Genomic DNA, 228,027 nt, shown 5'->3' with positions numbered 1-228,027 from the left:
TTCGGTGGTCAATGGGTTCTAGACAAGCTCCATTTTCCTTGAAAAGACGGGCATTCTCGGTTTAAACCGCCGTCGGCGCCCCGAGCAACATCGGTGGATCAAGGCTTAGGTGCCCCTCGTGGATGGATCCGCCAGCCAGCACCGTCCGGGCCGGTGTCTCGGCCAGTGAACCGATGTAGCGGCCAGCGGATGGCTTGCCCCGGAGATCGCTTCCCTGGGCATGGCTCCACTTGGCGCCGTCCTCGGAAACAGCGATTCCCGCCTGGTCGGCATCGTCCGCGCGGAACCATCCAGCTGCGAGGAAGCCGTGGCTGGAGGGCAGCGCCGCTTTCACCGGCGAGTCCCCGTTCTCAGTGCCGGCACCGAATATGTTGCCGGTATACACCGACCATGCTCCGCCTTCGGGCCGTGACCAGATGACCGGCAGTTGGCTGTTCGCGGTCCTGCTGCTGCCCAGCAGCATCAGACCGCCGGTTCCGGCCGCCATGGTGTCCAACGTCTGGTTCTCGTCACTGACCAGGGTGGTGTAGTTGCTGAAGTCCCGTTCGCCCTCCAGCTCCCAGATAGTGGGCTGGGAACCCACCGAATGCCAGCGGTTTGCCGCTGCCGCTGCTAAAACCGGTGATATACGATTCCTGCCCGGCGGCGAGCCAGGGTGCCGCGGTTTCCAAGGCGGCATGCCGTTCGGTGATGGCTCCGCTGGCGTCTATGTGCCAGAGGCGGACCTGGTCGTTTCCATGGTTGGAGTCGGTGCCGGCCACCAGGAAGCCGTCAGCCACTGCTGTCACGTCGGAATAGAGCCGAAGCCAGTCTTCGGCCGGTTCAGGTATCGGCAGTTCGGACCAGGGCTGGCCAGGCCGCTGAAGCAGGACCTTGGGTATGTCGACGCTCAGTTCGCCGATCATCTGTGTGGCGATCGCACCGGCGGAACCGTAGGCCACGATGGACTGCCGGGGGAATTCCTGGTCCTGGCTGCTCCACGCATGGTCAGCGGAGAGTTGCCATCCACCTTCCGGCGTCCAGCTGCCGGACATGCCAAGGGGAAAGTGTTTCGGCACGGAGACTCCAGGCCACGCATGTCCAGTCACCCTGAAATCCGTTCCCGACCAGGCCGCGGTCCAGAGGGCGTTGCCGAGGGGACCCACACCCGAGCTGTCCGGTGTGGCATCCTGCCAACTGCTCCCGCCGTCGGTGGAGGAAAAGGCCCGTGAATATGGTGGACGGCTGGGATCGTTTTCCTGCCCCACGAGAAGCACGGCTGCCGGTCCCACGGCCATGTTCAGGGGATGGAAGGTGCCGTGCGCCGGGGGCAGCCCGGCAGCCGTGCCGTCCCGCCCGGTCCGGGCTGATCCGTCGGTGCTTTGGTAGAGCGTCATAGCCGTGCCGTCGGATTCCTGCTCTGGTGACGTGGCGATGAGCCAGCCCAGATCGGTACCCACCACCGTGTTCAGGCTCGTGGCGGTGGTTTCGAAAATTGGTCCCTGCTGAAGGCTGAAGTCCTTGCCGTTGCTGCTGGTGAAGGCGAAGACCTGCCCGTTTCGGTGCCCTAGCAGGAGCCACTGGCCCTCACGGGCAGTAGGCAAGCTGTACAGCACCATGCCCGGATCTGCCTGGCCATCAAACAACACTGGTTGCCAGGAAACACCGTTGTCCGGTGAGTAGGCAGCTCGGTGACCATCGAAGGCTGCGTTTGCAATGCCCAGCACCGCCAGGACTTCCTGTCCCCGGCTCGTGAGGTCCCGCAGCGAACTGTTGGCGCGCTCTTCGCTGGCCAGCGCGGTGTCGATGCCGCCGATATGGAAGGAGAGCCGGGACTGGTCCAGCCAGCTGCCGTCCGTGCAGCCGGTGCAAGACAGTGTCAGCGCTGCCACAATGGCAGCCATTCTCGTTCTTAGGTTCATGTCTTCCCCCGGCAGCGGCCCCTTGCTGGGGAGTCTAGGCAGGAAGAGTCGGCCGGCGCTTGTCACCGAGGGCCGGTTGTGGATAACTATGCCGGTGAGTCGGCCACCTGTATCCGGACGGCGCAGACATCCGCGGCGGCCTTCCGCAGCACCGAGCCATTGGGATCAGGCACATCCAGGAAGTCCAGCCGCGGGACTGAGGCGTAAACCTTCAGGGCCGGGTGGTCCACGACCAGCCCCGCAAGGGTCCGGTCCCCGCCGGGCGCCAGGTACTCGATCGGCTGGCCGCCAAAGACCACGGCTGCGTGCGCCGCCACCTTCTCCACCAGCTCATCAGCCTGATTGGCCCGGCGGCGCGCGAACCGCTGCTGGGACTGGCCACCGGCCGCCGTGCGGGACTGCACGTAGCGGGACCCCGCCTTGGACGCGAGCAGGATGCCTTCCCGGGCCACGGCCACCGCATAGCCGCCGCGCCGCACAAGCACCAGGCCAGCCGTCCGGGGCTGGGCGGCCACTGACGCCAAACGTTCCAAGGGATCGGCGCCCCGTCCAGGCCGTCCGTCCGGCGGCCACGGAGCCTGAAGCAGCGCAGTGGTGCCGTCGGCCGCCAGCAGCCGCACGCCGTCGTCGTTATCGCTGATCCGGAAGCCGCCGTGCGAGGCACCGAAGCGATCCGCCCAGCCAGCCAGGCGTTCGCCGGACACAAACGCGGTCCTGACGGACCCCGGCCGGCTGGCGCCGGGGGTACTGCGTGCGCTCATGGCGGGATTCCTTGCATGGAGGGCGGAAGTGGGGCAGTGAACTAATGAGTAGCCTATCTATGTGGATGATCTCTTCGCCCAAGGGCATGGCAATGACGACGACGACACTGACGAACCGTCGTCGTCCGGCCGTACCGCCGCGCCCCGCAGTCCGTTGGCCGTGCGGATGCGGCCACGCACCCTGGATGACGTGGTGGGCCAGCAGCACCTGCTGGGGCAGGGATCGCCGTTGCGGCAACTGGCCGCCGGCACCGACGCCCTGGGTCCCGCAGGGCCCAGCTCGCTGATCCTCTGGGGACCGCCCGGTACCGGGAAAACCACGCTGGCGCACGTGATCGCCAAGGGCAAGGGGCGGAAGTTCGTGGAGCTGTCCGCCATCACCGCAGGCGTCAAGGACGTCCGGCGGGTTATGGACGAAGCCCTGACGGCGCGGGACCTGTACAAAACCACCACCGTGCTTTTCCTCGACGAGATCCACCGCTTCAACAAGGCCCAGCAGGATGCCCTGCTGCCCGGCGTCGAAAACCGCTGGGTGGTGCTCGTAGCAGCAACCACCGAGAACCCGTCCTTTTCGGTGGTCTCGCCACTGCTGTCCCGCTCCCTCCTGCTCACCCTGAAACCGCTGACGGAGGCGGACATTGAAGGGCTGCTGCAGCGCGCCGTGGCGGACGAACGCGGCCTGAACGGGAAAGTGGAGCTCTCCGCCGAGGCCCTGGCGCACCTCGTCCGGCTCGCGGGCGGCGACGCCCGGCGAGCCCTGACGGCCCTCGAAGCCGCAGCAGGCGTGGCCTTCGGCGATGCGGACGACGCCGCTTCCGACTCGCTGGTCACCGTGGAACTCAAGCACACCGAACGCGCCCTGGATGTGGCCGCCGTGCGCTACGACCGCGCCGGGGACCAGCACTACGACGTCGCCAGCGCATTCATCAAATCGGTCCGCGGCTCCGACGTCGACGCCGCACTGCACTACCTGGCCAGAATGCTGGAGGCAGGGGAGGACCCGAGGTTCATTGCCCGGCGCATCGTGATTTCCGCGGCGGAAGACGTGGGAATGGCGGACCCCACAGCGCTGCAGACGGCGGTCGCCGCCGCCCAGGCAGTCCAGCTGATCGGCATGCCCGAGGGGCGGATCGTCCTGGCCGAGGCCGTGGTGCATCTGGCCACCGCGCCGAAATCCAATGCCGCGTACATGGGAATCAACAAGGCCGTCGCGGATGTCCGTGCCGGCCTGGGCAACGGGATCCCGGCGCACCTGCGTGACGCGCACTACCCCGGCTCCAAGCAGCTGGGCCACGGGCTCGGCTACAAATACGCCCACGATGCCCCCCATTCCGTGGCCAGCCAGCAGTACCCGCCGGATGATCTGGTGGGTCGGGACTACTACGAGCCCACCGCCAACGGCGCGGAACGGGACATCGCCGTGCGCCTCGAACGCCTGCGCAAGATCATCCGCGGCAACTGACCGGCCTTGGCGGTGGAGTGGACCCGGGGCAGTGATGCCACGGGAGTGACGGCGGGCGAGCGCGGGCGAGCGCGAGCGAGCGCGAGCGCGGCCGGAGCGGCCGGAGCGGCCGGAGCGGCCGGCGGAGTGTGGGAGTGCAGCCGAATCCTGCTAAGATTGTTCGTTGTCTGGCAAGGCGCGGACGCAATCTCCCCATCCTTCAGTATTTTCTGCTGTTTCGTTGGGGTAGCCCTGTGCCCAGTAGCAAAAGGCAGCGGTTGGCCGATGCTCTCCATTATGGAGGCCAGTAACACTGACACACCGCAGATATTGAAAGGACACAAGTGGCTAACAACACTCGTGCTCGCCGTACAGCACGCCTCTCGCGTGCACTCGGCATTGCTCTGACCCCCAAGGCCGCCAAGTACATGGAGCGCCGTCCGTACGGCCCCGGTGAGCATGGCCGTGCCCGCAAGAAGCAGGACTCCGACTACGCCGTACGTCTGCGCGAAAAGCAGCGTCTGCGCGCCCAGTACGGCATCCGCGAAGCCCAGATGACCCGCGCCTTCGAAGAAGCCCGCCGCACCAAGGGCCTGACCGGTGAAAACCTGATCGAACTGCTCGAAATGCGTCTCGACGCCCTCGTGCTGCGTGCCGGCTTCGCCCGCACCATCGCCCAGGCCCGCCAGCTTGTTGTGCACCGCCACATCATGGTTGACGGCATCCGCGTTGACCGCCCGTCCTTCCGCGTCAGCGAAGGCCAGCTTGTCCACGTCCACACCCGCAGCGAAACCATGGTTCCGCTCCAGGTTGCAGCAGCCGGCGCACACCGCGACGTCCTGCCCCAGGTTCCGGCCTACCTGGACGTCAAGCTTGACGCCCTGCAGGCCCGCCTGGTCCGTCGCCCGAAGCGCTCCGAGGTTCCCGTAACCTGCGAAGAGCAGCTCGTCGTCGAATTCTACGCACGCTAAATCCCAGCAGCGTATCCAAAGAAGCCCGTGGCAAGCGCCACGGGCTTCTTTGTATGTAAGGTACTTGGGGGACATCTGCGGAACGCATCAAGGCAGCGTGCGCGCGGAGGTAAAAGATCCACGTCAGTTTCAAGGAGATGAACGTCTATGTCTGGTGGCGATATTGCCGGCCTGATCGCAGCCGGGGTGTTCGCGCTCCTGGTGCTGCTGCTCGCCGTGCCCATCCTGAAGCTCGGCAGTGTGCTGGAGGAAATTCGGACCTCCATCCGCTCCCTCAGCGATGGCGCCACGCCCCTGATGGACGAAGTCACCGCGACTGTGTCCACCACCAACCAGCAGCTGAAGAAAGTGGATGGCATCACCTCCAACGTTTCGGATGCGTCGGCAAACCTTTCGGCGCTGTCATCACTCGTAGCAGCGACAGTCGGTTCACCGCTGATCAAGGTGGCGGCCTTCAGTTACGGCGTGCGCTCAGCACTGGCCAACCGCAAGAAGCCCGCCCCCGGCCGCCGCAGCCGCTAAGCCACCGGAGAAACTGAAATGAAACGATTTGTCTGGATGGGAATCGGCGTGGCCATCGGAGTCATCGCGTTCCGTAAGGTCACCGAAGCCCAGTCCAACCTGGGGCCCGAGGGCCTGAACCGCGCGGTGGGCCGGCTGGCTGACGGCGTATACGACTTCGCCGACGCCGTGCGTTCAGGAATGCATGAGCGCGAGACCGACCTTCGGGCCGCCCTCGGGGTCGACTCCCAGGACGTAGCCCGCCGCTGAACGCGCGGGAAAAACGCGCGAGAATTAAACCAGCAGCCGCCGCTTGCCGGCACTGCCGTCTGAATCAATAAGTCATGCGTGGCATAACGCGTGAACCGAGAAGGGTATGTAATCAGCTCATGAAGTCGCAGGAGATCACAAAGCGCTGGGTGGACTTTTTTGTCAGCAAAGGACACACAGCAGTTCCCTCCGCCTCGCTGGTCTCCAGCGACCCCTCCCTCCTGTTCACCGTGGCCGGCATGGTCCCGTTCATCCCTTACCTGACTGCCCGCGAAGAGGCCCCTTTCGCTCGGGCCACCAGCGTTCAAAAATGCATCCGCACCGGTGACATCGAGGAGGTGGGCAAGACCGCCCGCCACGGCACCTTCTTCCAGATGTGCGGCAACTTCTCCTTCGGTGATTACTTCAAGGAAGACGCCATCAAGTACGCCTGGGAGCTGCTTACCAAGAGCGTGGACGACGGCGGCTACGGCCTTCCGCCGGAACTGCTGTGGGTGACGGTCTACGAAGAGGATGACGAAGCCAAGGAGCTGTGGCTCACAAACACCGGCGTCCCGTCCGAGCGCATCCAGCGCATGGGCAAAGCCGACAACTACTGGCACACCGGCCAGCCGGGCCCCGCAGGCCCCTGCTCGGAGATCTACTACGACCGGGGCCCTGCCTACGGCGTCGAGGGCGGACCCATCGCCGACGAAAACCGCTACGTTGAAATCTGGAACCTGGTGTTTATGCAGTACCAGATCGACAACGTCCGCTCCAAGGACGACTTCGACGTCGTCGGCGAGCTGCCCAAAAAGAACATCGATACCGGCCTCGGCATGGAGCGCCTCGCGATGATCCTGCAGGGCGTCGAGAACATGTACGAGACCGACCAGGTCCGGCCTGTGATCGACAAGGCTGCCGAGCTGTCGGGCCGGGAGTACACCTCGGCCGAAACACCCGAGGACCCGCACCACACGGACGACGTCCGCATGCGCGTTGTCGGTGACCACATCCGCTCAGCCCTCATGCTGATCGCCGACGGCGTGACCCCGTCCAACGAGGGCCGCGGCTACGTCCTACGCCGCCTGATCCGCCGTGCCGTGCGTTCCATGCGCCTGCTCGGCGTCGAAAAGGCCTGCCTGCCGGACCTGCTCCCCGCCTCACGCGATGCCATGAAGGGCGTCTACCCCATCGTGGCGACGGACTTTGACCGCATCAGCCGGATCGCCTACGCCGAAGAGCGGGCCTTCCTGCGCACCATCGCTTCAGGTACCGCCCGCCTCGAAGACGCTGTAACGGAGTCCAAGGCCGCCGGCACGCCGCTGTCCGGGGCAGATGCCTTCGCCCTGCACGACACCTACGGCTTCCCGATCGACCTCACCCTGGAGATGGCAGAGGAAGCCGGGCTCAAGGTCGATGAGCCGGAATTCCGCCGACTGATGCTCGAGCAGCGCCAGCGTGCCCAGGCGGACGCCAAGGGCAAGAAGGGCGGCCACGCCGATCTCAGCGCCTTCCAGGAACTGCTGGCGCAGGGCGAGACTGTCTTCACCGGTTACACCGAGCTGGATGGTGAGTCCCGGGTCCGGGGCATCCTCAGCCGCGGACAGAACGTGGGGCACGCCGCCACCGGCGACGAGATTGAACTCGTCCTGGCGGAGACCCCGTTTTACGCTGAGGCAGGCGGCCAGTCGGCTGACACCGGCCTCATTACCGGTGATGGATTCGTCGTCGAAGTCCTTGACGTCCAACGCCCCATCAAGGGACTGAGTGTTCACAAGGCAATCGTCCGCGAAGGGGAGATCGGCTCCGACTCACTGGTCCGCGCAGCCGTGGACCGCGAGCGGCGCCACGCCGCCGAGCAGGCCCACACCGGCACGCACATCGTCCATGCCGCGCTGCACCAGATCCTCGGCCCCGAAGCCACCCAGCGTGGTTCCTACAACAAGGCCGGCTACCTGCGCTTCGACTTCGCCTGGGGCGAAGGCCTCAGCACCGCCACGCGTTCGGAAATCGAGGAAGTCTCCAACCTCGCCATCCGCAACAACTTCCGCGTGGACACGAAGGTCATGGGCCTGGCAGAGGCCAAGGCGCTGGGCGCCATGGCGCTCTTCGGCGAAAACTACGGCAGCGAAGTCCGTGTTGTGGAGATCGACGGCGCGTGGTCCCGGGAACTCTGCGGCGGCACGCACGTAGCAAACACGTCGCTGATCGGCAGCCTGTCGCTGCTCGGCGAGCAGTCAGTCGGTTCAGGAAACCGCCGTGTGGAGGCGTTCGTGGGCATGGATGCTTTCCGCCACCTGGCCGCCGAGCGTGCCCTGGTGACTGAACTGACCGAGATGCTCAAAGTGCCTTCGGGTCAGCTCGCCGACAGAATCGCCAGCACGCTGAACAAGCTCAAGGCCACGGAGAAGGAACTCGACCGCCTGCGCAAGGAACAGATCGCCGCGGCGGCCGGAAACCTCGTGGGCACAGCCCGGGACGCAGCCGGCGTCCAGGTCATTGCACACGACGCCGGCCAGATCGGCGGCGCTGACGACATCCGCAACCTTGCCCTCGACCTGCGCAACCGACTCGGTTCGGCAGCATCCACCGTGGCAGTAGCCGGTGTCAGCAATGACCGGCCCATGATTCTCGTGGCCACCAACGAGGCAGCCCGGGAAGCCGGCGTGAAGGCCGGCGCACTGGTCCGGCTCGCGGCCGGAATCCTCGGCGGCGGCGGCGGCGGCAAGGACGACGTCGCCCAGGGTGGCGGCACGGACACCGCCAAGGTCGCACCGGCGCTGGCCGCCGTTGTGGACGCCATCTCCCGGCGCTAGGGAACCCGTGACAGAATCCGCTGGCGTCGCCGTCTACCCCCAGGGCATCAAACTGGGTGTAGACGTCGGCACCGTCCGCGTGGGCGTGGCCATCTGCGACCGGGACGAAATCCTGGCCACTCCGCACAAGACCCTGGACCGCAACGTCAAGAAGAATTCCGACGTGCGTGTCATCGCGTCCCTCGCTGTGGAACTGGGCGCCGTCCAGGTCTTCGTGGGGCTGCCACGCACTATGAAGGGCGAGGAGCACGCCTCTGCCAGGATGGCCACCGACTACGCCGAACTGCTGGTCGCGGAGTTCGTTGCCCGGGGAATGGATGTTCCGGTAAACCTCGTGGACGAGCGTCTGAGCAGTGTTACGGCGCACCGTAACCTGCACGAAGCTGGCATGAGCAGCCGGAACCACCGTAAAGTGGTGGATCAGGTCGCGGCGGCAGGCATCCTCCAGCACGCCATCGACATGCAAAAAGCCAGGGGAACGGACGTTGGCAGCCGCGTGACTGCGCCGCCCCGTACTCGGCCATCCGGAGCAGGTTCGGCAGTTCAGCCGGGGCATGCGGCCCCGGAAGGCACGACTCGATCTCAGAACACGGAAGGCTACAGTGAGCCCGTCCAATAACGACGACGCCTCAGGCGCCACGAGCAACGATGGCGCCAGGCCGCTGACCCGAAAAGAGCTCCGCGCCCTGGAGAAGCACACGGGAAGCAGCGATGTGGTTCCCGAGCAGGCCTACGAAACGGGGCAGGATGCGCCCGCACCTGCCACGGCTCCTGTTCCCGAAGCTGCACCCGCTCCGGCGCCTGCCCCCGTTCCGGTCCGGGCGCCCGAACCTGTTCAGGCGCCTGAACCGGATCCGGAGCCGGCTGTTCCCACAGTCCCGGAAACGCCGCCTTCCATCCAGGACGCCGGTCCGGCCGCAGCCCACCAGCCGGATGACGCCCAGGTTCAGGAATACCAACCCGAAGAGCAGCACTTTTATGAAGCGCACGACGCCGGGCACCACCACCCTGACGAAGCGCTCCATGAAGCCGGGCACCACTATCCGGACGAAGAACACCATGATGCAGGCCACCATGATGATCGCCATGCCGATGACCACTACCCTGATGATCACCATGCCGATGACCACTACCCTGATGATCACCATGCCGATGACCACTACCCTGATGATCACCACCCCGACACCGGCCTGTTCGCCGGCCCAGCCGCGGTTTCCGTAGTGGCGAAGCCCTCCAAGAAGGTGCGGCGCCGGCGCCGCCTCCTGGCCCTGTTCCTGACCCTTGTGGTCTTCGTGGCAGCGATCGCCGTGGGCGCGCAGTTCCTGAAGCCCCTGCTTGGAAACGACAAAGCGGCCGACTACCCCGGCCCCGGCACGGGCGAAGTCATAGTTTCGGTCCAGCCAGGTGAAGGTACGCGCTCTGTGGCCACCAAACTGGAAAGCGGGAAAGTCGTGGCCAACGCTGACACTTTCCTGCAGGCATTTGCTTCTTCCGGCGGAACGCTGTCGCCGGGGGACTACACGTTCATGATGGAAATGAAGAACTCCGACGCCGTCAGCGTCCTTCTCGGCACCGACAAGAGCAAGGTCATCTACTTCGCATTGAGTGCCGGTCTCAGGGTCGGCGAGTCGCTTCAGGCCATATCCGAGGGCTCCGGTGTATCGCTGCAGCAACTGAAGGAGCTCAGCAACGCTCCCGCACAGTTTGGGCTCCCAGCCAACGCCAAGAACCTTGAGGGCTACCTCGCTCCGGGGGAGTACCGCTTCCCGCTCGGCACACCGGCCAAGGACATCCTCCAGTCACTGGTCAAGGGAACCACCGACGAACTGGTGGCACAGGGCATCACCGATCCGGCGAAGCAGTATGAAGCCGTGATCGTGGCGAGCATTGTGCAGGCCGAAGGCGGCCAGGCTGAGTACGGCGATGTTGCAGGAGCCATCTACAACCGCCTCAAGCCGAATGACCAGACCTCCGGTTACCTGCAGGTCGATTCGGCCGTGACGTACGGGCTGGGCACCAAGAGCTTCAACTTCACCGATGAAGAGCGCCAGGACAAGTCCAACCTCTACAACACCTACGCCAACCCCGGCCTACCGCCGGGCCCCATCGGCTCCCCGGGCAAGACCGCTATCGACGCTGCGGCGAAGCCCAAAACCAACGACTACCTCTACTGGGTAACCATCAACCTGGACACGAAAGAGACAAAGTTCTCTAAGACGCTCGACGAGCACAACGTCTACGTCAACCAGTACAACACCTGGTGCCAGGCCAACGTGGGCCGCTGCACATGAGTCTCCGGGCCGCCGTCCTGGGCCATCCGATCAGCCACTCCAAATCCCCGGCCCTGCACCTGGCGGCCTACCGCAAACTCGGGATGGACATCGACTACACGGCCCTGGACCTGACCGAGCAGGCTCTGCCCGCGTTTATGGAACAGGTCAGGACACAGCAGGGCTGGCGTGGTCTCTCAGTCACCATGCCCCTGAAATCAGGCATGGTTGCCGAAGTGGACGAAGTCCGCGGCGTGGCACGGACACTGGGCGTGGTCAACACCGTCGCCTTCGAGGAAAACCTCGGCTCCGTCAGGCGTATCGGCTACAACACCGACGTCGCCGGCATCGTCAACGCTGTCCTTAACGCCGGAGTGGCGGCCAGCCCCGCCGCCGTGGTGCTGGGCGGAGGCGGTACAGCCGCAGCCGCAGTGGCCGCGCTGAAGGATCTGGGCACGCAGCACGCCCAGGTGTTCGTCCGGGACATCTCCCGGGCCGACGAAGCACGCGCCGCCGCGGCCGGAGTAGGCCTTTCCATCGTCGTCCGGCCGCTGACCGAAGCCGCCGTTCCGACCGCAAGTGCCGACGTCGTAATTTCCACGCTCCCGCCGCGCGCAGCGGACGGGCTGGCGGCGGAGATCGCCGCGTTGGGGACCGGAACACCCGGTGTCCTCCTGGACGTGGCCTATGATCCGTGGCCCAGCCAGATTGCGTCGGCGTGGCAGTCCGGCGGCGGTGCGGTGGTGCCCGGACTCGAAATGTTGATGTACCAGGCGGTGGAACAGGTACGCCTGTTCACCGGCCGCGGTGACGACGTTAATGCAGCTGTCATAGATGTGATGTGCGACTCAGTCGGCCTTCCCCGACGGGCGTTCTGACCGCCATACGTGGCAGGATGGAAATTATGTTGCGTTGGTTGACTGCCGGTGAATCCCATGGTCCGGCCCTGATGGGAATTATTGAAGGCGTCCCCGCCGGTGTTGAACTCACCAGCGGGCAGATCGCCGATTCATTGGCACGCCGCCGTCTTGGCTACGGCCGGGGCGCACGGATGAAGTTCGAGCAGGACGTCGTGACCATTCTCGGCGGCGTCCGCCACGGCCTGACCCAGGGCGGTCCTGTGGCCGTCCAAGTCGCCAACACCGAATGGCCCAAGTGGGAGCAGATCATGTCTGCCGATCCCGTGGATCCGGAAATCCTGGCGGACCAGGCCCGCAACGCACCGCTGACCCGGCCCCGTCCGGGACACGCAGACTTCACCGGGATGCAGAAGTACGGATTCTCCGAGGCCCGCCCTGTCCTGGAACGCGCCAGCGCCCGGGAGACCGCCACACGGGTTGCCATGGGCACCGTGGCGTCCCAGTTCCTCAAAGCGCTCGGCATCGAACTGGTCAGCCACACAGTCTCCATTGCCAGCGTGACCGTACCGGAGGGCCGTCCGCTGCCCGTTCCGGCCAACGTGATTGCGCTCGACGCCGATCCTTTGCGCTGCTTTGACCGTGAGACCTCTGACGCCATGGTGGCCGAGGTTGACGCTGCTCACAAGGAAGGCGAAACCCTGGGCGGTGTGGTGGAGGTACTCGCGTACGGACTGCCGCCGGGACTGGGCAGCTATGTCCACTGGGACCGCAGGCTTGATTCGCGCCTCGCCGCCGCCCTGATGGGCATCCAGGCCATCAAGGGCGTGGAGGTCGGCGACGGTTTCCTGACAGCTGCGCGCCGCGGCTCCGCTGCCCACGACGAAATCGTCAAGGACGCGGACGGCAAGATCATCCGGACCAGCAACCGGGCCGGCGGCATCGAAGGCGGCATGAGCATCGGCGACGTCCTGCGCGTACGTGCGGCCATGAAACCCATCGCCACGGTGCCCCGCGCCCTGCGCACAGTTGACGTCAGCACGGGAGAGCCTGCCAAGGCGCACCACCAGCGCTCCGACGTCTGTGCCGTGCCGGCTGCCGGCGTGGTGGCTGAGGCGATGGTGGCGCTGGTCCTGGCGGAAGCCGTCACCGAAAAGTTCGGCGGTGACTCCGTGGCGGAGACCGCCCGCAACATCAAGGGTTACCTGGACAACATTCCGGCATCCCTGGACTCGATCGGCCACTAGTGCCCGGGAGCCGTAAGGCCGGTGTGCCTGGCAACCGGCCCATTGTCCTCATCGGACCCATGGCGGTGGGGAAGTCCGCGATCGGCCACGAGCTGGCCAAGCTGCTGGACGTGCCGTTTGTCGACACGGATAATCTGATCGTGGACGCCCATGGCAGTATCGCTTCCATTTTTGCCGGCCGCGGCGAGCACGCGTTCCGGGAGATTGAGGCCCGGACGGTGGCCAGCGCGGTGGAGCATGCAGAAGGCTCGGCCAGCGTGATTTCCCTGGGCGGCGGTGCAGTGCTGGATTCCGGCACGCAGCAGCTTCTGGGCCGCTGCACTGTGGTGTACCTCGAATGCGATGAGGAAACCGTGGCCGTCCGCATTGCCCGGAACTCGGGCCGGCCGCTGCTTGCCGGCGATGCCATGGCCCGATGGTCCGCCCTCTTTGCCACCAGGAAACCCGTTTACGAACGGCTGGCCGACCTCGTGGTGGATGTCCGCCATGGCTCGGTCAGCGAGCTGGGACACCGGCTCGAAGTTGCGCTGCGTGACTACGCGGCCGCCAAACAGGAAGTTGAAAATTGAGCGTTGATTCAACAGTCATCAAGGTCACCGGCGAATCCGCTGGGCAGAATTACGACGTCGTAGTTGGCCGCGGTCTGCTGGGGAACCTTCCGGCGTTGCTGGGGGAGCGGGTGCGGCGTGTCCTGGTCATCCATCCCCGTGCGTTGCGGCTCACGGGTGATACTGTCCGCGACGAGCTGGCTGCAGCGGGTTTCACCTCGCTGACCGCGGAAATCCCGGACGCCGAAGAGGGAAAACACATCCAGGTCGCCGCTTTCTGTTGGCAGGTCCTGGGCCAGAACGATTTCACGCGCTCCGACGCCATCGTGGCAGTGGGCGGCGGGGCCGTCACCGACCTGGCCGGTTTTGTGGCGGCCACCTGGCTCCGCGGCGTGAAGGTCATCCACATGCCTACCAGCCTGCTGGGCATGGTGGATGCTTCCGTGGGTGGAAAGACCGGCATTAATACGGCTGAGGGCAAGAACCTGGTGGGCTCCTTCCACCCGCCGGCCGGAGTGCTGGTGGACCTGGATACCCTTAACACGTTGCCCAGGAATGAAATCATTTCCGGCATGGCAGAAGTTATCAAGTGCGGCTTCATCGCAGATCCGGCCATCCTTGACCTGGTTGAAAAGGACCCGGCGGCGGCCACCGACCCCGGATCGGACGCCCTGCGCGAACTCATTGAACGCGCCATTGCGGTCAAGGCCAAAGTGGTCTCGGAAGACCTCAAGGAATCCGGGCTGCGCGAAATCCTGAACTACGGCCACACCCTGGCCCACGCCATTGAACTGGTGGAGCGGTACTCCTGGCGCCACGGCGCGGCAGTATCGGTGGGCATGATGTTCGCCGCTGAACTTGCCCGCAGCGTTGGCCGGCTCAGCGACGCCGACGCCGACCGCCACCGCAGCATCCTGGAAACACTGGGACTCCCGGTCACGTACCGGCGGGACCGTTGGCAGGGGCTGCTGGACGGCATGCGGCGGGACAAGAAATCACGCGGGGACCTCCTGCGTTTTGTGGTCCTGGACGGCATCGCCAAGCCGGGCATCCTGGATGTCCCGGACACATCCCTGCTCTTCGCGGCCTACCAGGAAATCGCCTCCTGATGCAGGGCGACGTGGCGGGCACCAGCGACTGGCCCGAGGCTGGCTTCCCCGGAATCCGGATCAACCCGGTCTCCCTGCTGCCGGAGATTGTCAACGAGGACGCCTGCCGCGCGGCCCTGGCGGCGTCCACGGACCCGTCAGACCAGATCTTCGTCCTGATCGTGGAAGGGCACGCTGCGGAGGCGGCCGAACTGCTCGCGGAGGCCCGCTTCAAGGACCCTGAGTCCTTCCGGCTCCGCACGTTCGAGGCCGAGGTGCTGCGCGTCTCACACCGCACCGACCGCGCCCTTGATTTGTTCAGGCAGTTGCTCGCGGAGTTCCAAGGCACTGACCGTGAAGCCCTGGTCCTGCAACACCTGGGCAAGACTCAATACGCCGCCGGACACACGTCCGCCGCGGTGGAAGCCTTTGCCCGTGCACTGGATCTGCGGGTCGCGCAATCGGCTGATGCCGCACAGATCTACTCGTCCACCGTGGCGCTACAGCGGGCCCGCGACGTCCTGGATCTCGCCTGCTGACACGCCTGTCACGTTCCGGGGTGGGCGGCCGGTAAAGCCCGGACGCAGGCCGCCCGGGTTTTACCGGTAGAATGGTTCTTGGATTTTTGATAAACACGCGCTGGCGGGCCGTTCGGCATGCCTGGCCGGCATAGAACGTCTGACAACTGACCAGACAGATAGAAACCAGAGGATACCAGTGGCAACCACTAACGACATCAAGAACGGAACGGTCCTGAAGCTTGAGGGCCAGCTCTGGAACATCATTGAATTCCAGCACGTCAAGCCCGGCAAAGGTGGCGCGTTTGTGCGGACCAAGATGCGGAACGTGATGTCCGGCAAAGTTGTAGACAAGACGTTCAACGCCGGCCTTAAGATCGAGACCGCCACGGTTGACCGCCGCGACTACCAGTACCTGTACCAGGACGGCGCCGACTTCGTGTTTATGGACACCTCGGACTTCGACCAGCTCACCGTCTCCGGCGCCACTGTTGGCGACGCCACCAACTTCATGCTGGAGAACCAGATGGTGAACATCGCCATCCACGAAGGCAACCCGCTCTACATCGAACTTCCTCCCAGCGTTGTCCTGGAGATCACCTACACCGAGCCTGGCCTGCAGGGCGACCGCTCCTCGGCCGGCACCAAGCCCGCAACGCTGGAAACCGGCTACGAGATCCAGGTTCCGTTGTTCGTCGAGAACAACACCAAGGTCAAGGTCGATACTCGCGACGGCAGCTACCTCGGCCGGGTCAGCGAGTAGTGAGCGCACGCGGTAAGGCCCGTAACAGGGCGCTGGATGTCCTCTTCGAAGCTGAGCAGCGCTCGGTTTCCGCCTTCGATGTACTCAGGTCCCGGCGCGAACTGACAGACCAGATCGTGAACCCGTACACCTTGGAAATCGTGGAAGGCGTCGTCTCACAGCAGACCGCCATCGACGAATTCCTCGAGACCTATTCCCAGGGCTGGACCCTGGAACGTATGCCTTCGGTGGACCGGATCATCCTGCGGATCGGCACCTGGGAACTGCTGTACAACGACGACGTTCCCGACGGTGTCGCGGTCAGTGAGGCAGTGGCACTGTCCAAGACGCTCTCAACGGATGAATCGCCGTCGTTCATTAACGGCCTCCTCGGCCGGCTGCAGCAGCTGAAGCCCTCCCTCTTGGCCTGAGCTGTTACGGCGCGGGCAAAGAGCCCGCGCAGAGCGTCATGAAGAGCCCCGGCCAGGTCCACCTGGCCGGGGCACTTTGCGTCCCGGAAACGATCGCTGACCGGCGCTTCCTATAGGATCTGACTATGCAAAACGCGTCCCCAGGCCCCCGCGCCGGCAGCAGCACAGATGACCAGACCGGCCCCCGCAGGACCGGCCGCGCGGTCAGCCGCGAGGTGCTGGCGGACCACGTTTATGCGGAGCTCCTGGCCTCCCTCATGGATGGCCGGCTGGCGCCCGGCGCCGTGGTCAGCATTGACGGGACGGCCCGCGAACTGGACGTTTCTCCCACTCCGGTCCGCGAGGCCCTTGCACGGCTTGAGCACACCGGAATGGTCCGCAGGGTGGCGCTGAAAGGCTACCGCGTGGCTCCCGTTTTTACGCAAGAGGATTTTGCGGAGCTGATGGAGGCGCGGTTGGCAATCGAGCCCGTCAACGCCCGGCTGGCCTGTGAACGCATCAACCAGCACGGCCTGGCCGAGCTCGGGAAGGCCGTCGAGGACTTGAAATCCGCACCGCGGGGACCTTCGTTTGCCGAGTTCAAGGACTACCTCGAAGCGGACGAGAGGTTCCACCAGCTGATTGCGCGGCAAACGGGCAATCAGTTTATGGAGGCCGCCTACTCAGCCCTTGGGGGACAGGTCCAACGGTTCCGGCTTTTTGGCGGCGTGGGCATTACGGACGCCGAGCACGCCATCGCGGAACACCAGGCAGTCCTGGATGCCGTTACCACCGGGGATCCGGACAAAGCAGCGGCAGCCATGGCGGACCACATCCGCAAGGTCCGTTCCCGGGCCATTGCCGACGCCCCGGAAAGCTAAACCCGGCCCCATCCAGGTAGCGCTCCAGAGCCCTATCTAGTTTGGGAGGACCCAGCCAGGATGTGATCTTGACAACTCTTTTTTGATAGTAGATCCTATAGGAAAGAGGATTACGAAGAGGAGTAAAGCACCGTGGCTTACACAGCTGAGAATTGGCCCATCACCGCGGCACTGCTGCAGTTTCCGGGAACTGATGCCAAGGGCACACAGATCAATGACGCCGACGCGTCCAGTTGGGCGGAAGTCCTGACCGAGGTCAAGGAAGCCGGCTTCACCAACGCTGACCTGACCGACAGCTGGGTCCGCCCCGGCGATCTGAGCAACGAGCGGCTCGCCGAGTTCAAGCAGACCGCAGAGATTGTGGGCATCGGGATCCCGGTCATTTCCGCCATCCGCCGCAGCGTGATCCACCAGACGGACTGGGCAGACAACCTCGCCTACAGCCACCGGACCATCGACGCAGCCGCCGAGCTCGGCTGCGAAGTAGTTTCCTTCGGACTGCACCAAGCCATTACTCCGGAGCAGCAGAAGCAGCTGTGGTTCTGGACCGTTGAGGGCTACAAGGACCCGGTGGGGGACAAGGAAGTGTGGGGCAAGGCAGTCTCCCGCATCCGTGAGCTGGGCAAGCACGCAGCAGACGCCGGCGTCCTGCTCTCCCTGGAGATGTACGAGGATACCTACCTCGGCACGGCAGACTCCTCAGTACAGCTGGTGCAGGACATCGGCCTGGCCAATGTTGGGCTCAACCCGGACCTCGGCAACCTGATCCGGCTGCACCGGCCCATCGAGGACTGGCGCGAAATGGTAGCCAAGACCATGCCGTACTCGAACTACTGGCACATGAAGAACTACATCCGGGACGAGGACGTGGCGCGGGACAGCTACATCACCATGCCCGCCCCGATGGAGAGCGGCCTCATCAACTACCGCGAAGCCTTCAAGGTTGCACTCGCCGCCGGCTACCAGGGCATCATCTGCGCCGAGCACTACGGCGGGGACGGCCTGAGCGTTACGGCACGCAACCAGGAGTACCTCCGCCGCCATGTCCTGCCGAAGCGGGACGGCTACGCCCTGGGCCAGAGCCAGGTGTCCCAGGGGCGGCAACAGCCCGCCGCGGAACTGGCAGGAGTCTAGGAAGAGCCATGACGCAGATCTTTGACAATCCCGCTGATTTCGCGGATGAGGCGCTGGACGGCTTCATCGCTGCCAACCGCGCATACGTTGCCCGCGTTGACGGCGGTGTGGTCCGCTCGACTGAGGTGCCCGCCGGCCAGGTTGCACTGGTCGTCGGCGGCGGCTCCGGCCACTACCCGGCCTTCGCCGGTCTGGTTGGGCCGGGGCTGGCAACAGCCTCCGCCTGCGGCAACATGTTCGCTTCACCGGCCGCCGGGCAGATTTACCGCGTGGCCAAAGAGGCAAACGCCGGCGGGGGAGTGCTGCTGAGCTACGGCAACTACGCGGGCGACGTCCTTCACTTCGGCCAGGCGCAGCTGCGCCTGAACGCCGAAGGCATCGAGACCCGCACCGTCACCGTCACGGACGACATCGCCAGTGCACCACCGGACCAGATCGGAAAGCGCCGCGGCATTGCCGGCGACCTCACGGTTTTCAAGATTGCCGGCGCCGCCGCCGAGGCAGGTCTGGGCCTGGACGAGGTGGAACGGCTCGCCATCAAGGCCAATGACCGCACGCGTTCCCTGGGCGTGGCCTTCGACGGCTGCACGCTGCCCGGCGCCGGCGAACCGCTCTTCCACGTGCCCGTAGGCCAGATGTCCCTGGGCCTGGGCATCCACGGGGAACCGGGCATCTCGGAACATCCCATGCCCACGGCGTCCGAACTCGCCGAACTGTTGGTCTCGCGCCTCCTCGCGGACACCCCGGATCGCCGCGGAAGCCGCGTGGTGGCCATCGTCAACGGACTGGGGACCGTCAAGTACGATGAACTCTTCCTCCTGTTCGGCAAGATCGAGAAACTCCTCGTCAACGCCGGACTGACAGTGGTGGAACCGGAATGCGGCGAGTTGGTCACGAGCCTGGACATGTCCGGACTTTCCCTCACGCTGCTCTGGCTGGACGAGGAACTCGAACGCTACTGGGCCGCCCCTGCAGACTCACCGGCCTACCGCAAGGGCAACCTTGCAAAGCGTGCCCGCCGCGACGCTGTACAGCAGGAAGACCTTGAGGCAGCCGAGGCGGAATCACCGTCACTGGCTTCCGCTGACCTGGGCCAGCTGGCAGCCGCCGTGCTCGCCCAGGTTCGGGACGTCGTCGTCGAGCACGAAGAGGAACTGGGCAACCTGGACGCCATTGCCGGCGACGGCGACCACGGCATCGGCATGCGCCGCGGCGTGGAAGCCGCAGTCGACGCCGCCGCGCAGGCCGCAGCGGCCGGAGCTTCGGTAGGGCGGGTGCTTGAAGCAGCCGGCGAAGCCTGGAGCGAACGAGCCGGCGGCACCTCAGGCGCACTGTGGGGATCCGCGGTCATCGCTTCAGGACTGGCCCTGGGCAACCGGGAAACCTACACCGACGAGGACGCGGTTGCCGCCGTGACCGCATTCGTGGGTGCCATTACAGAGCTCGGCAAGGCCGAGCCGGGCGACAAGACCATGGTGGACGCGCTCCTGCCCTTCCGGGAGGCTCTTCTCCGGGAGTTCGACGGCGGCACCTCCCTCGCAGGGTCTCTCACCGCAGCCGCAGTCGCTGCCCGGGCGGCGGCCGCGAAGACAGCGGAACTGCGCCCGCTCAAGGGCCGCGCCCGTCCGCTGGCCGAAAAGAGCCTCGGGCACCCCGACCCCGGCGCGGTCTCCTTTGGACTGATCGCCGAACGGATTGCCGCATACTTCCACGCCGGGCCCGCGGAGCCAGGCTTCACGCAATCAGGGCTGGCCCATTCTGAACTGGCCTCCGCGGCTGGAAAAGGAGCAACGACATGAATACCCACGCAGGGTGGCGCATAGTCATCGGCAACGATGAGGCCGGCGTTGAATACAAGGAAGCACTGAAAGCGCTGCTTGCGGCAGACAGCCGCGTTGCCTCTGTGCTGGACATCGGTGTTGGGGCCAACGATGCCACCGCCTACCCGCACGTCGCGGTCAATGCCGCCCGTAAGGTGGCCGACGGCGACGCCGACCGTGCACTCCTCATCTGCGGAACGGGACTGGGCGTGGCCATCGCAGCCAACAAGGTCCCCGGAATCCGGGCCGTGACGGCCCACGACAGCTATTCCGTGGAGCGCTCCGTCCTCAGCAACAACGCCCAGGTCCTCACCCTGGGCCAGCGGGTCATCGGCCTGGAACTCGCCAAGAAGCTCGTGGGCGAGTGGCTCAAGTACCGCTTTGATGAAAGTTCAGCGTCCGCCGACAAGGTCGACGCCATCTGCTCCTATGAGCCCGAATACACGAAGGCAGTCTGATCATGACCACAACACCCAACAGCGCACGCAAGATCGCCGTCGTCGGATCGGGCTACATGGGCGGCGGTATCGCCCAGGTCCTGGCACTGGGCGGAGCCCGCGTTGCCCTGGCCGATGTCTCCGCCGAGGTGGCGCAGAAGAACTATGACCGTCTGCTGGCCGAATCGGACCAGTTCGTGGCCGACGGACTGTTCCCCGAGGGTTCAACCGCCATCCTCAAGCAGAATCTGTGGGCCGCCAACGACATCGAGGAAGCCGTGGCGGATGCCGACTTCATCGAAGAAGCCGTGCCCGAAGTCATCGCCATCAAGCACCAGACGCTGGCCCGGATCAGCGCCGCCGCCCGGCCGGACGCCATCATCGGTTCCAACACGTCAACCATCTCCATCGCGGAGCTGTCCGAGCCGGTCGCCAACTCGGAGCGGTTCCTGGGCGTGCACTTCTCGAACCCGTCCCCGTTCATCCCTGGCGTGGAAATCATCCCGCATGCCGGTACGTCGGCGGCCACCATCGGCGCCGTCCGGGACCTGGTCCATGCCGCCAACAAGCAGACCGCGGTGGTCAAGGACGTCACAGGATTCGTCCTGAACCGCCTGCAGTACGCCCTCTTCCACGAGGCCGCGCAGCTCGTGGAGCAGGGAATCGCTACCGCTGAGGACGTGGACACCCTGGTCCGCACCACCTTCGGCTTCCGCCTGCCGTTCTTCGGTCCGTTCGCCATCGCAGACATGGCCGGACTGGACGTCTACAACTTCTGCTACAACTCCCTGCAGACCGAATTCCCGGAACGCTTCGCCACGCCCAAGATCCTGAGTGACCTAGTGGAAGCAGGCAAACTCGGCACCAAGACCGGCGCGGGCTTCCTCAACGTCCCGGCCGAACGCACCCCGGAACTCATCGCCTACCGGAACAGGGCCTACGTGGCCATGCAGAAGCTCATCGACGGGCTCGGCCCGGCCCCCATCAACTAAGGAGCATTTCCATGACCACTTTCCCCACTGAACGCACCGCAATCATCACCGGCGCCGTCTCCGAACGCGGTATCGGCCGTGCCACGGCCGGATACCTTGCCGCCCAGGGCTGGAACATCGGCATCATCGACCTGGATGACGCCCAGTCCCAGGCCACCGCCAAGGAAATCGCCGCCCAGTACGGCGTGAAGGCCCACGGCGTCGGCGCCAACATCGGCGACGAAGCCTCCGTCCGCGCAGCCATCGACTCGATCGAAGCAGAGCTGCCACAGGTCGTCGCACTGGCCAATGTGGCCGGCGTCAGCTCGCCTGTTCCGTATCTTGAACTGGACGCCGCTGAATGGGACCGCGTCATGAGCATCAACCTCAACGGTGTCCATTACGCCACCCGCCGCGTCGCCGAATCCATGGCGAAGAACCGGATCGGACGCATCGTGAACATCTCTTCCGTCTCCGCGCAACGCGGCGGCGGCACCTTCTCCAAAACGCCGTACTCCGCGGCCAAGGCAGGGGTCATCGGCCTGACCCGCGCCACCGCCCGCGAACTGGGGGAGTATGACATCACGGTCAACGCCATTTCCCCTGGCCCCGTCGACACGGACATCATGGGCGGCACCCTCAGCCAGGAACGCAAAGACGAACTCACCAAGGACCTCGTGGTCAACCGCGTCGGTTCCACCCGCGACATCGCAGCAGCCATCGCCTTCCTCATCAGCGAGGACGCCGGATACATCTCCGGCCAGACGCTGAACGTGGATGGCGGACTCTACATGCACTAGGAAGGACCACCATGGGCTCCTGGACCAAGGAACGCAGAATCTACATGGCCGTGGGCGTGTTCGCCTGCCTGGTCGGCGCAATACTCATCGCCTTCTCGCTCTAATCGCTCCACCTTCCACTGATTTGCTCACCTACTTACTCAACGAGGAGTTTGAATGACTGTCACCACTGGAACAAACGCCACCAAGGAGTTACTGGATTCACCGGTCCTCAAATCGGCGATCTCCAAAGCCTCCTTCCGGCTGATGCCGATGCTCGTCATCCTGTACGTCGTGGCATTCCTGGACCGCACCAACGTGGGCTTCGCCGAGGCAGCACTGGAAGTGGACAGAGGCATCACCGCCGGCGCATATGCCCTCGGCGCCGGAATCTTCTTCATCGGCTACGCATTGTTCGAGATCCCTTCCAACCTGCTGCTGACCAAGTTCGGTGCCAAGGTGTGGCTGGCCCGCATCGCCATCACGTGGGGCATCGTCTCCGCCTGCTTCGCCTTCGTCCAGGGCGAGACGTCCTTCATCATCCTGCGCTTCCTGCTGGGCGTCACCGAGGCCGGCCTGTTCCCGGGCGTCATCATGTTCCTGGCCGCCTGGTTCCCCAACAAGGTCCGCGTAAAGATGTTCGCCATCTTCTACCTGGCCCAGCCGTTCTCCCAGATGATGGGCGCCCCGCTGTCGGGGTGGCTCATCAACATCGGCGACCAGGTTCCCGGCGTTGCCGGCTGGCAAGTCATGTTCTTCGTTGAAGGCATGCTGGCGGTACTCGCCGGTATTGCGGCGTACTTCTTCCTCATCAACTCCCCGCAGGACGCGAAATTCCTGGACAAGGACGAGAAAAAGGCGCTTCTGGACGTTATGGCCCTCGAAGACGGGGTCAAGGAAAAGGACGGCCCCCGCGGAGTCCTCGCCGCCATGAAGAACCGCAAGGTCTGGTACTTCACCGCCATCTACTTCTGCCTCCAGATTGCCGTCTACGGCGTGACGTTCTACCTGCCGCAGCAGGTGGCACAGCTCACCGGGCAGAAGGTGGGCATCGAAGTCGGCCTGCTGGCGGCCATCCCATGGTTCTTCGGCATCTTCGCGTGCTACTTCATCGGCAAGGCTGCCAACACCATCGTCCGCCGCCGCATTTGGGGCACGGGCCTGTTTATCTCCACCGGCCTGTGCATCTTCGGCTCCGCCTGGGCGGGCTCCAACCACCTCCCGGCGCTGGGCATCATCTTCATCACCCTCGCGGTGTGCAGCTTCCTCTCGATCGGTCCCATCGCATGGTCCTACCCGACGGCGTTCCTCACCGGAACGGCGGCCGCTGCGGGCATCGGCTTGATTAACTCGCTGGGTAACCTGGGCGGCTTCGTGGCCCCCATCCTGCGGACCACGGTCAACCAGGTCACCGCATCGGACACCGGCACCATGGGCGTGTACGCCCTAGGCGTGCTTCCGTTCGTGGCGGCCATCATGATGTACGCCACCAAGAGGTTCCGCAACAAGGCCGACGATCTGCTCGACAACAAGTGACCGGACACCATGACTGAATGGAGCAGCGCTGACCAGAGCGGCACCCCGGAGATCCTCTACATCGGCGTCAGCACCAAGATGTACATGGGATACCGGGACTGCCTGGACTGGCTCGCCCGCATACGGCATGAAGTGGACTCCCGTCCGGCCCTTGCGGCCGGGCGTGTGGTCCCGTTTGTGATCCCTTCCTTCCCGGTTCTTCCGGCCGCCGGCAGCGTCATCTCAGGATCACCGCTTCTGCTGGGGGCCCAGAACTGCGGCTGGGCGGACGGCCCGTGGACAGGTGAGGTGTCGCCGTCGCTTCTGGCCGAGCTTGGGGTAAGCCTCGTGGAGATCGGCCACGCCGAACGGCGGCGGCACTTCGGCGAGGATAACACCATGATCGCCCGGAAAGTCAGGGCAGCCGACGACGCCGGCATTACCCCGCTGCTGTGCGTGGGCGAGGAAACACGCGATGAAAAAACCGGGACCGGAGCCAGCGGAGCGGCTGCATTTGTCCATCAGCAGATCGACGAGGCGGTCGGCGGTGACTGGGCCCTGGCATCCCGGCTCATGATCGCCTACGAACCGGTCTGGGCCATTGGCGCAGCGGAGCCCGCCGACGCAGGCTGCGTCGCCGCCGTCGTGCGTTCACTGCGGACGCTGCTGGCTGCCCATTCGCACGAGGCCGGCGACGCGTTGGGGGAGCTGCCGGTCATCTATGGCGGGTCGGCCAGGCCAGGGCTGCTGCCCGCGCTCGACGGCGTCTCCGGGCTTTTCCTGGGCCGTTTCGCCCACGATGCGGAGAACTTCGGCAAAGTCCTCGATGAGGCACTGTCAATGACGGCTTTGCCGGAAGCTCTCCGGGGAACGTGGCAGGAGGAACCGAACAGCGCCCACGTCAGCCCGCGACGGCGGCGCGCAACGACAGAATCCGCTGAAGTTGCTGCTGTTCCTCCATCTGGTGCAGCCGGACGTCGCGGCCGCTGAGGATGCGCTGCCGGATGAAGGCGAGCTGGGTGGCAGAGTGCAGGAACGCCTTCATCTGCGGGCGGCGGTTATAGCCGGCCGCCCACTGCAGGGCGGTCCGCCGGCCGCGCGGGGTGGCCAGCAGTTCCACCTCGGCGGGGCTGAACCAGCCAGCCGCGGAATATTCCATCAGCCGTTGGCGCGTGAGCCGGTTTTCAGCGACGCGGAGGAGGATGATGCCCACAATAGCCAGCACAAAGATGGGCACCTGGATCAGGATGTACTCGGCCAGGAACCCCGCGCCCATGCTGTTCCACCGGTTATGCAGCAGCATCGCCGGGATCAGTCCGATGACAAAGGCCAGCACCGAGGCCCCGGGGTGCCAGCGGCGGGCAGCGAAACCCATGATGAGGCCGGTGGTTCCCGTGAAAATGGCATGGGCGAAGGGTGACATCGCGCCGCGGAGGAGGAAGATCTGGGCCAGGTCCGTTCCCGGGTTGGCGGATTCGGCGATGGCCCGTCCAAAGTAGAGGATGTTTTCGGTGAACGCGAAGCCGCCGGCGATGGTGAAGGCGAAGACTATGCCGTCCACCGGACCGTCGAAGTGTTTGCGCGCCAGCAGCAGGATCAGCAGCAGGCCCAGGGACTTCGCGAACTCCTCCACCACGGGCGCCTGGACGGTGGCCATAAACGTCTGGAAGTCCGCCACATCGCTGAACTGGAAGGTCAGGGCAAAGAGCGGCTGGATGAGCAGTGTGACGGCGATGGACACGGCCGCGCCCCAGGTGAATGCGAAGAGCAGGAGCCGCTTTGGTTCCGGTTCCCACCGGTCGATCAGGTAGACGGCAAGGAGCACCGCGGACAGCGGGATCAGCGACACCACAAAGCCCACCAGGAAGCCGCCCACGCCGGTGTTGGCCAGCAGGAAGGGCACCACCAGGAACAGGCTCAGGAACACAAGGGCGGCGCCGCCCACCGTGAGGGCCAGGAGGCCTGCGGGCCGCCTGCCTGCCAGGGTTGCCGGCGGAGGCCCCAGCGGCGGCAGCTGAGCTGCGTTGATTCCGGGCGCGGGACGGTAGTACTCCGGCTCAACCCGGCCCATCCAGCTGGGGTTGGCCTGCGTGGGGAAGGAATCCGGTGGCCCGGCCGGCCCGCTGGCCGGGCCGGAACCCGGCTGATGAGGGTGCATGGACATACTGGAAGCCTATGATGCCCCGCCCGATGTGGTAATTTTGAAACGCAAATGATCCTTTTTTAATTCCGTCCCGTGAGGCGGGGAAAGGGGAGACGAGAGTTTGACTTCTGTTACAAACGCACCGGTTCCAGCCAGGGTTGTCCTCAACCAGGCGGACATTGACCGTGCACTCACTCGAATCGCCCACGAGATCCTTGAGGCCAACAAAGGGGCCGAGGACCTGGTCCTGCTGGGCATCCCGCGCCGCGGTTACCCGCTGGCCGTCCGCCTCGCACACAAGATTGCAGCCGCGGACCCCAACGTGGACGCCACCGCCATTGTCGGGCAGCTGGACGTCACCATGTTCCGCGATGACCTTTCCCACCAGCCCACCAGGCCGCCGTACCCCACCCAGCTCCCGCGCACGGGAATCGATAACAAGGTTGTGGTGCTCATCGATGATGTCCTGTATTCCGGCCGCACCATCCGTGCCGCCCTTGACGCCATCATCGACCTCGGCCGTCCGCGGATCGTCCGGCTCGCTGTGCTGATCGACCGCGGCCACCGTGAGCTGCCCATCCGGGCCGACCACGTGGGCAAGAACCTGCCCACCTCGTCCGCCGAGAAGGTCCGGGTCCGCCTTGAGGAAACCGACACCGCCGCCGACGGTTCCGTAGTCAACGAAGTAGTTATCGAGGGCGGCGCGTGAAACACCTCCTCTCCACCGAAGACCTCAGCCTGGCCAACGCCATCCGCATCCTCGACACCGCCGAGGAAATGGCTGCCGTAGGGGACCGCGAAGTCAAAAAGCTCCCGGCCCTCCGCGGCCGCACCGTGGTGAACCTCTTCTTCGAAGACTCAACCCGCACGCGGATCTCCTTCGAAGCGGCCGCCAAGAGGCTGTCCGCCGACGTCATCAACTTCGCCGCGAAGGGCTCCTCCGTCTCCAAGGGCGAATCCCTCAAGGACACAGCCCAGACGCTGGCAGCCATGGGCGCGGACGCCGTTGTGATCCGGCACTGGGCCTCGGGTGCGCCGCACCGGCTCGCCGCCACGGACTGGATCGACGCCGCCGTCATCAACGCCGGCGACGGCACCCACGAACACCCCACGCAGGCCCTCCTGGACGCCTTCACCATGCGCCGGCACTGGTCAAAGCTGGCGGGATCCGCCTCGACCGGGTCGGACCTCAAAGGCATGCGCGTAGCCATCGCCGGGGACGTCCTGCACTCCCGCGTGGCCCGCTCCAACGTCTGGCTGCTCCGCACGCTCGGCGCCGAAGTCACACTCGTGGCGCCACCCACCCTGCTGCCCATCGGCGTCGAACACTGGCCGTGCAAGGTCAGCTACGACATGGACGACACCCTGGCGCAGGGTGTGGACGCCGTGATGATGCTGCGCGTGCAGGGCGAGCGGATGAACGCCTCGTTCTTCCCCTCCACCCGCGAATACTCGCGCCGCTGGGGCTTCGATGACAACCGGCTCCGGGCCCTGGACAGCCTGGGACTGAAGGACACCATCATCATGCATCCCGGACCCATGAACCGAGGCCTGGAGATTTCTTCCGCCGCCGCCGACTCACCCCGTTCCACCGTGCTTGCGCAGGTGCGCAACGGCGTCTCGGTCCGGATGGCCACCCTCTATCTGCTGCTCTCCGGGGATACCCGCGAACCAGCCGCCACAGCGGGCGCAGCCCGCACCAATGAAGCGCGTTCAAACGCCGCCCATTCCACCAAGGAGAGCAACTGATGGCAGAGAACAACGGAACCTATCTGATCCGCGGTGCGTCGATCCTGGGCGCCGGGGCCGAGGACCTGCTGATCAGTGGCGGCGTCATCGCCGCCCGGGGCGCAGCCGCTGCCACCCACCAAGACGCCCATGGCGCCACCATCATCGAAGCCGCCGGCCTGGTGGCCCTGCCCGGCATGGTGGACGTGCACACGCACCTGCGCGAACCCGGCCGCGAAGACGCTGAAACCGTCGAAACCGGCACCCGCGCCGCCGCCTTGGGCGGGTTCACCGCGGTCCACGCCATGGCCAACAGCAACCCGGTGGCGGACACCGCCGGTGTGGTGGAACAGGTCCACAGCCTCGGCCGCGCGGCCGGCTGGGTGGACGTCCGTCCTGTCGGCGCCGTGACCGTCGGCCTGGCCGGCGAGCAGCTCGCCGAACTCGGCGCCATGGCAGATTCCCGCGCCCAGGTCCGCATGTTCTCCGACGACGGCATCTGCGTCCACGATCCCGTGCTGATGCGCCGCGCCCTGGAGTACGTCAAAGCCTTCGACGGCGTGGTGGCCCAGCACGCGCAGGAACCCCGCCTTACCGCCGGGGCCCAGATGAACGAGGGCGCCGTCTCCGCCGTCCTGGGACTCACCGGCTGGCCGGCGGTGGCCGAGGAGAGCATCATCGCCCGTGACGTCCTGCTGACGCAGCACGTGAACTCCCGCCTGCACGTCTGCCACGTCTCCACCGCCGGCTCCGTGGAAATCATCCGCTGGGCCAAGGCACGCGGCATCAACGTCACCGCCGAAGTCACCCCGCACCACCTTCTGCTCACCGACGACCTGGTCCGCAGCTACAACCCCGTCTACAAGGTCAACCCGCCGCTGCGGACAGATGCAGATGTACAGGCACTGCGCGCCGGCCTGGCTGACGGCACCATCGACGTGGTGGGCACCGACCACGCCCCGCACCCGAGCGAGCACAAGGAATGCGAGTGGGCACAGGCCGCCATGGGCATGACCGGGCTGGAAACCGCTCTGTCCGTGGTCCAGCACACCATGATCGAAACCGGCCTCATGACCTGGGCCGATTTCGCCCGCGTGACCTCCACCGCGGCGGCGCAGATCGGCCGAGTGGCGGACCAGGGCCGTCCCCTGGACGCCGGCGAACCCGCCAACATGATCCTGGTGGACCCGGCGGCACGCTGGACCGTTGACCCTGCCACGATGGCAACCATGGGCCGCAACTCCCCGTTCGCCGGCCTGGAGCTGCCGGGCAAGGTGGTGTCCACCTTCTACAAGGGCCACCCCACCGTCCTGGACGGAAAGCTCAACACGCCGTACCGCGAACCGGCGGCGTCTGCGGCAGGCGCCTCCTGATGGACACCAAACTACTCACCGGCCTCATCACGACGGTGCTCATCGCTGTTGTCCTGCTGATGATCTGGGTAGGCTGGCGCAACCGACTCAGGCGGCAGGCCGACGTCGGCCGGTTGCCCGACGTGCCCGAGGCGCCCGGGGTGCCCCTCGCCGGGGCCGACGGCCAGTACGTTGCGTCCACCACCGCCGGAGACTGGCTGGACCGGATCGCGGTCCACAGGCTTGGCATCCGGACCAATGCCGTTCTCAGCGTGTACCCGCACGGCGTCCTCTTCGACAGAACGGGTGCCCCGGCGCTCTACATCCCGGCAGGAAGCCTCACCGCCGTCCGGCAGGAAAGCGGAATGGCCGGCAAGTTCGTTGAAAAGGACGGCCTCCTGGTCCTCACCTGGGACCTCGGGACCCACGAACTCGACACGGGTTTCCGGACCCGCCGGGCCGCCGACAAAGACGCCCTCTATGACTCCCTTCAGCAATTGATCGCCGCAGCCCCCCAGGAACATTCCCAGGATCCCCAGAGTGGAAAGTAAGACAGTGACAGAAACAGCGACAGCAAAAGCAGAGACCGCGGCACCAGCAGCCCTTTCCACCACAGTTCCCACACCGGCGGTATTCGTCCTGGAGGACGGCCGGATGTTCCGCGGCACCAGCTACGGCGCGCAGGGTACTGCCCTGGGCGAGGCCGTGTTCGCCACCGGTATGACCGGCTACCAGGAAACCATTACCGATCCTTCCTACGCCCGCCAGCTGGTGGTGCAGACGGCGCCACACATCGGCAACACGGGTGTGAACAGCGACGACGCCGAATCCCGGCGCATCTGGGTGGCCGGCTACATCGTCCGCGACGCCGCTCGCCGCCCCTCCAACTGGCGCTCCGAACGCTCCCTGGACGAGGAACTCATCGAGCAGGGGATCGTCGGCATCCAGGGCGTGGACACCCGCGCCATCACCCGACACCTGCGCGAGCACAAGACCATGCGCGCCGGCATCTTCTCGGGTGCGGCCGCCAAGGCCACGGACAAGGAGCTCCTTGACTCGGTCCTGGCCAGCGCCCCGATGGAAGGCGCCCGCCTGGCCGAGGAAGTCAGCGTCAGCGAAGCCTATGTGGTGGATCCCCAGGACCACGGCTGGGACGGCGAGCCGCGCTTCAGCATTGCCGCGATCGACCTCGGCATCAAGGCCATGACCCCCATCCGCTTCGCCGAGCGCGGCGTCCGGGTCCATGTCCTGCCGGCAACCTCCACCCTCGAGGACGTCAAGGCCGTCAACCCGGACGGCTTCTTTATGTCCAACGGCCCCGGAGACCCCGCCACGGCTGACGCCCAGGTCAAACTGCTGCGCTCCGTCCTGGACGAGAAGCTGCCGTACTTCGGCATCTGCTTCGGCAACCAGATCCTGGGACGCGCCCTGGGCTTCGGCACCTACAAGCTCCGCTACGGCCACCGCGGCATCAACCAGCCCGTCCTGGACCGCCGCACTGGCAAGGTGGAGATCACCTCGCAGAACCACGGCTTCGCCGTGGACGCACCGCTCGACGGCGCCACACAGGCTCCCGAGGAGCGCTACGGCCGTGTCGAGGTCAGCCACATCAGCCTCAACGACGACGTCGTCGAAGGCCTCGCGTGCCTGGACATCCCCGCCTTCTCGGTGCAGTACCACCCGGAAGCCGCAGCCGGCCCGCACGACGCCGCCTACCTGTTTGACCGTTTCATCGACCTGATGGCCGTCACCAAAACCGGCTCAGAGAACACCACCGATTCCAAGACTGAGGACAAGAAGTAATGCCCAAGAGAACTGACCTTAAGAGCGTCCTGGTCATCGGTTCCGGCCCGATCGTCATCGGCCAGGCCGCGGAGTTCGACTACTCCGGCACCCAGGCACTGCGTGTCCTCAAGGAGGAGGGCCTGCGGGTCATCCTGGTGAACTCGAACCCGGCCACCATCATGACGGACCCCGAGTTCGCCGACGCCACCTACATCGAACCCATCACCCCTGAGGTGGTGGAGAAGATCATCGCCAAGGAGCGCCCGGACGCGATCCTGCCCACCCTGGGCGGGCAGACCGCGCTGAACACAGCCATCGCGCTGGACAAGAACGGCGTGCTGGCCAAGTACAACGTGGAACTCATCGGTGCGAACATCGCCGCCATCGAGCTCGGCGAAGACCGCGAAAAGTTCAAGGGCGTGGTGGAACGCTGCGGCGCCGAATCGGCCCGCAGCCACATCATCCACACCATGGACGAGGCCTTCACCGCCGCCGAGGACCTCGGCTACCCCATGGTGGTCCGGCCTTCCTTCACCATGGGCGGCCTCGGCTCGGGCCTGGCCTACAACGAGAATGACCTCCGCCGCATCGTGGGCCAGGGCCTGCAGTACAGCCCCACGTCCGAGGTGCTGCTTGAAGAGAGCATCCTCGGCTGGAAGGAGTACGAGCTTGAGATGATGCGCGACAAAAACGACAACGTCGTGGTGGTCTGCTCCATCGAGAACTTCGACCCCGTGGGCGTGCACACCGGCGACTCCATCACCGTGGCGCCCGCACTGACCCTGACGGACCGCGAATACCAGCGGCTACGCGATATCTCCATCGCCGTCATCCGTGAGGTGGGCGTGGACACCGGCGGCTGCAACATCCAGTTCGCCATCGAGCCGGACACCGGCCGGGTAGTGGTCATCGAGATGAACCCGCGTGTATCCCGGTCCTCCGCCCTGGCGTCCAAGGCCACGGGCTTCGCCATCGCCAAGATCGCCACCAAGCTCTCCCTCGGCTACACGCTGGACGAGATCCCGAACGACATCACGCAGAAGACCCCGGCGTCGTTCGAGCCCACCCTGGACTACGTGGTGGTCAAGGTCCCGCGCTTCGCTTTCGAGAAGTTCCCGGCCGCCGACGACACCCTCACCACCACCATGAAGTCCGTGGGCGAAGCCATGGCCATGGGCCGCAACTTCACCGAGGCCCTGCAGAAGGCGCTGCGCTCCCTTGAGCAGAAGGGATCGCAGCTGGACTTCACCTCCGTCCCCGAGTGGGAAGTCCCGGAGCTGATCGAGAAGGCCAAGCGGCCCACCACCGAACGCCTGCACCAGGTCCAGCGTGCCCTGCTCGGCGGCGCCACCGTGGAACAGCTGTTCGAAGCCACCAAGATCGACCCCTGGTACCTGGACCAGCTCCAGTTGCTCAATGAGATCTCCCATGAGATCCGCCAGGCCGGAGCCCTGACCGTGGAGATGCTCAAGCGCGCCAAGCGCCACGGCTTCTCGGACGAGCAGATCGGTTCCCTCACGCACAACTCCGAAGCCGTGGTCCGCGGTGTGCGGCAGGCGCTCGGGATCCGTCCGGTCTACAAGACGGTGGATACCTGCGCCGCCGAGTTCGCCGCCTACACCCCGTACCACTACTCGTCCTACGACGAGGAGGACGAGATTGCGCTGCACTCCAAGCCGTCCATCCTGATCCTCGGCTCCGGTCCCAACCGCATCGGCCAGGGCATCGAGTTCGATTACTCCTGCGTCCACGCCTCCATGGCGCTGCGCAAGGCCGGCTATGAGACCGTTATGGTCAACTGCAACCCGGAGACCGTCTCGACGGACTATGACGTCTCCACGCGCCTATACTTCGAGCCGCTGACCCTTGAGGACGTCCTCGAGGTCATCGCCGCAGAGGAACGCACCGGCGGCGTGATGGGTGTCTTTGTGCAGCTCGGTGGCCAGACGCCGCTGAAGCTTGCACAGCAGCTGGCCGACGCCGGCGTCCCCATCCTTGGCACGTCACCGGAAGCGATCGACCTCGCCGAGCACCGCGGGGAGTTCTCCCGCGTACTCGACAACGCCGGACTGATCGCCCCGAAGAACGGCACCGCGGTGTCCTTCGAGGACGCAAAGAAAATCGCCGACGAGATTGGCTACCCCGTCCTGGTCCGCCCGTCCTACGTGCTCGGCGGCCGCGGTATGGAAATCGTCTACGACGAGCCGAACCTCTCCCGGTACATCGCCAACGCCACGGAAATTACCCCGGACCACCCGGTGCTGATCGACCGCTTCCTGGAGGACGCCGTCGAAATCGACGTCGACGCGCTCTTCGACGGCACCGACATGTACCTGGGCGGCATCATGGAACACATCGAGGAGGCCGGTATCCACTCCGGCGACTCCGCGTGTGTCCTGCCTCCCATCACCCTGGGCAACAACGTGATCGAGCGTGTCCGCACGGCAACCCGCGCCATCGCCGAGGGCGTGGGCGTCCGCGGCCTGATCAACATCCAGTTCGCGCTGGCCTCGGACGTTCTCTACGTGCTCGAAGCGAACCCGCGTGCCTCCCGCACCGTGCCGTTCGTCTCCAAGGCCACGGGCGTCCAGATGGCCAAGGCCGCCGCGCTGATCGGCACGGGTGTCACCATCCACCAGCTCCGGACCGCCTACAAGATGCTGCCGGAAACCGGTGACGGCTCCACGCTGCCGCTCGACGCTCCGGTCTCGGTCAAGGAAGCCGTGCTTCCGTTCAGCCGCTTCCGCACCCCGGAAGGCAAGGTTGTGGACTCGCTGCTCGGGCCGGAAATGCGGTCCACCGGTGAAGTCATGGGCATCGACAAGCACTTCGACACCGCCTTCGCCAAGAGCCAGGCAGCCGCCAACAATGCCCTGCCCACCGAAGGCAAGATCTTCGTCTCCGTGGCCAACCGGGACAAGCGGGCGGTCATCATGGCCGTCAAGCGCCTCTCGGACCTCGGCTTTGAGATCGTCTCCACCGGCGGCACCGCCGACGTCCTGCGCCGCAACGGCATCCAGGCCAGCACGGTCCGCAAGGTCGCCGAGGGCAGCAGCGCCGAAGGCGAGGGCACCATCGCAGACCTCGTCATCGCCGGCGAGATCGACATGGTCTTCAACACGCCCTCCGGCGGCGAAGCCCGCAGCGACGGCTACGCCCTGCGCGCCGCCGCGACCTCCATCGGCATCCCCTGCATCACCACGGTGGCAGAGTTCAACGCCGCGGTGCAGGCCATCGAGGCCATGCGCACCTACGAGTGGTCAGTGACCAGCCTGCAGGAGCACGCCGCTGCGCTGGTGGCGTCCCAGAAGGCAGCTGCGGAGAACGCGGCGGCCGAGTCTGCGGTTTCGCAGCATGCCTGAGGCCGGTTCCACCTCATCAAGCCCCGCCGGCCGGGAGTCCTTCGGCTCCCGGCTCGGGGCGGCCATGGCGTCCCGCGGGCCGCTGTGCGTGGGTATTGACCCGCACCCGGCACTCCTGAACGACTGGGGACTGGCCGACGACGCCGCAGGGCTGAGGCGGTTCTCGCTGACGGTCCTGGAGGCCGTCGGTTCGCTCGCTGCCGCGGTGAAGCCGCAGGTGGCGCTTTACGAGCGCCACGGCTCGGCCGGGATGGCAGTCCTTGAAGAGGTCCTGGCCGCGGCAGCGCAGGCACAGGTCCTCACCATCGCCGACGCCAAGCGGGGCGATATCGGCTCCACGATGGCTGCCTACGCGGACGCCTGGCTGCGGGACGGCTCGTCCCTGGCGGCCGACTCCGTGACCCTCAGCCCGTACCTGGGGTTTGAGTCGCTCCGCCCGGCCCTTGACCTGGCCGCGGACAACGGCCGCGGCGTTTTTGTCCTGGCGCTGACCTCCAATCCGGAGGGCGCTTCCGTGCAGCATGTGGGCGGAGCCGACTCCGTGGCCCGGCGGATCGTCGAGGCGGCAGCGGCAGAGAACAGCCGTTATGCCGGCAGCCTGGGGTCCGTTGGACTCGTCGTCGGCGCCACCGTGGGATCAGCGTTGACTGACCTGCACCTGGACCTTCCGGCGGTCCGGGGACCGATCCTCGCCCCCGGACTGGGCGCGCAGGGTGCAACCCCTGCGGACCTGCGCCGGACCTTCGGGGCCGCGTACCCGCAGGTCCTGGGCACGTCCAGCCGGGATATCCTGGCTGCCGGTCCAGGGACCCAAGGTCTCCGAAACGCTGCGTTGCGCACGCTTGTTGGGCTCCTCGGCGAATAGGTGCCTAATGGCGGCATCCATTGATTCACCGCCCGCCAAGGGGTAGGTTTCAGGACAAGTCCAATGGCGGTCGCCTTGGACTCAGCCGATGAATCCGGGGGTGTCCTCCATGAGCCTGCGACCCTTATCCGCTTCGGAACGCGCGGCCGCCCTGAACAAGGCGGCCGCCGCCCGGGCCGCCCGGGCCGCCGCGAAAGATCGCCTCAAGAATGGCAAGACATCGGCCGCGGACCTCCTTGACGCCGCCGCAGCGGACGACGCCTTGGCCCGGATGCGCGTGGTGGAGCTGTTGGAGGCTCTGCCGGGTATTGGAAAAGTCAGGGCTGCCGCCATTATGGAGCAGCTGGGCATAGCGGCCTCCCGCCGGCTCCGCGGCCTGGGCATTCACCAGCGCCAGGCGCTGGTAGATTTTATAGACGAGAAATAGGGCGTTCCTAGAGGCGCCCGCACCCAAACTCCGCCGCAAAGGAATACGTGAGCAAGAAACCGGGACTGACAGTCCTCGCTGGTCCGACGGCTGTTGGCAAAGGCACCGTGTCCACCTACATCCGGGACAAGTACCCCGAAGTCTGGCTTTCCGTATCGGCCACCACCCGCGCTCCGCGGCCCGGTGAGCAGGATGGCGTCCACTACTTCTTCAAGTCCAAGGAAGAGTTCGAGTCGCTCGTTGCAGCCGGCGAGTTCCTGGAGTGGGCCGTAGTCCACGGCCAGAACACCTACGGCACCCTGCGGAGTTCCGTGGACGAGGCCATCGCCGCCGGCAGGTCCGTCCTGCTGGAGATCGATCTGCAGGGTGCACGCCAGGTCAAGCAGGCCGTTCCTGACGCCCAGTTTGTGTTCCTGGCGCCGCCCAGCTGGGACGAAATGGTCCGCCGACTGGTGGGTCGCGGCACGGAAACTGAGCAGGAGCAGCAGCAGCGGCTGGAAACAGCTAAACTGGAACTTGCCGCTGAACCGGAGTTTAACCACACCGTCATCAATGATGACGTTCGCCGGGCAGCGGAGGAGCTTGTTTCACTCATGGGGCTGACCCCGCACCCGCACTAGTAGCCGGTACCAGCCAGCCCGTTAGAATTTGGAGAATTCGTGTCCACGAACCTTGAAGGCATCATCAACCCGCCGATCGACTCACTGCTTAAGGCAGCTGATTCCAAGTACGGCCTGGTGATCTTCGGTGCCAAGCGTGCACGTCAGATCAACGCTTACTACGCCCAGCTGCACGAGGGCCTGTTCGAGTACGTCGGCCCCCTGGTCGACACCAAGCTGAACGAGAAGTCGCTGTCCATCGCCCTGCGCGAAATCAACGAAGGCAAGCTCGTTTCCACGCCGATCGAAGCCGCAGAGTAAGTTCAGACTGCCCTGTTGACGGAGGTCACGTGCGCATAGTCCTCGGAGTCGGGGGAGGGATTGCGGCCTACAAGGTCGCATCGCTCCTCCGGCTTTTTACTGAAGCCGGCCACAATGTCACGGTGATTCCCACTGAGGCAGCCACCCGCTTTGTGGGTGTCGCCACGTGGGAGGCACTGTCCGGGAACCCGGTCAGCAACAGCGTCTTCGACGACGTGCACCAGGTCAACCACGTCAGGCTTGGCCATGAGGCCGACCTCATTGTGGTGGCGCCCGCGACCGCGGACCTGCTGGCGCGCGCGGCCACCGGACAGGCCAACGACCTCCTCACCAACACGCTGCTCATGGCCAGCGGCCCGGTACTCTTTGCCCCCGCCATGCACACGGAGATGTGGCAGCACGCCGCCACCCGCGCCAACGTTGAAACGCTGCGAAGCAGGGGCGTCGCGGTCCTCGAACCGGCCAGCGGCCGGCTCACCGGCACGGACTCCGGTCCCGGCCGCCTGCCTGAGCCCGAAGCAATCTTCGACGCCGCCATGGCACTTGCCCAGGGTCAGTCCGATTACCAGCTTCCGCTGGCCGGGCGGACCGTCACAGTCAGTGCAGGCGGAACCCGGGAACCGCTGGACCCCGTCCGTTTCCTGGGCAACCGGTCCTCTGGTAAACAGGGCGTGGCGCTGGCCGTCGCCGCCCGCAACGCGGGTGCCACGGTTCGCCTGGTCGCCGCCCATATGGAGGTCCCGGCGCCGGCCGGGGTCGACGTGGTGACCGTTGAGACCGCCCTGGAGTTGCGCGAGGCCATGCTGGCAGCCGCGGCGGATTCCGACGTCGTGATCATGGCTGCGGCCGTGGCGGACTTCCGCCCAGCGGAGATCTCCGGCACGAAGATCAAAAAACGTGATGACACCGCTGACCCCGTCATTTCCCTGGTCCGGAACCCGGACATCCTCCAGGAACTGGTCGAGGTCCGGGACCACGCTCCCGAAAACCAGGCCAGCCGCCGCAGCCAACTGATAGTGGGCTTCGCAGCAGAGACCGGTGACGGCCAAGGCGACGTCCTGACCTACGCGGAGGCAAAGCTCAAGCGCAAGGGCTGCGATCTCCTGGTGGTCAACCATGTGGGATCGGACAAGGTCTTTGGCCAGGACAGCAACTCGGTAGTCATCCTTGCCCGCTCCGGCGCCGAACCACAACTGGCCGCCGGAACCAAAACAGAGGTTTCGGCCGCCGTCATCACGCGGATCGGCTATGAGCTGAGCCACGTTTCGCCACGCGCCTGACCGAAAGCCACGCACCGTTTCCTTAGCACGGGGACACACGCCGCCGGACGTCCGATTCCCAACCAGTAAGGTAGTTGAGTGACTTTACCGCTGCACATTCCCCACGCCCACGGGGCCACGCCCTCCGCCCTCCGGCTCTTCACGTCCGAGTCGGTCACTGAAGGCCACCCGGACAAGATCTGCGACCAGATCAGTGACGCCATCCTGGATGCACTTCTCGCCGCGGATCCCGAGTCCCGCGTCGCCGTGGAGACCATGGCCACCACCGGCCTGGTCCATGTTGCCGGTGAGGTCACTACCGACGCCTACGTCGAAATTCCGCAGATCGTCCGGGAAACCATCCTCGGCATCGGCTACGACTCCTCAGCCAACGGGTTTGATGGTGCCCGCTGCGGCGTCTCCGTCTCCATCGGACAGCAGTCCAACGACATCGCCGGGGGTGTCTTCAACTCCCTCGAAGCCCGCGAAGGCCGCCAGGAGGACGACTACGACCTCCAAGGTGCCGGCGACCAGGGCCTGATGTTCGGGTACGCGAGCGACGAAACCCCGTCCTACATGCCGGTGCCGATCTGGATCGCGCACCGCCTGTCCGAACGCCTCACCGAGGTGCGCAAGTCCGGCGAACTGTCCTACCTCCGCCCCGACGGCAAGACCCAGGTCACCATCGGCTACGACAAGGACGTGCCGGTTTCCGTGGAAACCGTCGTCATCTCCAGCCAGCACGCCGCAGGCACTAGCCTGGACCGCCTGCGCGCGGACCTCGCCTCCTTCGTCATTGAGCCCGTTTTAGCTTCAGCCAACCTGGACATTTCCCGGGCTGCCAACATCCTGAACCCGGCAGGCGAGTTTGTCATCGGCGGGCCCGTCGGTGATGCCGGCCTGACCGGGCGCAAGATCATTGTCGATACGTACGGCGGCATGGCCCGCCACGGCGGCGGTGCCTTCTCGGGCAAGGACCCGTCCAAGGTGGACCGTTCCGCGGCCTACGCGATGCGCTGGGTTGCCAAGAACGTCGTGGCGGCCGGACTGGCAAAGCGTGCCGAGATCCAGATTGCCTACGCCATCGGCCAGGCCCGTCCCGTGGGCACGTATGTCGAGACCTTCGGCACCGAGACGGTGGACCCGGCCAGGATCAGCGCCGCCATCGCAGAGATCTTCGACCTCCGCCCGCGTGCCATCATCGACGCCCTGGACCTCAAGCGCCCCATCTACGCCAAGACGGCGGCGCACGGTCACTTCGGCCGTGACGATCCCGACTTCACTTGGGAGCGCCTGGACCGGGTGGAGGACCTGAAGGCCTTCTTCAACGCGTAGGCCAGTCCGCCATGGCCTCTGATGAGTCTGTCCCTCCCGGCGCCGTCCAGTTGTCGCTGCTGCAGGGCTTCCCGGCGAAGGCCAGGCCGTCCGGGCCCCCGCTGGCGGCGCACCTTCCGGTGGCCAGAGTCCTCGTGGAGACGCCGCTGCCGCATCTGGACCGGCCCTTCGACTACAGCGTGCCGGCCGAACTGGACGGGGCCGCACAGGCCGGCGTCCGGGTAAAGGTCAGCTTCAACGGCCAGGACCTGTCCGGGTTCATCATTGAACGGACTGAAGAATCCGACGCCGGCCACACCCTGGTGCCCCTGCAGAAGGTGGTCTCTCCCGTCGTCGTCCTGACGCCGGCTGTCCGGGACCTGGTGTCCGCCGTCGCGGCCCGGTATGCGGGGACCGTCAGTGACGTGCTTCGCGTTGCGGTGCCTCCGCGCATGGCGAGGCTCGAGAAGGACTTCCTCTCGCCCCCCGAAGCAGAGCCTGCGGCACCGGATCCGCTCGCCGACGCCGGGGCCTCGACCGGCCCGGACATCCCCGCCGGGACTGAAGCAGACTGGACCGGGTACCGCAACGGCCCGGCATTTGTCCGCCACCTGCGGGACGGCGGATCTCCAAGGGCGGTCTTCAACGCGCTCCAGGGATTCGGCCCGGCAGCATGGCCGCACCTGATAGCAACGGCCGTGGCAGCAGTCCGTGCCTCCGGCCGCGGCGCCGTGGTGGTGGTGCCGGACTACCGGGACCTGGACCAGCTCGAAATGGCGCTCCTGGAGGTGCTGCCTGCCGAGGATATTGCCCGCCTGACATCAGACGACGGGCCCACCCCCCGCTACCGGAACTTCCTGCGCCTCCTGGCCGGGTCCGCGCGCGTAGCCATCGGCACGCGTTCTGCAGCGTTTGCCCCGGTTCAGGATCTGGGCTTTGTTGCCTGCTGGGACGACGGCGATGACCTTCACATCGAACAGCGTGCCCCGTACGCCCATGCCCGCGACGTGCTGTTGCTGCGCGCGGACCAGGAAGGCACCGCCTGCCTGATGGCGGGTCATGCCAGGAGCACGGAACTTCAGCGGCTGGTGGAGGCCGGCTGGGCCATGCCCGTAGAGGCCGATCGGGCGTTTGCACGACGGACCGTGCCCCGGGTACTGAACACAGCGGACAGCTTCGAGCAGGAGCGCGATCCCCTGGCACTGGTTGCCAGGCTTCCCGGTGCCGCCTGGCGCGCCGCCAAGGAAGGACTGGAACGTGGGCCCGTCCTGGTGCAGGTGGCCCGCGCCGGCTACGCGCCGTCGCTCGTCTGTGAGACGTGCCGCGAACCCGCCCGCTGCCAGGCCTGCCAGGGTCCGCTTGCCCTGGCCGGAGCCAGCGGCAGCTCTGCGATCCCGCAGTGCCGCTGGTGTTCCACGCTGGCACCGGAGTGGCAGTGTGCCCATTGCACGGGGCACAAGCTCCGAAAGGGCGCCACCGGCGTCCTGCGCACAGCCGAAGAGCTGGGCAGGGCGTTCCCCGGAAAAGCCGTCATTACGTCCTCGGGCGGCAACATCAAAGCCGGTGTTGGCAGCGCTAAGGCCTTGGTGGTGGCCACCGTCGGGGCCGAACCCGTAGCGGAGGGCGGTTACGCTGCGGCGCTGCTCCTCGACGGCGACTCCCTGCTCCGCCGGGAGAACCTCCGCGCCGGGGAGGACACCGTGCGCCGCTGGTTCAACGCCGCAGCCCTGGTACGCCCGGCGTCCGACGGCGGGCTGGTGGTCATCACCGCGACGGAAAGTGTTGCTGTTGGCGCGCTGCTGCGGTGGGACCCGGCCGGGTACGCCCGGCGCGAGCTGGAACTCCGGATGGAACTCCAGCTGCCGCCGGCGGTCAGGATTGCCTCGGTCACCGGCCCACGGGCCGCCGTCGTACATTTTTCCGGGACCGTGGAGAAGGAGCTGGCCGCCGCCGGAGTGGCGCTGCGGACCGCAGGCCCGGCGCCACTTGTCCTCACCGGTCCAGGGGCCGCCGGGGGTGCCGCGGGGGCTGGGGAGGACGCGCGGACCCTGCTGTTCTTTGCGTACGGGCAGGCAGCCACTGTCACCCGAGTGTTGCGTGCAACAAAGGCTGCGGCCGCCGCCAAGAGGAGCACGGAACCGGTCCAGGTCAGGCTGGACGGTGTGGACGTCCTCTAGCGGCTTCCTTTGGCGGCGTCAGTCAGCGGCTGCGCCGCGCCATGATGTCGTGGGCCACGTCCACCAGCTGCTGCGCGGATTCGTCCCAGCTGAACTCCTGCGCACGTGCCACGGAACGGCGGGACACCTGTTGCCAGTGAGCGTCGTCCCGCAGTTTCTGCACGGCCGCGGCGAACTCTGCCGGTGATGCGGGATCAACGTAGGTTGCCGCGTCGCCGCCCACCTCGCGGAAAATCGGGATGTCGCTGGCGATGACCGGCGTGCCGAGGGCCATGGCCTCCACCAGCGGAAGACCGTAGCCTTCGGCGCGGGAGAGGCTCACCAGCGCGGTGGCACGTTTGAGCAGGACGGCATATTCGTCATCGGTGACCCCGTTGTGGAAGACCACCGTGGCAGCCGGCGGCACCATGATCTCCAGCTCGGCCCGGCGCTCGGCGGTGATCCTGCTCAGCAGGTGCAGGGTGAAATCAGGCAGCTCGGACATGCCGGCCACCATTGTTTCAACGTTTTTGTAGGGCATAAACGAGCCCATGTACACCAGCGAATGGTCCGCCCCGGTGGCAGGGTCGCGCGGTTCCTGGGCGGGCTGCGGGGCGTTGCTGATGATCCGCACCGGCCTTTTGGTGAGCCGGTACTTGGCCATCAGCGCTTCCGTGGTCCGGCTGATGGTGGCCACGGTGTCCGCCCGGTTGAGGAGGACGCGTTGCGGCCAGAACGCTTTGTGGTAGAGCCGCCAGAGCACGCGGACGGGTGCCGGCAGGAATCCCGGGGGAGCGGGGTGCTCGTAGTAGATGAGGTCGTGCAGGGTCAGGACCAGGCCGTACTTGCGCCCCCAGCTGCCCATGGTCTGCATGGGGCACACCACAACATCGGCGCCGAGCGGGTTGATCCTGCGGGCCACGAACAGCTCCCGCGGGGACAACGGGCTGTTGACCAACGTGTACGGAACATCCGGGAGCAGCGCCAGTTGGCGCGTGTCGCTGATGAGCATGGAAACGTCGGCCAACTTCGCCGTGGCGGCGATGAGGCTGGCTCCGTATCGGCTGATGCCGTCGTGATGGTCGGTCCGGGTGAATCGTGCATCGATGACAATCTTCACGCGGGGTGGTCCTTAAGGAAGCTGCGGATGAAGCCGGCGGCGGGGCCGGGCGTTTCGTAGTGGATCAGGTGGCCGACGCCGGGAATGACTTTGAGGACGCCGTCGGGGAGGAGCGCGGCGAGGCGGTGCTGGTCCGGCAGGGTGGCAATCTCGTCTTTTTCGCCGGCGACCAGGAGCACCGGCAGGTTCAGCTTCCCGGCAACCTCGGCAACATGGGCGCTGACCGACGCCGTGAACGATTCGAGGAGGCTTTCCCGGTTAGCGAACGCGCTGAAGTAGGCATGGTGCTGGCCGTGGATGAAGCGGCGCAGCTCTTTGTCGGCCGTCTTGGCCATGGCCTCGCTCATTACCCTGACGATCAGCGGGCTGCGCAGCAGGACCAGTCCCAGCGGGCGGGGGAGCCGGGCCGCCAGCCGGTAGTAGAGGACAGCCAGCTTGGTCATGATCCCCTTGGGGCCTTCCAGGGCGGGCGCGGCGATCGGATTGATCAGGATCAGCGGTGTGACGGTGCCCGGGTGGGTTGCGACACAATGGGCGGCGACGATCGAGCCGAAGGAGTGCCCCAGCAGCACGGTGTCCGGGCCGAGGCCGAGCGCCGCCATAAAGTCGGTGACAAAGGTGCCGTACTGCTCCACCGAATGTTTCCCGGAGGCGAACGCGGCGGAGCTGCCGAACCCTGGCAGATCCGGCATGATGATGCGCATTTCCGGCAACTGGTCTGCCACGCGGAGCAGGCCGTGGTGATCGCCGCGGAAACCGTGGATGACCAGGATGGTGCGGCTATCAGGTGAGGCCTGGACGGGTTCGTAGGTCCAGTACGCCACGGCGGTGCCGTTAATCACGATGTCGGCGGCCCGGGTGCGGGCCGCCAGCCCGGCGCTGAAGAAGGAGGGCGCAGGGGATGGCTGTTGATCGGCGGTTTTCATGACCCTCGGTCCTAGTTGACGTTGTCGGGGTGGGATCCCGTGCGCTGACCGCGGTCAAGCTCGGCAAGGGCTGCCATGTCGCGGTCTGAAAGTTCAAAGCCAAAGACGTCCAGGTTTTCCCTGATCCGCGATTCGGAGCTTGCCTTCGGAATGGCGATGTTCCCCAGCTGGATGTGCCACCGAAGAATGATCTGGGCCGCTGTCCTGCCGTGTTCGGCGGCCAGGGCCAGGACCACGGGATCCGACAGTACGTGTCCGCGCCCCAGGGGGCTCCAGGCTTCCGTCCGGATGCCCAGGGTGTGGTGTTTGTCCCTGAGTTCGGCCTGCTGGAGCCAAGGGTGCAGTTCAATCTGGTTCACGGCGGGCACCACTTCGGCACTCTCGAGCAGACGGTCCAGGTGCGCGGGCTGGAAGTTGCAGACACCGATGGCCCGGACTTTGCCTTCACGGTAGAGCGTTTCGAGGGCGCGGTAGGTGTCGGTGAACAGATCCCGCTTGGCGCAGGGCCAGTGGATCAGGTACATGTCCACGTAGTCCAGGCCGAGGTTGACCATGGAGGTATCGAAGGCACGGAGGGTTGCGTCGTATCCCTGGTCATCGTTCCAGACCTTCGTGGTGATGAAGACGTCCTCGCGCCGCAGGCCGGGCGAGGACTCCCCGGAGCCGCCGCTTCGGCTTTCGGCATCCATGGCGGGGCCAAGCCCCCGTGCCACGCCGGTTTCGTTGCCGTACATGGCTGCCGTGTCAAAGTGGCGGTATCCGGTGCCGAGGGCCGTGGCCACCAGGCCGGATGCTTCCGCTGCCGGAACTTTGTACAGCCCGAATCCCAACTGGTCGATCAGCACACCGTTGTTGAGGCTGAGCCGGGGTGAGGTTTTCATAGCATTGACTTTACCCATTGGGCCAGGCGACACCGCCAAAGCCCACCAGGCGGCGCGCGGTGGCTTCATCCAGGATCAGGTCGGTGGCTAGGCCAGCGGAGAGGGCGCCCCGCAGACCATTGATCTTGGATGCGCCGGAGACCACGCAGATCCGACGCCGGACCTGGCGCAGCTGGGAGAGCGCCGGACCCGTGGAGCGTTCGTTCAGGACGATGCCGTCAGAGGATCCGTCACGCCGGAAAAAGACCGTGGCAACGTCTCCCACCACATCTGAATGGGCCAGCATCGTGAGGTCGCTTTCATCCAGGTAGCCACCCGCGTAGACGTGGCTCGGGTAGTCGGCGTGCACCGATCCAACGCCGAAGATGGCGATGCTCATCCGAGCCTGCAAGTCCAGGATGCGCTGCACGCTGCGCTCATTCCACATGGCGGTTTTGGTGGCTGCATGGTCGAAGAATGCGGGAACAGGGAACTGCTCCACGCGGGCGCCGTAGGCACTGCCGAAGCGGCGCATGATGTCACTCGCATAGGTGATACCGGTGGTGTGCATGTTGCCGGCGCCGTTCAACTGGACCACCACGGTATCGTGCGTGATCTTGCGCGTGAGGTGCCTGCTGACCGCACTGAGCGTTGAACCCCACGCGACGCCGATGATCGCATTGGAGTCCACCAGCGGGCCGATGGTGCGGGCAGCCTGAATAGCCACGCGGTCCAGGGTTTCCGCCTCGTTCAATGACTCCAGCACCGGAACAACGTGCACGTCTACGTTGTACTCGCGACGGATCATGCTTTCGAGCTCGGGACCCGTATCCAGCGGGTTGCGGATCTGGATCTGGACCAGGCCCGTGTCCCTGGCGGCCGACAGAAGCCGGGAAACCGTGGACCGGGACGTCCGCAGTTCCCGGGCGATCGCGTCCATGGTCAGGTCCTGGAGGTAATACATCTGTGCAGCCCGCAGCGCATCTGAGTGCCGGGAAGGCGTCATTCCGACTCCATTCTGCACGTTTGTGCATAGTGCTTGACTCCATTTTCCATTACTCCAAACAATAGTTGAAGAACGGCGGTGCATCCGGCGGATGCCCGCACGCCAATAAACCCAAGGAGCAGTGTTGGGACTCAAAGATACATTCGGCCACAGCGGAGCCAGGCCCGCCCACAGCACCGTGCCGCGCGCATCGGTGCAGGGTCTGCGGAATCGTCCGTACGCCAAGGTATTGATCATCGGTGGTGGCATCAACGGCGTGGGAACCTTCCGGGACCTCGCCCTGCAGGGAGTGGACGTGGCCCTGGTGGAGCGTGGCGATTACTGCCAGGGTGCCAGCGGTGCGTCCTCCCACATGATTCATGGCGGCATCCGCTACCTGGAAAACGGGGAATTCCGCCTCGTCCGGGAATCCGTGGTGGAACGCAACCGCCTCCTGCGGATCGCACCGCACTATGTGAAGCCCCTCCAGACCACCATCCCGATCTTCAGCACCTTTTCCGGCGTCCTGTCCGCACCGTTGCGGTTCCTCACGCACAAACAGCAGGGCAAGCCCAAAGAGCGCGGCGCCTTCCTGATCAAACTGGGACTGAGCATGTACGACTCGTTCTCCCGGGACGGCGGCTCCGTGCCACGCCACCAGTTTCGCGGACGCAAGCGGGCCCTCGCCGAGCTGCCGCAGCTGCACCCCGGAATCAAATACGCAGCCACTTACTTCGACGCCTCGGTCCACAACCCCGAGCGGCTCACGCTCGATGTGCTCCAGGATGGCGAAAAGGCCGGGCAAGGCAGCGGCGGACCGGGAAGCTCAACAGCCCGGGCGAGCAACTATCTCTCACTTCATTCGCTCGGCGGTGTTGGCGGCGCCGCATTCACTGGCGACGGAACCACTGGTGCAGGAACCGCGCCCACACAGTCCGGCACCACGGTGCAGCTCCGCGACGAATTGACTGGCGAGCTGTTTGATTTCACCGCGGACGTCATCGTCAACACCACCGGCGCCTGGGTGGACCTGACCAACGAAGCCATGGGGGCGGCGTCGGCCTTTATGGGCGGCACGAAGGGATCGCACATTGTTCTGGACCACCCGGTCCTGCTCGAGGCCTGCAAAGGCCGGGAGATCTTCTTTGAGCACACGGACGGCCGGATCGTCCTCATCTATCCCATGGGGGACCGGGTCCTGGTGGGAACCACTGATGTCCTTGCCGACATGACGCAGGACGCAGTGTGCACGGATGAGGAGATCGAGTACTTCTTCAACCTGATCGGCCACGTCTTCCCGGACATCACCGTGCAGCGTGACCAGATCGTCTACACGTTCTCCGGCGTCCGCCCTCTGCCACGCCACGACGCCACCCAGCCGGGGTTTGTCTCGCGCGACTACCGGATTGAACGGCGCACCCCCGCTGCCGGGGCACCCGGCGCAGGAACCGCCGTCGAACTCAGCCTGGTGGGTGGTAAGTGGACCACTTTCCGGGCACTGGCCGAGCACATGGCAAATGATGTGCTTGCCGAGCTGGGAATGGAACGGAAGGTCTCGACGGCGAAACTCGCCATCGGAGGCGGCGCCGGCTTCCCCGAGGATGACGCCGGAATCCAGAAATGGATCAAGGCGCATATGGGCGCCGGCAGGGACGCTGACCGCACCGCCGTCCTGCTGACGCGCTACGGCACGAGGGCAGCCGACGTAGTCGGCTACCTTGATGCCGGCCCGGACAGGCTGCTCCGTTCCACCCGTGAACTCAGCGTCCGGGAGCTGGAGTTCATGGCCCGGAACGAGCAGATCGGGCACCTCATCGATGTCCTGGTCAGGCGTACGTCGCTCGCCTTCCGTGGACTTGTCACCGGAGAACTTCTTGTCGAGGTTGCGGACGTCCTGTCCGCCCCGCTGGGCTGGGATGCCACAGCCAAGACGGACGAGATCAAGCATGCGCGGGAAGTACTGGAGCGATTCCACCGCGTACAGATCCACAGCCTGGTCGTCTAGGCAGACCAGGCTGCAGCCGGGGCGTCAAAGCGCTCCGGCCCAACGGTCCTTCAACCCGCGAAGGACCGAAAACAGAAAATAGAGGAGTCAATGATGTCTCTTGGAATTGTTTTTCTTTCCGAAGTCTTCGGAACGGCGATGCTCACCCTGCTGGGTTGCGGCGTCGTGGCCAACGTGGCCCTTAAGGGCACGAAAGGCAACAGCGGCGGGTTCCTGATGGTGACCTGGGGGTGGGGGATCGCCGTCTTCGCGGGTGTTTTCGTTGCCGCCAAATCCGGCGCCCACCTCAATCCCGCCGTCACGCTGGGCCTACTCGTCAAGGGCAGCAAGGAGTACGCCCCGGACGTCCCGGTAGATGTCGCGTCCACGTTCACCTACTTCGGTGGTGAACTGCTTGGCGCTTTCCTGGGTGCTGTCCTTTGCTGGGTCGCCTACAAGCAGCACTTCGATGCCGAACCCGTGGAAGCCAACAAGCTGGCGACGTTTTCCACCGGTCCAGCCATCCGCTCCACGCCCTGGAACCTGCTCACGGAAATCATCGGCACGTTTGTCCTGGTCTTCGTCATCCTGACGTTCGGCGGGACGCCCTCGGGCCTTGGGCCGCTGGCGGTGGCACTGCTCGTGGTGGGCATCGGCGTATCCCTGGGTGGACCCACGGGTTATGCCATTAATCCGGCCCGCGACCTCGGGCCCCGCATCGCCCACGCAATCCTGCCCATCAAGGGCAAGGGTTCCAGTGACTGGGCCTACTCCTGGATCCCCGTCGTAGGGCCGTTGGTCGGAGGAAGCCTTGCCGGCCTGGTGGCGTTCTGGGTTCCCATGATCATGCCTGCCGTCGCCGGTTAGTAACCATTTCAAACACACACACACAAAATAGAGACAAGGACGTCACCATGAACCAATACGTAATCGCCATCGACCAGGGCACTACCAGCTCCCGCGCCATTATCTTCGACCACAGCGGCAACATAGTTTCGTCGGGACAGATGGAGCACGAGCAGATCTTCCCGCAGGCGGGCTGGGTAGAGCACAACCCTGCCGAGATCTGGAACAACACCCGCGAGGTGATCGCTTCCGCCCTCTCCAAGGCGAACCTGACCCGGCACGATATCGCCGCCGTCGGAATTACCAATCAGCGCGAGACCGCCGTCGTCTGGGACAAGACCACCGGCGAGGCCGTCTACAACGCAATTGTCTGGCAGGATACCCGCACGCAGGACATCGTGGATGAGCTGTCCAAGGACGGCGGCCCGGAGCGGTTCAAGCAGAAGGTGGGGCTGCCGCTGGCCACGTATTTCTCAGGGACAAAGATCAAGTGGATCCTGGACAACGTTGACGGCGCGCGGGCCAAAGCGGAAGCCGGTGACCTGATCTTCGGCAACACCGACGCCTGGGTCCTCTGGAACCTGACGGGCGGGGTGGACGGCGGCGTGCACGTCACGGACGTCACCAACGCCTCCCGCACGTTGTTCATGGACCTGGAGACCCTGACCTGGGACGAGGAGATCCTGGGCATCTTCGGCGTGCCGCTGAGCATGATGCCGGCCATCAAGTCCTCCTCGGAGGTCTACGGCACCGTGCACACCTCTCAGCTGCTGCGCGAAGTTCCCGTGTCAGGCATCCTGGGTGACCAGCAGGCCGCCACGTTCGGGCAGGCGGCGTTCGAGGCCGGTGAAGCCAAGAACACGTACGGCACCGGCTGTTTCCTGATCTTCAACACCGGTGAGGAGATTGTTCACTCGAAGAACGGTCTGCTCACCACGGTCGGGTACAAGCTCGGCGATGCCCCAACGCACTATGCGCTGGAAGGCTCCATCGCGGTCACCGGTTCCCTGATTCAGTGGCTCCGGGACAATTTGGGCATGATCAGCAGCGCGCCGGAGGTGGAAACGCTGGCGGCGGCCGTTGAGGACAACGGCGGCGTCTACATTGTTCCGGCCTTCTCGGGGCTCTTCGCCCCGTACTGGCGTTCGGATGCCCGCGGCGCCATCGTGGGCCTGACCCGGTTCGTCAACAAGAACCACATCGCCCGGGCGGCGCTGGAGGCCACAGCCTTCCAGACCCGCGAGGTGCTGGACGCGGTCAACGCGGATTCCGGCGTTCCGCTCACTGAACTGAAGGTCGACGGCGGCATGGTTGCCAACGACGCGCTGATGCAGTTCCAGGCGGACATCCTGGGCGTTCCGGTGATCCGGCCGAAGGTAGTGGAAACCACCGCGCTGGGCGCCGCCTACGCAGCCGGCCTCGCCGTCGGCTTCTGGAAGGACCTCGGCGAACTCTCGTCCAACTGGTCCGAGGACAAGCGGTGGGAACCGAAGCTGGACCAGGCCGAGCAGGACCGGCAGCTGCGCCTGTGGAGGAAGGCAGTCACCAAATCCATGGACTGGGTTGACGAGGACGTGCGCTAGGCACTCCGAACCGGTATCCGGACAGCAAAGAAGAGGGAGGGTGGCCCGAGGAGTGCCGCCCTCCCTGGTCTGTTCGGGTCAGGACCCCAGGGTCACCAACCCTCCGCCAGCACTGTAGTCAGGGTCCGTCGAGTTGGGCCCGCGGCGTCTTGGCGTAGACGCTTCTGCTGACCGAGTATGCCCGCTCATCCAGTTCCAGCGCTTGGGTGTTGACGGCCGCGAACTGCGCGGCGCCCAGCTTCTTCACTTTCACCAGGTCCATGAATTCCTGGTCGGGACCGCCGACGGCGGTGACTTTCACCAGCCCTGTTCCGGCTGAGTAGAACTTCCGCTGGTGGCCTGCCTCAGGCGGTTCCAGCGGGTTGTATTCATCGATCACCAGTACATCGTCGTAGCAGCCAGTCGGGACGCAGACGTGCTGGTTTTTCTGGAACACTGTCCCGCAGTCAAGGAAGTCAACCTTGGGTGCATAGGCCTGGACATAGTCCGGCGTGCCGGTCCGGGGCCGGCCCTGCATGGCGATGCCGGCCTGGGCCTTGGCAAGCCCGCTGATGAAAGTGCTGGGCGCACCAACGAACTCGCCGTTTTCGTATTCCTCCGGATATTCGCCGAAGAGCCAGACCGTTCCCTTTCCAGTCTGCGCAAAGAAGGCCAGCTCGGATTCCACCAGTTCGCCGTCCGAGTAGTCGCGGTCCCACAGGACACGGGTCTTGACGCCGTCAATTACCTTGGTCAGCCCGGTGACTGTATGGACGACAGTGCGTGTGCTGGTCCCTTCGGCAGAGGTCACGGTCCCCGTCGTCGTGTACTGCATGCCGGGCTTGAGCGGGAACCACTTGTTATCGATCCGCGGGGAAGCCTGGAAATCCGAACGGTCAAAGTTGATCGCGGACCCGGGCCCGCAGAGTTCCGGGGACGGCGGTGCGGCAGCCGCCGTCCCTGCCGACATCACTGTCAGCGATCCGAAGGCCAGCAGTAATGCGGACCCGTATGCCGTAAAACGATGTGCTCGAAAAGCCATCTCACGTGCCTTTCATACTCGTGGGATCTGCTAAACCGCAGGCGCGGGTTCCAGCTCGTGTGCCCCGTGCCGGCGGCCGCGCTTGGCGAACCGCAGGTACAGCGAAGGGACGATGAACAGGTTGACCAGCGTTGACGTGACCAGCCCGCCCAGGATCACCACGGCCATGGGATGCTCGATCTCGTGGCCCGGGATGTTCCCCATCACCACCAGCGGCACCAGGGCCAAGGCAGTAGCCAGTGTGGTCATGAGGATCGGCGACAAGCGCTCTGCAGCCCCCCGAAGCACCAGCGCAGGTCCGAAGGGCATGCCCTCGTACTGCTCCAGGTGCTGGCAGTGGTTGATGAGCAGGATGCCATTGCGTGCCGCGATCCCCATGAGTGTCAGGAAACCAACCAGCGAACCGAGGGACAGGATTCCGCCGCTGAGGTGGGCGGCGATCACCCCGCCCACGAGAGCCACCGGCAGGGTCAGGATGGCCAGGGTGGCCAACCGCCAACTCTTGAAAGCAGCCTGCAGGAGAAGGAAGACGACGATGACCGCGCCAATGGAGTAGAGCAGCAGCCGTTGGGATGCCGCCTGGCGTTCGGCGTATTCGCCGAGGACAACCGCGCTGTAGCCGACCGGGAACTGAACAGATTCCATACCGGAATTGAGCTTCTCCACGACCTTCGCCAGATCACCTTCCTTGACGTTGGCGCTGACGTCGATGCGCCTGGACCCCTCCGAACGCTCAATGACATTGGGCGTGGGCTTGACCGAAATCGTGGCCACATCAGCCATCCGTATCTTTTGCCCGCTCGGCGTATCGAGGGGAAGACTCTCAATGTTCGTGACACTCGTCCGGGCCTCCGGCGGGCTCCACACCTGGACGTCGTAGGCCTTCCCGTCCCGGTAGATGTCGCCGACCTCTTCACCGGCAACGAAGGTCGCCGCGGCACGCCGCACGTCGCCCGGTTTCAACCCGTAGCGGTTCGCCGCCTCCAGGTTCACCTCCACATCGATCTGCGGGATGTTGGCCTGGAGGGCAACCTTCGCGCCGATAGCTCCGTCAATGCCGCCCAGAATGGTCTTGATCTTGTCAGCCTCCTGGCGCAGCGTCGCCAGATCGTCCCCGTACACACGGACAACGACGGCATAACCGGTTCCGGTGAGTACCTCGCGGATGCGTTCCTTGAGGTACGTCTGCACGTCCCGTTGGATTCCGGGGTACCCGTCCACCACTGCCGAGACTGCTGCCAGGGTTTCGTCATAATCCACCCCGGGGTCAATGCTGATCCAGTTCTCGCCGAAGTAGACGCCCACCACCTCATCGGCGTTGAATGCCTGTCCCGTGTGTGACCCGCAGTTGTTTACTCCGGGGATGGTCATGAGTTCCCTGCAGGCCAACTGGCTGACGCGGACTTCCTCGGCGTTGGACGTGCCAGGCTGCGTGAGCCAGTGCATGAGGAAATCACGCTCCTTGAAAGACGGGAGCAACGATTGGCCCAGCAGCGGTGCCGCAACAATGCCGACGACGCCAACGGCTGCCAGGGTCAGGTAACCGGGCACAGGACGGCGGACAATGGGCCGGAGCGCGTTGGCGTACCAGCGTTTCAGGACCCTGACCACGGGCGGATCCCGGTCCTCCAGCTTGGCATTTCGCAGGACGATGTAGGCCATTGCCGGCGTGACCGTCAGCGCCACGAGCATGGACGCGATTACCGAGAGGGTGTATGAGGTGGCCAGCGGCCGGAAGAACGCCCCGGTCAGCCCGTCCAGGAAGAAGATCGGAACTGTGGCGGCGACGATGATCAGCGTGGCGTACACAATCGGTCCGCGGACCTCAAGCGAGGCGTTGACCACCACCCTGGCGGTGCTTCCGGGCGCTCCGCTGGCCCTGTGGTGCCGGAGCCGTCTGACGATATTCTCGACGTCGATGATGGCATCGTCCACCACCACTCCGACGGCGATCACCAGCCCCGCAAGCACCATGGTGTTGATCGTGCCGCCGGTCCAATACAACACGAGGGCCGCCGCCACCAGTGACAACGGGATGGCCAGCACGCTGACCAATGCCGTCCGCCACTGGAAGAGGAAGACGCTCAACACCAGGATGACCAGTAGACATCCGAGCAGCAGGGCGACGCCCAGGTTGTCGAGGGATTCCTCAATGAAGGTTGCCGGCCGGAAGATGGCCGTGTCCACAGCGATTCCGGTCAGGCCGGGTTCGAGCTGCTTCATGGCCTCTTCAACCCCCCGCGTCACTTCGAGGGTGTTGCCCCAAGGCAGTTTTTCCACGATCAGCATCAGACCCGGTCCGCCGTTAATGACGGCGTCACCGATCAGCTGCTGGTGGTCCTCCACCACATTTGCCACGTCGCCCAGCTGGAGCGGGGGCTGTCCCTCACGATCCTCCAGTGCCACCTTCGCGAGGTCCGCAGGTGTGGCGATGGGTTGGACATGCCTGATCCCGATTGTCTGGCTGGGTGTGTCCAGGGAACCTCCGGTGCCGATCATGGCACCGGAGGAATACTGGAGCAATCCGGCGTCGAGGGCGTTGGCGGTGGTACTCATGACGGTTTCCAGGCTGACCCTGTTTGCTGCCAGCTTGGCCGGGTCAGCCTGGACCTGAAGCATCTGGAGACGTTCGCCCCAGATTGCCACGTTTGCCACGCCGGGAACGCGGAGCAGATGGGCCCTGATGTTCCAGTAGGAGATCATTGACATCTCGATCAAGGACCGGGTGTCGGAGGACAATCCGATCTTCATCACCCGGCTGGTCGAGGACAGGGGCTGCAGCATGACCGGCGGCGCCGCCCAGGTGGGCAGCGTCGGAATGACCGTCGCCATCCGTTCGGACACAAGCTGTCGGGCAGTGAGCAGATCCGTGCCGTTCTCGAATTCCATCACAATCGAAGACAGCTGCGGTACCGACTTGGATCGCATGTGGTGGAGGCCGTCGATGCCGTTGAAGGCTTCTTCCATAGGAACCGAAACGAGTTCTTCCACCTCAGCGGCGGTAAGTCCCAGGCATGCTGTCTGGACCTCCACTTTAGGCGGCGCAAATTCAGGGAACACGTCCACCGAGGCACTGCTGAGCTGGGCGCCGCCCACCATCATCAGCGCCGCCGCCATCGCAATGATGATCGATCTGAACCTTAGGCTTGCCGCGACTATCCGGCGCATGTCATTTGCCCGTAACGAACTCTGCGCCGAACAACTCAGCCGCGGCTACAGTTACCACTGGCGTTCCCACGGCTGGGCCGATGCTGGCCGTGACCGCTCCCGCTTCGATTTTGGTCACGGTGACGGACTGGCGCTCATACACCCGTGGCTCGGCGTTGATGTAGACCCAGGTATTCCCCTGCGGGTCGTACAGCAGCGCTGCGTAAGGGAACAGGAGGCCTGCGCCCCCCGGACCCGGTTTGACCGTGTCAGTTTGCAGCTCCAGCCGTTCAATAGCCCGCTGGCTCAGTGTGATGCGTGCAATGCCGGTGGTGGCATTCTTTTCCACCGTGGCAGGCGCTTCAGAAACGGATTCTGCCAGGGCTGCGGGTTGCGCACAGGCGGGCAGTGAAAACAGCAGTGCTGCACAGACAGCGGCCGCCACGGGCAGGCGCCCCAGGGTCCTTTTGCTGGTCATGATACTTCCACCTTTTCGGGCATAACGGGGGTGACTGGAACTTCCGATTCGTAGACCTCTGACCACTCTTCCGGCTCGGTGCGGGGACCGAACCAGAGCGTGAGCAGCGGGAGCACAAACAGCCCCACGAGCGTTGTGGTCACGAGCCCGCCGGCAATGATCAGCAGCATGGGCACGATTAGGGTCTGGCCTACCGTGCCGCCGAGGAACGCGGGCGGTATCAGCACGAGGAACGTAATGAGGGCGGATTTCAGGATCGGCGATATCCGGTCCCGGGCCGCCGTCATGACCACGTCAGTGCGTGACATCTGTTCGGATTCCCGCCAGAGTTCGTCAACACGCGCGGACAGGAGCGCCGCATTACGTGCAGCGATGGCCACCACGGCCGCAAACGCAGTCAGCGACAGCCAGGACAGAGACTCCGCCCCGAACCATGCGGCGACCGCTGCTCCCGCCATCGCGGCGGGAAGCGTCAGGAAGACGGCGAGGGCAAGCTTCCAGCTCCGCACTGCAGTCTGAAGCAGAAGCAGCACAGCCAGGATGGCCGCGATTCCGAGTCCATGAACCAGGGTGTCTGCGGCCTGCATCTGGCTGTATTTCGTGGGGATCTCGGCGTGGTATTCGAGCGGGAACTGGATTTGTTGGATGGCCGCCTCGATGTCCCGCTGGATATCTGCCAGCGGGCGTCCGCTGACGTCAGCCACAACGTCGATTCGCCGCGAGGTGTCATCGTGCTGGATAACAACTTCGCTGGGGACCATGCGAACGTCGGCGACCTGGCCCAGTTGGACGTGGCCGCCATTAGGAGCGTCAAGGAGCAGCTCACGGATGCTGGTCAGGTCATCCCGGACGCCAACCGCGCCGCGAACAACCACTTCGAACACCTTCTGCTCCTCAAAGAGGTTCCCGACGACGATGCCCTGCATAAGTGTCGCAGCGGCGCGCCTCGCGTCACCGGGCTTGATGCCGAACTTTTGGGCAGCTTCGAGGTTGACCTGGACCTCTACGATCGGGGTCATGGCAGCAGCGTCGATGGTCGGGTTGTTCACACCGTCAATCTTCTGAAGGGCCTGGCGGACCTCTTCTGCCTTTTCACGCAGCACCGGCATTTCCGTTCCGTAGACCCGGACCGCGAAGCCCGGTTCCAGGCTGGAGCGCATGTCGCCGACGGTCTGTTGCGAGTAGTTCAGCACGTTGTGCGCGATGCCCGGGTAACCCTGGACCACGTCCCGTACCGCCTGCTCCGTTTCGCCGAAGTTGGCGTCCCGTGCGATCGACACCCACAGCTCAGCAGAGCTGTTGCCGACCACTTGATCCGCAGAGATGGCGCGTCCCACATGCCCGCCGACTCCCGAAATTCCCGGGAGCGCCCTGAGTTCATCGGAGGCCAGGGCAGCGATCCTCCGGACTTCGTCATTGGAAGTCCCGGCCATGGTGTCCCACTGCACCAACAGGGTCCTGTCGGGCATGGCGGGAACGAGGGGCCGGTTGCCTGCCAGCTGCGAGCCGGCAGCGACGCCAAAGATCCCCACGACCACGATGGCCACGATCGCCAGGGGCTTCCGGGAGTTGACCCCGCCCAGTGCTCGGTCGTAGTACGCCTTCCCACGTCCGACGGCGGGAAGTTCCCTGTCGGTCGCGGTCTTGGACGGAAGGAGGAAAAACGCCAATACCGGTGTGACGGACAAGCCTACGATCAGGGCGGCGGCCAGCGTCAGCGCCAACGACCAGAAAAGCGGCGAAAGGAACGAGGCGCCTACTCCAGTCACGAAGAGCGTCGGAATGAGGACAACCACCATCATCAGCGATGCGTGGAACAGCGGTGTGCGGACCCCGCGGACAATGTAGCTGCTGCGCGACCTCGGGGTAGCCTCGGCGTCCGTCGCCTCGCGGACGGCGCGCTGTCGTCGGTGGGCTTGGATTTCTTCCACGATGTCGCCCACGATCACGGACGTGCCTAGTAGAACTCCCATCAGGACGGTGACGTTGAGTGTTGCGTTTTGGGCGAACAGCACCACCGACGCCGTCGTGACGGTAGCGGCGATGGCCACGAGTGCGATCACGGCGACCCGCCACGACCGGAACAGCAGCCAAAACAGTGCTACCGCAATCAGCAGGCTGATCAGGAGCGCCAGGCCGAGGCCGTTGACGGAGTCCTGAACACCGGTCGCAGGCCGGAAGACGGAGGTATCGATCTGGACCCCCGTGAGGCCCGGCTCCATGTCCTTGAGGGCCGCCTCAACATCACGGGTGACCTCCAGGGCGCTGGTGCCGGGGAACTTCTCGATCACCAGCATCAGGCCAGCGTCCGCCCCGACAACGGCGTCACCGATCAGCGGCTGGTGGTCTTCCTTGACCTGGGCAATGTCGCCCAGGAGCAACTGCGGGTCCGTCTCCTCCACGCTGACCTTGGCCAGGTCGGCCGGCGTGCGGATGGGAAGGACGTGCTGGATGCCAAGGCGCTGGTTGGGCGACTCCACGAAACCGCCGGTCCCGGGCGTCGAAGCCTCCAGGAAGCTCAACGGTGAAACCCAGACCGCGTTACCTGTGGTCTTAACAAGCTGCTCAAGGGTAATGCCTTTGTCGCGCAGTTGCGTCGGAGTGACCTCAACCTGCAGCTGTTGTTCGCGTTGGCCCCAGATGGACACGTTCGCCACGCCCGGGATACCAATCAGCCGCGGTTTGATTTTCCATCTGGCCAGGACCGACATCTCAATGCCGGAGAGCTCCTTGGAGTCCATCCTGACCATCAGCACGCGGCTGGTGGAGGACATGGGCTGCATAATGAGCGGCGGCGATGAGACGTTAGGCAGCGCGTGCGCCTGCGTCATTCTTTCCGCGACCAACTGGCGTGCGCGCAGGAGGTCCGTGCCGGGCTCGAAGACCAGTTCGATGGACGACAGCCCCGGGACGGATTTCGAGCGGATCTCGTCCAGCCAGGCGACCCCATTGAGGAGGTCTGCCTCCATCGGTGCGGTGATAAGCTGCTCAACTTCAACCGCGGAGAGGCCTAGGGCCTCAGTTTGGATCTCTACCTGCGCGGGGGCGAACTCCGGCATGGTGTCCACGGCCATATGTGGAACGTTCACGATGCCAAAAGTAATAAGGCCCGCCGCAAGGGCGAGAACCAAGATTCGGAACTGCATGCTGAACCGGGTAACCCAGCCAAACATGGCTAGAGTCTCGCTGGTTCTTTGCAGGCGTGAAAGTATTGCAGTCCTTCACAACGTTGTGCGGGACATAAACGCCAAGAATACATATCAGGCTCCTCGACCTGAGACCGTCTAGTTTCCCCACAGACTTGACAATACTGTGTGCCGATTTCCCCCCCATGGCTAGGGTGGGATCTACCCCCTGAGCCACCGCTCACTAGGGGTTTCTTTGGCGAAGGGCTCAGGGGTACCTAATGGGCCCGTCGGCACTGTCCGCTTCGACGGTGCTGTGGCCCTGGCTACGAGGATCTCGCCGGTCTGGAACTGGAGAAATCCTCGGGGCCGTCGCCCACCCGCACGCGCCCCTGCGCCCGGTTTAGTGGCAGCCGGCTGCCCGCCCAAGTACACGCGGGCCGGGCAGCGCCCTGCCGGGGGCCTTCAGCCTGGGCCTGCCCACCTGCAGTGGGTAGGCTAAAGTAGTCCTATGCGTGAGATCCTTCTGCTTAGCTAGCCGCCCGGTGTCCGGAAACAACCGGATTGCCGCGCGGCTGCCCCTCCATGGAGAGGGGCTTTTGTGTGTCCGGGCATGTTTCCGGGCCGGCAGCAGAGGGGATCAGACCGTTGTGGCAGCACCGATGCCACAACAGAACAGAAGAGGGCAGCAGTGAGCGTTCAGCCGGAGACAGAGACCGGAACAGCAGCAGTGGCAGCGGTAGCACCCGAAGAGGGTGCCTACAGCTTCGCGGCGATGGAGGCCAAGTGGCCGCAGGTGTGGGAAGACCTTAAGGTTTTCACGCCTGTGGATGATGGTTCCCGCGAGCGCCGCTACGTGCTGGACATGTTCCCGTACCCCTCAGGTGACCTGCACATGGGCCACGCCGAGGCTTTTGCCATGGGCGATGTTGTGGCCCGGTACCTGCGGCAAAAGGGCTTCGACGTCCTGCACCCGATCGGCTGGGACTCCTTCGGCCTGCCGGCGGAAAACGCCGCCATCAAGCGCAATGCCCACCCGAGCGAGTGGACCTACGCCAATATCGACACCCAGGCTGCGTCGTTCAAGCGGTACGCGATCTCTGCGGACTGGTCCCGGCGGGTGCACACCTCGGACCCCGAGTACTACCGCTGGACCCAGTGGCTGTTCAAGCGCTTCTACGAGCGGGGCCTGGCATACCGCAAGGACTCCCCGGTCAACTGGTGCCCCAAGGACCAGACCGTCTTGGCCAATGAACAGGTGGTCAACGGTGCCTGCGAACGCTGCGGCACCCCCGTCACCAAGAAGTCCCTGAACCAGTGGTACTTCAAGATCACCGAGTACGCTGACCGGCTGCTCGATGACATGGACGAGCTGCGCGGCCACTGGCCCGAGCGGGTTCTGGCGATGCAGAAGAACTGGATCGGCCGCTCCGAAGGTGCCCACGTCAACTTTGTGATCGAGGCCGTCGGCGGCAAGCCCGCCAAGGACGTCACCGTCTTCACCACCCGCCCGGACACGCTGTACGGCGCCACGTTCTTTGTTGTCGCAGCCGACGCGCCGATCGCCGTCGAACTCGTCACCGAGGAGCACGCCGCGGCCTTGGACGCCTACCGCGAACAGGTCAAGGCACTCACCGAAATCGAACGCCAGTCCACCGAACGCGAAAAGACGGGCATCTTCACCGGCCGCTACGCGGTCAACCCGTTGAACGGCGAAAAACTGCCGGTCTGGGCAGCAGACTACGTCCTGGCGGACTACGGCACCGGCGCCATCATGGCCGTCCCCGCGCACGACCAGCGCGACCTCGATTTCGCCAAGACGTTCGACCTTTCCGTCCGCGCCGTGCTGGATACGGGCGAGGACGATCCCGCGGTTTCCGGCAAGGCCACCTCGGGGGAGGGCACACTCATCAACTCGGGCGTTCTTGATGGATTGCCGAAGGCAGAGGCGATCCCGGCTGCCATTGACATCCTGGCGAAGCAGGGCACCGGCGAGAAGTTCGTGAACTTCCGCCTGCGTGACTGGCTGCTGAGCCGCCAGCGTTTCTGGGGCACGCCTATCCCGATCATCCACTGCCCTGCCTGCGGCGAGGTTCCCGTCCCCGACGAGCAGCTGCCCGTCAGGCTGCCGGCGGACCTGCGTGGCGAGGACCTGTCCCCGAAGGGCACGTCACCGCTGGCCGCCGCCGAGGCGTGGGTCAACGTTGAGTGCCCCAACTGCCATGGGCCGGCAAAGCGCGATACCGACACCATGGACACGTTTGTGGACTCGTCCTGGTACTTCCTGCGGTTTGTCTCGCCGCAGTACACCGAGGGTCCGTTCGACCCGGCGAAGATCAACGAGTGGATGCCCGTGGGGCAGTATGTGGGCGGCGTGGAGCACGCCATCCTGCACCTGCTGTACGCCCGCTTCTTTACCAAGGTCATCCATGACCTCGGCATGATCGACGCCGACGAACCCTTCAGCGCGCTGCTGAACCAGGGCCAGGTCCTCAACGGGGGCAAAGCCATGAGTAAGTCGCTGGGCAACGGCGTTGACCTCAGTGAGCAGCTGGACAAGTACGGCGTGGACGCCGTTCGTTTGACCATGATCTTCGCGTCCCCGCCGGAGGACGACGTCGACTGGGCGGACGTTTCGCCTTCGGGCTCCGCAAAGTTCCTGGCCCGTGCCTGGCGCCTGGCGCAGGACGTCACCAGCGAGCCTGGCGCCGATGTGACCGCCGGTGACCGTGCCTTGCGCTCCGTCACGCACCGCACCATCGCGGACGCCGCCGCGCTGCTGGACACCAACAAGTTCAACGTGGTAGTGGCCAAGCTGATGGAGCTGGTCAACGCAACACGCAAAACCATAGATGCAGCCGCCGGCGCCGGCGGGGCGGATCCTGCCGTCCGGGAGGCGGCGGAAGCCGTCGCCGTCATCCTGAGCCTCTTCGCGCCGTACACCGCGGAGGACATGTGGAACGTCCTGGGTCACCCGGCTTCCGTGGCGAACGCCGGCTGGCCGGTGCACGACGAAGCGCTGCTGGTCCAGGAGACGGTCACCGCGGTGGTCCAGGTCCAGGGCAAGGTCCGTGACCGCCTCGAAGTCTCGCCCGGGATCGGCGAAGACGAACTGCGGGAACTGGCGCTGGCCAGCGAAAACGTCCAGCGCGCGCTCGACGGCCGTGGCATCCGCACGGTGATCGTGCGAGCGCCTAAACTGGTCAACATCGTCCCGGCCTAGTCCGGGGCACCGGCCGCCGGGCCCAACCGGCGGCCGGCCCTAAACCAGGAGGCGCCCCTTGCCCGACCGTGACGCCGCTGCGTGGCTCTGGCTTCGGGAGCGACTGGCTGCCCTCCGTCCCGCGCCGCGCCAGGGCACGCCACTGCCGGCAGCCCCGGCGGCGCCCGCCGTCGTCGTCCGTACCGCGGTGGTGACCGATTCTGCCTCAGCTCTGCCGGCCGACTGGGTGCATGCCTGTGCAGGGGACGGACGCCTGACTGTCATCCCGATGCCTGTTATGGTGGGCGCGGAAATCTACGGCGAGGGCGAAGACGACATCACCGAAACCATTGCGCTGGCACTCGCCAGTGGAACGTCGGTCAAGACGTCCCGCCCGTCACCCGGACAGTTTGAACAGGTCTTCCTGGCCGCCGAACGCCTGGGCTACGAAAGCGTGGTCTCCATCCATATTTCCGGTGGCTTGTCCGGGACCGCGGATGCGGCCCGGCTGGCGGCCAGCCGGGTGACCATCCCCGTGGAAATCCTCGACTCCGGTACTGTGGGCATGGCCCTGGGCATGGGTGTGCAGGCAGCGGTTGCAGCAGCCGCCGAAGGGCGTGACGCCACAGCAGTAGCCGCCGCGGCGGCGGAGCAGTTCGCGCGAACCAAGGTCTATTTCTACGTGCCCAGCCTTGAACAGCTCCGCCGGGGCGGGCGGATCGGCGCGGCCGCGTCGCTGCTGGGGACCATGTTCGCCATCAAACCCATCCTTGCCGTCGACGACGGAAAGATCGTGCCGCTGGAAAAGGTCAGATCGGCTGCAAAGGCCGTCGCCCGGCTCGAGGAGCTGGCCGCCGCGGACGCCGCGTCGCGCCCTCGCGGCCAGGCCCGCCTCGCCGTCCACCACTTCGGGAATCCGGCTGAGGCAGAAGCTTTGGCAGCCAGGCTGTCCGCGGACCTGCCAAGCTGTCCGCCAGCCCAGATCAGCTCCCTGCCCGCCGTCCTGGCAGCCCACGCGGGACTTGGCGTGCTCGCGGTGATCGTGGGGCAGAGCGGCCCAACTGCGGGGAGCTCGGAGCCGGAGCTCCCCGCAGTTTCCACATAGCGGTTTCCACATAGGGCAGGCCCGGCCTGTCACCGGCGGCGTTGTATCCCTAGCGTTGGGAGCATGTCACGCCGGGACGCTGGAGCAGCACGCCAGGGGGCCCGGCATGCCCGGGACCGGCTGCAGTCTACGCTCGGAGCCGGCCCGGGGCTTCTGCTCACCGACAGCGGCGAAAAGGTCTTTGAGTACGACGGCGGTGCTCACGTTTCCGGTGACGCCTCCGCTTCGGGGGCTGCTGATGAGTCCCCTCCCGGTACCGGTAAGACGGGACCGGCCCTGAGATGGCGGGTTGGCGTGCGGGTCGCCCTGCTCATCGCCGCACTCGCGGTGCTGGGCGGCGCCTGGTTCTGGTCACAGGTTGCTGACGGTCAGCCCGAAGTCATGCCACTGAGTGACATCTCCGCCCAGGGCAGCCTGCCCGCGGGGGAAAGAACCCAAGGCCAGGAGCCCCCCGGGGCAGGGCCGCCTGAACTGCCCGCGGAAAGTCCACAGGCCGGCATTGTCATCATCCATGTGGCCGGCGCCGTTGCCGTGCCCGGGGTAGTGCAGTTGCCCGCCGGCAGCCGGGTTCACCAGGCGGTCGCCGCGGCAGGCGGCGGCGCACCCTCAGCCGACCTGAACCGCCTCAACCTTGCTGCCGTGCTGACGGACGGACAGAAGCTCTACGTTCCCCAGGCCGGCGAAGAAATCCCCGCCGGTTCTTCCGGCCCACTCGGGGAATCGGGGGAGGGGACTGGCAGCGGTGGGACCGCGTCAGCAGGAGGAAAGGTCAACCTCAACACAGCAGGCGTCGAAGAACTGGACGCCCTGCCGAAGGTTGGGCCCGTGCTGGCGCAGCGGATCGTGGACTGGCGCAAGGAACACGGCCCGTTCAAATCGATCGAGGAGCTCGACGCCGTGGACGGCGTGGGTCCAAAGATGCTCGAGACACTCCTTCCCCTGGTAGGCGTCTGAGATGGCCAGGCGCAGCCCGTGGAGCCGCTTTGTTGACTCAGCCGTGCAGGACCAAGGGGCTCCCGCAGCCCACCCGGCTCTCGTGGACACGCCCGCCGGGGCTACACGCGCCGGGGTCCAGGCCGGTGGGCTGAAGGTCCGCAGGCTGGGCGAACGCGTCGGGACGAAACTCCGGGGCCAGGAGCCAGCGAAGTCACCAACGGACGCGCCGCGCCGGCGTACCGACGTCAGGCTGGCACTGCCCGCCTTCCTCGTCTGGAGTGCCGCCGTCGCCGGCGTCTGGCTTACCCCTGTGGGATTGGTGGGGCTGTGCTGCGGCTTGGTGCTGCTGGCCACGTTCCTGTTGATCCGGGCCTCTCGCGGCCGGGGGCTGGTGGCAGGCCGGCGGAGCTTTCTTATGACCACCGCGGTTGCCTTGGTGCTGGCCGCGACCGCCGCGGCCCATTCGGCAGTCTCCTCGTCGCAACGCAACGATGGGCCGCTTGCCGAAGCTGTCGCCGACGGGAATTCTGTGGTGGCCATCCTGGAAGTCACCGGATCCCCGCGGGCCATGACAGTTCCGGGAACTTCGGGGCCGCCCGCACGATGGTCGGTATCGGCGCAGACGGAGGAGGTCACCGTCAGCAGCCGGGTCATACGCACGCGTGCCCGGGTGGTGGTCATGGGCGGCAAGGGCTGGGGAGATTTGGTGCCCGGCCAGGTGGTCCGGACGGCCGGCAAGCTGAAGCCACCGGACGCGGGCCAGCAGGAAACAGCTGTCCTGTCGGCCTCCCTGCCACCCCGTGCCGGCTCCGGCACCGACAGCAGCGCCGGAGCCGATGATGCCGACGCCCCGGGCTGGCAGCTCGTAGCGAAGGACCTGCGCGTCCGGTATGTCTCCGCTGCGTCCTTCCTTGCCGCTGATCCGGCCGGTCTCCTCCCGGGCATGGTCACCGGAGATTCCAGCGCCCTGGACGAAGGGCTCAATGCGGCGATGAAAACGGTGGGCATGACCCACCTGACCGCGGTCAGCGGAGCCAACTGCAGCCTGGTCCTGGGTGCACTGCTGATCGCTGCACGCAGCCTCCGCCTGCACCGGCTCCCCGCGGCAGGACTGGCGCTGACCGGCCTGGCAATGTTTGTGGTGCTCGTGGGCCCGGACGCCAGCGTACTGCGCGCCGCGCTGATGGGGTCAATCGCCGTGGCATCGCTGGCAGGCGGCCGGACGGGCCGCGGACTCAGTTTCCTCTGCCTCGCCGTGATGGGCCTGCTCCTGATCGACCCCGGCCTCGGTACCAGCTTTGGGTTCCTCTTGTCAGTACTCGCAACCCTGGGCATCATCGTCCTGGGTCGACGGATGATTGACTGGACCCCGCCAGTTGTTCCACGCTGGGCAGCCGCGGCCTGGGCCGTCCCGCTGTCCGCGCAGTTGCTGTGCGGCCCGGTGATTGTGCTCCTGCAGCCCCAGTTTTCCACGTACTCGCTGCTTGCAAACCTAATGGCAGCCCCGCTGGTAGCACCGGTGACATTGCTGGGAACGGCAGCTGTCCCACTGGTGGTTGCCGCACCGTGGCTGGCCACCATCCTGATCGCCGTGGCAGGCACTTTCAGCGCCGGAGTGGCAGGAACCGCGCGGATCACGGCCGGATTGCCGGGGGCTGCGCTGCCCTGGCCCGAGGGCCCGTTCGGACTCCTGACCATGGTGCTGCTCTCCCTGCTGACCTTTGCCGGTGTGTGGCTTGCCGTCCGGCCGCGTCAGGTGTTCCCGTGGGTCCTGGCAGTGCACGCCCGGACGGAATCGGTGTTGGACCTCCTGGAACGGCACCTGGGGGCCCCGTTGTCCAGGCGCTGGCCGGACCGGCGCGGGCCAGGCCAGCGTGGCCCCGGCTTGGTGGCGGCGGCCCACCGTGGCAGGCTTAGACACTGCACCAGAATTTCCGGGAGGAATCCACAATGGCCGCAGCCCAGACCACACGAACCAGGACTCCGGCGTCCAACACGGCCACCTGGCGGGACGTGACGCCTGCCGAAATCGTCCTGGTGGGCGGACCGGAGGAATACCTCGGCATCCGTGCCATGGACCATATCCGCGCCCAGGTGCGCACGGCGTTCCCGGACGTGGAAGTCAGCCGCCTCACGGCCGGCACCTACGAAGCCGGGACCCTAGCCATGAACGTCAGCCCCTCACTCTTCGGTGAGCGCAAACTGATCGAAGTCGAAGGCGTTGAAGGCATGAACGATGCCTTCCTGGCCGACGCCCTGACCTACCTGGCCCGCCCGGAACCGGACGCGGTCCTCGTCCTGCGCCACGCCGGGGGAGTCCGCGGCAAGAAGCTCCTCGATGCCGTCAAAGCGGGCGGTTGGCCGGTAGTGGACTGCCAGCCACTCAAGAAAGATGCGGATAAGGCCACCTTCGTGGCAACTGAATTCAGGGCCGCAGGACGCAAGATCAGCTCGGACGCCGTACAGACGCTGGTCAATGCCGTCGGCGCCAACCTTTCGGAGCTCGCGGCGGCGTGCAGCCAACTGATCGCGGATGCCACGGGAGCAGTGACCCCGGAGATGGTGGACCGCTACTACGGCGGCCGGATCGAGGCCACGGCCTTCAAGGTCGCGGACGCAGCCATGGCCGGAAACGGGCCAGTAGCGCTCTCCACCCTTCGTCACGCGCTTGCCACTGGAGCCGATCCGGTTCCGCTGGTGGCGGCGCTGGCGGCCAAGCTGCGGACGGTGGCGAAAGTTGCCGGCGCCCAGGGGTCCCCGGCGCAGATCGCCCGGGAACTGGGCATGCAGCCCTGGCTTGTGGAGCAGGCCCAGCGCGATGTGCGCCGTTGGACCCCGGAGGGCCTGGTCCGCTCCATCCAGGCCACCGCCGAGGCCGACGCCCAGGTAAAGGGCCTTTCGCGCGATCCCGTCTATGCCGTTGAACATGCGGTGACCGTCATCGCAACCTCTGTGCGCGGGCACTGACTGACTTCAGCTGATCGCGGCTGCTGTTGGTGGCTCTGGGGCAGAGACGCTGACGGCTTAAAGATGTGTGGCCGGCACCCATCGGGTGCCGGCCACAATCATCAGTTCAGGTGAACTGGAAACCTTACAGCGCGTTGACCTTCTTGGAGATGGCCGACTTGCGGTTTGCTGCGTTGTTCTTGTGCAGAACACCCTTGCTGACAGCCTTGTCCAGCTTGCGGCCGGCAACAAGCAGGGCAGCGGCAGCTGCATCCTTGTCGGTGGACTCAACGGCGGTGTTGACGGCGCGGATGGCCGTCTTCAGCTCAGACTTGACTGCGTTGTTGCGCAGGCGGGCCTTCTCGTTGGTAAGGATGCGCTTCTTCTGGGACTTGATATTAGCCACGTGTGAACTCTCTTTTTAATGCGGAAATGGTCTAGAGGGCTTTCAGATTGGCCATTGACTGAGCGGCGTGGGGATACCTATGGCGGCCAACCATCAGTGGCCGTCGACCTGCACGGACACACAGCTATATAGAATAGCAGACCCCCCGGAAGCTGGCCATTTGGCGGGCTATTTCCAGCCGTGTCGCCGCCGGATACCTGCAGCCACCAGATCGAAGCGTTTCCGGTCCAGAACAGCACCTTCGCGCCGGATGGCGTCCGGGCTGACCTGAAGGATCCGCCCAAGGTTCGCCTCGCTGGGCCGCCGCTGGCGGTCCCAGCTGCCGGTCCCGATGTCCACGTACTCTCCGGTCCGGTTGCCGGCCTGGTCGTGGTCCTTGCTGGTGAGCATCACGCCCAGCAGGTACCGCCCGTTCTTTCCCACCAGCAGAACAGGACGGTCTTTACCCCGGCCGTGGTCCTCTTCATATGGAACCCACGCCCACACAATCTCGCCGGGGTCGGGACTGCCATCGGGCTGCGGGGCGTACCGGATGGCTGCTGTGCCGTTGAAGTCGCCAGGATAGGCGCCGGGCGTGGCCGGCTTGGAAGTCGGTGCGTGGCGGGCCGGCGTGGGCGTGGCCGGTCCGGCAGATCCGGTTGGACCTGAACGGAACTTCTGCAGGAACCTGACGGATATCCGGACGGCGTTGGCCAAGGAGCGGAGGTTGATAGGCATGGGGCAAGACTATCTCCGGGCCCTGGTACCGGTTTGACCTGAATGCAATACGATGCGCCCGGACGTGGGAGACTGGAAGTTCCAAATGTGCGGTACAGCCGCAGGGTGCCTTCGGTGCGTCCTGGCGGTGGCCGCGTGAATGCCAACAGTAAGGACCCTGCGTGTCTCCCATGGCCCGCACCGCCCCGGTGCCCGCCGCGACAGATCCGGCCATCATTCGGAATTTCTGCATCATCGCGCACATTGACCACGGCAAGTCCACCTTGGCCGACCGCATGCTGCAGTACACCGGGGTGGTTAAGTCCCGCGATATGAAGGCCCAGTACCTGGACCGCATGGACATTGAGCGCGAACGCGGCATCACGATTAAGTCCCAGGCGGTCCGTATGCCCTGGGAGCTCGACGGCACCAGCTACGCGCTGAACATGATCGACACGCCCGGCCACGTGGACTTCACCTACGAGGTGTCCCGTTCGCTGGCCGCCTGCGAAGGTGCAGTGCTGCTCGTTGACGCGGCGCAGGGCATCGAGGCCCAGACCCTCGCGAACCTGTACCTGGCGATGGAAAACAACCTCACCATCATCCCGGTGCTGAACAAGATCGACCTCCCGGCAGCCCAGCCTGAGAAGTACGCGGCCGAACTAGCCAGCCTGATCGGCGGCGACCCCGACGACGTGCTCCGCGTCTCCGGCAAGACCGGCATGGGCGTCGAGGTCCTGCTGGACAAAATCGTCCGTGACCTGCCGGCCCCCGTGGGTGACCCGAATGCCCCCGCGCGCGCCATGATCTTCGACTCGGTCTACGACACGTACCGCGGTGTGGTCACGTACGTCCGCGTCGTTGACGGCATGCTCCACCCCCGTGAACGCATCCAGATGATGTCCACCCGCGCCACCCACGAACTTCTCGAGATCGGGGTGAGTTCCCCGGAGCCCACCCCTTCCAAAGGCCTCGGCGTGGGCGAAGTGGGCTACCTCATCACCGGGGTGAAGGACGTCCGCCTGTCCAAGGTCGGCGACACCGTCACCAACCTTGCCAAGCCTGCCACTGCCTCCCTTCCCGGCTATGCCGATGCCAAGCCGATGGTGTTCTCCGGCCTGTATCCGCTGGACGGCACGGACTACCCGGTGCTCCGCGATGCGCTGGAGAAGCTGATGCTCAACGACGCCGCACTGGTGTACGAGCCTGAAACGTCGGCCGCGCTCGGCTTCGGCTTCCGCGTCGGCTTCCTCGGCCTGCTCCACCTGGAAATCACCAGGGAGCGGCTCGAACGCGAATACAATCTTGACCTGATCTCCACTGCCCCCAACGTGGAGTACGAGGTGACGCTGGAGGACAAGAAGGTGGTCCATGTGACCAACCCCAGCGAATACCCTTCCGGCAAGATCGCAGAGGTCCGCGAGCCGATGGTGGCTGCCACCATCCTGGCGCCGAATGAGTTTGTGGGCGCCATCATGGAACTCTGCCAGAGCCGCCGCGGTGTTATTGGCGGCATGGACTACCTGTCCGAGGACAGGGTCGAAATCCGGTACCGGTTGCCGCTCGCTGAGATCGTGTTCGATTTCTTTGACATCCTCAAATCCAAGACGCGGGGCTACGGCTCGCTGGACTGGAAGGCCGACGGCGAGCAGGTGGCCGACTTGGTCAAGGTGGACATCATGCTCCAGGGCGAACAGGTGGATGCCTTCTCCGCTATCACGCACCGCGAGAAGGCTTATGCCTACGGTGTGATGATGACCGGCAAACTGCGCGAGCTGATTCCCCGCCAGCAGTTCGAAGTGCCCATCCAGGCTGCCATCGGCTCCAGGATCATCGCCCGGGAAAGCATCCGGGCCATCCGCAAGGACGTTCTGGCCAAGTGCTACGGCGGCGACATTTCCCGTAAGCGCAAGCTGCTGGAGAAGCAGAAGGAAGGCAAAAAGCGTATGAAGATGGTGGGCCGCGTTGAGGTCCCCCAGGAAGCCTTCATCGCTGCGCTGACCACCGACGAGTCCAAGGACAAGGCCAAGAAGTAGTGATGACAGTGGCCGGCAACACCGGAGGTCCCTGCGGTGCCTAGCATTCTTCCGCTCGGCGACCCCGCGCCGTCGGACGGTCTGCTGCCCGCCCAGGCAGTGGACGGTGCGGCGGACCGGGCCTTCGGCCTGTACGTGCACATCCCGTTCTGCGCGGTGCGTTGCGGATACTGCGACTTCAACACGTACACGGCCACCGAGCTGGGCGGCGGAGCGTCGCAGGACGCCTACGCCACCACGGCCGTGTCCGAAGTGGATCTTGCGGCCACGGTCCTGCGGGACTCGGGTCTTCCGGACCGGCCCCTGAGCACAGTCTTTTTCGGCGGCGGCACCCCCACGCTGCTCCCTGCGGAAGACCTCGCCCGGATCCTGACGGCCGCCGTCGGACACTGGGGCCTGGAACCCGGCGCCGAAGTGACCACCGAAGCAAACCCGGACTCGGTCACCCCTGCATCCCTGCAGGTGCTGGCCGATGCTGGTTTCACCCGGGTTTCCTTTGGCATGCAGTCTGCCGTTCCCCATGTCCTGAAGGTCCTGGACCGCACGCACACGCCCAGCCGCGTGCCGCAGGTGGTGCAGTGGGCGCGCGATGCCGGACTGGCCGTGAGCCTGGACCTGATCTACGGGACGCCGGGGGAGTCCCTGGAGGACTGGCGGTTCTCACTGGAGACGGCATTGTCCTACAAGCCTGACCACATCAGTGCCTACGCGCTGATCGTTGAGGACGGCACCAAGCTGGCCGCCCAGATCCGCCGGGGTGAAGTCCCGGGAATCGACGACGACGACCACGCCGACAAGTACGAACTCGCCGACCAACTGATCGGCGCGGCGGGCCTCAGCTGGTATGAGGTCAGCAACTGGTCCCGGACGCCGGAGCAGGCATGCCGGCACAACCTTGCGTACTGGCGGGGGGACGACTGGTGGGGCATCGGACCAGGTGCGCATTCACACGTCGGCGGAGTGCGGTGGTGGAACGTCAAGCACCCCACGGCCTATGCCGGACGGCTCGCTCAGGGCCTGTCACCGGCCGCCGGTCGGGAAACCCTCGACGCCGGAACCCGCGACGTGGAGCGCGTGATGCTTGAGGCCCGGCTCGTGTCGGGGCTGGCAACGTCGACGCTGGGCGAACACGGCCGTCACGCCGTGGCCGGGCTCATTGCCGACGGCCTGGTGGAGCCGCCGGCTGCCTTCCACGGCAAGCTGGTGTTGACACTGAAGGGCCGCCTGCTGGCCGACGCTGTGGTCCGCAGGATCCTGCCGGACTGACTGGTGGGCCCACGCCCGCAGGGTTCCCTGGCCGGGCCTTGCGAGGTTAGGGTGCGGGTGGGGACTACTTGATCCAGCGCAGGTTGTACTGGTAGCGGTGCGGCTGGCCCTTATTGACGTGGATACCTGCGGCCACGGAGAAGCAGGTCAGGGCAATCCAGATCAGGGTGGCGATGACAGCGAAGATATTTCCCACCACCGGAATGAACACCAGGAGGTTGGCCACCAGCGCCGCAATGGTGGGCGGCAGGCTGAAGTTCAGCGCTTCCTTGGATTCCTGGGCGGTAAACGGCCCGCGCTCACGGAAAATCAGGTAGATCAGCAGTGACGGAACACAGCCGAGGATCCCCCCGAAGTGTGCCAGCGTGGCCCACTGGCGGTCTTCGCTGGCCGTCAGGGGCAGCGCATTTGCCGGAACGCCTTGGTACTCGGAACGGCCCTGGCCGCCGTGTTCGTCCCGGTGCTCGCGTGCGTTTTGTGCCACGGTTTTCTTCCTTCGAAAGTGCAATGGTGCTGGGTTGGAGAATGCCGGACTGAAGCAACTGCAGCCTCCGCAGTACCAAGAATACTGGTTCAGCCACCAAATGCCGCCGCTAGCAGCCGGATCCGGCGTTAAGGCACCGTCAGGAAGTCGATGACTTCCTCCACTCTCCCGAGCAGTGATGCTTCCAGGTCCGCGTAGCTTCGGACAGCGCCCAGCAGCTTTTGCCAGCCAAGTCCGATGTCTTCCTTGGTGGAGTGCGGCCAGCCGAACGCTGCCAGGATTCCGGTCTTCCAGTCCTGCCCGCGGGGCACCACTGGCCATTGTTCGATGCCCAGTACAGCGGGCCGGATCGCCTGCCACACGTCAACGTAAGGGTGCCCGACGATCAGGACATTCCCCGCCGCGCCCGGGGAGGCCATCACGGCAGCCGCGATGCGCCACTCCTTCGAGTCCGGCACCAGATGGTCCACCAGGACCCCCAGCCGCCGCCCCGGACCGGGACCAAATGCGGCTACCGCCCCCGCCAAATCATCAATGCCATGCAAAGGCTCGACGACGATGCCCTCTACGCGGAGATCGTCACCCCAGACTTTTTCCACGAGTTCGGCGTCGTGTTTTCCCTCCACCCAGATTCTGCTGGCTTTGGCCACCTGGGCACGCTGGCCGGCCACGCGGACTGAGCCCGACGCCGTCCGGCTGGCGACCACGGGGGCGGCCTGCCTGGGCGCCGGGGGAACGAGCCGGATGGGCTGCCCCTCCAGGAGGAACCCGAAGCCGAGCCGGAAGGACCGGGACTTGCCGCGTCGGTCTTCGAGGGCCACTACATGCATGCCACCGGACTTCTCCACCCGGGTCACCGCTCCCACCCAGCCTGACTGGGCATCTTCGAGAACCATGCCACGTTCCACGGGGACCTCAGGGAGTTCGCTTCTGACGGGCGCAGTGATCTCCTGTGGACCCCAGTTCTGGTACTGCATGGATTGATTCCACCTTGCCGCTAGATCCTGGCCCGGAATTTCGCCCGGAGCGGTACCAATGCTAACAACGGGGTGACTCATATTAGACTGTTAGCACTTAGGCATGTCGAGTGCTAACCCTGCAGTGACCACGGATGGAGGTGGAGTATGAGCGAGCCGCGCAAACTCGAAGTACTGCGCGCCATCGTGGAGGACTATGTGCACTCCCGCGAGCCAGTAGGTTCAAAAGCACTCGTGGAACGCCACCACCTCGGCGTGTCCAGTGCCACCATCCGCAACGACATGGCGGCCTTGGAAGACGACGGCCTGATCACGGCCCCGCACACCAGCGCCGGACGGATCCCCACAGACAAAGGCTATCGGCTGTTTGTGGACCAGATTTCAGCGGTAAAGCCGCTTTCCCAGGCGGAACGGCGCGCAATCCAGTCGCTGCTGGAGGGCGCAGACGATCTGGACGACGTCCTGGACAGGACCGTCAGGATGCTGTCGCAGCTGACCAACCAGGTCGCCGTGGTGCAGTATCCGCATCTGAGCCGCGCCACGATCCGCCACATCGAATTCGTCCTGCTCGCGCCCCGGCAAGTCCTGGTGGTCCTCATCGCCACCACCGGCAAGGTCGAACAGCGCGTGATCGACGTCGGCCAGGACCTCGGCGACGACGCCATCGCCGCGTTGCGGACACACTTCCTCGGATCACTCGCGGGCATCTCGCTGAGCCGGCTGACCCCCTCGCTGCCGGGAGTCGTTTCGTCCGTCAGCCCGGGCCAGCGCGCGGCGGCCCAGGCTTTGGCCCACGGGCTGGAAACGCTCGCCCACAACAGCCGCGAGGAGCGCATGGTCATGGCCGGAACGGCGAACCTCGCCCGCTCCAATGTGGATTTTCCGCTCAGTATCGGACCGGTCCTGGAAGCCCTCGAGGAGCAGGTTGTCCTGCTGCGCCTCCTGAGCGACATGGCGCAGGATCCGAGGGGCGTGGCAGTCAGCATCGGGCGTGAAAACCCGTACGACGGGCTCGCGGAAGCCTCCGTGGTGGCCACGGGCTACGGACCAGACAGCACTGCCAAGATCGGTGTGCTGGGCCCCACCCGGATGGACTATCCCACCACCATGGCCGCCGTCAGGGCAGTAGCCCGTTACCTTTCAAGAATTCTGGGTCCGTAACAGCACCGCGGTCCAGGCACAAAGAGCAGTGCCGACAGCCCGGCTGCCGGCAGTACAACAAGGAAGAGATACGAACTTTGAGCAGCCACTACGACGTCCTCGGAGTCTCGCCGGAAGCCACCGGGGAAGAGATCAAGAAGGCCTACCGCAAGCTGGCCCGCACTCTTCACCCGGACGTAAACCCCGGGGACGATGCATCGGACCGCTTCAAGGCCGTGACCCATGCCTACGAGGTGCTTTCGGACCCTCAGAAGCGCCGGATCTATGACACCACCGGCAATGAGAACGGCACCGACAACGGGTTCGGCGGAGGCGGATACTCCGGCCAGGGCTTCGCGTTCCAGGACATCTTCGACACGTTCTTCGGGGCCGGCGGCACCTCCGGCCCCGCGTCCCGGGTCCGCCGCGGCCAGGACGCGCTGATCAGTGTACGGATCGAACTCCGCGATGCCGTGTTCGGCGTCAACCGGAAACTCGAAGTGGACACAGCCGTCACCTGCCCCACCTGCAACGGGTCATGCTGCCGCGAAGGCAGCAACCCTGTCCGCTGCGATATCTGCGGCGGCAGCGGCCAGGTCCAGCGCGCGGTGCGCTCCATCCTGGGCCAGGTCATGACGGCGGCCCCGTGTGGCAGTTGCGAAGGCTTCGGGACGGTCATCAAGGACCCCTGCAACGAATGCAGCGGCCAAGGCCGCATCCGCAGCCGGCGGTCGCTCACCATCAAGGTGCCGGCCGGTGTTGCCACAGGCACCCGGATCCAGCTCTCCGGGCAGGGCGAAGCAGGCCCGGCCGGAGGACCGTCCGGGGACCTGTACGTGGAACTCCGGGTCAACAACGACGCCACATACGCGCGCGACGGTGACGACCTGCACGCAACGCTGCACATCCCCATGACAGCTGCCGCCCTGGGTACCGAGCTGTCACTGGAAACCTTTGACGGGCTGCAGGAGATCGACGTCAAGTCAGGGACGCAGTCCGGGGAGATCATCACGCTCCGTGGACTCGGCGTGACGCACCTGCGCGGTTACGGCCGCGGTGACCTGATGGTCCATCTGCAGGTGGAGACTCCGGCCAAGCTGGATGCCGCGCAGGAGGATCTCCTGCGGCAGTTGGCGAAGCTGCGGGGCGAGCAGTTCACGGAAGGCAAACTGGCTGCCAGCGGCGGCGTCTTTGCCAAGCTGCGGGACCGGTTCGGTAACCTGTAACGGTGAGCAATCCCGTTTTCTTCAGCGGTGCCGGGTCGCTGGACGAGCTGGTGCCCGGTGCCCGTTTTGTCCTTCAAGGGCCGGAGGCACGCCACGCCGTGACCGTAAAACGGCTATCTCCCGGAGAAGCAGTGGACATTGCCGACGGCGCCGGAAAGCGGCTGACAGGAACTGTTGTCTCGGCGTCGCCCGCGGAGCTCACCGTGGAATGCGACGCCCTCGTGGTGGAGGACCGGCCCGACATCCGGCTGGTGCTGGTGCAGGCCCTAGCCAAGGGGGACCGCGATGAACTGGCCGTGGAAACGGCAACCGAACTCGGGATCGATGCCGTACTTCCCTGGCAGTCCGAGCGATCAATTGTCCGCTGGAAGGGTGAGCGCGCGGCCAAGGCCCACGCAAAATGGCAGTCCGTGGTCACTGCCGCCGCCAAGCAGGCACGCCGCGCCTGGATCCCCGAGGTGCGCGCCGCCGTCGAAACGCCAGGCCTTACGGCGGCCGTGGCGGCAGCGGATCTGGCCGTAATCCTGCACGAAGACGCGGTCCGACCGCTCCGGTCTGTCCTGGAATCATGGCAGGGCACCCAGGCTGACGCCGGACCCCTGGAAATTCTGCTCATCGTTGGCCCGGAAGGCGGAATCAGTCCTCGCGAAGTCACCCGGCTTTGCGACGCCGGTGCCGTGACGGCGCTCCTGGGACACCACGTCCTGAGGTCATCCACGGCCGGACCGGCAGCGGTTGTTCTGGCGAGCGATGTACTGGGACGCTGGACAGCCCCGGTATCCTGAGGCCGCCTGCTACCGGACGTTGAAGTTCCGCGTATCCACATTCAGCTCCTGGCTGGTGCCGGCCGCATCCACCTGCGAAACGCGGAGCTCGTAACTCCCGGCGGACAGGCTAAGGGCAAGCGTAAACACTCCGGACTGGGCCGCTTCGGCAGCTGCAGTGGTCTCCCCGGTGAGGTAGGGCGTCTTGTTCCCGTTCGCTTCGGCCTGCAGGATCTGCCAGCGGAGCTTACCGCCCGGAACGGTGCTGCGGCCGGTGATCTTGACGCTTCCGCCGGCCAGGTCCGTCCCTTCCTGCGGATCGATGATCCACACGGGCGCCACCATTCCCGCAGCTCGGGACATGGGGTCGCCAAGCTGGACGTGGTCGAAGGCAACGTAGTCGGTGTGGCTATCCACCAGGATCCTGACCTGGATCTGCTGGCCGGAATCGATCAGGCCGGAGCTCGCAGCCGCTGCCGTAGCGGTAAAGACCAGCTGCTGAATGGCGCGGCCGGCCATGTCGGCGTCGAGATTGCTGTTAAATGCATCCTCCGAGATGTCGACGGTAATGACGTTCTTGCCGGAAATGGACGAGGCGAGTTTCTCGGGATTCTGCCAGGGCGTGAAGAAATCCGGGTCCAGCGGCTTCTCGGACATCATGGCCCGCAGGGCGCGGGTCACTGGATTCTCCTGCTCCGGCACGTCCCGGAACTCCCGGTACAGGAACGCGTTGCTGTTGCTTCGGCCAATCCAATAGACCGGTGCCTTATTCGAAGACTGTGTAGTTTCCAGGGGCGCGCTGGTGGAAGGTGCCCCGGGGGAGCTGGTGGCGGCAGCGCTGGAGTTTGCCGTCAGGTTGGGCTCAGGGCTGGGGTCCGCGATACAACCGGTGAGAAGGAGGAATGCTGGCAGTAGGCCCAGGAGACGTTGCGGACGGAAACGTGGCGCGGCGCGCCTGACACTGAGGGTGGTCGCTGTTTCCGGCACTCTCGTGGCCTGTCCTTTCCTGCTGTGAAATGGCGAGGCCTGGGCCCCGTGAGCCGGTCCCCGGACGGCTGTGATTTCCAGCATCGCATAGCCAGCTCCGCCAAAAGGACCGAATCCGGGCTGCCGGCCCAACTGCAACGGGAACGATATGAGCCCGATATGAAGTTGATACCTAATGACGCCAACCGTCCCGCAGCAAGCCGGTGACGGGCACCCTCGCCGGAGACCGCCGGACGCTGCCGGGAGGTGCCTCCTGGCGTAAGATGGAAGGACTCCGCTGGCTCCTGCGTGCCCGGCAACAGCCCCCACGCAGTAGCCGGCGCACTTAAATTTCGAACTGGAGGAGACCACGGGCCTGCGGGCCAGCACCATGACTGAATCAGCGAACGGAAAGCGCCGGCTCAATACTGACCGCGCCGCCGGAGAATTCCCCCATTCACTTCCCGGTGTCCGGACGGAGGTGGTTCTCTTTGACAACTCCGATCAGATGGTCCAATCGCTCGGCAGCCATGACGAGGCCCTGCGATACATCGAAGAGCAGTTCCCGTCCGTTAACTTCCACGTCCGCGGAAACGAACTGTCCATCAGCGGCCCTGCCAACGAAGTTCCCCGCATCATGCGGCTGCTGCATGAAGTGCGCGGCCTCGTGGCCCGCGGCACAGTCATCAGCCCTGCGGTGTTGCACCAGCTCGTCGCGTTGCTCCGCAGCCAGTCATTGCAGAACCCTGTGGACGTCCTCACCCATGACATCCTCTCCAGCCGGGGGAAGACCATCCGGCCCAAGACCCTGAACCAGAAGAACTACGTGGACGCGATTGATGCGAACACGGTGATCTTCGGGATTGGCCCTGCAGGCACGGGTAAGACGTACCTCGCGATGGCCAAGGCCGTCCAGGCGCTGCAGCAGAAAGAAGTCAGCCGCATTATCCTGACCCGGCCCGCAGTCGAGGCCGGCGAACGTCTGGGGTTCCTGCCGGGCACCCTGAGCGACAAGATCGATCCCTACCTGCGACCGCTGTACGACGCGCTGCACGACATGATGGACCCCGAGTCAATCCCGCGCCTGATGGCCGCCGGGACCATCGAAGTGGCGCCGCTGGCTTACATGCGTGGCCGCACGCTCAACGACGCGTTCATCATCCTGGACGAAGCGCAGAACACCACACCCGAACAGATGAAGATGTTCCTCACGCGTTTGGGCTTTGGGTCAAAAATGGTGGTCACCGGAGACGTCACCCAGGTGGACCTGCCCTTCGGCACCCGCTCGGGGCTGCGGATCGTGGAGGAGATCCTACAGGGAATCGAGGACGTGAACTTCACCATCCTGGACTCCACAGACGTAGTCCGCCACCGGCTTGTGGGCGACATCGTGCGTGCCTACAGTCTCTGGGACGATGTCCAGCGGAACAAAGTAAAACACTCGGTAAGCCGGGAAAAGCGGGGGGAAAACGCGTGAGCATTGAGGTAAACAACGAATCCGGCATCCAGGTTGAAGAAGCGGAGCTCGTGGCGCTGTCCCGGTATGTTTTCGAGCAGCTTTACATCCACCCGCAGGCTGAACTCTCCATTCTCCTGGTGGATGAACCTGCCATGGAAAAGCTCCACATCGAGCTTATGGACGAGCCCGGATCCACCGACGTGCTCTCGGTCCCCATGGACGAACTGACCCCCGGCACGCCGGACCGGCCCACTCCCCAAGGGATGCTGGGTGACATCGCCGTCTGCCCCCAGGTGGCGCAGGTGCAGGCCGTCAACGCCGGGCACTCCCTGCAGGATGAGATGCTGCTGCTGACCACACATGGGATCCTCCACCTGCTCGGCTATGACCACGCAGAGCCCGAGGAAAAGGAAGAAATGTTCGGCCTCCAGCGCCAGCTGCTTTCCGGCTTCACCGGCAAAGAAGCACCTGCCGAGACCACGCAGTGACGCCCCTGCTCCTTGTCGGCATGGCCCTGGCGTTCCTCGGTACCGCAGCACTCTTGACCGCAGCCGAGGCCGCGTTCACGTTCCTTTCCCGGCATGACGCCGAAGACGCCCTGCTGAAAAGCCGCGGAAACGCCATGAAGCGCATCCTGGCCCAGCCGGTGGCACACATCCGGGCCTTGCGGTTCTGGCGGGTCTGGTTCGAGATGGCTTCAGCCGTAGCGGTGGCCGTCCTGCTCCACAGCCTGCTGGACAACGTCTGGCTGGCCGGGCTGGCCGCCACCGGGATTATGGCCCTGCTCGGCTTCGTCATCGTCGGCGTTTCCCCGCGGCAGCTCGGCAGGCTGCATTCGGCCGCAGTCGTCCGCTCCACAGCACCGCTGATCAGGTACCTGACGTGGGTCCTCGGACCCATCCCGGGGTGGCTCGTGGCGCTGGGCAGTGCCGCCGCTCCCGGCGCTCCGGCGGGTGATGACGCGTTCTTCAGCGAACAGGAATTCCGCGAACTTGTGGACCGCGCATCCGAATCGGACATGATCGAAGACACCGAAGCTGAAATGATCCAATCAGTCTTTGACTTCGGCGACACCCTGGTGCGCGCCGTGATGGTGCCCCGGACGGATATCCTCAGCATCGACGCCGGCTCCAGCCTCAGGCGGGCCATGTCAATGTTCCTGCGGTCGGGCTATTCGCGGATCCCCGTGATCCGCGACAACACGGACCAGATCCTCGGAATCGTCTACCTCAAGGACGTTGCGGCGACGCTCCATGAGCTCGGGCCCGACGACGAACAGCCCCCGGTCGAAGCTCTGGCCCGCGAGGTCCGGTACGTCCCGGAGTCCAAGCCGGTGAGCGATCTGCTGCGGGAACTGCAGAAGGAGTCAACACACGTTGCCATCGTGATCGACGAATACGGCGGCACGGCCGGCCTTGTCACCCTCGAGGACCTCATCGAGGAAATTGTCGGCGAAATCGTGGACGAGTATGACACCGAAAGCGCCGAGGCCGTGGCCCTGGGCGGCGGTTCCTACCGGGTGAGCGCCCGGATGAGCATCGACGACCTCGGCGAACTGTTCGACATAGAGCTCGACGACGACGAGGTTGACACTGTGGGCGGGCTGCTGGCCAAGGCCTTGGGCCGCGTTCCCATTGTGGGCAGCCGCGTGGTGGTGGGCGGCATCTCGCTGCTCGCCGAACGGCTCGAGGGCCGCCGCAACCGCGTCAGCCACATCATTGCCTCAGCAGTACCAAAAGCAGACACTGACCTTGAAGACCTCCTCGACGAGGCGAAAGCAACCCAGCAGGGAGTTCCACGTGAGCAAGAAAAGTAATCGTCCGGCCAACCCGGATTCGGCCGCAGAAGACTTCGGCGGCTACAGGGCAGGCTTTGCGGTCCTCGTGGGGCGGCCTAACGCAGGAAAATCAACCCTGACGAACGCACTGGTGGGCCAGAAGGTGGCGATCACCTCCGCAAAGCCGCAGACCACGCGCCACACCATCCGGGGGATCGTGCACCGCGATGACGCCCAGCTGATCCTGGTGGATACCCCGGGCCTGCACCGCCCCCGCACGCTGCTGGGAAAGCGGCTGAACGAACTCGTCGCCGACACCCTCGCCGAGGTCGACGCGATCGGCTTCTGCCTGCCCGCCAACGAGAAAATCGGCCCGGGCGACAAGTACATCGCCGCCCAGCTCGCCGCCATCGGCAACAAGCCGGTCATCGCGATCGTCACCAAGGCGGACACAGTGGAGCGGCAGGCGCTCACCGAGCAGTTGCTCGCCGTCGCAGCACTGGGCCGGGATGTCATCGGCGAGGACGGCTGGAAGGACATCGTCCCGGTCTCCGCCACCGACGGCTTCCAGGTGGACACCCTCGCAGACGTCCTGATCAGCCACATGCCGGCGTCGCCGCCCCTTTATCCGGACGGTCACCTGACGGACGAGCCCGAAGCCGTGATGATCGCCGAGCTCATCCGGGAAGCTGCCCTCGAAGGCGTCCGCGACGAACTGCCCCACTCCCTGGCCGTCGTCGTCGATGAGATTGTTCCGCGTGAGGGCCGGCCCGAAGACAGGCCCTTCCTCGACGTCCGGGTTAATCTCTATGTGGAACGTTCGTCCCAGAAGGCCATCATCATCGGCAAGGGCGGTGCACGGCTCCGGGAAGTCGGCACCAACGCACGCAAGGGGATCGAGGCGCTGCTCGGTGCCCGCATCTACCTTGACCTGCATGTGAAGGTGGCCAAGGACTGGCAGCGCGACCCGAAGCAGCTGGTCAAGCTCGGCTTCTGACGCTGCCCCTTTCGCTTTACCCGGCCGGTCGTCGGGAAGTTCCCAGACTGGGCAACTAAAATAGGCCGGATTCAATTTTTTCGAGGAAGGTACACCACACATGGGGCGAGGCCGCGACAATCGCGAGTACGGAGCTGACGCGTCAGCCGGGACCGGTCCGGTGTCCCGCCACGCTGATGCCACCGCCGTCGGCGTTGCCCGGCATCTCGGATCCCGGAGCCGGATGCCGGCCTGGCTGAAGGTGACCACTGCGGTGGTCACCATCCTGGTTGTCGGCGGTCTTGGCTTCGCAGGCTACTGGTATTTGCGGTTTCAGTCGAACATCACCACGGCACCGCTGAACGCCGGTGGCGCGGCGAACCCATCGGACGACAAATCGGGCCGGATGCAGATCCTGATCCTTGGCTCTGATACCAGGGACGGCGCAAACGCGGAGTACGGCGCTGTGGAGGACTCAATAGGTTACGGCAAATCCGACGTCATGATGCTGATGGACGTATCGGCGGACAACAAGCGCGTCAGCGTCATCAGCTTCCCCCGGGACCTGCTGGTCGATATTCCGGAGTGCACCGACCAGAAGACCAAGCGGACGTATCCTGCCCGCAGCGGTGTCATGATCAACGAGGCCATGAATGAAGCCGGCATCGGCTGCGCCGTAGACACTGTCAACAAGCTGACTGGCATGGAGATCGATCACTTCATGATGGCGGACTTCACCGCAGTGAAGGAACTCTCCAACACGGTGGGCGGCGTTGACGTGTGCATCAGTGACGCGGTCTATGATCCTGACTCCCGGCTGCGCCTGCCGAAGGGCACGTCCGCCGTTCAGGGCGAAATGGCTCTTGCCTTCCTGCGGACCCGTCATGCCTTTGCTGACGGTGGAGACCTGGGCCGGATCAGGGCACAGCAGGGATTCCTGTCCTCCCTCACGCGTAAGATCAAGGACGACGGCACACTGTCTGACCCCTCTAAGATGCTGACCATTGCCGATGTTGTGACCAAGAACCTCACGGTGGATGAGGGGCTGGCCTCCGTGCCGTCGCTCGTGAGTATCGGTAGCCGGCTCAAGGACATCGATATCAGCAAGGTGGCGTTTGTGGCCGTGCCCACCACGCCGGCAGTCACGGACATCAACCGCCTGCAGATTGCCGAGCCCGCAGGGTCCCAGCTCTTTGCGGCCCTCCGCGAGGACGTGGACCTCACGGATCCGACAGCACCCACCACGCCGTCCCCGGCGCCGACGGAAACAACAGCCACCCCAACAGAAACAGCCCCGGCGGTGCCGCGGTATGACAAGGCGCTGCAACCAGTCACCGTGGCCAACGGCAGCGGCGTCCCGGGACGCGCCCAGGAAATCGTGCAGGCGTTGATCACCGGTGGCTTCACCCAATCCGGGCCGTTTGAAGCCTCGGCGGTGGCGCAGAGCGTTGTCTACTACGGTACGGAATTCGCCGACGTCGCAACTGACGTGGCTGCGCTGCTGGGGATTTCGGCCGCGCAGGTCCAGCTGGCACCTCGCGTCGCGGGAGTCCAGGTCTACCTTGGAACTGACTTCACCACCGGGGCATCCTACGGAGCCGGTGCGGGTGCCGCCCTGCCCGAGGACATCGTCAACCAGACGGCCGGCGATACCGTGTGCCAGCAGGCCAACCCTGTGCTGATCGTCCAGGACTGACAGCCGCACCACAGAAGACAGCACCACAGAAGACAGCACCTCAGTCGACACACAAGAGGCGGGGCCAGACGGCCCCGCCTCTTGTGTGTCCTGGAGGGTGACTACCAGATGCTGACGCGAGCGTCCTGCGGCATCCACATGCCATCCTGGTCGGTCACGCCAAAGGCCTGGTGGAAGGCGTCCAGGTTCTTGGCGATGGCGTTGGTCCTGAATTCGTTGGGGGAGTGGGGATCCGTGGCGAGCCTCCTGATGGCCTCTTCGGACCGGATCACCTGCCGCCAGCCGGCTGCCCAGGACGCGAAGAACCGCTGCTGCCCCGTCAGTCCGTCCAGAACTTCCGGTTCCTTGCCGTCAAGGCTGAGCAGGTAAGCCTTGTAGGCGATGGTCAGGCCACCAAGGTCGCCGATGTTCTCCCCGAGCGTCAGCTTGCCGTTGACATTGTGCCCCGGCGCCGCATACGGGGACAACTCGTCGTACTGTGCCACCAGCTTGGCTGTGAGTTTCTCAAAGGCCGTCCGGTCATCCTCGGTCCACCAGTTCCGCAGCGCGCCGCCGCCGTCGAACTGCGACCCCTGGTCATCAAAACCGTGGCCGATCTCGTGGCCAATCACCGCTCCGATGCCACCGTAGTTAACGGCGTCGTCGGCGTCGGCTGTGAAGAACGGTGGCTGCAGGATAGCGGCCGGGAAGACGATCTCGTTCAGCATCGGATGGTAGTACGCGTTGACCGTCTGCGGTGTCATAAGCCACTTGTTGAGGTCCACCGGTTTGCCCACCTCATCCAGGTGGCGGTCGACGTCAGCATTGTGGGCCCGCTCAACGTTCCCCAGAAGGTCCAGCGGGTCGATTTCCACAGCGGAGTAATCGATCCACTTGTCGGGGTAGCCGATCTTGGCGCGGAAGGCCTCCAGTTTCCGCAGCGCCTCGGCCTTTGTTTCCTCACCCATCCAGGCAAGGCTGGTGATGGACTGCCTGTATGCCTCGATCAGGTTGGCCACCAGGGTCTGCATGCGGGCTTTGTGGGTTTCGGGGAAGTGCTTCGAGACGTAAATCTGCCCAACGGCCTCACCGAGTGCAGCTTCGACGACGGCGACGGCCCGCTTCCAGCGGTCCTTGTTCCGGGGCGTGCCGCTGATGGTTGTTCCGTAGAAGGCAAAATTGGCATCCACGAACTCGGAGGACAGGTACGGCGCGGCGCCGTTGACGACCCGCAGGGCCAGCCACTCCTGCCACACGGAGAGCGGCTCGGACTCCAGCAGGCCGGCGGCCCCACTGAAGAAGTCCGGTGTGCTTACTACGATCTCGTTGCGCTTGTCGGCGTCGATCCCGGCAGCTTCGAACCAGGTGTTAAGGAGCGGGAACAGGGTGGCCGCTTCCTCAGCGGACTTGAGGTTATAGGTCTTCCGCGGGTCGCGCAGGGTGACGTTGTCCCAGTGGTGGGATGCGAGGCTGGTTTCGAGGGCAACGACGCGTGCGGCCGCAGGCTCCGGATCGGCCACTCCGGCCAGGGTGAACATGGTCCTGACATGCTCGCCATAGGCCTTGACCATGGGGGCGAACTTCTCTTCCCGGTAGTAGGACTCGTCCGGCAGTCCCAGGCCACCCTGGCCGGTGTAGAGCAGGATGCGGTCCGGGTTGCCAGCGTCCGGAGCCGGGTAGATGTAGAAGAGCCCGGACACGTCTGACCGGAACAGCCGCCCGGCCAGGGCCACGAGATCAGCAACCGTGGTAGTGGCAAAAACCTCGGCAAGCCGCCCGCGGATGGGCTCCATGCCTTTGGCCTCCACAGTGGCTTCGTCCATGAAGCTGTTGTAGAGCTCGCCCACCTTACGTTCTATCCCGCTGGCGGCTTCACCCTTGGCGGCTGCTTCCTCGATGATGTCCCGGACCGCGATCTCCGCTCCGTCGCGCAGCGCGGTGAAGGTTCCCTCGAGTGGCCGGTCATCCGGAATTTCGGTGGCCTTGAGCCAGGACCCGTTCACGTGCTGGTACAGGTCATCCTGCGGCCTGACGGTGTGGTCAATGTTGGACAGATCGATCCCCGAGATGGGCACAGATGCTCCTTCGTGTGACGTGCCGCGGCCGGCGCTGGCACCGGCGCGGCGTCTGCATGTTGGACGATAAGGACGGTGGTGCCCTCTCATCTTACGCACGCGTGCTACCCTCAAATGGTGCGCGCAGAGCTCCTTCTTCTTAGCTGCCGCGGCGAGGCCTCAGACGCGATTTAGCGCAAGGCCCACCCTCGTCGCGGAGTTTGTGTTGCCCGGCCACCTTTCAGATAAGAACCATAGAAAAGGCCCCGATAGTAATGCGAAACGCACAGAAGCCCTCTGGAATGCCAGCCCACCGCTACCGTCCTTTCCAGGATCAGATCACCGTTGAACTGCCTGACCGCACGTGGCCGGACAAGGTCACCACCAAAGCCCCGCGCTGGTGCGCTGTGGACCTGCGTGACGGCAACCAGGCGCTGATCGACCCGATGAGCCCGGCCCGCAAGATGAAGATGTTCGATCTGCTGGTCCGCATGGGTTACAAGGAAATTGAAGTCGGCTTCCCTTCTGCTTCGCAGACCGATTTCGACTTCGTCCGCCAGCTCATCGTCGGCAACCACATCCCGGACGACGTCACCATCCAGGTCCTCACCCAGGCCCGCGAGCACCTGATCGAGCGGACGTACGAGTCCCTGGTCGGCGCCAAGCAGGCGATTGTCCACCTGTACAACTCAACGTCCGTCCTGCAGCGCCGCGTGGTGTTCAACCAGGACCAGGACGGCATTCTGGACATCGCGCTCCAGGGCGCCCGGCTGTGCAAGAAGTACGAGGAAACCCTCGTTGACACGCACATCACCTATGAATACTCGCCGGAGTCGTTCACCGGAACCGAACTGGACTACGCCGTCCGGGTCTGCAACGCCATCGCCGACGTGTTCGAAGCATCCGCCGACAGCCAGGTCATCATCAACCTGCCCGCCACCGTGGAAATGGCCACTCCGAACGTGTACGCCGATTCCATTGAGTGGATGAGCCGGTACCTGCACCCGCGTGAAGGCATCATCCTGTCCCTGCACCCGCACAATGACCGGGGCACCGGCGTGGCCGCCGCCGAGCTGGGGTACCTGGCCGGCGCGGACCGGATTGAGGGCTGCCTGTTCGGCAACGGCGAGCGGACCGGCAACGTGGACCTCGTCACCCTGGGCCTGAACATGTTCGTCCAGGGCATCGATCCCATGATCGACTTCTCCGACATCGATGAGATCCGGCGCACCGTGGAGTACTGCAACCAGCTCCCCGTCGCCGAGCGTTCCCCCTACGGCGGCGACCTCGTCTTCACCGCTTTCTCCGGCTCGCACCAGGACGCCATCAAGAAGGGCTTCGAGGCGCTGGAGAAAGATGCTGCCGCCGCCGGCAAGGACGTCGCGGACTTCACCTGGCAGGTCCCGTACCTGCCCGTTGACCCCAAGGACCTGGGCCGCAGCTACGAGGCCGTCATCCGCGTCAACTCGCAGTCCGGCAAGGGTGGCGTGGCCTACCTGCTCAAGAACGAACACAGCCTTGACCTGCCCCGCCGTGCCCAGATGGAATTCTCCGGCGTGATCCAGAAGAAGACCGATACCGTGGGCGGCGAGGTCAGCGGCGCCCAGTTGTGGCAGCACTTCCAGGACGAGTACCTGCCCTCCAGCGAAACGGACGGCCAGTGGGGCCGTTACTCGCTCGGTTCCGTCAGCACCGAAACCGATGACGACGGCGGGATGTCCCTGCACGCCTCGCTCACCGTTGACGGTGTCCAGGCCCGTCGCACGGGCACCGGAAACGGGCCCATCGCCGCGCTCTTGAGCATCCTGCGCGAGGACGGCGTGGATGTCCGGGTGCTGGACTACAGCGAGCATGCCCTTTCGGAAGGCGGCAGCGCGATGGCCGCAGCCTACGTCGAGTGTGCCGTAGGGGAGCGCGTCCTGTGGGGCGTCGGTATTGATGCCAACACCAGCATGTCCTCGCTCAAGGCCGTCATTTCCGCAGTCAACCGTGCCATCCGGGATTCCCGCGCCTGATTCGGAACATGTTGCGCGCCGGGATTCCCGGCGCGCAACGCACCGGCATTGCCGGCTTTCCGGAACTCAGTGCGAAGATTAACCGTGGTCCAACAATCCTTTGCTGCCCGGTCCTACCGGGATGACGCCGTGGTGCTCCGTACCCACAAGCTCGGCGAGGCGGACCGCATCATCACCCTGCTGACCAAGCACCACGGCCAGATCCGCGCCGTCGCCAAGGGAGTGCGGCGGACCAGCAGCAAGTTTGGAGCGCGGCTGGAGCCGTTTATGGTTGCAGACCTGCAGTTGGTCTCAGGAAAGACACTTGACATCGTCACCCAGGCTGTTGCCAAGGGCGCCTACGGCAGCAACATCGCCGCAGACTATGGCCGCTACACCGTTGCCGCTGCCATGACCGAAACTGCGGAAAAACTGACCGACGTCGACGGCGAAGCCGGCACCGCCCAGTACAACCTGCTGGTGGGCGCGCTGGCCTCGCTGAGCCGGGCCGAACACGCGCCCGGACTGATCCTCGATTCATATCTCCTGAGGGCCCTCGCCACCGGCGGCTGGGCGCCGAGTTTTACCAACTGCGCCCGCTGCGGCCGGCCCGGCCCCCATACGGCGTTTTCGGCTCCGCTTGGCGGCATGGTCTGCGCTGACTGCAGGCCACCCGGTTCGCCTGCGCCGGCGGCGGAGACCGTCGTTCTTCTGGGCGCCCTGCTGACCGGGGACTGGACGACGGCGGATGGCTCGGACGTGCCGCACCGACGGGAAGCCGCGGGGCTGGTGGCCGTATACCTGCAATGGCACCTTGAACGTGTCCTGAAATCCCTCAAACATGTGGAGCGTGGCTGACTAGTGGCCTTGGGAAAAAAGAAGAGTCCTTCGCGGCAGCGGAGCGCCCCCGTGGTGGCACCGTATCCGCACCCGTCCGGCGCGGTTGCCCCGGCGATCCCCGCAGAATTCGTCCCCCGCCATGTCGCTATTGTGATGGACGGCAACGGCCGTTGGGCCAACCAGCGGGGCTTGCCGCGGATCGAGGGTCACAAAGCCGGCGAGCCCGCCCTGCTGGATGTGGTGGCGGGCGCAATCGAACTGGGCATCGAATATGTGAGCGTCTATGCGTTTTCCACCGAAAACTGGCGCCGCTCACCCGAAGAAGTCCGTTTCCTGATGGGTTTTAACAAGGATGTGCTACGAAGGCAGCGCAATCAGCTGGACGACTGGGGTGTTCGCGTGCGGTGGTCCGGCCGGCGTCCCAGGCTGTGGGGCTCGGTGATCCGCGAACTGGAAGAGGCTGAGGAATTTACCGCGGGCAACAGCACCTGCACGTTGAACATGTGTGTTAATTACGGCGGCCGGGCGGAAATCACGGACGCCGTATCGGCTATCGCCGCCGAGGTTGCCGCAGGCCGGCTCAAGCCCGGTGCCATCACGGAGAAAACCATCCAGAAGTTCCTGGACGAACCAGACCTGCCGGACGTGGACCTGTTCCTGCGGAGCTCGGGGGAGCAGCGGCTCTCCAACTTCCTACTCTGGCAGTCGGCGTACGCTGAGTTCGTCTTTATGGACACGCTGTGGCCCGACGTCGACCGGCGGACCCTGTGGGACGCCGTCGAAATCTACGCCCAGCGGGACCGGCGCTACGGCGGCGCCGTCGACGCCGCGCCGGGTTCGGCCGTACCGTAACCCCGGAGCCAGCGGGCGAGCCGCGCATAGGCGTCTGCCCGCACTTTGGCAGGGGAGAGGAAGACGTCGTGGAGCGCGCCGTCGATCCGTTCCACCGTGACGCTGCGCCCCAGTGTCAGGGCGCGGAGGGCGATGATGTTGACGTCCAGTACCGCGTCGGTGCGCCGCATTTCCTCGGACCAGAACGGCCCGGTGGCGCTTCCACGGGACAGCAGCACCAGGATGGGTATGTCAATGTCCAGGCCACGGGCCACCTTGGTGTGGCCGGCCAGGATGGCGCTGAGCCAGCCCGCGCGGAGCGGAAATGCCATGGGCGGACGGAACCTGTCGTCAAGCGGCCACTCGCCGTCGGCTGAACTGCTGATGGTCCGCCAATAAAACCCCCGCTCCGGCAGCCGCAGGACAGCCTCCGGCCGGAACCGCGCCACGGGTCCCACCATCGTGGACGCAGCACGGCGCACCAGCGAGCTGCCGTGCATCTCCAGCCAGGGACTATTCAATACCAGCTGGGCGGCTGCTCCGGGGTGGTTGCTGACCCAGAGGGCGGCCACCAGGCCGCCGGTGGAGTGGCCCATCAGCGTGAGGGAGGCCTTGGCTTCCAGTTCCGGCGTGTGCGTGTCGGCCCGGATGATGGCGATGGCCGCTTCGATCTCGGCGTCATAGTCCGCCAGGTCCGCCACGTAGCCGCCCGGCGTTTCCGGGCGCAGGCTGCGGCCGTGGTTGTGCATGTCCAGGGCGTAGAACTCGTAGCCCCGGCCCGTCCAGAACCGGGCGAGGTCCACATTGAAGAAGTAGTCGCTCCAACCATGGAGGAACAGTACGGTCCGTCGCCGGCCGGTGGCCGCCAGTTCGTCCGCCGGACGGAAGCGCACCAGCGTGGCGGTGCGCTTCACGCCGTCGTCGCCCGCGGCCTCGAATGTGCAGGCTTCGAAGCCAGCACCGAGGATATCTGGCTGCCACCTCATGGCTTTATGCTAGCCGGGGTCGCGTGTATGGCGGCCCGGTTTGGTCTGGACCGTCCGAGACGGAAAACTAGAGCCATGCGCGTATATCCGAAATTCTTCAGGCTGGCCTTTTCGTGGATGGACGCGGAACGCGCCCACAAGATCGGATTCAAGGGAATCAAGCTTGCCCATGCTTCCGGCGCAGGACGGCTGCTGCACCGGTTCACAGCGCCCGCGGCCTCACTGCAGACTTCTGCCTTTGGGCTGACCTTCCCGTCCCCGTTTGGTCTCGCAGCCGGGTTCGACAAGGAGGGATTCGGCATCGAGGCCCTCACCGAACTTGGCTTTGGCCATGTCGAAGTAGGAACCATCACCGGGCAGGCGCAGCCGGGCAATGAGAAGCCGCGCCTTTTCAGGCTGATCGAGGACCGGGCTGTGATTAACCGGATGGGGTTCAACAACGATGGCGCGGCCGCCGTCGAACCGCGCCTCAAAGCGGCACGCGCGGCCCTGCAGCGCCGGCACCCCAGCGTGCGCCCCGTGATCGGGGTGAACATCGGCAAGAGCAAAGTGGTGGAACTCGACGACGCCGTGGCCGATTACCTGATCAGCGCAAGGAGCCTGGCGCCGGCCGCGGACTACCTGGTGGTCAATGTCAGCTCACCCAACACGCCCGGGTTGCGCCTTCTCCAGGATGTCCAGACACTCCGCCCGCTGCTGACCGCGGTAGGGGACGAGGCGGACAAGGCGGCAGGCCGGCACGTCCCGCTGCTGGTCAAGATCGCACCGGACCTCAGCGACGAGGACATCGACGACGTCGCCAAGCTGGCCCTGGACCTCAAGCTGGACGGCATTATCGCCACGAATACCACTATCGGGCGTGAGGGGCTGGCGTCGCCGGCTGCGAAAGTGGACGAATGCGGTGGCGGGGGCCTGTCCGGGGCACCACTGAAGCAGCGTTCCTTGGAAGTCCTTCGCCGGCTCAAGGAGGCCACCGGGGGCGCGATCACGCTGGTGGCCGTCGGCGGCGTCGAGACGGCGAAAGACGTCCAGGACCGTCTGGATGCCGGTGCCACGCTGGTCCAGGGCTACACTGCCTTCCTGTACGAGGGGCCGTTCTGGGCGTCCCGGATCAACCGCGACCTGGCGAAAGCCCGACGCAACAGCTGATTACGCAACAAAACCCCGGCAGTCTGCCGGGGTTTTGCTGGCTTAGAAGGACTGCGCTGCCGGCGTTTGGTCCGGCGTGCGTATCAGGACGGGTATTGCCCGCGCTTCACAAGCGGCTTGGGTAGGCGCAGTTTGCGGAACTGCAGGGACCGCATGGAGCCGTACCAGACCGTGCCACGCTCAACCTCGCCGAACTTCTCGGTCAGCTTCTTGCGGAGCTGCCGGGACAGAATGAACACATCCACAAAGACGGCCAGGAACATCACCCAGAAACCGCCCAGGACATAAACCATCTGCCCGCTGGAAGCCGGAACGATCAGGGAAATGATGACAAATACCAGGGCGCCGAACATCAGGTATTCGCCCAGGCTGAAGCGCGCATCCACGTAGTCGCGGGCATAACGCTTCTGCGGACCCTTGTCGCGCAGGGGCAGGAACTTCTCATCACCTGTATCGAGCGCCTGGCGCATTTTGGTCCGCTGGTCCTGGATGGCCTGGCGCTCAGCGGCCTTGGACGCCTTGCGGTCCTCCGGCACCAGGGGCCGTTTGCGGGCGGCCTCCTGGGCTTTGCGCTTGGGCGTGGGCGCACCCTTGCCCAACGCGGCATCCTGCCGGGCTGCCGCTTCAGCGGCCTGCTGGTCTATTGATTGCTGCGCCGTTGGCGCTTCCTTTTTACGTCCGAACACGTGAACAGAATACCTTGCGGCCCAAGGAGATTCGGCGCGGGTATTGTGTTCGCCATGACTCCCACTCCAGCAGCCAACCCGTCCGACGCCAACACCCCCGGCTCCGGTCACCCTGCACCGGCCATCGACGCGGACGGACTCAGGCTCTCCGTCGCAGGTTCCTTCGATAGCACCCTCGACCGGCTCAAGGAACTTGTGGCCATTCCCGGCATCGCCTGGCCGAGTTTCGATCCTGCCCCCTTGGAAGCCAGCGCGCAGGCCGTTGCGGAACTGTTGCGCACCGCCGGAGTCGAGGATGTCCAGGTCCTGCGCAGTAACAAGGACGACGGCACCCCCGGCGGCCCAGCCGTCGTCGCACGCCGGCAGGCAGCCGAAGGAAAGCCGACCATCCTGCTGTACGCCCACCACGACGTCCAGCCGCCCGGGGACCCGGCGCTGTGGGAAACCGAGCCTTTCGCCGCCGTCGAACGGGATGGCAGGCTGTACGGCCGTGGGGCTGCTGACGACAAGGCGGGGATCATGGCCCATGTTGCCGCCTATGCTGCAGCGACCGAAGTTCTGGGCACGCAATTCGGCCTTGGTGTGACGTTCTTTTTCGAAGGCGAAGAGGAAGCTGGTTCTCCCACCTTCCGTTCGTTCCTGGAAACGCACCGGGAACTGCTGCGGGCAGATGTGATCGTGGTGGCCGACTCCAGCAACTGGAAGGTGGGCATTCCCGCCCTGACCACCAGCCTGCGCGGCCTTGTGGACGGAACCATCGAAGTTCAGGTGCTGGAGCATGCTGTCCACTCGGGCATGTTCGGTGGACCCGTGCTGGACGCACCAACCCTGCTGTCCCGTTTGATTGCCACCCTGCACGACGCCGACGGCAACGTGGCCGTCGACGGCCTGGTCTCGAATGACAACGTCGGAGTGGAGCTCACCGAAGCGGAGTACCGTGCTGATTCCTCCGTTCTCGACGGCGTCCGGCTCGCCGGCACGGGAAGCATCGCCGCACGGCTGTGGACTAAGCCCGCGCTGTCCATCATCGGCTTCGATGCTCCCGCCGTGGACGTGGCCTCGAACACGCTCCTGCCGCGGGCGCGTGCCAAGTTCAGCCTGCGGCTCGCACCGGGCCAGGATCCGGCGGCAGCGATGGAAGCCGTTCAACGCCACGTCCAGGCCAACGCGCCCTTTGGGGCGAGGGTGGTGTTCACTCCCGGGGAAAGCGGAAAGTCGTTCCTCGCTGATACATCCTCCAAGGCGGCGAAGTTCGCCATGTGGGCGCTGGGGGAGGCCTGGGGCGTTCCGGCGGTGGAGATGGGGATCGGCGGGTCGATTCCGTTTATTGCGGACCTGATGGACGTTTATCCGGACGTCCAGATCCTCGTGACCGGTGTTGAGGATCCCGATTCCCGGGCCCACAGTGCCAACGAGTCCCTTCACATTGGTGATTTCAAGAACGCCGTGGTGGCCGAGGCGCTGCTGCTCGCCCGGCTGAACGCAGAAGGCCTGGCCTGAATCCCCATGCCCCTCTGACACCGGCATTCCTCCACCGTTGGGAACAATCAGCGGACAGGCTTGGTTACGTCAGGAGTTAGAGCTACAGGGCTGACCGAAGTAGCATGTAGCTATAGCCCGTACCGTATCCGTAGGGGCAGGCACCGCTGACGCGGGGCCGCCAGGACCGTCCTAAGGTAGGCCAAATGAGCACCGCAACCAACGAGAACATCACCGAGACCACCAGCGCTGCCAGCGATGAACTGGCCGCACACGAGGTCAAACTGACCGACGTCGCAGCCGGTAAGGTGCGCAGCCTCCTGGAGCAGGAAGGCCGGACCGATCTCCGCCTCCGCGTTGCCGTCCAGCCCGGCGGCTGCTCCGGCCTCATCTACCAGCTGTACTTCGACGAGCGCCTCCTCGATGGAGATGCCGTCCGCGACTATGACGGCGTCGAAGTAGTTGTGGACAAGATGAGCGTGCCGTACCTCAGCGGAGCCAGCATCGACTTCGAGGACACCATCTCCAAGCAGGGCTTCACCATCGACAACCCCAACGCCGGTGGCTCCTGCGCCTGTGGTGATTCGTTCCACTGACCCGGTTCTTTCGCCCGATGCCGGCGCCTGCTCTCCGTCCGCCAAAAACGGCACGGAGGCACGGCGCCGACATGTGGGCGAAACGCCCGGCAGAGCGGTAAGCTCTACACCGAGTAGTAAAACTTTTAGTGTGCCCGGACGGCCCCTTGGGTGGCCGGGCAACAGCAACAAGTAGGAAGGGCCGTCTGTGAGTTCGCAGAACCGAACCGGCAGCCGACGCAAAACGATCACTACGATCTCAGGCTTGGCAGTTGCCGGCGCGTTGGTTTTGACTGGATGTTCGCCAGAGGTAGAGAAGGGGTGGCTGCCCACCGAGCGTGGCACCACCAATCACACTGACCGGATCATGGACCTCTGGGTCAACTCATGGATTGCAGCCCTCGTTGTGGGCATCATCACGTGGGGTTTGATCGTTTGGTGCCTTGTCGCCTACCGCCGCCGCAAGGGCACCACGGGTTTCCCGCGGCAGACCAGCTTTAATCTCCCGCTGGAGGTCTTCTACCTGACCATCCCGCTGTTCATGGTCCTGGTGTTCTTCTACTTCACCGACCGCGACCAGCAGGCCATCGATGACCGCTCCAAGCCGGCCGACGTCGTTGTTGACGTCCGCGGCAAGCAGTGGGCCTGGGACTTCAACTATAAGTCCGGCGACGTCGTTACCGAGGACGTCCACGAAGCAGGAGTCCAGGCACACCTGACGGGCAACACCATCAATAAGGAAGCGCTTCCGACGCTCTACCTGCCGGTTGGAAAGTCAGTTGACCTCGAACTGAACTCCCGCGATGTCATCCACTCTTTCTGGGTTCCGGCCTTCCTGCAGAAGCGCGACATGATCCCCGGCAAGACCAACTACATCAGGTTCACCCCCACTAAAGAGGGAACCTACGACGGCAAGTGCGCCGAGCTCTGTGGTGAGTACCACTCCGAAATGCTGTTCCGCGTCAAGGTTGTCTCTGAAGCCGAATTCCAGGCTCACATGGACAAGCTCAAGGCAGATGGCAACACGGGACTTCGCGGCGAAGAGTATGACCGCAACCCGAACCTGAACGAAATTAAGTAAGGGGAGCGACGTGGCTACTTATACCCAGACCGCACCTACCGGAACCCTTGAGGCTCCCGTAGTTCCTAAGTCCAAGGGACGCATCGTCGTCAACTGGATCACCTCCACCGACCACAAGACCATCGGGTACATGTACCTGATCGCGTCGTTTGTGTTCTTCTGCCTCGGTGGCGTCATGGCTCTGCTCATCAGGGCTGAACTGTTCGAACCAGGCATGCAGATCCTGCAGACCAAAGAGCAGTACAACCAGCTCTTCACGATGCACGGCACCGTCATGCTGCTGATGTTCGCGACGCCTCTGTTTGCCGGTTTCACCAACGTCATCATGCCGCTGCAGATCGGCGCTCCCGACGTCGCGTTCCCGCGGCTGAACGCACTGGCCTTCTGGTTCTTCCTCTTCGGCTCCACTATCGCGGTGTCCGGCTTCATCACCCCGCAGGGTGCGGCGTCGTTCGGCTGGTTCGCTTACGCGCCGCTGTCCAACACCACGTTCAGCCCCGGCATCGGCGGTGACCTGTGGGTCTTCGGACTGGCGCTGTCAGGCTTCGGCACCATCCTTGGTGCGGTCAACTTCATCACCACCATCATCTGCATGCGCGCTCCGGGCATGACCATGTGGCGGATGCCCATCTTCACCTGGAACGCCCTGGTGACGTCCATCCTCGTGCTGATGGCCTTCCCGCCGCTGGCTGCCGCACTGTTCGCGCTCGGTGCCGACCGCCGCTTCGGTGCCCACATCTTTGATCCGGAGAATGGCGGCGCGGTTCTGTGGCAGCACCTGTTCTGGTTCTTCGGCCACCCCGAGGTGTACATCATCGCGCTGCCGTTCTTCGGCATTGTGTCGGAGATCTTCCCGGTCTTCAGCCGTAAACCGATCTTCGGCTACAAGGGCCTGGTCTACGCGACCATCGCCATTGCAGCACTGTCCGTAACCGTGTGGGCGCACCACATGTACGTGACCGGTTCGGTGCTGCTGCCGTTCTTCGCCTTCATGACCATGCTGATCGCAGTGCCTACCGGCGTGAAGTTCTTCAACTGGATCGGCACGATGTGGCGGGGGTCCCTGACGTTCGAGACTCCGATGCTGTGGAGCCTCGGCTTCCTCATCACGTTCCTGTTCGGTGGCCTGACCGGGATCATCCTGGCTTCGCCGCCGCTGGACTTCCACGTGTCTGACTCCTACTTTGTGGTGGCGCACTTCCACTACGTGGTGTTCGGCACGGTGGTGTTCGCGATGTTCGCAGGCTTCTACTTCTGGTGGCCAAAATTCACCGGCAAAATGCTCAACGAGCGCCTCGGAAAGATCCACTTCTGGCTGCTGTTCCTCGGCTTCCACGGCACCTTCCTCATCCAGCACTGGCTGGGCGTTGAAGGCATGCCCCGCCGTTACGCCGATTACCTGGTGGAGGACAACTTCACCTGGATGAACCAGTTCTCCACCATCTCCTCGTTTGTGCTCGGTGCATCCCTGATTCCGTTCTTCTGGAACGTCTACATCACTTGGCGCAGCTCAGAGCGCGTTGAGGTGGACGATCCCTGGGGCTTCGGCGCCTCGCTTGAGTGGGCTACCTCCTGCCCGCCGCCGCGGCACAACTTCACCTCGCTGCCCCGGATCCGTTCAGAGCGTCCCGCCTTGGACCTCCACCACCCTGAGCTCTCGCAGGTACATACCGTTGAATCGCCTGCAGCCGCAGCAGCGGTGCTCGGTAACGCCGACCAGAAGGACACCGCCAAGTGAAAATCGAATCATGGATATTTGGAGCCGGAGTCTTCTTCTTCGTACCGGTTTCCCTGGTCTACGGTTTCCTGACCAACTGGCATGAGTGGGTCGGAACCCTCGGGATCCTCCTGGTGGGCGGACTCTCCGGAATGATCGGCGGCTACCTTGGCTTCACCGGCAAGCGCATCGGGATGCGTCCCGAGGACCGCAACGATGCCGAGATCCACGAGGGCGCCGGCGAACAGGGGCACTTCAGCCCCTGGAGCTGGTGGCCGCTGGTTCTGGGCCTCGCCTGTGCGGGCGGATTCCTGGGCCTCGCAGTGGGTTGGTGGATCCTGTTCATCGCAGCCGGCCTCGCAGTCGTAGCCCTCGTGGGTTGGGTCTTCGAGTACAGCCGTGGGGACCACGCCCACTAGAAGCCACTGAGCTTCAGCAAAGAATTGCACATTACGACGTCGGGCCCCACCAGAAGGTGGGGCCCGACGTCGTTCTTGTCCGTTCGATTTCGCACGGGGAGTTGTGGGGCAATGCCCTCTGGGAGGGGCTAGCTGGCTCCCTGTGACTCCAGGAGCTTTGCCAGCATCCGCAGGGCCGCCTCGGCGTCGCTGTGGCTGACAGGGCCGTTGAGGGCGCCCTCGGGGACTGAAAGCTCTACTTCGCAGCCGAAGGGGAAATCGGCGGTCATGACTTCCAGCAGGGAGCGGGCGTCGACACCCTGGATGCCGGCCTTGCGGATGCTGACTGGAAGTCCCGTTGCGGTCACTGCCCTGACGAACATCGCGGCGGGACGGGCATGCAAGCCGACTGACGCTGACACAACGGCCTTATGCACTGGCAAGGGGTCTCCCATTTCCTGACGGCCCCCAAAGCCGTGATCGCTAAATTTCCTGTCCAATATATCCGGCCGGATGGCTGCGCGACCAAACGGGGGGAGCAAGGGCGGTCCGTTGCTGGAACTGGTCTAGTCCAGCGACGCTGTTTGCCTTAAGCTTGGACAGTGAAAACTGACGCAAGGACGTACCTCCGTGGCTGCTAATGCCCGCGGCGTTGCCGGTGAAATTGACCGCAGCAACGGGACTGCCATCTACATCCAGCTCAGGGAGATCCTCCGGGCCTACATCAGCGATTCCTGTCCGCCTGGATCTGCCCTGCCCTCGGAACGGGACCTTGCCTTGCGGTTCGGCTTGGCCCGGATGACAGTCCGGCAGGCCATCGATGCCCTGGTGGGCGAGGAAGTCCTCGAACGGGTTGTCGGCCTCGGCACATTCGTGCGGAAGCCCAAACTCGACCTTCAGGTGAAACTCACCTCGTACAGCGAAGAGATGCAACGCCGCGGCATGATCCCCGCCGCCAAGGTCCTGAGCTTTGAACAGATCGGTGCCAGTGCCTTCCTGGCCCGTGAACTGCAGGTGGAGGAGGGGACACCACTGGTGCGTTTCCGTCGGCTGCTGCTGGCGGACGGTGAGCCGATGAGCGTGGACGAGAATTTCATCCCGGCGCAGCGCGTCCCGGGTCTTCTGGACGGCGAGCCCCCAACATCGCTCTACAACGTGCTGAGTGAGCAGTTCGGCCTCGTGATGGAGTGGGGGGAGGACATGATCGAGGCGACGGCCGCTTCCCCCTCTACCGCGCGCCTGCTCAACGTCGACGTCGGCGCCCCCTTGCTCAAAATCCAGAGGCACGCCTTTGTTGCCAGGGCGATGGTGGACTACTCGGTTTCGTATTACCGGGCCGACCGCTACAAACTATGGGTACCGCTCCAGCGGCCGGGTGCGAGGCCTGCCCGGAACCAATCGCTCGGCTACCGCAACCACTAGTAACGGGGCCAAAAGCCGGCAACAGCGGCGGCTGCCGTTAACGGGAAAGGCCCGGTCCAAATGGACCGGGCCTTTCCCGTTGGAGCATAGCTAGTGTGAATCAGTGGCTGAGGCTCTTGCTTTCCTCGCCGGCCTCTACTGCAGGGGCGTGGTGGCCGTGTGCGGCCTCCAGCTCTGCAGGCGTGGCCGGTGCAACTCGGTCCTCGAAGAACCACTTGGACAGGAAAGCACGCTGCTTTTCCTTGCGCGTCACAATGCCGTGGTCGTTGGGGACCGCTGGCAGCGGCGAGGGGGATTCGAATCCGACGAGCTTGTAGCGCTTGTACTCATCCAGCGGTGCGTGCACTTCGATGAATTCGCCATGCGGAAGGCGGACAATGCGTCCGGTCTCCCGGCCATGGAGTGCGATTTCGCGGTCCTTGCGCTGGAGCGCCAGGGCTACCCGCTTGGCAACCATAAACGCGATGACTGGGCCGATGAAGAACAAGGCGCGGAGCCAGTACGTCACATCGTTCAGGGACACGTGGAAGTGTGTGGCGATGAGGTCCGAACCAGCGGCCGCCCACATCACGCAGTACCAGACGAAGCCGGCGACGCCGATGGCGGTGCGGGTGGGGGCGTTCCGCGGACGGTCCAGGACGTGGTGTTCGCGGGTGTCCTTGGTGATCCAGCTTTCGATCCACGGGTACATGAACATCACCGTGAACAGAATGCCTGCGGGCACCAGGGCGGGCAGCAGAACGTTCAGCGTCAGGGTGTATCCGAAGACCACGTACTCGAACTGGAAGTCACCGATGACACCGGGCATAAGCCTCAGGGCGCCGTCAACAAATCCGATGTACCAGTCAGGCTGGGTACCGGCCGACACTGGTGAGGGGTCGTATGGGCCGTAGTTCCAGATCGGGTTGATCGTGAAGAAGGCCGCCATCAGGGCAATCACACCGAAGACGATGAAGAAGAAGCCGCCTGCCTTGGCTGCGTACACGGGGCCTAGCGGGTAGCCAACAACGTTGCCGTCGTTGCGGCCCGGGCCGGGGTACTGCGTGTGCTTGTGCACAACCACCATAAAGAGGTGCAGAACGATCATCAAAAGGATGAGCGCGGGTACGAGCAGGATGTGCAGCATATAAAGGCGGCCGATCACAGCCGTTCCCGGGAACTCTCCGCCGAAGAAGAAGAAGGAAATGTATGTTCCGACAACCGGGATTGCCTTCATAACGCCGTCGATGATTCGCAGGCCGTTGCCGGAGAGCAGGTCATCGGGGAGGGAGTAGCCAGTGAAGCCGGCTGCCATGGCGAGGATCAGAAGGACGCTGCCGACAACCCAGTTCATTTCACGCGGTTTGCGGAAGGCGCCCGTGAAGAAAACGCGCAGCATGTGCACGGCGATCGAGGCGACGAAGAGCAGTGCTGCCCAGTGGTGTACCTGGCGCATGAACAGGCCGCCACGGATGTCGAAGGAAATGTCCAGCGAGGAGCTGTACGCCACGGACATTTCGACATTCTTCAACGGCAGGTATGAACCGTCGTAGTGGGTCTCAGCCATGGACGGATCAAAGAAGAACGTCAGGAAGGTGCCCGAGAGGAGCAGGATGACGAAAGAGTAGAGGGCGACTTCACCGAACATGAATGACCAGTGATCGGGGAATACCTTGCGTCCGAATTCGCGCAGGATTCCTGATCCGCCAACTCGGGCGTCAACAAAATCAGTGATGCGTCCGGCTTTAGTCTTGGCGACGAAGGCGGGGGCTTCAGCTCTTGATGCTGCGCTCATGCTCATCACGCTCCCAGTAACTCGGTCCTACAGGTTCATTGAAGTCGCTGGTTGCGACCAGGTAACCCTCGGCGTCCACTGCAATCGGCAGTTGGGGGAGGGGCCGGCTGGCCGGGCCAAAGATCACTTTGCACTCGTTCGTGAGGTCAAAAGTGGACTGGTGGCACGGGCACAGCAGGTGGTGCGTCTGCTGCTCGTACAGAGCAACGGGGCAACCGACGTGGGTGCAGATCTTGGAGTAGGCAACGATTCCGTTGTAGCTCCAGTCTTCGCGGCCCTCTGAGGGGTTCAGCGAGGCCGGATCCAGGCGCATGAGCAGGACAACTGCCTTGGCCTTTTCGTTGAGCTTGCCTTCATGCAGTTCGTTCAGGCCCTCGGGAATCACGTGGAAAGCCGAGCCGATGGTGACGTCAGAGGCCTTGATAGGCGTGCCGTCGGGGTCGCGTGTGAGGCGCTTGAGCTTGCCCTCCTGCGGTGCCCACATGGTGTGGGACAGCGCCCGGTCGGGGCGGGGGCCAAGGTCACCGAAAACCGCAATCGCGGGAAGCGGGGCCAGGGCCATAGCACCAAGCAGCGTGTTGCGGATGAGCGGGCGGCGCTTAATGCCGGTCTCTTCCACGATGTCATCCACGATCCGCACTGCCGCCAGGCGGTCTTCTTCGGTGCGGATGGGATGGCGTTCTTCGGAGACTTCATGGTCCGGCATCAGGGCTTTGGCCCAGTGCACAATACCGGTGCCGATGCCAAGCATCGCAAACGCGGTGCCCAGGCCCAGCAGGGCGTTCTGCAGCCGGATGGTAGCGATGCTTGTGCCCTCGCCCAAGTCGATGGCGAAGTACGCCACCAGGAAGATCAGGGTGCCGACAACTGACGCGCCGAAAAGTACGGCGACCTGCCGTTCTGCACGCTTTGCGGCCTTCGGGTCCGTGTCGGCCAGGCGCAAACGGTGCGGGGGAATTCCAGGATCCTGGAACTTCTCCACCTCATTCTGACCAGCCGTAGCTACGGTGCCCGAGTGGTTCGGACTGCCGTCACTATGGTTGCCCATAATTCGCCTCATCCTTCTCTCGTCCCGGCGTCTGCCGGGTTAGTTTTCAATTTCAGACTGCTGACTGGGCAGCAGAAGTTCTTAAGTTTCCCGTTGCGCCTAAGACGTACGGGAAGTAAGCCAGATGGTGAACGCGATGATGACACCCAGGCCTGCAACCCAGACGAAGAGTCCTTCAGCGACCGGGCCCAAGGCGCCGAGGTCAGCGCCACCGGGGGAGCCGTTGGCCTCGATCTGCTTCAGGAACGTGACGATGTCTCGCTTGCCCTCGGGGGTGACGTTTGCATCACTGAAGACGGGCATGTTCTGCGGTCCGGTGACCATCGCTTCGTAGATGTGCTTGCCGGATACATCGGCAAGGGCGGGAGCGAACTTGCCGCGGGTGAGTGCACCGCCGGCTGCTGCTGCGTTGTGGCACATCGCGCAGTTCACGCGGAAGAGCTCGCCACCCTTGGCGGCGTCGCCCTGCTCATCAAGCAGGTGTTCTTCAGGAATTGCAGGGCCGGCGCCCAGGGAAGCTACGTAGGCTGAAAGCTGGTGGGTCTGGGCCTCGTTGAACTGGGCCGGCTTTTTGTACGCCTGGGGACCGTTCATCTGCATGGGCATCCGGCCGGTACCGACCTGGAAATCAACGGACGCGGCACCGACGCCAACCAGCGAGGGGCCATCCTGGCTGCCGCTCGCGCCCATGCCGTGGCAGGTGGCGCAGTTAGCTTCAAAGAGCTTTTCGCCCTCGGCGGTGTCATTGGCGCTGAAGCTGGTGGTGGATGCCTTGGCCTCGTTGACGGTGGTGGCCACGGCGTACAGCCCACCAGTGACGAGGAGTCCCATCAGTAGCAGCGCGATTACTGCGAGTGGGTGACGCCGCTTTTGCGAGAGAGCCTTCACGTGGTGGTTCCTTTATTCGATCGTGCGCCGGCTCCGTGAGCCGCTTTTTGAAATTCTGCCTCTTGTAGAAAAGGAATCAAAGCTTGACTACTTCAGTACGTAGATGACCAGGAAGAGGCCGATCCAGACAACGTCCACAAAGTGCCAGTAGTAAGACGTGACGATCGCGGAGGTTGCTTCGAAGTGGCCGAACTTCTTTGCTGCGAACGAGCGTCCGATGATGAAGAGGAAGGCTATGAGGCCGCCGATGACGTGCAGGCCGTGGAAGCCGGTGGTCATGTAGAACGCTGAGCCGTAGGCATTGGATGAGAGCGATACGTGCTCTGAAACAAGCATCGCGTATTCAGTTGCCTGGCCGGCGACGAAGAACGCACCCATGATGAAGGTCAGCGTGAACCATTCGTTCATGCCCCAGCGGGAGAACTGGAACGGGCCGCCTGTTTTGCGAGGCTGCAGCCGTTCGGCGGCGAAGACGCCCATCTGGCAAGTAAAGGAACTGGCCACGAGGACGATCGTGTTGACGAGCGCAAAGGGGAAGTTGAGCTTGGCTGTCTCTTCCGCCCACATCTGTCCGCTCGTGGAGCGCAGCGTGAAGTACATGGCGAAGAGACCGGCGAAGAACATCAACTCACTGGACAGCCAGACTACGGTTCCGACAGAAACCATATTGGGGCGGTTCAGCGTGGGGTGCGCCGGGGTACTGGGGGCATGGGTCGCAGATGTCACATAGACATTATGTCTATAAAAGTCCGTAGTTCCCAACGCGAACCGCCTTTTCGGGGGACTTTTTCTACAAAGACGCGAAATCACTGCGAAAACTTCCCGGCGGTGTTCACATTGGTCAGGTCCGAGGTGGCTCGATAGCATCAGAAGGTGACTTCTCAGGCAACCGCGCCGGCGGACAGCAACACTTGGCCGCGGCTCATATCGGCTCTTATCAACGGTACTGACCTCACAGCGGGCAACACCGCTTGGGCGATGGACAGAATCATGTCAGGAGAGGCGACCCCTTCGCAGATTGCCGGATTCCTGGTTGCCCTCAGCGCCAAGGGTGAAACTGTCGACGAAATCTCGGGCCTGGTCGACACGATGCTGCGCCATGCAACACCGATCGAGATCCCCGGTGAGAAGCTGGACATCGTTGGTACCGGCGGTGACCAGCTCAATACCGTCAACATTTCCACCATGTCTGCCCTCGTCGCTGCTGGCGCTGGAGCGAAGGTCGTAAAGCACGGTAACCGTGCAGCGTCTTCGTCCTCCGGATCTGCCGACGTGCTTGAAGCGCTGGGGGTCAGGCTCGACCTCCCGGTGGCTCAGGTGGCACGCAACGCGGGTGAGGCTGGAATCACTTTCTGCTTCGCGCAGGTATTCCACCCGTCTTTCCGTCACACCGCCGTGCCCCGCCGGGAGCTCGCCATCCCCACCGCTTTTAATTTCCTGGGGCCGCTGACCAACCCTGCCCGGGTACAGGCCTCGGCCGTGGGAGTGGCGAATGCCCGGATGGCTCCGCTGGTTGCAGGCGTTCTGGCGAAGCGGGGCAGCCGCGGCCTGGTTTTCCGTGGCAATGACGGGCTGGACGAACTGACTACGACGGGTCCTTCAACCGTTTGGGAAATCCGTGAGGGCGCGGTCGCTGAACTGAATTTCGAACCGGCCGGGCTGGGCATCCGTCCCGCGACTGTGGAGGAACTCCGCGGCGGGGACGCCCAGGCGAATGCCGCCGTCGTCCGTGATGTCCTTGCCGGCAAGACCGGCGCAGCACGGGATGCCGTGCTGCTTAACGCGGCCGCTGGACTGGTGGCTTTGGATGTATCGTCCGAGGGCCCGTTCCTGGAGCGTATGCGTTCGGCGCTTGCCCGGGCCGCGGAGTCGATTGATACCGGTGCCGCGGCTGCGGTCCTCGATAAGTGGGTTTCACTGACGCGGCCCTGACCCGTGTACACAGAAAGACGCGGGCCCGGCTGTGAAACCGGGCCCGCGTCTTTTCCGGGGAAGTGGTCCTACTGTTCGAAGCCGAGCGCGAATGCCGCGTCGAGATCGTGCTGGGAGTAGGCACGGAACGCAATGTGTGTGGTCGTGTGAACCACCGCGGCTACCTTTGACAGCTTGTCGGCAATCACGTCAGCCAGGTCCTCGTGCCGGGCGACGCGGGCAACAGCGATGAGGTCCCATTCGCCTGTGACGGAATAGACCTCGCTGATGCCCGGGATCGCGGAAATTTCCTCGGCGGTTTCCGGGATGCGGGCGGCGTCGGTCTTGATCAGAACGAATGCGGTGATCACTGTTCAATCCTTCCGGATCTGTTGGCCGTAGCTGTGCCCGGCAAGACTCTGTGGTGATGCCAGCCTATTACATGGGAGGTGTTCATCAGGCGTGGCGCGGGCGCGTGGCCGGCAGCGTGGTCACGACTTTCGAAGCCTGCGTACCAGTGCAAGAAGTGCCCGGTAGCCCACCAGAAACAGCCCCAGGCTCAAGAGCGCAACAACCACGAAGGCCAGTACTACGCTTTGTCCCGTCAGCGCCCTTAGGATCATGCCGCCGGCCACGGCGCCAAGCCAGACCACGGCGCCGGTTGCCATGGACAGGGGACGCTGCCAGGCCCGCCCCGCAAGCCAGGCGATGGCGGCCGCAGCCAGGAACGGCCATGCGGTGAGAAACACGCCGGTGACGATGTCGCCGCGCTGGTGGGCATCCCTGCCGATCGCTGCGAAAACGAGGATGAGGACGGCGTCGGACAGTGCGGCGGCGGTGATGGCGCGCCCGCCGCCGGTTAAAGATTGGTGCTGGGTCCAGGTCATGGCTTCGAGCCTAACCCGGCGATGGCGGCGGCCCGGTCCTGATGCTTGCCGGGGTGCGGGGGATTATGGAAGATGGGTGGGACAACGGCGCTCGTCAAGGGGGAGGCACAGTGCGTCTGATCCAGGTGGCCCAGCAGGCACACGACCTCCAGCGGGCCGCTGAGTTCTATTCACTTCTGCTTGGGGTGCAGCCAGCGGCGGTCTATGACACGCCGGGGCTGCTGTTTTTCGATCTGGAAGGCGTCCGGCTCCTGCTGGAGCGCGGCGCGCCGTCGTCGGTCCTCTTTTTGGAGGTGGAGGACGTCCGGACAAGCATCAGCGTCCTGCAGGGCAGGGGAGTGGAGGTGGTTGCGCTGCCGAAGGTGGTCTTTCACCATGGCGACGCCGCCCTCGGTCCGGCAGGAACCGATGAGTGGATGGCCTTCATCCGTGACTCGGAAGGGAACACGGTGGGGCTGGTTAGCCGGCACCCTCCGGCCGTTGTGCCGGGTGCGGCCCCGGACTAGGCTCTTGCCGGAAGGAGCAACCATGCAAAAGATTTCCACGTGCCTGTGGTTCGAGAACCAGGCCGAAGAAGCGGCCGAGTTCTATGTGTCGGTCTTCGGCGATTCCAGGATTCTGGACGTCTCGCGGTTCGGCGAGGGCGGTCCCGGCCAGGCCGGGCAGGTCATCACCGTTGAGTTTGAGGTCGAGGGCCGGAAGTTCATGGCACTCAATGGGGGAGCGGCGGCCAATTTCACGGAAGCCGTCTCGTTTGTGGTCGACTGTTCGGACCAGGAGGAAGTGGACCGCTACTGGTCGGCGTTGACGGACGGCGGGGCGGAGAGCCAGTGCGGCTGGTTGAAGGACCGTTACGGCGTCTCCTGGCAGATCGTGCCGGCGGTCCTGGGCTCACTGATTGGCGGTCCGGATCCGGAGGGCGCCCAGCGCGCAATGCAGGCCATGCTGGGCATGCAGAAGCTTGACATTGCCGCACTTCAGATGGCTTACGACGGGTAGGAAGCGCTGCGCAGCCCGGGTCGACTCGACAATGAGGTCATTTCCGTAGCCTGAGTCGCACTTGCCGTCGTGGATCACGCCCGACCCGGGGCCACGGCGTAGTTTTCCATAGAGTCGAATACCGCCGCATGCACTCCCGTAACGGTTCGCGCGCAGTCGCGGACAAAGGACGCACTTTCTCCGTTGCCGCCAATCCACATGTCGATCCACAGGGAATCACCTCCGTGTTCGTCGGCGCCGATGTGGCTGGGGGCCGTTCTCCAGAGCCGGTCTGTCCCCATGCCATGGGTGGTGTCAACGGCTGCTGGTGTCCTTTCTCAATTTAGTTGGCCACCTTGACGTGGGAAAAGGCCAGATAAATTGAGACGGATGGGGTAGGAACCGTCTCAATTTAGTTGGCCATTCCGTATCGAACGCTCGGCGTCCTTGTCCCACGGGGGTGAGGTCAGGGGAAGCAGGCTGAGGCCCAGTGCTGGCTGGGTGCCGTGGCCGGGGGTAGTTCCGCTTGCCCTGCCACGAGAAGAACGCCCGGACCGGAAGCGCCGACTCAAGCCCGAGCGATGCCAGAGCCCCAGAAAGCGGCGTATTCGCCATCCGCCCGTCCAGACGCGCCAACACACGGGTCTCGTCCGTCATGTTCGAAGGCAGCGACCTCAGCGCGGCAGCAGCATCCATGGTGGCCAGATTAACTGAGACAAACCCCAGAAATCCGTAGGTGGCCAGGTAAGTTGCGAAAATGGCCAACTAAATTGCGACAGGACAGCTGGAGAGGTGCAGCGTGATTCATCTGATGAGATACGAAGGGTTCTACTTTACATAATGTAGATTATCGGCGTTCTCGGAGAGCGGAGAGTGGCCTACGTTAAGCCGACGCTAAGCGGGCGCTGTGGATTGCCAGCCTTGTTGGCGAATTGCCAAACGATCTGGCGAATTTTGCCAGCGAGTTAGCGAATCGCCGGTTCCGATCGGTCATGCGAGCCGCGAATGGTGCGCGTTGGACCGGGTCGGCGCTTGGCCTCGGCGACGCAACCCGACCCGACCCTGAACTCTACTGGAACGAACTTTTGGCCGATTCTAGTGGCAACGCGAGCCGCTCGAGAGCTGCTCATACGGGCGCGTTCTTTTGGGTCAGCTGCCCGCACCGTTGGCCAACAAAGGCCACCCGAATTCCCGCTTCGGCCACGCTCCTCGGCTCGCCAACTAGGCTGGCAAGCCACGGGCGCCTCCGGGGCTTCCGTTTGATGTTGCCGCAGGTCAGGTCCGGCTGGTCGCCCTGTGACCCAAAGCCATGATTTATGCCTCATGGAACTACACGCGAGTGATTGGCTTGTTCCGCGCCGAGCAAGGCAACGTTTAGGTCACCGGTCGGCGCACACGCCGAAAAGATCGCCCGAAATGCTCTTGCGTGTGGTCATTCCCTAGTTGGCAACGCCTTTGCGTTTCCGCAGGCCGTGTCCGACTCCGGGCAGGGCACATCCCCCTGGGATGCCCCCGTACTCCCATGAAGAGGCTCTTTTCCATGCGCAGAAAAAATCTGCTGGCTGCCGGCATGCTCACGGTTCTACTCGCCACCTCGGCGTGTGGCGCCGTAACCGGCGTCCCAAAACTCGTCCGCTCGGTCTTCGGGGCTGGCCAACGCCGGCGTTGAAGCCAGCTCCAGCACCCAGCCCGACAAGCTGGCGACAATTCGCCGGCCCCCGCTTTTGTGTCCGGAACACCGGCCGGCTGCACAGGAAACGGCTCCCCCGGCCAGCCCGGCCATTGTCTAATCCCGAGTGCTCGCCAAGAATGAACCAATGACGGTCTACCTGCGTTCACTTGAAACTGCTGTTCCGCCGACGGTGCTTGTCCAGGCCGAAGCCCGTGATGTTTTTGGAGCCCAGCCGGGCCTGACCAGATTGGGCTCGCGGCTGGTGAGTACCTGCTTCGATTCAGCCGCCATCATTACGCGGCATACCGCCGTCGAAGAAATGACCATGGCGTTCCGTTCGGACGATCCGCAGTTCTTTGATCCCGCCACGGGTCTGCTCCTGAACCCCACCACCAAGGTGCGCAATGAGATCTTCGCCCGGGAAGTCACCAAACTTTTCATCGAGTCCGCCCGGGCTGCCGTGGATGCCTGCCCGGATCTCGCCTTACTTGACATAACCCACGTCATTACCGTCTCCTGCACAGGGTTCTTCAACCCCGGTCCTGACTATAAGATCGTCCGCGCGTTGGGGTTGGATCCGGCGGTCCAGCGTTATCACCTCGGATTCATGGGCTGCTACGCCGCCTTTCCAGCACTGCGGGCAGCCAAGTCCTTCTGTGAAGCAGATCCGCAGGCCGTTGTCCTGGTGGTCTGTGCCGAGCTGTGCTCCCTGCACGTGCGGACCTCGAACGATCCCGACACGATCATGGGTTCGGCGCTGTTCGCCGACGGGGCGGCGGCAGCCATCATTACGGCCCGGAACGATCCGGACTCACCTGCCCTGATGCAACTGGACCACTTCGAAACCGTCCTTACGCCGGTGGGCGAGGAATCCATGGCGTGGAACATCGGCGACCACGGCTTCGAAATGGTGCTGGGCAACTACGTCCCCCACATCATCGACGATCACATCATCGGCGCCCTCACACCGCTGCTGGCCCGGGATCCCTCGTTGCGTAGAATCCCCTACCGTGACATCCGCCATTGGGCCATCCATCCCGGCGGCCGGAGCATCCTGGACAAGGTCCAGACGCGTCTTGAACTCACGGACCAGCAACTCGTTCCGGCACGGGATACGCTGCGGGACTACGGCAATATGAGCAGCGCCACCGTGCTGTTTGTCCTCAGGCACATCCTGGAGCAGCCACCGGTGGAGGGTGAGGAACGCATCTGCTCCATGGCGTTCGGCCCCGGACTCACGGTGGAAACCGGGCTCTTCACGAAACTCCGCCAGGCCGCCACCGCGAAACGGGCGGTGCAGCCCGAGGCGGCCTCGTCACTGGCCTGAACTGTGTCCCTGATGCGGCAACGGGCTGTGGACGCAGTGGAAATGATGGACTTGCCGGACTGTGATCCCACCAAACTGGAGCTCACGTACCAACAGTTCGGACTGGTGAACCGGCTCTTCTCCGGCTGGCGGCGGCTGTATTGCCGCGAGCTTCGCCCTCTGCTCTCCCAGGAGTCTGCAACCACGCTCCTCGACATAGGATGCGGCGGTGGGGACCTGGCACGCCAGCTCGCCCTCTGGTCTGCCCGGGACAAACTGCTGCTCGACGTCACCGGCATTGACCCGGACGCCAGGGCATACAGCTACTCGTCACGCCACCCCCACCACGTCTCACTCCGGTTCCGCCAGGCGGACAGTGCCGACCTGGTCCGCGAAGGCCGCCGGTTCGACGTCGTTATCTCGAACCACGTCATCCACCACCTCCAACCAGCAGACCTGGCTCAGCTCCTGGCAGATTCGCAAGACCTGGCGCGCCGGATTTCCCTGCACAACGACCTCCGCCGGAATATCGCAGCCTACGCACTTTTCTCCCTGGCGGCCCTCCCCCTCCGCGGCTCGTTCATCCGTGCGGACGGCCTGACCTCGATCAGGCGCAGCTACACCCCGGCAGAACTCACTGCCGCCGCTCCCCCGGGCTGGCACGTGGCGCGCCACTCCCCTTTCCACCAGGTCCTCATCCACCGCCCGGACCATCCAGATGGTTGACGTGGTGATCGTCGGCGGCGGACCCGTGGGCCTCTATCTCGCCGCCCTGCTGCTGCAGGAAGGCGTCGCGGTGAGGGTCCTTGAACAGCGGCTTCACCGGGAATCCCACTCGCGGGCCATCGGCATCCATCCCCCCGCCCTCGCGGCCCTGGAGAGAGTGGGCGTGGCCCGCGCCATGGTTGATGCCGGCGTGCAAATCCGCGGCGGCATTGCAGTCAGTGGCGCGAAGACCGTAGGGTCAATGTCCTTCGCGTCGGTCTCGGAGCGCTTCCCGTTTGTCCTGTCGCTCGCCCAGTTCACAACGGAATCCCTGCTGGAGCAGCGTGTACACGAACTCGACGGTGAGGCGCTCGTCAGGGGCGCCAGGGTGACGGAAATAGCGGACGACGGCGGACTGGTCACCGTCCGAACTGCGGCCACCAAGACGGGCAGTGCCGGTGCCCGGATCACCTCACGGCTTTTGGTCGCCGCCGACGGCTCGCGGTCCATGATGCGTAGCCTGCTGGGCATCCGGACCACGTCCCGAACCTATCCCGACCATTATGTGATGGGTGATTTCGAAGGTTCCGGCGAAAACCTGAACGAAGCCGTCCTGTACCTCGAGGCCGAAGGGATAGTGGAATCCTTTCCGCTGCCGGGCGGTCTCCGCCGCTGGGTAGTGAGGATTCCCCGGCCCGAACCGGTCCCGGACGCCGTCGAACTGGCACGGATGGTCCACCACCGCACGGGGATCCGGCCGGACCCGGCCACCAACACCATGCTCAGTAGCTTCAGCCCGCGCTCCACGGTGGCGTGCCGATCAGTCGCGGGGCGGGCGGTCCTGATCGGTGATGCTGCCCATGAAATAAGCCCCATCGGCGGCCAGGGCATGAACCTTGGCTGGCTGGACGCGGCGGAACTCGCGCCGATCATCTGTGATGCCATGGCGGGGGAACCGGTTGGCCAGCGACTGCACGCCTATTCCGCCCGGCGTCGTAAGGCCGCCTCCGCGGCGCGGTGGCAGTCCGAAGTGAATATGACGCTGGGGCGCCCGCTGGGGCCGCCGTTCCTGGCGTTGAGGAACCGGGCAGTCAGCGCGGTGTCCGGCTTTCCGGCGGCCAACAGGCTGGTGGCCCGCCGGTTCACCATGCAGTGACCCCCGCGCCGGAGGGCGCCGGGTCAGGAGTTCACGAAGTAGCAGTCGTAACTGTCCTGGCTGATGATCAGGCCGTCACGGACTTCAAAGACCGACGACGTCCGGGCGCGGATGGTCTCCCCGGCATCCCAGTACCGCAGGTCCATAAGCGTCCTCGCCGACCAGTCGGCCTCCACCACAACCCGACCGCCTTCGCAGGTAGTGCGGCGGATCTCGAACTTCTGGTCCGCCACTACTTCGCGGCTTTGATCGGCACCGGCCATCGCCTGGCCCCGCGTGCGTGTGGAGCCTTGGGGCGCGAGCAGGTGCGGCGCTTCAAGCAGGACGAAGTCCGCAGCGAGGAAAGGGCCGATGGCCCCGCCGTCACCGCCGGCTTCCAGGGTCCGGATAAAGTCCAGGACAAGTTCCAGAGCGTTGGGTTCGGACGCAGTCAGTTCAGCCATGGCATCGACATTAGCCGACGCGGCCGACGCCGTGCGGCGTCCGCCGCTAGGCTTTCCGCATGACCGCTGTATCACCGCCCACTTCAATCACTCCTGAGCACCTGAGGGAACGGGTACAGGAAATCCTGTCCGCGGGATCGCTGCCGCCCATCGTCCAGGCCGGGAATCCCGTACTCCGCCAGCGGGCCGCGGCCTTCGACGGCCAGATCAGCGCCGGCGAGCTGGACCAGTTGATTGCCCTCATGCGCGAAGTGATGCACGAAGCCCCTGGTGTGGGGCTGGCCGCCCCGCAACTCGGAATCCCGCTGCAGCTGGCAGTCCTTGAGGACCAGTACGACGTCGACCCGGAGGCCGCTGCACTGCGGCACCGTAGCCCGCTGGAGTTCCTCACCGTCATCAACCCGCGCTACACGGCCGTCGGAACGGAAACGGCCGCGTTCTTCGAGGGGTGCCTCTCGTTGAGCGGCCTGCAGGCAGTGGTGGTACGGCCTGAACGGGTGCTGCTCCGATTCGATACCCCCGGAGGCCTGGCGTCGGAACGGGAATTCGAGGGCTGGCAGGCGAGAATTGTGCAGCACGAGACCGATCACCTCCATGGCACCCTGTACGTTGACCGCGCCGAGTTGAGGTCCTTGAGCTCCAGCGCCGAGTATGCCGCCAGCTGGGCCGAGCCGGGGATCGGAAAGGCCCGTGCCGCCTTGGGATTCCTGCCCGAGAATCCCTGACGCGCCTACGGATCAGTCCGGCGGTACGGCTGCCGGATTCGCGTCGGTCGGGAGGAGCCCGGCCCACCAGCGCAGGATGTGCTCGAATCTCTGCCGCCGGTGCTGCGGCCTGCCTGACCGGGAAAGTTCATGGTCCTCACCCGGGAACACCAGCAGCCGGGCTTCCACACCCTGCCGCTTCAGGGCCGTGAAATACCGCTGGCCCTGCTCCAGCGGACACCTGAGATCGTTTTCGCTGTGGATGACCAGCGTCGGAGTCTGCACGTTGCCCGCGTGTTCGAACGGGTTTTGGGCGGCGACTTCCACCGCCGAGCCACCGAGGTATTCGCCGCCGAAGTACCAGCCAATGTCGGCCGAGCCCTCGAAACTGACCGGGTCCAGGAATCCACGCTCCACAATGGCACCCTTGAACCGGTGGTGGTGCGCTATGGTCCAGGCGGTCAGATATCCGCCGTACGAGCCGCCCATGATGCCCAGCCGGCCCGCGTCCAGCGCCCGAAATTTGGCCAGCGCCCCGTCCAGGAACGCGAGGACATCCTCCATGTCGTCGGTGCCAAAGCGGCCCTTGATGGCCAGCCCGTGTTCCCGGCCGTAGCCGGCAGAGCCGCGCGGATTGCACATCAGCACGGCATAGCCCGCAGCCGCGTACACCTGGGCTTCGTCGAACAGGGCAACGGTGAACTGGGCAAACGGCCCGCCATGGATGTTCAACAGGACCGGGTGCGGACCCTTGCCTGGAGGCCTGACGAGCCAGCCATGGACGGGATAGCCATCGGGCGCCTCAAACGTCAGTTCCTGTGGAACCACAATGTCCGTCTGTGTCCGCAGAACGGCCGAAAAGTCTGTCAAGAGCCGCATCTGGCCGTCGTCGAACACTGCGAGGTCCCCGTGGGTGGACGGATCGCTGAATACGACGAGCAGCGAGCCACCCGCCCACGCAGCCCCCGTCACCACCTTGTCACCGTGCACCAGCAGGGCATGCCCGCCCGTCGCCCCCAGCTCGAGGAGCTCAACCGAGCCTTGCGCGTTGTTCAGGACCAGGGCGTGGTCAGGGCCGCGGAGCTCAATCCGGGTACCCGGGGCGGCAACATCCATCAACTCAGGATCGGTCAGCGCAACCGGCATGCCGCCGTCAGCCGCGACGCAATACAGCACGGCGTTACGTGCCACAAAGTCCCGGCCCGAACCGCCCAGGTCCCGGGCAATGTAGAACAGCCATTTGCCGTCCCGGGACTGCCGAACCTCCGTGACACTTTGAGATGAGGCTACTCCGTGACCCACCGGGACGGGGTCGCCGCCGGTGACCGGCACCTTGTAGATCAAGGTGGCCAAATCGTCGTCGTTCTCCGGCGGTGCCGCCACGAAGTAGACGGCTGATCCGTCTGCACTGAAAACCCCCGGGCCGGCGTCCGTGGCGAGAAATGTCAGCTGCCGGGCTGCCGGCATTGAGGGCGCCGCCTGCGATGTCAGCGGCTCGCCGCCAAGTTCCGGGACGTCCACGATGAACAACTGCAGCGGCTTGTCGCGCGTGTAGCCAACGCCGTTCAGCCGGTACTGATACGTGGAAATCAACCGGGGTTCCTCCGCCTCTGTGGTGACGGTTTCGCTGCTGCCGTACCTCCCTGGCTCCGGCTCGCGGGAGCTGAAAACTATCCGGTGCGAATCAGGAGACCACGCGAAAGACTCCACTCCGAGCAACCTGTCCGTGATGACCTGGGGTTCACCGCCGCCGGCCTCCACCACGACGAGCTGCGCTTTCGACGACGGCCCGACCGTCCGGAGGAAGGCGAGGACCAGTCCATTAGGAGAGAAGGCAGGGCCGGTGTCCCGGAAGCCCCTGGTTATTCGCCGCGGCAACTGCTCCTGGTTTAACGGAATGTTCCACAACTGGCCCACGTAGGAATCAGCATTGAAATCCGGCCTGGTCACCGACACAACAGCACGGCTGCCGTCCGGGTGAACGGCCGGCGCGGAGACGGAATTGAGCAGCGGGAGGTGTTCTGGCTTCACCCATGTGAGCCTAACGTGCGACTTTCGCCGAGGCGAACACCCGGCCGGAACACTCGCGCGGGCGCCGCGCCGGCTCGCTCCCCGCCCTAAGATGGTCCGTATGCCATCAAGCCCTCGCTCTCCGCTGCGCTGCCCCGTGTGCGGCGCCGCACTGAATGTCCAGGGCAGGCCGGGTGACGCGGCGCGCAAGGCCTTGGTCTGCGGATCCGGGCACAGCTTCGACGCGGCGAAGCAGGGCTACTTCAACCTGCTGGTGGGCAAGGGGACAGTCTTTGAAGCCGACACCGCAGAGATGGTGGCGGCCCGCTTCGCTTTCCTCGACGGCGGGCATTACCGCCCCCTGGCAGACGCCGTCGCGGCCGCCGTCGTGCCCGGGATAACCCCCGGCGAACCATTCACAGTCCTCGATTCGGGTACGGGGACCGGCCACTATCTCAGGGTGGTGCTGGATGAGGTGCAGCGGCGCACCCCCAGCTGCGCCGCCGTCGCCCTCGACATCTCCAAGTTCGCGCTCCGCCGCGCCGCCCGCCTCAACCCCGAGGCCATCAGCCTCGCCTGCGATGTCTGGCAGCCGCTCCCCGTGGCCGACGCCGCCGTCGACGCCATCACGGTGATCTTCGCTCCCCGAAACGCCGCCGAATTCGCCAGGGTCCTCCGCCCCGGCGGGAGACTGGTGATGGTGACGCCGCGCGCGGGACACCTGGCCGCCGTTGCCGCCCAGGCAGGGATGCTGTCCATAGAGGACGACAAGGACGCGCGGCTGACAGAATCCCTCTCGCCGCACTTTGCCGCCGAGTCCACCCGGGACCTGGATGTCCTGATGATGCTAACGCCCGGCGAGCTGGCTGACCTGGCCTTCATGGGTCCGGCCGGGCACCACCTGGACCGCACGGCCATTTCTGCCAAAATCGGGAGCGGCGAGGTGTCGACCCAGGTGGAGGCACGATTCCGGATCACGGTCTTCTGTCCGGCACGGTCCGCACCGTAACGACTTGGCCACGTTCAACCGCTGCCCTTCACGCAGCCTGCCGTCCTGCTTTCCGGCGGACTAGGATAAATAGACAGCTACCGAATGGTCAAGGGGGGACGGAATGTTTGAATGGCTCGGCGAAAACTGGTGGGCCCTGTGGCTCACCGCCTTCCTCGCGTTCGCAGTGATCGAAATGATCACCCTTGACCTGTTCTTCATCATGCTCGGCGGCGGAACACTTGCCGCGCTCGTCGCAGGTTTTGCCGGCGCTGACCTGTGGCTGCAGATTGTGGTGTTCTGCGTCGTCTCACTGCTGATGATCGCCTTTGTCCGCCCGGTGGCACTAAGCCACCTGAAAAAGGGACCCGCCGACCAGCGCACCAACATTGACCGGCTCATTGGCGAGCAGGCCCTTGTGATGGAAGCAGTCAGCTCCACCGGTGGCCTCGTCAAGATCGGGGGCGATGTCTGGAGCGCCCGGTCCTCCGGCGGCGTCCTGCCTGCCGGCCAGAAGGCAGTGGTCTCCGCCATCGACGGGGCCACGGCTGTTGTTTCCGCCCAGCCGGAGCAGGCCACTCAGTCCTAAGTACAGCCTAACAATTGGGGAATAGGAGTCGTATGGATAACGCAGGAGGAGCCGCCCTGGCCATTGTGCTGGTGGTCCTGATCGTGTTCGTGATCATTGTCTTGGTCCGCTCCGTGCGGATTATCCCGCAGGCGAGGGCCGGCGTCGTTGAACGGCTCGGCAAGTACCAGCGGACCCTGAACCCGGGACTCACCATCCTGATCCCGTTTGTGGACCGGCTCCTGCCGCTCCTGGACCTGAGGGAGCAGGTGGTGTCCTTTCCACCGCAGCCGGTCATCACCGAAGACAACCTGGTGGTGTCCATCGACACTGTGGTGTACTTCCAGGTCACTGATCCGCGCGCCGCCACCTATGAGATTGCCAATTACATCCAGGCCGTGGAGCAGCTCACCACTACCACCCTGCGTAACGTTGTGGGCGGCCTGAATCTGGAAGAGGCGCTCACATCCCGCGACCAGATCAACGGCCAGCTGCGCGGTGTCTTGGACGAGGCAACCGGCCGCTGGGGGATCCGGGTCTCGCGCGTGGAGCTCAAGGCCATTGACCCGCCCCACTCGATCCAGGACTCGATGGAGAAGCAGATGCGGGCCGAGCGAGACCGCCGCGCTGCGATCCTCACGGCCGAAGGCACCAAGCAGTCCGCCATCCTCACGGCCGAGGGCCAGCGGCAAGCGTCGATCCTTGCGGCTGAGGGCGATGCCAAGGCGGCCATCCTCCGCGCAGACGGTGAGGCACAGGCCATCCAGAAGGTCTTTGACGCCATCCACAAAGGCAACCCCGACCAGAAGCTCCTGGCCTACCAGTACCTGCAGACGCTTCCGAAAATCGCAGAGGGATCATCAAACAAGCTGTGGATCATTCCCAGCGAAATTGGCGAGGCACTCAAGGGCATCGGCCAGGCGCTCGGCGGTACCAATCCTGATCCGACCGCGGGCGGCGGCGGGCTGTTCGACGAGGAACCCGCTAAACAGCCTGGGTCCTGACACGGATTTGCCTCATACGGGGCGGGAGGGGATTCGCGCTTGGTCGCGGGTCCCCTCCCGTTTTGCGGCTAGGCCCCACGCCGGTATAATTGAGTATTTGTCCGGTCGGACCAGATCCGCTGGAACAAGAAAGCTTCGCAATGCGTTGAATCTTATGATGCAGCACAGTGCACACAGTAGTCCGGGGCGGTTATGCCGTTCCGGCTTGCGTGGAGTCCTGCTCCGCGAACCGACCAGAGGGAGAAAACATGAGCGATCGCAGCCTGCGGGGTATGCGCCTTGGCGCGCAGAGCATGGAGACCGAGTCCGGCGTTGAGCCGGCTCCGCGCCAGCGCGTCGAATACCGGTGCGAGGACGGCGAGCAGGTCTTCGTGACGTTCTCTTCAGAGGCTGAAATTCCTCCTGTGTGGGTTTCCAAGACCGGCAAGGAAGCACTCCTCGTTGATGGCGAACGTCCGGACACCAGCAACGAAAAGGCTGTCCGTACGCACTGGGACATGCTTCTCGAGCGCCGTTCCCTTCCGGAGCTGGAGCAGATCCTCGAGGACCGGCTGACCATCCTGCGCGAACGCCGTGGCGAACGGCGCAGCGCCNCGCTGGAACAAGCTCACAGGCAAGAAGGATCCGGCACAGGGCTGACCTGCAACGCCGTTAGGACAAAAGATAAGGGCCGGCCCGGCAACGTGATCACGTTGCCGGGCCGGCCCTTATCTTTTGTCCTAACGGCGTTGCAGGTCAGCCCTGTGCCGGATCCTTCTTGCCTGTGAGCTTGTTCCAGCGTGCCTGCAGGCCCCACCTGGTGACGTTGACCATCGCCTCAACAACAATGTTGCCGCTCATCTTTGATGCTCCGAGCTCGCGCTCCACGAACGTAATGGGGCGTTCCTCGATCCTGAGGCCCAGCTTGGCTACACGCCACGCCAAGTCAACCTGGAAGCCGTAGCCCACTGAATCGACCTGGTCGAGGTTCAGTTTTTCCAGCGTGGTCCGCCGGAAGGCGCGGTAGCCGCCGGTGACATCCTTGATCTTCAGGCCCAGCATCAGCCGGGCGTACGTGCTGCCAGTGCGTGAAATCGCCTGCCGGTACAGCGGCCAGTTGACCACGCTGCCACCGGGGACCCACCGGGATCCCATGGCAAGGTCCGCGCCCTGTTCAACGGCTTCCAGCAGTTGGGGAAGTTGTTCGGGCTGGTGTGAGCCGTCCGCATCCATTTCCACCAGGACGTCGTAGCCTGCCTCGAGTCCCCATTTGAACCCGGCAATGTAGGCGGCTCCCAGGCCTGCCTTGCCTTTGCGGTGCAGGACGTGAACCTGTGTATCCTCGGCGGCAAAGCCGTCCGCAAGCTGCCCGGTGCCGTCCGGGCTGTTGTCGTCCACCACCAGAACGTCCGAGGCCGGTACGGCTGCGCGGAGGCGTTGGAGAGTCTTGGGCAGCGATTCCAGCTCGTTGTAAGTAGGAATGATGGTGAGGACGCGCACAAAGGGCCTTCCTGGATGGGAGCGGTCGGAGCGGCTGAATCGAAGCGGAGTAGCTGGCGGTCAGGCGCAACTACCTATTATAGGGCGCTTTATGGGGGCGCTGGCCGGTGTGTCCGGTCAGGAGCGCAGTGCCGGACTGGAATACAGCTCCACGCCGGCCTTCACGGTCTGCAGGCACACCGGGTCTACGCCGGTGTCCAGTGCAGGGAGAAGGGGCGTGCGGGCACGCGGATCCGTGCTCCAGGACTGGACACGGCCGTCCGCCACCTGGACCATGAGCTCCTCAACATCCCAGACAGCGAAACTGGCTGGTGCGCCGGGAACCAGTTGCCCGGCCATCGGGTTGTGGTGCTTAGCTGCCCGCCAGCCCGCGCGGGTGTGGCCGAGGAACGCTGCGCGGGCCGAGATCCGTTCAGCGTGGTTGTGGTGTTCCAGGCAGGCACGCACGCTGGACCACGGGCGCAGCGGTGTCACCGGGCTGTCGCTGCCGAAGCAGATGGGAACACCGGCAGCATAGAACGAGGCAAACGGGTTCATGGAGCGGCTCCGGCTCCCCAGGCGCTGCTCATACATGCCGCCTTCGTTCCCCCAGTCAGCGTCGAAGCGTGGCTGGGCGCTGACGGTGACTGAGTAGCGGGCCAGCTGTTGCACTGATTTGGGGTCTGCGACTTCCACATGTTCGAAGCGGTGGCCGGCGGCACGGATCCGTTGTTCGCCCACTTCGGCGGCCGCGAGTTCCAGTGCCTCCAGCGCGGCATCAAGTCCCGCGTCGCCGATGACGTGGAAGCCGCCCTGGATGCCCAGCAGCGAGCAGGCCGCCAGGTGGGCGCCGGCCTGCTCTGCCGAGAGGTAGAGGCTGCCCCGCTCCCCCGCCGCGTCGCTGTAGCCGGCCCTCAGCGCCGCTGTCCTGGAGCCGAGGGAACCGTCAATGTTCAGGTCGCCTGCCAGGCCGCGCACGGGTACGCCCAGTTCGTCCAGCAGCGCCCGGGCCTGATCCTCGGAGGTGGCCAGTTCGCCCCAGTACGGCAGGATTTCCGGCATGGGCTCTGCGGCCGCCGTGTTCCATGCGGCGGCAAGGCGAAGGTCGGAAACTCCGCCGATATGCGGCGCGGCCATCTCCGCCAGTGCCACATAACCGTTTTCAGCCGCTTCGGTCAGGGCGCGCCGCTGGTAGGCCAGGAGGCTGGCCTCCGGGAGGCGCCGTGCTTCCTGGCGGGCCGCTGTATGGGCGGCCCGCTTCACTTGTGAACCCGCGCTGTAGCCGTCCAGCCCGCCAAGCCCGGCGGCGGCAGCCAAGGAGGAAGAGACCAACGCCGAATGCGCATCCACCCTGGCCAAGAACACGGGCCTGCCGCCGGCGGCCTGCTCAAGCTCCTCGGGCGCCGGCAGGGCCGGGTCCTCCCACGTGGATTCATCCCAGCCATGACCCAGCAGGGGGCCGTCGCCTTTGGCTGCGGCCACGGCATCGAGTAATTGCCGGGCGGAACGGATCCCGCCCAGTTGGAGGGAACCCAGTGCGATGCCGGTTTCCGTGAGGTGGACGTGGGAGTCAACAAACCCCGGCGCTACGAGGGCTCCATGGAGGTCGATGATCTCCATGGAACTGTCGGCGATGGAGGATGCCGCCTGCTCGGAGCCGACCCAGGCAACGGTGTCGCCGTCAACGAGCATGGCGGTGGCAAAGGGGTCTGCTGCTGTGTAGACCGAGCCGTTGCGGTACAGGACCACCTTCCGCTCGTGCGGCGCGGGCGTGGTGGAACGTTCAGTGGTCATGCGGGCGAAGCTCCTGGGGCTAGGGGGAAGAAGGCAGGCTGCCGGTGCATCAGAGCCGGGACATCAAAGTACGGAAGAGTAGGCCACGACGCCGCGGCGGATGAGTGATATTGCTTCTGCGCAAAGCCTGGAGACGCGCGGATCCAGGCCGGGAATCTTGGCGAGCTGGTCCAGGAGGTCGATGACCTGTTTGACCCAACGGACGAAGTCGCCCGCCGCCAGGTCCGTGCCGTTGAGCACTTCCTGGAGGTGGCGTCCCTTGGCCCATTTGTACATCGGCCAGACAAGACCGAGTTCCGGTTCGGCAGTCAGCGGAAGTTTGTTCGCCTCTTCCACGTCCTCCAGGGCCGACCATTCCCGGACCACCACATCCACGGACGATTCAAGCGAGACGCTGGGCATCCGGGGGCGGAGGCCCCTGTCCTCGCGTTTGGCCTGGTAGACCAGGACGCTGGCCAGGGCCGCTACTTCGACGGCGTCCAGGTCGTTGAGCGCGCCCAGCCGCAGTGCTTGCGAAATCAGCAGGTCCTTCTCGCCGTAGATCCGGCGGAGCAGCTGGCCGTCCGGGCTGATGGCCAGGCGCCCGTCAGCTCCCGCTTCCAGGTAGCCGTAGGCGGAAAGGACATCGCAGACGCGATCGAAGGTCTTGGCAATGGTGTTGGTCCGGCCCTGGATCTGCCGGACCAGGGCATCCGTCTCCCGGCGCAGCTTCCACCAACGCTCTGACCAGCGCGCGTGGTCTTCACGCTCGCTGCAGCCGTGGCAGGGGTGGGCCCGGAGCGCCCGGCGAAGCTCCGTGATGCGTTTCTCCTGATGGGGCAAAACGGACCCCATGCCAAAATCGGTGCTGCGGCCGGGGGCAGGCGGGCGGTTCTCGCGCAGTGCATTCCTGGCCGACGATGCGAGGTCACGCCGGGATTTCGGGACCTTTGCGTTGAACGACTTCGGAATGCGGATCCGTGTCAGGGGCGCGATGGGGCCCTCAAGGTCCTCGGTGCCGATTCGCCTGAGCTGGTTGTCGAGCGTCAGGATGGCAGGCCGCGGCTCCCTGCCGCTGTGGTCCGAGCTGAGCACAATCGCCGGTCCGGGCGCCCGCCCGCCCGGGACGTCCACCACGTCGCCGGGCATCAGCCGCGCCAGGGAGTCTTCATTCAGCGACTTATGAGCCCGGGACTTGCTGCGGGAGGTGACATTCTCGGCGTCGGACAGTTCACGGCGCAACCGGGCATACTCGGTGAAGTCTCCGAGGTGGCAGGTCATGGATTTTGCGTATCCCGCGAGGGACTCTTCGCGGCTGCGCACCTGCTTGGCAAGTCCGACAACGGACCGGTCAGCCTGGAACTGCGCGAAGGAGGATTCAAGGATTTCCCGCGCACGTGCGCGGCCAAACTGCGCCAACAGGTTGATGCTCATGTTGTACGTCGGCCGGAAGCTTGAGTTCAGCGGATACGTACGCCGCGAGGCGAGGCCGGCAACAGCAGCAGGGTCCGTGCCCGGCTGCCACAGGACAACGGCATGGCCTTCGATGTCGATGCCGCGGCGGCCCGCGCGGCCGGTCAGCTGCGTGTACTCCCCCGCGGTGATGTCCACGTGGGCTTCGCCATTGAACTTGTCGAGCTTCTCCAGGACCACGGAGCGGGCCGGCATGTTGACGCCCAGGGCCAGCGTTTCGGTGGCGAACACAGCCTTGACCAGGCCCTCGACGAATAGCTTCTCCACTACTTCCTTGAAGGTGGGAAGCATGCCGGCATGGTGGGCCGCGAAACCACGCAGCAGGCCATCCCGCCACGTCCAGAAGCCGAGGACGTCCAGATCCTCTGACGGGATGTCCTGCCCGGCCTCGTCAACGCGCTGCGCAATGATCTGCTGCTCCTTCTCCGTGGTCAGCCAGAGTCCGGACGAGACACATTGGGCAACGGCGGCATCGCAGCCTGCCCGCGAGAAGATAAACGTGATGGCGGGCAGGAGGTCCTGCCGGTCCAGGCTGGCAATCACTTGGGGACGGCTGGCCTTCCGGACGGCGCCGGGCTGGGCTCCCTGCCGGGGGCGGTCCTCTGTCCGTTGCCGGTGCTGCCGGCGCTGGCTCCGTCCGCCGTGGCCGAAGCGTCCGGCGAAACTTTGCTGGCCTTCGCTGCGGGCCATTTTGAGCAGGTCCGGATTGACCTCGAACCCCGGCCCGTCCGCGTCTTTGGTGGCCGCGGTGAGCCGCTCCTGGACCGGTAGTGGAGCTCCGGTCTCCGCATCCGCGGGCGGCGCGATTTCGTCGAAGGTGGTTTCTCCGGCGAACAGGTCCACGATGTCCCGGCCCACCATAACGTGCTGCCACAGGGGAACCGGGCGGTGCTCGGAGACAATGATGTCGGTGTCGCCGCGCACGGTATCCAGCCAGGCACCGAATTCTTCTGCGTTGGAAACCGTGGCGCTGAGGGAGGCTACCTGGACTTCGCTGGGGAGGTGGATGATGACTTCCTCCCAGACGGCACCACGAAAGCGGTCCGCGAGGTAGTGGACTTCGTCCATGACCACAAAGCCGAGGTCATCCAGGGTGTCCGAGCCCGCGTAGAGCATGTTCCGGAGGACTTCCGTGGTCATGACCACCACGGGGGCGTCGCCATTGATGCTGGTGTCGCCGGTAAGTAGACCGACGTTTTCCGCCCCGTACTTTTCGGAGAGTTCCGTAAATTTTTGGTTGCTCAGAGCCTTGATCGGGGTGGTGTAGAAGGCCTTGAGGTTTCGTTGCAAAGCGAGATAGATGGCAAATTCGCCCACGATGGTTTTACCGGCACCAGTGGGGGCAGCCACCAACACTCCCTTGCCGTCCTGGAGGGACCGGCAGGCGAGGCGCTGGAATTCGTCAAGTTCAAAATCAAGGGTGCGGACAAACCCGCCGAGGTAGGTGCCCGCTTCGGCCGTGCGTTCCGCGCTGGCCCGGTAGCTTTCAGAGGGCGAGAGTGGCCCGGAAATAGAGGACATGCCTCAAGCCTAGTGCGCCGCGCGCTACAGGTTCTTCAGTTCGGTGCCGGGCGTCGCGATGTCGGCTGTCGCGTCCGTCTCAGCAGCCTGTTTCGCCACGCGCTTGTCACGGCGCTTGTCGTTGAAGATACACAGCCCGATCGCCGCGAAGAACAGAATCAGCAGCGGCGCAGCAAGCAGGAACATGGACAGCGCGTCCGTGCCTGGTGCGGCCAGTGCCGCCAGGACAAAGACCAGGAAGACGATAATCCGCCAGGCTTTGAGGATGGTCCGGCCCCTGACCACACCGGCCATGTTGATGCCGACCAGGATCACGGGGACCAGGAAAGAGATCCCGAGGATAAGCAACATCTGCGTGGCAAACGTCAGGTAGTCGGTGGCCGAGATGTTGTTGGCGCCGGTGGCGGGTGTGAACTGTAGCAGCGCCCTGACCACGGTGGGGAACACGAGCCAGGCTACAAACACACCGGCCAGGAACAGGGGCACAGCGGCCGCCATGAAGCCGAGCGTGTAGCCGCGTTCCTTCTTGGTCAGACCCGGGGTGATAAAAGCCCACACCTGATAGATCCAGACAGGGCTGGAGATAACCAGCCCTATCTGGATGGCAATCTGGATCTTGAAGGCAAAAGGATCTGCGATGGTCGCAAAGTTCAGGACCGCGGTGCGCCCCGTATCCCGGGCAATGGAAATCAGCGGGTCCGACAGGCTGGCCACGACTGGATCGTAAAGGAACCAGCCGCCCACGCCGGCAACCAGCACAGCAATCGCCGATTTGATCAGCCGGTTCTTGAGCTCTTTGAGGTGGTCCCAAAGAGCCATCCGCCCCTCAGGGTTGGACTTACGGCCCCGCGTCAGTGCCACTTCGGGTTAGGCGCGGGTCGACGGCGGAACGTCAGTGCCGTCGGTCGGCTCACCGGGCTTCGCCGGCGGGTGGTTAACGATCTTGCCTTCCACCGGGCCGGAAGCCGTGTCGGTGGAGTCGGTTTTGCCGTCGTTCTTCATTTCCTTGACCTCGGACTTGATGATCCGCATGGACTGGCCAAGGCTGCGGGCCATGGCAGGGAGTTTGGGCGCGGCGAAAAGCAGCAGCGCAACGACGATAATAATGACAATTGGCCACGGGCCATCAAAGAGTCTTCCCACGGGAAATCCTTTCCTCTAACAACATCCTACGTCTAACTGAGATTGAGATCGCGAAGTGACTGGGGCTGGCCCCGATCGTGCTTACGCTGGACGCGCCTCTGGCGGCGGCCCTCCCGGCGGGATGACTTGGATGCGTCGTAATCATGACGCATCTGGGCCGGTGAGGCAAAAACAGCCGCACCGGGCGGAGCTGACCCTGGCGGCTGGGAGCCGTCATCGACGGTGGCCGCTGCCGGCGCCAGGTGTGCCACTTTAGCTCCGGCGGCGCCCAGGTCCTTCATTACCGCCATGAACTGGCGGTACAGCCGGATGCCCAGGAGGACATAAAAGAGCAGGGAGAGCGCAATAAGCGCAATCCAGATCAGGATCCAGGACCACCAAGGCATGCTGACGAGTCTAGCCGCCGTACCCGGCCAGGGCCGCCTCGATCCAGTCCAGCGCTGCCGCCCCCAGCTCGGAAGGTTCGAGGATCCGGGCGGCCCCGCCGTGCTGGGCCACGAACATGGGAAGCCAGGCAGTGCTGCCGAAGCGGATCTCGGCTACGAGGCCGCCGTGGGGAAGGGGTGCCACACGTTCGGCGTAATAATCGTCCGCCAAGCCGGCGCCCTGCCTGGTGAGCTGTACGAGGACCGTGGTGTCGTCGTCGTTGGGCGTGAACAGCTTGGCCGGAAAGCTTTCCCCGGCCCGGACCTGCGTGGAGGCGGGATTTCCGTTCGGGTGGACCTCCTGCACCCGGTCCAGCCTGAAGTTCCGGAGCCCCTGGGCCGAATGGCAGTAGGCCTCGAAGTACCAGGTGTTGTCCAGGGAATACAGGCGGAGCGGATCCACGTCCCGTTCGGAGACCTGGTCGCGCTGGGCGGAGAAGTACACGAGCCGTAGCTGCGACCGCTCCTGGATTGCACCACGGACAACGTCAAGGAGGGCCGAATCCGACGGGCCCACCTCCGGACCGGCAAGCGAACCGGACCGCAGCCCTTCTTCGCCGGCCGCTGCCATCAGTTTGAGGGTCACCGACTCCAGGGCACCTCCTTCGGCAAGTTCGGGAAGCCCATTGAGCGTCTCGAGCCCGGTCAGCAGCGCGCAGGCCTCGTCCACCGTAAACCGGACCGGCCTCTTGAGATCCAGGTCCTGGGTGATGTAAACGTGGCCTTCCTCCCAATGGATGTCCAGGAGGTCGTCAGGGTATCCCTCGGGAAGGCCGGAGCAGATTAGGATCCGCAGGTCGCTTTCCAGCTCCGCGGGCGTGACACCGAAGCGGGCTGCGACGTCGTGGATATGCAGGCCCTGGTTGTGGACCAGGAAAGGCACCAGCTGCAGCATGCGCTTGAGCTGGTCCTCAGACGTGCGTTTCCGGATGGCGCGGCCCCGCGGTGCGTCCGCAAACAGATAGGCAGGGCTGGGAGCGGCGCAGAAGGCGGCAGCGTTGCGCAGCCGGTGCCGCACGGCTGCCACCAGCTCGTCGGGAGCATGTGCCACAGCGTCCGGGCCATAGGATGCGAGCTCCTCGGCCAGCACCTCAGCGTCCCTGAAATTGACCTGCAGCCGTTCGTAGCCGGCGTCGGGCGTTCCGGCACTCCCGTCGGCAACCGGCGTGGCGCGCCGGCGCAGGCCAAGGAGGCGGCCCTCCCGGACGTCCACGACGGCGGTCCGGAGCGGGAGCTCCGGAAGCCGGTCCAGTTCTGCGCGGACATTGAAGTTCGGCGGAGCCGAGTAGGTTTCCTTCTCCAGCACGGTGACGGGGCCCGTGAACCGGGAGAGCCGGAAGTGGCGCGGTGCCTTGCGCGAGCGGTCGTAGCCGGTCAGATACCACTGGCCGAAGCGGCTGCCGAGGCCCCACGGCTCCACCGTCCGTTGCTCTTCCTGGCCGGTGGTGCCTGCCAGGTAGCGAAAGCTGACGGGGTGCTGGGCGTGCATGGCAGCCACCACATCATCAAAGGCCTGGCCCGCCGGCCGGATCCGCGGCTGAACACCAACCGGAAGTTCGACGTCGGACACGGTACCGGAGGCCTGGAGCTTGCGGAGGGCGCTGGCAGCGGCGGTTCCCAGGGCGGCACGCTCCCACAACTGGGACGCCAGGAGGAGGACGGTCCACTCCCCCGGGCTGAGCTGGACATCAGGCAGGCGGTTCGATTCCTTGCCGATGCGGTAGCGGGTGGTGGCCGGATCATCTTCGCTCCAGCCGAGGTCCGTGACGGTTTCCACATCGAAGCCGAACTGCCGGAGGTCATTCTTGTCCCGCTCAAACATCCTGCCGAAGGCCACGTCGTTACCGGACGTGTCATGGTAGACCTTCGCCCGCAACTCTGCCCGGCGCAGGCCGTATTTGGTGTTCAGCAGGGCTATCAGGAGGTTCAGCAGGCGTTCAGTACGGGAGACGGACACGCTGGCTACGTTACTAAACTCCTCCGCGGAAAGCAGAAAGCGCGGCAACCAACAGGAAAACAAAACCCTGATTGTTACCGCGCCTTCCAGCGTTACGATGCTTCGGTCAGCGGACGCCCACGAGGTCCACCACGAAGATCAGCGCTTCGTTGGGGCCAATGGCTCCGCCGGCCCCGCGGGAGCCGTACGCCAGTTCGGAAGGAATCTCCAGGCGACGGCGGCCGCCCACCTTCATGCCCAGCAAGCCCTGGTCCCAGCCCTGGATGACCTGGCCCACGCCCACACGGAAGTCCAGCGGGGCGCCGCGGCCCCAGGAAGCGTCGAACTCTTCGCCGGTGGACCAGGCCACACCGACGTAGTGGGTGGAGACGGTGTCGCCCTTTTTGGCCTCGGCACCGTCACCCTCGATGAGGTCGGTGATAACCAGTTCGGTGGGGACATCGCCTTGCGGGAAGTCAATTTCCGGCTTCTGGCGGTCGAAATCGCGCTGACCAAATGACATGGTTGCTCCTTTGATTATTTGGGTGGGTGATGTGTTGCTGTTTACTTGACGCCGAGGATGTCCACAACGAAGACAAGGTCACCCTTGGCTTCGCCCTGGCCGGCATCACCGTACGCGAGGTCCTTGGGGACCACCAGGAGGACCCGGGAGCCCACCGTCTTTCCCGCCAGTCCCTGGGTCCAGCCCGGAATGACGCCGGTCAACGGGAAGCTGGCCGGCTCGCCGCGGTCAAAGCTTGAATCAAATTTAGTGCCGCCCACGAGGTTCACGCCAACATAGTTGACGGTCAACGTGTCGGTTTCCTTAACCTCCGCGCCGGTGCCTTTGATCAGGTCCTGGGACACGAGGGCTGTGGGCGCGGCGATTCCGTCAACGGAGATCTCCGGCACGCCCTGGTCGTTGTCCTTCACGGTCGGCAGGCCGGCCGGCGGGGTGACAGTCTCGCCTTCGGGCTTTGCGAGCGGAGCGACAGTCTGCGGTGCGTCCTTGGTGGAGAGCACCTTGATCAGGAGAAGCTGCGTTGGCTGGGCGGGGGCGCCTTCAGCGGTTGCGGCCTGGCCCGGGATGGCCAGGGCAAGGCTGGAGCCGACCTTGGAGCCAACAAACGCGCTGTAGATAACCGGGCTTCCGGTCTTCAGTTCCTCGTTCAGCTGCAGCGGTTCGGGCTCGCCGGGGAAGGTGTCCTCCAGCGTGGATCCGTCCGCACCGCTGAGCGCGAGGATGGAGATGTTTGCGATCTGGTTCTCTTTGACCCGGTCACCGTCACCTTCGGTGACCACCTTGATGGTGGGTTCGGTGACTTCGAGGGGCTTGGAGAACTCGACACCGGGAGCCTTCTTGTCCCCGTTGTCCGTCAGTTTCAGGGAGTCGAACTTGGCAGTGTCACCGGCAGACTGGCTGGTGGGTTCCGGTGCTGCGGGCGAACCGCCACAAGCGGTAAGCAGCAGCAGGCCGGGGATCAGGATTGCTAGGAGTCGGCGCACGTAAGAGAACTTTCGTCGGGGCAGGGTGGACGCGGAGCCGGAATCAGGCGCCCGGCACCGCTGCAAGGCCAAGGAACGGCCCCATCAAGGATAGCCCGTGAACCTGAACGTCAGCCCATAGAGCCCAGCAGGGCATCCACCCGCTCATCGACGCTCCGGAAGGGATCCTTGCACAGGATGGTCTGGTGCGCGCGGTCGTTCAGCTTCAGGTGCACCCAGTCAACTGTGTAGTCCCTGCCCAGTTCCTGGGCACGCCGGACGAAATCGCCCCTCAGCTTGGCCCGGGTGGATTGCGGTGGCACGTCCACCGCGTCTTTGATCACGGTATCGTCCACAACCCGCCGAACCGCACCCCGGGACTGCAGGATGTAGTACAGCCCGCGGCTCCGCGAAATGTCATGGTACGTAAGATCCAGCTGGGCAATCCTGGGCGCGTCCAGGCCCAGGCCGTGCCGCTGCCGGTAGTTGTCCATCAGTTTTTTCTTGATGGCCCAGTCGATTTCCGTGTCGATGGTGCTGGTGTCACCGCTTTCGATCGCGTTCAGGGTCCGTTGCCAAAGATCAAGGATGAACGGTACGTGGGGATTGTGGGCCCCGTGCTCCTGAACGAAGGCCGTGACCTTGGTGAGGTACTCCTGCTGGATCTCCAGGGCCGTGAGCTGGCGGCCGTTGGCCAGACGGACCAGCGCCCTTCCACTGAGGTCGTGGGAAATCTCGCGGATGCTGCGGATGGGGTTTTCCATCCTCATGTCGCGCATGATCACTCCCGCCTCAATCATGCGCAGGATGAGGTCCACGGTGCCGACCTTGAGCAGGGCTGTGGTTTCGGACATGTTGGAGTCGCCCACAATGACATGGAGCCGGCGGAAAAATTCGGCGTCGGCGTGCGGTTCATCGCGGGTGTTGATGATGGGCCGTGACCGGGTGGTGGCGGAGGAGACGCCTTCCCAGATGTGGTCTGCCCGCTGGGAAAACGCGTACGTGGCCCCGTGCGGAGTCTTCAGGATTTTCCCTGCGCCGGCGATCAGCTGGCGGGTCACTAGGAAGGGAATCAGGATCTCCGCGAGCCGGGAGAATTCGCCGCGGCGCGGGATGAGGTAGTTTTCATGGCTGCCGTAGGAGTTGCCGGCCGAATCGGTGTTGTTCTTGAACAGGTAGACGGTGCCGTTGAATCCTTCCGCCGCCAGCCTTGCCTGTGCCTCGTCAACGAGGTCGTCCAGGATCAGCTCGCCCGCGCGGTCGTGCGCAATGAGCTGGGCCAGATCATCACATTCGGCCGTGGCGTACTCAGGGTGTGAGCCGACGTCGAGGTACAACCGGGAACCGTTGGTCAGGAACACGTTGGATGACCGTCCCCAGCTGACCACCTTGCGGAACAGGTACCGGGCCACTTCTTCCGGGGCCAACGGCCTCGAATCGGGGCTCGAATACGAGATTCCGAACTCGGTCTCGATACCGAAGATTCTCTTGTCCATCTCAGTCCTCCTCAGCAAGCAGTGCCGTGATATCAGAATCGTTGAGCCGCCGGAAGGCCCTGCGGAAACCCCGGGAGGTCTCCGACTGCCTGTCCAGCACGGCAACCTCCACGGCCTTGGCGGGAAGGGTTGCTCCCGCTCCGCCCTGTTCAGCGGCCGGGTCTGGGCCGCTGGCCAGGCCGCGGGTAGCCAGGCGTACAGCGCCTGCGAACCGCAGCGACGGTCGCCAGCCCTCAGCGATGACCGCCGAGACACGCTCCGCCTGGCCGCCCATCACGATGAAGCCGTGCTCGTCGGCGATGGACCCGTCGAAGGTGAGCCGGTAGAGGTGGTCCAGTTCCGGCGTGGGGCCAACCTCGGCGACGGCCAGTTCCACTTCGAAGGGTTTCTGTTCTGCGGTGAAGACGGCACCGAGGCTTTGCGCGTAGACACTCGCGAGCCCGCGCGCAGTGACGTCCTCACGGTCGTAGGAGTAACCACGGACATCCGCGTACCGCACTCCGGCCTGGCGCAGGCTTTCGAATTCGTTGTACTTGCCGACGGCGGCAAACGCGATTTTGTCGTAGATCTCGCCGATTTTATGCAGTGAGGGTGAGGGGTTCTCAGCGACCAAGGCAATACCGTCCTGGCAGCTGATGACCACCACGGACCTGCCGCGGGCGATGCCCTTCCGTGCGAAGTCCGCACGGTCCTTCATCAGTTGTTCAGGCGAGACATAGAACTGCTGCGTCATCTTAGGCCTCCCGCCGTTCGGCGGACCTGGCTTCGATAATCCTGCCCGCCACAGCGGCGAGCTCGGATTCGGGGATACGCCGGGCGCCATCCCTGTTCACGGTGTACACCACCGGCCACAATTGACGGACGGGATCCGGACCACCTGTGGCGGAGTCGTCGTCGGCCGCGTCGTAAAGGGACTCGACCGCCACGGAGACTGCCTCGGCTTCGGCCAGGTTGGGCCGCCAGAGCTTCTTCAGCGCGCCGCGGGCAAAAACGGAACCGGAGCCGACCGTGTGGTGCTCGCGTTCCTCATACCTGCCGCCGGTGACGTCGTAGGAGAAGAGCCGGCCCTCGCCGGCAGTCGTGTCGAAGCCGGCGAACAGCGGCACGACCGCGAGTCCCTGCAGGGCCATCGGCAGGTTCCCGCGGATCATGGCCCCCAGCCGGTTGGCTTTGCCGTCGAGGCTCAGCAGGGTGCCCTCGATCTTTTCGTAGTGCTCCAGCTCCACCTGGAAGAGCCGCGTCAGGTCAATCGCGATGCCGGCCGTTCCGGCGATTCCCAGCACCGAATACCTGTCGGCCGGGAACACCTTTTCGATGTGCCGGCTGGCAATGACGTTGCCCATGGTGGCCCGCCGGTCACCGGCCATCAGGACACCGCCGCCATAACTCATCGCCACGATCGTGGTGGCATGGGGCACCTGCAGGGGAGCTGTCGCCGCCGCTGCAGCAGGCATGGCACGGTTGTACGGAAGCAGGTCCGGCCGGTCGCGCTGCAGATGCTCGGTGAATGAGGATGTCGCGTTGCCGGCTACCTGGTTGGCGGTTGTTTCCTGCACTGATGCACTCCTTGTACGTGGTCCTTCAACGTCGGTACAGATTCCGGCCGGACGCGGCTTCCGCCACCCATCCGGATCCGGGTTACTGGCCGCCCTTTTGGACGAAGGCGCGGACGAACTCCTCGGCGTTTGACTCCAGGACGCCGTCGATCTCATCAAGAAGGTCGTCGACGCCCTGGGTGGCAGCCGATGCCTGGGCTTCCGGGGCTGCCGGAGGCGCCTCCGGGATCTCGTCCTCGACCTGGCTGTCGTGTGATTGTGGCTTCTGCTGCTCCTGGCCTGCCATGGTGATCTCCTCTAAAATCCTCGGATCCGGGCGGATCTGCTGATACGCCCATATTGCCACGCTGTCCGCCCGACGGCGCGGTTTACGCCGCAGGCGGAGCGGTGTTATGCCCCAAAAGTTCGGCGAGGAACGGACCTGCCGTCCGGTGGCGGGCAAAGAGCCCTCCCGTGAGCGCCTTGGTACCGCGCAGGGGCTCCCGGGTCGGCACGCGCTGAAGCCGGCCGTAGCCCGGCACATCGAAGATGACCGAGTCCCAGCTGGCCCCTACCACGTCTTTGCCGAAGCTGCTGATACACCGTCCGCGGAAGAAGGCACGCGTGTCCGACGGCGGTTCGGTCATCGCTGCGGCGATGGCACCGTCGTCGACGATCCGCTGCATGCGGTTCCTTGCCAGGAACCGGTAATACAGTCCCTTCTCCGGCCTGATGTCTGCCCACTGGAGGTCCACAAGGCCGAGCCTCGCGTCACCCCAGGCAAGGTTGTCGCGGTTCCGGTAACCCTCGAGGAGGGAGAGCTTGGCCAACCACTCCACGGAGGTGGCCGCCGCGTTCCTGTCGGAATCGAGTTGGGTCAGCGTGGCAGCCCAGCGCTCCAGCACCTGATGCGTATGGCCGTCCCCGTCCACGGCATCGGCTACGCCGGTGTCTTGCGCCAGCTTGGCCGCCGCCTCGTGGTATATCCATTGCAGGTCCAGGGCCGTCACGCGGCGCCCGTCCAGCAGCCTTAGTTTGGCTGTCAGCGACGTATCGTGGCTGACTGCCTGAAGCGCAGCGACGGGTTCGTGCACCTCCACCTTGGGCGCCAGCCCGGCCTCGATCAGGCTCAGGACCATGGCCGTGGTGCCGAACTTGAGGTAGTTCGAGGATTGGCTCAGATTTGCGTCACCGATGATCACATGCAGGCGCCTGTATTTGTCGGCGGTGGCGTGCGGCTCATCCCGGGTGTTGATGATGGGACGCCGGATGGTGGTTTCCAGGCCCACCTCCGCCTCAAAGAAATCTGCCCGCTGGCTGATCTGGTACCCGGGCGTGGAGCTGTCCTGCCCCAGACCCACCCGCCCGGCGCCGCACATGATCTGGCGCGTGACGAAGAATGGCGTCAGCCCCCGAACGATGTCCCCGAAGGGCACCGAACGCGGCATGAGGTAGTTCTCGTGGGAGCCGTAGGAGACGGACTTGTTGTCCGTATTGTTTTTGTACAGGTTGACCGGAGGCAGCTCGGGATCCGCGGCCAGGCGACGGACGGCCGCCAGCGCTACGAGGTCCCCGGCTGCATCCCAGATCACCGCATCGCGGGGGTTGGTCACCTCTGCGCTGGAGTATTCCGGATGGGCATGATCCACGTACAGGCGGGCTCCGTTGCCCAGGACCATGTTCATCAGGAGGCTGCCGGCCTCGTCGTCGCCGTCCAGTTCCAATTCCTCGCGGCCGTAGGCAAGCGCCACCGCTTCGGCGTCGAGTACCGGCGGCTGGTCTGTCAGCTGGCTGGGGTGGGCGGAGGCCCGTTCCAGGGTCCAGCCACGGGCGTCGTGGAGGGGCTCCTCGTCCGTGTAATCCCACCGGGTCTCTGCCCCTCCGGCTGCCCTTTGCCGCGTTACCTGGGCATAAGCCTGGACAACGCGGGCGGACATCATGGTGGCGTTTGCTCCGGGCGCAGACGGGGCGTGGATGCCGTATTCCGTTTCCGCCCCCATGACGCGCATGGCCCCGCCGGCCGGGAGCCCTCCCCCGCCGGCGCGTTCCGGGGCTGCCGTCACAGGTACTGTCCTGTGTTCGGCATCGTTTCGATGGACTTGCCGGGCTCCTGGCCTGCCTTACCCTGCACGATGGTGCGGATGTAGGTGATCCGTTCGCCCTTCTTGCCTGAGATCCTGGCCCAGTCGTCCGGGTTGGTGGTGTTGGGCATGTCCTCGTGTTCGCGGAATTCATCCACCACGGCACGCAACAGGTGCTCGATCCGGAGACCCTTCTGGTGCAGGGTCAGGAGATCCTTGATGGCGTACTTCTTGGCCCGGTCCACAACGTTCTGGACAACGGCGCCTGAATTGAAGTCCTTGAAGTAGAGCATTTCCGTATCGCCGTTGGCATAGGTGACTTCCAGGTACTCGTTGGACTTCTCCGTGGAGTACATGGCTTCAACCGTGCGCTGGACCATGGCGTCCACCGTCGCCTGGACGTCGCCGCTGTGCTCGGCGAGGTCGGACTCGTGGAACGGCAGGTCCGTGGTGATGTACTTGTTGAAGATGTCCGCCGCGGCCTCTGCATCGGGGCGCTGGATCTTGACTTTCACGTCCAGGCGGCCGGGACGGAGAATGGCGGGGTCGATCATGTCCTCGCGGTTGGATGCACCGATCACAATGACGTTGTCGAGCCGCTCCACGCCGTCGATCTCACTCAGCAACTGCGGGACGATGGTGGTCTCGACGTCCGAGGAGATCCCGGTCCCGCGCGTACGGAACAGCGAATCCATTTCATCGAAGAAGACCACCACGGGGCTGCCGTCCGAGGCCTTCTCGCGGGCCCGGGAGAAGATCAGGCGAATGTGGCGCTCCGTCTCGCCCACGTACTTGTCCAGAAGCTCCGGACCCTTGATGTTGAGGAAATAGCTCTTCAGGTCCACATTGCCGGACCGCTCCGCCGCACGGGCGGCGAGGGAGTTGGCAACAGCCTTCGCGATCAGGGTCTTGCCGCAACCTGGCGGGCCGTACAACAGAATGCCCTTTGGGGCTTTCAGCCCATGCTCGCGGTAGAGGTCCGGGTGCAGGAACGGCAGTTCCACAGCATCCCGGATCTGCTCGATCTGCGGACCAAGTCCGCCGATGTCCTCGTACGTGATGTCGGGGACTTCTTCAAGGACGAGGTTTTCCACTTCGGAGCGGGGCACTTTTTCGAGGGCGTAGCCGGTGCGGGAGTCGATGGACAGCGCGTCCCCCACCCTCAGCTTTTCGGTGAGCAGGGCTCCGGAGAGCCTGATGACACGTTCTTCGTCGGCCCGCCCCACCACCAGTGCGCGGTCCGTTCCGAGCATTTCCTTGAGGGTCGCGAGTTCGCCGGCGCGTTCATAGCCGAGGCCGGCCACAATCAGCAGTGCCTCGTTGAGGAGGACCTCCTGGCCGACCGCCAGCTGGTTGATGTTGGCTAGGGGGCTGATGCCCACCCGCATCTTCCGGCCGGCGTTGAAAATGTCCACCGATTCCTCGGTGGCCGCCTGGCCGCTGTTGCCCGGTGACGGCAGCCGCCTGGGATTGAGCTGCAGGACGGTGCCGAAGCTGTACGGGGGCTGGCCCTCCTGGTCCAGGGCATTTTTCAGCCGCAGGATCTCGGCCTTGGCCGCTTCCAGCATGCTGACCAACTTGGCGTTGTTCTGCGTGGCGGCTGCCAGCTGGCGGTCAATGTGCCTGAGTTTGTCGCGGAGGACATTGGCCTGCCGCTCTGCAGCCGACAGTTCGTTGGCGGCCGACTGCTCCGCCGGTGTACGTCCGGAGTCCTGATTCGGCGTCTCCATGGTGCATCAGCCCCTTCCTGCTCTTCTTCTTAAGACCTTAGCCCCAAGTTGGCAGGTACTGCTGGAGACTCCCGAAATGTGGACTAGTTCGTGATCTCCGGTTCGTCCTTGACGTTGGTGCCGGCAATGGCATCGCGCGCGGCTCGGCGGAGCTTTTTGTCGGAGACCAGGCGTTCGCCCACGGCACCCGGGGTCCAGGCGTTGACGTCTTCTTCGTTGAAGCCAGTCTTCGAGGGACGGCGCTTGACGGAGATGCCGGTGACGCCGTCGGCAAGCCGGCGGGTGACCAACAGGAAGCCGGTGTGGGCCACCATGCGGTGGTCCGGACGGACGGCCAGGCCCTCAAGGTGCCAGCCGCGGACCATGGACTCCCAGGCATCGGGTTCGGTGAAGCGGCCGTCAGCCCTGATGGCCTCCGCGGTCCGGGAGAGCTGGGTGACCGTGGCCACGTAGTTGATCCAGACCCCGCCTGGTGCCAGGACAGTGGCGACGGCATCAAGGCACTCCCAAGGTGCCAGCATGTCCAGCACTACACGGTCCACGGATCCGGGCGCCTCGCTGCGGACTACTTCCTCCTGGAAGTCGCCGAGTGAAATCTTCCACGCCGGGTGCGGGCCGCCAAAGATGGTTTCCACATTCCCCCGGGCAATGTCCGCAAATTCCTCACGGCGCTCGAACGAGTGGAGGTATCCGTTGTCGCCAACGGCCCGGAGCAGCGAGATGGACAGCGCTCCAGAGCCAACGCCGGCTTCAACAACCCTGGCGCCGGGAAAGATATCGGCCATGGTGACGATCTGGCCGGCGTCCTTCGGGTAGACCACTGCGGCGCCACGCGGCATAGAGAGGACAAAATCCGAGAGGAGGGGGCGCAGCGTCTGGTACTGCTGGCCGACGTTGTTCACGACGACTGAGCCATCAGCTTTTCCGATGATCTCGTCGTGGTTCAGGAAGCCGCGGTGCGTGTGGAAGGCGCCGCCGCTCTCAAGGGTGATGGTGTTCATGCGACCGCGCTCGTCGGTCAGCTGGACCCGTTCCCCTTCACGGAACGGTCCGCGTCGGCGGGCAGCTCCCACCGGCTGGGTGCCATTGGCGGCAACACCGGTGGTGGATGGTGCTGCGGCTTCGGCGGCAGTTTCGCTGCTCATGGATTTTCCTCGCTCCTGTAAAACTGTGGGGCCACGCATCGAAATAGGTCCGCCCGGTACGGCGGAGGCCTCCGGGCGGCCACGCGGCGGCAATGCACGGCCGGCACGTAACTCTACCGGCTTTGACCCTGCGGATGCCTATTCGACCGGTCAGCCTTGCCGGTGATGGCGGCCACCACCACGTTCTGCGCCAGAAGGCCGGTGACCGTTCCATGACGGTCCACCACTGCATATTCGTGACCTTCAAGCTGGGAAAGGTACTGGATCAGCTCCTGCCCCTGGGAGGACTCAGGCACGTAGGCTCCCGCCGCAAGGGCATAGGACACTGCCGTGGCAGGCGTGGAGGCGGCCGCGTGGTCAGGAACAGCGGCGAGGGCGCCTGCGTCCACTACACCCTGCGGGCGCCCCTCCGGCCCGCACACCACAACGGCCCGTGAGCCGTCCGGTGACAGCCTGCGGATGTCCGCCACAGTGGCGGTGGCTGGAATTCCGACGGCGGGAGCCGCCAGGGCAGCGGCGCTGACCAGATGCATCCTTCCGCGCAGTGTGCCCTGCTGGATGGACGCGCTGGCACCCATCCAGAGGAAGCCGCCAACGAGGACGGTGATCATGAGGAGGCTGAAATCAGGTGTCTCACCGGCCAGCAGCGGCCGGGCAATGAACCAGAAGCCCAACGCCACCACGATGACACGGCCGGCCCAGCCGGCGGCGACGGTGCCTTTGGCCTGGCTCCCGGTTGCTTTCCACACGGCCGACTCCACGATCCTGCCGCCGTCCAGCGGGAGTCCGGGCAGGACATTGAAGATGCCGATGACGAAGTTGGCCCACATAAAGATGTTCGTGAGGATCTCGGCCACAGTGCCCATGCTGGTGGTGGACAGGACCACCCAGGCACCGCCGGCGAGGACCAGGTTGGCTGCCGGCCCTGCCAAGGCCACAATGACCGAGCGCGCCGGCGTCGCCGTGAAATTTTCAAACTGGGTGTGGCCGCCCCAGAGATTCAACACGATCTTCTGCGTGGGCCAGCCGTAAATCTTGGCCGTGAGGGCGTGCGCTAGTTCGTGGACCAGGACGGAGATCAGGAGCAGCAGGGCGTACGCGAACGCCATGTAGTAGGCGGAGATGCCCAGTGCCGGATTCTGCTCCAACAGCAGGGGCCCGTAGACAATGACGGTAAAGGCGGCGATCACAAACCACGAGTAGGCCAGAATGACCGGGATTCCGGCGATCCTGCCGAGCGGTATTCCTTCGCGGCGGGCGGGGGCGGGCTTGGAGCTCATGACGGGGTCCCCGTCACGAGCACGGCAGATCCAGACGCCGCGGCGGCCAGGCTGCCCGCGGCGATGGCCTCCAGCTCGGAAACGGTGCGGCCGGCCAGGGATTCCCAGGTGGTGTGCCTGGGATCGTCGGGGATCGGGACAATGTGCGGAATGGCGACGGTGGCGACGCCCGAGGCCACCGCAGCAGCCACTCCCGGTGCGGAGTCCTCAAGGGCGACGCAGTGATCCACGGTCAGGTCCGGGTCCGCTTCCTGAAGCAGCTCCACTGCCTTCAGGTATGCTTCCGGGTGCGGCTTGCCCTGGGTGACGGTGTCCCCCGTGACCAGGAATTCGAAGTAAGGCTTGGGCAGGCTCGCGACAATTTCGCGGGCCAACGGCTCCTCCGACATGGTCACCAGCGCGCACCGCACTCCGGCGACGTGCAGGTCATCCAGCAGTTCCCGCGCCCCGGGACGCCAAGGAACAGAGTGCCGGACGCTCCTGATGACCTCAGAGGTCAGGGTGTCGATGATCTCCCGGCGCTCCAGCCGGACACCGGCTGCCTGCAGGATTCCGGCCGAATACGTCAGCGACTGACCCACGAGCTGCATGGCCTGCCCATGTGACCAGGTGCCGCCATGCGCTTCCACAAGGGCGTGCTCCGCGGCAATCCAGTAGCGTTCAGTGTCCACAATGGTGCCGTCCATATCCCAAAGAACGGCTCTGAGCGGGGAAACGGAGGGTAGGGATCGCATGTTCCCAGTCTACGGGGCGCACCTGAACGCCAGCCGGTGGATACGCCCTCGGCGAATATCAGCATTGTCTTTGGGCGCGCACGCGCCCCGGCGCACTTTTTGGCTCTTCATTCAATGCGTCGCGCCGGTTCTTGGACGTAGGGTGATGAGATGAATAGCTTCGACGGAGACACCGCGGAACCGGGTGCCGCACCTGAACCGGAGCAGTTCCTGCTGCCAGTGGCGGACGGGGAGCGCATTACTGTGATGCTGGCCGCATTTGAAGGCTGGAACGATGCCGGCGAAGCCGCCAGTGATTCCTTGCGCTACCTGAACAGGGTTTGGGGCGGCAAGAAGGTCGCGTCCATTGACGCCGACGAATACTACGATTTCCAGTTCACGCGTCCCACGGTCCGAAGGAACGCCTCGGGGGAACGCAAGATCAAGTGGCCCTCCACACGGATCTACAAGGCCAGTGCGCCGGATTCGAACGTGGACGTCATTTTCGTCCAGGGCATTGAGCCGTCCTACAAGTGGCGGGCCTATACGGCGGAACTGCTGGTCCACGCCGAAGCGCTGAAGGTGGACTACGTGGTCCTGGTGGGGGCCCTTCTGGCAGACGTTCCGCACAGCAGGCCGATTCCGGTCAGCACCTCCTCTGACGACGCTGTGTTGCGGGAACGCCTCAACCTTGAAGCATCCCAGTATGAAGGTCCCGTCGGCATCGTCGGAGTACTGTCAGAAGTGTCCCTCCTGGCGGGCCTTCCTACTGTTTCCCTCTGGGCAGCCGTCCCGCATTACGTGGCCCAGGCCCCGTCACCCAAGGCGCAGCTGGCTCTCCTGCACCGGGTCGAGGAATTGATCCAAGTCCCGCTGGACACGCACGAACTGGCGGAAGAGGCAGCTGCGTGGGAGCGCGGCGTCGATGAGTTGGCTACCGAGGATCCTGAGATCGCCGCGTACGTCCGCCAGCTGGAAGAGGCAAAAGATACGGCCGATCTTCCGGAGGCGAGCGGCGAATCCATCGCGCGGGAGTTTGAGCGCTATCTCAAGCGTCGGGGCCGGGACAAGCCCTAGAGTACGACGCCGAGCAAGGCGTCCAGGGCGTCCCTGACCAGGGCCTGATCATGCTGGCTGCCCGCTGCCGCGGCGGAGTCCGCCGAGGCAGCCCAGCGGTCGACAGCTTCCAGGGCGGCCGGCGCGTTCAGGTCAGATGCAAGGGCGGACCGCATTTCTGCGATCAGGCCGGGGGCCGATCCTTCCGGCGAGGTGGCGACGGCGCTGCGCCACGCAGCCAGGCGGTCCTTCGCGGCTTCAAACCCTTCAGCGGTCCAGGACCAGTCTGAACGGTAATGGTGGGCCAGGATGGCCAGGCGGATGGCAGCCGGTTCTTCTCCCTCGGCCCGAAGTTTGGACACCAGGACCAGGTTGCCCTTGGACTTGCTCATCTTTTCGCCGTCCAGGCCCACCATGCCGGCGTGGGCATAGTGGTGGGCCAGCGGAACTTCGGCGAGGGAATAGGCGTGACCGGCGCCCATCTCGTGGTGCGGGAAGATGAGGTCAGAGCCGCCGCCCTGGACAGTGAAGGGAGCCGGCAGGTACTGCTGGGCGATGACCGTGCATTCGATGTGCCAGCCAGGCCTGCCCTGGCCCAACCCGCCGCCCGGCCAGCTGGGCTCGCCGTCACGGGCAACCCGCCAGAGCAGGGGGTCCAGGGCCTGCCGCTTGCCGGCCCGGCCCGGGTCGCCGCCGCGTTCGGCGAACAGTTCCAGCATTTCGGCTTCACCAAGGCGGGAGATCGAGCCCAGGGTCCAGGCATCCGGGGCGACCGACTGCTTGCCGGCAGCTTCGACGTCGTAGTAGACGTCGCCGTCGGGCTCCCCTGCCGTACCAGGGACGCGGTAGGCCAGCCCCAGCCGGACCAGCCGTTCGATGGCCGGAACAATGATGTCAACTGATTCAACGGCACCCACGTAGTGGTCCGGCGAGAGGACGTTCAGGGCCTCCATATCGGTCTGGAAGAGTTCAATCTGGCTCGCGGCCAGGTCCCGCCAGTCCACACCGGTGGCAGTCGCCCGCTCCAGCAGGGGGTCGTCGACGTCGGTGACGTTCTGGACGTAGGAAACCTGCTGGCCGGCGTCACGCCAGGCCCTGTTCAGCAGGTCGAAGGCCACGTAGCTGGCCGCATGGCCCATGTGGGTTGCGTCGTAGGGAGTGATCCCGCAGACGTACATGGATTGCTCTCCCCCGGCCCGGAGCGTGACCTCACTCCCCTTAGCGGTATCGAACAGCCGGATGGCAGGCATGGCGCCGGGCAGCGCAGGGACAGGGCGGGAGGTCCAGGATTTCACAGCCTAAGCCTACGGCTAGGCGCTGATGACATTGAAACCGAGCAAGAGATACAGGGCCAGGCCCAGGAAGATCCGGTACCAGACGAAGAGCCGGTAGCTTCGGGTGGAAATGAACTTGAGGAACCAACCGATGATCACGTAGCCCACCACCAAGGCGATGACGGTGGCCAGCGCCGTCTCCGGAAGGCCGTAGGGGCCGGTGATGCCTTCCTTGGAGACCACTTTGTACAGCTGGTAAAGGCCGCTGCCGAACACCGCCGGGATAGCCAGGAGGAACGAATACCGCGCGGCGGCTTCGCGTGTGTAGCCCATCAGGAGACCTGCGGTGATGGTGCCGCCGGATCGCGACACACCGGGAATAAGAGCCAGGGCCTGGGCGAAGCCGTACAAAATGCCGTGTTTGTAGGTGAGCTGGGTGAGGTCCCGGTCCTGCTTTCCGATCGCGTCGGCCACGGCCAGAAAGAGCCCGAAGACGATCAGCATGGTGGCTACGAGCCACAGGCTCCTCAGCACCGACTCGATCTGATCCTGGAAGAGCAGACCCAGCACGATGATGGGGAGGCTGCCCAGGATCACCAGCCAGCCCATGCGGGCATCCGGGTCCTGCCGGGAGACTTTTCCGGTCAGCGATCCCGCCCAAGCCTTGACAATCCGCACGATGTCGCGCCAGAAGTAGATCACCACCGCCGTTTCGGTACCAAGCTGCGTGATGGCGGTAAACGCGGCTCCGGGATCGGATGCGTTGGGCAGAAACTGCCCCACAATCCGCAGGTGGGCGCTCGATGAAATCGGTAGAAATTCGGTCAGTCCCTGCACTAGGCCCAGCAGGGCCGCCTCAAACCAGTTCACGCTAAGACCCTACGTCATGGACCCTGTTGATTCCCCGTAAGCTTGCAGCTATGCAGCAGCGTTACGTCGGCAACAGTGGATTGCGAGTCTCCGCCCTTTCCCTCGGCACCATGTCCTGGTCCGGCGATACCGACGAACAGGACGCCTCGGAGATATTGCGGACATTTATCGATGGTGGCGGAAAACTCATAGATACCGCGGCGTCATACGCCGACGGCCGCGCAGAGGCGATGATCGGGTCCCTCATGGGTGACGTTGTCTCCCGCACCGAAGTCTGCATCTCCACCAAAGCCGGGATGTCGACGTCGGACGGCCGGCGCACGGTGGACACTTCGCGCAACGCGATGCTCACCGGCCTGGACGCCAGCCTGGCGAGGCTGGGGACTGACTACGTGGATATCTGGTTTGCCCAGGCCTGGGACGGCAACGTCCCGCTGGACGAGACCCTGTCTGCGCTTGAATTCGCGCTCCGGAGCGGCCGCGCCCGTTATGCGGGCATCTCCAACTTCAGCGGGTGGCAAAGCGCCAAGGCCGCGGCGGTGGCCGGATTTCCGCTCGTAGCCGCGCAGGCTGAATATTCACTCCTGCAGCGAAAGGCGGAAGCGGAACTGGTTCCCGCCGTCGAAGATGCCGGTCTGGGGCTGATGGCCTGGGCTCCGCTGGGACGCGGCGTCCTGACCGGCAAGTACCGCGGCGCCATTCCCGCCGATTCCCGGGCGGCAAGAGCAGACTCCGCACCCTACGTAGAGCCGTATCTGGAGGCGCAGCCGTCCAGCGTTGTGGAAGCCGTGGCCATGGCTGCCAAGGGCCTGGGCAGGACACCGCTGGATGTTTCGCTGAGCTGGCTGTTGTCACAGCATGGCGTGGCCACGGCCATCATCGGACCCAGGACGCCCGTGCAGGCGAAAGAAATCATGGCGGCCCAACTGACCAGGTTGCCTCCCGAAATTGCCCGCGCTCTCGAGGACGTTTCCCTGCCCGGCTGAGTTTCCGTGCCCGGCTGACACGCCGTTCAGGGCCGCGGCGTTAGGTCGTTGCCCGCGATGGCGGCGTGGAGTTCTCAGTCCTCGAGGATTTCCAGGTCCTCGTCGTCATCGATGCCGGCTTCATCGTCCTCGTCTTCTTCATCATCGAAGACCTGAAGGGGTGTAACTTCGCTGTAAGCCTCGTAGAGTGCGTCTTCATAAACCTCGAAAGCATCTGCGACCGCAAAAAAAGCCGCTTCCACCGCGGGATCGCCATCTCCACGCCGGTTGGATGCTGCTATAAGGTGTTCTTCCAAGGCGGTTGTCAAGGACTGAAGCGCGACACGCGGATCGATGCTCATGCCTTCACGTTAGCCGGAAAAGGACGAAAATGGAGAGCAATGAAGGAACATTTTCTCACCAGCTCGGTCCAGCGCGAACGGGACATTCTTAGGCAGTACGAGTACCTCGTCCTGACGGTCAGCCCTGACGATTCGCTGCCTGACGCCAGGCGCCGGCTTGTGGAGCATTCCGAGTACGGCAAGTGGGAGCTGGAACGCAGCAAGCTGTATTTGGGCGGCGGCAGGCGCTTCTGGCTCCGCCGCCGGGTGATGCAGGTCCAGCGGACCGTATAGGGATTAACGGGCCAGCGGACCGTGTAGGGGTTGACGGGCCAGGGGCCTGTTTCAGTCCTCCAACGGACCCAGCCACGCGTTCGCCACGGTGTTGTGCGCCGACTCATCGTCTGATGGGTGGAACATCCCGGCCAGCACGTCCCGGTACAGGCGCTCAAGCTCCGACCCACGAAAGTAACTGGAGCCGCCACTTACCCTGATGGCCAGGTCCACAACGCGGCGGGCCGTTTCAGTTGCATTGACCTTCAGCCCCACAAGTTTGGGAAACCATTGCGGCCCGTGCTCAACGAGCGCATCCACATCGCGGGTGACGGTCAGCAGTTGGGGGTAGAGGATATCCATGGCCATGGCGGCCTCCGCGATTTTCCAGCGGATATCCGGATCCTGCGCATAGCTGCGGCCGGCATTCTTGAAGGATGTACGGCGCTTGACGGCCTCAACACCCAGGTTCAGGGCACGTTCGCCAATGCCGGTGTACACGGCAGCCAGCAATGTCTCGAAGCACGCGAAGACGGCGAAAATCAGCGGATCGGCGTTGGGTCCCACCGGGAGTTTGCGGAAGATCCTGTCCGGGGGGACCTCGACGCCGTCCAGGACGGTGGTGTTTGACTGGCTGGCCCGCATGCCCAGGGTGTTCCAGTCATCCAGGATGGAGTAGCCCGCGGCAGTCCGGGTGATGAATCCGTGCACGAGCTCCCCTGCGCCTTCCCTTGCCTGGCCGTCCTTGCCGAAGATTCCCAGCCGGGTCCAGGCGGGCGAAAGACTCGTGAAGATCTTGGTACCAGTGAAGCTGTACGCTCCGCCCGGCAAGGGAACGGCTGCCGTTTTTGAATCAAAAAAGACCGAATCGTTGCCGGCTTCGGAATTGCCGAAGGCGAAGATCTCGCCGTGGGCGGCCTCCTGCAGGACGAAGCCAAGGGAATGGTCCCCCTTTGCGGCCAGGACGTGGGCGACGCCGGTCCACACCAGGTGCATGTTGATGGCCAGGGCGGTGGCCGGGGCCGCCGTTGCCAGCCGCCGCTGGCACTGTGCTGCCGCCTCCAGCCCGAGCCCCAGGCCGCCGTCGGACGCCGGCACAAAGAGCTTGAGGTAGCCGGCGGCGGTCAGCTCTTCGAGGTCTTCAAAGAAGAAGGTGTTGTCCAGGTCGTAGCCCGCAGCACGGCCGCGGATGGCCTGGAGCAAGGGCTCCGGCAGGACTTCCTCGGGAGTCATGTCCGGGCCGGCTCAGTAATTGGTGAGGAGCGTGTTGAGCACCCGGGCGCCGAACTTCAGCGAATCCACCGGAACCCGCTCGTCCACACCGTGGAACATCCCGGTGAAATCGAGATCGTCGGGTAGCTGGAGGGGAGCGAAGCCGTAGCCGGTGATACCGAGCCGGCTCAATGATTTGTTGTCCGTGCCGCCGGAGAGCGTATAGGGAAGCACTTTCGCCCCCGGGTCCTCGGTGTGCAGGGCGTCGATCATGGAATCCACCAGGTTTCCGGCGAACGGGACCTCAAGCGAGACGTCGTTGTGAACGTAGCTGACCTCGACACCGGAGCCCGCAAGCTCGCGCACGACCTCCAGCACGTGGTCCTGCTGGCCCGGGAGCGTCCGGCAGTCCACCAGGGCCTCAGCCGATTCGGGGATGACGTTGTGCTTGTAGCCGCCCTTGAGCAGCGTGGGATTAGTGGTGTTCTGCAGGGTTGCCCCCACAAAGCGCGCCACGGTGCCGAGCTGGTCGAGCAGGCGGTCCGGATTGTCCGGATCGAACTCCACCCCTGTGAGTTCAGTCACGCCGTCCAGGAACTGCCGTGTGGTGGGCGTCAGCTCAATCGGCCACTTGTATTCGCCGATCCGGGTTACCGCCGCAGCCAGCCGGGTGACGGCGTTGTCCGTATTGATCTGGGAGCCATGGCCAGCCCGGCCGTGCGCCACCAGCCGGAGCCAGGAGATGCCCTTCTCAGCCGTCTGCAGGAGGTAGGTGCGCTGCCCGCCGATGGTTGCCGAGAAGCCGCCTACTTCCGAGATGGCTTCGGTTGCGCCTTCGAAGAGCTCGGGCCGCTTGTCGACTGCGTAGCGGGCGCCATACTCACCGCCGGCTTCCTCGTCGGCGAAGAAGGCAAAAATAATGTCGCGCTTGGGTTTGCGCCCGGATCTGGCCAAATCCCGCATCACAGCAAGGATCATGGCGTCCATGTCCTTCATGTCCACGGCCCCGCGGCCCCAGATGAGTCCGTCTTTGAGCTCCGCGCCAAAGGGATCCACCGACCACTGTTCACGCAGGGCGGGCACTACATCGAGGTGCCCGTGCACCACCAACGCGCTGGCGGACGGATCCTCACCGGCCATCCGAGTCACAACACTTGCGCGGCCGGGCGCCGACTCGAAGATCTCGGCTGCGAGGCCTACTTCCTCGATGAGCCCGGCTGCGTATTCCGCGGCCACCCGCTCCCCCGGACCCGAGCCGTCACCGTAGTTCGAGGTATCTATCCGGATGAGTTCCTGGCAAATTCGGACAACTTCATCCTCGGCACGGATGTCAGACATAGATACTCCTTGGGCAGTGGGAAGGCTGCAAACAACCTGCGTTCTCGTGTGCCCTCAGCCTACCCATCAGCCCCGATTCCATGTTTCCGGAAAGTTCGTGTTAGAGTTTTTCTCGCTGCTTCGGAGAAAAGCGAAACGCTGAAAGGCGGAAACGATCTCCGAAATACCACCTGCGCGGGTGGCGGAATGGCAGACGCGCTAGCTTGAGGTGCTAGTCCTCGAAAGGGGGTGGGGGTTCAAGTCCCCCTCCGCGCACAAATGGGAAAACCCCTGGAATCCAAGGATTTCAGGGGTTTTTCTGTTTCCTTCGGCGGCCTAAGCTGGAGCCGTGAATCCAACCCCGCCGCCTGGCCCGCTTGAAGTCGTCGTCGACTCCGGGGCGGCCGACTGGTGGGTGATCCTTGCCGGGCTTGGCCCCTTGGCTGTCCTGATCGCGGCCCTGCTGGCCTTCTACATCAACTGGCGCACCCTGGCCCAGCGCACGTCGGCCGATAAGACAGCGCTGGACCAGAAACGCGACGCCGACGAGCAGTCGCTCCGGCAACAAACCGAAGCGGACAGCCGGGCGGAATGGTGGCGGCGCACCCAGTGGGCCCTGGACCGCGCCTTGGATCAAGATCAAGGAACCAAGGCCTTGGGGCTTGCGACATTAAACGTCCTCGCAGGCAGTGAGCTGGCCCGTACCGAGGAGCTCGAACTGTTCGACGCGGCGTGGGAGTACGTGCCGGGCGGGGACGATAGTGACTGGACCGTGAGCGCAGGGTCGTCTGAACACAAGGACGTCCAAGCACGCCCGAATGCCGCCTCTGCGCCGGACGGGAAGGTCACCCCTGCCGACTACCGGGTTCAGGTGGCGGCCGCCCGGCTGCGCGTGACGCTCGATGAGCGCCTGGGGCGGGTTACCCCGCCTCAGACCACGGCCTTGGCCAAGGAACTTAACTAGGTCTCGCGGCTCGGCCGCCGTGCGCTGACTTTCGGTCCCGGGCACCATGGTGCCCAATGTCACCCGACGCCCATCCCAGCGGGTGTCCTCACGGAAATATAGCCGCCGCAGAGAAATTTTCTTGCCAGGCTATTGGGGAATACCCGCCGGATGCTGTAGGTTGCATACGCGACAGACGAACCAAAGAAAAGAGATACACCTAAGTGGCAACCGATTACGACGAACTTCGCTCCGACGTCAAGGAGTCGCAGGACAACTCACTCGAGGCACTGCAGTCCGCCAATGCACCGGACGCCCGCAGCGTCGTCCTCGAGCTCGATGAGGCCGACGGGCTGGATGGCGCCGGCGTTCCGGGAGGCGAATTCGTTGCCGAGGAACTGGTCGTGCAGGTTATCCCGCAGGCTGAGGACGAGTTCACGTGCTACTCCTGCTTCCTGGTGCGGCACCGCTCCCAGATTGCGCGGCAGAAAGACGGACACAGCTACTGCATTGACTGCGAAGGCTGATTCAAGAAACCGGACACTTTTCCGTGGCGGCCGAGTTCCGCCAACAGGAAGTTAGGGCACGCCCACGTTCAGTAGGCGTGCCTTTCCCGTTAACAGGCTCGAGCTGACGGCTCAGGCGAGGCGGCTGCGGACGATCTCGCTGACCGCCTTGCCGTCGTAGCGTCCGGCGACTTTGGCCGTGACAGGTTTCATCACAGCGCCCAGCTGACGCATTCCGGGCTCCACGCCTTCGTTCCTCAGCCCGGCGATGGTCTCGTCAACGATCGCCTCGACTTCCGCGGCTGTCAGTGGCTGCGGCAAGTACGCCTCTATGATTCCGGCCTCGGCGATCTCAGCCGCCGCCCGCTCGGATTCGCCGGCTTCCGTGTAGATCCTTGCGGTGTCGCGTCGCTTGGCAGCCTCTTTCTGCAACAACGAGGTCACCTGGGCATCGTCCAGGACAATGGGCGTCTTTCCCGACTTCTCGCGTGTTTCGATCTCGCCCAGGACATTGCGCACCGTTGTCAGGGCGGTTTTGTTCCGCTCCTTCATGTGCACCACAACATCAGCGTGCAGGCGTTCCTTCAAAGTGGTCACGGCATTCCTCGATTCGTTGAGCGCCCCAAGGCGGCAGGGCAGCAGGACAGTGGTGAACCATCCCTCTAGTACCGTAGAGGGCTATGGCTGACAATCACTACTCCCGGCCCGGCGGGAAACGACCTTGATTCCCGAGCAATTGTGGCAACGGATCATTGAAGCCTTCAGCCGTGCCGCCATCCCCCAAGTCACGGTGGCCGAACTGGCTGTGGTGCTGGCGCTGGCAACTGCATTGTCAATCCCCCGTGCCACCTGGAAGTACTTTGGGCTCCTGGCCACCGCCACGCACGAACTCGGCCATGCTTTCGCCGCCGTCATGAGCGGCCAAAGACTGAGCGGGATCCGGCTCCGGTTGGACCACTCAGGCACAACAACCAGTTACAGCCGGGGCCGGGCCGCCGCCGTCTGGTCGGGATTTTGGGGCTATCCTGTTCCTGCCCTGACCGGCGCCGCCCTGGTCACTTCCGGTTTTGCCGGCTGGGGTCCGGCGGCCTTGGCCACGGGAACCCTTATGCTCCTGGTTTCGCTGGTGTTCATCAGGAACTTCGCGGGGCTGCTGATCACAGGCCTTGCCGTCGCAGGGGGCGGGTTGTTGGTCCTCGTTGTGCCCAGCAGCTTCACCGGCCATGTTGCAATCGTGCTTGGCGTGGCGCTGCTCGTGGCCGCCGTCCGGGACCTCGTGAAGCTCACCAATGTGCACCTGCGGCGCCGTGACAGGCTGGCCAGTTCCGACGCCTATCTGCTGTACCGCGCAACGTCCATACCCTCCGGCATCTGGATCGCGCTCTTTGTCGCCGTTATTGCCGGCTCCTGGCTGGTCGCCTGGCAACCCATCTCAGCAATCCTGGCCGCCGGAGCCTAGGCTGCTCCGCATGAGCCAGGAATCTTCGAGCGGGCCACAGGCCGCGAACGCCACCGCTGCCGACAGCACGGACACCAGCACCGGACACAGCACCCTGGGCGCATATGTGACCGGCGGTGCCGAGTTCAACCGGGACACCAATTACATTGAGGACCGGATCACCCACGACGGCCGCGCCGGCGTCAACGGCGAGCCGGGGTGGCCAGTGGAAGCTGGCCGGTACCGGCTGATTGCGGCGCGGGCATGCCCGTGGGCGAACCGGGCCGTGATTGTGCGTAGGCTCCTCGGCCTGGAGGACTCCATCTCCCTTGGCCAGCCCAGCCCTACCCACGATGCCCGGTCGTGGACTTTTGACCTCGATCCGTGCGGGGTGGACCCTGTGCTTGGCATCGAGCGCATCCAGAGCGCCTATTTCCGGCGCTTCCCGGATTACCCGCGCGGCATCACGGTGCCGGCGATCGTTGATATTGCCAGCGGCGCGGTGGTCACCAATAACTTCCCTCAGATCACCCTGGACTTTGCCACCGAATGGACCCGTTTCCACCGGGTCGGAGCGCCTGACCTTTACCCGGAACACCTCCGCGCCGAAATTGACTCCGTCAACTAGCGCGTCTTCACCGAGGTCAACAACGGCGTCTACCGCTGTGGCTTTGCGGGCTCCCAGGAGGCCTACGACTCGGCCTACACCAGGCTGTGGACCGCGCTCGACTGGCACAAGGAACGCCTCACCGGACAGCGTTACCTCGTGGGTGACACGATCACGGAAGCGGATGTCCGCTTGTTCACCACCTTGGCCAAGTTCGATGCCGTCTACCACGGGCATTTCAAGTGCAACCGGCAGAAACTGAGCGAACTGCCGGCCCTGTGGGGCTACGCGCGGGATCTTTCCAGACTCCCGGATTCGGAGACACGATCGACTTTGTCCAGATCAAGCAGCACTATTACATCGTCCACGAGGACATCAATCCCACCCGGATGGTGCCGCAGGGTCCTGATCCGGAGGGCTGGCTGGAGTCCCATGGCAGGGAATCACTAGCCGGCCGGCCGTTCGGTGACGGCACTCCCCCGGGACCGGTGCACCCCGGCGAAGAAGTTTCCCCATGCCATGGAGCGGCGCCGCATCGGGAAAGCGCTTTCTAACCGGTTAGGCTAAGCCCATGCAGAATTCTCTTGGCTTTGCAGCGCCCGGTTATGAAGGCGTTTTGGATCTGTTCGAGGCCCTTCTCGCCGCGGATCCGCAGTACAGCGCCCAACTGGCTGCCTACCGCGACGGCGTGAAGATCGTGGACCTGTTCGGCGGGCCCCACATCACCGCCGATTCCATCACGGGGGCGTATTCAGTCTCCAAGGGCGTGGCGGCGCTGGTGATTTCGCTGCTCGTCCAGGACGGGCTGCTGGACCTTGACCGGACGGTGGCGCACTACTGGCCCGAGTTCGGTTGCCACGGCAAGGACCGCCTGCTGGTGCGTGAAGCCCTGTCCCATCAGGCCGGCCTGGTGGGAGTCGAGGGAGGCTTCGCCCTGGACGAATTCACCACGTCCCGGGCCGCGGCAAGGTTGGCAGCGGCGAGCCCCGCATGGCGTCCCGGCAGTTGCTTCGGGTACCACGCTCTCACCATCGGAATCATCATGGAGGAACTCTGCCGGCGGGTCACGGGCACCAGCCTGCAGAGCCTTTATGACCAGCGCATCCGCACGGCCTACGGCATCGACTTCTTCCTGGGGCTGCCCGAAAAGCTGGAACCGCGCTACCGTGACGTCCTCTACGACGTCGATCCCCTTCAACCATGGCTGGATCCACTGAGCCTGGACGGGCTTAACAGCAACGCGGCAGTCAGCACAATCATGGAACTTCCCAATCAACGGGCCGTGCGCGCCGCGGGGATGAGTGCCGCCGGCGGTGTGGGTACGGCGGAGGGCCTGGCCAGGCTCTACGCCGCGGCCATCACCGGTGTGGACGGCCGGGACCCCTTGTTGACCCCTGAGACTGCCAGCGCCATGTCCCAGGAGCAGGTGTGGGGCCTGGACCGCCTGTCCGGACTGGACAACGCCTTTGCCGTGGTCTTTATGAAGCCACACGTGTCGCGGAATTTCGGCAGCCACCGCGCTTTCGGCCACGAGGGAGCCAACGCTGCGCTGGGGTTCGCCGATCCCGCGTACGGCCTCGGCTTCGGATACATCCCGCAGCGGGCGGAGGACGGACGCACCCAGGGCAAAGCTCATCGGCTGGCTGCGGAGGTCCGGCGGGCGGCGTCGGCCTTGTCCTAGTACACGGGTGCACCTAGTGTGGGGCTGATGGGTGACACTCAAACGCAGCCGCAGGGCCGGCCCTCCGCTGGAACCCGAATCCTGCGGAATTCGGTGGCCGGTCTCTCGTCGGCATTCACAGTACAGCGCCTGCAGCTGGCGGCGAAGGCAGCTCTGGCCGCCGGCCTCGCTTTCGCCATTGCTCCCCTGATGCCAGGATCCGCTGCCGAGTATCCGTACTACGCACCGCTCGGCGCCCTGGTGTCGATGTACCACAACGTGGCCGGATCCTTCCGGCAGGGTCTCCAGGCGCTCGTCGGACTCGCCCTGGGTATCGGGCTCGCCTTTGCGCTGGTCAGTGTCGGTGATCCGTCACCGCTGTCTGTTGCGGTCGTTATGGGACTCGGCGTGCTGCTCGGCGGTCTCCCCCGCATCGGCTCGGGCAGCGATTGGATTCCGACGGCGGCGCTGCTGGTCCTGCTGGTGGGGGGAAGCAACCGGGACGACTTTTCCTTCGGCTACCTCCTTCAGATGGGCGTCGGCGTCGCGGTGGGCATCGCCGTCAACTTCCTGGTCTTTCCGCCCCTGCGCTTCAATGCGGCAGCCACCAGCCTGGGCAAACTCCGGCTGGCCCTCGGGCGGCAGCTGACTGACATGGGAACGGCCCTGACTGAAAAGTGGCCTCCTGAGCATGAGGACTGGTCCCGCCGGTCGACCGAGCTGGCCGAAGCAGCCAGCTCGGTCCGCCATCTCGTGCAGGAGGCTGACGCGAGCCAGCGGGCCAATCCGCGCCGGCGGCTCCATCCCCGCGATGTGGATCTCGACTACCACAACCTTCGTGATCTGGAGAGGGTGACGTTCCACATCCAGGACATGACAGAAGTCCTGTCCGATGTCATCTGGACAGACGAGGCACCTTACACGGTGCCTTTCAACGACAGTGCGCCCCTGGCCGCGGCCATGACCGCCACCGGCGAACTCCTGGCCTCGTTCGACGGCGAGGATGAAGCAGACCAGCGGCGGCTGTTTGCTGCCGCAAAGTCAGCGGTGGAGGCCGGCATGGCAACGGTTGCGGAGCGGGCCCAGGAAGATTCGGCCGTGACAGCGTCCGAGTCCATCCTCCTGAGCCTGCACCGTATCCTCAGGGCCGTGCGGCCGGCGTCCTAGAGCGGTGCCACGGACCCGCTGAAGTGGCGACGGCCGGAACGGGGGTTCCACGCCACAAATTCGGCCCGCTGCCAGCCTTCGCCAGGCGTCTGCGCCGTGGTGATATCCAAGGCAACGCGGGCCGGCAGGAACACTGGAGCCTCGAACGTGACATCCCACGTGAATGTTTCGCCTTTGGCTGGCCCGACATCCGCGAGGGCCCTCGCGGCAAGGTACATCCCGTGCGCGATGGAGCGGCGCATGCCCAGGGCCTTGGCAGAAAGAACGCTCAGGTGGATCGGGTTGAAGTCACCGGAAACAGCGGCATACGCCCTTCCGGTGTCGACCCCCAACTGCCAAATCGCGGTGGGGTCCGGAGGCGTGAAATCGGCCTGGCGGTTGTGCGGCGTTGGCTTGTCGATGCCGGGGAGGAACACACCCTTGGCCAGGTAGGAGGAGCGCCCGGTCCACTTGATGTCCGGCGTATACGCGCCACGGATCTCGGACACAACGTCAAGTTGTGTGCCGGCCCGGTGGCCCCGGAGGTTCTCAACCCTGGCCTGGATGTCCAGGGATTCCGTGAAGAGCACCGGCGACCTCTGCTCCACATGGTTGCTGAGATGGACCATGCCCAGGAGCGGCAGCGGGAAATCGTCGCGGTTCATCACACTCATGGCCAGCGGGAATGCCAGTGCGTGGAGGTAGCCGGCCGGCAGGGTGTCCCTGGCAGTCAGCCCGATGAGGTGCTGGTAGGCGGTGAGGTTGCCGACGTCGGCCCTTACCCCGCGCACTTCGTGGCTAGTGGCCGGAAGGTTTGATCCGTTGTGCGTGCCCAAGACGCGCCGCCGCGCCGCCTGCGCGGCGGCATTGACGTACAGCTTGGACAGGGAAGGCATCTCCCCCAGGATGACCGGCTGGACTGTACTCATGCCCCCACCAGGTTCTGTCCGCAGACGCGCAGCACGTCGCCGTTAATGCCCCCCGCGGCGTCGCTCGCCAGGAAAGCAATGGCCTCCGCGACGTCGGACGGTTGGCCACCTTGCTGCAGCGAGTTCAGCCGCCGTCCCACTTCGCGGACGGCAAACGGGATCCGTGCTGTCATGTCTGTTTCGATGAATCCGGGCGCCACCGCGTTAATGGACCCGCCGTTCGCCGCCAGAAGGGGCGCAGAAGCGCGCACCATACCCATCACGCCGCCCTTGGACGCCGCGTAGTTGGTCTGGCCGCGGTTGCCCGCGATGCCGCTGGTGGATGCCACCGAGACAATCCGTGGTGAATTACGGAAGTGTTCAGAAGCAAGGAGCGCTTCGTTGATTCTGAGCTGGGCGGCGATGTTGATGTTCAGGACGGAGGTCCAGCGGCTGTGGTCCATATTGGCGAGCAGCTTGTCCCGGGTAATTCCTGCGTTGTGGATGACGATATCCAGACGGCCGTGACGCTGCACGGCGTGCTCGATGATCCGCTGGCCGGCATCTGCGCTGCTGATATCCAGTTGAAGCGCCGTGCCGCGGACTTCGTTGGCAACGGCAGCCAAATGGTCCCCGGCTGCCGGGATGTCTACGAGGACCAGGGTGGCCCCGTCCCGGTGGAGGGTCCGGGCAATAGCCGCACCGATGCCGCGGGCGGCGCCGGTGACCACGGCAACCTTGCCGGCGAGCGGCTTCTCGAAGTCCGGGGGGAGGTGGCCCTGCTCGGTTGCCACAGTCAGAAACTGGCCATCCACAAATGCCGACCGGCCGGACAGAAAGAACCGCAGGGCTGCCAGAGCGCTGGGGCTGGTGCTCTGGACACCTTCTGCCAGGACGATGCCGTTCGCTGTTGCGCCGGCCCGGAGTTCCTTGGCCAGCGACCGCAGGAAGCCATCCACACCTTGCCGGGCAGCCGACTGTGCAGGGGACGCGGTTTCGGCGGCCGGCCGGGAGATGGTGATGACGCGGGCGCTCGCGCCGAGATCACGCAGGGAGGCCGCGGCGGACAGCACAGGCTTTTCAAGGTCCTCGGGCCGGGTCAGCTCATCCAGGACCAGAATGATCGCGCCAAGTTTTTCGCGGGGCACCGCGTGGCGCCGGACGTCCAGGTCCCAGGAAAGCAGCTTGGCGGCCAGTTCGTCGGCACCGGCGGTGTTGCCCTGGACCAGGACGGGGCCAGTAACCAGCGGCTGGCCCGGCTTGAAGCGGCGCAGCAGCGCAGGCTGGGGCAGGCCCAGCCGCTTGGCGATGTTCTTGCCTACGCCCTGGTTGACGAGGATGGTGAATTTATCCGTCATCCGGTGCCCCTAGAGTGCTTCGAGAATTGCGACGACGCCCTGGCCGCCGGCGGCGCAGATGGAAATAAGTCCGCGCGCAGGCCTTTCCTCGACGGTGCCCTGGGCCTGCAGCATCTTGGCCAGCGAGGCCACGATGCGTCCGCCGGTGGCTGCGAACGGGTGGCCCGCGGCCAGGGAGGAGCCGTTGACGTTCAGCTTGGTGCGGTCGATGCTGCCGAAGGCACCCTCAAGTCCCAGCCGGGTGCGGCCGAACTCATCATCTTCCCAAGCGGCCAGGGTGCTCAGGACAGTCCCGGCGAAGGCTTCGTGGATCTCAAAGAAGTCGAAGTCATCCAGCGTCAGTCCGTTGCGGGCCAGCAACCTGGGGACCGCAAACGCGGGGGCCATAAGCAGTCCGTCCTTGCCGTGGACGAAGTCCACGGCGGCAGCTTCACCATCCACGACGGTGGCGAGCTTCGGCAGGTCATGTGCATCAGCCCAGTCTTCGGATGCGAGCAGGACCGTGGAGGCCCCGTCGGTCAGCGGTGTGGAGTTTCCCGCCGTCATGGTGGCCTCGGCGCCGAGGCTCTTCCCGAAGACGGGCTTGAGTGTAGCCAGCTTCTCCAGTGTGGTGTCCGCCCTCAGGTTGGAGTCCTTGGCGAGGCCGCGGTATGGCGTCAGGAGGTCATCGAAGAATCCTGCGTCATACGCGGCGGAAAGGTTGCGGTGGCTGTTGAAAGCCAGCTCATCCTGCGCCTCCCGCGAAATGTTCCACTGCGCGGTGGTCAGCGCCTGGTGCTCGCCCATGGACAGGCCGGTGCGTGGCTCCCCCGTACTCGGAGCATCGGGGGCCAGGTCCTTGGGCCGCAGCCGGCTGAGCACCTGCAGGCGCTGGGGAAGGGTCTTGGCGCGGTTGAGGTCCAGGAGTATCTCGCGGAGACCCTCACTGACAGCAATGGGGGCATCCGACGCCGAGTCGACACCACCGGCGATGGCGGAATCGATCTGGCCCAGTTTGATCTTGTTGGCCAGGCCTAGAACCGTTTCGAGGCCGGTGGCGCACGCCTGCTGCAGGTCGTAGGCGGGGGTTTCCGCCGACAACGCCGAACCCAGGACTGCCTCGCGGGTGAGGTTGAAGTCGCGCGAGTGTTTGAGCACGGCCCCGGCCGCAACCTCGCCGATCCGCTCATCCTGGAGGCCAAACCTGGCGATAAGACCGTCCAGTGCGGCGGTGAGCATGTCCTGGTTGGAAGACTTCGTGTAGGCCCCGCCGGACCGGGCAAACGGGATCCGGTTACCACCCACAATTACGGCCCGGCGGACTGGACGCGCCGCGCCGGAAGTCGTGGGGCTGGCGAATTCGTGGGGTCCGGTGCCGGACTGTCCATTGACGGACATGGGTGACTCCTCTGATCTGCGACGGTTACCGATACCCAGCGTACCTGATACGCTGAGTATCGTGAACAACCTCCACTCAGAAGTCCAGACGCCGGCCACCGGCTCAAATGCCGACGGCCGTTCGGCCCGCTGGCAGACGCATCGGGAGGAACGACGCCGGGAGCTCATCAAGTCCGCACGCCGCGCGGTTCACGCGCTGGGCAGCGATGCCTCTATGGAGGAGATTGCAGCGGCCTCCGGCACATCAAAGTCGGTCTTTTATCGCTACTTCGGCGACAAGGCAGGACTGCAGCACGCTGTCGGGGAAGTTGTCCTGAGCCAGATGCAGCGCAAGATCCGCGAAGCGGCCCAGGGTGCCCAGACGCCTAGGGAAGGGCTGCTTGCCATGATTTCGGCCTATCTCCAGATGGCGGAAACCAGCCCCAACGTCTATAGCTTCGTCACCCGCTATGCGCCAGTGGACGCAGACGGTCCGCAGGGATCGGCGGCCATCTCCGGAGCCCTAGGACACTTCTTTGATTCCATCGCCGAGATGATTGCGGCGCCGATGCGGACCCACCTCGGGGATGGCAAAGAAGCGGTGATTGGCTACTGGCCCACGGCGGCCATCGGCCTGGTCCGGAATGCCGGCGAGCAATGGCTCAGCACACCTGATTCGGCGGCGAAGCCGGACCAGGAAGCCATGGCCCGCCAGATCACGGCCTGGCTATGCGTGGGAATCGCCCCCGAGCTTAACCCTGCCAGCGCGCCATGATTCCGCCCCAAGAACCTCACACCCTCCTGTCAGAACCAACGAAGGACATTGACATGACCGAAGTAGTGGACCGCACCACCGGCCCGGAGGCCGCCGTCACCAACCCCACCGCCGGCCACAGAACGGCTGCGCAGCCCGCCGTCGACGTTGCCGCGCTCGGCGAGCAGCTCCTGGGTAAATGGGCGGAATCCCGCCGGCAATCGCGCGCGCTGGCCAGCGACCCGGCACTGCACAAGATCGAAGGACTGACGCACACCGAACACCGGACGCGGGCGTTCGGCCAATTGAAGTACCTCGTGGACAACAACGCCGTGCAGCGGGCCTTCCCGGCAGCACTGGGCGGTTCCGATGATCACGGCGGCAACGTGGCCAGGTTCGAGGAACTGGTCACCGCCGATCCGTCCCTGCAGATCAAGGCCGGCGTCCAGTGGGGTCTCTTCGGCTCGGCCGTGATGCACCTGGGCACGCAGGAGCATCACACCAAGTGGCTGCCAGGCATCATGAGCCTGGAGATCCCCGGCTGCTTCGCCATGACGGAGACCGGCCACGGTTCCGATGTGGCCAGCATCGCCACCACTGCGACCTACGACGCCGAAACCCAGGAATTTCTGGTCCACACACCGTTCCGGGCTGCGTGGAAGGACTACATCGGCAATGCAGCCATCGACGGCCTCGGCGCCGTCGTTTTCGCCCAGCTCGTGACAAACGGCGTCAACCATGGAGTGCATGCCTTCTACGTTGACCTCCGGGACCCCCAGACCAAGGAATTCATGCCCGGGATTGGTGGTGAGGACGACGGTATCAAAGGCGGCCTCAACGGGATCGACAACGGCCGGCTGCATTTCGACAACGTCCGCATTCCCCGCACGAACCTCCTGAACCGCTACGGCGATGTGGCACCTGACGGGACCTACACGTCCTCCATGGCCAGCCCCGGCCGACGCTTTTTCACCATGCTGGGAACCCTCGTCCAGGGCCGCGTGTCGCTGGACGGCGCGGCCGTGGCGGCGTCGAAGGTCGCACTGACGGCAGCCATCCGCTATGCCACCGAACGGCGCCAGTTCAACGCGTCCTCGCACACTGACGAAGAGGTCCTCCTGGACTACCAGCGCCACCAGCGGCGCCTGTTTACCAGGCTGGCCACCACGTACGCCGCGGGCTTCGCGCACGAGCAGCTCCTCCAGAAATTCGACGACGTCTTTTCCGGCGCCCACGATACCGATGAGGACAGGCAGGATCTGGAAACACTCGCCGCAGCCCTGAAGCCGCTGAGCACCTGGCATGCCCTGGACACCCTGCAGGAATGCCGTGAGGCGTGCGGCGGCGCCGGCTTCCTGATCGAAAACCGCTTTGCCTCCCTTCGTGCGGACCTGGACGTCTACGTCACGTTTGAGGGCGACAACACCGTGCTGCTCCAGCTTGTGGCCAAGCGCCTCCTGGCCGACTACGCCAAGGAGTTCAGGAATGTCGATTTTGGCGTCCTTGCACGCTACGTGGTTGCCCAGGCAACGGGCGTCGCGATCCATCGCACCGGCCTGCGGCAGGTGGCACAGTTCGTCGCCGATACCGGATCAGTCCAGAAGGCTGCCATTGCGCTCCGGGACGAGGAAGGCCAGCGCGCCCTCCTGACGGACCGCGTCCAGACCATGGTGGCCGACGTCGGGTCGGCCCTGAAAGGCGCCAACAAACTGCCCGTCGAAAAGGGGGCGGCCCTCTTCAACCAGCACCAGAACGAGCTGATCGATGCCGCCCAGGCGCACGCCGAGCTCCTGCAATGGGAGGCGTTCACGGAGGCCCTGGAAGATGTCACGGACCCCGGCACCAAAAGGGTCCTGACCTGGCTGCGCGATCTGTTCGGCCTGTCGCTGATCGAAAAGAACCTGTCCTGGTACCTGATGAACGGCCGGCTCTCCATGCAACGGGCACGCACCGTGGGTGATTACATCAACCGGCTCCTGGTCAAGATCAGGCCCCACGCCCTGGACCTTGTGGACGCCTTCGGGTACGGCGATGACCACGTGCGGGCGGCGATCGCCATCGGTGCCGAGAAGGCCCGGCAGGACGAGGCCCGCGCCTACGTCAGAGCACAGCGGGCCAGCGGCAACGCACCCGTCGACGAAAAGGTGCTGCTGGCGCGCACATCAGCCGGCGGCCTCACCCAGCCGAACTGACCGCAGCTCCGCGTTCCACTCGCGGGGCAACGCGCGACGGCGCCGCTCCCCTCTGTGGGGGGCGGCGCCGTCGTGCGCTGTTGGGTCACTAGTGCTGCTGTTCCTGCCGTCCGTCAGGAAAGCACTGAGCGGTAGACCTCTAGGGTGGTCTCGGTGATGGAGTCCCAGGAGAAGTGCTCCTCCGCGCGGCGGCGGCCGGCCTGGCCCATGGCACGTGCCCGTTCGGGATCGGACACCACCTCGGTCAAAGCGGCGGCAAATTCCGTCACGAACTTCTCCGGATCAAGCGGTGTGCCGGTACCGTCGGTGACCTGCTCGAGGTCCACCAACAGGCCAGTCTCGCCATGCTGGACCACCTCGGGAATACCGCCCGTAGCGCTGGCCACCACGGCAGCACCGCAGGCCATCGCCTCGAGGTTGACGATGCCCAGCGGTTCATAGATGGACGGGCAGGCGAACGCTGTGGCGTGGCTGAGGACCTGGATGAGTTCGTTCCGCGGCAGCATCCGTTCGATCAGCACGACGCCGGTCCGCTGGCTCTGTAGCTCCTCGATCAGGCGTGCAGTTTCTGCGGCGAGCTCGGGGGTATCCGCCGCCCCAAGGCACAGCACGAGCTGCACATCGGCCGGAAGCTTCGCGGCGGCACGCAGGAGGTAAGGCACGCCCTTCTGGCGCGTGTTGCGGCCGACAAACACCACGCTCGGCCTGTCCGGATCAATGCCCAGGGCGCGGACGGTGTCCTGGTTTTCGTCGCGCTGCCACAGTTTGACGTCGATGCCGTTGTGGACCACCCTGACTTTGGCAGGGTCAACGTCGGGGTAGCTGCGGAGGATGTCCTGGCGCATGCCTTCCGAAACGGCGATGATCGCCGCTGCTGCCTCGTAGGCGGTTTTCTCGACCCAGGAGGACAACGCGTAGCCGCCACCAAGCTGCTCGGCCTTCCACGGCCTCAGGGGCTCCAGGCTGTGGGCGCTCAATACGTGCGGGATGCCGTGGAGCAGAGACGCAAGATGGCCGGCCATGTTCGCATACCAGGTGTGCGAATGGACCAGATCGGCGCCTGCCACGTCCGGCACGATGCGCAGGTCCACCCCGAGCGTCTGGACGGCGGCGTTGGCCGAGCCCAGGTCTTCGGGAACGGAATAGGAGGTCACCCCGGCACCGTGGTAATCGGCGTCGCGGGGTGCACCGAAGGCACGAACCTGCAGGTCAACATGCTTACTAAGCACCCTGCTCAATTCCGCTACGTGGACTCCGGCGCCTCCGTAGATCTCGGGCGGGAACTCTTTAGTCACAATGTCTATTCGCACGTTACCCAAGGTAGTCCTTCCGCACTATCTGTTCTAGTGTGAAGGGGTCCGGGCGTGCCGGACTGTTTGGGGAGTTACGAAGGCGTACAGGAGCTACTACCATGCCGTTGAATAAAAGAGTCCTGGCCATTGTCCTCGCGGGCGGCGAGGGAAATCGGCTAATGCCGCTGACGGCAGACCGGGCGAAACCTGCAGTGCCTTTTGCCGGCAGCTACCGGCTGATCGACTTTGCGCTGTCCAACCTGGTGAATTCACGCTACTTGCAGATCGTGGTCCTGACCCAGTACAAGTCCCACAGCCTTGACCGCCACATTTCCGAGACCTGGCGGATGTCCACGCAGCTGGGCAATTATGTGGCGTCCGTGCCGGCGCAGCAGCGCGTCGGCAAGAGCTGGTTCCTCGGCAGCGCCAACGCCATCTACCAGTCCCTGAACCTGATCCATGACGCCAACCCCGACATCGTCGTCGTGGTTGGTGCGGACCACGTGTACCGCATGGACTTCGCCCAGATGGTGGAGCAGCATGTGCAGAGCGGTGCCAAGGCCACTGTGGCCGCCGTGCGCCAGCCGTTGAGCATGGCCAACCAGTTCGGTGTGATCGAGGTGGACCAGGAGGACCCGCAGAAGATCGCCGCATTTGTGGAAAAGCCCGCCACAACTCCTGGCCTGGCCGCTGATCCCACCCAGTTCCTGGCTTCCATGGGCAACTACGTCTTTGACGCCGACGCGTTGGTGGATGCCCTTCACGTGGACGCCGAACGGCTCGACACCAAGCACGACATGGGCGGGGACATCATCCCCTACTTCGTCAGCCAGGGTGAGGCCGGAGTCTACGACTTCACCCTCAACGACATTCCCGGCTCCACGGAACGCGACCGGACCTACTGGCGCGACGTCGGCACCATCGATTCGTTCTACGACGCCCACATTGACCTCATCTCGCCATTGCCGGTGTTCAACCTCTACAACTCTGAATGGCCCATTTACACGCGGCAGAGCATCTCCCCGCCGGCCAAGTTCGTCCGCGGCGAAAACGACACCGTGGGCACCGCCCTGGACTCCATTGTGTCCAGCGGCGTGGTCATCTCCGGCGGCGTGGTGGAGGGATCCGTCCTGTCCAATGACGTCTTTGTGGGTAACGGCAGCAGGGTCATCGACTCGGTCCTGATGGACAAGGTGAACATCGGCAGGGGCGCCGTAGTCAACCGGGCCATCCTGGACAAAAACGTGAAGGTGCCGGCTGGCGCCGCGATCGGCCTGGACCATGACCTGGACCGCGCCCGCGGATTCAAGGTGACCGAGTCCGGCATCACCGTGCTCGCCAAGGGCCAGCAGGTGCCTGAGCCCGGGGAGGCGGAACGGGCGCTTGCCGCCAGGAACCTTCACCTTGTACCCAATGCCATCAAAGCGGCCACGGCCAACTATCCAGAAATCCGCGAATCTGTGGAACAGGTTGCTGCGGTCCATGCGGAGGCGGCATCCCAGGCCGCCCCGGGCGGCCGCCGCTCCTAGGCGAGGGACGGGCAGGCCCGGCAGGACAGCGAACAGCTGGACCCGGTCGGGCCGGATCTTCCCCAGGCTGTAAAATCGGTACAATGAGCTCCCCCGATCTGTCGCCTGAGGAAATCCAGGCCTGCCTCAAGGTTTTGAACACCATCCACGTCTATGACGAGGAACACCCCGACTATGTCTCGGTGCGCCGTGCCACCGGGAAGATGTTCAAGGCCGTGAAGCGTCACCGCCGCGTCACCAAACGGGACCTGATCTCCGAAGCCGACCGGGCCGTCATCGCCCAGACGGCAACGGCAGCACCGGACCGGATCGACGACGAGACCCGCGGCAACAAGCTGGAGACCTCGGCGACGGGCAAGGTGGCCGGGCACCTGATCCGTTCCCGCCCCTGCTATATCTGCAAGAAGCACTACACGCAGGTGGACGCCTTTTATCATCAGCTCTGCCCCGAATGCGCCGCCTTCAGCCACAGCAAGCGGGATGCCCGCACCGACCTGACAGGCCGGCGTGCGCTGCTCACCGGCGGGCGGGCCAAAATCGGCATGTACATCGCGCTGCGCCTGCTCCGGGATGGCGCGCACACCACCATCACCACCAGGTTCCCCAAAGACGCCGCACGCCGTTTTGCGGCAATGGAAGACAGCAGCGAGTGGCTGCACCGGCTCCGGATCGTGGGCATCGACCTGCGCGACCCGTCACAGGTGATGGCCCTGACGGATTCGCTCAACGCCGCGGGCCCCCTGGACATCATCATCAACAACGCCGCCCAAACGGTGCGCCGATCCGGCAACGCCTACAAACCCCTGGTGGACGCGGAGGACGAGCCGCTGCCCGCCGCGCTGGAGCCGGCCAACGGCGGACCGGAACTGGTGACGTTCGGCCACGCCCACGACAAACACCCCCTCGCCCTGGCGAGCAGTGTCACGGATCACCCGGTGCTGGCCGGCGACGCCATCACTTCGCTGGCGCTCTCCACCGGCTCGGCCTCGCTGGAGCGGATCGCCTCCGGAACAGCGATCGACGCCGGCGGGCTCGTCCCGGACCTGGCCGACATCAACAGCTGGACCCAGGTGGTGGACGAGGTTGACCCCCTGGAAATGCTGGAAGTCCAACTCTGCAACGTCACGGCCCCGTTCCTGCTGGTTAGCAGGCTCAGGGACGCCATGAAGCGCTCCACGGCGCACCGGAAGTACATCGTCAACGTCTCCGCCATGGAAGGCCAGTTCTCCCGCGCCTACAAGGGCCCCGGGCATCCGCACACCAACATGGCCAAGGCAGCCCTGAACATGATGACCCGCACCAGCGCCCAGGAAATGCTGGACGCCGACGGGATCCTGATGACTGCGGTGGACACCGGCTGGATCACTGACGAACGGCCGCACTTCACCAAGGTCCGCCTCATGAAGGAGGGCTTCCACGCGCCTCTGGACCTGGTGGACGGCGCCGCCCGCGTCTACGATCCGATCGTGATGGGCGAAAACGGCGAGGACCAGTACGGGGTCTTCCTCAAGGACTACAAGCCCAGCCCCTGGTAGGACGGACACTTTCCTGGCCGGAGGGTTGGGCGTAGGCTCGGCGGCATGAGCAGCGAAGCAACGTCCAGCGACCCAACGTCCAGCGACCCAACGTCCGGCGAGTCCAACTCCAACGAGTCCACGTCCCAGGTCCAGAACCTGGAACACCATGAATGCTGGGCACTGTTGCGGACGGTTTCCGTCGGCAGGCTGGCCGTCCTGGTGGACGGCCAGCCTGATATCTTCCCCATCAACTACACGGTGGATGGCGGAACGTTAGTCTTCCGCACCGGCGCAGGAACGAAGCTGGCCGCCGCCTCAGGAGGTGCCGCTGTGGCGTTGGAGGCCGACGGCGTGGATGCCGTCAGTGGCCTCGCCTGGAGCGTGGTGGTCAAGGGACCGGCAAAGGCCATCACTGGAACCGAGGGCATCCTGGACTCCGCAGCCCTGTATCTTTTCCCATGGCAGGCCGGGAAGAAGGACACCTTTGTCCGGGTGAGCCCGGGAACAGTGACCGGGCGCCGGTTCAAAGTCACAGCACCCATGACCTGGTGGACCCAGCTCTCCGGAGCGGCCAAGGCAGCTCCGGAGTAGTCCTGGGCAGGACCTTGGGCACGACGAGGAAATGCCCCCGACTGCCTAAGCGAGGCGGGTAATTTCCACGCTCACGCTCAGCGCCGAACCGCCGCCGCCGGACAGGATGCCCTTCAACGGCGGCACGTCCCGGTAGTCCCGGCCCCTGGCGACGGTGACGTGGTAATCGCCTGCCGGCTTGTGGTTCGTGGGATCCCAGCTGCGCCAGTCCCCGTCCCAGAACTCCAGCCAGGCATGTGACTGGCCGGCGACTGTCTCGCCGATGGCCGCCGTCGACCTCGGGTGCAGGTATCCCGAGACGTACCGGGCGGGAATGCCGCAGCTGCGCAGCGCGCCGATGGCGAGGTGTGCGAGGTCCTGGCAGACACCCTGCCGCTGGCCCCAGGCCTCCTCCGCGTTGGTGGTGACCGCGGTGGAGCCGGACATGTACGTCATCTCGCCGCGCATCCATTCGAAGATGGCCATGGCGGCCTCGTGCGGGTTCTTGCCCTCTACGACACCTGGAATGATTCCCAGTACCTCGACGCCGGGACCACTCAGCTGGGACTGCGGCAGCCAGTCACTGAACGTATTCAACGACTCCTTCGATGCCAGGACGTCCCAGCCAGCGATGTCAGCGTCGGCGGGGATTTTTTCCGCCCGGTGCACTTCAACGGTGATGTTGGAAACGACCTCAAGGTGGTCGTGCGGCATCTGCATGTCGAATGCTGTGACCCGTGTGCCCCAGTAGTCCCGGTAGTTGCTTACGGCCGCCTGCGACGGCGAGACCTTGAGCACGGACTCAAGGACCACCTGCTGCGGATCGGTCAGGGGCGTCATGCGCGCCTCATTGTAGGACAGCGTGACGCGCTTGTTGTACTTGTAAGCCGTGGTGTGGATGATGCTCAGCCGGGTCATGAAACTTCTCCCACCCAGGCCAGTTCGTCTGCCTGATTGAAGTATTTACGGGAAATGGCGTCCGAGGCCTGTGAGACGGCCTTCTGCACGCGTTCCATGTGCTCGGGCAGTTCGGACATTAGATCGTCCGTCCGGTGGAACTCGAGAAACGTACGGGCCTGGCCCACGATCCGGCGGGCGTCGTTGATAAAGCCCACGCGCTGTGCAGAAGGGTCCAGCTTGGCGAGGCACTCATCGGCGTCCCGCAGGGCGTAGACGATGGACCGTGGAAACAGCCGGTCGAGCAGGAGGAACTCGGCGGCGTGCTGGTCCCCGAAGGCGGCTCGGCGCGTCCGCAGGAACGACTCATAGGCGCCCGCGCACCGCAGCATGTTGACCCAGGACATGCCCGCAGAGAGGACATCCCGAGTGGAGAGCATCCGCGCGGTCATGTCGGCGCGCTCCAGGGACCGGCCCAACACCAGGAACAGCCAGCTTTCGTCATGGCTAACCGTGGTGTCGGCCAGGCCACTGACCATGGCCGTCCGTTCCAGCGTCCAGTTGCAGAAGCGGTACGTCCCCACTACGTCCTTGCGGTGCTGGCTCAGCCCGTAGTAGGTGGTGTTGAGGCTTTCCCAGAGGCCCGAGGACACGGTCTCGCGGGCACGCCGTGCGTTTTCGCGGGCTGCGCCCAGCGACCCAGCGATGGACGTTGCGCTGGTTTTGTCGTATGCCAGGGCGTGGAGGAGTTCGGGCAGGCCGAAGTCTTCGCTCTGCGGCCGGGCACCCATGACTGCGAGCAGTTCCTGGGCCACCCTGCGGCGTTCGTCCATGGGGAGGTGGTTCAGGCGTTCAAGGTGCACGTCCAGGATCCGGGCGGTGCCGTCGGCCCGCTCCACATAGCGTCCGATCCAAAATAGGGACTCAGCAATACGGCTAAGCATTCGCGGTGACCTCCTGCGCGTCCGAAATCTGTGGGGATGCCCCCGTGACCAATTGTGCCGGTTCGATGGCCCGGCTCACTGCTGCTGCTCCGACTGGCGGTCGCGCCAGTTGCTCTCCACTGGCCAGACGGACACCCGCTCACGGATGGAAATTGTGGGCCGAGGAACAGTTTCGACCGGCACCTGGGGTGAGTCTGCCAGCACCCATGTGTCCTTGGAGCCGCCGCCCTGGCTGGAGTTCACAATGAGGGAGCCTTCCTTGAGCGCCACCCTGGTGAGTCCGCCGGGAAGCACCCAGACGTCGTCGCCGTCGTTGACAGCAAAGGGGCGCAGGTCCACGTGCCGCGGGCCGAACTTGTCCCCGCCGAGCGTGGGCACTGTGGAAAGCTGCAGGACCGGCTGGGCGATCCAGCCGCGCGGGTCCGCGACGACTCGCTTGCGCAGGGCCTCGAGTTCATCATTGGAGGCGTCCGGCCCGATGACCAGGCCCTTGCCGCCGGAGCCGTCCACGGGCTTCACCACAAGCTCAGCCAGGTTGTCCAGGACATATTCCCTGGAATCCTTCTCCTCCAGCCGGAACGTATCCACGTTCGCGATGACGGGCTCCTCGCTGAGGTAGTAGCGGATGAGGTCCGGAACGTAGCTGTAGACAAGTTTGTCGTCGGCCACGCCGTTGCCCACGGCGTTGGCGATGGTCACGCCGCCGGCCCTGGCGGCGTTGACCAGTCCCGGGCAGCCGAGCATGGAATCCGAGCGGAACTGCAGGGGGTCCAGGAACTCGTCGTCGATGCGTTTGTAGATCACGTCCACGCGCTGTTCACCGGCCGTGGTGCGCATGTAGACGCGGTTGCCGCGGCAGATGAGGTCGCGGCCTTCGACGAGTTCGACGCCCATCAGGCCGGCCAGCAGGGTGTGTTCGAAGTAGGCGCTGTTAAAGACGCCGGGGGTCAGCACCACTACCGTGGGATCGTCGACGCCGGCGGGAGCCGTTTTGCGCAGGGCAGACAGCAGCCGGCGGGGGTACTCTTCGACCGGCCGGATGAGCTGCTGGCCAAACGCTTCGGGCAGGCCCTTGGCCATGGCCCGCCGGTTTTCCAGGACGTAGCTGACGCCGGACGGCACCCGCACATTGTCTTCCAGGACGCGGAAGGTGCCAGCGGCGTCGCGCACCACATCGATGCCGGAGATGTGCACGCGGACTCCGCCGGCCGGCTCGAAGCCGTGCACCTGGCGGTGGAAGTGGGCGCTGGTGGTGACGAGCTGGCGCGGTATGACGCCGTCTGCCACCACGTTCATTTTGTCGTAGACGTCGTTGAGGAACGCTTCCAGGGCCCGGACGCGCTGCGCCACGCCCTTTTCCAGCACGGTCCACTCATCGGCGGGGATAACGCGGGGGACGATGTCGAGCGGAAACGGCCGCTCCTCCCCCGCGAAGTCAAAGGTCACGCCGCGGTCCAGGAAGGTCCGTGCCATGGAGTCCGCCCGGGCGCTGACGTCGGCGAGGGAGAGCTTGCTTAGGGCATCGGCCACCTGGCCGTACGACTCGCGTGCTTCCTGGCCGGGAGTGAACATCTCGTCGTAGGCGCCCGTGCGCCCGGCGGCCTCGGAGTAATCCTGGAATAGGTCTGACATGTCCTTTAGCCAACCATCTTTTTGTTTCGAAATCATTACCGCCATCCATTGTGGCGTGTTGCCGCTGGGCATCAGCGGTTCGTTGAATCCGTGTCCTATCCGGCAAGGTTAGTGAGTGCCAGAGACAAGTAATCCAGGGAGCTCGGGAGCCGGCGGGAACAAAGGCCGCCGAAGCGCCCTGCGGGCCAGCCTTCGCGGTGTGGCGATGCGTTCCCGCAGGCTCCTGCCGGGCCTCCTAACGGCGGTCCCCGCCCTGGCCGTTGCCTTCGCTGTACATGCCGTGGCGCCGGCACTGCCGGCCATGACCAGTGCCGTTGCGCTGGGCCTGCTCGCCGCAAACCTGCCCGGCACAGCCGTCTGGATCGCTGGCCGGGCGCGCCCGGGCCTGGACTTCGCGGGCAAGCACCTGATGCGGGGCGGCATCGTCCTGCTTGGCCTCAAAGTGAGCATCATGGACATCCTGGGCCTGGGCTGGCTGGCCATGGTCCTCATCACGGGCGTGGTGCTTCTGAGTTTCGGCGGCACATACCTGATGGTGCGGTTGTTCCGGCTGCCGAGTGAAACGGCACTGCTGGTGGCCACCGGCTTTTCGATCTGCGGGGCGTCCGCCATCGGAGCCATGGCGGCCGTGCGCCGGATCCGGCATGCGGATACCGTCCTGCCGGTGGCGCTGGTGACACTGTGCGGCACGCTGGCGATCGGCATCCTGCCGCTGCTGATGCATCCCCTGCAATTGAGCCCGCTCGCTTTCGGCGCCTGGACGGGTGCGTCGGTGCACGACGTCGGCCAGGTGGTGGCCACGGCGCAAACTGCCGGCACCGCGGCACTGGGCATCGCCGTCGTCGTTAAGCTCACCCGCGTGCTGCTCCTGGCACCGGTGGTTGCCGTGGCGGGCCTGCACCACCGCATGCGCACATCGGGCCAACACGCGCTGCCGCCGCTGGTGCCCCTGTTCGTAGTGGGGTTCGTGGCCATGGTGGGGCTTCGGTCCACGGGCTGGCTGTCCGACGGCTGGCTCGACGCCGGTGCCGGGCTGCAGGACATTCTCCTGGGGGCGGCGCTGTTCGGGCTCGGGTCCGCCGTGCGGATCCGCACGCTGCTGCACACCGGAGCAAGGGCACTGCTAGCGGCGCTGGCGGCATGGCTGCTGATCGCGCTGCTGGGCCTGGCAGCGGCCCTGCTGATGACCGCCTAGGCCGGCGTCCGGATGGTGAGCCGCAGGCCCGGATCCCGTGATTAGATAGCTGAGTGTCACATGAGAATCTGCAGCGCAATGAAGCCGCTCAACGGTCAGCCCTGATCAGCACCCACAGTTACGACGTCTCCCTGGATGTGCGGCAGGCAGCGGACCCGCACGTGGCGGGCTACACCAGCCGCAGCGTTATCAACTTCTCCGCAGCCGTGCCGGTCCAGGGGCAGGTGGCGTCCACATTCCTGGATTTCATCGCCGGCGAAGTCCACAGCGTGTTCCTCAACGGCAAAGGACTCCCCGTGGCCGACGTGGTGGACGGTTCCCGGATCCGCCTGGACAACCTGCAGGCAGAAAACCAGGTCACTGTCACCGGCACCGCCCTTTACAGCCGGTCCGGCGAGGGCATGCACCGCTTTGTGGATCCCGCCGACGGCCAGTGCTACCTCTACACGCAGTACGAACCCGCCGACGCCCGGCGCGTGTTCGCCAACTTTGAACAGCCCGACCTCAAGGCCGAGTACACGTTCCACGTCATGGCACCGTCCGGCTGGGAGGTGGCCTCCAACGGTGTGGAAGCTGCCCGCACGCAGCTGACCAGCGATCCGGACACCAGCCGCTGGGACTTCGCCACCACACGCCCCATGTCCACCTACATCACCACAGTCCTTGCCGGGCCCTACTTCAAAGCCCAGGACCACTGGAGCGCCACACTCGACGACGGCACACCGCTGGGGGTGCCCCTGGCCCTGTACTGCCGGGCTTCCATGGCGGAATCCTTCGATGCTGCTGAGGTCTTCCGCCTGACCAAAAACGGGCTGGACTTCTTCAACCGGCTGTTCGACTACACGTACCCCTGGGGGAAATACGACCAGGCCTTTGTCCCGGAATACAACCTGGGCGCGATGGAAAACCCGGGGCTGGTCACCTTCACCGAAAGCTATGTGTTCACGTCCCGCGCCACCGACGCGCAGTACCAGGCACGGGCCAATACGCTGATGCACGAAATGGCCCACATGTGGTTCGGCGACCTCGTCACGATGCAGTGGTGGGACGACCTGTGGCTGAAGGAGTCCTTCGCGGACTATATGGGCACCCTCGGCGTGGACCGCGCCACCGACTGGGACACGGCGTGGGTGAACTTCGCCGACAAACGCAAGGCCTGGGCCTATGTCCAGGACCAGCTGCCCACCACCCACCCGATCGTGGCCGACATCCCCGACCTCGAGGCCGCCAAGCAGAACTTCGACGGCATTACCTATGCCAAGGGCGCGTCCGTGCTCAAGCAGCTGGTGGCGTACGTGGGGTTTGACGCGTTCATCGCCGGCTCACGGCAGTACTTCCGCGACCACGCCTACGGGAACACCACCCTGGCGGACCTCCTGAAAGCCCTCATTGCTGCTTCCGGCCGCGACCTTGCCGGCTGGGCCGCCGCCTGGCTGCAGACCTCCGGCATCTCCACGCTGTCCGTGGAGACCGGGACGCACGACGGCGAACTGGGCGCCGTGACGATCGTCCAGGATGCGGTGGACCCCGTCACCGGACGGGAGGAACTGCGGCCGCACCGGCTGCGCGTGGGCTCGTACAACTTCGACGCCGACGGCGCCCTGGTCCGCACGGGGAGTGTCGAAACGGACGTTGCCGGAGCGCGGACGGAGGTCCCGGAACTGGCCGGGCAGCCGCGGCCCGCCCTCCTGCTCGTCAACGACGATGACCTCACCTACGCCAAAGTGCGGCTGGACCCGGTGTCCGAGGCAACGGTCCTGGCCTCGCTGGACCGGATCACCGATCCCATGGCCCGAGCCCTCTGCTGGACCGCGCTGTGGAACTCCGCCCGCGACGGCGAAAGCCCGGCCTCCCGCTACGTGGAGGCGGTGACGTCGTTCGGGCCGTCCGAGACGGGAGTCGGCGTGCTGCTGAACATCCTCGAGAACGCCGCCACCGCCGTCGAACGCTACACCCCCTTGGCCCAACGCGACGCGGTACGCGGCGCCTTCCTGGCGGCGGCCGACGCCCAGCTGGGTAAGGCAGCGCCGGGCTCGGACTACCAGCTGGCCTGGGCGCGGACGCTCGCCGCCGTCAGCCGTCACGACGCTGCCCTCCTCCCCCGGCTCAGGGGCCTCCTGGACGGCACGGTGGTGGTGGACGGCCTGGCCGTGGACGCCGAGCTGCGCTGGAGCCTCTGGCACGCCCTGGCGGCCAACGGGCAGGCCACCCCCGACGAGCTGGACGCAGAACTCGAACGGGACACCACCGCCTCGGGCCGGGCGGGCCACGCCACCGCGCTGGCCGCCCGTCCGGAGCCTGAGGTGAAGGCCGCCGCCTGGCAGGAGGCCGTGGAGGGGACGGGGCTGTCAAACCAGCTTCTCAGTGCCACCATCGTCGGCTTTGCCACGGCTCCGGCTGCCCTGCTGGACCCCTATGTGGAGCCCTACTTCGAGTGCCTCCGCGGTGTCTGGGACAAGCGGAGCATCGAAATCGCCAGCCGGATCGTCCGGGGACTGTATCCCATGGCGCAGGATCTGCCGGCGGGGACCCTGCCAGCGGACCACCCCATGGTGCTCCGCGCGGATGCCTGGCTGGAGGCCAATACCGACGCTCCGCGGGCCCTGCGCAGGATCATCATTGAGCAGCGCAGCCACTTGCTCCGGGCACTCACCGCACAGCTGCAGTAGGTCACACCGGCAAGGGCTTACGGGACCCGGTGCAGCCAATCCTCGGCGCCGAACTTGGTGACCACCCGGTCCCGGGCGGCACTGAGCTCGGCGGCCGTGAGTTCGGAGGGGGTGGCGGCGTACCGTTCGCTGAACACTTCCATCATGGCCGCGATGATCTCCGTGCGGGCCAGTCCGGTCTGCCGGCGCAGCGGATCAACCCGCTTCTTGGCGCTGCGCGTCCCCTTGTCCGAGAGTTTCTCCTTGCCGATGCGCAGCACCTCCACCATCTTGTCGGCGTCGATGTCGTAGCTCATGGTGACGTGGTGCAGCATGCCCCCGTTGGCGAGGCGTTTCTGGGCAGCACCGCCGATCTTTCCCTGGTCCGTGGCGATGTCGTTCAGGGGCACGTAAAACGCAGTCACCCCGATCTTCTCGAGGGCGGCCATCACCCAGGCGTCCAGGAACGTGTACGAGTCCGCGAAGCTGATCCCGTCCACGAGCGTCTGCGGCAGGTACAGGGAGTAGGTGATGCAGTTGCCGGCTTCCATGAACATCGCTCCGCCGCCGCTGATCCGGCGGACCACACTGATGCCGTGCCGGGCCACGCCGTCGGGATCCAGCTCATTCCGGAAGGACTGGAAACTGCCGATCACCACGGACGGTTCCTCCCAATCCCAGAACCGCAGGGTGGGGTTGCGACGGCCGGCGCCCACCTCTTCGGTCAGCACCTCGTCCAGGGCCACGTTGATATGCGTGGGCAGTACCGTGGGGGCGATGATGTTCCAGTGGTGGTCGGTCCAGGCCGTTGCCTTCGCCAGGGCGCGGCGGACGGTGACGGCCACGGCGTCGGCCGAAAAACCGAACAGGACGGCGCCGGGTGGCAGCGAACCGGTGACGGCCGCGGACAGCTCCGCCGCCGTCGTGCTTTCCGGAAGTCCTGTCAGCGCCCGGTTGATGGCAGGGAGCGCCTCGTCGGGTTCGAGGAAAAAGTCGCCGCTGAGGGAGACGTCGGCCAGGACACCGTCCACAACATCGAAGTCCACCACCACAAGTTTGCCGCCCGGGACTTTGTACTCACCGTGGTGGCTGCGGGGGCGGTCTTCAGCGGCAAATGGCGAGGCAGTCATGGCTCCCATCCTGCCCCATGATCAGGGCTCCCCGAAACGACAAAGCCCGGACGCAAAAAGCCCGCACCGTTGCCGGTGCGGGCTTTCCAAAGAACCTTGGGGGGTGAATTACTTCGCGCCGCCGAAGCCCTTGAAGCGAGCGTTGAAGCGCTCGACGCGGCCTGCAGAGTCCATGATGCGCTGCTTGCCCGTGTAGAACGGGTGGGACTCGGAGGAGATTTCGACGTCGATAACCGGGTAGGTGTTTCCGTCTTCCCACTCGATGGTCTTCTTGGAAGACACTGTGGACTTGGTCAGGAAACTGACGCCGGAAGCCAGGTCGTTGAAAACAACAGCTTCGTACTTCGGGTGGATATCAGACTTCATAATGGGGCCTTTGTTCGCACAACTGGATTTTGCCAGCTGCCAGGTATGAATGGGATGGCTGGTGTCTGCTTCACTGCCGCAAGGCAAAAAGCGCAGGACAGCCAGCTGTTAATAATAGCTGATCAACGCAGACCTTGCTAACCGCGGGGCCGGAGTTCCCAGAACGCCACAGCGGAGGCCGCCGCCACGTTGAGGGAGTCCACGCCAGGGCGCATGGGGATCTTCACGGCGAGGTCGACGGCGGCAAGCGTCCCGGCGCTCATGCCGGCGCCTTCGGTGCCGAGTACCAGGGCCAGCCGGTCCGGATTCCGCCCGGCCAGCGCGTCCACGTCCACGGCGTCCTCTGTGAGTTCCAGCGCGGCCACTGTGAAGCCGGCGTCCTTGAGCAGGGACAGGTCCTGCGGCCAGGACTCCAGCCGCGCCCAGGGCACCTGGAAGACCGTTCCCATGCTGACCCGGACACTGCGGCGGTAGAGCGGGTCGCCGCAGCGCGGCGAAATCAGGACGGCATCGATGTCGAGGGCAGCGGCCGACCGGAAGATGGCGCCCACGTTGGTGTGGTCCACAATGTCCTCCAGGACCGCGACCCGGCGCGCGCCGGCCAGCAGCTCGCGGAGGGGCACCGGTTCGGGCCGCTGCATGGCTGCCATGGCGCCGCGGTGGAGGTGGAATCCGGTGATCTCTTCGAGCAGGGCGGCGCTTCCAATGAATGCAGGAACGTCCGGATAGTCGCTGAGGACATCCTGCAGGTCAGCCAGCCATTTCTCCGCCAGGAAGAACGACCTTGGCCGGTGGCCCGCTGCCAACGCCCGGCGGAGGACCCGCGAGGATTCGGCGATATACATTCCTTCAGCCGGTTCACGGAGCTTCCGCAGGTGAACGTCCGTCAGCTGCGTGTAGTCGGAGACGCGGGGGTCCCCGGCGGATTCAAGATAGTGGATTGTCACCGGCTGATTATTTCAGCAGGTTAGCGATCATAAAGCCCAGCGCCACCAGTCCGAGCGCAAAGATCACGCCGCGAAGGACCGGCGGGGAAAGCCGGCGCCCCACCTTGGAGCCGACGACGCCGCCGATGAGGGAGCTGACAGCGATGATGGCCACCACAGCCCAGTTGATGCGGCCGAACGCGAACAGAAGATAGGAGGCCGCCGCCACGATGTTCACGCCCAGGACCAGGATGTTCTTCATGGCGTTGGCGTTCTGGATGGTGCCGGTGAGGAACACGCCCAGGATGCCCACCAGGAGGATCCCCTGGGCGGCCACGAAGTAGCCGCCGTAGACGCCGGCCAAGTACACCAGTACCACCAGAAGCAGGCCGTGGCGTTTGTCCCTGATGGCGTGCTCGGGGTTTTCCTCCCTGGTGCGCACCCACTGTTGGAGCCGGGGCTGGAAGACCACCATCAGCAGTGCCAGCACGATCAGGGCCGGAGCGGCGTAGTGGAACACCTTTTCCGGAAGGTGCAGCAGCAGCCAAGCACCGCTGATGCCCCCCAACAGGGAGGCAGGAAGCAGCCTGAGCAGCTGCTGGCCCCGGCCTTTGAGTTCCTTCCGGTACCCCCACGCGCCGGCGGCATTGCCTGCCACCAACCCCATGGCATTGCTGATGGACGCTGTCACCGGCGCAATGCCGAGGGCGATGAGGACCGGGAAGGTGACAAGGGTGCCGGAGCCTACAACGGCGTTGATGGTGCCGGCCCACAGGCCGGCAAAAAACACAAAGATGCTGCTGAGAAGATCCACGGTTGGCGGCGCCGCGGCCTAGCGGCGGGCGGTGGCGGTGGCGGTGTAGCGGCCGGCGTTGGCGCTGACGTCCAGGTCCACACCGAAGGTCTTGCTGAGGTGCTCCGCCGTCAGGACACCCTCGAGGGGTCCGGCTGCCACCACGTTGGAGTCACGGAGCAGCATGGCGTGGGTGAAGCCAGGCGGCACTTCTTCGAGGTGGTGGGTGACCAGGACAATGGCCGGAGCGGCCTCATCACGGGCCAGTTCGCTGAGGCGGTGCACCAGGTCCTCGCGCCCACCCAGGTCCAGGCCGGCGGCAGGTTCGTCCAGCAGGAGGAGTTCCGGGTCAGTCATGAGGGCACGGGCAATCTGGACGCGCTTGCGCTCACCCTCGGACAGGGACGCGAACGCCCTGTTCAGGAACGGACCCATGCCCCAGTCATTCAGCAGCCGGAAAGCCCGGCGTTCGTCAGCCTTCTCATAGCCCTCACGCCAGCGCCCCGTGACGCCGTAAGCCGCGGTGACAACAACGTTGAGGACCGTTTCGTGTCCGGGAATCTGATTGGCCAGTGCGGCAGAGGACAGTCCAATACGGGGACGGAGTTCAAAAACGTCCACGGAGCCGAGGATTTCCTCCAGGATGCCGGCCATGCCGCTGGTGGGGTGAAGACGGGCTGCAGCAATCTGCAGGAGAGTGGTCTTGCCTGCGCCGTTGGGTCCGAGGATGACCCAGCGCTCGCCCTCCTTGACCTGCCAGTCCACCTTGTTCAGGAGCGTCTTAGACCCACGGACAACGCTGACGGCGGCCAATTCAAGAACATCACTCATAAGAGTAGACACTAGGACAAAACAGGGACGGACTGATAACTGAAACGTGGACAGCGACGCTTGTCACAGTCCCGGCCACGCCCGTCTGGTGGCTGGCCCACGGGTTCGCCATCAACGTGGCGCAATCAATTCGGGCGGCTCTCCCCCGCTGGCTAAGATTGCAGCCATGACTTCGAACGTGACTGCGGTCAGCTATGGCCCAAAACTGACTGCCTCCGGGCTCGACAAGCTGCGCTCCGCCCTGACGGGCAGTGGCGCCACGCTCCAATCCGAATCAAGGGGCGGGGACAGCCGGTTTGAGGTCCACACTGCCGAGCTCGCCCTCGCCGATGGCACGGACGCTGGTATTTCGGCCCTCCGCAGGGCGTTGGGCGAGGCGGCGCAGGATGGCCTGGACACCGCCATCGTTCCCGCTGGCCTGCGGGCGGCTCCGCGGAAGCTGCTGATCATGGACGTTGATTCGACGCTGATCCAGCAGGAAGTCATCGAGCTCCTGGCGGCCTATGCGGGCAAGCGGGAGGAGGTGGCGGCAGTTACCGAAGCGGCGATGCGCGGTGAACTGGACTTCGCGCAGAGCCTCCACGCGCGGGTGGCCGTGCTCGCAGGGCTGCCGGCCGCCGTCGTCGATTCCGTCCGGGCGGAAGTGAAGCTGAGCGAAGGTGCCGCTGAGCTGGTTGCGGCGTTCAAGGCTGCAGGCCACGTGGTGGCCGTGGTGTCCGGCGGGTTCAACCAGATCCTGGGTCCCATCGCTGAGGATCTGGGCCTGGACCACTGGCTGGCGAACGAGCTTGAGATTGTGGATGGCGCCCTGACCGGCAAGGTGCTCGGTGCCGTCATCGACCGTGCGGCGAAGGAAAAGTACCTGCGCGAGTGGGCGGCCGCCGAAGGTATCGCGATGGAACACACCATTGCCGTGGGCGACGGCGCCAACGACCTGGACATGCTCGGGGCTGCCGGGATCGGAGTGGCGTTCAATGCCAAACCTGCGGTCCGGGCAGTTGCGGACTCTGCGATCAACATGCCGTACCTCGACGCCGTGCGCCACATCGCCGGCGTCTGAAGCTCCGCAGGCCTCGTCCCGCAGCCGGCCGGGTCGAAATCACCCGGGTCTGCTCAGCCGGTCGGCGGCGTGAACTGGCTCGCGGTGAATACGGCTCCGCCGGGATCCCGGATCAGGACGGTACGCGTCCATTCGGTGTCGTCCTGCCCCAGGATGACGGCGCCGAGGCGCTCAGCATCCCGGGCCGTACGGTCCCGGTCTGCGACAGTAAACGTCACGTGCCACTGCGGACGCTCACCGGGCGCCGCGGAGGCAAGTCAGGCGACAGCGTCCTCGAAGCCGCGGGGGACGAGGTCGCCCGCCTGGCGAACCCGGATGTTGGGGTCCACGGCGGCTTCGAGGTGGTCACCGTATCCGGGGTGGCGGCGGATCATCGTTCCGAAGTCGAGGTTGTCGAACTGCCAGTCGAATGCCTTCGTGTAGAAGGCGACTGCTGCCTCGGTGTCTGTGGTGTGGAGGTCACTGAAGTTCCATCCGCGGGAAGGTTGACCGCCTGGGCGCCGAGTCGCCCGCGAGTCTGCCAGATGCGGAACTCGGCGCCGTCGGGATCTGCCAGTGCCGCCGGACGGGGCGGTGTCCTCGAACTCCCACCCGAAGATTCCGCCGTAGAAGTGCATGGCGACTTCCACGTCGGGCTGCTGGGTGTCCACCCAACAGGGAACACCTGCCGGATAGCTACGGCCCGTCACCTCTGGTTGCTGTGCCATGCATAAAACCCTAAGCGGCCCTGCCCCCCATAGACAACGCCCTCGACAATGCCCTCCACAGACACACGGACAGACAGGCTAGGCTCCAGCGACAGACAAAAGCCCCGGGCAGGAGTACTGCCCGGAGCTCGTCGTGGTGATGAGGTTTTTGCCGCGTGGAAATACGGCCCTTCCGGGATGCCCGGAAGGGCTACTCGGCGCCCTTGCCGAAGTAGTCGGAGCCGCCGGCGTACTCCGTGTGGCCGGATTCGACATCCGCCGTCGCCATGCTGGCCACAACTTCAGCGAACTCCTCCACGGAGTAGAGCTTTCCGGCCTCGGCGCGGCGGGCTTCGATGGCGCCCGGGTTCGAGCGGTCCAGCAGCGTCGCCGTGACGGTGCCTTCGATCATGTCGCCGGACACAACCACCAGCGAGATGCCCTTCTCAGCCAGGTTCGGAAGGAGCTCACGCAGGGCGTCCTCGCCGGCACGCTTGCTGCGGGCCACGGGCTCGTATTCGGGCATGGTGGGCACGGAGTTGATGAAGTGCGCCTGGTGGCTGGTCACGAAGACCACGCGTGAGCCTTCCTTCATCAGGGGCACCGCGGCGTTGAGCATGTTGACCTGGGCATCGCGGTTCAGCTTCAGGGCGTAGTCGTCTGCCATGCCGGACTCCATGCCGCCAGAAGCGTTGAGCACCAGGACGTCCAGCGAACCGAAGTTCTCCATGGCCGCGCTGGCCAAGGCCTGTACGCCTTCCTGGGTGGTGAGGTCCGCGCCCACGGCAGTGGCGCGGCCGCCGGCAGCTTCAATTCCTGCGACCACCTTGTTGGCGCGCGGCGCCTTCTGGCGGTAATTAACTACGATGGCAGCGCCTTCGGCAGCGAGGTTCTTGGCCACCTCAGCGCCGATTCCCCGTGAGGATCCGGTCACAATGGCGGTTTTGTTGTCCAGCAGTCCCATATGGGCTCCTTTGTTCGAAACGTCTAAATCGCTTGAGGTCTGGAGTCCATCATGCCAGCGCCTTCTCCACATTCGCTTGTTCGACCCCGACAAAGAAGCCCGGCTGCGCTAGTTCCACGAAGCCTCCTGGCAGTGTTCCGCCCGGCGTATGCTCCCCCTATGACGGGCAGCGCCGGAACTGCATCCACACCGGAGGAGGTCTTCAGGGACTCACCTGCCGGAATTCCCGAACCGGCGCGGCTTCGCCTACGTCTGGAATCCGCGCCGGTTCCGGAAGACCTCTTGGTCAGTGTTCTGTGGTCAGTGGCCCATGCCGAGTCCGCCGTCAACGGGGATGACGGCGCCGGAAATGTAGGCCGCCTCGTCGCTGGAAATCCAACGGACCACGTTCGCCACTTCCGAAGCCTCGGCAAACCGGCCGGCAGGTATGCCGGAAAGGTAGTTTTTCTGGGTGGCTTCGGGCAGTTCCGCCGTCATGTCCGTGTTAATGAATCCCGGGGCCACCACGTTTGCCGTGATCCCGCGTGAACCCAGCTCGCGGGTCAGGGACCGGGCGATTCCCACCAGACCGGCCTTGGAAGCGGAGTAGTTGATCTGGCCCGGCGCGCCATAGAGGCCGGAGACCGAGGAAATGAGGACCACACGGCCCTTGCGCATCCGAATCATGCCCTTCGAGGCGCGCTTGATGACACGGAAAGCGCCGGTGAGGTTGGTGTCGATCACCGATGTGAAGTCGTCTTCGCTCATCCGCATCAGGAGCGTGTCCTTGGTGATTCCCGCGTTTGCCACCAAGACCTCAACGGGCCCGTGCGCAGCTTCCACCTCGGCGAAGGCCGCATCCACAGAGGCCTCATCAGTCACATCCGCCTTCACGCCCAGAATCCCGGCCGGCAGCTCCGACGGGCTCCGGTAAGTCACGGCCACCTTGTCGCCGTTGGCCACAAAAGCCTGCGCGATGGCCAGGCCGATGCCGCGGTTTCCACCGGTGATCAGGACACTGCGGGCCGTTGTAGCTGCTTCAGACATTAAACGCTCCGGGATTCTGCGGCATGTGCAGCCGCGGGTAGTAACAGGTGTGATTTTTGCTGCCTCCGATCTTAGCCCGCGTTTGGGCGCCACTGCCGATGGTGAGAGAATTGAGGCAAGCCTTTGGAGCGTGATCAATCAGCCGTGACCCTTGAAAACCATGCTGGACAGTCCGTGCCCGGAGACCCCGAAAGGTTCTCTGGGGATTCCGGGGTCCACAGCATTACGGACGCGGCGGCTGCCCACTCGGAGGACATGCGCCAGCGCATGATCAAGTACGCGCTGGCCATGGGAATCCGCATGATCTGCCTCATCCTCATTTTTGTGGTGGACGGCTGGTTCAAGCTCGTTATGGTCGCCGGTGCCGTCTTCCTCCCATGGATCGCGGTGGTGATCGCGAACGGCAGCGACCAGGCGGAGGTCCACAGCGACTCGCTGCTGGACTCGGCGCCGCTTGCCGAGCTGGAAAGCCCGTCCGGGCCGCCGGAAAAGGACGGCTCCACGTCCGCGGTCATCCAGGGCGAGCTCATTGATGACGACGACGAACCCACGCAAGGACAGGAACGGCGCGCCTCATGAACATTTTTGACCTGGCTGCAGGGACTGCTGGTCCCCCGCCGGCCATGGCTGCCATGTGCTCCCGCAAGGCCTGCCGCTCAGAAGCTTCCTGGCAATTGCTCTGGAACAACCCCAAAATCCATACGCCGGAACGCCGCAAAACCTGGCTTGCCTGCAACGACCACCGCGACTGGCTCGAAGACTACCTCCAGACCCGCGGGCTCTGGAAGGAAACCCTGGTCCTCCATTCGGGGCAGGACGCCGGCCAGGCGTCGGTAGGGCAGGGCGGCTGAATGTACCGCTTCCTCTTTTCCAGCAAGTGGCTGGGATACCTCCTGCTGGCCGCCATCTTCGCAGCTGCCTGCGTGTTCCTTGGCCGTTGGCAGATGGACCGCCGCGCAGAGACCCTCGCGGAGATCAACCGCGTGGTCACCAACTACTCCGCCACTCCCATCTCCTTCGACGAGGCAAGGGACGAGTTCGCCGCGCTGGACCCGTCGAAGGAATGGACCCAGGTGGAACTCCAAGGCACCTACGATCCCGACGGCCAGCGCGTTGTCCGCAACCGTCCGCTGAACGGGCAGCCCGGGTATGAGGTGGTTGTCCCGTTCAAGCTCGAGACCGGCGAAACCGTGGTAATTGACCGCGGCTGGCTGCCCATCGGCAACAAGAACCCGGGCAGCCCCGATTCCATTCCGGCGCCTCCCGCCGGCCCCGTGACCGCCGTGGTCCGCCTCAAGCACGGCGAGCCAGGACTGGACCGCGGCGCCCCCGACGGCCAGCTTGCCTCCATCGACCTCCCCACTTACGCGGACCAGCTGGGATATCCGGTCCTCACCGGGGCTTACGGACAGCTGGCGTCAGAATCTCCCGCCCCCGCTGACATGCCGTTCCCGTTCCCGAAGCCGACCACCGAAGAAGGCACGCACCTGTCCTATTCGTTGCAGTGGTTCGCCTTCGGCGTGCTGATGTTCGTGGGCTTCGGCTACGCCGCACGGCAGCAGGCCAGGAATGCCGCGATCGACGCCGAGGACGCCGCAGAAGGCGAAGAAGGCTTGACGGATTCGGGCAGTACCGTCCACTCTGCGGCTGCCGCCGCCCGCCGTCGTCCGCCCGTTGCCCGCAAGCGCAAGAAGGCGACCGCCGAAGAAGAGGAAGACGCCCTCCTGGACGCGCAGGGCTACTGACGCATGCGCAGTGTGGAAGTTGCCGCCCCCGTGGCGAATGTGAAAAGCGCCCTGACCGCGGCCGGCGCCCAGGACACGGTGCGGATCTTCGACACCAAGGTCCCGACGGCGGCTGCCGCAGCTGAGGCGCTCGGCTGTGACGTTGCGGCCATTACCAACAGCTTGATCTTCGATGTCGACGGCGCCCCGCTCCTGATCCTGGCCAGCGGTGCCGCCAAGGTAGACACGGCGCTGGTGGCGGCGCAGCTGGGAACAGGAAAGATCCGCCGGGCCACCGCCACCTTCGTCCTGCACCACACAGGCCAGGAAGTAGGCGGAGTAGCCCCGATAGGCCACCCCGAAAAGATCAGGACACTCCTGGACAACTCCCTCAAAGCCCACCAGCTCCTCTGGGCCGGAGCAGGAGACCACAACTCAATGTTCAGCATCACCTACAAAGACCTGCAGCGGATCACGCACGCAGAGGAAATGGCAGTCCGCTAGCTCCGCCAGGGTGAGTGGACCGTCAGCGCAGCGACGCGGTGGATTTGTGTAGCGTGCGTCTAAGCGAGGAACGAGCGAGCACGCGGCAAATCGAGCGCGGTGCTAAGCGGAAGGTGAGGCGGACGCCGAGAAGGCTAAGCGAGCGTAATCAGGTCCAGGTAGTCTTCGTTCCAGTGGTCCTCGATGCCGTCGGGCAGCAGCACAACGCGCTCGGGGTTCAGCGCTTCGACGGCACCTTCATCGTGGCTTACGAGGACGACGGCGCCGGTGTAGTTGCTCAGGGCCCCGAGGATTTCGGCGCGGCTGGCCGGGTCGAGGTTGTTAGTGGGCTCGTCAAGGAGCAGCACGTTCGCGCTTGAGGCCACGATGGTGGCCAGGGCCAGCCGGGTCTTCTCGCCGCCGGAGAGCACACCGGCGGGCTTGTCGACGTCGTCTCCGGAGAACAGGAACGAGCCCAGGATGTTGCGGACCTCCGCGTCGTTCATGTCCGGGGCGGAGGAGCGCATGTTCTGCAGGACGGTGCGGTCCACGTCGAGCGTCTCGTGCTCCTGGGCGTAGTAGCCCACCTTCAGGCCGTGGCCCGCAACGACCTCGCCGGTGTCCGGCTTGTCGACGCCGGCAAGCATCCGCAGGAGCGTGGTCTTGCCGGCGCCGTTGAGGCCCAGGATGACCACCTTGGAGCCGCGGTCGATGGCCAGGTCCACGTCGGTGAAGATCTCCAGTGAGCCGTAGGACTTGCTGAGTCCGTCCGCGGTTAGGGGGGTCTTGCCGCAGGGTGACGGATCCGGGAAGCGCAGGGCTGCCACGCGGTCGGTCGCGCGCACGGCTTCGAGGCCGCCCAGGAGACGTTCGGCACGCTTGGCCATGTTCTGCGCTGCCACGGCCTTGGTGGCCTTGGCGCGCATTTTGTTGGCCTGGTCGATGAGGACCTGGGCTTTCTTCTCCGCGTTGGCGCGCTCACGCTTGCGGGCGCGCTCGTCCGTTTCGCGCTGGAGCAGGTAGCGCTTCCAGTTCATATTGTAGAAGTCGACCTTGGCGCGGTTGGGATCCAGCAGGAACACTTTGTTGACGGTGGCTTCAAGCAGCTCGGTGTCGTGGCTGATCACGATCAGGCCGCCCTGGTGGTTCTTCAGGAACTCGCGGAGCCAGGTGATGGAATCCGCGTCGAGGTGGTTGGTGGGCTCATCGAGGAGCATCGTTTCGGCGTCCGAGTACAGGATCCGGGCGAGTTCCACACGACGGCGCTGGCCGCCGGACAGGGTCTTGAGCGGCTGGTTCAGCAGCCGGTCCGGGAGGGCCAGGTTGGAGCAGATCGCGGCGGCCTCGGCCTCGGCCGCGTATCCGCCAGCGGCCAGGAACTCGGATTCCAGCCGGTCATAGCGGTTCATCGCCTTGCGCTGGATCTCGGTGTCCTCGCTGGCCATGTCCTCATGGGTCTGCTTGAGCTTGTTGACGGCGATGTCCAAACCGCGGGCGGAGAGGATGCGGTCGCGGGCCAGCTGTTCCATGTCCGGGGTCCGGGGATCCTGCGGCAGGTAGCCGATCTCGCCGCTGCGGGTGACCTTGCCGCCGGCGGGCTGGCCTTCGCCCGCGAGCACCCGGGTCAGGGTAGTCTTGCCTGCGCCGTTACGGCCGACGAGGCCGATCTTGTCGCCCTTGTCGATGCGGAAGCTCACCTGGTCCATGAGGAGCCGGGCGCCGGCGCGCAGTTCAAGATCCTGGACAGTAATCACAGCAGGTAAGGCCTTTCACAACAGGGAAACGCCGCAGCTCAACGGGTGATGTCTGGAAGCAGCCGGCAGAATGGCCGACAGAACGGCCTTTCCAAGTCTACCGGCCCCAGCTTGACCCCATAACCGCAGCACCGCCGTCGGGCGTTGGCTCAACGTTTGTGCCCTGCCGTCAGTCCCGGGCATCCCGCTTAGTAGGTCCCCTACAAAATGGCGCCCGTCGGCGGCCGGTAACGTCAGGATCACCCCATGCTTCGCTTGTACAACCACGACAGGAACACCCCATGAGCCAGACAGACACCGCCGGCACCGGCACCGCTTCCCGCTTCCGGAGCCGCTGGAACGCCACCGACCTGGGCCTGATCGCCGTCTTTGCCGCGCTCGTGGCCGGCTCTGCCATGGTGCCAGGCATCGCGGCGAACGTGTTCGGCATCCCTATCACTTTCCAGACCCTTGCGGTGATGCTCACTGGACTGATGCTGGGCCCGGGCCGGGGTTTCGCCGCCGTCGGCCTGTACACCCTCCTGGGCCTGGCCGGCCTGCCGATCTTCAGCCAGGGCCGCAGCGGCCTGGGCATCCTGGCTGGGCCGTCGGCCGGCTACATCATTGCTTTCCCCATCGCAGCAGCCGTTGTAGGCTGGCTCGCCACCGTGGTGATCCGGCGGACAACACGTGCCCGGGCGCTGTGGTTCTTCGCGTCGGCGATGGTCACCAGCATCGCTATCGTGCACACGCTCGGAGTTGCCGGGATCGCCCTGAACACCAAAGCGTCACTGGGTGAAGCCTTCCTCGCAGACCTGGTCTTCTACCCCGGTGACGTGATTAAGAACATCCTCGCCGCAGTGATCGCCGTGGCACTGCACCGGGCATTCCCCGACGTCCTGGTCCGCCGGGTGAAGCGGATCAACAACTAGTCCCCCTATGGCAACCATTTCATTCCGGCAGGCCGCAGTGGCCGTTGCCGTTGACAACCGCCCGGAACCGAAGACCCTGCTCCAGGACGTCACGCTTGAGCTGACTGAACAGCGCATCGGCGTGATCGGGGCCAACGGGTCCGGCAAGTCCACGCTGCTGCGGCTGATAAACGGACTGGTCCAGCCAACTTCCGGCACCGTGTCGGTGGAGGGCGCCGATACTGTCCGGGCCGTGCGGGCGGTCCGCAGGCAGGTGGGGTTCGTCTTCACGGATCCCTTGTCGCAGCTGGTGATGCCCACAGGGCGCGAGGACGTGGAGCTTTCGCTGCGCCGTCCGGTCCGCAACGGGGCGGAGCGGCGCAGGCTGGCTGAAGCGGCCCTGGAGCGCCTCGGCCTGCTGCCGCTCGCGGACCAAAGCATCTACGAGCTCTCCGGCGGTGAACGCCAGCTGATGGCCCTCGCCGCTGTACTGGCCGTGAATCCCTCTGTCCTGGTGCTGGATGAACCGTCCACGCTCCTGGACCTCCGGAACCGTGAACTACTGCGCCGCACCCTGACGGGCCTCGACCAGCAGATCGTGATGTCCACGCACGACCTCGACCTCGCCCTGGAAATGGACCGCGTACTCGTGGTGGAGTCGGGACGCGTGATGTTCGACGGCGGCGCGGCGGCAGCCGTCGACACGTACCGGGCGCTGGTCACCAACGGCCTGGCCGCGCCATGAGAGGGCACGGCTTCCTGCTGGCCAACTACGTCCCGGGGAATTCGATCATCCACCGGACGCCGCTGGCACTGAAATTCCTGCTGGTGGTGGGCTGCGGCCTGGTGTCTTTCCTGGTGGTCGACTGGCTGGTCTCCGCCGCCGTGCTGGCCGCGCTCGCCGTGCTGTTTCTCATGACCGCCGCCGGACCCCGGCGGCTCGCGAGTGCGGTCCGACCTGTTGCCCTGGTGCTGGTGATCATCGGCCTTTTCCAGTGGTGGCAGCTGGGTGGACCCACAGCAGCCCGGATTGTCCTGAACATCCTGGTCTGCGTGGTGGCGGCGTCCCTGCTGACGGCCACCACGCCCATGCAGCGGATCCTGGACGGCGTGGTGTCGCTGGCCACGCCATTCCGCCGCTTTGGCGCGGACCCTGAACGTTTTGCGCTGACCATCGCCATAATGCTCCGCAGCATCCCGTATATCGCCGGCGCCTTTGCCGATGTCAGGGATTCCGCCCGGGCCCGCGGGCTTGAGCGCAACCCGCGTGCCCTTGTGCTGCCCGTCTTCATCACCACCGTGGCCTTCGCCCGCCAGACCGGCGAAGCGCTGGCCGCGCGCGGCCTCGGCGATGCTGAGGACTGAGTGGCCGTTGGTCTTTCTTGTGCGGCTTAAGGGGTCAGGTGGTCGCCGGCCAGCAGCTCGTAGCGCAGCAGCGCAGCCGTTCCCATGCCGCCGGCCATACTGATCAGGGCCAGCGCCAGGGAGCCATGGTTCCCGGCACGCCGGGCCTGGGCGAGAATTCGGGTCACCAGCACCGCCCCGGACGCCCCGTAGGCGTGGCCCAATGCCAGCGCCCCGCCGTCAAGGTTGACCCGCTCCGGATCAATGCCCAGCTCGTCAAGGCAGGCCAGGGTCTGGGACGCGAAGGCTTCGTTGAACTCCACCAGGTCAACACTGGCAGCCGACAGCCCCCTCACCTGCAGGAGCCGCTCCGCGGCAACCGCTGCGCCGATCCCCAGCAGTTCGGGGTCCACACCGGCAGTGTCCGTGGCCAGCATCAGGAGCCCGTCTGTGGCTCCCAGTTCCCGTGCCCGCTGCAATGAAGTGATGACGACGGCGGAAGCGGCGTCCGCGTCGAAGCATGAGTTCCCGGCAGTGACAGTCCCCCCCGGCACAAAGGCGGGCGGGAACCGCTTCAGGATGGCGGCGGACAGGCCGGCGCGGGGGCCGTCGTCGGCACTGATGGGTCCAACGGACGTCTCCAGGGTGGTGATTTCAGCGGCGAAATAGCCTGCTCTGGCGGCGGCCAGTGCCCGCTGGTGGCTGCGCAGCGCGGAGGCATCCTGCCGCACCCGGCTGACTTCAAACCGGGCCGCCACGTTCTCGGCGGCGACCCCCATATCCGGGTCGCCGAAGCTGTGCGGCACAAACTGGGCACGGGCGTAAAAGTCGGGTTCGCCGTCGTCCTTCCGGTGGGCCCGCAGCGGAGCCGTGCTGATACTCTCCACTCCCCCGGCGAGATACACCGGATTGCCGCCGGCGGCCACCAGCCGGGCGGCCAGGACAATCGCATCCAGGCCTGACCCGCACTGGCGGTCAACGGTCAGTCCCGGCACACTCACCGGCAGGCCCGCCTCAAGCAGGGCAAGGCGGGCCACGTTGCCGCCGCCGCCCACGGCGTTGCCGATCACCACGTCAGTGACCGCTTCGGCCGGCGCCCGGGTGTCTGACAGGAGGTTGAGCAGGACCGGTGCGAGCAGTTGGTGCGCACGCAGTTCCTTCAGCGCACCGTTGGCGCGCCGGACCGCGGTACGCCGAGCCGCGATGATCACGGGCTGGCGGTCGGCGGGCAACTGCTCCTCGGGCAGCTGTTTAACGGTCAAGGTGCCGCGCCCTCGGGTCCTGGGAGCCGATCCAGTCCAGCAGGATATTCCGGCTGACCTTGCCGCGGTCCGTGGTGGGAAGTTCGGAGAGTGCGAAGTACTGGTGGGGCCGTTTGTCCCGCGGCAGGATGTTTTCGAGTCCTGCCTTGAGCTGCATGGCCGTGATTCCGCCGTGGGACGGAATGACGCCGGCAACCACCCGTTGGCCGCGGAGATCATCGGGTATTCCGGCGGCCACCGCAGCAGCCACCCCCGGCACGGCCGCCAGGGCGAGTTCCACTTCGTGCGGATAGACGTTCTTTCCCGAGGTCAGGATCATGTCGGCGCGCCGGCCCAGAATGTGCAGTTCGCCGTCGGCGAGGTAGCCCTGGTCCCCCACCGTGAACCAGCCGTTGAAGGAGCGCAGCGCCTGCCCGTCGTCACCCCACAGGTAGCCGTTGCTAACCATGCCGCTGCGGACGCAGATATTGCCGGCTTCGCCGTCCTGGAGTTCGGAACCGTCGTCGTTCAGGATTCTGACATCCACGCCCGGGAACGGATGTCCGATCCCTGTTCCCCCGGCGTCCAGCAGCTCCCCCGCCGCCAGCCCCACACCGGAGACAAAGCTCAGTTCGGACGCGCCGTAGTACTCGAAGATGGTGGCGTTCGGCGCCCAGCGCCGTGCAGCTTCAAGGGTGCGTGCGTCCAGCTTCGAGCCGGCGCAGATGATGCTCCGGATGCCGGAGGCATCAACGCAGCCGGTCAGGCCGCGCTCACTCAGCAGCCGCAGCATGGTGGGCACGAGGATAAGCCGGGTCACGCCGTCGTGCGTAATGGCGGCGTGGACATCACCGACGTCGAACCTCTCCAGCGTCTGGAATTCGGAGCCCGCGTAGAGGCACTCAGCGAGAGCGTAGAGGTTAAGGCTGGCGGCCAGAGGTCCGGGCGCGAGCGTGACATCGTGCCGGGCGAGGCCGAAGAACTCAACGGACGCGTCAAAGGACTGCCGCCAGGACTGCCTGGACCGGGTAAACGCCTTGGGCACCGAGGTGGTGCCTGAGGTGAGTCCGATCAGGAACGTCGAGTCCGGCGGCCCGTCCGCCAAGGCATCCGCTGCGGAAACCGTGCCCGGCTTGACTGACTCCGCCAGCCGTTCAACGATCGCCTGGTGCAGGGACGCCGGCCAGGTCGGATCCAGGACGGCGCATTGCCGCCCGCCGGCAACGGCTGCGGCGAACCTCACGGCGAAGTCCACGGAGTTGGCCTCCGCAAGGACGGTGACGGCTGCTGTCTCTGGAAGGGCGGCTGCTGCGGCGTCCCGGAACTCAGCCCAGCGCAGGCGCCGGCCCGCCACCACGACGGCGGTGTCATGGGGGCGTTCTTCGGCCCAGCGCTGGATATTGTCGAGAAAAGGCATCGTCCCAACTTTACCGGCCGGACTCCACTTCGGCGGTCCCAGTAAGGGCTATTGTGACTTCATGAGCTTCAATGACAACGTGCAGCTGGACCCTTCGCAGGTCCAGGACCGGCGTGGCATGGGCCGTGGGGCCAAGGTCGGCGGCGGCATTGGTGGCGGAATCGTCCTGCTGATAGCTGTGCTCCTCGGCGTCAACCCCGCCTTGCTCGAAGGCCTGACCGGCGGGGCGGGCACGGCCGAACAGAACCAGGGCACGGCACCGGCCTGCACCACGGGGGCTGACGCCGACGCGCGGCTGGACTGCCGGATCACCGGCACGGTGAACAGCCTGAACGCGTTCTGGCCGGCCTATCTCCAGGAATACAACGTGCAGTACCCCCAGCCGGAGACGGTGATCTTCGACCAGGCCGTCAACAGCGCTTGCGGGACGGCCTCCAGCGCGGTAGGCCCCTTCTACTGCCCAGCTGACAGCACCGCCTACTTCGATCCCGGGTTCTTCCAGGATCTCGTGGACCGCTTCGGATCCTCGGGAGGTCCCTTGGCGCAGGAGTACGTGGTGGCGCACGAATTCGGCCACCACATCCAGAACGTGCTGGGGTACATCGACCGCGCCCAGCAGGACCCGCAGGGGCCTGAGTCGGGCGCCGTCCGCGTGGAACTTCAGGCCGACTGCTATGCCGGCCTCTGGGTGAAGCACGCCTCTACGCAACTTGGACCCGACGGCCAGCCGTTCCTGGAACCGATCACCCAGCAGGACCTCAACGATGCCCTGTCCGCAGCCTCAGCGGTGGGCGATGACCGGATCCAGGAAGCCGCCACCGGACGGGTCTCGCCCGAGGCCTGGACGCACGGCTCCAGCGAGCAGCGCCAAAAGTGGTTCTACACCGGCTACCAGACCGGCGACATCAACCAGTGCGACACATTCTCGGCGCCCAGCCTCTGATTCCATCCAGGACAACGACGGCCGGTTACCTCCGCTGGGGAGGTAACCGGCCGTCGTCGTACTAAGCGGTGAGAACTCAGATGTTGAAGCCGAGGGCCCGCATCTGGTCCTTGCCGTCATCGGTGATCCGCTCCGGACCCCAAGGCGGCATCCACACCCAGTTCAGGCGCCAGTCGTCAACGACGCCGTCAAGGGACTTGCCTACCTGCTCCTCGATGACATCGGTGAGCGGGCAGGCGGCCGTGGTGAGCGTCATGTCGATCAGCAGCGCGCCGTCGTCGTCGGAGTACTTCAGGCCGTAAAGCAGCCCGAGGTCCACGATGTTCACACCGAGTTCCGGGTCGATGACGTCCTTGAGTGCCTCTTCGACATCCTCGAGGCCCGTGCGGGCCGCATTGATTTCGGTCATGGCAAGTCCTATCTAGGCCTGTGCGGCAGCAGCGATGGTGGCTGCGCCGGCGCCCGTGGCGTAACGGTCGTAGCCTTCGTCTTCGAGGCGGTCAGCCAGCTCCGGGCCGCCCTCTTCGACAACCTGGCCGTCAACGAATACGTGGACGAAGTCAGGCTTGATGTAGCGCAGGATGCGGGTGTAGTGCGTGATGAGCAGCGTGCCCATGTTGCCCGCTTCGTGTGCACGGTTGACGCCTTCGGAGACAACCTTCAGGGCGTCAACGTCCAGGCCCGAGTCGGTCTCGTCGAGGATGGCGAACTTCGGCTTGAAGAGTTCCAGCTGGAGGATCTCGACGCGCTTCTTCTCGCCGCCGGAGAAGCCTTCGTTGACGTTGCGCTCGGCGAAGTCTGCGTCGATGCGCAGCTGGGCCATGGCCGCCTTGACGTCCTTGGTCCAGGTGCGCAGCTTGGGCGCTTCGCCGTCGATGGCGGTCTTGGCGGTCCGCAGGAAGTTGGTCATGCTGACACCGGGGACCTCCACGGGGTACTGCATGGCCAGGAAGACGCCGGCGCGGGCACGCTGGTCAACGGTCATCGCGAGGACGTCTTCGCCGTCGAGCGTGATGGTTCCGTTGGTGACCTTGTAGCGTGGGTGACCGGCAATGGTGGATGCCAGGGTGGACTTGCCCGAACCGTTGGGGCCCATGATGGCGTGGGTCTGACCGGTCTTGATGGTCAGGCTGACGCCCTTCAGGATCTCCTTGGTGCCCTGCTCCGTGTCAATGCTGACGTGCAGGTCCTTGATCTCAAGAGTAGACATAGGTCTTGTTCTCCTCTGCACCGCGCCCTCCGGCGGTGGTGCGGTCTGTATCTGGAAGTTTGATTCTGTTGCTTGGTATTGCTGCTCGCGGCTGATCTGCCCGGTTGATGCTGCTAGCTGAAGTTCGGGGCTTCCGCTCCGTTGAGCACGTTCGTGAAGTCCACGTAGACCTCGTCGCCAACAATCTCGACGGCGAACACCGGGACGGGATCGTAGGCGGGCAGCTGGAGCGGCTCACCGCTGCGGAGGTCGAACTGGGAGCCGTGGCCCCAGCATTCGATCATGCAGCCTTCCACTTCGCCCTCGGACAGTGAGATGTCCGCATGCGAGCAGGTGTCCCCGATGGCGTGGATGTCTCCCATGGAGTCCTTCACGATGGCTACCGGGTAGTCATCGATCAGGATCCGGAGCGCCTGCTTGAGCTGGATTTCATCCGTCTTGCAGACAAATTCGCCCTTTGGCTGGTCAGTCATCTGTTTTCCGCGCCGTCTAGTTGTTCGTCACGGCGAGTTCGCGCTCAACAGCCTCGGTGAGCCGCTCTTCGAGGGCCGGTACCTTGATCTGCTGGATGATCTCGTGTAGGAAGCCACGGACCACCAGGCGGCGGGCAACATCCTCGGGGATGCCGCGGGCCATGAGGTAGAACAGGTGTTCGTCGTCCAGCCGGCCGGTGGCGCTGGCGTGGCCGGCACCCTTGATCAGGCCGGTTTCGATCTCGAGGTTCGGCACGGAGTCGGCGCGGGCGCCGTCCGTGAGCAGCAGGTTGCGGTTGGCCTCGTAGCTGTCGGTGCCTTCGGCTTCCTTGCGGATCAGGACGTCGCCCACCCACACTGCGTGGGCATTGCGGCCCTGCAAAGCGCCCTTGTAGAGCACATTGGAGGTGCAGTTCGCCACCGCGTGGTCAACAAAGAGTCGCTGCTCCAGGTGCTGGCCGGCGTCGGCGAAGTACAGGCCGAACATTTCCGCTTCGCCGCCGGGGGCGGTAAAACGGGTCGACGGCGTGACGCGGACCAGGTCCCCGCCGAGGCTGACCACCACGTGCTTGAACTTGGCGTCGCGGCCGATCTTTGCCTGCTGGGAGGAGGCGTGGACGGCGTCGTCGTTCCATTCCTGGAGCGAGACGACCGTGAGGTTGGCGCCGTCTTCAACAACGATTTCGATGTTTTCGGACACAACGGCCGAGCCCTGGTGGTTCAGGACCACAACGGCTTTGGAGAACTTCTCCGCCACGATCACCAGGTGCTGGGCGGCTGCCTCCGTGGAGGTGCCTTCGATCACGACGGTGACCTCGGTGTCGGCTTCAAACTCGGCCGGGATGGTGAGGACGGTGGCTTCGCTGAAGTTCTCCCAGGCGTTGGCGGACACGCGGTCCTCCGGGATGCCGGCCGAACCGATGCGCTTATCGCCGCGTGCCACGGTCTCAACCGTGACCTGCTCCGGGCCGCTGACGGTGACGGTGGGAGCCGCTCCCGCCAGGACTTCGCTGTGCAGGCCGCGCAGGCGCTTGAGCGGCGTGAAGCGCCAGTCTTCCTCAAGCCCGGTGAGCGGCTTGAAGTCCGCGAGGTTGTACGAGGTCAGCCGGCCGGCGCGTGAGCTGTCCGGAATGCCGACGCCGCCGCCGTGCGAGTGGCGCTTGACGGCTTCGCCGGCCAGCGGGGCCTTGGAAGCGTTCGTGTTGATCGGAGACAGGCTTTCGCCCTCTTCCGTGAAACCGTTAATAAACGGCTGGGCCGAGGGCGCGCCGATGCGGGCCTTTTCAGTAGTGATTTCAGTCATCGTTATCCGACGGACCCTTCCATCTGCAGTTCAATCAGGCGGTTCAGCTCAAGTGCGTACTCCATCGGGAGTTCGCGGGCAATGGGCTCGATGAAGCCACGGACGATCATCGCCATGGCCTCGTCTTCGCGCATGCCGCGGGACATCAGATAGAAGAGCTGCTCTTCGCTGACCCGGGAAACAGTTGCTTCATGGCCCATCACCACGTCATCCTCACGGATGTCGATGTACGGGTAGGTGTCAGAACGGCTGATGGTATCCACCAGCAGCGCGTCGCAACGGACGGTGTTCGCCGAGTGCTTGGCACCTTCACGGACCTGGACCAGGCCGCGGTAGGCGGCACGTCCGCCGCCGCGGGCCACGGACTTGGAAATGATGGAGCTCTTGGTGTTCGGCGCGATGTGGACCATCTTCGAGCCGGTGTCCTGGTGTTGGCCGGCGCCGGCGAAGGCGATGGACAGGGTCTCGCCCTTGGCGTGCTCGCCCACCAGGTAAACGGCCGGGTACTTCATGGTGACCTTGGAGCCGATGTTGCCGTCAACCCACTCCATGGTGGCGCCTTCTTCGCAGATGGCACGCTTGGTCACCAGGTTGTACACGTTGGTGGACCAGTTCTGGATGGTGGTGTAGCGGACGCGGGCGCCCTTCTTGACGATGATTTCCACCACGGCCGAGTGCAGCGAGTCCGAGGTGTAGATCGGCGCGGTGCAGCCTTCGATGTAGTGGACGTAGGAGTCCTCGTCGGCGATGATCAGAGTGCGCTCGAACTGGCCCATGTTTTCCGTGTTGATGCGGAAGTATGCCTGCAGCGGAATGTCCACATGGACGCCCTTGGGGACGTACACGAAGGAACCGCCGGACCAGACGGCCGTGTTGAGCGACGCGAACTTGTTGTCGCCCACGGGAATGATGGTGCCGAAGTACTCCTGGAAGATCTCCGGGTGTTCGCGCAGCGCGGTGTCGGTGTCCAGGAAGATGACCCCCTGCTTCTCAAGGTCCTCACGCAGCTGGTGGTAGACGACCTCGGACTCGTACTGGGCGGCGACGCCGGAAACCAAGCGCTGTTTTTCGGCCTCGGGGATGCCCAGCTTGTCGTACGTGTTCTTAATGTCCTCGGGCAGGTCCTCCCAGCTGGTGGCCTGCTTCTCGGTGGACCGCACAAAGTACTTGATGTTGTCGAAGTCGATGCCGGAGAGGTCTGCACCCCAGGTGGGCATGGGCTTGCGGTCGAAGTACTTCAGGCCCTTGAGCCGGAGATCGAGCATCCATTCCGGCTCGCTCTTCTTGGCCGAGATGTCGCGGACGACATCTTCATTGATACCGCGGCGGGCGTTGGCGCCGACGTCGTTCTTGTCAGACCAGCCGTACTCGTACGTGCCGATGCCGTGGAGCTCGGGATTCTTTTCCAGAATCTCCGAGATCACAGTGTCTTCGGCTACCGCTTTCTCTGATAGTTGGTCCGTCATCACGGCCTTTCTTGCTGATGGTTGGTTACTTCATCCAGGCTGGCGGGGGCTGCCTGCGGGACCCGGGGTCCCCCGGCAGCCAGCCGGCCTGTGGGTATATGGGTGGTGCAGACGTGTCCACCGCGAGCCAGCGTGGACAGGCGGCGTACGTCAACGCCTACCAGCCGGGAGAACACTTCGGTCTCCACATCGCAGAAGACAGGGAACTGGGTGGCGAGCTGCTGGATGGGGCAATGCCCCTGGCACAGCTGGACGCTGGAGAGTGCTGCCGGCAGCGGGGCTTTGGCCTCGATCGAAGCGGCCGACGCCACGAAGCCATCCCGGCTCAGCGCCGCGGACAGTGCCTGCGCCCTGGCGGTGATGTCCGGTCCGGCCTGTTCGACCTCCGGTGCGTACCGGCGCTCCATGTCGGCAAAACGTTCGACGGCGAACGCGCGGACTGCCTGTTCGCCCGCCACTGCCTGGAGCTGCTTGAGCGCGAGGGTAGCGATGTCGAGGTAATCGTTGCCAAGCGTGGACTGGCCCTGCGAGCTCAGGACGTAGCGGCGGGCGGGACGCCCCGCGCCGGCACCGGCCTTGGCCGCGCGCTTGACCTCAATAACCCCGCTGCGGGCCAGATGATCTAGATGCCTCCGGACCGCGGCGGGTGTGAAACCGAGCATGTCACCGAGTTCCGCCGCGCTGATGGGGCCGTGCTCAAGCACGGCACCAAGGACCCGGTCCCGGGTACGCTCGTCCGAGTCCGCCACCGGCACGGCGGCCACGTGGCCGCGGTCAGCGGCCGTACGCGGCGCTCCGTGCCTGGCAAACGGCACAGCAGGAGCATTGGTCATGGAATACACAACACAATCATGTCGTAATTTAGTTCCTGGTACTAGTAAGGTCAGGCTGACCTGCGGCCGGAGTCCCCTGCGCCCCGCCAGTACTACGTCGCGTAGAATGCTGGGGTGCGATCCCCCGAATCCCCGGTTCTGTCCATCAGCGGGTTAATTAAGGATGTTGGTCCGCTGGCCAGCCTGGACGGAAAAATGCTCCGGGTGGTCAACGGCGTATCCCTTATGGCCGAACGCGGCCAGGTCACGGCCCTCCTGGGCGCCAATGGAGCCGGCAAAACCACCACCATCGAATGCGCCCAAGGCCTGCAGAAACGCAGCGGCGGCAGCATCTCGCTGCTTGGCCAGGACCCGGGCCGCTCGGGCGCTGACCTGCGGTCCCGCGTAGGCGTGATGCTTCAGGACGGTGGCCTCCCGCCGTCGGCCCGTCCCATCCCACTGTTGCGGCACATCGCCGGAATGTACGCGAGGCCCCGTTCCGTTGACGCACTGGTGGAACGGCTCGGCATTGATACTTTCGCCAGGACCACAGTCCGCAGACTCTCCGGTGGGCAGAAGCAGCGCCTGGCACTCGCGGCGGCCCTGATCGGCAATCCGGAAGTCCTTTTCCTGGACGAGCCCAGCGCCGGCCTGGATCCCCAGTCCCGGCAGCTGGTCTTCGAGCTGATCTCGGAACTGCGGGCAGCCGGGATGGGCATCATCCTGACAACGCACCTCATGGACGACGCCCAGCGGTTGGCGGACTACGTGTACATCATCGACGCCGGCAGGAACGTCGCCGAGGGCACAGTGTCCCAGCTGCTGCAGCGGGACCCGGCTGTGGAGGCCGGCACGGACCACGTCCGCACCCTGGTGTTCGAGGCTCCCCCGGGGCTGGATTTCACCGGCGTGCTGCCCGTTGCCATCACGGTCTCTGAAACACGGGCCGGAAGCTACGTGGCCTCGGGTGCACTGACACCCCGCGATCTCGCGTCGTTGACCGCCTGGTGGGCAGCCCACGACGTGATGCCCGGTTCCATGAGCCTGGCGGCACGAAGCCTGGAAGATGTCTTCCTGGACATCTCGGGAAAGGACGTCCGATGACGGCTCCCGCAGCCACTGGCGCCCAGGGAGCACCGGCCACGCTGCTGCGCCGTATCTTGCTGCAGGGCAGGTACGAATCACTGACCATGCTCCGGAACGGCGAGCAGCTGATCCTTGCAGTCGTCCTGCCGCTTCTGGCGCTGGTGGGGCTCACCGTCACTCCTTTCCTGGACGGTTTCGGAGCCAGCCGCATCAATGTGGCGGTCCCCGGCATCCTGGCCTTGTGCGCGATGTCCACGGCCTTCACCGGGCAGGGCATCGCCACCGGCTTCGACCGGCGGTACGGGGTTCTCCGGTTCCTGTCCACCACGCCCTTGGGCCGTGAAGGACTCATCGCGGGTAAGGTGCTGGCGGTCCTGGCTGTGCTCTGCCTCCAAGTGGCAGTGGTGACGCTGGTGGCGCTTCCTTTGGGCTGGCAGCCGCCTGCCTCCGGCTGGCTCCCCGGGCTGTCGCTGCTGGCACTGGGAGCTGTGGCCTTCACCGCGCTGGGTCTCCTGGTGGCCGGCACCGTCCGGCCCGAGGCAACCCTCGCCATCACCAACCTGCTGTGGATCCTGCTGGGCGCCCTGGGAGGGATAGTTATTCCCGCGGAACGGCTGCCAGCACTGGCGCAGGGAGCGGTCCACTACCTGCCCTCCGGCGCACTCGGGGAGGCCATGCGCGAAGCTTTCCTGCACGGCTCGCTGAACGGCGGCGCCGCGCTCATCCTGCTACTCTGGACGGTTCTTGCCGGAGCAGCAGCCATCCGTTGGTTCAAGTGGAATTGAGATATCCGTGAGCACGGCTTCACGCCTCCCCCAGATCGCCGGCCACCTCATCGCGAGGCTGCCCCGTACCGTGGACGCCAGCGTCCGCCGCCTCGCGGTGGCGTCCCTGGTTGGCCAGACGCTGCTGGTGGTGACCGGCGGCGCGGTGCGGCTGACCGCGTCTGGCCTCGGCTGCCCCACCTGGCCGCGCTGTACCGAGACATCCCTGGTCAACACTGCCGAAATGGGGATCCACGGCTTCATTGAGTTCGGCAACCGGCTCCTGACGTTCGCTCTGGCGGCGGTTGCGCTGGCCATGCTTGTCTACTTGTGGAACCTTCGCAAGGAGCGCCGGGACCTCTTCCTGCTGGCGCTGGGCCTCCTGGCCAGCATCCCGGCACAGGCGGTGATCGGTGGCATCACCGTGCTGACCAACCTCAATCCGTGGGTGGTGGGCCTGCATTTCCTCGTTTCCATGGCCCTTGTGGTGATTGCCACGCTGCTCGTCAACCGGGCCTACGGCAGGACGGGCCGCCACGCCAGCGTCCAGCTCCCCGCCTTGCCGGGCGTCATGCGTCCGGTGACTGCCGCCGTCGGGCTTTTCTCCGCCCTCGCCGTAATGCTCGGCGTAGTGGTGACCGGCTCCGGTCCCCACGCCGGTGACGCCGATGCTCCCCGCAACGGCCTGGACTGGGACCTGTTCTCCCACATCCATGCGGTTCCGGCGTACGTAATCACGGCCGGTACACTGTTCGCACTAGTGCTGGTCATTGTCCGCAGGATCCAGGGCCCGTTCCGCACGTCCGTCCTGTTGCTGCTTTCCGTGACCCTGTTGCAGGCCGTCATCGGCTTCACCCAGTACTACAACGGTATCCCCGCGTTGCTGGTGGGCGCGCACATGCTCGGCGCGGCACTGCTGATGAGCGCGGCAACCAACACCGCCGACCTCGCCCGTTCGAGCCCGGCCACGTAACCTCCACCGCTTTTTGCCCCTACGGAGTGCCACGGTTCGCGACGAACCGTGGCACCCGCATTTAGGGACGCTCTCTCACTAGTCCGAAAATGGAGGGGACGTGACCGCGGTCGGTGCGCACTGGTGCACCCCGTCGTGGTCTGGCGGGTGTTGGTGTTGGTATGAAGACGGGTAGGGGTCAGGCTGCGGGTGCGAGAGTGACGGTGTAGCCGAGGGCTTCGAGCTGGCGGATGTGGTTGCGTTTGCTGGTCTCTGGGTTGGTATGGCGGCTGAAGTAGTCGGGCCCGAGGTCGTTGAACCGTGCGTCCGGGTTCTCCAGCAGGTGCCAGATGATCACGAGGATGGAACGTCCGGTGGCGACGATGGCGCGTTTCTTGCCCCGCCGCCGCGCGAGCCTCTGGTGGCGTTCGCCCAGAAAGGTGTGAGTTTTGCTGGCCCCGACGGCGGCCTCGCCAAGGATCCGGGCGAGATAGCGGTTACCGTGTCCGGTCGAACCGTTTCCCTTGGTCTTGCCTGCGGAGGAGTTGATGCCCGGGGAGAACTTCGCCCAGGAACACAGGTGCCCCGCGGTCGGGAACCGTGACATGTCTACCCCGATTTCGGCGATAATAGCGGCAGCAGCGACGGGGCCGATGCCCGGGATCTCATCCAGGCGTTCCGCTGCCGCCGCGAAAGGGGCCAACTGCGCCTCGATCTGTTCATCGATCGCGGCGATATCGGCATCGATCCCGTCGATCCGTGCCAGCATCCGGGCCAGCAGGAACCGGTGATGGTCATCAAAGCGGCCGGTGAAGGCCTCCTCAAGTTCGCTGATCTTCCCCCGCATTCTTGACCGGGCCAGCTGCGCGAGCCTACTCGGGTTCCGTTCGCCGGCGATGAGCGCTGCCATCATCTCCCGCCCGGACACCCCGAAAATATCCGAGGCCACCGAGGAGAGCTTGATGCACGCGTCCTCCAGGAGTTTCTCGACCCGGTTCTTCTCCGCCGTCCGGGTCCCGACCAGATCAGCCCGGTACCGGGTCAAATCCCGCAGCCGGCGGATCGGGGCAGGCGGAACGAAACTGGGCCGGAGCATCTGCCGCTCGGCGACCTTGCACAGCCATACGGAGTCGAGCACGTCCGTCTTCGGGCGGCCCGGCAGGTGCTTCACGTCGCGGGCGTTGACCAGCCACGGCTCGAGCCCGTGCGCCTCGAGGAGGTAAAACACCGGCTTCCAATAGTCCGAAGTCGCCTCCATCACGACCCGCTCGATCCGGAGGTCCACGAGATGGTTGGCCAGCTCCATCAACGACCGGGTCATAGTGGAGTGCGTGGACACCTCCTGCAACCGTTTCTTCCGGTCCCCTTCCGCGGGGACCCGGACACAACACACGAGTTCAGCCTTGCCAATGTCGATCGCGGCGACTCTGGCAATGATCTGATCCTCATCCTGGGTTTCAGCCAACATGATCGTGTTCATCTCCTCACGAAAAACACCCGCTCTGATTGCATAGGCGGCCGCCCGCGGGGATCACCGGGAAAATCGGAATCTAGTCCTCGTTCTCGGTAAAAGGAAACAGTGAAGGGCCCACGGCGTGATCCCCGGCGCCCGGCTTAATGACGGACTGAAAGAACCATAGTGACTACGGCGTCGACAGGCGACCACAGGCACATTTTCAGCCCGGAACGGGCGCCCCGCAAGGGGCATACAGGCTTAATGCATGGAATCGGCAGACCCTCCCTCACCTAATGCAGGAAGTGGGCAGACCCTCTCTCACTGCCTGCGGTGTTTGGCAGGATCGTCCCTTACCTCCTGGGTGACAAAGAAGCGACCCTCCTTCACCGTTGGTGAGAGAGGGTCGCTAAGAAAGCTGCAGGTACTGATAGAGGGTCGGTAAAAAGCCCACATCAAGTGAGAGAGCGTTGGGTGGGGGTGCTGTTAACCGATGATCGCTGATCCGACGAACGGATCCACGGCCAGTGCGATGAACAGCAGCGTCAGGTAGCTGATGGAGCCGTGGAAGACCTTCATTGCGCGCTTGTCCGAGATGTCCTCGCGCTGCGCCCGGTTGTAAAGGGAGTGCGACTCGTACAGGAACCAGGCACCCGCCAGGACTGCGGTGGCCGTGTAGACCCAGCCCGCGCCACCGGCGGGGACCAGCAGCAGCGAACAGGCCACCATAGCCCAGGCGTAGAGGACCACCTGGACGGAAACCACCTTGGCGCCGGCAATTGCCCCAAGCATGGGCACGTTCGCGTTGCGGTAGTCCTCGCCGTAACGCATGGAAAGCGGCCAGTAGTGCGGCGGAGTCCAGAGGAAGATGACCATAAACAGGATGACGGCTGGCCACTCGACGGTATTGGTCACGGCGGCCCAGGCAATCAGCACCGGGAAGCAGCCCGCCGCTCCACCCCACACAATGTTCTGTGCAGTGCGGCGCTTGAGGATGATGGTGTAGATGACTACATAGAAGAAAATTGCGGCCAACCCGAGCCAAGCGGCCAACGGGTTGGCGCCGAACCAGAGAATAACAAGGGCGGCTGCCCCGAGCAGCCAGGAGAATACCAGCGCCTCGCGAGGTGTCACCTCGCCGGTGACCAGCGGACGGTTCTCGGTCCGGTGCATCAGTTTGTCGATGTCCCGGTCAAGGTAGCAGTTGAAGGCACCGGCGCTGCCGGCAGCAAAGGCGCCGCCTACCAGCGTGGCCAGAATCAGCCCGATCGGCGGGAAACCCCGCTCGGCGTAGATCATGGTGGGCAGGGTGCTGACCAGCAACAACTCAATGACACGCGGCTTGGTGAGGGCGAAATACGCCTTGGCCTTACGGGCGAACCCGGCTCCCCCTCTGGCACGGAAAGCATTAAGCGGCGTATCTGTTGTGCTCACGGTGGCAGTCACCCGTTCTGGTTGGCAGTTCTGTCTGGCGGTGCAGCTGTGTCTTGCGGCCGTTCGCCGGGCAGCCCGCCAATGGTCATCAGAAGAAGGTCCCGGCAACGCCCCGGGTCTGCCGCCGCCCTTAAAGGGCTCGGCTGCCGGCGTCGGCCTCCAAATATCATACCGTGCGCATTTGTAACAGATGCCCCCTGATTATGCCCTGATGATTACGCGCAGGGTGATTCGAGCAGATTAACTCAACCTCACGAAATGGGGATTCACATAAGGGGAAATTGCGTCCAAAAGGTGAGATTTGCGCTGACCGGAGAGTGGAATCGAGCTAAGCTGTCACCAGATCAGCACGCGGCAGAAAAGCGTTGGAAAACGCGTTCCCACAGCCCTGCTGAATGATAGATCAACGTTTCGATGGTGAACGGCTGGTACACACCGCAGCGGGCACCACAGCGTGCCCCGGAACGGATCCCGTGTACCGTCCACCATCAGCACAGAGAGGGGCCCGGTTTTCGTGCCACATTTGGAAGAGCAAGAACTGTCATGGACCAGCTTGGACCAGCGCGCGGTGGACACCATCCGCGTTCTGGCTGCGGATGCCGTCGAGAAAGTCGGTAACGGCCACCCCGGCACGGCCATGAGCCTGGCGCCCGCCGCTTACCTGCTCTTCCAGAAGCTGATGCGCCACGACCCGCGCAACCCTGACTGGCTGGGACGCGACCGTTTCATCCTGTCACCCGGCCACACGTCGCTGACCCTTTACATCCAGCTGTTCCTGTCGGGCTACGGCCTGGAACTGAAGGACCTTGAGGCGCTTCGCACCTGGGATTCCCTGACGCCGGGCCACCCGGAGTACAAGCACACTGCCGGTGTGGAGATCACCACCGGCCCGCTGGGCCAGGGCCTGGCCTCCTCGGTCGGGTTCGCCTACTCCCAGCGCCGGATGCGCGGCCTGTTCGACGCCGACGCTGCGGCCGGCGAAAGCCCCTTCGACCACACCATCTGGGTTATCGCCTCCGACGGGGACCTGCAGGAAGGCGTCACTTCCGAGGCGTCCTCGCTGGCCGGCCACCAGGAACTGGGTAACCTTGTAGTTGTCTACGATGAGAACCACATCTCCATCGAGGACGACACCGACATCTCCTTCACCGAGGATGTCCTGAAGCGCTACGAGGCCTACGGCTGGCACACCCAGCGCGTCGACTGGACCAAGACCGGCGAATACAAAGAGGACGTCCAGGAGCTCTACTCCGCACTGCTCGCCGCCAAGGCCGAGACGTCCAAGCCCTCCATCATCTCGCTGCGCACCATCATCGGCTACCCGGCCCCCAAGAAGCAGAACACGGGCAAGATCCACGGTTCCGCTCTCGGTGCAGAGGAAGTCGCCGGCCTCAAGGAGGTCCTGGGCTTCGACCCCGCCAAGTCCTTCGACGTGGACCAGGAAGTCCTGGCCCACGCCCGCTCCGTCGTGGACCGCGGCGCCGCTGCCAAGAAGGAATGGGAAGAGTCCTTCAACGCCTGGCAGGCCGCCAACCCCGAAGGCGCCGCACTCCTGCAGCGCATCGAGGCCCGCGAACTGCCCGACGGCCTCGACGCCGCGCTTCCGGTCTTCCCGGCCGGCAAGGACGTCTCCACCCGCGCCGCTTCCGGCAAGGTCCTAAACGCACTCGGACCGGTCATGCCGGAACTCTGGGGCGGCTCCGCCGACCTCGCCGAATCCAACAACACCACCATCGAAGGCTCGCCGTCGTTCGTGCCCGCCTCCAAGCAGACCGATACCTGGTCCGGCAACCCCTACGGCCGGGTCCTGCACTTCGGCATCCGTGAGCACGCCGCGGCATCGATCGTGAACGGCATCGCCCTACACGGCCGGACCCGCGCGTTCTCCGGCACGTTCCTGATCTTCAGCGACTACCAGCGGCCCGCCATCCGGCTCGGCGCCCTGATGGGTGTTCCGTCCCTGTATGTCTGGACGCACGACTCCATCGGTCTGGGCGAAGACGGCCCCACCCACCAGCCGGTGGAACAGCTCGCTTCCCTGCGCGCCATCGTGGGCCTGGACGTCGTCCGCCCCGGCGATGCCAACGAGGTCGCGGTGGCATGGAAGACCATGCTGGAGAACCACGAGAACCCGGCCGGCATTGTCCTGACCCGCCAGAACATCCCCACCTATGCCCGTGGTGAAAGCGAAGCCGACGGCGACACGTTCGGTTCCGTTTCCGGTGTGGCCAAGGGCGGCTACGTCCTGGCTGAAGCTTCCAAGGACGGCGCCACCGTGCCCGCCGACGTGATCCTGATCGGCACCGGCTCCGAGGTCCAGCTGGCCGTCCAGGCCCGCGAAGCCCTCCAGGCTGAAGGCATCGCTGCCCGCGTTGTCTCCATGCCCTGCGTCGAGTGGTTCAACAAGCAGGACGCCGCTTACCGCGAGTCCGTGCTCCCCGCTGCCGTCAAGGCCCGGGTCTCCGTCGAGGCCGGGCTGGCCCTGGGCTGGAGGGAATTCGTCGGCGACGCCGGACGTTCCATCTCGCTCGAGCACTATGGCGCTTCCGCCGACTACAAGCGCCTTTTCCAGGAGTTCGGCATCACTGTGGAGGCTGTCGCCGCCGCTGCCAAGGACTCCCTCGCTGGCCTGCAGGCCTGAACCAGATTTTAGGAGATATCACCATGACTACCCCTACACAGCAGCTCTCCGACGCCGGAGTATCCATCTGGCTCGATGACCTTTCCCGCAGCCGCCTTGAAACCGGCACGCTGCAGAAGCTCATCGAAGAGAAGAACGTTGTTGGTGTGACCACCAACCCGTCCATCTTCCACGCCGCCATCACGGCCGGCACGGACTACGACGCCACCATCGCGGCCCAGGCAGCAGCCGGCGCCAGCGTCGAGGAGACCATCTTCGAAATCACCACCACCGACGTCGCCGACGCCTGCGACCTCTTCGCACCGGTGGCAGCAGCCACCAACGGTGTCGACGGCCGCGTGTCCATCGAAGTTGACCCGCGCCTCGCCTGGGACACGGCCGGCACCATTGCCGAAGCCAAGCACCTGTACAAGAAGGTCAACAAGGACAACGTCCACATCAAGATTCCGGCAACCCTTGAAGGCCTCGAAGCGATCACGGCGACGCTGGCCGAGGGCATCAGCGTCAACGTGACCCTGATCTTCTCGCTCGAGCGTTACCGCGCTGTCATCAACGCTTTCCAGTCCGGCCTGGAGCAGGCCAAGGATAACGGCCACGACCTGTCCAAGATCCACTCGGTCGCATCGTTCTTCGTTTCCCGCGTGGACTCCGAAATCGACAAGCGCCTTGACGCCATCGGCACCGACGAGGCCAAGGCACTCAAGGGCAAGGCAGGCGTGGCCAACGCCCGCCTGGCGTACCAGGTCCACGAGGAGCTCTTCACCACCGAGCGCTGGGCACTGCTGGCTGAAGCCGGCGCCCTCCCGCAGCGTCCGCTGTGGGCCTCCACCGGCGTCAAGGACCCGGCCTACCCCGACACCCTTTACGTCACCGAGCTGGCCGCCCCCGGCGTCGTGAACACCATGCCGGAGAAGACCCTGGACGCCACGTTCGACCACGGCGTCGTCACCGGTGACACTGTCTCCGGCACGTACGCCGAGGCCAACGCCACGCTGGACGCACTGGACGCACTGGGCATCTCTTACAACGAGGTTGTCGCACTCCTCGAATCAGAGGGCCTGGACAAGTTCGTGGCCAGCTGGAAGGAACTTCTGGGCGACGTCGAAGGTGCCCTTGCCGCCGCACGGAAGGCTTCCTAACCCACTATGAGCACTCTCAGCTACGACGCCACCGGTGCCGCGCAGCAGGCACTCGAGCAGCACCTGCCCGCCCTCGTGGCGGACCGCATTGCCACCCGGATCTTCGCCAAGGACCACACCCTGTGGGGTCCCGACGCGGAGGCCGAGTCCGCTGTCCGCCTCGGCTGGGTTGAGGCGGCCACCGTCTCACAGGCCCTTGTGGCCGGCATCCTCGAGCTCCGTGATGCCCTCAAGGCTGACGGCGTGACCCGCATCGTGCTTTGCGGCATGGGCGGTTCTTCGCTGGCTCCCGAGGTCATCGCCGGCACCGCTGGCGTCGAGCTGACAGTGCTGGACAGCACCGACCCCGACCAGGTCCGTGCTGCCCTCGCAGACCGGCTGGCCGAAACCGCGATTGTGGTTTCGTCCAAGTCCGGTTCAACCCTGGAGACCGACTCCCAGCGCCGGATCTTCGAGCACGCCTTCACGGAGGCCGGCATCGATGCGAAGAGCCGGATCATCATTGTCACCGATCCTGGTTCCCCGCTGGACAAGGCCTCGCGCGAGGCCGGCTACCGTGCCGTCTTCAACGCCGACCCGAACGTCGGCGGCCGCTACTCAGCCCTCACGGCATTCGGGCTGGTCCCCTCTGGCTTGGCCGGTGTGGACATCCAGGCTTTCCTGGATGAGGCTGAGGAAGCCGCCGAGATCCTGAACGAGGACGCCGCCGAGAACATCGGGCTGGCCCTCGGAACGGCCCTGGGCGGAACCAACCCGCTGCGCAACAAGATTGTCATCGCCGAGGACGGCTCCGGCATTGTGGGCTTCGCGGACTGGGCCGAACAGCTCATCGCCGAATCCACCGGGAAGCTCGGCACCGGCGTCCTGCCGGTTGTCGCCGGACCCACGTCGCCGGAGGTCACCTCCGGCGCCGCGGACGTCCTGGTGGTGCGGCTGGTAGCCGCGGATGCCGACGTCGAACTCGGTGACAACGAGGTAGCCATCGCCGGTGGCCTGGCCACCCAGATGATGGTGTGGGAGTTCGCCACCGCCGTTGCCGGACGCCTCCTGGGCATCAACCCGTATGACCAGCCGGACGTGGAGGCAGCCAAGGTTGCCGCCCGCGGCCTGCTGGACGCCCAGCCCGAACCGACCCCTGCCGCCTTCGTGGACGGCGCCATCGAAGTCCGCGGCGGTGACTGGCTCCGTGGTGCAGCCACTGCGGAGGAAGCCGTCGGCGCACTCCTGGGAACGCTCGACGACGACAGCTACCTCAGCGTCCATGCCTACTTTGACCGGCTGGCCTTCGCAGAGCTGGAAGGCATCCGCGACCCGCTTGCCGGCGTCAGCGGCCGTCCCGTCACCTTCGGCTGGGGCCCGCGGTTCCTGCACTCCACCGGGCAGTTCCACAAGGGCGGACCCGCCATCGGAGTCTTTCTCCAGGTCACGGCCGCTCCTGCGGAAGACCTGGCCATCCCGGACCGTCCGTTCACGTTTGGGGAACTGATTTCCGCCCAGGCCGCGGGCGACGCCCAGGTCCTGGCCGGCCATGGCCGCCCCGTCCTGCGACTGCACCTGACCGACCGCGCCGCCGGAGTTGCACAGCTGCAGGAGATCATTGCAGCACTTGCCGCCCGGTCAGCTTCCGTCACCGAAAACTAAGGCTCAACAGCAAACATGCCAGAAACTGAAAACGGCAGGAATTCCGCGACGCGTTCGGGGCGATCAGGGCGTAATCCGCTCCGGGATCCCCGTGACCGGCGCCTGAACCGGATTGCCGGTCCGTCCTCGTTGGTGCTCTTTGGAGTGACCGGTGACCTTGCCCGTAAGAAGCTCATGCCGGCCGTGTATGACCTGGCGAACCGGGGGCTGCTGCCGCCGAGTTTCGCGCTGGTGGGCTTCGGCCGCCGTCCGTGGAGTGATGCGGAGTTCGCTGCCGAGGTGAAGGCTTCGGTGAAGGCGTACTCGCGGACGCCGTTTGATGAGGCGGTGTGGAACCAGCTCGCCGAGGGTATCCGTTTTGTCCAGGGCGAGTTCGACGACGATGATTCGTTTGAGCGGTTGGGTGACACGGTCGCTGAGCTGGATGAGCAGCGCGGAACGCGGGGGAATCACGCGTTCTACCTGTCCATTCCGCCGAAGGCGTTTGAGCAGGTCTGCCGGCAGCTGTCCAAGCACGGCCTCGCGCAGGCTGAGGGTGATAAGTGGCGGCGGGTGGTGATCGAGAAGCCGTTCGGGCATGACCTGGAGTCGGCCCGGCAGCTGAACGACATTGTGGAGTCGGTGTTCCCGCCGGATGCGGTGTTCCGGATCGACCACTACCTGGGCAAGGAAACGGTGCAGAACATCCTGGCGCTGCGTTTCGCGAACCAGTTGTTCGAGCCGTTGTGGAACGCGAACTATGTGGACCACGTCCAGATCACCATGGCCGAGGACATCGGCACGGGCGGCCGGGCCGGGTATTACGACGGTGTGGGCGCGGCCCGCGATGTCATCCAGAACCACCTGCTGCAGCTGTTGGCTTTGACGGCGATGGAGGAGCCTATTTCCTTCAACGCCGATGACCTGCGCGCGGAGAAGGAAAAGGTCCTCGCCGCGGTCAAGCTTCCCGAGGATTTGTCCACCCACTCGGCGCGCGGGCAATTCGCCGGCGGCTGGCAGGGCGGGGAACAGGTCCAGGGCTACCTGGAAGAAGACGGCATTCCGGCCGATTCCAAGACCGAGACGTTCGCGGCGATCCGGGTGGACATCCACACCCGCCGCTGGTCCGGTGTGCCGTTCTACCTCCGTGCGGGCAAGCGCCTGGGCCGGCGCGTGACCGAAATCGCGGTGGTGTTCAAACGCGCACCGAACCTGCTCTTCCGTGACCACGGGGAGGATGACTTCGGCCAGAACGCCGTGGTGATCCGGGTCCAGCCCGATGAGGGCGCGACGATCCGGTTCGGGTCCAAGGTCCCGGGCACGCAGATGGAAGTCCGCGACGTGACCATGGACTTCGGCTACGGGCACTCCTTCACCGAGTCCAGCCCCGAAGCCTACGAACGGCTCATCCTGGACGTACTGCTCGGCGAACCGCCGCTGTTCCCCCGGCACGCCGAGGTGGAGCTGTCCTGGAAGATCCTTGACCCCTTTGAAGACTACTGGGCAGGGCTGACTGAACAGCCGGAGCCTTACGCCCCGGGGTCCTGGGGCCCTGCCTCGGCCGATGAGCTGCTGGCCCGCGACGGACGAACCTGGAGAAGGCCATGATTGTAGATTTGCCGGACACCACCACTTCCAAGGTCTCCAAGAAGATCACCTCCCTGCGCGAGCAGGGCGGTGTGATCGCCCTGGGCCGGGTCCTGACCCTCGTGGTGGTCACCCGGTCCGGGCTCGAGGAAGAAGCGATCGAGGCGGCCAACGAGGCCAGCCGTGAACACCCCTGCCGGATCATCGTCCTGGCCGACGCCGGGGCGACCGCCCCGAACCGGCTCGACGCGCAGATCCGGGTGGGCGGTGACGCCGGCGCGTCCGAGGTCATCGTGCTCCGCGGCTACGGCGAGCTCGCCCACGAAAGCGAATCCCTGGTCGCGGCCCTGCTGCTCCCGGACGCCCCGATCGTGGCCTGGTGGCCGCACGGGGCGCCGGAGAACGCCTGCGAAACCTCGGTGGGCCGGATCGCGCACCGCCGGATCACCGACTCCGCGAACGAAACCGACCCCCAGCTCGCGCTCGAAAACATCCGGGCCACCTATAAGGCCGGCGACACCGACCTCGCCTGGACCCGGCTGACGAACTGGCGGATCCAACTCGCGGCAGCCCTGGACCAGGTGGACTCCTCGCCCGTCACCGCCGTGGCAGTGGAAGGCGCCTCCGACTCCCCGTCCACGATCCTGCTCGCGGCGTGGCTGACCCTGGCCCTGGACGCGCCCGTGACCATCGTCGCGGATCCCGCCGGGACCGGCATCCGCCGCGTAAGGCTCACCCGCCACACCGGCGACGTGCAGCTGTTCCGCCCCGGACTATCCGTCGCGGAACTCACGCAGCCCGGACAGCCCGCGCAACGCATCTCCCTGCCGCGCCGCAGCCTCAAGGACTGCCTCGCCGAAGAGCTCCGCCGCCTCGACCCCGACGAAGTGTTCGGCGAAGTGATTACTATTGGACTGCCACGTACCAATCTAAGGAGCGTCCGACCCAGTGAGCGTTGAGCCAAGAGTTAGCATCCATCCCGATTCGTCCGTCCTGATGGCCGCCATCGCGGCCCGCCTGATCACCAAGCTGGTGGATGTGCAGGACAAGCACGGTGAGGCCACGGTGGTGCTGACCGGCGGCACAGTAGGAATCGGAACGCTGAAGGCGGTTGCGGATTCTCCGGCGGCGCCCGCCGTCGACTGGTCCAGGGTAAATTTTTGGTGGGGTGACGAGCGCTTTGTTGCTGCGGATGATCCCGACCGGAACACCAGGCAGGCGTTTGATGCACTCCTGTCGAGCATTCCGGTTGATCCTGCAAGGATCAACCAGCCGGCTTCCTCGGATGACTTCGACACGCCCGAGGAAGCCGCCGGGGACTATGCGCGCAGGCTCCGGGAAGCAGCCCAGGCCGAACACGCTGCTGACATGTCCGACAACCGTCCGGATCAACCGGGAGTACTGCCGCGGCTGGATGTTGTGCTGCTGGGCGTTGGCCCCGACGCCCACGTGGCCTCGCTCTTCCCCGAGCAGGCCGGAATCCGGGAGAAGGAGCGGACAGTCGTTGGCGTCCGCAATTCCCCCAAGCCGCCGCTCCAGCGGATCTCACTCACGCTTCCCGCCATTAACACTGCTGCCGAGGTCTGGATGGTTGTGGCCGGCGAGGACAAGGCCGGCGCGGTTGGCCTGGCACTGGCGGGCGCCAACCCGGTGCAGGTACCGGCGGCTGGCCCGCGGGGAACATCCCGCACGCTGTGGCTTATTGATGAAAATGCAGCGTCACGCGTCCCGCGGCAGCTCGTCCGGAAGGACGCCACCGGCGCGTAGCTTTTCCAGCGCTCCGGCCAGGACAGCTTCGGCGTCCTGGTCGGAGCGCCGTTCTTTAACGTATTCGAGGTGGCTCTTGAAGCCTTCGTCCAGCGGGTCCGGCAGGTCGGCTTCCTTGCCGTCCCGTGATGCCGGAGCCCCGCAGCGCCGGCAGTCCCAGACGGTGGGAAGCTGCTCATCCGGCAACCGCAGGAAGACAAGCTGGGTCTCATGCCCCTTGGCGCACCAAAAGGAAACCCTGATTCGGGGCACCCTCTCGCCCGAGGCAGCTTCTGACTGGTTCTTGGGGCCGGCTCCTTCTGTGACACCCACCCGGGTGCCACGGAACGCTGACGCACTATGTACCATCGGGACTCCTGGCTGCTTAAACAAAAACTGTGGCTGTTGGAAGCCAACAGCCACAGTTTAGTTCGGAGATCCCCATCGCGGCAGTGCCGGGCGACGATCAGTTGCAGGAGCTAAGAGTCCCCTGCACCGCTGAAGCGCATGACCAGGCCAAGGGCGATGATCACGACGCCCCAGGTAACGCCAAGGATCACGGTAAACCTGTTCAGGTTCCGCTCGGCCACGCCCGAGGAGCTAAGGCCGGAACTCATACCGCCGCCGAACATGTCCGACAGCCCGCCACCCCGGCCCTTGTGGAGGAGGATAAGCAGGGTCAGCAGAAGGCTGGTGATGCCCAGGAGAATCTGCAGAATGACATGAAGAACGTCCACGACGGCCTTTCAGAAGATTGGAATTGCGGGAGCCTGGAGCTGAGTGACGGACTAGTCCGTCATCAGGTGACTCTCGAACCTGACAATATTAGCAAACTCCGCGGGATCGAGGCTGGCCCCGCCGACCAACACGCCGTCGACGTCGCGTTCTTTCAGGATCGCGGCGACATTATTGGCCTTGACCGAGCCGCCGTAGAGCAGCCGGATCTTCGCCGCAACGTCATCGCTGAAGAGCGTGGCCAGTTCCGCGCGGATGGCGGCGCACATTTCCTGTGCGTCCTCCGGCCCGGCCACTTCACCGGTGCCGATGGCCCAGACGGGCTCGTAGGCCACCACAAGCTCTGCCGCCTGCTCGGCCGTCAGCCCGGCGACGTTCGCCCGGAGCTGTGTCAGCGTGTGCTCGACATGCGTGCCGGCCTGGCGGATTTCCAGGCCTTCCCCCACGCAAAGGACCGGAGTGACACTGTGCTTGAACGCTGCCTTGACCTTGGCGTTGAGCACTTCGTCGGATTCCTGGTGGATGGTCCGGCGTTCGCTGTGCCCCACCAGGACGTAGCGGCAGCCCAGCTTGTTCAGGAACTGGCCGGAGGTGTCGCCCGTGTAGGCACCCGAGTCGAACTGGGAGAGGTCCTGGCCGCCGTAGGCTATGTCCAGTTCATCGCCCTGGACGAGTGTCTGCACGCCGCGGAGGTCGGTGAATGGCGGGAAGACGGCCACCTCAACCCGGTTGTAGTCGTGCTTGGCGTCGGACAGGGTCCAGGCCAGTTTTTGCAGGAGGGTGATGCCCTGGACATGGTCCATGTTCATCTTCCAGTTGCCTGCAATGAGAGGCGTGCGGTCAAAAGCGCCGTTCGTTGACGTAGTCACGTGTTCTCCAAAAGTACTTGATATGTATGCGGCCGGCAGGGTGCCCGCGGGCACCCTGCCGGCCGGAGGACTTGGCAGTCCAGGTTCCTAACGGTCCAGGACGCTGAGTCCCGGGAGTTCCTTGCCTTCGAGATATTCCAGGCTGGCGCCGCCGCCCGTGGAAATGTGCCCGAACTGGTCATCAGCGAAGCCGAGCGTCCGCACGGCAGCAGCGGAGTCGCCGCCGCCTACCACGGTGAACGCGTCGACTTCAGTCAGGGCCTGGGCCACTGCGCGGGTTCCGCCGGAGAATGCTTCGAACTCAAAGACACCCATGGGCCCGTTCCAGAACACCGTTTTGGCGCCCTTGATGCGGTCCGCAAAAACAGCTGCAGAGTCCGGGCCGATGTCCAGGCCGATGCCCTGGGCACCGAAGCTGCTGCCCTCGATGCCGTCCGCGGGGACAGTCTCGTAGTCAGCGTCGGCCGCGAACTTACCGGCCACCACAACGTCGGTGGGCACGATGAATTCGGTGCCGGCACCGGCAGCCCGTTTCAGGTAGTCCTGCACAACCGGGATCTGGTCTTCTTCCAGGAGGCTGCCGGCCACGCTGTGGCCCTCTGCTGCCAGGAACGTGAAGAGCATGCCGCCGCCTACCAGGATGGTGTCGGCTTTGCCGATGAGGTTGTCGATGACCGCCAGCTTGTCGGAGACCTTGGAGCCGCCGAGCACCACCACGTAGGGCCGCTGCGTGTCAGCTGTCAGCTTCCGCAGGACCTCCACCTCGGTGTGCACAAGGTCGCCCTGGTAGGACGGGAGCCGGGTGGCGACGTCGTAGACACTGGCGTGCTTGCGGTGCACGGCACCAAAGGCGTCGTCAACGTAGGCGCCGTTGGCCCCGGTCAGGGCCACCAGTTCGTCCGCGAAGGCGCCGCGTTCGGCGCCGTCCTTGCTAGTCTCCCGGGCGTCGAAGCGCACGTTCTCCAGGACGAGGACCTCGCCGTCCTGAAGGGAGGCGGCGAGTTCCTTAGCGGAGCTGCCCACGGTGTCCTGCGCGAGCGAGACCTTGAAGGCGGCAAGTTCGGCGAGCCGCGCTACGGCAGGCCGGAGGGAGTACTTTTCCTCCGGAGCGCCCTTGGGGCGTCCGAGGTGGGCTGTTACCAGCACGCGGGCACCGGCGTCCGTGAGCTTTCCCAGTACTGGCAGAGAGGCCTTGATGCGGCCGTCGTCAGTCACTGTAGAGCCGTCGAGCGGCACATTCAGGTCACTTCTGACAAGAATGTACCGCCCGCGGACACCTTCAGCGATCAGTTCGTTGAGGGTGTGGAATGTCATGTGTCTAACCCTAGCCCAGCTTGGCTGCGACGAGCTCCGTGAGGTCCACGAGGCGGTTGGAGTAGCCCCATTCGTTGTCATACCAGGAAACAACCTTGACCTGGTTGCCGATGACCTTGGTCAGGCCGGAGTCGAAGATCGACGACGCCGGGTCCCCGACGATGTCCGAGGACACGATCGGTGCGTCCGTGTAGGTCAGGATGCCCTGGAACTCGTCGGACTCCGAAGCCTTCTTCAGCGCCGCGTTGACTTCTTCGACGGTGGTCTCGCGGGAGACCGTGACGGTGAGGTCGGTGGCCGAGCCGGTGGGGACGGGCACGCGGATGGCGAAGCCGTCCAGCTTGCCCTTGAGCTCAGGCAGGACCAGGCCGATCGCCTTGGCCGCACCCGTGGAGGTGGGGACCATGTTGATGGCGGCGGCACGGGCACGGCGGAGGTCGTTGTGCGGGCCGTCCTGCAGGTTCTGGTCCGCCGTGTAGGCGTGGATGGTGGTCATCAGGCCACGCTCGATGCCGAAGGTGTCGTTGAGGACCTTGGCCAGCGGGCCCAGGCAGTTGGTGGTGCAGGACGCGTTGGAAATGATGTTGTGCGCCGCGTTGTCGTACAGGCCCTCGTTGACGCCCATCACGATGGTGATGTCCTCGTCGGAGGCAGGTGCGGAGATCAGGACCTTCTTGGCGCCTGCGTCGATGTGCTTCTGCGCGGCAGCGGCCTTGGTGAAGAAGCCGGTGGACTCGATGACGATGTCAACGCCCAGCTCGCCCCAGGGCAGGTTGGCGGGATCGCGTTCGGCGAGAACCTTGATGACGTTGCCGTCGACAACAATGTTGCCGTCCTTGACCTCAACGGTTTCCTTCAGGCGGCCGCCGACGGAGTCGTACTTGAGCAGGTGGGCCAGTGCCTCAGGGCTGGTGAGGTCGTTGACGGCAACGATCTCCAGGTCCGCGCCCTGTGCGAGGGCTGCGCGGAAGTAGTTGCGGCCGATGCGGCCGAAGCCGTTGATACCAATACGGGTCGTCACTTGTTCAGTCTCCTTGGTGCTTGATTAAGCACAAACTAGTTGAGCGGGCGTTGAAGCCAACTAACAGATCCCGCACGCCATTGGGCAGAGATGATTAACATATCGGAGGGCGACCAGCCACATTGCTGAAGGCAGACCGCCTTCCGTGATCCATCTTACGTTTAAGTAGGTCCGCCCCCGCAAGTGCGGGGGCGGACCTTCCACATTCCGGCCGAAATCATGCCGAAATGTGAAGTTTGTTACACGCTCATGTACTGCGGGTCACTACGGCAGGGTGATGAGGCCCGTGGCGTTGGTGCGTGCAGCATCGAAGCGCTTGGCGACATCGGCCCAGTTGACGATGTTCCAGAAGGCCTTGACGTAGTCAGCCTTGACGTTGACGTAGTCCAGGTAGAAGGCGTGCTCCCACATGTCCAGCATCAGCAGCGGTGTGGTGCCGAGAGCCACGTTGCCCTGCTGGTCGTAGAGCTGCTCGATGACCAGGTTGCCACCGATCGGCTCGTAGGCCAGGAAGCCCCAGCCCGATCCCTGCAGGCCAAGGGCAGCCGCGGAGAACTGGGCACGGAAGGCGTCGAAGGAACCGAAGGCGTCATCGATGGCAGCTGCCAGCTCACCCACAGGCTTGTCGCCGCCGTCCGGGGACAGGTTGTTCCAGAACACCGAGTGGTTGATGTGGCCGCCGGTGTGGAACGCGAGGTCCTTGGAAAGGCGGTTGATGTTGGCGAAGTCGCCCTTGTCGCGTGCCTCTGCCAGCTGGGCAAGGGCATTGTTGGCACCTGCAACGTACGCGGCGTGGTGCTTGCTGTGGTGCAGCTCCATGATGCGCGCCGAAATGTGCGGCTCAAGCGCAGCGTAGTCGTAGCTGAGTTCTGGCAGTACGTACTCGGTCACAAAATCCTCCAATGTCGTGGACGGTCTGTCCGGGTTGTAACTCTCGGATTGTGCATCCGGATGACTGGCATCCGGAAGATCAGGGTGAACGCTCTGATTCTAGGGGCGCCGCTACTCGTCCAGCATCTCAGGCGTCACATTGGCATCAGTGCCAGGGATCCCCAAATCGATGGCCCGCTTATCCGCCATGGCCAGAAGCCGGCGGATGCGGCCGGCGATGGCGTCCTTCGTCATTACCGGATCTGCCAGGCGCCCCAGCTCGTCCAGGCTCGCCTGTTTGTGGGCCACCCGGAGTTCGCCGGCGTATTTGAGGTGGTCCGGGACGTCGTCGCCCAGGATCTCCAGTGCCCGGTCAACTCTGGCTCCGGCGGCCACGGCCGCCTGGGCGGAGCGCCGCAGGTTGGCGTCGTCAAAGTTGGCCAGCCTGTTGGCCGTGGCCCTGACTTCCTTACGCATCCTGCGTTCTTCCCAGACCATCAGGGCATCGTGGGCGCCCATGCGGATGAGCAGGGCAGCGATGGTGTCGCCGTCGCGGATCACCACACGGTCCACTCCCCTGACTTCGCGGGCTTTGGCCTGGATGCCAAGACGGCGGGCGGCACCAACGAGGGCAAGCGCGGACTCGGGGCCCGGGCAGGTGACCTCAAGCGATGACGAACGGCCCGGTTCCGTGAGGGAACCGTGGGCCAGGAAAGCTCCACGCCACACGGCCTCGGCGTCAGCGGCCGAGCCGTTGACGACGGCCGAGGGAAGCCCCCGCACGGGACGGCCGCGGCCGTCCAGGAGGCCTGTCTGCCGGGCCAAGGACTCGCCGTCGCGGACTACCCGCACCACGTACCGGCTGCCGCGGCGCAGTCCGCCGCCGGAGACAACGATGATCTCGCTCTGGTGGCCGTAAACCTCAGCGATGGCTGCCCGGAGCCTGCGCGCCGTGGATGCGAGGTCAACCTCGGCTTCGATCACGATCCGGCCCGAGATGATGTGCAGGCCGCCGGCGAAGCGCAGCATTGCCGAAACCTCAGCCTTGCGGACTGACGATTTCTTGATGTCCAGACGGGACAGTTCTTCCTTGACCGATGATGTCAGTGCCATGGCACCTTCCTAACTGTTCCCAAAAATGTCGTGGTACGCCGCTGCCAGACGCAGGGGGTCATGGACGGGTCGGCGGCCCGACGCCCCCACTTTACCCAAGACAACCTCGGCGCCGATCATCCCGGCGGCTTTCTCGAACTCCTGCCGGTCCTGCACCGACGCGGGATCCGCCAGGACAACGTCAACGCTGAAGTCCGGCGCATACCGGCGCAGTGCGTACAGGTGGTCCGCCGCCGACATGCCCGTGGTCTCCTTGGTGTCCGTCGCCAGGTTCATGGTGAGGCAGCGTTTTGCGGCTGTGGCACTCAGGGCGGCACGCATTTCCGGGAGCAGCAGGTGCGGCAGCACGGACGTGTACCAGGATCCCGGCCCCAGGATGACCCAGTCAGCCAGTTCGATGGCTGTCAGGGCTTCAACGCAGGCCGGCGCCTGTTCGGGCAGGAGCCGGACGTGTTCCAGCGAGCCGGCAACCGCGCATCTGGCCTGTCCGCGGATTGTCTGGAGCGCCGATGTGCCGTCAGGTGCAGTGACGCGGATGTCACCTTCAATGGTTAGCGGAACGGTGGACATGGGCAGGACCTGTCCACGGGCACCGAGCAGTGCGCCGGCCCACTTCAGGCCAGCCACGGTGTCGCCCAGCAGCTCCCAAAGAGTGACGATGAGCAGGTTGCCCATTGCATGCTCGTCCAGCGATCCACCGCTGCCCTGGCCCGGCCGGAAACGGTGCTGCATCACGTCGCGCCAGGTGCGTCCCCAGTCCGTGTCATCGCACAAGGCGGAGAGCGCCATGCGCAGGTCTCCGGGCGGCAGGACGCCGTACTCGTCGCGCAGACGCCCTGAAGACCCGCCGTCGTCCGCCACAGTGACAATGGCGGTCAGCTCGGAGGTGAGCAGCCGCAGCGCCGAGAGCGAAGCGGATAGTCCGTGCCCGCCGCCGAGCGCCACGACGTTGGGGCCCTTGTCCTGCTGGCCGGCTGCCGTTCCGCTGGAAACCGGTACGAGCGGGAGGGGCCCGGTGAACATCCCCATTACTCGCGGCCCAGATCCCGATGGGTGGTGGTCACGGTCACGCGCGGATACTGTGCCAGTTTCTTGGAAAGCTCGACGGCGACTGCCACGGACCGGTGCTTGCCGCCGGTACAGCCGACGGCGATGGTGGCGTAGTGCTTGTTTTCGCGCCGGTAGCCGTCCAGGACGGGCTCAAGCGCCAGGACATAGCGGTCCACGAAGTTCTTAACACCTTCCGCCTCGAGGACGTAATCGCTGACATCCTTGTCCAGGCCCGTATGCGGGCGCAGCTGCGGGACCCAGTGCGGATTCGGGATGAACCGGACGTCAGCAACGTAGTTGGAATCCACCGGCAGGCCGTACTTGAAGCCAAAGCTCATGACGTTGAGCCGCAGTGCCACCGGGCCGGTCTCGCTAAAGAGTTCCGTGATGGCAGTAGCCAGGGCGTGGACATTGTAGGTCGAGGTATCCAGTACGACGTCGGAGCTGTCGCGCAGTTCCTTGAGCACCTCCCGTTCGGCTGCAATGCCGTCGAGGATGCGGCCGCCTTCCTGGAGCGGATGGGGCCTGCGGCCCTGCTCGAACCGGCGGACCAGGACGTCGTCGTTGGCGTCGAGGAAAAGGACCCGGAACTTGACGCCACTGGCGGCGAGGGCCCCCAGGGCCGCACGGACGTCGACAAAGAGGCCTTTGCTGCGGACATCCATCACCACGGCCAGCCGCGGAATGGACTGCGGCGCGTGGGAGACAATCTCGGCCAGGGTGCCGAGCATCTGCGGCGGCAGGTTTTCCACGACATACCAGCCATGGTCCTCAAGTGCGTCCGCGGCGGTGCTGCGTCCCGCCCCTGACATACCGGTGACCACCAGCAGTTCCGCTTCGAGGGGCTTGACCGGCGTCAGCCCGTCCTGCTCCGTCCCGGATTCCGCCGTAGAGTCTGCCATTCGTTCCGCCCCGTTTCTGTCCAGATGAAGGCAGGCACCCGCAATGACGGAAACCTGCGTTCCTTACCCTACCTAGGTTTCAATGATTTCGCCGGTGGCCATATTCACGGCCGGAAGCGCATCGCCGGCCGTGTCGTCGCCGCTGAAGTGGGCCACGATGGCGTTGGCAAGGGATGGTCCAATGCCCTTGGCCTCCGTGAGCTCGGCCGCGGTGGCGGCTTTCACGCCTTTGACGGACCCGAAGTGGGTGAGCAGGGCCTTGCGTTTGGACTCGCCAAGGCCCGGCACTCCGTCCAGCGCCGAGACGGTCATGGCCTTGCCGCGCTTCTGCCGGTGGAAGGTGATGGCGAAGCGGTGGGCTTCGTCGCGGATCCGCTGCAGCAGATAGAGGCCCTGGGACGTCCTGGGCAGGATCACGGGGAAGTCGCTGTCCGGCAGCCAGACTTCCTCAAGGCGTTTGGCCAGGCCCACCACGTAGACATCCTCAATGCAAAGGTCCGCCAAGGCCCGGGCTGCGGCGTTCACCTGGGGCTTGCCGCCGTCGACCACCACCAGGTTGGGCGGGTACGCGAATTTTGCCCGCGGCGCGGCCGTAGTGGTGTCCAGGACCGCGGCATCGGCGGCTGCTTCCAAGGCGGCTTGGTGCCCGGGCAGGGCGGACGCCTCGACCTGCGCCGACTTGTCCTGCAGGTAATGCCGGAAGCGCCGCGTCAGGACATCGTGCATGGCGGCGGTGTCGTCTGCAGCGGCGGCCCCGGTGACGGAGAACTTCCGGTAATCGGACTTCTTGGGCAGCCCGTCCTCGACCACCACCATGGACGCCACAACGTTGGTGCCCTGGACGTGGGAGACGTCGTAGCATTCGATCCGCAGGAGGGCCACGGGCAGGTCCAGGGCTTCCTGCAGCTCCTGCAGTGCCTGGGAGCGCACGGTGAGGTCCCCGGCGCGGCGGGTCTTATGCAGTTTGAGTGCGTGCTCGGCGTTTTCACGGACGGTGGACATCAGCGCGGCCTTGTCGCCGCGCTGCGGCACCCTGACATCCACCTTGGCTCCCCGCAGGCCGCCGAGCCATTCCGTCAGTTCCGCAGCGTTGCTTGGTTCCACGGGCACCAGGACTTCGCGGGGCAGCCTGCCATGGCTGTCGCCGTCGTCGCCGTAGACCTGCTGCAGCAGGTGTTCCACGAGATCCGGGGTGGTGGCGTCCTCCACTTTTTCCACCACCCAGCCGCGCTGGCCACGGATCCGGCCACCCCTGACGTGGAACACCTGGACGGCGGCTTCCAACTCGTCCTCGTGCAGCGCGAAGACATCGGCGTCGGTATCGTCGGCGAGCACCACGGCGTTCCGTTCAAAGACCTTCCGCAGGGCGGAGATGTCATCACGGAGCCTCGCCGCACGCTCGTAGTCGAGGGTTCCGACGGCGTCGGCCATCTCCTTTTCGAGCTTGGTGATGAAGCGTTTGGCCTCGCCGCCCATAAACGCGCAGAAGTCCTCCGCCAGGGCCCGGTGTTCCTCGGGAGTCACCCGGCCAACACACGGGGCGGAGCATTTGTCGATGTAGCCTAGCAGGCAGGGTCGGCCGCTCGCCTGGGCCCGTTTGAGGACCCCGGCGCTGCAGCTGCGGACGGGAAAAACCCGCAGCAAGGTGTCCATGGTTTCCCGGATCGCGCCGGCCGTGTACGGGCCGAAGTACCGGGTTCCCTTGCGGCGGTCCCCCCGCATGACCTGAACCCTGGGGAGCTTCTCGCTCATGGTGAGGGCCAGGTACGGATACGTTTTGTCGTCGCGGAAGACCACGTTGAAGCGTGGCTTGTATTCCTTGATCCAGGTGTACTCAAGCTGCAGCGACTCCAACTCGCTGCCCACCACTGTCCACTCGACACTGCTGGCCGTGTGAACCATTGCGTGGGTTTTGGGCAGCAGGCCCGCCGGGTTCGCAAAGTAGGAGTTCAGGCGCGAGCGAAGGCTCTTGGCCTTGCCGACGTAGATGACCCGGCCGTGGGGATCGCGGAACCGGTACACCCCGGGATTGGTGGGAATTTCACCCGTCTGGGGCCTGTAACTTGCTGGATCTGCCACTACTTCATTCTACTAACGCCTAGTCCGCGGCCTTGCTCTGGTTGTAGCTGGTGGAGCGTTCCTGGCCGCTGAGTTCGGCGATCGCATCCATGATGCGGTCCGTTACCTGCCGCCGCGCCGGCAGCGAATGATCCGGGCCAGTTTTATCGAAGTACAGCGGCTCCCCCACTTTCATGGTGAAGTGGTGTGGCTTAAAGCCCTTCTCACCCGCGGGCTGCAGGTTCTCCGTCCCGATCAGTCCAACCGGGATCACGGGAGCTCCGGTTGCCAGTGCAAGCCAGCCCACGCCGGTGCGCCCGCGATAGAGGATGCCGTCCCGTGAGCGCGTGCCCTCCGGGTAGATGCCGATGCCTTTGCCCGCTTCGAGGATGTCCAGGAGGGTTTTGAGCGCCTGGACGCTTGCTGCCTGCTCGCCGCGCTCCACGGGGATGGAGCCCACGGACTCGAAGAAAGATTTCATGACCTTGCCCTTCACGCCACCCGTGGTGAAGTACTCGGCTTTGGCAAAGAAGGCCACGGGCCGCGGCATCAGTGCCTGGACAATGACGCTGTCAAAGAAGGAAAGATGGTTCGGGGCCACAATGAAGGGCCCCTCTTTCGGGACGTTTTCAAGGCCGACGACGGTGGGCCGGCACGTGCCCGCGACGAGCCCGCGAAATGTCCAGCGGACCGCCTCAAACAGCGCCATCGTTGCGCACCTCACTCATCGCGGCAGCGTGGATGGCTTCGAGGCGCCCGATGGCGGCAACCATGCCCGCGGTGGTATCCACCACGGTGACGGCCCCGGCTTCCTCGAGTTCGCCGACGGGAGCGAAACCCCAGCCCACGCCGATGCAGTCAAGCCCGTTCGCGACGGCTCCCGCCACATCCTGGGCGCGGTCACCCACCATAACGGCGTGCTGCGTGGAGAGGTCCGTCAGGGCCGCGGCGATGATGTCTGCCTTCCCCACCGGACCGTCCGTTGACGATTCGTTGTCTGCCGAACCCCTGATGGACTGGAACAGGTTGGCGATCCCGTGGTGGCGCAGCACGATCTGGGCCAGCCCTTCGGGCTTCTGCGTGGCGACGGCCACTGGCCTGCCTTCGGCCGCGAAGGTCTCCAGCGCTTCCCTGATACCGGGGTACAGCCGGCTCTGGGCTATCCCAGTGGCCAGGTAGTACTGCCGGTACGTCCGGATGACCTCGTCAAGCATCTCGGCCGGAACCTTGCAGACACTCTGGAGTGCGTCGCTGAGTTTGGGGCCGATCATCGAGTTCAGGACGTCCTGGCCAGGAACCGGCAGACCTGCGGCGGCAAGGGCTGCTGCGATTCCGCCGGATATTCCGCCGGCCGGATCGACAAGAGTGCCGTCCAGGTCAAAGATCACGGGCACTGTTGTTTGAGTCACCGGCTTAGTTTCTCACGACACCGAGCATGCCTGAAACTCGCATGCCCGACACGGCATACGTCATCGGAGGCCAACCGCTGAGCCCAGTATTTCCGCGAGGAAGGATGCCGTGTGGCCCTTGGTGGATTTCGATACCTGCTCGGGCGTGCCGGTGGCCACGATCTGGCCGCCGCCCGAACCGCCGTCCGGGCCAAGATCCACGATCCAGTCGGCGCTCTTGATGACGTCCAGGTTGTGTTCGATGGTGATCACCGTGTTGCCCTTGTCCACCAGACTTTGGAGGACCATCAGGAGCTTGCGGATGTCCTCGAAGTGCAGGCCCGTGGTGGGCTCGTCGAGAACATACACACTGCGTCCGTTGGAGCGCTTCTGCAGTTCCGCGGCGAGCTTGACACGCTGGGCCTCGCCGCCGGAGAGGGTGGTTGCCGGCTGTCCCAGCCGTACGTAGCCGAGACCCACGTCCACGAGGGTGTTCAGGTGCCGGGCGATCGGGGAGAAGGCAGCGAAGAACTCCGCACCTTCTTCGATGGGCATGTTGAGCACATCCGCAATGGTCTTGCCCTTGTAGTGGACTTCGAGGGTTTCGCGGTTGTACCGTGCGCCGTGGCACACCTCGCAGGGCACGTAGACGTCCGGCAGGAAGTTCATTTCGATCTTCAGCGTGCCGTCACCTGCGCAGGCTTCGCAGCGCCCGCCCTTGACGTTGAAGGAGAACCGGCCTGGCAGGTAGCCACGGACCTTGGCCTCGGTGGTCTCGGCGAAGAGCTTGCGGATGTTGTCAAAGACGCCGGTGTACGTGGCCGGGTTGGAGCGTGGGGTGCGACCGATAGGGCTCTGGTCCACGTGCACCACCTTGTCCAGGTGCTCCAGGCCCATGATGCTCTTGTGGCGTCCGGCCACCTGTTTGGCGCCGTTGAGCTTGTTGGCCAGCACCTTGTAGAGGATCTCGTTGACCAGGGTGGATTTGCCGGAGCCGCTGACGCCGGTCACGGCGGTGAACAGGCCCAGGGGGAAGGCTGCATCAACGTTGACCAGGTTGTTTTCACGCGCCCCGACGACCTTCAGCTCACGCTTTTTGTCGTATTTGCGCCGCTTCTTGGGGATGTCGATCTTCTTGCGGCCGGACAGGTAATCGCCGGTCAGTGAGTTGGTGTTGGCCAGGAGATCCTGGTACGAACCCGAGTGCACCACCTGGCCGCCGTGCTCGCCTGCGCCGGGCCCGATGTCCACGATCCAGTCCGCCACCTGGATGGTGTCCTCATCGTGCTCCACAACGATAAGCGTGTTGCCCATGTCGCGGAGCCGGGTCAGGGTGTCAATAAGCCGGCGGTTGTCGCGCTGGTGGAGGCCGATGGAGGGCTCGTCCAGGACGTAAAGGACGCCCACGAGACCGGAACCGATCTGGGTGGCGAGCCGGATTCGCTGCGCTTCGCCGCCGGACAAGGTAGCGGAGGGGCGCTCGAGATTCAGGTATTCCAGCCCGACGTCGAGCAGGAAGGTCAGCCGGGCCTGTATTTCCTTGAGCACCTGGTGGGCGATCTGGGCCTCGCGGCCGGTTAGGACCAAGTTGTTCAGGAAGTCCGCGCAAACGCGCATGGGCATGGCCGCGACATCGGCGATGGACTTGCCGTTGATCAGGACGGACAGCGAGGCGGGGTTGAGCCTCGCGCCATTGCACGCGGGGCAAGCGATCTGCCGCATGTACTCTTCGTAGCGGTCGCGGGCCCATTCGGAGTCCGTCTCGCCGTGCTTGCGGTGGACGTACTGGATGGCACCTTCGAAGCCGGTACTGTATTTACGTTCCCGTCCGAAGCGGTTCTTGTACTGCACAACCACCTTGTGGTCCTTGCCGTGCAGGACGGTGTGGCGGACGTCGTTGCCCAGCTTTTCCCAGGGTGTGTCCATGGAGAAGCCAAGCTCCTTGGACAGCCCTTCGAGCAGGCGGTTCCAATACTCGGTTGTTGCGGTGCCAAGTGACCATGGCGCGATGGCGCCCTCGGACAACGACAGCTCAGGATTCGGAATGATCAGTTCTTCGTCAACCTCGAGCCGTGTACCGATGCCGCTGCACGCGGAACAGGCGCCGAAAGGGTTGTTGAAGGAGAAGGACCGCGGCTCGATTTCATCGATGGCCAGGGGATGTTCGTTAGGGCAGGCGAGGTTCTCGGAAAATGCCCGCAGCCGTCCCGGCGCGTCTGCGTCCAGATCGACGAACTCGGCCAGCACCCGGCCTTCGGCCAGGCCAAGCGCCGTTTCAACGGAGTCCGTGAGGCGCTGGCTGATGCCCTCCTTTACCACCAGGCGGTCCACCACCACCTCAATCGTGTGCTTGAACTGCTTGCCGAGTTTGGGCGGCTCGCTCAGCTGGATCAGCTCACCATCCACCCGGGCACGCGAATAGCCCTTGGCGGTCAGCTCCTTGAAGAGGTCCACGAACTCGCCCTTACGCCCCCGCACCACAGGCGCCAGGACCTGGAAGCGTGTGCCTTCGTCAAGCTCAAGCAGCTGGTCCACGATCTGCTGCGGAGTCTGCCGGGCCACAACCTCGCCACAGACCGGGCAATGCGGCCGTCCCACGCGTGCCCACAGCAATCGCATGTAGTCATAAATTTCGGTGATGGTGCCAACCGTGGACCGGGGGTTCTTGCTGGTGGACTTCTGGTCAATCGATACCGCCGGCGAGAGCCCCTCGATGAAATCGACGTCCGGCTTGTCCACCTGGCCGAGGAACTGGCGGGCATAGGCCGACAGGGACTCAACGTAGCGCCGCTGGCCCTCGGCGAAGATTGTGTCGAACGCCAGGGACGACTTCCCGGAACCGGACAGCCCGGTGAAAACGATCATGGCATCACGGGGCAGATCCAAGTCCACGTTGCGCAGGTTATGCTCGCGCGCCCCTTTGACCACAAGGCGGGAGAGGTCTGGCCGGGCAGGCGTGGCTGGGGCCTGGGGAACGGCGACGGGGACGGATTCGACTGCTGTTTCTTCAGCTACGGCTTTAGGCACCCACTAATGCTAATCGAAAACTTCTTCGAATATCCATGCGGGGTCCGGCTAGTCGGCGTCGTAGGCTGCAGCCAGCAGCTGGACTGCTTCCGCAAAGCTGGCACCTTGGGCCTTGGCCACTGACGCATAGGAGTTGGCGGCCAGGGAGAGCGCATCCGCCCGCTCATCACGCGCGCACACCACGGTGCCGTTCCTGCCCTTTGTGGCCACGACACCGGCCGCCTCCAACTCCTTGTACGCCCTGGCCACCGTGTGGGGCGCGACGTCGAGCAGCCCCGCCATGGTCCGCACCGCCGGCAGCTTGGTTCCCGGCGGAAGGGCCCCGCTGTCCGCAAGGCGGATCACATGCAGGCGCAGCTGCTCAAACAATGCCACCGTGCTGGACTGGTTGGGCTTCCAGGTTCCGGGGAACGGACCCGCTGTTGTCATCGTCCGGCCTCCAACGTGCCGGCGCGGCCCGGGCGTCCGGCGAACTGGGCGTTGTAGAGCCGTGCATAGCGGCCGTTGGCCGCCAGGAGGCTTCGATGGGTTCCCTGCTCTGCAATGCGTCCGTGGTCCATGACCAGAATTAGATCAGCGTCCCGGACCGTGGACAAACGGTGGGCGATCACAAAGCTTGTTTTTCCACGGCGCAACCGCTGCATGGCCTGGCGGATCAGGACCTCGGTCCGGGAATCCACTGAACTGGTGGCCTCATCCAGGACCAGCACAGTGCGGTCCGCCAACTGCGCCCGGGCGATAGCGATCAGCTGGCGCTGGCCCTGGCTGAGCGGCTCTCCCCCGTTGCCCAGCATCGTGTCGTAGCCGGCCGGCAGCGACCTGATGAGGTGGTCCACGTGGCTCGCCTCGGCTGCCGCAGTGATCTCCGCAGCCGTGGCTCCTGGCCGGCCGTATTCGATGTTCTCCCTGATGGTGCCGGAAAACAGCCAGGCATCCTGCAGCACCACGCCGAATCCCTTGCGCAGGACGTCCCGCGGAATGTCAGCAATGTCGGTACCCCCGATGGTGATCCTGCCGGCGTCGACCTCGTAGAACCGCATGAGTAGGTTGACAACGGTGGTCTTGCCGGCGCCCGTGTGCCCGACAATCGCGACCGTCCGGCCCGGTTCCACCGTGAACGACAGTCCACGGACCACAGGGTCAGCCCGGGCATAGCCAAAGGTGACATCACTGAACACAATCCGCCCTCCCTGACCGGGTTTGTGACCGTCACTTTCGGTCTCGGCAGGTATCTCCGCGGAGTCGAGCAGGTCGAACACACGGCGTGCCGAAGCCACGCAGGACTGGATGACGTTGAGCATGCCGCCGATCTGGCCCACAGGCTGGGTGAAAAGCCGGCTGAACTGGATGAACGCCTGGATCCCGCCGATGGTCATGGCCCCCATGGTGACCTGGAGCGCCCCCACCACCGCCACCGCGATGTAGTTGATATTGGCGATAAGGACCATCAACGGCTGGACAATGCCGGATGAATACTGGGCCCGTGCGGATGCCCGGGCCAGGCGGTCGTTGCTTGCCTTGAAGACTGCCGCTGCCTGGTCCTGGTACCCGAAGGCCTTAATAACCTCGTGCCCGGTGACAAACTCCTCCACGTGCGCGTTCAACTCACCCGTTTCGGTCCACTGGCGGGCAAAATGCGCTTGGGACTTCCGGGCCACCATAACGGTGATAAGGGTGGACAAGGGCACCGAAACAAGCGCTATCAGGGCCAGGAGCGGCGAGATCCACAGCATCATGGCCAAGGCACCGCACAGCATCAGGACAGACATGATCAGCTGCGTGAGGACCTGGCTGAGCGCTTGCGAAATATTGTCGATGTCATTGGTGACGCGGCTCAGGACATCACCCCTGGACTGCTCTTGGAAGTACGTGGAAGGAAGCCGGTGCAGCTTGTCTTGAACCGATGCCCGGAGGCGGTACATCAGGCCGTGAACCGCGCTGGCCGTCAGCGCTCCCTGGATCCAGTTGAACAGCGAAGCGCCGATGTACATCGCGGCAACGGCGGCCAGCAGGAGTCCCAGGCGCTGCCCGTCGAGCGCTCCGCTGTAGACCCCATCCACCACCACATCGGTGGCATCACCAAGGTAGTTCGGCGCCGCGACGTTAAGGGCAACAAAAGCGCAGGTGGCCGCAACTGCACCCAGCATCCGCCCCCTGGACGGGCGCAGCAACGCGAGGACCCGGCGCGCTGTGGGCCAGAACCCTTCGGACGCCCCGGCGCCAGGCGAAGCGGTCATGGCGCGTCGTCCAGCGCCAGTTGGGACTCGGCGATTTCCCGGTAGGTGGCAGACGTCTCCAGCAGTTGCAGGTGTGTTCCCTGTGCAACCAGCCGGCCGTCGTCGAGCACCAGGATCTGGCCGGCTCCGGCAGCGGTGGAGATCCGTTCCGCCACGACAATGACCACTGCACCCTCAAGGGCAATCTCCAGGGCATCCCGGACCCGGGCCTCGGTGGCGAAGTCCAGCGCAGAAAAGCTGTCGTCAAAGAGATAGACGGGGACCCTCCGCAGGAGGGCCCGCGCTATGCAGAGACGCTGCCGCTGGCCTCCGGAAAGATTCGTTCCGCCTTGCCCGACCTCCGTGCCCATCCCCCGCGGCAGCGCACGGACGAAGCCGGCGGCCTGAGCTGTCTCCATGGCTTCCCAAAGCTGGCCCTCGGTTGCCTCCGGAGCTGCGACGCGCAGGTTGTCGGCGATGGTTCCGGAGAAAAGGTGCGACATTTGTGGCACCACCGCCATGGTCCGGCGGAGGACGTCCAGGGACATCGAGCAGATGTTCCGGCCGCCGATGCTGATGGTTCCGGCTGTGGCGTCCAGGAACCGGGGCACCAGGCTCAGGAGTGTCGACTTGCCGCTCCCTGTTGAGCCGACGATGGCAACAGTGGTTCCTGGCCGGGCCGTGAAGCTGATGTCTTCCAGTACCGGATTTTCGGCGCCGGGGTAGGAGAAGCTGACATTCCTGAAAGTGACGCTGCCGCCCTCCAAGGAGCTCCCATGGCGGGTCTCTTGGGGCGCCTTGTGGTCCTGGACTGACGGTCTTGCGTCGAGCACGGCACCCAGCCGTTCTGCGCAGGCAGCGGCCCGCGGCGCCGTCATGAACACGTACATGGCCATCATGATTGCCAGGAGAATCTGCAGGATGTACGCGATAAAGGCCGTGAGGGCACCAATCTTCATCCCGCCGTCGTAAACCCGGTGACCACCGAACCACACCACGGCCACCGACGACAGGTTGACCACAATCATGATCAGCGGCAGCATGCCGGCCACGAGCAGCGACGACTGAAGGTTGTTTCCCGTGAGGCTGCTGTTGGTCTTCGCAAACCGGCGTGTTTCGTGTCCCTGCCTGACGAAGGCGCGGATCACATTCGCGCCGATGATCTGTTCACGAAAGAGCTCCCCCGTGCGGTCCAGGAGCTCCTGCCCCTGCCGGTACAGGGGAACGAGGCGCCGGACGATGAGATACATGATGAGCAGAAGTATTGGCATGATGACCATCACGACGCTTGAAAGCACCATGTCCTGCTGCCACGCCAGTATGACGCCCCCGGCGGCCATCACGGGGGCCGCCACAAGCATGGTGAAGACCAGGACGGCGAACGACTGGATCTGCTGGGTGTCGTTGGTGGCCCTGGTAACGAGGCTTTGCGTGCCGAAGGCTGCCATTTCCTGGGATGAAAGCGACTGGATCCTGGTGAAGACCTCGCCGCGCAGCTGGTGCCCGAGCTTCATGGCCACCACTGCCCCGAAGTAGCCCGCGGCGATGGCTGCCGACGCCTGGAACGCAGCTATCAGGACCATGACGGTGCCCAAGCGGAAGATTTCCGGCGTGTTCCCCGCAACGATGCCGTCGTCGATGATGGCAGCGTTGATGGTGGGCAGCAGGAGGTTGCCTGCGGACTGGACAAGCTGGAGAGCAACGATCGCGGTCACGGCGCCTTTGTGGCCAGCCAGCAGCCGGGTCATCAAGCCGAAAAGCATCGCACCTCCAGGACGGATTTGGGAGGCCGATGAGGGTCCGGCCATTTGCCATCCCCAGAAGCCGCTGTCGTCATTGTAACCAGCATCACATTCTCTTCTTGGTCATAAGGCATTACCGACTATGTAGAGAACCTCAAGCGAATGGAGTTTATGCGCTTGGCTGCTTTTGCGCCACGGCAAAGATCCGCCGGAACGGAAACACCGTGCCATGTGCCGTTGCCGGGTATGCGGCCGCCAGGGCTGCAGCATACTCCGCTTCAAAGGCGTGCCCGTCCTCGGCCGAAAGTGCCGCCGCGACCGGGCGCAACGCCGTGCCGCGCACCCAGTCCAGCACCGGATCCGTCCCAGTGAGGACCTGCTGGTATGTGGTTTCCCAGGCGTCTGCCGTGCAGCCCGCGTCCAGCATGATGCTGAGGTAGTCTGCGGGCTCCCCCACGGATTCTCCACCGCGAAGTACGCCGTCGAGCTGGGGCGACCAGCGTGCCGAACCCGCGAGTTCCCGCATCAGGGCATGGGACGGGGCGTTGAAGTTCCCCGGCACTTGCATGGCGAACCAGGCACCGGGCTTGAGCGCCGCCAGCCAGCCGGCAAGCATCTCCTGATGCCCCGGCACCCACTGAAGCGCGGCGTTGGTGACCACCACGTCGGTTTCAGCGGGGGGTGTCCAGTTTGCGATATCCGCCACCTTGAAGCTGAGGCCCGTATGCCTGGCTGCGTGCGCGGCGGCTTTGTTCAGCATTTCTCTGGACGAATCGAGCCCGACCACTTTCGTTTCGGGCCATCTCCGGGCGAGGGTGGCCGTGAGGTTTCCCGGACCACATCCAAGGTCCACAACGTGCTTTGGCCGGTCGGCCTGGATCCGCCCCGTAAGGTCGAAAAAGGGCCGGTCGCGGTAGTCGCCGAACTGGACGTACTTTACGGGGTCCCACTTCACAGTTAACTCCATCGCCTGGTGCTGTCTGGCAGTACCGCGAGCCTAACCCGGGCCCACCCGAATATCCGGCACCGGCTGGGCACTAAGCTGGAAATCAATGAAACTCGTTGACCAGCTGCCTGTCCTGTCCGCCTCAGACCCCTCCGGCGCAGGCATCGACCCGGACGCCCTGTACACCCAGTTCCTGGAGTGGACCGAAAGCCGGGGCCTGGAACTGTACGCTGCCCAGGACGAGGCCATCATGGAGCTTGCCACCGGAGCCAACGTCATCCTCGCCACCCCTACCGGTTCCGGCAAATCGCTGGTGGCCATCGCGGCGCACTTCCAGGCCATGGCCCGCGGCCAGCGCAGTTACTACACCGCACCGATTAAGGCACTGGTCTCGGAGAAGTTCTTTGCCCTGTGCGACATCTTCGGTGCAGAAAACGTCGGCATGATCACGGGGGACTCCGGCGTCAACCAGAACGCACCGATCATCTGCTGCACAGCGGAAATTCTCGCGAACATCGCCCTCCGCGAAGGGGCCGACGCCGAACTCGGTGCGGTCATCATGGACGAATTCCATTTCTACTCCGACCCCCAGCGTGGTTGGGCCTGGCAGGTCCCGCTGCTGGAGCTGCCCCAGGCCCAGTTCCTTCTGATGTCCGCAACCCTGGGTGATGCCAGCCGGTTCGAGGCTGGCATCACCGAGCTTACGGGCCGCCCCACCACCACCGTCAGTTCAGCCGAGCGCCCCATTCCGCTGCATTACTACTACCACCAGACGCCGGTCCACGAAACACTCGAGGAACTCCTCGCCACGCGCCAGGTGCCCGTCTATGTGGTGCACTTCAGCCAGATCGAGGCCATTGACCGGGCCCAGACACTGATGAGCATCAACGTGTGCACCCGCGAGGAGAAGGACAAGATCGCGGAGCTGATCGCGAATTTCCGTTTCGCCGCAGGCTTCGGCAAGACGCTCAACCGGCTGGTCCGGCACGGTATCGGGGTCCATCACGCCGGCATGCTGCCGAAGTACCGCAGGCTCGTGGAGCAGCTCGCCCAGGCGGGCCTGCTCAAGGTGATCTGCGGTACGGACACACTGGGCGTGGGGATCAACGTGCCCATCCGCACCGTGTTGCTCACCGCACTGAGCAAGTACGACGGCGTCCGCACCCGCCCGCTTAACTCCCGGGAGTTCCACCAGATTGCCGGAAGGGCCGGCCGCGCCGGGTATGACACCGCGGGGACAGTGGTGGTCCAGGCACCCGAGCACGTCATCGAAAATGTGAAGGCGATGGCCAAGGCCACCGCCAAATTTGGTGACGACCAGAAGAAGCTCCGCCAGGTGGTCAAAAAGAAGCCGCCGGAGGGCTTCGTCTCCTGGGGTGAACCCACCTTCAAGCGCCTCGTGGAATCTGTGCCCGATCCTTTGACGTCCAGCTTCAGCGTGACGCATTCGATGCTGATGAACCTGATGGAACGGCCCGGCGACCCGTTCACGGCGGCCCGCCGGCTGCTGACCGAAAACCACGAGAACCGGTCCTCACAGCTGCGGCTGATGAAAAAAGCCCTGGGAATCTACCGTGAGCTCCTCGCCGCTGAGGTGGTGGAGCGCATCCCGGCAGAAGAGCAGGGCCATGACGGCAGGACAGTACGGCTCACCGTCCATCTGCAGGCCAACTTTGCCCTGAACCAGCCACTCTCGCCGTTTGCACTGGCGGCGCTGGAGCTCCTTGACCCGGATTCGCCGTCGTACGCCCTGGACGTGGTGTCCGTGATCGAGGCGACCCTCGAAAAGCCCCGCCAGATCCTCTCCGCCCAGCAGAAGAAGGCCCGCGGGGAAGCGATTGCCGCGATGAAGGCTGACGGCATCGAGTACGACCAGCGCATGGCCATGCTGGAGGAAGTCACCTATCCGCAGCCGCTCGCCGAACTCCTGGGCGAAGCCTTCGAGGTCTACCGCAAGGCCGCGCCATGGGTGGGCGACTTTGAACTGGCGCCCAAGTCCGTGGTCCGCGACATGTACGAGCGTGCCATGAACTTCGGCGAATTTGTCCAGTTCTACGGGCTGGCCCGCTCCGAGGGCATTGTGCTGCGCTACCTCGCCGACTGCTTCAAGGCGCTGCGCCAGACCGTACCGCAGGACATGCTTCGGGAGGACCTTGAAGACCTCATCGCCTGGCTTGGCGAACTGGTGCGGCAGGTGGACTCCAGCCTCCTGGACGAATGGGAGGAGCTGACGTCCGGCGCGATGCCCACCCCGCACGACGCTCCCCCTCCGCCGCCGCCGTCGCTGACGTCCAACATCCGTGCCTTCCGCGTGATGGTCCGCAACGAGATGTTCCGCCGCGTGGAACTGTTCGCGGACGAAAACGCCGCAGCCCTGGGCGAGCTCGACGGCGGCGCGGGCTGGGATGCCGACCGCTGGGAAGACGTCCTGGACGACTACTTCGACGAACACAACGACATCGGCACCGGCCCGGATGCCCGGGGTCCCGGACTGCTTATGATCACCGAAGAGCCTGGGCTTTGGAAGGTCCGGCAGATTTTCGATGATCCGGCGCGCAACCATGACTGGGGCATCTCCGCCGAGGTAGATCTGGCGGCCTCCAACGAATCCGGAACGGCAGTGGTCCGTGTCACCGACGTCAACCGGCTCTAGGCTCTGACCGAATGGACTCCGTCCCCGATCTGACCGGCAGTCTTCGGGTTTTGGGAGCCCTGAAGGCCCAGCCCGTGGCACCGTCCGACGGTCCACGGCAGTGGTGGAAGGGCCCGCTGGACGTCGAGGGGCTGGCTTTGGGGGCGGTCCAGGCAGCAGCGACGTCGCTGAACGCGCTTGCTGGCGTTCCGGGCAGGTACTCCCTGGCATCCGGAGCCACCGCGCCGGCGTTCGATTCGCTGGGACACCTGCGGATCGCGGGTGAGAAACCTGAAGGGTTCGCTCCGATGTCCGGCTTGCGGCGCACGTCGGACGGCTGGATCCGCCTGCACGCCAACTACCCCCACCACGCAGCCCGGCTGACGTCGGCCCTCTCCCTGAGCACACCACAGGACGTGGAACACGCCCTGCTAAGAATGACGTCCCTGGCAGCCGAGGAAGCCATCACGGCTAACAACGGCGTCGCTGCTGCCGTGCGCAAGCGGGACGAGTGGGTCGCAACACCGATGCATGCGGCTGCCAGTGCCGGGCCCTGGATCAGAATCTCCCTTCCGCCAATGGCAGCCAGTGAACGTCCGCAGGTCTCCCGGTGGGTTCCGTCGGCAGTTCCGCGCCGCCCCTTAGCCTTGATCCACCGATGTTGCTCGGGGCGCCGACGGCGGTTTAAACCGAGAATGCCCGTCTTTTCAAGGAAAATGGAGCTTGTCTAGAACCCATTGACCACCGAA

At 65.0% G+C, this 228,027-nt stretch carries 204 protein-coding genes, 1 tRNA gene and 3 pseudogenes; 111 read left to right on the top strand and 97 right to left on the bottom strand.

The genetic code is table 11. From position 1 onward, the window contains the following. Window positions 1-61: 61 nt before the first annotated feature. The 3 genes from NG701_RS06740 to NG701_RS06730 all read right to left on the bottom strand — a co-directional run bounded on the left by NG701_RS06740 (window position 62) and on the right by NG701_RS06730 (window position 2,662). Complete coding sequence (locus NG701_RS06740; protein ID WP_252565556.1) at window positions 62-583, bottom strand: hypothetical protein; 522 nt, start codon at window positions 581-583, stop codon at window positions 62-64. Beyond that, complete coding sequence (locus NG701_RS06735) at window positions 510-1,883, bottom strand: hypothetical protein (RefSeq protein WP_252565555.1); 1,374 nt, start codon at window positions 1,881-1,883, stop codon at window positions 510-512. The genes NG701_RS06740 and NG701_RS06735 overlap by 74 nt, the downstream gene beginning before the upstream one ends. Before the next feature lie 104 nt (window positions 1,884-1,987). Next, entirely contained in the window at window positions 1,988-2,662 is a 675-nt protein-coding gene (locus NG701_RS06730) for an acVLRF1 family peptidyl-tRNA hydrolase (protein WP_252565553.1), read from the bottom strand. A gap of 61 nt (window positions 2,663-2,723) precedes the next feature. Here NG701_RS06730 and NG701_RS06725 point away from each other — a divergent pair, with 61 nt between their 5' ends. The 22 genes from NG701_RS06725 to NG701_RS06620 all read left to right on the top strand — a co-directional run bounded on the left by NG701_RS06725 (window position 2,724) and on the right by NG701_RS06620 (window position 24,850). Beyond that, on the top strand, window positions 2,724-4,124 hold the full coding sequence (locus tag NG701_RS06725; protein WP_252565551.1) for a replication-associated recombination protein A: 1,401 nt from the start codon (window positions 2,724-2,726) through the stop codon (window positions 4,122-4,124). A gap of 323 nt (window positions 4,125-4,447) precedes the next feature. Then, window positions 4,448-5,074 carry a 30S ribosomal protein S4 gene (gene rpsD, locus NG701_RS06720; protein WP_058932352.1) on the top strand — a complete coding sequence of 209 codons (627 nt, stop codon included), beginning with the start codon at window positions 4,448-4,450 and terminating at the stop codon, window positions 5,072-5,074. A 147-nt stretch (window positions 5,075-5,221) separates the two neighbouring features. Next, window positions 5,222-5,596, top strand: a complete 375-nt coding sequence (locus NG701_RS06715; RefSeq protein WP_252565549.1) for a DUF948 domain-containing protein — start codon at window positions 5,222-5,224, stop codon at window positions 5,594-5,596. Between the two features lie 18 nt (window positions 5,597-5,614). Further along, on the top strand, window positions 5,615-5,845 hold the full coding sequence (locus NG701_RS06710) for a DUF6167 family protein (RefSeq protein WP_252565547.1): 231 nt from the start codon (window positions 5,615-5,617) through the stop codon (window positions 5,843-5,845). 119 nt (window positions 5,846-5,964) lie between these two features. Beyond that, on the top strand, window positions 5,965-8,643 hold the full coding sequence (alaS, locus tag NG701_RS06705) for an alanine--tRNA ligase (protein ID WP_252565545.1): 2,679 nt from the start codon (window positions 5,965-5,967) through the stop codon (window positions 8,641-8,643). Window positions 8,644-8,650: 7 nt separating this feature from the next. Then, entirely contained in the window at window positions 8,651-9,262 is a 612-nt protein-coding gene (gene ruvX, locus NG701_RS06700) for a Holliday junction resolvase RuvX (protein WP_252565543.1), read from the top strand. Next, window positions 9,246-10,934 carry an endolytic transglycosylase MltG gene (gene mltG, locus NG701_RS06695; RefSeq protein WP_252565541.1) on the top strand — a complete coding sequence of 563 codons (1,689 nt, stop codon included), beginning with the start codon at window positions 9,246-9,248 and terminating at the stop codon, window positions 10,932-10,934. Before ruvX ends, mltG begins: the two co-directional genes overlap by 17 nt. Next, on the top strand, window positions 10,931-11,791 hold the full coding sequence (locus NG701_RS06690; protein WP_252565539.1) for a shikimate dehydrogenase: 861 nt from the start codon (window positions 10,931-10,933) through the stop codon (window positions 11,789-11,791). Before mltG ends, NG701_RS06690 begins: the two co-directional genes overlap by 4 nt. Before the next feature lie 26 nt (window positions 11,792-11,817). Then, the gene (aroC, locus tag NG701_RS06685) at window positions 11,818-13,017 is read left to right on the top strand and encodes a chorismate synthase (RefSeq protein WP_252565537.1); all 1,200 of its coding nucleotides are present in this window, start codon (window positions 11,818-11,820) and stop codon (window positions 13,015-13,017) included. 23 nt (window positions 13,018-13,040) lie between these two features. Next, complete coding sequence (locus NG701_RS06680; RefSeq protein WP_308292587.1) at window positions 13,041-13,586, top strand: shikimate kinase; 546 nt, start codon at window positions 13,041-13,043, stop codon at window positions 13,584-13,586. Further along, window positions 13,583-14,674 (top strand): 3-dehydroquinate synthase, encoded by a 1,092-nt coding sequence (aroB, locus tag NG701_RS06675; RefSeq protein ID WP_058932360.1) that lies wholly within the window; start codon window positions 13,583-13,585, stop codon window positions 14,672-14,674. Before NG701_RS06680 ends, aroB begins: the two co-directional genes overlap by 4 nt. Beyond that, window positions 14,674-15,192 (top strand): tetratricopeptide repeat protein, encoded by a 519-nt coding sequence (locus NG701_RS06670; protein WP_252565534.1) that lies wholly within the window; start codon window positions 14,674-14,676, stop codon window positions 15,190-15,192. The genes aroB and NG701_RS06670 overlap by 1 nt, the downstream gene beginning before the upstream one ends. 178 nt (window positions 15,193-15,370) lie before the next feature. Then, on the top strand, window positions 15,371-15,934 hold the full coding sequence (gene efp / locus NG701_RS06665; RefSeq protein ID WP_056340266.1) for an elongation factor P: 564 nt from the start codon (window positions 15,371-15,373) through the stop codon (window positions 15,932-15,934). After that, complete coding sequence (gene nusB / locus NG701_RS06660) at window positions 15,934-16,344, top strand: transcription antitermination factor NusB (protein ID WP_056340263.1); 411 nt, start codon at window positions 15,934-15,936, stop codon at window positions 16,342-16,344. The genes efp and nusB overlap by 1 nt, the downstream gene beginning before the upstream one ends. A 125-nt stretch (window positions 16,345-16,469) precedes the next feature. Then, a complete protein-coding gene (locus NG701_RS06655) occupies window positions 16,470-17,204 on the top strand; it encodes a GntR family transcriptional regulator (RefSeq protein WP_252565532.1) in 735 nt (244 codons plus the stop codon). A 132-nt stretch (window positions 17,205-17,336) separates the two neighbouring features. Further along, window positions 17,337-18,338: a sugar phosphate isomerase/epimerase family protein gene (locus tag NG701_RS06650; RefSeq protein ID WP_252565530.1), complete on the top strand. Its 1,002-nt coding sequence runs from the start codon at window positions 17,337-17,339 to the stop codon at window positions 18,336-18,338. A gap of 8 nt (window positions 18,339-18,346) precedes the next feature. Beyond that, window positions 18,347-20,137: a dihydroxyacetone kinase family protein gene (locus NG701_RS06645; protein ID WP_252565528.1), complete on the top strand. Its 1,791-nt coding sequence runs from the start codon at window positions 18,347-18,349 to the stop codon at window positions 20,135-20,137. Next, a complete protein-coding gene (locus NG701_RS06640) occupies window positions 20,134-20,616 on the top strand; it encodes a ribose-5-phosphate isomerase (RefSeq protein ID WP_252565526.1) in 483 nt (160 codons plus the stop codon). The genes NG701_RS06645 and NG701_RS06640 overlap by 4 nt, the downstream gene beginning before the upstream one ends. A 2-nt stretch (window positions 20,617-20,618) precedes the next feature. After that, the gene (locus NG701_RS06635; protein ID WP_252565524.1) at window positions 20,619-21,587 is read left to right on the top strand and encodes a 3-hydroxyacyl-CoA dehydrogenase family protein; all 969 of its coding nucleotides are present in this window, start codon (window positions 20,619-20,621) and stop codon (window positions 21,585-21,587) included. Between the two features lie 11 nt (window positions 21,588-21,598). Then, window positions 21,599-22,366 (top strand): SDR family NAD(P)-dependent oxidoreductase, encoded by a 768-nt coding sequence (locus NG701_RS06630; RefSeq protein WP_252565523.1) that lies wholly within the window; start codon window positions 21,599-21,601, stop codon window positions 22,364-22,366. Window positions 22,367-22,522: 156 nt separating this feature from the next. After that, complete coding sequence (locus tag NG701_RS06625) at window positions 22,523-23,881, top strand: MFS transporter (protein ID WP_252565522.1); 1,359 nt, start codon at window positions 22,523-22,525, stop codon at window positions 23,879-23,881. Window positions 23,882-23,890: 9 nt separating this feature from the next. Continuing rightward, window positions 23,891-24,850 (top strand): triose-phosphate isomerase family protein, encoded by a 960-nt coding sequence (locus tag NG701_RS06620; protein ID WP_252565521.1) that lies wholly within the window; start codon window positions 23,891-23,893, stop codon window positions 24,848-24,850. On the opposite strand, the gene NG701_RS06615 is transcribed toward NG701_RS06620, so the two are convergent. Next, the gene (locus NG701_RS06615) at window positions 24,762-26,024 is read right to left on the bottom strand and encodes a PrsW family intramembrane metalloprotease (RefSeq protein ID WP_252565520.1); all 1,263 of its coding nucleotides are present in this window, start codon (window positions 26,022-26,024) and stop codon (window positions 24,762-24,764) included. The genes NG701_RS06620 and NG701_RS06615 overlap by 89 nt on opposite strands. 100 nt (window positions 26,025-26,124) lie before the next feature. Here NG701_RS06615 and pyrR point away from each other — a divergent pair, with 100 nt between their 5' ends. From pyrR to NG701_RS06550, 13 genes are all read left to right on the top strand, one after another. Further along, window positions 26,125-26,712 (top strand): bifunctional pyr operon transcriptional regulator/uracil phosphoribosyltransferase PyrR, encoded by a 588-nt coding sequence (pyrR, locus tag NG701_RS06610; protein ID WP_252565519.1) that lies wholly within the window; start codon window positions 26,125-26,127, stop codon window positions 26,710-26,712. Then, complete coding sequence (locus NG701_RS06605; protein WP_252565518.1) at window positions 26,709-27,752, top strand: aspartate carbamoyltransferase catalytic subunit; 1,044 nt, start codon at window positions 26,709-26,711, stop codon at window positions 27,750-27,752. The genes pyrR and NG701_RS06605 overlap by 4 nt, the downstream gene beginning before the upstream one ends. After that, the gene (locus NG701_RS06600; RefSeq protein WP_252565516.1) at window positions 27,752-29,104 is read left to right on the top strand and encodes a dihydroorotase; all 1,353 of its coding nucleotides are present in this window, start codon (window positions 27,752-27,754) and stop codon (window positions 29,102-29,104) included. The genes NG701_RS06605 and NG701_RS06600 overlap by 1 nt, the downstream gene beginning before the upstream one ends. Further along, window positions 29,104-29,634, top strand: a complete 531-nt coding sequence (locus NG701_RS06595) for a PH-like domain-containing protein (protein WP_252565513.1) — start codon at window positions 29,104-29,106, stop codon at window positions 29,632-29,634. The genes NG701_RS06600 and NG701_RS06595 overlap by 1 nt, the downstream gene beginning before the upstream one ends. Continuing rightward, window positions 29,615-30,886: a glutamine-hydrolyzing carbamoyl-phosphate synthase small subunit gene (carA, locus tag NG701_RS06590; protein ID WP_374208660.1), complete on the top strand. Its 1,272-nt coding sequence runs from the start codon at window positions 29,615-29,617 to the stop codon at window positions 30,884-30,886. The genes NG701_RS06595 and carA overlap by 20 nt, the downstream gene beginning before the upstream one ends. Continuing rightward, window positions 30,886-34,230, top strand: a complete 3,345-nt coding sequence (gene carB, locus NG701_RS06585; protein ID WP_252565511.1) for a carbamoyl-phosphate synthase large subunit — start codon at window positions 30,886-30,888, stop codon at window positions 34,228-34,230. The genes carA and carB overlap by 1 nt, the downstream gene beginning before the upstream one ends. After that, window positions 34,223-35,095, top strand: a complete 873-nt coding sequence (gene pyrF, locus NG701_RS06580; RefSeq protein WP_252565509.1) for an orotidine-5'-phosphate decarboxylase — start codon at window positions 34,223-34,225, stop codon at window positions 35,093-35,095. The genes carB and pyrF overlap by 8 nt, the downstream gene beginning before the upstream one ends. A gap of 109 nt (window positions 35,096-35,204) precedes the next feature. Next, the gene (gene mihF / locus NG701_RS06575; protein WP_252565589.1) at window positions 35,205-35,522 is read left to right on the top strand and encodes an integration host factor, actinobacterial type; all 318 of its coding nucleotides are present in this window, start codon (window positions 35,205-35,207) and stop codon (window positions 35,520-35,522) included. Between the two features lie 47 nt (window positions 35,523-35,569). Further along, on the top strand, window positions 35,570-36,142 hold the full coding sequence (gene gmk / locus NG701_RS06570) for a guanylate kinase (protein WP_252565507.1): 573 nt from the start codon (window positions 35,570-35,572) through the stop codon (window positions 36,140-36,142). Window positions 36,143-36,181: 39 nt separating this feature from the next. Further along, complete coding sequence (gene rpoZ, locus NG701_RS06565; RefSeq protein ID WP_056340218.1) at window positions 36,182-36,442, top strand: DNA-directed RNA polymerase subunit omega; 261 nt, start codon at window positions 36,182-36,184, stop codon at window positions 36,440-36,442. Window positions 36,443-36,471: 29 nt separating this feature from the next. After that, on the top strand, window positions 36,472-37,722 hold the full coding sequence (gene coaBC / locus NG701_RS06560) for a bifunctional phosphopantothenoylcysteine decarboxylase/phosphopantothenate--cysteine ligase CoaBC (protein ID WP_252565505.1): 1,251 nt from the start codon (window positions 36,472-36,474) through the stop codon (window positions 37,720-37,722). 78 nt (window positions 37,723-37,800) lie between these two features. After that, entirely contained in the window at window positions 37,801-39,036 is a 1,236-nt protein-coding gene (gene metK, locus NG701_RS06555) for a methionine adenosyltransferase (RefSeq protein WP_252565503.1), read from the top strand. 11 nt (window positions 39,037-39,047) lie between these two features. Further along, the gene (locus tag NG701_RS06550; RefSeq protein WP_252565501.1) at window positions 39,048-41,192 is read left to right on the top strand and encodes a primosomal protein N'; all 2,145 of its coding nucleotides are present in this window, start codon (window positions 39,048-39,050) and stop codon (window positions 41,190-41,192) included. Window positions 41,193-41,214: 22 nt separating this feature from the next. On the opposite strand, the gene NG701_RS06545 is transcribed toward NG701_RS06550, so the two are convergent. From NG701_RS06545 to NG701_RS06530, 4 genes are read right to left on the bottom strand one after another with little or no spacing between them, the layout of a single operon-like run. Beyond that, window positions 41,215-42,291 (bottom strand): glycosyltransferase family 4 protein, encoded by a 1,077-nt coding sequence (locus NG701_RS06545; RefSeq protein WP_252565499.1) that lies wholly within the window; start codon window positions 42,289-42,291, stop codon window positions 41,215-41,217. Further along, a complete protein-coding gene (locus NG701_RS06540; protein WP_252565498.1) occupies window positions 42,288-43,217 on the bottom strand; it encodes an alpha/beta fold hydrolase in 930 nt (309 codons plus the stop codon). Before NG701_RS06540 ends, NG701_RS06545 begins: the two co-directional genes overlap by 4 nt. Before the next feature lie 11 nt (window positions 43,218-43,228). Next, a complete protein-coding gene (locus NG701_RS06535) occupies window positions 43,229-44,098 on the bottom strand; it encodes an aldo/keto reductase (RefSeq protein WP_252565497.1) in 870 nt (289 codons plus the stop codon). A gap of 10 nt (window positions 44,099-44,108) precedes the next feature. Beyond that, window positions 44,109-45,083, bottom strand: coding sequence for a sugar-binding transcriptional regulator (locus NG701_RS06530; RefSeq protein WP_252565495.1), 975 nt, complete (start codon window positions 45,081-45,083; stop codon window positions 44,109-44,111). 124 nt (window positions 45,084-45,207) lie between these two features. Between NG701_RS06530 and NG701_RS06525 the strand changes: the two genes are divergently transcribed. From NG701_RS06525 to glpK, 3 genes are all read left to right on the top strand, one after another. Then, complete coding sequence (locus NG701_RS06525) at window positions 45,208-47,067, top strand: glycerol-3-phosphate dehydrogenase/oxidase (RefSeq protein ID WP_374208659.1); 1,860 nt, start codon at window positions 45,208-45,210, stop codon at window positions 47,065-47,067. Window positions 47,068-47,160: 93 nt separating this feature from the next. Continuing rightward, on the top strand, window positions 47,161-47,913 hold the full coding sequence (locus NG701_RS06520; RefSeq protein ID WP_252565493.1) for an MIP/aquaporin family protein: 753 nt from the start codon (window positions 47,161-47,163) through the stop codon (window positions 47,911-47,913). A 47-nt stretch (window positions 47,914-47,960) separates the two neighbouring features. Next, window positions 47,961-49,475, top strand: coding sequence for a glycerol kinase GlpK (gene glpK, locus NG701_RS06515; RefSeq protein WP_252565491.1), 1,515 nt, complete (start codon window positions 47,961-47,963; stop codon window positions 49,473-49,475). A 118-nt stretch (window positions 49,476-49,593) separates the two neighbouring features. On the opposite strand, the gene NG701_RS06510 is transcribed toward glpK, so the two are convergent. From NG701_RS06510 to NG701_RS06495, 4 genes are read right to left on the bottom strand one after another with little or no spacing between them, the layout of a single operon-like run. Then, window positions 49,594-50,496, bottom strand: coding sequence for a hypothetical protein (locus NG701_RS06510; protein WP_252565489.1), 903 nt, complete (start codon window positions 50,494-50,496; stop codon window positions 49,594-49,596). Window positions 50,497-50,526: 30 nt separating this feature from the next. Then, window positions 50,527-53,664 carry an efflux RND transporter permease subunit gene (locus NG701_RS06505; RefSeq protein ID WP_256475595.1) on the bottom strand — a complete coding sequence of 1,046 codons (3,138 nt, stop codon included), beginning with the start codon at window positions 53,662-53,664 and terminating at the stop codon, window positions 50,527-50,529. 1 nt (window position 53,665) lies between these two features. Continuing rightward, a complete protein-coding gene (locus tag NG701_RS06500) occupies window positions 53,666-54,121 on the bottom strand; it encodes a hypothetical protein (protein ID WP_252565485.1) in 456 nt (151 codons plus the stop codon). Continuing rightward, window positions 54,118-57,267, bottom strand: a complete 3,150-nt coding sequence (locus NG701_RS06495; RefSeq protein WP_252565583.1) for an efflux RND transporter permease subunit — start codon at window positions 57,265-57,267, stop codon at window positions 54,118-54,120. The genes NG701_RS06500 and NG701_RS06495 overlap by 4 nt, the downstream gene beginning before the upstream one ends. Before the next feature lie 670 nt (window positions 57,268-57,937). Here NG701_RS06495 and leuS point away from each other — a divergent pair. The 5 genes from leuS to holA all read left to right on the top strand — a co-directional run bounded on the left by leuS (window position 57,938) and on the right by holA (window position 65,456). After that, a complete protein-coding gene (gene leuS, locus NG701_RS06490) occupies window positions 57,938-60,469 on the top strand; it encodes a leucine--tRNA ligase (protein WP_252565483.1) in 2,532 nt (843 codons plus the stop codon). A 58-nt stretch (window positions 60,470-60,527) separates the two neighbouring features. Beyond that, window positions 60,528-61,553 carry a DegV family protein gene (locus NG701_RS06485; RefSeq protein ID WP_252565481.1) on the top strand — a complete coding sequence of 342 codons (1,026 nt, stop codon included), beginning with the start codon at window positions 60,528-60,530 and terminating at the stop codon, window positions 61,551-61,553. Window positions 61,554-61,616: 63 nt separating this feature from the next. Continuing rightward, window positions 61,617-62,507 (top strand): ComEA family DNA-binding protein, encoded by an 891-nt coding sequence (locus tag NG701_RS06480; RefSeq protein ID WP_252565479.1) that lies wholly within the window; start codon window positions 61,617-61,619, stop codon window positions 62,505-62,507. Between the two features lies 1 nt (window position 62,508). Next, on the top strand, window positions 62,509-64,506 hold the full coding sequence (locus tag NG701_RS06475) for a ComEC/Rec2 family competence protein (RefSeq protein WP_252565477.1): 1,998 nt from the start codon (window positions 62,509-62,511) through the stop codon (window positions 64,504-64,506). After that, window positions 64,440-65,456, top strand: coding sequence for a DNA polymerase III subunit delta (holA, locus tag NG701_RS06470; RefSeq protein WP_252565475.1), 1,017 nt, complete (start codon window positions 64,440-64,442; stop codon window positions 65,454-65,456). The genes NG701_RS06475 and holA overlap by 67 nt, the downstream gene beginning before the upstream one ends. Window positions 65,457-65,580: 124 nt before the next feature. Here holA and rpsT read toward each other — a convergent pair whose 3' ends face one another. Together rpsT and NG701_RS06460 are read right to left on the bottom strand one after the other, a co-directional pair. After that, a complete protein-coding gene (gene rpsT / locus NG701_RS06465) occupies window positions 65,581-65,841 on the bottom strand; it encodes a 30S ribosomal protein S20 (RefSeq protein ID WP_056340153.1) in 261 nt (86 codons plus the stop codon). 168 nt (window positions 65,842-66,009) lie between these two features. Then, window positions 66,010-66,558 carry a type II toxin-antitoxin system PemK/MazF family toxin gene (locus NG701_RS06460; protein ID WP_252565474.1) on the bottom strand — a complete coding sequence of 183 codons (549 nt, stop codon included), beginning with the start codon at window positions 66,556-66,558 and terminating at the stop codon, window positions 66,010-66,012. A gap of 161 nt (window positions 66,559-66,719) precedes the next feature. On the opposite strand from NG701_RS06460, the gene lepA reads away from it, so the two are divergent. After that, window positions 66,720-68,573: a translation elongation factor 4 gene (gene lepA / locus NG701_RS06455; protein WP_252565471.1), complete on the top strand. Its 1,854-nt coding sequence runs from the start codon at window positions 66,720-66,722 to the stop codon at window positions 68,571-68,573. 36 nt (window positions 68,574-68,609) lie between these two features. Then, window positions 68,610-69,839 (top strand): radical SAM family heme chaperone HemW, encoded by a 1,230-nt coding sequence (gene hemW, locus NG701_RS06450; RefSeq protein ID WP_252565469.1) that lies wholly within the window; start codon window positions 68,610-68,612, stop codon window positions 69,837-69,839. Window positions 69,840-69,903: 64 nt separating this feature from the next. On the opposite strand, the gene NG701_RS06445 is transcribed toward hemW, so the two are convergent. Both NG701_RS06445 and NG701_RS06440 read right to left on the bottom strand, forming a co-directional pair. Continuing rightward, window positions 69,904-70,323, bottom strand: coding sequence for a DUF4870 domain-containing protein (locus tag NG701_RS06445; protein WP_252565467.1), 420 nt, complete (start codon window positions 70,321-70,323; stop codon window positions 69,904-69,906). A 128-nt stretch (window positions 70,324-70,451) separates the two neighbouring features. Then, window positions 70,452-71,300, bottom strand: coding sequence for a DUF3097 domain-containing protein (locus tag NG701_RS06440; protein WP_252565466.1), 849 nt, complete (start codon window positions 71,298-71,300; stop codon window positions 70,452-70,454). Window positions 71,301-71,447: 147 nt separating this feature from the next. Here NG701_RS06440 and hrcA point away from each other — a divergent pair, with 147 nt between their 5' ends. The 3 genes from hrcA to NG701_RS06425 all read left to right on the top strand — a co-directional run bounded on the left by hrcA (window position 71,448) and on the right by NG701_RS06425 (window position 74,451). Beyond that, window positions 71,448-72,461: a heat-inducible transcriptional repressor HrcA gene (hrcA, locus tag NG701_RS06435; protein ID WP_252565464.1), complete on the top strand. Its 1,014-nt coding sequence runs from the start codon at window positions 71,448-71,450 to the stop codon at window positions 72,459-72,461. Window positions 72,462-72,538: 77 nt separating this feature from the next. Beyond that, window positions 72,539-73,666, top strand: coding sequence for a molecular chaperone DnaJ (gene dnaJ / locus NG701_RS06430; protein WP_252565462.1), 1,128 nt, complete (start codon window positions 72,539-72,541; stop codon window positions 73,664-73,666). A 2-nt stretch (window positions 73,667-73,668) separates the two neighbouring features. After that, window positions 73,669-74,451, top strand: a complete 783-nt coding sequence (locus tag NG701_RS06425; protein ID WP_252565460.1) for a 16S rRNA (uracil(1498)-N(3))-methyltransferase — start codon at window positions 73,669-73,671, stop codon at window positions 74,449-74,451. A 9-nt stretch (window positions 74,452-74,460) separates the two neighbouring features. Here NG701_RS06425 and NG701_RS06420 read toward each other — a convergent pair whose 3' ends face one another. Then, window positions 74,461-75,417 (bottom strand): GerMN domain-containing protein, encoded by a 957-nt coding sequence (locus NG701_RS06420; RefSeq protein ID WP_374208658.1) that lies wholly within the window; start codon window positions 75,415-75,417, stop codon window positions 74,461-74,463. A 370-nt stretch (window positions 75,418-75,787) separates the two neighbouring features. Here NG701_RS06420 and NG701_RS06415 point away from each other — a divergent pair, with 370 nt between their 5' ends. From NG701_RS06415 to NG701_RS06395, 5 genes are all read left to right on the top strand, one after another. Next, window positions 75,788-76,873, top strand: coding sequence for a PhoH family protein (locus NG701_RS06415; RefSeq protein WP_252565458.1), 1,086 nt, complete (start codon window positions 75,788-75,790; stop codon window positions 76,871-76,873). Beyond that, window positions 76,870-77,343 carry an rRNA maturation RNase YbeY gene (gene ybeY, locus NG701_RS06410; RefSeq protein WP_252565456.1) on the top strand — a complete coding sequence of 158 codons (474 nt, stop codon included), beginning with the start codon at window positions 76,870-76,872 and terminating at the stop codon, window positions 77,341-77,343. The genes NG701_RS06415 and ybeY overlap by 4 nt, the downstream gene beginning before the upstream one ends. Beyond that, complete coding sequence (locus NG701_RS06405) at window positions 77,340-78,671, top strand: hemolysin family protein (RefSeq protein WP_252565454.1); 1,332 nt, start codon at window positions 77,340-77,342, stop codon at window positions 78,669-78,671. The genes ybeY and NG701_RS06405 overlap by 4 nt, the downstream gene beginning before the upstream one ends. After that, a complete protein-coding gene (gene era, locus NG701_RS06400) occupies window positions 78,655-79,629 on the top strand; it encodes a GTPase Era (RefSeq protein ID WP_252565452.1) in 975 nt (324 codons plus the stop codon). The genes NG701_RS06405 and era overlap by 17 nt, the downstream gene beginning before the upstream one ends. A 100-nt stretch (window positions 79,630-79,729) precedes the next feature. Further along, window positions 79,730-81,304 carry an LCP family protein gene (locus tag NG701_RS06395; protein WP_252565450.1) on the top strand — a complete coding sequence of 525 codons (1,575 nt, stop codon included), beginning with the start codon at window positions 79,730-79,732 and terminating at the stop codon, window positions 81,302-81,304. Between the two features lie 101 nt (window positions 81,305-81,405). Here the strand turns inward: NG701_RS06395 and NG701_RS06390 are convergent, their stop codons facing one another. Next, window positions 81,406-83,358 carry a M13 family metallopeptidase gene (locus NG701_RS06390; protein WP_252565448.1) on the bottom strand — a complete coding sequence of 651 codons (1,953 nt, stop codon included), beginning with the start codon at window positions 83,356-83,358 and terminating at the stop codon, window positions 81,406-81,408. A gap of 254 nt (window positions 83,359-83,612) precedes the next feature. Between NG701_RS06390 and leuA the strand changes: the two genes are divergently transcribed. From leuA to NG701_RS06375, 3 genes are all read left to right on the top strand, one after another. Next, the gene (gene leuA, locus NG701_RS06385; RefSeq protein ID WP_252565446.1) at window positions 83,613-85,352 is read left to right on the top strand and encodes a 2-isopropylmalate synthase; all 1,740 of its coding nucleotides are present in this window, start codon (window positions 83,613-83,615) and stop codon (window positions 85,350-85,352) included. Between the two features lie 84 nt (window positions 85,353-85,436). Beyond that, window positions 85,437-86,189, top strand: coding sequence for a DNA repair protein RecO (gene recO, locus NG701_RS06380; protein ID WP_252565444.1), 753 nt, complete (start codon window positions 85,437-85,439; stop codon window positions 86,187-86,189). Window positions 86,190-86,192: 3 nt separating this feature from the next. Then, the gene (locus tag NG701_RS06375) at window positions 86,193-87,023 is read left to right on the top strand and encodes an isoprenyl transferase (RefSeq protein WP_252565442.1); all 831 of its coding nucleotides are present in this window, start codon (window positions 86,193-86,195) and stop codon (window positions 87,021-87,023) included. Here the strand turns inward: NG701_RS06375 and NG701_RS06370 are convergent. Next, window positions 86,978-87,988, bottom strand: a complete 1,011-nt coding sequence (locus NG701_RS06370; protein WP_252565440.1) for an alpha/beta hydrolase — start codon at window positions 87,986-87,988, stop codon at window positions 86,978-86,980. The two genes, NG701_RS06375 and NG701_RS06370, sit on opposite strands and share 46 nt — an antisense overlap. A 75-nt stretch (window positions 87,989-88,063) precedes the next feature. Between NG701_RS06370 and NG701_RS06365 the strand changes: the two genes are divergently transcribed. Continuing rightward, the gene (locus NG701_RS06365) at window positions 88,064-89,137 is read left to right on the top strand and encodes a quinone-dependent dihydroorotate dehydrogenase (protein ID WP_252565437.1); all 1,074 of its coding nucleotides are present in this window, start codon (window positions 88,064-88,066) and stop codon (window positions 89,135-89,137) included. An 83-nt stretch (window positions 89,138-89,220) separates the two neighbouring features. Here the strand turns inward: NG701_RS06365 and NG701_RS06360 are convergent, their stop codons facing one another. Further along, window positions 89,221-89,823 carry a DUF3043 domain-containing protein gene (locus tag NG701_RS06360; protein ID WP_252565435.1) on the bottom strand — a complete coding sequence of 201 codons (603 nt, stop codon included), beginning with the start codon at window positions 89,821-89,823 and terminating at the stop codon, window positions 89,221-89,223. Between the two features lie 54 nt (window positions 89,824-89,877). On the opposite strand from NG701_RS06360, the gene NG701_RS06355 reads away from it, so the two are divergent. From NG701_RS06355 to NG701_RS06335, 5 genes are all read left to right on the top strand, one after another. After that, window positions 89,878-91,323, top strand: coding sequence for a dipeptidase (locus NG701_RS06355; RefSeq protein ID WP_252565434.1), 1,446 nt, complete (start codon window positions 89,878-89,880; stop codon window positions 91,321-91,323). A gap of 185 nt (window positions 91,324-91,508) precedes the next feature. Next, window positions 91,509-91,898 (top strand): HesB/IscA family protein, encoded by a 390-nt coding sequence (locus tag NG701_RS06350; protein WP_056340087.1) that lies wholly within the window; start codon window positions 91,509-91,511, stop codon window positions 91,896-91,898. Window positions 91,899-92,085: 187 nt separating this feature from the next. Further along, window positions 92,086-92,958: an aa3-type cytochrome oxidase subunit II gene (gene ctaC / locus NG701_RS06345; RefSeq protein ID WP_252565432.1), complete on the top strand. Its 873-nt coding sequence runs from the start codon at window positions 92,086-92,088 to the stop codon at window positions 92,956-92,958. Between the two features lie 10 nt (window positions 92,959-92,968). Continuing rightward, window positions 92,969-94,696, top strand: a complete 1,728-nt coding sequence (gene ctaD, locus NG701_RS06340; RefSeq protein WP_252565430.1) for an aa3-type cytochrome oxidase subunit I — start codon at window positions 92,969-92,971, stop codon at window positions 94,694-94,696. Further along, window positions 94,693-95,094, top strand: coding sequence for a cytochrome c oxidase subunit 4 (locus NG701_RS06335; protein ID WP_058932436.1), 402 nt, complete (start codon window positions 94,693-94,695; stop codon window positions 95,092-95,094). Before ctaD ends, NG701_RS06335 begins: the two co-directional genes overlap by 4 nt. A 128-nt stretch (window positions 95,095-95,222) precedes the next feature. Here the strand turns inward: NG701_RS06335 and NG701_RS06330 are convergent, their stop codons facing one another. Next, window positions 95,223-95,516, bottom strand: a complete 294-nt coding sequence (locus NG701_RS06330; RefSeq protein ID WP_252565428.1) for an HPr family phosphocarrier protein — start codon at window positions 95,514-95,516, stop codon at window positions 95,223-95,225. Window positions 95,517-95,703: 187 nt separating this feature from the next. On the opposite strand from NG701_RS06330, the gene NG701_RS06325 reads away from it, so the two are divergent. Further along, on the top strand, window positions 95,704-96,495 hold the full coding sequence (locus tag NG701_RS06325) for a GntR family transcriptional regulator (RefSeq protein WP_252565427.1): 792 nt from the start codon (window positions 95,704-95,706) through the stop codon (window positions 96,493-96,495). 100 nt (window positions 96,496-96,595) lie between these two features. Here NG701_RS06325 and qcrB read toward each other — a convergent pair whose 3' ends face one another. The 4 genes from qcrB to ctaE form a co-directional block, all read right to left on the bottom strand. Beyond that, complete coding sequence (gene qcrB, locus NG701_RS06320) at window positions 96,596-98,269, bottom strand: cytochrome bc1 complex cytochrome b subunit (RefSeq protein WP_252565425.1); 1,674 nt, start codon at window positions 98,267-98,269, stop codon at window positions 96,596-96,598. Further along, on the bottom strand, window positions 98,247-99,317 hold the full coding sequence (gene qcrA, locus NG701_RS06315) for a cytochrome bc1 complex Rieske iron-sulfur subunit (protein WP_252565423.1): 1,071 nt from the start codon (window positions 99,315-99,317) through the stop codon (window positions 98,247-98,249). The genes qcrB and qcrA overlap by 23 nt, the downstream gene beginning before the upstream one ends. A gap of 99 nt (window positions 99,318-99,416) precedes the next feature. Further along, a complete protein-coding gene (qcrC, locus tag NG701_RS06310) occupies window positions 99,417-100,205 on the bottom strand; it encodes a cytochrome bc1 complex diheme cytochrome c subunit (RefSeq protein ID WP_252565421.1) in 789 nt (262 codons plus the stop codon). Window positions 100,206-100,292: 87 nt separating this feature from the next. Then, window positions 100,293-100,931, bottom strand: a complete 639-nt coding sequence (gene ctaE / locus NG701_RS06305; RefSeq protein ID WP_205630599.1) for an aa3-type cytochrome oxidase subunit III — start codon at window positions 100,929-100,931, stop codon at window positions 100,293-100,295. 147 nt (window positions 100,932-101,078) lie between these two features. Between ctaE and trpD the strand changes: the two genes are divergently transcribed. Continuing rightward, window positions 101,079-102,137 (top strand): anthranilate phosphoribosyltransferase, encoded by a 1,059-nt coding sequence (gene trpD, locus NG701_RS06300; RefSeq protein ID WP_252565419.1) that lies wholly within the window; start codon window positions 101,079-101,081, stop codon window positions 102,135-102,137. Between the two features lie 68 nt (window positions 102,138-102,205). On the opposite strand, the gene NG701_RS06295 is transcribed toward trpD, so the two are convergent. Together NG701_RS06295 and NG701_RS06290 are read right to left on the bottom strand one after the other, a co-directional pair. Then, on the bottom strand, window positions 102,206-102,487 hold the full coding sequence (locus NG701_RS06295; protein WP_252565417.1) for an Lrp/AsnC family transcriptional regulator: 282 nt from the start codon (window positions 102,485-102,487) through the stop codon (window positions 102,206-102,208). A 120-nt stretch (window positions 102,488-102,607) separates the two neighbouring features. Continuing rightward, entirely contained in the window at window positions 102,608-103,003 is a 396-nt protein-coding gene (locus NG701_RS06290) for a DUF3054 domain-containing protein (protein WP_252565415.1), read from the bottom strand. A 110-nt stretch (window positions 103,004-103,113) separates the two neighbouring features. On the opposite strand from NG701_RS06290, the gene NG701_RS06285 reads away from it, so the two are divergent. The 5 genes from NG701_RS06285 to NG701_RS06265 all read left to right on the top strand — a co-directional run bounded on the left by NG701_RS06285 (window position 103,114) and on the right by NG701_RS06265 (window position 108,820). After that, on the top strand, window positions 103,114-103,509 hold the full coding sequence (locus NG701_RS06285; protein WP_252565413.1) for a VOC family protein: 396 nt from the start codon (window positions 103,114-103,116) through the stop codon (window positions 103,507-103,509). Window positions 103,510-103,531: 22 nt separating this feature from the next. Next, a complete protein-coding gene (locus NG701_RS06280; RefSeq protein ID WP_252565411.1) occupies window positions 103,532-104,002 on the top strand; it encodes a VOC family protein in 471 nt (156 codons plus the stop codon). 1,796 nt (window positions 104,003-105,798) lie between these two features. Continuing rightward, window positions 105,799-106,980, top strand: coding sequence for a type III polyketide synthase (locus tag NG701_RS06275; protein ID WP_252565409.1), 1,182 nt, complete (start codon window positions 105,799-105,801; stop codon window positions 106,978-106,980). Between the two features lie 12 nt (window positions 106,981-106,992). Beyond that, on the top strand, window positions 106,993-107,685 hold the full coding sequence (locus tag NG701_RS06270; protein WP_252565407.1) for a class I SAM-dependent methyltransferase: 693 nt from the start codon (window positions 106,993-106,995) through the stop codon (window positions 107,683-107,685). Further along, the gene (locus NG701_RS06265) at window positions 107,678-108,820 is read left to right on the top strand and encodes an FAD-dependent oxidoreductase (RefSeq protein ID WP_252565406.1); all 1,143 of its coding nucleotides are present in this window, start codon (window positions 107,678-107,680) and stop codon (window positions 108,818-108,820) included. The genes NG701_RS06270 and NG701_RS06265 overlap by 8 nt, the downstream gene beginning before the upstream one ends. Window positions 108,821-108,843: 23 nt before the next feature. Here NG701_RS06265 and NG701_RS06260 read toward each other — a convergent pair whose 3' ends face one another. Further along, a complete protein-coding gene (locus tag NG701_RS06260) occupies window positions 108,844-109,263 on the bottom strand; it encodes a nuclear transport factor 2 family protein (protein ID WP_252565404.1) in 420 nt (139 codons plus the stop codon). Window positions 109,264-109,322: 59 nt separating this feature from the next. On the opposite strand from NG701_RS06260, the gene NG701_RS06255 reads away from it, so the two are divergent. Then, window positions 109,323-109,988, top strand: coding sequence for a peptide deformylase (locus tag NG701_RS06255; protein ID WP_252565402.1), 666 nt, complete (start codon window positions 109,323-109,325; stop codon window positions 109,986-109,988). Between the two features lie 12 nt (window positions 109,989-110,000). On the opposite strand, the gene NG701_RS06250 is transcribed toward NG701_RS06255, so the two are convergent. Then, window positions 110,001-111,998, bottom strand: a complete 1,998-nt coding sequence (locus tag NG701_RS06250) for a S9 family peptidase (protein ID WP_252565400.1) — start codon at window positions 111,996-111,998, stop codon at window positions 110,001-110,003. A gap of 100 nt (window positions 111,999-112,098) precedes the next feature. Between NG701_RS06250 and NG701_RS06245 the strand changes: the two genes are divergently transcribed. From NG701_RS06245 to NG701_RS06230, 4 genes and pseudogenes are all read left to right on the top strand, one after another. Continuing rightward, entirely contained in the window at window positions 112,099-112,986 is an 888-nt protein-coding gene (locus NG701_RS06245; RefSeq protein ID WP_252565398.1) for a methyltransferase domain-containing protein, read from the top strand. Between the two features lie 103 nt (window positions 112,987-113,089). Beyond that, complete coding sequence (locus tag NG701_RS06240; protein ID WP_252565396.1) at window positions 113,090-113,554, top strand: NfeD family protein; 465 nt, start codon at window positions 113,090-113,092, stop codon at window positions 113,552-113,554. Window positions 113,555-113,586: 32 nt separating this feature from the next. Further along, the gene (locus tag NG701_RS06235; RefSeq protein ID WP_056340024.1) at window positions 113,587-114,537 is read left to right on the top strand and encodes an SPFH domain-containing protein; all 951 of its coding nucleotides are present in this window, start codon (window positions 113,587-113,589) and stop codon (window positions 114,535-114,537) included. Window positions 114,538-114,785: 248 nt separating this feature from the next. Then, a pseudogene (locus NG701_RS06230) lies at window positions 114,786-115,130 on the top strand (RNA polymerase-binding protein RbpA); the annotation flags it as partial. 142 nt (window positions 115,131-115,272) lie between these two features. Here the strand turns inward: NG701_RS06230 and NG701_RS06225 are convergent. The 18 genes from NG701_RS06225 to NG701_RS06140 all read right to left on the bottom strand — a co-directional run bounded on the left by NG701_RS06225 (window position 115,273) and on the right by NG701_RS06140 (window position 135,752). Further along, window positions 115,273-116,016 (bottom strand): polyprenol monophosphomannose synthase, encoded by a 744-nt coding sequence (locus NG701_RS06225; protein ID WP_252565394.1) that lies wholly within the window; start codon window positions 116,014-116,016, stop codon window positions 115,273-115,275. Window positions 116,017-116,133: 117 nt separating this feature from the next. Continuing rightward, window positions 116,134-117,789: an amidohydrolase gene (locus NG701_RS06220; protein WP_252565392.1), complete on the bottom strand. Its 1,656-nt coding sequence runs from the start codon at window positions 117,787-117,789 to the stop codon at window positions 116,134-116,136. A gap of 63 nt (window positions 117,790-117,852) precedes the next feature. Next, complete coding sequence (locus tag NG701_RS06215) at window positions 117,853-120,762, bottom strand: DEAD/DEAH box helicase (protein WP_252565391.1); 2,910 nt, start codon at window positions 120,760-120,762, stop codon at window positions 117,853-117,855. 24 nt (window positions 120,763-120,786) lie between these two features. Beyond that, entirely contained in the window at window positions 120,787-121,581 is a 795-nt protein-coding gene (gene tatC, locus NG701_RS06210) for a twin-arginine translocase subunit TatC (protein ID WP_252565390.1), read from the bottom strand. A gap of 48 nt (window positions 121,582-121,629) precedes the next feature. Beyond that, window positions 121,630-121,905: a Sec-independent protein translocase subunit TatA gene (tatA, locus tag NG701_RS06205; RefSeq protein WP_056340008.1), complete on the bottom strand. Its 276-nt coding sequence runs from the start codon at window positions 121,903-121,905 to the stop codon at window positions 121,630-121,632. A 32-nt stretch (window positions 121,906-121,937) separates the two neighbouring features. Continuing rightward, window positions 121,938-122,291: a hypothetical protein gene (locus NG701_RS06200; RefSeq protein ID WP_252565389.1), complete on the bottom strand. Its 354-nt coding sequence runs from the start codon at window positions 122,289-122,291 to the stop codon at window positions 121,938-121,940. Between the two features lie 10 nt (window positions 122,292-122,301). Beyond that, the gene (locus NG701_RS06195) at window positions 122,302-124,287 is read right to left on the bottom strand and encodes a helix-turn-helix transcriptional regulator (RefSeq protein WP_252565388.1); all 1,986 of its coding nucleotides are present in this window, start codon (window positions 124,285-124,287) and stop codon (window positions 122,302-122,304) included. 106 nt (window positions 124,288-124,393) lie between these two features. Then, window positions 124,394-124,789 carry an FKBP-type peptidyl-prolyl cis-trans isomerase gene (locus NG701_RS06190; protein WP_056340002.1) on the bottom strand — a complete coding sequence of 132 codons (396 nt, stop codon included), beginning with the start codon at window positions 124,787-124,789 and terminating at the stop codon, window positions 124,394-124,396. Window positions 124,790-124,830: 41 nt separating this feature from the next. Beyond that, window positions 124,831-125,772: an FKBP-type peptidyl-prolyl cis-trans isomerase gene (locus NG701_RS06185; protein ID WP_252565387.1), complete on the bottom strand. Its 942-nt coding sequence runs from the start codon at window positions 125,770-125,772 to the stop codon at window positions 124,831-124,833. Between the two features lie 110 nt (window positions 125,773-125,882). Then, entirely contained in the window at window positions 125,883-127,247 is a 1,365-nt protein-coding gene (gene pafA / locus NG701_RS06180) for a Pup--protein ligase (RefSeq protein ID WP_111907600.1), read from the bottom strand. A 1-nt stretch (window position 127,248) separates the two neighbouring features. Next, complete coding sequence (prcA, locus tag NG701_RS06175; RefSeq protein WP_252565386.1) at window positions 127,249-127,980, bottom strand: proteasome subunit alpha; 732 nt, start codon at window positions 127,978-127,980, stop codon at window positions 127,249-127,251. A gap of 1 nt (window position 127,981) precedes the next feature. Next, window positions 127,982-128,803, bottom strand: coding sequence for a proteasome subunit beta (gene prcB, locus NG701_RS06170; RefSeq protein ID WP_252565384.1), 822 nt, complete (start codon window positions 128,801-128,803; stop codon window positions 127,982-127,984). 82 nt (window positions 128,804-128,885) lie between these two features. Next, complete coding sequence (locus tag NG701_RS06165) at window positions 128,886-129,089, bottom strand: ubiquitin-like protein Pup (protein WP_056339984.1); 204 nt, start codon at window positions 129,087-129,089, stop codon at window positions 128,886-128,888. Window positions 129,090-129,171: 82 nt separating this feature from the next. Continuing rightward, window positions 129,172-130,845, bottom strand: a complete 1,674-nt coding sequence (dop, locus tag NG701_RS06160; RefSeq protein WP_374208657.1) for a depupylase/deamidase Dop — start codon at window positions 130,843-130,845, stop codon at window positions 129,172-129,174. Further along, window positions 130,842-132,593, bottom strand: coding sequence for a proteasome ATPase (gene arc, locus NG701_RS06155; protein WP_252565382.1), 1,752 nt, complete (start codon window positions 132,591-132,593; stop codon window positions 130,842-130,844). Before arc ends, dop begins: the two co-directional genes overlap by 4 nt. Window positions 132,594-132,676: 83 nt before the next feature. Further along, the gene (locus NG701_RS06150) at window positions 132,677-133,738 is read right to left on the bottom strand and encodes a tRNA (adenine-N1)-methyltransferase (RefSeq protein ID WP_252565380.1); all 1,062 of its coding nucleotides are present in this window, start codon (window positions 133,736-133,738) and stop codon (window positions 132,677-132,679) included. Window positions 133,739-133,851: 113 nt separating this feature from the next. Then, on the bottom strand, window positions 133,852-135,018 hold the full coding sequence (locus NG701_RS06145) for a site-2 protease family protein (RefSeq protein WP_252565378.1): 1,167 nt from the start codon (window positions 135,016-135,018) through the stop codon (window positions 133,852-133,854). After that, window positions 135,015-135,752 (bottom strand): HAD family hydrolase, encoded by a 738-nt coding sequence (locus NG701_RS06140; protein ID WP_256472126.1) that lies wholly within the window; start codon window positions 135,750-135,752, stop codon window positions 135,015-135,017. The genes NG701_RS06145 and NG701_RS06140 overlap by 4 nt, the downstream gene beginning before the upstream one ends. Before the next feature lie 150 nt (window positions 135,753-135,902). On the opposite strand from NG701_RS06140, the gene NG701_RS06135 reads away from it, so the two are divergent. Next, a complete protein-coding gene (locus NG701_RS06135; RefSeq protein WP_056339966.1) occupies window positions 135,903-136,808 on the top strand; it encodes a PAC2 family protein in 906 nt (301 codons plus the stop codon). Here NG701_RS06135 and mshC read toward each other — a convergent pair. Both mshC and NG701_RS06125 read right to left on the bottom strand, forming a co-directional pair. Continuing rightward, window positions 136,805-138,082: a cysteine--1-D-myo-inosityl 2-amino-2-deoxy-alpha-D-glucopyranoside ligase gene (gene mshC / locus NG701_RS06130; protein ID WP_252565376.1), complete on the bottom strand. Its 1,278-nt coding sequence runs from the start codon at window positions 138,080-138,082 to the stop codon at window positions 136,805-136,807. The two genes, NG701_RS06135 and mshC, sit on opposite strands and share 4 nt — an antisense overlap. 15 nt (window positions 138,083-138,097) lie before the next feature. Beyond that, a complete protein-coding gene (locus tag NG701_RS06125) occupies window positions 138,098-138,931 on the bottom strand; it encodes an undecaprenyl-diphosphate phosphatase (protein ID WP_252565374.1) in 834 nt (277 codons plus the stop codon). Between the two features lie 50 nt (window positions 138,932-138,981). Here NG701_RS06125 and NG701_RS06120 point away from each other — a divergent pair, with 50 nt between their 5' ends. Beyond that, a complete protein-coding gene (locus NG701_RS06120) occupies window positions 138,982-139,917 on the top strand; it encodes an aldo/keto reductase (protein WP_252565372.1) in 936 nt (311 codons plus the stop codon). A 74-nt stretch (window positions 139,918-139,991) separates the two neighbouring features. Here the strand turns inward: NG701_RS06120 and NG701_RS06115 are convergent, their stop codons facing one another. Next, window positions 139,992-140,258, bottom strand: a complete 267-nt coding sequence (locus tag NG701_RS06115; RefSeq protein ID WP_056339953.1) for a hypothetical protein — start codon at window positions 140,256-140,258, stop codon at window positions 139,992-139,994. Window positions 140,259-140,297: 39 nt separating this feature from the next. Between NG701_RS06115 and NG701_RS06110 the strand changes: the two genes are divergently transcribed. Further along, a complete protein-coding gene (locus NG701_RS06110; protein WP_056339951.1) occupies window positions 140,298-140,531 on the top strand; it encodes a DUF5703 family protein in 234 nt (77 codons plus the stop codon). Between the two features lie 51 nt (window positions 140,532-140,582). Here the strand turns inward: NG701_RS06110 and NG701_RS06105 are convergent, their stop codons facing one another. Both NG701_RS06105 and NG701_RS06100 read right to left on the bottom strand, forming a co-directional pair. Next, a complete protein-coding gene (locus NG701_RS06105; protein WP_252565370.1) occupies window positions 140,583-141,743 on the bottom strand; it encodes an acyl-CoA dehydrogenase family protein in 1,161 nt (386 codons plus the stop codon). A 12-nt stretch (window positions 141,744-141,755) separates the two neighbouring features. Then, entirely contained in the window at window positions 141,756-143,060 is a 1,305-nt protein-coding gene (locus tag NG701_RS06100; RefSeq protein ID WP_252565368.1) for a M20/M25/M40 family metallo-hydrolase, read from the bottom strand. Window positions 143,061-143,232: 172 nt separating this feature from the next. On the opposite strand from NG701_RS06100, the gene NG701_RS06095 reads away from it, so the two are divergent. The 3 genes from NG701_RS06095 to NG701_RS06085 all read left to right on the top strand — a co-directional run bounded on the left by NG701_RS06095 (window position 143,233) and on the right by NG701_RS06085 (window position 144,509). Continuing rightward, a tRNA-Leu gene (locus NG701_RS06095) sits at window positions 143,233-143,315 on the top strand. A 73-nt stretch (window positions 143,316-143,388) separates the two neighbouring features. After that, on the top strand, window positions 143,389-144,003 hold the full coding sequence (locus tag NG701_RS06090) for a hypothetical protein (RefSeq protein ID WP_252565367.1): 615 nt from the start codon (window positions 143,389-143,391) through the stop codon (window positions 144,001-144,003). A gap of 203 nt (window positions 144,004-144,206) precedes the next feature. Then, window positions 144,207-144,509: a DUF4193 domain-containing protein gene (locus NG701_RS06085; protein ID WP_252565365.1), complete on the top strand. Its 303-nt coding sequence runs from the start codon at window positions 144,207-144,209 to the stop codon at window positions 144,507-144,509. 111 nt (window positions 144,510-144,620) lie between these two features. Here the strand turns inward: NG701_RS06085 and NG701_RS06080 are convergent, their stop codons facing one another. Continuing rightward, window positions 144,621-145,085 (bottom strand): GatB/YqeY domain-containing protein, encoded by a 465-nt coding sequence (locus tag NG701_RS06080; RefSeq protein WP_252565363.1) that lies wholly within the window; start codon window positions 145,083-145,085, stop codon window positions 144,621-144,623. A 124-nt stretch (window positions 145,086-145,209) separates the two neighbouring features. On the opposite strand from NG701_RS06080, the gene NG701_RS06075 reads away from it, so the two are divergent. The 4 genes and pseudogenes from NG701_RS06075 to NG701_RS06060 all read left to right on the top strand — a co-directional run bounded on the left by NG701_RS06075 (window position 145,210) and on the right by NG701_RS06060 (window position 149,360). Further along, window positions 145,210-145,947 carry a M50 family metallopeptidase gene (locus NG701_RS06075; protein ID WP_256475591.1) on the top strand — a complete coding sequence of 246 codons (738 nt, stop codon included), beginning with the start codon at window positions 145,210-145,212 and terminating at the stop codon, window positions 145,945-145,947. A 10-nt stretch (window positions 145,948-145,957) separates the two neighbouring features. Further along, window positions 145,958-147,087: pseudogene (locus NG701_RS06070) on the top strand (glutathione S-transferase family protein). Window positions 147,088-147,104: 17 nt separating this feature from the next. Further along, window positions 147,105-148,214 carry a serine hydrolase domain-containing protein gene (locus NG701_RS06065; RefSeq protein ID WP_252565361.1) on the top strand — a complete coding sequence of 370 codons (1,110 nt, stop codon included), beginning with the start codon at window positions 147,105-147,107 and terminating at the stop codon, window positions 148,212-148,214. Between the two features lie 93 nt (window positions 148,215-148,307). Beyond that, the gene (locus tag NG701_RS06060) at window positions 148,308-149,360 is read left to right on the top strand and encodes an FUSC family protein (RefSeq protein WP_252565568.1); all 1,053 of its coding nucleotides are present in this window, start codon (window positions 148,308-148,310) and stop codon (window positions 149,358-149,360) included. Here the strand turns inward: NG701_RS06060 and NG701_RS06055 are convergent. From NG701_RS06055 to NG701_RS06045, 3 genes are read right to left on the bottom strand one after another with little or no spacing between them, the layout of a single operon-like run. Continuing rightward, complete coding sequence (locus NG701_RS06055; protein ID WP_252565359.1) at window positions 149,357-150,268, bottom strand: MaoC family dehydratase; 912 nt, start codon at window positions 150,266-150,268, stop codon at window positions 149,357-149,359. The genes NG701_RS06060 and NG701_RS06055 overlap by 4 nt on opposite strands. Then, on the bottom strand, window positions 150,265-151,605 hold the full coding sequence (locus NG701_RS06050) for a 3-oxoacyl-ACP reductase (protein WP_252565358.1): 1,341 nt from the start codon (window positions 151,603-151,605) through the stop codon (window positions 150,265-150,267). The genes NG701_RS06055 and NG701_RS06050 overlap by 4 nt, the downstream gene beginning before the upstream one ends. Before the next feature lie 9 nt (window positions 151,606-151,614). After that, complete coding sequence (locus tag NG701_RS06045; protein ID WP_252565357.1) at window positions 151,615-152,982, bottom strand: acetyl-CoA C-acetyltransferase; 1,368 nt, start codon at window positions 152,980-152,982, stop codon at window positions 151,615-151,617. Window positions 152,983-153,043: 61 nt separating this feature from the next. Here NG701_RS06045 and NG701_RS06040 point away from each other — a divergent pair, with 61 nt between their 5' ends. Beyond that, a complete protein-coding gene (locus NG701_RS06040; RefSeq protein ID WP_374208656.1) occupies window positions 153,044-153,736 on the top strand; it encodes a TetR/AcrR family transcriptional regulator in 693 nt (230 codons plus the stop codon). 53 nt (window positions 153,737-153,789) lie between these two features. Further along, window positions 153,790-155,907 (top strand): acyl-CoA dehydrogenase family protein, encoded by a 2,118-nt coding sequence (locus tag NG701_RS06035; protein WP_252565353.1) that lies wholly within the window; start codon window positions 153,790-153,792, stop codon window positions 155,905-155,907. Between the two features lie 113 nt (window positions 155,908-156,020). Here the strand turns inward: NG701_RS06035 and glgA are convergent, their stop codons facing one another. Next, window positions 156,021-157,217: a glycogen synthase gene (gene glgA / locus NG701_RS06030; RefSeq protein WP_252565351.1), complete on the bottom strand. Its 1,197-nt coding sequence runs from the start codon at window positions 157,215-157,217 to the stop codon at window positions 156,021-156,023. Window positions 157,218-157,318: 101 nt separating this feature from the next. Here glgA and glgC point away from each other — a divergent pair, with 101 nt between their 5' ends. The 3 genes from glgC to NG701_RS06015 all read left to right on the top strand — a co-directional run bounded on the left by glgC (window position 157,319) and on the right by NG701_RS06015 (window position 160,836). Further along, window positions 157,319-158,728, top strand: coding sequence for a glucose-1-phosphate adenylyltransferase (glgC, locus tag NG701_RS06025; protein ID WP_252565349.1), 1,410 nt, complete (start codon window positions 157,319-157,321; stop codon window positions 158,726-158,728). 83 nt (window positions 158,729-158,811) lie between these two features. Continuing rightward, window positions 158,812-160,263, top strand: coding sequence for an SDR family NAD(P)-dependent oxidoreductase (locus tag NG701_RS06020; protein WP_252565347.1), 1,452 nt, complete (start codon window positions 158,812-158,814; stop codon window positions 160,261-160,263). Window positions 160,264-160,308: 45 nt separating this feature from the next. Beyond that, window positions 160,309-160,836, top strand: coding sequence for a pyridoxamine 5'-phosphate oxidase family protein (locus NG701_RS06015; protein WP_252565345.1), 528 nt, complete (start codon window positions 160,309-160,311; stop codon window positions 160,834-160,836). 45 nt (window positions 160,837-160,881) lie between these two features. Here the strand turns inward: NG701_RS06015 and NG701_RS06010 are convergent, their stop codons facing one another. The 3 genes from NG701_RS06010 to NG701_RS06000 form a co-directional block, all read right to left on the bottom strand. After that, window positions 160,882-161,733, bottom strand: coding sequence for a transglutaminase family protein (locus NG701_RS06010; protein WP_252565343.1), 852 nt, complete (start codon window positions 161,731-161,733; stop codon window positions 160,882-160,884). Continuing rightward, window positions 161,730-162,656 (bottom strand): alpha-E domain-containing protein, encoded by a 927-nt coding sequence (locus NG701_RS06005; protein ID WP_056339904.1) that lies wholly within the window; start codon window positions 162,654-162,656, stop codon window positions 161,730-161,732. The genes NG701_RS06010 and NG701_RS06005 overlap by 4 nt, the downstream gene beginning before the upstream one ends. Before the next feature lie 75 nt (window positions 162,657-162,731). Continuing rightward, window positions 162,732-164,288, bottom strand: coding sequence for a circularly permuted type 2 ATP-grasp protein (locus NG701_RS06000; RefSeq protein ID WP_104061462.1), 1,557 nt, complete (start codon window positions 164,286-164,288; stop codon window positions 162,732-162,734). Window positions 164,289-164,493: 205 nt separating this feature from the next. Between NG701_RS06000 and NG701_RS05995 the strand changes: the two genes are divergently transcribed. Both NG701_RS05995 and pepN read left to right on the top strand, forming a co-directional pair. Beyond that, on the top strand, window positions 164,494-165,483 hold the full coding sequence (locus NG701_RS05995; RefSeq protein ID WP_252565566.1) for a YeiH family protein: 990 nt from the start codon (window positions 164,494-164,496) through the stop codon (window positions 165,481-165,483). A gap of 53 nt (window positions 165,484-165,536) precedes the next feature. After that, window positions 165,537-168,152 (top strand): aminopeptidase N, encoded by a 2,616-nt coding sequence (pepN, locus tag NG701_RS05990; RefSeq protein WP_252565341.1) that lies wholly within the window; start codon window positions 165,537-165,539, stop codon window positions 168,150-168,152. 17 nt (window positions 168,153-168,169) lie between these two features. Here the strand turns inward: pepN and lplAB are convergent, their stop codons facing one another. From lplAB to NG701_RS05965, 5 genes are all read right to left on the bottom strand, one after another. Further along, entirely contained in the window at window positions 168,170-169,261 is a 1,092-nt protein-coding gene (lplAB, locus tag NG701_RS05985) for a lipoate-protein ligase LplAB (protein WP_252565340.1), read from the bottom strand. 108 nt (window positions 169,262-169,369) lie between these two features. Beyond that, window positions 169,370-169,627, bottom strand: coding sequence for a type B 50S ribosomal protein L31 (locus NG701_RS05980; RefSeq protein ID WP_111909496.1), 258 nt, complete (start codon window positions 169,625-169,627; stop codon window positions 169,370-169,372). Window positions 169,628-169,764: 137 nt separating this feature from the next. After that, the gene (locus NG701_RS05975; protein ID WP_252565339.1) at window positions 169,765-170,574 is read right to left on the bottom strand and encodes a TrmH family RNA methyltransferase; all 810 of its coding nucleotides are present in this window, start codon (window positions 170,572-170,574) and stop codon (window positions 169,765-169,767) included. Window positions 170,575-170,581: 7 nt separating this feature from the next. Further along, a complete protein-coding gene (locus NG701_RS05970) occupies window positions 170,582-171,367 on the bottom strand; it encodes a sulfite exporter TauE/SafE family protein (protein ID WP_252565338.1) in 786 nt (261 codons plus the stop codon). 18 nt (window positions 171,368-171,385) lie between these two features. Beyond that, window positions 171,386-172,177: an ABC transporter ATP-binding protein gene (locus NG701_RS05965; protein WP_252565337.1), complete on the bottom strand. Its 792-nt coding sequence runs from the start codon at window positions 172,175-172,177 to the stop codon at window positions 171,386-171,388. A gap of 166 nt (window positions 172,178-172,343) precedes the next feature. On the opposite strand from NG701_RS05965, the gene serB reads away from it, so the two are divergent. After that, the gene (gene serB / locus NG701_RS05960; protein WP_252565336.1) at window positions 172,344-173,237 is read left to right on the top strand and encodes a phosphoserine phosphatase SerB; all 894 of its coding nucleotides are present in this window, start codon (window positions 172,344-172,346) and stop codon (window positions 173,235-173,237) included. Between the two features lie 53 nt (window positions 173,238-173,290). Here the strand turns inward: serB and NG701_RS21130 are convergent. The 4 genes and pseudogenes from NG701_RS21130 to fabG form a co-directional block, all read right to left on the bottom strand. Further along, a pseudogene (locus NG701_RS21130) lies at window positions 173,291-173,461 on the bottom strand (VOC family protein); the annotation flags it as partial. Window positions 173,462-173,494: 33 nt separating this feature from the next. Then, complete coding sequence (locus tag NG701_RS05955) at window positions 173,495-173,944, bottom strand: VOC family protein (RefSeq protein ID WP_308291965.1); 450 nt, start codon at window positions 173,942-173,944, stop codon at window positions 173,495-173,497. A 190-nt stretch (window positions 173,945-174,134) separates the two neighbouring features. Next, the gene (locus NG701_RS05950; protein ID WP_252565335.1) at window positions 174,135-174,887 is read right to left on the bottom strand and encodes an SDR family oxidoreductase; all 753 of its coding nucleotides are present in this window, start codon (window positions 174,885-174,887) and stop codon (window positions 174,135-174,137) included. 300 nt (window positions 174,888-175,187) lie between these two features. Continuing rightward, window positions 175,188-175,913: a 3-oxoacyl-ACP reductase FabG gene (fabG, locus tag NG701_RS05945; protein ID WP_252565333.1), complete on the bottom strand. Its 726-nt coding sequence runs from the start codon at window positions 175,911-175,913 to the stop codon at window positions 175,188-175,190. A 144-nt stretch (window positions 175,914-176,057) separates the two neighbouring features. On the opposite strand from fabG, the gene NG701_RS05940 reads away from it, so the two are divergent. The 4 genes from NG701_RS05940 to NG701_RS05925 are packed head-to-tail and all read left to right on the top strand — an operon-like array spanning window position 176,058 to window position 178,141. Next, window positions 176,058-176,492 (top strand): DUF3099 domain-containing protein, encoded by a 435-nt coding sequence (locus NG701_RS05940; RefSeq protein ID WP_252565332.1) that lies wholly within the window; start codon window positions 176,058-176,060, stop codon window positions 176,490-176,492. Then, window positions 176,489-176,764 (top strand): hypothetical protein, encoded by a 276-nt coding sequence (locus NG701_RS05935; RefSeq protein ID WP_252565330.1) that lies wholly within the window; start codon window positions 176,489-176,491, stop codon window positions 176,762-176,764. Before NG701_RS05940 ends, NG701_RS05935 begins: the two co-directional genes overlap by 4 nt. After that, window positions 176,765-177,658, top strand: coding sequence for an SURF1 family cytochrome oxidase biogenesis protein (locus tag NG701_RS05930; protein ID WP_252565328.1), 894 nt, complete (start codon window positions 176,765-176,767; stop codon window positions 177,656-177,658). 3 nt (window positions 177,659-177,661) lie between these two features. Then, on the top strand, window positions 177,662-178,141 hold the full coding sequence (locus NG701_RS05925; protein ID WP_252565326.1) for a YbaK/EbsC family protein: 480 nt from the start codon (window positions 177,662-177,664) through the stop codon (window positions 178,139-178,141). 134 nt (window positions 178,142-178,275) lie between these two features. Here the strand turns inward: NG701_RS05925 and NG701_RS05920 are convergent, their stop codons facing one another. Beyond that, the gene (locus NG701_RS05920) at window positions 178,276-179,874 is read right to left on the bottom strand and encodes an ABC-F family ATP-binding cassette domain-containing protein (protein WP_056339851.1); all 1,599 of its coding nucleotides are present in this window, start codon (window positions 179,872-179,874) and stop codon (window positions 178,276-178,278) included. 281 nt (window positions 179,875-180,155) lie between these two features. Between NG701_RS05920 and NG701_RS05915 the strand changes: the two genes are divergently transcribed. The 3 genes from NG701_RS05915 to NG701_RS05905 are packed head-to-tail and all read left to right on the top strand — an operon-like array spanning window position 180,156 to window position 182,129. Continuing rightward, window positions 180,156-180,785, top strand: coding sequence for a biotin transporter BioY (locus NG701_RS05915; protein WP_252565324.1), 630 nt, complete (start codon window positions 180,156-180,158; stop codon window positions 180,783-180,785). A gap of 7 nt (window positions 180,786-180,792) precedes the next feature. Then, window positions 180,793-181,509, top strand: a complete 717-nt coding sequence (locus tag NG701_RS05910; RefSeq protein WP_252565322.1) for an energy-coupling factor ABC transporter ATP-binding protein — start codon at window positions 180,793-180,795, stop codon at window positions 181,507-181,509. Further along, window positions 181,506-182,129 (top strand): energy-coupling factor transporter transmembrane component T family protein, encoded by a 624-nt coding sequence (locus tag NG701_RS05905; protein WP_252565320.1) that lies wholly within the window; start codon window positions 181,506-181,508, stop codon window positions 182,127-182,129. The genes NG701_RS05910 and NG701_RS05905 overlap by 4 nt, the downstream gene beginning before the upstream one ends. Before the next feature lie 26 nt (window positions 182,130-182,155). On the opposite strand, the gene NG701_RS05900 is transcribed toward NG701_RS05905, so the two are convergent. Both NG701_RS05900 and NG701_RS05895 read right to left on the bottom strand, forming a co-directional pair. After that, complete coding sequence (locus tag NG701_RS05900) at window positions 182,156-183,355, bottom strand: thiolase family protein (protein WP_252565563.1); 1,200 nt, start codon at window positions 183,353-183,355, stop codon at window positions 182,156-182,158. Window positions 183,356-183,359: 4 nt separating this feature from the next. Next, window positions 183,360-184,766, bottom strand: a complete 1,407-nt coding sequence (locus NG701_RS05895) for a class I adenylate-forming enzyme family protein (protein ID WP_252565318.1) — start codon at window positions 184,764-184,766, stop codon at window positions 183,360-183,362. Between the two features lie 61 nt (window positions 184,767-184,827). Between NG701_RS05895 and ypfJ the strand changes: the two genes are divergently transcribed. Beyond that, complete coding sequence (gene ypfJ / locus NG701_RS05890) at window positions 184,828-185,709, top strand: KPN_02809 family neutral zinc metallopeptidase (RefSeq protein ID WP_252565316.1); 882 nt, start codon at window positions 184,828-184,830, stop codon at window positions 185,707-185,709. A 76-nt stretch (window positions 185,710-185,785) separates the two neighbouring features. Here ypfJ and NG701_RS05885 read toward each other — a convergent pair whose 3' ends face one another. From NG701_RS05885 to NG701_RS05860, 6 genes are all read right to left on the bottom strand, one after another. Further along, a complete protein-coding gene (locus NG701_RS05885; RefSeq protein ID WP_056339832.1) occupies window positions 185,786-186,118 on the bottom strand; it encodes a metal-sulfur cluster assembly factor in 333 nt (110 codons plus the stop codon). A gap of 12 nt (window positions 186,119-186,130) precedes the next feature. Next, window positions 186,131-186,919: a Fe-S cluster assembly ATPase SufC gene (gene sufC / locus NG701_RS05880; RefSeq protein ID WP_252565314.1), complete on the bottom strand. Its 789-nt coding sequence runs from the start codon at window positions 186,917-186,919 to the stop codon at window positions 186,131-186,133. A 113-nt stretch (window positions 186,920-187,032) separates the two neighbouring features. Next, window positions 187,033-187,392 (bottom strand): non-heme iron oxygenase ferredoxin subunit, encoded by a 360-nt coding sequence (locus tag NG701_RS05875; RefSeq protein ID WP_056339825.1) that lies wholly within the window; start codon window positions 187,390-187,392, stop codon window positions 187,033-187,035. Between the two features lie 16 nt (window positions 187,393-187,408). Further along, window positions 187,409-188,695 carry a Fe-S cluster assembly protein SufD gene (sufD, locus tag NG701_RS05870; RefSeq protein WP_252565312.1) on the bottom strand — a complete coding sequence of 429 codons (1,287 nt, stop codon included), beginning with the start codon at window positions 188,693-188,695 and terminating at the stop codon, window positions 187,409-187,411. Window positions 188,696-188,697: 2 nt separating this feature from the next. Next, window positions 188,698-190,161 carry a Fe-S cluster assembly protein SufB gene (gene sufB, locus NG701_RS05865; protein WP_252565310.1) on the bottom strand — a complete coding sequence of 488 codons (1,464 nt, stop codon included), beginning with the start codon at window positions 190,159-190,161 and terminating at the stop codon, window positions 188,698-188,700. After that, complete coding sequence (locus NG701_RS05860; RefSeq protein WP_252565308.1) at window positions 190,161-190,994, bottom strand: helix-turn-helix transcriptional regulator; 834 nt, start codon at window positions 190,992-190,994, stop codon at window positions 190,161-190,163. Before NG701_RS05860 ends, sufB begins: the two co-directional genes overlap by 1 nt. Window positions 190,995-191,108: 114 nt before the next feature. Between NG701_RS05860 and NG701_RS05855 the strand changes: the two genes are divergently transcribed. The 3 genes from NG701_RS05855 to NG701_RS05845 are packed head-to-tail and all read left to right on the top strand — an operon-like array spanning window position 191,109 to window position 193,796. Then, window positions 191,109-192,077 carry an ABC transporter ATP-binding protein gene (locus tag NG701_RS05855; protein WP_252565306.1) on the top strand — a complete coding sequence of 323 codons (969 nt, stop codon included), beginning with the start codon at window positions 191,109-191,111 and terminating at the stop codon, window positions 192,075-192,077. Continuing rightward, entirely contained in the window at window positions 192,074-192,844 is a 771-nt protein-coding gene (locus tag NG701_RS05850; RefSeq protein WP_252565304.1) for an ABC transporter permease, read from the top strand. Before NG701_RS05855 ends, NG701_RS05850 begins: the two co-directional genes overlap by 4 nt. 7 nt (window positions 192,845-192,851) lie before the next feature. After that, a complete protein-coding gene (locus tag NG701_RS05845) occupies window positions 192,852-193,796 on the top strand; it encodes a COX15/CtaA family protein (RefSeq protein WP_252565302.1) in 945 nt (314 codons plus the stop codon). Window positions 193,797-193,974: 178 nt separating this feature from the next. Here the strand turns inward: NG701_RS05845 and NG701_RS05840 are convergent, their stop codons facing one another. Then, complete coding sequence (locus tag NG701_RS05840) at window positions 193,975-195,243, bottom strand: IS110 family RNA-guided transposase (RefSeq protein ID WP_252565561.1); 1,269 nt, start codon at window positions 195,241-195,243, stop codon at window positions 193,975-193,977. A 471-nt stretch (window positions 195,244-195,714) separates the two neighbouring features. Further along, a complete protein-coding gene (locus NG701_RS05835; RefSeq protein ID WP_252565300.1) occupies window positions 195,715-196,674 on the bottom strand; it encodes a heme o synthase in 960 nt (319 codons plus the stop codon). A gap of 511 nt (window positions 196,675-197,185) precedes the next feature. Between NG701_RS05835 and tkt the strand changes: the two genes are divergently transcribed. From tkt to pgl, 6 genes are read left to right on the top strand one after another with little or no spacing between them, the layout of a single operon-like run. Beyond that, window positions 197,186-199,303 carry a transketolase gene (gene tkt, locus NG701_RS05830; protein ID WP_252565559.1) on the top strand — a complete coding sequence of 706 codons (2,118 nt, stop codon included), beginning with the start codon at window positions 197,186-197,188 and terminating at the stop codon, window positions 199,301-199,303. Window positions 199,304-199,326: 23 nt separating this feature from the next. Then, window positions 199,327-200,442 carry a transaldolase gene (tal, locus tag NG701_RS05825; RefSeq protein WP_252565298.1) on the top strand — a complete coding sequence of 372 codons (1,116 nt, stop codon included), beginning with the start codon at window positions 199,327-199,329 and terminating at the stop codon, window positions 200,440-200,442. Between the two features lie 6 nt (window positions 200,443-200,448). Continuing rightward, complete coding sequence (locus NG701_RS05820; protein ID WP_252565296.1) at window positions 200,449-202,083, top strand: phosphoglucose isomerase-related protein; 1,635 nt, start codon at window positions 200,449-200,451, stop codon at window positions 202,081-202,083. Window positions 202,084-202,098: 15 nt separating this feature from the next. After that, entirely contained in the window at window positions 202,099-203,670 is a 1,572-nt protein-coding gene (gene zwf / locus NG701_RS05815) for a glucose-6-phosphate dehydrogenase (RefSeq protein WP_252565295.1), read from the top strand. Beyond that, the gene (locus tag NG701_RS05810) at window positions 203,667-204,608 is read left to right on the top strand and encodes a glucose-6-phosphate dehydrogenase assembly protein OpcA (protein ID WP_252565293.1); all 942 of its coding nucleotides are present in this window, start codon (window positions 203,667-203,669) and stop codon (window positions 204,606-204,608) included. Before zwf ends, NG701_RS05810 begins: the two co-directional genes overlap by 4 nt. After that, window positions 204,598-205,416: a 6-phosphogluconolactonase gene (pgl, locus tag NG701_RS05805; RefSeq protein WP_252565291.1), complete on the top strand. Its 819-nt coding sequence runs from the start codon at window positions 204,598-204,600 to the stop codon at window positions 205,414-205,416. The genes NG701_RS05810 and pgl overlap by 11 nt, the downstream gene beginning before the upstream one ends. Here pgl and NG701_RS05800 read toward each other — a convergent pair. The 17 genes from NG701_RS05800 to NG701_RS05720 all read right to left on the bottom strand — a co-directional run bounded on the left by NG701_RS05800 (window position 205,369) and on the right by NG701_RS05720 (window position 224,655). Beyond that, a complete protein-coding gene (locus tag NG701_RS05800; RefSeq protein WP_252565290.1) occupies window positions 205,369-205,764 on the bottom strand; it encodes an RNA polymerase-binding protein RbpA in 396 nt (131 codons plus the stop codon). The genes pgl and NG701_RS05800 overlap by 48 nt on opposite strands. 110 nt (window positions 205,765-205,874) lie before the next feature. Further along, window positions 205,875-206,132, bottom strand: a complete 258-nt coding sequence (secG, locus tag NG701_RS05795; RefSeq protein WP_058932520.1) for a preprotein translocase subunit SecG — start codon at window positions 206,130-206,132, stop codon at window positions 205,875-205,877. 51 nt (window positions 206,133-206,183) lie between these two features. Continuing rightward, a complete protein-coding gene (gene tpiA / locus NG701_RS05790) occupies window positions 206,184-206,999 on the bottom strand; it encodes a triose-phosphate isomerase (RefSeq protein ID WP_252565289.1) in 816 nt (271 codons plus the stop codon). A gap of 87 nt (window positions 207,000-207,086) precedes the next feature. After that, window positions 207,087-208,313 (bottom strand): phosphoglycerate kinase, encoded by a 1,227-nt coding sequence (locus NG701_RS05785; protein WP_252565287.1) that lies wholly within the window; start codon window positions 208,311-208,313, stop codon window positions 207,087-207,089. A gap of 10 nt (window positions 208,314-208,323) precedes the next feature. Next, entirely contained in the window at window positions 208,324-209,334 is a 1,011-nt protein-coding gene (gap, locus tag NG701_RS05780; RefSeq protein WP_058932523.1) for a type I glyceraldehyde-3-phosphate dehydrogenase, read from the bottom strand. A 264-nt stretch (window positions 209,335-209,598) separates the two neighbouring features. Continuing rightward, the gene (locus tag NG701_RS05775; protein ID WP_252565285.1) at window positions 209,599-210,225 is read right to left on the bottom strand and encodes a superoxide dismutase; all 627 of its coding nucleotides are present in this window, start codon (window positions 210,223-210,225) and stop codon (window positions 209,599-209,601) included. A gap of 111 nt (window positions 210,226-210,336) precedes the next feature. Next, the gene (gene whiA / locus NG701_RS05770) at window positions 210,337-211,317 is read right to left on the bottom strand and encodes a DNA-binding protein WhiA (RefSeq protein WP_056339766.1); all 981 of its coding nucleotides are present in this window, start codon (window positions 211,315-211,317) and stop codon (window positions 210,337-210,339) included. Window positions 211,318-211,326: 9 nt separating this feature from the next. After that, entirely contained in the window at window positions 211,327-212,346 is a 1,020-nt protein-coding gene (locus NG701_RS05765; RefSeq protein WP_252565283.1) for a gluconeogenesis factor YvcK family protein, read from the bottom strand. Beyond that, window positions 212,346-213,269, bottom strand: a complete 924-nt coding sequence (gene rapZ, locus NG701_RS05760; protein ID WP_252565281.1) for an RNase adapter RapZ — start codon at window positions 213,267-213,269, stop codon at window positions 212,346-212,348. The genes NG701_RS05765 and rapZ overlap by 1 nt, the downstream gene beginning before the upstream one ends. A gap of 72 nt (window positions 213,270-213,341) precedes the next feature. Next, window positions 213,342-215,348: an excinuclease ABC subunit UvrC gene (gene uvrC, locus NG701_RS05755; RefSeq protein WP_252565280.1), complete on the bottom strand. Its 2,007-nt coding sequence runs from the start codon at window positions 215,346-215,348 to the stop codon at window positions 213,342-213,344. A gap of 19 nt (window positions 215,349-215,367) precedes the next feature. After that, window positions 215,368-216,036, bottom strand: coding sequence for a lysophospholipid acyltransferase family protein (locus NG701_RS05750; protein WP_058932527.1), 669 nt, complete (start codon window positions 216,034-216,036; stop codon window positions 215,368-215,370). Further along, window positions 216,023-216,736, bottom strand: coding sequence for an HAD hydrolase-like protein (locus NG701_RS05745; protein WP_252565278.1), 714 nt, complete (start codon window positions 216,734-216,736; stop codon window positions 216,023-216,025). The genes NG701_RS05750 and NG701_RS05745 overlap by 14 nt, the downstream gene beginning before the upstream one ends. A 60-nt stretch (window positions 216,737-216,796) precedes the next feature. After that, window positions 216,797-219,742: an excinuclease ABC subunit UvrA gene (gene uvrA / locus NG701_RS05740; protein ID WP_252565276.1), complete on the bottom strand. Its 2,946-nt coding sequence runs from the start codon at window positions 219,740-219,742 to the stop codon at window positions 216,797-216,799. A gap of 48 nt (window positions 219,743-219,790) precedes the next feature. Beyond that, window positions 219,791-220,171 (bottom strand): GntR family transcriptional regulator, encoded by a 381-nt coding sequence (locus tag NG701_RS05735; RefSeq protein WP_252565274.1) that lies wholly within the window; start codon window positions 220,169-220,171, stop codon window positions 219,791-219,793. Next, window positions 220,168-221,979 (bottom strand): ABC transporter ATP-binding protein, encoded by a 1,812-nt coding sequence (locus tag NG701_RS05730; protein WP_252565272.1) that lies wholly within the window; start codon window positions 221,977-221,979, stop codon window positions 220,168-220,170. Before NG701_RS05730 ends, NG701_RS05735 begins: the two co-directional genes overlap by 4 nt. Further along, a complete protein-coding gene (locus NG701_RS05725; protein ID WP_252565271.1) occupies window positions 221,976-223,721 on the bottom strand; it encodes an ABC transporter ATP-binding protein in 1,746 nt (581 codons plus the stop codon). The genes NG701_RS05730 and NG701_RS05725 overlap by 4 nt, the downstream gene beginning before the upstream one ends. A 148-nt stretch (window positions 223,722-223,869) precedes the next feature. Next, window positions 223,870-224,655, bottom strand: coding sequence for a trans-aconitate 2-methyltransferase (locus NG701_RS05720; RefSeq protein WP_252565269.1), 786 nt, complete (start codon window positions 224,653-224,655; stop codon window positions 223,870-223,872). Between the two features lie 97 nt (window positions 224,656-224,752). On the opposite strand from NG701_RS05720, the gene NG701_RS05715 reads away from it, so the two are divergent. Continuing rightward, complete coding sequence (locus NG701_RS05715) at window positions 224,753-227,299, top strand: DEAD/DEAH box helicase (RefSeq protein ID WP_252565267.1); 2,547 nt, start codon at window positions 224,753-224,755, stop codon at window positions 227,297-227,299. A gap of 11 nt (window positions 227,300-227,310) precedes the next feature. Further along, window positions 227,311-228,009, top strand: a complete 699-nt coding sequence (locus NG701_RS05710; RefSeq protein WP_252565265.1) for a hypothetical protein — start codon at window positions 227,311-227,313, stop codon at window positions 228,007-228,009. The last annotated feature ends 18 nt before the right edge of the window (window positions 228,010-228,027 follow it).

Source organism: Pseudarthrobacter cellobiosi (genome assembly GCF_023913815.1).
Classification (GTDB): domain Bacteria; phylum Actinomycetota; class Actinomycetes; order Actinomycetales; family Micrococcaceae; genus Arthrobacter; species Arthrobacter cellobiosi.
Note: the sequence above shows the minus strand (reverse complement) of the source record. Positions and strands in the feature narration are given on the sequence as shown.

Bases quoted from the DNA above. Each gene is read 5' to 3' on its own strand.
- glgC (WP_252565349.1), top strand. From the start codon at position 157,319: ATGCCGTTGAATAAAAGAGTCCTGGCCATTGTCCTCGCGGGCGGCGAG.
- NG701_RS06065 (WP_252565361.1), top strand. From the start codon at position 147,105: ATGCAGAATTCTCTTGGCTTTGCAGCGCCCGGTTATGAAGGCGTTTTG.
- NG701_RS06505 (WP_256475595.1), bottom strand. From the start codon at position 53,664: ATGCGCCGGATAGTCGCGGCAAGCCTAAGGTTCAGATCGATCATCATT.
- NG701_RS06395 (WP_252565450.1), top strand. From the start codon at position 79,730: ATGGGGCGAGGCCGCGACAATCGCGAGTACGGAGCTGACGCGTCAGCC.
- NG701_RS06050 (WP_252565358.1), bottom strand. From the start codon at position 151,605: ATGACGGATAAATTCACCATCCTCGTCAACCAGGGCGTAGGCAAGAAC.
- whiA (WP_056339766.1), bottom strand. From the start codon at position 211,317: ATGGCACTGACATCATCGGTCAAGGAAGAACTGTCCCGTCTGGACATC.
- NG701_RS06475 (WP_252565477.1), top strand. From the start codon at position 62,509: ATGGCCAGGCGCAGCCCGTGGAGCCGCTTTGTTGACTCAGCCGTGCAG.
- NG701_RS05905 (WP_252565320.1), top strand. From the start codon at position 181,506: ATGAGAGGGCACGGCTTCCTGCTGGCCAACTACGTCCCGGGGAATTCG.
- NG701_RS06290 (WP_252565415.1), bottom strand. From the start codon at position 103,003: ATGACCTGGACCCAGCACCAATCTTTAACCGGCGGCGGGCGCGCCATC.
- sufD (WP_252565312.1), bottom strand. From the start codon at position 188,695: ATGACTGAAATCACTACTGAAAAGGCCCGCATCGGCGCGCCCTCGGCC.
- NG701_RS06260 (WP_252565404.1), bottom strand. From the start codon at position 109,263: ATGGCTGAACTGACTGCGTCCGAACCCAACGCTCTGGAACTTGTCCTG.
- NG701_RS06215 (WP_252565391.1), bottom strand. From the start codon at position 120,762: ATGTCCTCTATTTCCGGGCCACTCTCGCCCTCTGAAAGCTACCGGGCC.
- NG701_RS05885 (WP_056339832.1), bottom strand. From the start codon at position 186,118: ATGACCGAAATCAATGCGGCCCGCACGGGCCTCGAGGATGTCGAAGAG.
- NG701_RS06255 (WP_252565402.1), top strand. From the start codon at position 109,323: ATGACCGCTGTATCACCGCCCACTTCAATCACTCCTGAGCACCTGAGG.
- NG701_RS06655 (WP_252565532.1), top strand. From the start codon at position 16,470: ATGCAAAACGCGTCCCCAGGCCCCCGCGCCGGCAGCAGCACAGATGAC.
- NG701_RS06730 (WP_252565553.1), bottom strand. From the start codon at position 2,662: ATGAGCGCACGCAGTACCCCCGGCGCCAGCCGGCCGGGGTCCGTCAGG.
- NG701_RS06015 (WP_252565345.1), top strand. From the start codon at position 160,309: ATGAGCAGCGAAGCAACGTCCAGCGACCCAACGTCCAGCGACCCAACG.
- NG701_RS06710 (WP_252565547.1), top strand. From the start codon at position 5,615: ATGAAACGATTTGTCTGGATGGGAATCGGCGTGGCCATCGGAGTCATC.
- NG701_RS06045 (WP_252565357.1), bottom strand. From the start codon at position 152,982: ATGTCCGTCAATGGACAGTCCGGCACCGGACCCCACGAATTCGCCAGC.
- NG701_RS06235 (WP_056340024.1), top strand. From the start codon at position 113,587: ATGGATAACGCAGGAGGAGCCGCCCTGGCCATTGTGCTGGTGGTCCTG.
- NG701_RS06715 (WP_252565549.1), top strand. From the start codon at position 5,222: ATGTCTGGTGGCGATATTGCCGGCCTGATCGCAGCCGGGGTGTTCGCG.
- NG701_RS06535 (WP_252565497.1), bottom strand. From the start codon at position 44,098: ATGAAAACCTCACCCCGGCTCAGCCTCAACAACGGTGTGCTGATCGAC.
- NG701_RS06245 (WP_252565398.1), top strand. From the start codon at position 112,099: ATGCCATCAAGCCCTCGCTCTCCGCTGCGCTGCCCCGTGTGCGGCGCC.
- NG701_RS06625 (WP_252565522.1), top strand. From the start codon at position 22,523: ATGACTGTCACCACTGGAACAAACGCCACCAAGGAGTTACTGGATTCA.
- NG701_RS05895 (WP_252565318.1), bottom strand. From the start codon at position 184,766: ATGCCTTTTCTCGACAATATCCAGCGCTGGGCCGAAGAACGCCCCCAT.
- NG701_RS06135 (WP_056339966.1), top strand. From the start codon at position 135,903: ATGAATAGCTTCGACGGAGACACCGCGGAACCGGGTGCCGCACCTGAA.
- NG701_RS06270 (WP_252565407.1), top strand. From the start codon at position 106,993: ATGCGGCAACGGGCTGTGGACGCAGTGGAAATGATGGACTTGCCGGAC.
- sufB (WP_252565310.1), bottom strand. From the start codon at position 190,161: ATGACGGACCAACTATCAGAGAAAGCGGTAGCCGAAGACACTGTGATC.
- NG701_RS06630 (WP_252565523.1), top strand. From the start codon at position 21,599: ATGACCACTTTCCCCACTGAACGCACCGCAATCATCACCGGCGCCGTC.
- NG701_RS06540 (WP_252565498.1), bottom strand. From the start codon at position 43,217: ATGAAAACCGCCGATCAACAGCCATCCCCTGCGCCCTCCTTCTTCAGC.
- NG701_RS06495 (WP_252565583.1), bottom strand. From the start codon at position 57,267: ATGCAGTTCCGAATCTTGGTTCTCGCCCTTGCGGCGGGCCTTATTACT.
- pyrF (WP_252565509.1), top strand. From the start codon at position 34,223: ATGCCTGAGGCCGGTTCCACCTCATCAAGCCCCGCCGGCCGGGAGTCC.
- NG701_RS06190 (WP_056340002.1), bottom strand. From the start codon at position 124,789: ATGTCATTTGGTCAGCGCGATTTCGACCGCCAGAAGCCGGAAATTGAC.
- qcrB (WP_252565425.1), bottom strand. From the start codon at position 98,269: ATGAGCGCAGCATCAAGAGCTGAAGCCCCCGCCTTCGTCGCCAAGACT.
- mihF (WP_252565589.1), top strand. From the start codon at position 35,205: ATGAGCCTGCGACCCTTATCCGCTTCGGAACGCGCGGCCGCCCTGAAC.
- NG701_RS05735 (WP_252565274.1), bottom strand. From the start codon at position 220,171: ATGACAACAGCGGGTCCGTTCCCCGGAACCTGGAAGCCCAACCAGTCC.
- qcrA (WP_252565423.1), bottom strand. From the start codon at position 99,317: ATGGGCAACCATAGTGACGGCAGTCCGAACCACTCGGGCACCGTAGCT.
- NG701_RS06370 (WP_252565440.1), bottom strand. From the start codon at position 87,988: ATGAGGTGGCAGCCAGATATCCTCGGTGCTGGCTTCGAAGCCTGCACA.
- NG701_RS06500 (WP_252565485.1), bottom strand. From the start codon at position 54,121: ATGACCAGCAAAAGGACCCTGGGGCGCCTGCCCGTGGCGGCCGCTGTC.
- NG701_RS05750 (WP_058932527.1), bottom strand. From the start codon at position 216,036: ATGGCGCTGTTTGAGGCGGTCCGCTGGACATTTCGCGGGCTCGTCGCG.
- NG701_RS05955 (WP_308291965.1), bottom strand. From the start codon at position 173,944: ATGGCACAGCAACCAGAGGTGACGGGCCGTAGCTATCCGGCAGGTGTT.
- aroC (WP_252565537.1), top strand. From the start codon at position 11,818: ATGTTGCGTTGGTTGACTGCCGGTGAATCCCATGGTCCGGCCCTGATG.
- NG701_RS06275 (WP_252565409.1), top strand. From the start codon at position 105,799: ATGACGGTCTACCTGCGTTCACTTGAAACTGCTGTTCCGCCGACGGTG.
- alaS (WP_252565545.1), top strand. From the start codon at position 5,965: ATGAAGTCGCAGGAGATCACAAAGCGCTGGGTGGACTTTTTTGTCAGC.
- NG701_RS06510 (WP_252565489.1), bottom strand. From the start codon at position 50,496: ATGGCTTTTCGAGCACATCGTTTTACGGCATACGGGTCCGCATTACTG.
- NG701_RS05810 (WP_252565293.1), top strand. From the start codon at position 203,667: ATGATTGTAGATTTGCCGGACACCACCACTTCCAAGGTCTCCAAGAAG.
- tal (WP_252565298.1), top strand. From the start codon at position 199,327: ATGACTACCCCTACACAGCAGCTCTCCGACGCCGGAGTATCCATCTGG.
- NG701_RS06110 (WP_056339951.1), top strand. From the start codon at position 140,298: ATGAAGGAACATTTTCTCACCAGCTCGGTCCAGCGCGAACGGGACATT.
- NG701_RS06690 (WP_252565539.1), top strand. From the start codon at position 10,931: ATGAGTCTCCGGGCCGCCGTCCTGGGCCATCCGATCAGCCACTCCAAA.
- sufC (WP_252565314.1), bottom strand. From the start codon at position 186,919: ATGTCTACTCTTGAGATCAAGGACCTGCACGTCAGCATTGACACGGAG.
- holA (WP_252565475.1), top strand. From the start codon at position 64,440: ATGGCCGCAGCCCAGACCACACGAACCAGGACTCCGGCGTCCAACACG.
- NG701_RS06115 (WP_056339953.1), bottom strand. From the start codon at position 140,258: ATGAGCATCGATCCGCGTGTCGCGCTTCAGTCCTTGACAACCGCCTTG.
- NG701_RS05785 (WP_252565287.1), bottom strand. From the start codon at position 208,313: ATGACATTCCACACCCTCAACGAACTGATCGCTGAAGGTGTCCGCGGG.
- NG701_RS06440 (WP_252565466.1), bottom strand. From the start codon at position 71,300: ATGCAGTACCAGAACTGGGGTCCACAGGAGATCACTGCGCCCGTCAGA.
- rapZ (WP_252565281.1), bottom strand. From the start codon at position 213,269: ATGGCAGACTCTACGGCGGAATCCGGGACGGAGCAGGACGGGCTGACG.
- NG701_RS05935 (WP_252565330.1), top strand. From the start codon at position 176,489: ATGAACATTTTTGACCTGGCTGCAGGGACTGCTGGTCCCCCGCCGGCC.
- NG701_RS06140 (WP_256472126.1), bottom strand. From the start codon at position 135,752: ATGCGATCCCTACCCTCCGTTTCCCCGCTCAGAGCCGTTCTTTGGGAT.
- NG701_RS06240 (WP_252565396.1), top strand. From the start codon at position 113,090: ATGTTTGAATGGCTCGGCGAAAACTGGTGGGCCCTGTGGCTCACCGCC.
- leuA (WP_252565446.1), top strand. From the start codon at position 83,613: ATGCGAAACGCACAGAAGCCCTCTGGAATGCCAGCCCACCGCTACCGT.
- NG701_RS05860 (WP_252565308.1), bottom strand. From the start codon at position 190,994: ATGACCAATGCTCCTGCTGTGCCGTTTGCCAGGCACGGAGCGCCGCGT.
- NG701_RS06265 (WP_252565406.1), top strand. From the start codon at position 107,678: ATGGTTGACGTGGTGATCGTCGGCGGCGGACCCGTGGGCCTCTATCTC.
- NG701_RS06670 (WP_252565534.1), top strand. From the start codon at position 14,674: ATGCAGGGCGACGTGGCGGGCACCAGCGACTGGCCCGAGGCTGGCTTC.
- NG701_RS05765 (WP_252565283.1), bottom strand. From the start codon at position 212,346: ATGGGGATGTTCACCGGGCCCCTCCCGCTCGTACCGGTTTCCAGCGGA.
- tatC (WP_252565390.1), bottom strand. From the start codon at position 121,581: ATGGCTCTTTGGGACCACCTCAAAGAGCTCAAGAACCGGCTGATCAAA.
- NG701_RS06105 (WP_252565370.1), bottom strand. From the start codon at position 141,743: ATGACTCCCGAGGAAGTCCTGCCGGAGCCCTTGCTCCAGGCCATCCGC.
- NG701_RS06530 (WP_252565495.1), bottom strand. From the start codon at position 45,083: ATGACGCCTTCCCGGCACTCAGATGCGCTGCGGGCTGCACAGATGTAT.
- NG701_RS05875 (WP_056339825.1), bottom strand. From the start codon at position 187,392: ATGACTGACCAGCCAAAGGGCGAATTTGTCTGCAAGACGGATGAAATC.
- NG701_RS06735 (WP_252565555.1), bottom strand. From the start codon at position 1,883: ATGGCTGCCATTGTGGCAGCGCTGACACTGTCTTGCACCGGCTGCACG.
- NG701_RS05980 (WP_111909496.1), bottom strand. From the start codon at position 169,627: ATGAAGTCTGATATCCACCCGAAGTACGAAGCTGTTGTTTTCAACGAC.
- NG701_RS05710 (WP_252565265.1), top strand. From the start codon at position 227,311: ATGGACTCCGTCCCCGATCTGACCGGCAGTCTTCGGGTTTTGGGAGCC.
- NG701_RS06220 (WP_252565392.1), bottom strand. From the start codon at position 117,789: ATGACCACTGAACGTTCCACCACGCCCGCGCCGCACGAGCGGAAGGTG.
- NG701_RS06150 (WP_252565380.1), bottom strand. From the start codon at position 133,738: ATGAGCAGCGAAACTGCCGCCGAAGCCGCAGCACCATCCACCACCGGT.
- pafA (WP_111907600.1), bottom strand. From the start codon at position 127,247: ATGGACAAGAGAATCTTCGGTATCGAGACCGAGTTCGGAATCTCGTAT.
- NG701_RS06100 (WP_252565368.1), bottom strand. From the start codon at position 143,060: ATGTCTGACATCCGTGCCGAGGATGAAGTTGTCCGAATTTGCCAGGAA.
- zwf (WP_252565295.1), top strand. From the start codon at position 202,099: ATGCCAGAAACTGAAAACGGCAGGAATTCCGCGACGCGTTCGGGGCGA.
- NG701_RS05995 (WP_252565566.1), top strand. From the start codon at position 164,494: ATGCGTTCCCGCAGGCTCCTGCCGGGCCTCCTAACGGCGGTCCCCGCC.
- NG701_RS06350 (WP_056340087.1), top strand. From the start codon at position 91,509: ATGAGCACCGCAACCAACGAGAACATCACCGAGACCACCAGCGCTGCC.
- NG701_RS06020 (WP_252565347.1), top strand. From the start codon at position 158,812: ATGAGCTCCCCCGATCTGTCGCCTGAGGAAATCCAGGCCTGCCTCAAG.
- NG701_RS06000 (WP_104061462.1), bottom strand. From the start codon at position 164,288: ATGTCAGACCTATTCCAGGATTACTCCGAGGCCGCCGGGCGCACGGGC.
- NG701_RS06595 (WP_252565513.1), top strand. From the start codon at position 29,104: ATGGACACCAAACTACTCACCGGCCTCATCACGACGGTGCTCATCGCT.
- NG701_RS05725 (WP_252565271.1), bottom strand. From the start codon at position 223,721: ATGCTTTTCGGCTTGATGACCCGGCTGCTGGCTGGCCACAAAGGCGCC.
- carB (WP_252565511.1), top strand. From the start codon at position 30,886: ATGCCCAAGAGAACTGACCTTAAGAGCGTCCTGGTCATCGGTTCCGGC.
- NG701_RS06010 (WP_252565343.1), bottom strand. From the start codon at position 161,733: ATGACCCGGCTGAGCATCATCCACACCACGGCTTACAAGTACAACAAG.
- NG701_RS06415 (WP_252565458.1), top strand. From the start codon at position 75,788: ATGACTGAATCAGCGAACGGAAAGCGCCGGCTCAATACTGACCGCGCC.
- NG701_RS06005 (WP_056339904.1), bottom strand. From the start codon at position 162,656: ATGCTTAGCCGTATTGCTGAGTCCCTATTTTGGATCGGACGCTATGTG.
- NG701_RS06600 (WP_252565516.1), top strand. From the start codon at position 27,752: ATGGCAGAGAACAACGGAACCTATCTGATCCGCGGTGCGTCGATCCTG.
- NG701_RS06460 (WP_252565474.1), bottom strand. From the start codon at position 66,558: ATGCCTATCAACCTCCGCTCCTTGGCCAACGCCGTCCGGATATCCGTC.
- NG701_RS05715 (WP_252565267.1), top strand. From the start codon at position 224,753: ATGAAACTCGTTGACCAGCTGCCTGTCCTGTCCGCCTCAGACCCCTCC.
- NG701_RS06615 (WP_252565520.1), bottom strand. From the start codon at position 26,024: ATGTCCATGCACCCTCATCAGCCGGGTTCCGGCCCGGCCAGCGGGCCG.
- NG701_RS05925 (WP_252565326.1), top strand. From the start codon at position 177,662: ATGCGCAGTGTGGAAGTTGCCGCCCCCGTGGCGAATGTGAAAAGCGCC.
- NG701_RS06280 (WP_252565411.1), top strand. From the start codon at position 103,532: ATGCAAAAGATTTCCACGTGCCTGTGGTTCGAGAACCAGGCCGAAGAA.
- NG701_RS05950 (WP_252565335.1), bottom strand. From the start codon at position 174,887: ATGGGACTGCTGGACAACAAAACCGCCATTGTGACCGGATCCTCACGG.
- NG701_RS06120 (WP_252565372.1), top strand. From the start codon at position 138,982: ATGCAGCAGCGTTACGTCGGCAACAGTGGATTGCGAGTCTCCGCCCTT.
- NG701_RS06520 (WP_252565493.1), top strand. From the start codon at position 47,161: ATGTCTCTTGGAATTGTTTTTCTTTCCGAAGTCTTCGGAACGGCGATG.
- NG701_RS06480 (WP_252565479.1), top strand. From the start codon at position 61,617: ATGTCACGCCGGGACGCTGGAGCAGCACGCCAGGGGGCCCGGCATGCC.
- NG701_RS05965 (WP_252565337.1), bottom strand. From the start codon at position 172,177: ATGAGTGATGTTCTTGAATTGGCCGCCGTCAGCGTTGTCCGTGGGTCT.
- NG701_RS05915 (WP_252565324.1), top strand. From the start codon at position 180,156: ATGAGCCAGACAGACACCGCCGGCACCGGCACCGCTTCCCGCTTCCGG.
- NG701_RS05850 (WP_252565304.1), top strand. From the start codon at position 192,074: ATGACGGCTCCCGCAGCCACTGGCGCCCAGGGAGCACCGGCCACGCTG.
- NG701_RS06365 (WP_252565437.1), top strand. From the start codon at position 88,064: ATGCGCGTATATCCGAAATTCTTCAGGCTGGCCTTTTCGTGGATGGAC.
- fabG (WP_252565333.1), bottom strand. From the start codon at position 175,913: ATGTCTGAAGCAGCTACAACGGCCCGCAGTGTCCTGATCACCGGTGGA.
- NG701_RS05730 (WP_252565272.1), bottom strand. From the start codon at position 221,979: ATGACCGCTTCGCCTGGCGCCGGGGCGTCCGAAGGGTTCTGGCCCACA.
- NG701_RS06640 (WP_252565526.1), top strand. From the start codon at position 20,134: ATGAATACCCACGCAGGGTGGCGCATAGTCATCGGCAACGATGAGGCC.
- hrcA (WP_252565464.1), top strand. From the start codon at position 71,448: ATGAGCGAGCCGCGCAAACTCGAAGTACTGCGCGCCATCGTGGAGGAC.
- NG701_RS06055 (WP_252565359.1), bottom strand. From the start codon at position 150,268: ATGAGTACAGTCCAGCCGGTCATCCTGGGGGAGATGCCTTCCCTGTCC.
- serB (WP_252565336.1), top strand. From the start codon at position 172,344: ATGACTTCGAACGTGACTGCGGTCAGCTATGGCCCAAAACTGACTGCC.
- ypfJ (WP_252565316.1), top strand. From the start codon at position 184,828: ATGAGCTTCAATGACAACGTGCAGCTGGACCCTTCGCAGGTCCAGGAC.
- glpK (WP_252565491.1), top strand. From the start codon at position 47,961: ATGAACCAATACGTAATCGCCATCGACCAGGGCACTACCAGCTCCCGC.
- NG701_RS06035 (WP_252565353.1), top strand. From the start codon at position 153,790: ATGACCGAAGTAGTGGACCGCACCACCGGCCCGGAGGCCGCCGTCACC.
- NG701_RS06200 (WP_252565389.1), bottom strand. From the start codon at position 122,291: ATGCCTTGGTGGTCCTGGATCCTGATCTGGATTGCGCTTATTGCGCTC.
- NG701_RS06635 (WP_252565524.1), top strand. From the start codon at position 20,619: ATGACCACAACACCCAACAGCGCACGCAAGATCGCCGTCGTCGGATCG.
- NG701_RS05820 (WP_252565296.1), top strand. From the start codon at position 200,449: ATGAGCACTCTCAGCTACGACGCCACCGGTGCCGCGCAGCAGGCACTC.
- lplAB (WP_252565340.1), bottom strand. From the start codon at position 169,261: ATGACTGCCTCGCCATTTGCCGCTGAAGACCGCCCCCGCAGCCACCAC.
- NG701_RS06550 (WP_252565501.1), top strand. From the start codon at position 39,048: ATGGCCTCTGATGAGTCTGTCCCTCCCGGCGCCGTCCAGTTGTCGCTG.
- NG701_RS06620 (WP_252565521.1), top strand. From the start codon at position 23,891: ATGACTGAATGGAGCAGCGCTGACCAGAGCGGCACCCCGGAGATCCTC.
- NG701_RS06165 (WP_056339984.1), bottom strand. From the start codon at position 129,089: ATGGCAGGCCAGGAGCAGCAGAAGCCACAATCACACGACAGCCAGGTC.
- NG701_RS05840 (WP_252565561.1), bottom strand. From the start codon at position 195,243: ATGTTGGCTGAAACCCAGGATGAGGATCAGATCATTGCCAGAGTCGCC.
- NG701_RS05800 (WP_252565290.1), bottom strand. From the start codon at position 205,764: ATGGTACATAGTGCGTCAGCGTTCCGTGGCACCCGGGTGGGTGTCACA.
- NG701_RS05910 (WP_252565322.1), top strand. From the start codon at position 180,793: ATGGCAACCATTTCATTCCGGCAGGCCGCAGTGGCCGTTGCCGTTGAC.
- prcA (WP_252565386.1), bottom strand. From the start codon at position 127,980: ATGACGCAGCAGTTCTATGTCTCGCCTGAACAACTGATGAAGGACCGT.
- NG701_RS06145 (WP_252565378.1), bottom strand. From the start codon at position 135,018: ATGAGCTCCAAGCCCGCCCCCGCCCGCCGCGAAGGAATACCGCTCGGC.
- NG701_RS06645 (WP_252565528.1), top strand. From the start codon at position 18,347: ATGACGCAGATCTTTGACAATCCCGCTGATTTCGCGGATGAGGCGCTG.
- NG701_RS05930 (WP_252565328.1), top strand. From the start codon at position 176,765: ATGTACCGCTTCCTCTTTTCCAGCAAGTGGCTGGGATACCTCCTGCTG.
- arc (WP_252565382.1), bottom strand. From the start codon at position 132,593: ATGGAGACGCCGAATCAGGACTCCGGACGTACACCGGCGGAGCAGTCG.
- NG701_RS06355 (WP_252565434.1), top strand. From the start codon at position 89,878: ATGACTCCCACTCCAGCAGCCAACCCGTCCGACGCCAACACCCCCGGC.